The organism is Paenibacillus xylaniclasticus (assembly GCF_004001065.1).
In the GTDB taxonomy this organism is placed as follows: domain Bacteria; phylum Bacillota; class Bacilli; order Paenibacillales; family Paenibacillaceae; genus Paenibacillus_T; species Paenibacillus_T xylaniclasticus.
In genome coordinates this window covers 115343-346028 of sequence record NZ_BIML01000005.1, presented here as the reverse complement: position 1 = coordinate 346028, position 230686 = coordinate 115343, and the positions used below count along the sequence as shown (strand labels likewise).

At 50.5% G+C, this 230686-nt stretch carries 221 protein-coding genes, 2 pseudogenes and 1 riboswitch (1 of these 224 only partly in view); of the genes and pseudogenes, 160 read left to right on the top strand and 63 right to left on the bottom strand.

Annotated elements, in window-relative coordinates; translation table 11 throughout:
• The 5 genes from PXY01_RS08870 to PXY01_RS08850 all read right to left on the bottom strand — a co-directional run.
• Positions 1-385, bottom strand: partial view of an ATP-binding cassette domain-containing protein gene (locus PXY01_RS08870; RefSeq protein ID WP_127569404.1) — the 5' portion only. The gene continues 305 nt to the left of window position 1, outside the view; the window shows 385 of its 690 coding nt (coding positions 1-385); the start codon lies at positions 383-385; its stop codon lies beyond the left edge, outside the window.
• A 209-nt stretch (positions 386-594) separates the two neighbouring features.
• The gene (locus PXY01_RS08865) at positions 595-2211 is read right to left on the bottom strand and encodes a bacteriocin-associated integral membrane family protein (protein ID WP_127569402.1); all 1617 of its coding nucleotides are present in this window, start codon (positions 2209-2211) and stop codon (positions 595-597) included.
• Positions 2212-2533: 322 nt separating this feature from the next.
• Positions 2534-2845: a class II aldolase/adducin head domain-containing protein gene (locus PXY01_RS08860; RefSeq protein ID WP_127569400.1), complete on the bottom strand. Its 312-nt coding sequence runs from the start codon at positions 2843-2845 to the stop codon at positions 2534-2536.
• Between the two features lie 173 nt (positions 2846-3018).
• Positions 3019-4431, bottom strand: a complete 1413-nt coding sequence (locus PXY01_RS08855; RefSeq protein ID WP_127569398.1) for a sensor histidine kinase — start codon at positions 4429-4431, stop codon at positions 3019-3021.
• On the bottom strand, positions 4416-5099 hold the full coding sequence (locus PXY01_RS08850; RefSeq protein ID WP_127569396.1) for a response regulator transcription factor: 684 nt from the start codon (positions 5097-5099) through the stop codon (positions 4416-4418). The genes PXY01_RS08855 and PXY01_RS08850 overlap by 16 nt, the downstream gene beginning before the upstream one ends.
• Positions 5100-5258: 159 nt before the next feature.
• On the opposite strand from PXY01_RS08850, the gene PXY01_RS08845 reads away from it, so the two are divergent.
• Positions 5259-5981 (top strand): YceI family protein, encoded by a 723-nt coding sequence (locus PXY01_RS08845; RefSeq protein ID WP_127569394.1) that lies wholly within the window; start codon positions 5259-5261, stop codon positions 5979-5981.
• A gap of 61 nt (positions 5982-6042) precedes the next feature.
• Here PXY01_RS08845 and PXY01_RS08840 read toward each other — a convergent pair whose 3' ends face one another.
• Positions 6043-6477 (bottom strand): MerR family transcriptional regulator, encoded by a 435-nt coding sequence (locus PXY01_RS08840; RefSeq protein WP_127569393.1) that lies wholly within the window; start codon positions 6475-6477, stop codon positions 6043-6045.
• Positions 6478-6639: 162 nt separating this feature from the next.
• On the opposite strand from PXY01_RS08840, the gene PXY01_RS08835 reads away from it, so the two are divergent.
• From PXY01_RS08835 to PXY01_RS08795, 9 genes are all read left to right on the top strand, one after another.
• Complete coding sequence (locus tag PXY01_RS08835; protein WP_127569391.1) at positions 6640-7491, top strand: SDR family NAD(P)-dependent oxidoreductase; 852 nt, start codon at positions 6640-6642, stop codon at positions 7489-7491.
• A gap of 170 nt (positions 7492-7661) precedes the next feature.
• Positions 7662-8177, top strand: a complete 516-nt coding sequence (locus PXY01_RS08830; protein ID WP_246027848.1) for a GNAT family N-acetyltransferase — start codon at positions 7662-7664, stop codon at positions 8175-8177.
• Between the two features lie 23 nt (positions 8178-8200).
• The gene (locus PXY01_RS08825) at positions 8201-8929 is read left to right on the top strand and encodes a class I SAM-dependent methyltransferase (protein ID WP_127569389.1); all 729 of its coding nucleotides are present in this window, start codon (positions 8201-8203) and stop codon (positions 8927-8929) included.
• A gap of 116 nt (positions 8930-9045) precedes the next feature.
• Positions 9046-9672 (top strand): DUF2306 domain-containing protein, encoded by a 627-nt coding sequence (locus PXY01_RS08820; RefSeq protein WP_127569387.1) that lies wholly within the window; start codon positions 9046-9048, stop codon positions 9670-9672.
• 232 nt (positions 9673-9904) lie between these two features.
• Positions 9905-10666, top strand: coding sequence for an SDR family oxidoreductase (locus PXY01_RS08815; protein ID WP_127569385.1), 762 nt, complete (start codon positions 9905-9907; stop codon positions 10664-10666).
• Positions 10667-10887: 221 nt separating this feature from the next.
• Positions 10888-12855 carry a GTP-binding protein gene (locus tag PXY01_RS08810; protein ID WP_127569383.1) on the top strand — a complete coding sequence of 656 codons (1968 nt, stop codon included), beginning with the start codon at positions 10888-10890 and terminating at the stop codon, positions 12853-12855.
• Positions 12856-12934: 79 nt separating this feature from the next.
• Positions 12935-13789: an SDR family oxidoreductase gene (locus tag PXY01_RS08805; RefSeq protein WP_127569382.1), complete on the top strand. Its 855-nt coding sequence runs from the start codon at positions 12935-12937 to the stop codon at positions 13787-13789.
• Between the two features lie 153 nt (positions 13790-13942).
• On the top strand, positions 13943-14383 hold the full coding sequence (locus PXY01_RS08800) for a MarR family winged helix-turn-helix transcriptional regulator (RefSeq protein ID WP_127569380.1): 441 nt from the start codon (positions 13943-13945) through the stop codon (positions 14381-14383).
• A gap of 38 nt (positions 14384-14421) precedes the next feature.
• Positions 14422-15636, top strand: coding sequence for an MFS transporter (locus PXY01_RS08795; protein WP_127569378.1), 1215 nt, complete (start codon positions 14422-14424; stop codon positions 15634-15636).
• Between the two features lie 130 nt (positions 15637-15766).
• Here PXY01_RS08795 and PXY01_RS08790 read toward each other — a convergent pair whose 3' ends face one another.
• Entirely contained in the window at positions 15767-16351 is a 585-nt protein-coding gene (locus PXY01_RS08790) for a DJ-1/PfpI family protein (RefSeq protein WP_246027847.1), read from the bottom strand.
• Between the two features lie 13 nt (positions 16352-16364).
• Positions 16365-16823: a RidA family protein gene (locus PXY01_RS08785; protein ID WP_127569376.1), complete on the bottom strand. Its 459-nt coding sequence runs from the start codon at positions 16821-16823 to the stop codon at positions 16365-16367.
• Positions 16824-17065: 242 nt separating this feature from the next.
• Between PXY01_RS08785 and PXY01_RS08780 the strand changes: the two genes are divergently transcribed.
• On the top strand, positions 17066-17299 hold the full coding sequence (locus PXY01_RS08780; RefSeq protein WP_127569545.1) for a YwbE family protein: 234 nt from the start codon (positions 17066-17068) through the stop codon (positions 17297-17299).
• 83 nt (positions 17300-17382) lie between these two features.
• Positions 17383-18168: an inositol monophosphatase family protein gene (locus PXY01_RS08775; RefSeq protein ID WP_164744349.1), complete on the top strand. Its 786-nt coding sequence runs from the start codon at positions 17383-17385 to the stop codon at positions 18166-18168.
• 111 nt (positions 18169-18279) lie between these two features.
• On the opposite strand, the gene PXY01_RS08770 is transcribed toward PXY01_RS08775, so the two are convergent.
• A complete protein-coding gene (locus tag PXY01_RS08770) occupies positions 18280-19068 on the bottom strand; it encodes a class I SAM-dependent methyltransferase (RefSeq protein ID WP_127569372.1) in 789 nt (262 codons plus the stop codon).
• A gap of 254 nt (positions 19069-19322) precedes the next feature.
• Between PXY01_RS08770 and PXY01_RS08765 the strand changes: the two genes are divergently transcribed.
• Both PXY01_RS08765 and PXY01_RS08760 read left to right on the top strand, forming a co-directional pair.
• Complete coding sequence (locus PXY01_RS08765) at positions 19323-19862, top strand: NADPH-dependent FMN reductase (protein ID WP_127569543.1); 540 nt, start codon at positions 19323-19325, stop codon at positions 19860-19862.
• Positions 19863-20160: 298 nt separating this feature from the next.
• Entirely contained in the window at positions 20161-21018 is an 858-nt protein-coding gene (locus PXY01_RS08760; protein WP_127569371.1) for a class II fructose-bisphosphate aldolase, read from the top strand.
• 346 nt (positions 21019-21364) lie between these two features.
• Here the strand turns inward: PXY01_RS08760 and PXY01_RS08755 are convergent, their stop codons facing one another.
• Entirely contained in the window at positions 21365-22636 is a 1272-nt protein-coding gene (locus PXY01_RS08755) for a TraB/GumN family protein (RefSeq protein WP_127569369.1), read from the bottom strand.
• Positions 22637-22907: 271 nt separating this feature from the next.
• Complete coding sequence (gene fabI, locus PXY01_RS08750) at positions 22908-23687, bottom strand: enoyl-ACP reductase FabI (RefSeq protein ID WP_127569367.1); 780 nt, start codon at positions 23685-23687, stop codon at positions 22908-22910.
• Positions 23688-23866: 179 nt separating this feature from the next.
• Between fabI and PXY01_RS08745 the strand changes: the two genes are divergently transcribed.
• Complete coding sequence (locus tag PXY01_RS08745; protein WP_127569365.1) at positions 23867-24613, top strand: uracil-DNA glycosylase family protein; 747 nt, start codon at positions 23867-23869, stop codon at positions 24611-24613.
• A gap of 38 nt (positions 24614-24651) precedes the next feature.
• Here the strand turns inward: PXY01_RS08745 and PXY01_RS08740 are convergent, their stop codons facing one another.
• Together PXY01_RS08740 and PXY01_RS08735 are read right to left on the bottom strand one after the other, a co-directional pair.
• Positions 24652-26121 carry a methyl-accepting chemotaxis protein gene (locus PXY01_RS08740; protein ID WP_127569363.1) on the bottom strand — a complete coding sequence of 490 codons (1470 nt, stop codon included), beginning with the start codon at positions 26119-26121 and terminating at the stop codon, positions 24652-24654.
• A gap of 228 nt (positions 26122-26349) precedes the next feature.
• The gene (locus tag PXY01_RS08735) at positions 26350-27408 is read right to left on the bottom strand and encodes an LLM class flavin-dependent oxidoreductase (protein WP_127569361.1); all 1059 of its coding nucleotides are present in this window, start codon (positions 27406-27408) and stop codon (positions 26350-26352) included.
• Positions 27409-27634: 226 nt separating this feature from the next.
• Here PXY01_RS08735 and PXY01_RS08730 point away from each other — a divergent pair, with 226 nt between their 5' ends.
• The 5 genes from PXY01_RS08730 (at position 27635) to PXY01_RS08710 (ending at position 31879) form a co-directional block, all read left to right on the top strand.
• Positions 27635-28651, top strand: a complete 1017-nt coding sequence (locus PXY01_RS08730) for an SDR family oxidoreductase (RefSeq protein ID WP_127569359.1) — start codon at positions 27635-27637, stop codon at positions 28649-28651.
• A 232-nt stretch (positions 28652-28883) separates the two neighbouring features.
• On the top strand, positions 28884-29486 hold the full coding sequence (locus PXY01_RS08725; RefSeq protein ID WP_164744348.1) for a TetR/AcrR family transcriptional regulator: 603 nt from the start codon (positions 28884-28886) through the stop codon (positions 29484-29486).
• Between the two features lie 18 nt (positions 29487-29504).
• Positions 29505-30449 carry an ABC transporter ATP-binding protein gene (locus PXY01_RS08720; RefSeq protein ID WP_127569355.1) on the top strand — a complete coding sequence of 315 codons (945 nt, stop codon included), beginning with the start codon at positions 29505-29507 and terminating at the stop codon, positions 30447-30449.
• Entirely contained in the window at positions 30442-31218 is a 777-nt protein-coding gene (locus tag PXY01_RS08715) for an ABC transporter permease (RefSeq protein ID WP_127569354.1), read from the top strand. The genes PXY01_RS08720 and PXY01_RS08715 overlap by 8 nt, the downstream gene beginning before the upstream one ends.
• A gap of 55 nt (positions 31219-31273) precedes the next feature.
• Positions 31274-31879: a pentapeptide repeat-containing protein gene (locus PXY01_RS08710; protein WP_127569352.1), complete on the top strand. Its 606-nt coding sequence runs from the start codon at positions 31274-31276 to the stop codon at positions 31877-31879.
• 101 nt (positions 31880-31980) lie between these two features.
• Here PXY01_RS08710 and PXY01_RS08705 read toward each other — a convergent pair whose 3' ends face one another.
• Entirely contained in the window at positions 31981-32733 is a 753-nt protein-coding gene (locus PXY01_RS08705) for an SDR family NAD(P)-dependent oxidoreductase (RefSeq protein WP_127569350.1), read from the bottom strand.
• 289 nt (positions 32734-33022) lie between these two features.
• Between PXY01_RS08705 and PXY01_RS08700 the strand changes: the two genes are divergently transcribed.
• Genes PXY01_RS08700 through PXY01_RS08690 form a run of 3 tightly spaced genes read left to right on the top strand, consistent with a single transcriptional unit; the run spans position 33023 to position 35622 of the window.
• Positions 33023-33832 carry an ABC transporter permease gene (locus tag PXY01_RS08700; RefSeq protein ID WP_127569348.1) on the top strand — a complete coding sequence of 270 codons (810 nt, stop codon included), beginning with the start codon at positions 33023-33025 and terminating at the stop codon, positions 33830-33832.
• Positions 33833-33839: 7 nt separating this feature from the next.
• Complete coding sequence (locus PXY01_RS08695; protein WP_127569346.1) at positions 33840-34637, top strand: ABC transporter permease; 798 nt, start codon at positions 33840-33842, stop codon at positions 34635-34637.
• A gap of 4 nt (positions 34638-34641) precedes the next feature.
• Entirely contained in the window at positions 34642-35622 is a 981-nt protein-coding gene (locus tag PXY01_RS08690; protein WP_127569344.1) for an ABC transporter ATP-binding protein, read from the top strand.
• 136 nt (positions 35623-35758) lie between these two features.
• Here PXY01_RS08690 and PXY01_RS08685 read toward each other — a convergent pair whose 3' ends face one another.
• Entirely contained in the window at positions 35759-36754 is a 996-nt protein-coding gene (locus PXY01_RS08685) for an aldo/keto reductase (protein WP_127569342.1), read from the bottom strand.
• Positions 36755-36931: 177 nt separating this feature from the next.
• On the opposite strand from PXY01_RS08685, the gene PXY01_RS08680 reads away from it, so the two are divergent.
• The 8 genes from PXY01_RS08680 (at position 36932) to rlmN (ending at position 44393) form a co-directional block, all read left to right on the top strand.
• On the top strand, positions 36932-37750 hold the full coding sequence (locus PXY01_RS08680) for a helix-turn-helix transcriptional regulator (RefSeq protein WP_127569340.1): 819 nt from the start codon (positions 36932-36934) through the stop codon (positions 37748-37750).
• A 242-nt stretch (positions 37751-37992) separates the two neighbouring features.
• Complete coding sequence (gene thiM / locus PXY01_RS08675) at positions 37993-38799, top strand: hydroxyethylthiazole kinase (RefSeq protein WP_127569338.1); 807 nt, start codon at positions 37993-37995, stop codon at positions 38797-38799.
• A 24-nt stretch (positions 38800-38823) separates the two neighbouring features.
• Positions 38824-39669, top strand: a complete 846-nt coding sequence (thiD, locus tag PXY01_RS08670) for a bifunctional hydroxymethylpyrimidine kinase/phosphomethylpyrimidine kinase (protein WP_127569336.1) — start codon at positions 38824-38826, stop codon at positions 39667-39669.
• Positions 39666-40355, top strand: coding sequence for a thiamine phosphate synthase (gene thiE / locus PXY01_RS08665; protein WP_127569334.1), 690 nt, complete (start codon positions 39666-39668; stop codon positions 40353-40355). The genes thiD and thiE overlap by 4 nt, the downstream gene beginning before the upstream one ends.
• Positions 40356-40673: 318 nt before the next feature.
• A complete protein-coding gene (locus PXY01_RS08660; protein ID WP_127569332.1) occupies positions 40674-41252 on the top strand; it encodes a GNAT family N-acetyltransferase in 579 nt (192 codons plus the stop codon).
• A gap of 82 nt (positions 41253-41334) precedes the next feature.
• The gene (locus PXY01_RS08655; RefSeq protein ID WP_127569330.1) at positions 41335-41619 is read left to right on the top strand and encodes a hypothetical protein; all 285 of its coding nucleotides are present in this window, start codon (positions 41335-41337) and stop codon (positions 41617-41619) included.
• Between the two features lie 384 nt (positions 41620-42003).
• Positions 42004-43218, top strand: a complete 1215-nt coding sequence (locus PXY01_RS08650) for an MFS transporter (RefSeq protein WP_127569328.1) — start codon at positions 42004-42006, stop codon at positions 43216-43218.
• Between the two features lie 107 nt (positions 43219-43325).
• The gene (rlmN, locus tag PXY01_RS08645; protein WP_127569326.1) at positions 43326-44393 is read left to right on the top strand and encodes a dual-specificity RNA methyltransferase RlmN; all 1068 of its coding nucleotides are present in this window, start codon (positions 43326-43328) and stop codon (positions 44391-44393) included.
• A gap of 238 nt (positions 44394-44631) precedes the next feature.
• Here the strand turns inward: rlmN and PXY01_RS08640 are convergent, their stop codons facing one another.
• Positions 44632-45474, bottom strand: coding sequence for an aldo/keto reductase (locus PXY01_RS08640; protein WP_127569324.1), 843 nt, complete (start codon positions 45472-45474; stop codon positions 44632-44634).
• 172 nt (positions 45475-45646) lie between these two features.
• Positions 45647-46318 carry a lysoplasmalogenase gene (locus PXY01_RS08635; protein ID WP_246027846.1) on the bottom strand — a complete coding sequence of 224 codons (672 nt, stop codon included), beginning with the start codon at positions 46316-46318 and terminating at the stop codon, positions 45647-45649.
• Positions 46319-46425: 107 nt separating this feature from the next.
• Between PXY01_RS08635 and PXY01_RS08630 the strand changes: the two genes are divergently transcribed.
• The gene (locus PXY01_RS08630) at positions 46426-47808 is read left to right on the top strand and encodes an aldehyde dehydrogenase (RefSeq protein ID WP_127569320.1); all 1383 of its coding nucleotides are present in this window, start codon (positions 46426-46428) and stop codon (positions 47806-47808) included.
• 103 nt (positions 47809-47911) lie between these two features.
• Here PXY01_RS08630 and PXY01_RS08625 read toward each other — a convergent pair whose 3' ends face one another.
• Both PXY01_RS08625 and PXY01_RS08620 read right to left on the bottom strand, forming a co-directional pair.
• Complete coding sequence (locus PXY01_RS08625) at positions 47912-49027, bottom strand: AbrB family transcriptional regulator (protein ID WP_127569318.1); 1116 nt, start codon at positions 49025-49027, stop codon at positions 47912-47914.
• Between the two features lie 20 nt (positions 49028-49047).
• Positions 49048-49788, bottom strand: a complete 741-nt coding sequence (locus tag PXY01_RS08620; protein WP_246027845.1) for an MBL fold metallo-hydrolase — start codon at positions 49786-49788, stop codon at positions 49048-49050.
• 457 nt (positions 49789-50245) lie between these two features.
• Here PXY01_RS08620 and PXY01_RS08615 point away from each other — a divergent pair, with 457 nt between their 5' ends.
• Complete coding sequence (locus tag PXY01_RS08615; RefSeq protein WP_127569316.1) at positions 50246-50968, top strand: hypothetical protein; 723 nt, start codon at positions 50246-50248, stop codon at positions 50966-50968.
• Positions 50969-51040: 72 nt separating this feature from the next.
• Positions 51041-52444, top strand: a complete 1404-nt coding sequence (locus PXY01_RS08610) for a polysaccharide deacetylase family protein (RefSeq protein ID WP_127569314.1) — start codon at positions 51041-51043, stop codon at positions 52442-52444.
• 108 nt (positions 52445-52552) lie between these two features.
• Here PXY01_RS08610 and PXY01_RS08605 read toward each other — a convergent pair whose 3' ends face one another.
• Positions 52553-53737 (bottom strand): NAD(P)/FAD-dependent oxidoreductase, encoded by a 1185-nt coding sequence (locus PXY01_RS08605; RefSeq protein ID WP_127569312.1) that lies wholly within the window; start codon positions 53735-53737, stop codon positions 52553-52555.
• A 40-nt stretch (positions 53738-53777) separates the two neighbouring features.
• Positions 53778-54209 carry a helical membrane plugin domain-containing protein gene (locus PXY01_RS08600; protein WP_127569310.1) on the bottom strand — a complete coding sequence of 144 codons (432 nt, stop codon included), beginning with the start codon at positions 54207-54209 and terminating at the stop codon, positions 53778-53780.
• 497 nt (positions 54210-54706) lie between these two features.
• Here PXY01_RS08600 and PXY01_RS08595 point away from each other — a divergent pair, with 497 nt between their 5' ends.
• The 7 genes from PXY01_RS08595 to PXY01_RS08570 all read left to right on the top strand — a co-directional run bounded on the left by PXY01_RS08595 (position 54707) and on the right by PXY01_RS08570 (position 61482).
• Complete coding sequence (locus tag PXY01_RS08595) at positions 54707-55036, top strand: MGMT family protein (protein WP_127569308.1); 330 nt, start codon at positions 54707-54709, stop codon at positions 55034-55036.
• 103 nt (positions 55037-55139) lie between these two features.
• Positions 55140-57185 carry a molybdopterin-containing oxidoreductase family protein gene (locus PXY01_RS08590; RefSeq protein WP_127569306.1) on the top strand — a complete coding sequence of 682 codons (2046 nt, stop codon included), beginning with the start codon at positions 55140-55142 and terminating at the stop codon, positions 57183-57185.
• 513 nt (positions 57186-57698) lie between these two features.
• Positions 57699-57848: a hypothetical protein gene (locus PXY01_RS22310; protein ID WP_164744347.1), complete on the top strand. Its 150-nt coding sequence runs from the start codon at positions 57699-57701 to the stop codon at positions 57846-57848.
• Positions 57849-58007: 159 nt separating this feature from the next.
• Positions 58008-58721 carry an S-layer homology domain-containing protein gene (locus PXY01_RS08585; RefSeq protein ID WP_127569304.1) on the top strand — a complete coding sequence of 238 codons (714 nt, stop codon included), beginning with the start codon at positions 58008-58010 and terminating at the stop codon, positions 58719-58721.
• A gap of 174 nt (positions 58722-58895) precedes the next feature.
• Complete coding sequence (locus PXY01_RS08580) at positions 58896-60269, top strand: TolB family protein (RefSeq protein ID WP_127569302.1); 1374 nt, start codon at positions 58896-58898, stop codon at positions 60267-60269.
• Positions 60270-60344: 75 nt separating this feature from the next.
• Positions 60345-61061, top strand: a complete 717-nt coding sequence (locus PXY01_RS08575; protein WP_127569300.1) for a DsbA family oxidoreductase — start codon at positions 60345-60347, stop codon at positions 61059-61061.
• A 133-nt stretch (positions 61062-61194) separates the two neighbouring features.
• The gene (locus PXY01_RS08570; protein WP_127569298.1) at positions 61195-61482 is read left to right on the top strand and encodes an alpha/beta-type small acid-soluble spore protein; all 288 of its coding nucleotides are present in this window, start codon (positions 61195-61197) and stop codon (positions 61480-61482) included.
• Positions 61483-61562: 80 nt separating this feature from the next.
• Here PXY01_RS08570 and PXY01_RS08565 read toward each other — a convergent pair whose 3' ends face one another.
• The gene (locus tag PXY01_RS08565) at positions 61563-62507 is read right to left on the bottom strand and encodes an ABC transporter substrate-binding protein (protein WP_246027844.1); all 945 of its coding nucleotides are present in this window, start codon (positions 62505-62507) and stop codon (positions 61563-61565) included.
• Between the two features lie 241 nt (positions 62508-62748).
• On the opposite strand from PXY01_RS08565, the gene PXY01_RS08560 reads away from it, so the two are divergent.
• From PXY01_RS08560 to PXY01_RS08535, 7 genes and pseudogenes are all read left to right on the top strand, one after another.
• Positions 62749-63507 carry a YheC/YheD family protein gene (locus PXY01_RS08560; RefSeq protein ID WP_246027843.1) on the top strand — a complete coding sequence of 253 codons (759 nt, stop codon included), beginning with the start codon at positions 62749-62751 and terminating at the stop codon, positions 63505-63507.
• A 156-nt stretch (positions 63508-63663) separates the two neighbouring features.
• Complete coding sequence (locus tag PXY01_RS08555; RefSeq protein WP_164744346.1) at positions 63664-64671, top strand: phosphotransferase; 1008 nt, start codon at positions 63664-63666, stop codon at positions 64669-64671.
• 86 nt (positions 64672-64757) lie between these two features.
• On the top strand, positions 64758-65408 hold the full coding sequence (locus tag PXY01_RS08550; protein ID WP_127569292.1) for a TVP38/TMEM64 family protein: 651 nt from the start codon (positions 64758-64760) through the stop codon (positions 65406-65408).
• A 58-nt stretch (positions 65409-65466) separates the two neighbouring features.
• Positions 65467-66216: pseudogene (locus PXY01_RS22770) on the top strand (threonine/serine exporter family protein); the annotation flags it as partial.
• Between the two features lie 15 nt (positions 66217-66231).
• Positions 66232-66684: a threonine/serine exporter family protein gene (locus PXY01_RS22765; protein ID WP_174721820.1), complete on the top strand. Its 453-nt coding sequence runs from the start codon at positions 66232-66234 to the stop codon at positions 66682-66684.
• Positions 66685-67093: 409 nt separating this feature from the next.
• The gene (locus PXY01_RS08540) at positions 67094-68839 is read left to right on the top strand and encodes an ABC transporter ATP-binding protein (protein ID WP_127569288.1); all 1746 of its coding nucleotides are present in this window, start codon (positions 67094-67096) and stop codon (positions 68837-68839) included.
• 245 nt (positions 68840-69084) lie between these two features.
• Positions 69085-71094 carry an ABC transporter ATP-binding protein gene (locus PXY01_RS08535; RefSeq protein WP_127569537.1) on the top strand — a complete coding sequence of 670 codons (2010 nt, stop codon included), beginning with the start codon at positions 69085-69087 and terminating at the stop codon, positions 71092-71094.
• 61 nt (positions 71095-71155) lie between these two features.
• On the opposite strand, the gene PXY01_RS08530 is transcribed toward PXY01_RS08535, so the two are convergent.
• Positions 71156-73477, bottom strand: coding sequence for an ATP-binding protein (locus PXY01_RS08530; protein WP_127569286.1), 2322 nt, complete (start codon positions 73475-73477; stop codon positions 71156-71158).
• Between the two features lie 158 nt (positions 73478-73635).
• Complete coding sequence (locus tag PXY01_RS08525; RefSeq protein ID WP_373864285.1) at positions 73636-74514, bottom strand: lipoate--protein ligase family protein; 879 nt, start codon at positions 74512-74514, stop codon at positions 73636-73638.
• A 67-nt stretch (positions 74515-74581) separates the two neighbouring features.
• Between PXY01_RS08525 and PXY01_RS08520 the strand changes: the two genes are divergently transcribed.
• Entirely contained in the window at positions 74582-76036 is a 1455-nt protein-coding gene (locus PXY01_RS08520; protein WP_127569284.1) for an MATE family efflux transporter, read from the top strand.
• A gap of 113 nt (positions 76037-76149) precedes the next feature.
• Here PXY01_RS08520 and PXY01_RS08515 read toward each other — a convergent pair whose 3' ends face one another.
• Both PXY01_RS08515 and PXY01_RS08510 read right to left on the bottom strand, forming a co-directional pair.
• The gene (locus PXY01_RS08515) at positions 76150-76692 is read right to left on the bottom strand and encodes a hypothetical protein (RefSeq protein ID WP_127569282.1); all 543 of its coding nucleotides are present in this window, start codon (positions 76690-76692) and stop codon (positions 76150-76152) included.
• A gap of 166 nt (positions 76693-76858) precedes the next feature.
• Positions 76859-77533 carry a Gmad2 immunoglobulin-like domain-containing protein gene (locus PXY01_RS08510; protein ID WP_127569281.1) on the bottom strand — a complete coding sequence of 225 codons (675 nt, stop codon included), beginning with the start codon at positions 77531-77533 and terminating at the stop codon, positions 76859-76861.
• 303 nt (positions 77534-77836) lie between these two features.
• Here PXY01_RS08510 and PXY01_RS08505 point away from each other — a divergent pair, with 303 nt between their 5' ends.
• Positions 77837-80356 (top strand): PAS domain S-box protein, encoded by a 2520-nt coding sequence (locus PXY01_RS08505; protein ID WP_127569279.1) that lies wholly within the window; start codon positions 77837-77839, stop codon positions 80354-80356.
• A gap of 27 nt (positions 80357-80383) precedes the next feature.
• Here PXY01_RS08505 and PXY01_RS08500 read toward each other — a convergent pair whose 3' ends face one another.
• The gene (locus tag PXY01_RS08500; RefSeq protein ID WP_127569277.1) at positions 80384-80953 is read right to left on the bottom strand and encodes a GNAT family N-acetyltransferase; all 570 of its coding nucleotides are present in this window, start codon (positions 80951-80953) and stop codon (positions 80384-80386) included.
• Positions 80954-81219: 266 nt separating this feature from the next.
• Here PXY01_RS08500 and PXY01_RS08495 point away from each other — a divergent pair, with 266 nt between their 5' ends.
• From PXY01_RS08495 to PXY01_RS08485, 3 genes are all read left to right on the top strand, one after another.
• The gene (locus PXY01_RS08495) at positions 81220-81540 is read left to right on the top strand and encodes a PadR family transcriptional regulator (protein ID WP_127569275.1); all 321 of its coding nucleotides are present in this window, start codon (positions 81220-81222) and stop codon (positions 81538-81540) included.
• Positions 81537-82103: an HAAS signaling domain-containing protein gene (locus tag PXY01_RS08490; RefSeq protein ID WP_127569273.1), complete on the top strand. Its 567-nt coding sequence runs from the start codon at positions 81537-81539 to the stop codon at positions 82101-82103. Before PXY01_RS08495 ends, PXY01_RS08490 begins: the two co-directional genes overlap by 4 nt.
• Positions 82104-82203: 100 nt before the next feature.
• On the top strand, positions 82204-83031 hold the full coding sequence (locus tag PXY01_RS08485) for a DUF4097 family beta strand repeat-containing protein (RefSeq protein WP_127569271.1): 828 nt from the start codon (positions 82204-82206) through the stop codon (positions 83029-83031).
• Positions 83032-83156: 125 nt separating this feature from the next.
• Here PXY01_RS08485 and PXY01_RS08480 read toward each other — a convergent pair whose 3' ends face one another.
• Positions 83157-84218: a Glu/Leu/Phe/Val dehydrogenase dimerization domain-containing protein gene (locus PXY01_RS08480; RefSeq protein WP_127569269.1), complete on the bottom strand. Its 1062-nt coding sequence runs from the start codon at positions 84216-84218 to the stop codon at positions 83157-83159.
• 187 nt (positions 84219-84405) lie between these two features.
• Positions 84406-86214, bottom strand: a complete 1809-nt coding sequence (locus PXY01_RS08475; protein ID WP_127569267.1) for an ABC transporter ATP-binding protein — start codon at positions 86212-86214, stop codon at positions 84406-84408.
• A gap of 401 nt (positions 86215-86615) precedes the next feature.
• Between PXY01_RS08475 and PXY01_RS08470 the strand changes: the two genes are divergently transcribed.
• Complete coding sequence (locus PXY01_RS08470) at positions 86616-86855, top strand: hypothetical protein (protein ID WP_127569265.1); 240 nt, start codon at positions 86616-86618, stop codon at positions 86853-86855.
• A 236-nt stretch (positions 86856-87091) separates the two neighbouring features.
• Here PXY01_RS08470 and PXY01_RS08465 read toward each other — a convergent pair whose 3' ends face one another.
• The 8 genes from PXY01_RS08465 to PXY01_RS08430 form a co-directional block, all read right to left on the bottom strand.
• On the bottom strand, positions 87092-87244 hold the full coding sequence (locus PXY01_RS08465) for a DUF1540 domain-containing protein (RefSeq protein ID WP_127569263.1): 153 nt from the start codon (positions 87242-87244) through the stop codon (positions 87092-87094).
• A gap of 264 nt (positions 87245-87508) precedes the next feature.
• Positions 87509-88681: a response regulator gene (locus tag PXY01_RS08460; protein ID WP_127569261.1), complete on the bottom strand. Its 1173-nt coding sequence runs from the start codon at positions 88679-88681 to the stop codon at positions 87509-87511.
• Between the two features lie 26 nt (positions 88682-88707).
• Positions 88708-90672 (bottom strand): cache domain-containing sensor histidine kinase, encoded by a 1965-nt coding sequence (locus tag PXY01_RS08455; RefSeq protein WP_246027841.1) that lies wholly within the window; start codon positions 90670-90672, stop codon positions 88708-88710.
• A 168-nt stretch (positions 90673-90840) separates the two neighbouring features.
• A complete protein-coding gene (locus tag PXY01_RS08450) occupies positions 90841-91719 on the bottom strand; it encodes a carbohydrate ABC transporter permease (protein WP_127569259.1) in 879 nt (292 codons plus the stop codon).
• Positions 91720-91758: 39 nt separating this feature from the next.
• Complete coding sequence (locus PXY01_RS08445; RefSeq protein WP_127569257.1) at positions 91759-92649, bottom strand: carbohydrate ABC transporter permease; 891 nt, start codon at positions 92647-92649, stop codon at positions 91759-91761.
• A gap of 143 nt (positions 92650-92792) precedes the next feature.
• Positions 92793-94124 carry an extracellular solute-binding protein gene (locus PXY01_RS08440; RefSeq protein WP_127569255.1) on the bottom strand — a complete coding sequence of 444 codons (1332 nt, stop codon included), beginning with the start codon at positions 94122-94124 and terminating at the stop codon, positions 92793-92795.
• 296 nt (positions 94125-94420) lie between these two features.
• A complete protein-coding gene (locus PXY01_RS08435; RefSeq protein ID WP_127569253.1) occupies positions 94421-95737 on the bottom strand; it encodes a deoxyguanosinetriphosphate triphosphohydrolase family protein in 1317 nt (438 codons plus the stop codon).
• Positions 95738-95926: 189 nt separating this feature from the next.
• Complete coding sequence (locus PXY01_RS08430) at positions 95927-96877, bottom strand: L-lactate dehydrogenase (protein ID WP_127569251.1); 951 nt, start codon at positions 96875-96877, stop codon at positions 95927-95929.
• A gap of 330 nt (positions 96878-97207) precedes the next feature.
• Here PXY01_RS08430 and uxaC point away from each other — a divergent pair, with 330 nt between their 5' ends.
• From uxaC to cyoD, 6 genes are all read left to right on the top strand, one after another.
• Positions 97208-98611, top strand: coding sequence for a glucuronate isomerase (uxaC, locus tag PXY01_RS08425; protein WP_127569249.1), 1404 nt, complete (start codon positions 97208-97210; stop codon positions 98609-98611).
• A 185-nt stretch (positions 98612-98796) separates the two neighbouring features.
• Positions 98797-99078: a hypothetical protein gene (locus PXY01_RS08420; RefSeq protein ID WP_127569247.1), complete on the top strand. Its 282-nt coding sequence runs from the start codon at positions 98797-98799 to the stop codon at positions 99076-99078.
• Positions 99079-99472: 394 nt separating this feature from the next.
• A complete protein-coding gene (cyoA, locus tag PXY01_RS08415) occupies positions 99473-100360 on the top strand; it encodes a ubiquinol oxidase subunit II (RefSeq protein WP_127569245.1) in 888 nt (295 codons plus the stop codon).
• 51 nt (positions 100361-100411) lie between these two features.
• A complete protein-coding gene (locus PXY01_RS08410) occupies positions 100412-102385 on the top strand; it encodes a cbb3-type cytochrome c oxidase subunit I (RefSeq protein ID WP_127569243.1) in 1974 nt (657 codons plus the stop codon).
• Positions 102385-102999 carry a cytochrome o ubiquinol oxidase subunit III gene (cyoC, locus tag PXY01_RS08405; protein WP_127569241.1) on the top strand — a complete coding sequence of 205 codons (615 nt, stop codon included), beginning with the start codon at positions 102385-102387 and terminating at the stop codon, positions 102997-102999. Before PXY01_RS08410 ends, cyoC begins: the two co-directional genes overlap by 1 nt.
• A 1-nt stretch (position 103000) precedes the next feature.
• Positions 103001-103345, top strand: a complete 345-nt coding sequence (gene cyoD / locus PXY01_RS08400; RefSeq protein WP_127569239.1) for a cytochrome o ubiquinol oxidase subunit IV — start codon at positions 103001-103003, stop codon at positions 103343-103345.
• Positions 103346-103461: 116 nt separating this feature from the next.
• On the opposite strand, the gene PXY01_RS08395 is transcribed toward cyoD, so the two are convergent.
• Entirely contained in the window at positions 103462-103728 is a 267-nt protein-coding gene (locus tag PXY01_RS08395; RefSeq protein ID WP_164744345.1) for a helix-turn-helix transcriptional regulator, read from the bottom strand.
• 179 nt (positions 103729-103907) lie between these two features.
• Here PXY01_RS08395 and PXY01_RS08390 point away from each other — a divergent pair, with 179 nt between their 5' ends.
• Positions 103908-104288 carry a helix-turn-helix domain-containing protein gene (locus PXY01_RS08390; RefSeq protein WP_164744344.1) on the top strand — a complete coding sequence of 127 codons (381 nt, stop codon included), beginning with the start codon at positions 103908-103910 and terminating at the stop codon, positions 104286-104288.
• Positions 104289-104481: 193 nt separating this feature from the next.
• Positions 104482-105693, top strand: a complete 1212-nt coding sequence (gene hmpA, locus PXY01_RS08385; RefSeq protein WP_127569233.1) for an NO-inducible flavohemoprotein — start codon at positions 104482-104484, stop codon at positions 105691-105693.
• A 40-nt stretch (positions 105694-105733) separates the two neighbouring features.
• Here hmpA and PXY01_RS08380 read toward each other — a convergent pair whose 3' ends face one another.
• Complete coding sequence (locus PXY01_RS08380) at positions 105734-106228, bottom strand: Crp/Fnr family transcriptional regulator (protein ID WP_127569231.1); 495 nt, start codon at positions 106226-106228, stop codon at positions 105734-105736.
• 186 nt (positions 106229-106414) lie between these two features.
• On the opposite strand from PXY01_RS08380, the gene PXY01_RS08375 reads away from it, so the two are divergent.
• The 4 genes from PXY01_RS08375 (at position 106415) to PXY01_RS08360 (ending at position 109722) form a co-directional block, all read left to right on the top strand.
• Positions 106415-106807 carry a Fur family transcriptional regulator gene (locus PXY01_RS08375; protein WP_127569229.1) on the top strand — a complete coding sequence of 131 codons (393 nt, stop codon included), beginning with the start codon at positions 106415-106417 and terminating at the stop codon, positions 106805-106807.
• Complete coding sequence (locus PXY01_RS08370) at positions 106783-107571, top strand: response regulator transcription factor (protein ID WP_164744343.1); 789 nt, start codon at positions 106783-106785, stop codon at positions 107569-107571. Before PXY01_RS08375 ends, PXY01_RS08370 begins: the two co-directional genes overlap by 25 nt.
• Before the next feature lie 100 nt (positions 107572-107671).
• Positions 107672-109000: a catalase gene (locus tag PXY01_RS08365; protein ID WP_127569225.1), complete on the top strand. Its 1329-nt coding sequence runs from the start codon at positions 107672-107674 to the stop codon at positions 108998-109000.
• A 230-nt stretch (positions 109001-109230) separates the two neighbouring features.
• A complete protein-coding gene (locus tag PXY01_RS08360; protein WP_127569223.1) occupies positions 109231-109722 on the top strand; it encodes a CcdC family protein in 492 nt (163 codons plus the stop codon).
• An 85-nt stretch (positions 109723-109807) separates the two neighbouring features.
• On the opposite strand, the gene PXY01_RS08355 is transcribed toward PXY01_RS08360, so the two are convergent.
• Together PXY01_RS08355 and PXY01_RS08350 are read right to left on the bottom strand one after the other, a co-directional pair.
• Positions 109808-110809 (bottom strand): FecCD family ABC transporter permease, encoded by a 1002-nt coding sequence (locus PXY01_RS08355; protein ID WP_127569221.1) that lies wholly within the window; start codon positions 110807-110809, stop codon positions 109808-109810.
• On the bottom strand, positions 110802-111821 hold the full coding sequence (locus PXY01_RS08350) for a FecCD family ABC transporter permease (protein WP_127569219.1): 1020 nt from the start codon (positions 111819-111821) through the stop codon (positions 110802-110804). The genes PXY01_RS08355 and PXY01_RS08350 overlap by 8 nt, the downstream gene beginning before the upstream one ends.
• A gap of 233 nt (positions 111822-112054) precedes the next feature.
• On the opposite strand from PXY01_RS08350, the gene PXY01_RS08345 reads away from it, so the two are divergent.
• Positions 112055-113035 (top strand): ABC transporter substrate-binding protein, encoded by a 981-nt coding sequence (locus PXY01_RS08345; RefSeq protein ID WP_246027855.1) that lies wholly within the window; start codon positions 112055-112057, stop codon positions 113033-113035.
• A 99-nt stretch (positions 113036-113134) separates the two neighbouring features.
• Here the strand turns inward: PXY01_RS08345 and PXY01_RS08340 are convergent, their stop codons facing one another.
• Positions 113135-113581 (bottom strand): GNAT family N-acetyltransferase, encoded by a 447-nt coding sequence (locus PXY01_RS08340; protein ID WP_174721815.1) that lies wholly within the window; start codon positions 113579-113581, stop codon positions 113135-113137.
• Between the two features lie 335 nt (positions 113582-113916).
• Between PXY01_RS08340 and PXY01_RS08335 the strand changes: the two genes are divergently transcribed.
• The 3 genes from PXY01_RS08335 to PXY01_RS08325 all read left to right on the top strand — a co-directional run bounded on the left by PXY01_RS08335 (position 113917) and on the right by PXY01_RS08325 (position 116703).
• Positions 113917-114357, top strand: a complete 441-nt coding sequence (locus PXY01_RS08335; protein ID WP_246027840.1) for a MarR family winged helix-turn-helix transcriptional regulator — start codon at positions 113917-113919, stop codon at positions 114355-114357.
• Positions 114358-114469: 112 nt separating this feature from the next.
• The gene (locus PXY01_RS08330; RefSeq protein WP_127569215.1) at positions 114470-114964 is read left to right on the top strand and encodes a glutathione peroxidase; all 495 of its coding nucleotides are present in this window, start codon (positions 114470-114472) and stop codon (positions 114962-114964) included.
• Between the two features lie 374 nt (positions 114965-115338).
• On the top strand, positions 115339-116703 hold the full coding sequence (locus PXY01_RS08325) for a sodium-dependent transporter (protein ID WP_127569213.1): 1365 nt from the start codon (positions 115339-115341) through the stop codon (positions 116701-116703).
• Positions 116704-116784: 81 nt separating this feature from the next.
• Here the strand turns inward: PXY01_RS08325 and PXY01_RS08320 are convergent, their stop codons facing one another.
• The 3 genes from PXY01_RS08320 to PXY01_RS08310 are packed head-to-tail and all read right to left on the bottom strand — an operon-like array spanning position 116785 to position 121012.
• Positions 116785-118722: an ABC transporter ATP-binding protein gene (locus PXY01_RS08320; RefSeq protein ID WP_127569527.1), complete on the bottom strand. Its 1938-nt coding sequence runs from the start codon at positions 118720-118722 to the stop codon at positions 116785-116787.
• Between the two features lie 14 nt (positions 118723-118736).
• A complete protein-coding gene (locus PXY01_RS08315) occupies positions 118737-120479 on the bottom strand; it encodes an ABC transporter ATP-binding protein (protein ID WP_127569211.1) in 1743 nt (580 codons plus the stop codon).
• The gene (locus PXY01_RS08310) at positions 120476-121012 is read right to left on the bottom strand and encodes a MarR family winged helix-turn-helix transcriptional regulator (protein ID WP_164744342.1); all 537 of its coding nucleotides are present in this window, start codon (positions 121010-121012) and stop codon (positions 120476-120478) included. Before PXY01_RS08310 ends, PXY01_RS08315 begins: the two co-directional genes overlap by 4 nt.
• Before the next feature lie 186 nt (positions 121013-121198).
• On the opposite strand from PXY01_RS08310, the gene PXY01_RS08305 reads away from it, so the two are divergent.
• A complete protein-coding gene (locus PXY01_RS08305) occupies positions 121199-122857 on the top strand; it encodes a glutamine--tRNA ligase/YqeY domain fusion protein (protein WP_127569208.1) in 1659 nt (552 codons plus the stop codon).
• A gap of 63 nt (positions 122858-122920) precedes the next feature.
• Here PXY01_RS08305 and PXY01_RS08300 read toward each other — a convergent pair whose 3' ends face one another.
• On the bottom strand, positions 122921-125413 hold the full coding sequence (locus PXY01_RS08300) for an O-antigen ligase family protein (protein ID WP_127569206.1): 2493 nt from the start codon (positions 125411-125413) through the stop codon (positions 122921-122923).
• A gap of 465 nt (positions 125414-125878) precedes the next feature.
• Here PXY01_RS08300 and PXY01_RS08295 point away from each other — a divergent pair, with 465 nt between their 5' ends.
• Entirely contained in the window at positions 125879-127249 is a 1371-nt protein-coding gene (locus PXY01_RS08295) for a sugar phosphate nucleotidyltransferase (RefSeq protein ID WP_127569204.1), read from the top strand.
• Between the two features lie 110 nt (positions 127250-127359).
• Here the strand turns inward: PXY01_RS08295 and PXY01_RS08290 are convergent, their stop codons facing one another.
• Together PXY01_RS08290 and PXY01_RS08285 are read right to left on the bottom strand one after the other, a co-directional pair.
• On the bottom strand, positions 127360-127947 hold the full coding sequence (locus PXY01_RS08290; protein WP_127569202.1) for a hypothetical protein: 588 nt from the start codon (positions 127945-127947) through the stop codon (positions 127360-127362).
• 14 nt (positions 127948-127961) lie between these two features.
• A complete protein-coding gene (locus PXY01_RS08285; RefSeq protein WP_127569200.1) occupies positions 127962-129089 on the bottom strand; it encodes a mannosyltransferase family protein in 1128 nt (375 codons plus the stop codon).
• 195 nt (positions 129090-129284) lie between these two features.
• Between PXY01_RS08285 and PXY01_RS08280 the strand changes: the two genes are divergently transcribed.
• The 19 genes from PXY01_RS08280 (at position 129285) to PXY01_RS08190 (ending at position 147899) form a co-directional block, all read left to right on the top strand.
• The gene (locus PXY01_RS08280; protein WP_307719372.1) at positions 129285-130088 is read left to right on the top strand and encodes an ABC transporter permease; all 804 of its coding nucleotides are present in this window, start codon (positions 129285-129287) and stop codon (positions 130086-130088) included.
• Positions 130089-130103: 15 nt separating this feature from the next.
• Entirely contained in the window at positions 130104-131372 is a 1269-nt protein-coding gene (locus PXY01_RS08275; protein ID WP_127569198.1) for an ABC transporter ATP-binding protein, read from the top strand.
• A 30-nt stretch (positions 131373-131402) separates the two neighbouring features.
• Positions 131403-132320 (top strand): class I SAM-dependent methyltransferase, encoded by a 918-nt coding sequence (locus PXY01_RS08270; RefSeq protein WP_127569196.1) that lies wholly within the window; start codon positions 131403-131405, stop codon positions 132318-132320.
• A 3-nt stretch (positions 132321-132323) separates the two neighbouring features.
• Positions 132324-133991 (top strand): coiled-coil domain-containing protein, encoded by a 1668-nt coding sequence (locus PXY01_RS08265; protein WP_127569194.1) that lies wholly within the window; start codon positions 132324-132326, stop codon positions 133989-133991.
• A 67-nt stretch (positions 133992-134058) separates the two neighbouring features.
• Positions 134059-135186 carry a glycosyltransferase family 4 protein gene (locus PXY01_RS08260; protein ID WP_127569192.1) on the top strand — a complete coding sequence of 376 codons (1128 nt, stop codon included), beginning with the start codon at positions 134059-134061 and terminating at the stop codon, positions 135184-135186.
• Complete coding sequence (locus tag PXY01_RS08255; RefSeq protein WP_127569190.1) at positions 135170-136399, top strand: glycosyltransferase family 2 protein; 1230 nt, start codon at positions 135170-135172, stop codon at positions 136397-136399. The genes PXY01_RS08260 and PXY01_RS08255 overlap by 17 nt, the downstream gene beginning before the upstream one ends.
• Positions 136400-136418: 19 nt before the next feature.
• Positions 136419-137360 (top strand): glycosyltransferase family 2 protein, encoded by a 942-nt coding sequence (locus tag PXY01_RS08250; RefSeq protein ID WP_164744341.1) that lies wholly within the window; start codon positions 136419-136421, stop codon positions 137358-137360.
• A complete protein-coding gene (locus tag PXY01_RS08245; RefSeq protein ID WP_127569186.1) occupies positions 137350-137916 on the top strand; it encodes an NBR1-Ig-like domain-containing protein in 567 nt (188 codons plus the stop codon). The genes PXY01_RS08250 and PXY01_RS08245 overlap by 11 nt, the downstream gene beginning before the upstream one ends.
• Positions 137917-137943: 27 nt before the next feature.
• Positions 137944-138975 carry a glycosyltransferase family 2 protein gene (locus PXY01_RS08240; protein ID WP_127569184.1) on the top strand — a complete coding sequence of 344 codons (1032 nt, stop codon included), beginning with the start codon at positions 137944-137946 and terminating at the stop codon, positions 138973-138975.
• Complete coding sequence (locus PXY01_RS23270) at positions 138972-139385, top strand: GtrA family protein (protein WP_127569182.1); 414 nt, start codon at positions 138972-138974, stop codon at positions 139383-139385. Before PXY01_RS08240 ends, PXY01_RS23270 begins: the two co-directional genes overlap by 4 nt.
• A 41-nt stretch (positions 139386-139426) precedes the next feature.
• Positions 139427-140170 (top strand): sugar phosphate nucleotidyltransferase, encoded by a 744-nt coding sequence (locus PXY01_RS08230; RefSeq protein ID WP_127569180.1) that lies wholly within the window; start codon positions 139427-139429, stop codon positions 140168-140170.
• Between the two features lie 32 nt (positions 140171-140202).
• Positions 140203-140760: a dTDP-4-dehydrorhamnose 3,5-epimerase gene (rfbC, locus tag PXY01_RS08225; RefSeq protein WP_127569178.1), complete on the top strand. Its 558-nt coding sequence runs from the start codon at positions 140203-140205 to the stop codon at positions 140758-140760.
• Between the two features lie 8 nt (positions 140761-140768).
• Entirely contained in the window at positions 140769-141791 is a 1023-nt protein-coding gene (gene rfbB, locus PXY01_RS08220; protein ID WP_127569176.1) for a dTDP-glucose 4,6-dehydratase, read from the top strand.
• Positions 141788-142651 carry a dTDP-4-dehydrorhamnose reductase gene (gene rfbD / locus PXY01_RS08215; protein ID WP_127569174.1) on the top strand — a complete coding sequence of 288 codons (864 nt, stop codon included), beginning with the start codon at positions 141788-141790 and terminating at the stop codon, positions 142649-142651. Before rfbB ends, rfbD begins: the two co-directional genes overlap by 4 nt.
• A 192-nt stretch (positions 142652-142843) precedes the next feature.
• Positions 142844-143827 (top strand): glycosyltransferase family 2 protein, encoded by a 984-nt coding sequence (locus PXY01_RS08210; RefSeq protein ID WP_246027838.1) that lies wholly within the window; start codon positions 142844-142846, stop codon positions 143825-143827.
• Between the two features lie 110 nt (positions 143828-143937).
• Entirely contained in the window at positions 143938-145341 is a 1404-nt protein-coding gene (locus PXY01_RS08205) for an undecaprenyl-phosphate glucose phosphotransferase (protein ID WP_127569172.1), read from the top strand.
• Entirely contained in the window at positions 145331-146272 is a 942-nt protein-coding gene (locus PXY01_RS08200) for a glycosyltransferase family 2 protein (protein WP_127569170.1), read from the top strand. The genes PXY01_RS08205 and PXY01_RS08200 overlap by 11 nt, the downstream gene beginning before the upstream one ends.
• 228 nt (positions 146273-146500) lie before the next feature.
• On the top strand, positions 146501-147271 hold the full coding sequence (locus tag PXY01_RS08195; RefSeq protein WP_164744340.1) for a YveK family protein: 771 nt from the start codon (positions 146501-146503) through the stop codon (positions 147269-147271).
• Positions 147252-147899 (top strand): CpsD/CapB family tyrosine-protein kinase, encoded by a 648-nt coding sequence (locus PXY01_RS08190; RefSeq protein ID WP_127569166.1) that lies wholly within the window; start codon positions 147252-147254, stop codon positions 147897-147899. Before PXY01_RS08195 ends, PXY01_RS08190 begins: the two co-directional genes overlap by 20 nt.
• A 77-nt stretch (positions 147900-147976) precedes the next feature.
• On the opposite strand, the gene rocD is transcribed toward PXY01_RS08190, so the two are convergent.
• A complete protein-coding gene (gene rocD / locus PXY01_RS08185) occupies positions 147977-149179 on the bottom strand; it encodes an ornithine--oxo-acid transaminase (protein ID WP_127569165.1) in 1203 nt (400 codons plus the stop codon).
• Between the two features lie 146 nt (positions 149180-149325).
• Between rocD and mobA the strand changes: the two genes are divergently transcribed.
• From mobA to PXY01_RS08100, 17 genes are all read left to right on the top strand, one after another.
• Entirely contained in the window at positions 149326-149958 is a 633-nt protein-coding gene (gene mobA, locus PXY01_RS08180; RefSeq protein ID WP_127569163.1) for a molybdenum cofactor guanylyltransferase, read from the top strand.
• A 339-nt stretch (positions 149959-150297) separates the two neighbouring features.
• A complete protein-coding gene (locus PXY01_RS08175; RefSeq protein ID WP_127569161.1) occupies positions 150298-152394 on the top strand; it encodes an S-layer homology domain-containing protein in 2097 nt (698 codons plus the stop codon).
• A 57-nt stretch (positions 152395-152451) separates the two neighbouring features.
• A complete protein-coding gene (locus tag PXY01_RS08170; protein ID WP_246027837.1) occupies positions 152452-153291 on the top strand; it encodes a YveK family protein in 840 nt (279 codons plus the stop codon).
• On the top strand, positions 153272-153958 hold the full coding sequence (locus PXY01_RS08165; protein ID WP_127569159.1) for a CpsD/CapB family tyrosine-protein kinase: 687 nt from the start codon (positions 153272-153274) through the stop codon (positions 153956-153958). The genes PXY01_RS08170 and PXY01_RS08165 overlap by 20 nt, the downstream gene beginning before the upstream one ends.
• Positions 153959-154101: 143 nt before the next feature.
• Complete coding sequence (gene galU, locus PXY01_RS08160; RefSeq protein WP_127569157.1) at positions 154102-154998, top strand: UTP--glucose-1-phosphate uridylyltransferase GalU; 897 nt, start codon at positions 154102-154104, stop codon at positions 154996-154998.
• Positions 154999-155319: 321 nt separating this feature from the next.
• Positions 155320-155952: a sugar transferase gene (locus tag PXY01_RS08155; RefSeq protein WP_246027853.1), complete on the top strand. Its 633-nt coding sequence runs from the start codon at positions 155320-155322 to the stop codon at positions 155950-155952.
• An 89-nt stretch (positions 155953-156041) separates the two neighbouring features.
• On the top strand, positions 156042-157664 hold the full coding sequence (locus tag PXY01_RS08150) for an asparagine synthase-related protein (RefSeq protein ID WP_164744339.1): 1623 nt from the start codon (positions 156042-156044) through the stop codon (positions 157662-157664).
• 60 nt (positions 157665-157724) lie between these two features.
• Positions 157725-158996, top strand: coding sequence for a lipopolysaccharide biosynthesis protein (locus PXY01_RS08145; RefSeq protein WP_246027836.1), 1272 nt, complete (start codon positions 157725-157727; stop codon positions 158994-158996).
• Between the two features lie 37 nt (positions 158997-159033).
• Positions 159034-160170 (top strand): glycosyltransferase, encoded by a 1137-nt coding sequence (locus PXY01_RS08140; RefSeq protein ID WP_127569151.1) that lies wholly within the window; start codon positions 159034-159036, stop codon positions 160168-160170.
• A gap of 87 nt (positions 160171-160257) precedes the next feature.
• Positions 160258-161628: a hypothetical protein gene (locus tag PXY01_RS08135; protein ID WP_164744338.1), complete on the top strand. Its 1371-nt coding sequence runs from the start codon at positions 160258-160260 to the stop codon at positions 161626-161628.
• Complete coding sequence (locus PXY01_RS08130; RefSeq protein WP_127569147.1) at positions 161625-162686, top strand: glycosyltransferase family 4 protein; 1062 nt, start codon at positions 161625-161627, stop codon at positions 162684-162686. The genes PXY01_RS08135 and PXY01_RS08130 overlap by 4 nt, the downstream gene beginning before the upstream one ends.
• 37 nt (positions 162687-162723) lie before the next feature.
• Positions 162724-163206: a PssD/Cps14F family polysaccharide biosynthesis glycosyltransferase gene (gene pssD, locus PXY01_RS08125; RefSeq protein WP_127569145.1), complete on the top strand. Its 483-nt coding sequence runs from the start codon at positions 162724-162726 to the stop codon at positions 163204-163206.
• Positions 163203-163694: a PssE/Cps14G family polysaccharide biosynthesis glycosyltransferase gene (gene pssE, locus PXY01_RS08120; protein WP_127569143.1), complete on the top strand. Its 492-nt coding sequence runs from the start codon at positions 163203-163205 to the stop codon at positions 163692-163694. Before pssD ends, pssE begins: the two co-directional genes overlap by 4 nt.
• A gap of 27 nt (positions 163695-163721) precedes the next feature.
• Positions 163722-164276, top strand: a complete 555-nt coding sequence (locus PXY01_RS08115) for a DapH/DapD/GlmU-related protein (RefSeq protein ID WP_218028213.1) — start codon at positions 163722-163724, stop codon at positions 164274-164276.
• A 55-nt stretch (positions 164277-164331) separates the two neighbouring features.
• The gene (locus PXY01_RS08110) at positions 164332-165684 is read left to right on the top strand and encodes a UDP-glucose dehydrogenase family protein (protein WP_127569141.1); all 1353 of its coding nucleotides are present in this window, start codon (positions 164332-164334) and stop codon (positions 165682-165684) included.
• A 20-nt stretch (positions 165685-165704) separates the two neighbouring features.
• Positions 165705-166781, top strand: coding sequence for a hypothetical protein (locus PXY01_RS08105; RefSeq protein WP_127569139.1), 1077 nt, complete (start codon positions 165705-165707; stop codon positions 166779-166781).
• 10 nt (positions 166782-166791) lie between these two features.
• A complete protein-coding gene (locus PXY01_RS08100; protein WP_127569137.1) occupies positions 166792-167811 on the top strand; it encodes a stalk domain-containing protein in 1020 nt (339 codons plus the stop codon).
• A gap of 427 nt (positions 167812-168238) precedes the next feature.
• Here the strand turns inward: PXY01_RS08100 and PXY01_RS08095 are convergent, their stop codons facing one another.
• Entirely contained in the window at positions 168239-169468 is a 1230-nt protein-coding gene (locus PXY01_RS08095) for a nitrate/nitrite transporter (RefSeq protein WP_127569135.1), read from the bottom strand.
• Between the two features lie 292 nt (positions 169469-169760).
• Positions 169761-170315 carry an ANTAR domain-containing response regulator gene (locus PXY01_RS08090; protein ID WP_127569133.1) on the bottom strand — a complete coding sequence of 185 codons (555 nt, stop codon included), beginning with the start codon at positions 170313-170315 and terminating at the stop codon, positions 169761-169763.
• A gap of 369 nt (positions 170316-170684) precedes the next feature.
• Between PXY01_RS08090 and nirB the strand changes: the two genes are divergently transcribed.
• From nirB to PXY01_RS08060, 6 genes and pseudogenes are all read left to right on the top strand, one after another.
• Positions 170685-173141: a nitrite reductase large subunit NirB gene (nirB, locus tag PXY01_RS08085; RefSeq protein WP_127569131.1), complete on the top strand. Its 2457-nt coding sequence runs from the start codon at positions 170685-170687 to the stop codon at positions 173139-173141.
• A gap of 114 nt (positions 173142-173255) precedes the next feature.
• Positions 173256-173588 (top strand): nitrite reductase small subunit NirD, encoded by a 333-nt coding sequence (gene nirD, locus PXY01_RS08080; RefSeq protein ID WP_127569129.1) that lies wholly within the window; start codon positions 173256-173258, stop codon positions 173586-173588.
• Positions 173589-173746: 158 nt separating this feature from the next.
• Entirely contained in the window at positions 173747-174667 is a 921-nt protein-coding gene (locus tag PXY01_RS08075; RefSeq protein WP_127569127.1) for a uroporphyrinogen-III synthase, read from the top strand.
• Positions 174668-174836: 169 nt separating this feature from the next.
• Positions 174837-175439 carry a TetR/AcrR family transcriptional regulator gene (locus PXY01_RS08070; protein WP_164744337.1) on the top strand — a complete coding sequence of 201 codons (603 nt, stop codon included), beginning with the start codon at positions 174837-174839 and terminating at the stop codon, positions 175437-175439.
• A gap of 2 nt (positions 175440-175441) precedes the next feature.
• Positions 175442-175750 (top strand): annotated as a pseudogene (locus PXY01_RS08065) (DMT family transporter); the annotation flags it as partial.
• 146 nt (positions 175751-175896) lie between these two features.
• Positions 175897-176223 (top strand): DMT family transporter, encoded by a 327-nt coding sequence (locus PXY01_RS08060; RefSeq protein WP_127569121.1) that lies wholly within the window; start codon positions 175897-175899, stop codon positions 176221-176223.
• A gap of 101 nt (positions 176224-176324) precedes the next feature.
• Here PXY01_RS08060 and PXY01_RS08055 read toward each other — a convergent pair whose 3' ends face one another.
• The gene (locus PXY01_RS08055) at positions 176325-176969 is read right to left on the bottom strand and encodes a DsbA family oxidoreductase (RefSeq protein WP_127569119.1); all 645 of its coding nucleotides are present in this window, start codon (positions 176967-176969) and stop codon (positions 176325-176327) included.
• A gap of 183 nt (positions 176970-177152) precedes the next feature.
• Positions 177153-177416: a hypothetical protein gene (locus tag PXY01_RS08050; protein ID WP_127569117.1), complete on the bottom strand. Its 264-nt coding sequence runs from the start codon at positions 177414-177416 to the stop codon at positions 177153-177155.
• Between the two features lie 257 nt (positions 177417-177673).
• On the opposite strand from PXY01_RS08050, the gene PXY01_RS08045 reads away from it, so the two are divergent.
• The 4 genes from PXY01_RS08045 to PXY01_RS08030 all read left to right on the top strand — a co-directional run bounded on the left by PXY01_RS08045 (position 177674) and on the right by PXY01_RS08030 (position 182071).
• A complete protein-coding gene (locus PXY01_RS08045) occupies positions 177674-178558 on the top strand; it encodes a DUF72 domain-containing protein (protein WP_127569115.1) in 885 nt (294 codons plus the stop codon).
• A gap of 133 nt (positions 178559-178691) precedes the next feature.
• Complete coding sequence (locus PXY01_RS08040; RefSeq protein WP_127569113.1) at positions 178692-179114, top strand: RrF2 family transcriptional regulator; 423 nt, start codon at positions 178692-178694, stop codon at positions 179112-179114.
• 74 nt (positions 179115-179188) lie between these two features.
• Positions 179189-179500: a thioredoxin gene (gene trxA / locus PXY01_RS08035; protein ID WP_127569111.1), complete on the top strand. Its 312-nt coding sequence runs from the start codon at positions 179189-179191 to the stop codon at positions 179498-179500.
• Positions 179501-179695: 195 nt separating this feature from the next.
• Entirely contained in the window at positions 179696-182071 is a 2376-nt protein-coding gene (locus PXY01_RS08030; RefSeq protein ID WP_127569109.1) for an S-layer homology domain-containing protein, read from the top strand.
• Between the two features lie 73 nt (positions 182072-182144).
• Here PXY01_RS08030 and PXY01_RS22305 read toward each other — a convergent pair whose 3' ends face one another.
• On the bottom strand, positions 182145-182288 hold the full coding sequence (locus PXY01_RS22305) for a hypothetical protein (protein ID WP_164744336.1): 144 nt from the start codon (positions 182286-182288) through the stop codon (positions 182145-182147).
• Between the two features lie 126 nt (positions 182289-182414).
• Between PXY01_RS22305 and PXY01_RS08025 the strand changes: the two genes are divergently transcribed.
• The 8 genes from PXY01_RS08025 (at position 182415) to PXY01_RS23035 (ending at position 192181) form a co-directional block, all read left to right on the top strand.
• Positions 182415-183332 (top strand): DUF6612 family protein, encoded by a 918-nt coding sequence (locus PXY01_RS08025; protein WP_127569107.1) that lies wholly within the window; start codon positions 182415-182417, stop codon positions 183330-183332.
• 87 nt (positions 183333-183419) lie between these two features.
• Positions 183420-184520, top strand: a complete 1101-nt coding sequence (ychF, locus tag PXY01_RS08020; RefSeq protein ID WP_127569105.1) for a redox-regulated ATPase YchF — start codon at positions 183420-183422, stop codon at positions 184518-184520.
• 229 nt (positions 184521-184749) lie between these two features.
• Complete coding sequence (locus tag PXY01_RS08015) at positions 184750-186492, top strand: methyl-accepting chemotaxis protein (protein WP_127569103.1); 1743 nt, start codon at positions 184750-184752, stop codon at positions 186490-186492.
• 138 nt (positions 186493-186630) lie between these two features.
• The gene (gene prfA / locus PXY01_RS08010; protein WP_127569101.1) at positions 186631-187704 is read left to right on the top strand and encodes a peptide chain release factor 1; all 1074 of its coding nucleotides are present in this window, start codon (positions 186631-186633) and stop codon (positions 187702-187704) included.
• Positions 187705-187809: 105 nt separating this feature from the next.
• Entirely contained in the window at positions 187810-188835 is a 1026-nt protein-coding gene (gene prmC, locus PXY01_RS08005) for a peptide chain release factor N(5)-glutamine methyltransferase (protein WP_127569100.1), read from the top strand.
• A 149-nt stretch (positions 188836-188984) separates the two neighbouring features.
• Positions 188985-190100 (top strand): zinc metalloprotease, encoded by a 1116-nt coding sequence (locus tag PXY01_RS08000; RefSeq protein WP_127569098.1) that lies wholly within the window; start codon positions 188985-188987, stop codon positions 190098-190100.
• A complete protein-coding gene (locus tag PXY01_RS07995) occupies positions 190093-192027 on the top strand; it encodes an ABC transporter ATP-binding protein/permease (RefSeq protein ID WP_127569096.1) in 1935 nt (644 codons plus the stop codon). Before PXY01_RS08000 ends, PXY01_RS07995 begins: the two co-directional genes overlap by 8 nt.
• Before the next feature lie 31 nt (positions 192028-192058).
• Positions 192059-192181 (top strand): hypothetical protein, encoded by a 123-nt coding sequence (locus PXY01_RS23035; RefSeq protein ID WP_262385110.1) that lies wholly within the window; start codon positions 192059-192061, stop codon positions 192179-192181.
• Positions 192182-192509: 328 nt separating this feature from the next.
• Here the strand turns inward: PXY01_RS23035 and PXY01_RS07990 are convergent, their stop codons facing one another.
• From PXY01_RS07990 to PXY01_RS07975, 4 genes are read right to left on the bottom strand one after another with little or no spacing between them, the layout of a single operon-like run.
• Entirely contained in the window at positions 192510-193142 is a 633-nt protein-coding gene (locus PXY01_RS07990; protein ID WP_127569094.1) for a response regulator transcription factor, read from the bottom strand.
• Positions 193142-193336, bottom strand: a complete 195-nt coding sequence (locus tag PXY01_RS23265) for an ATP-binding protein (RefSeq protein WP_127569092.1) — start codon at positions 193334-193336, stop codon at positions 193142-193144. The genes PXY01_RS07990 and PXY01_RS23265 overlap by 1 nt, the downstream gene beginning before the upstream one ends.
• The gene (locus PXY01_RS07980) at positions 193333-194487 is read right to left on the bottom strand and encodes an ATP-binding protein (RefSeq protein WP_127569090.1); all 1155 of its coding nucleotides are present in this window, start codon (positions 194485-194487) and stop codon (positions 193333-193335) included. Before PXY01_RS07980 ends, PXY01_RS23265 begins: the two co-directional genes overlap by 4 nt.
• A gap of 6 nt (positions 194488-194493) precedes the next feature.
• A complete protein-coding gene (locus PXY01_RS07975) occupies positions 194494-195192 on the bottom strand; it encodes a haloacid dehalogenase-like hydrolase (protein ID WP_127569088.1) in 699 nt (232 codons plus the stop codon).
• Between the two features lie 239 nt (positions 195193-195431).
• On the opposite strand from PXY01_RS07975, the gene PXY01_RS07970 reads away from it, so the two are divergent.
• The 22 genes from PXY01_RS07970 to PXY01_RS07865 all read left to right on the top strand — a co-directional run bounded on the left by PXY01_RS07970 (position 195432) and on the right by PXY01_RS07865 (position 213608).
• The gene (locus PXY01_RS07970) at positions 195432-195656 is read left to right on the top strand and encodes a hypothetical protein (RefSeq protein WP_127569086.1); all 225 of its coding nucleotides are present in this window, start codon (positions 195432-195434) and stop codon (positions 195654-195656) included.
• Positions 195657-195803: 147 nt separating this feature from the next.
• Positions 195804-196574 carry a stage II sporulation protein R gene (gene spoIIR / locus PXY01_RS07965; protein ID WP_127569084.1) on the top strand — a complete coding sequence of 257 codons (771 nt, stop codon included), beginning with the start codon at positions 195804-195806 and terminating at the stop codon, positions 196572-196574.
• A gap of 110 nt (positions 196575-196684) precedes the next feature.
• Positions 196685-197881, top strand: a complete 1197-nt coding sequence (locus PXY01_RS07960; protein ID WP_127569082.1) for an L-threonylcarbamoyladenylate synthase — start codon at positions 196685-196687, stop codon at positions 197879-197881.
• 120 nt (positions 197882-198001) lie between these two features.
• On the top strand, positions 198002-198568 hold the full coding sequence (locus tag PXY01_RS07955; protein ID WP_127569080.1) for a manganese efflux pump MntP: 567 nt from the start codon (positions 198002-198004) through the stop codon (positions 198566-198568).
• Positions 198569-198588: 20 nt separating this feature from the next.
• Positions 198589-199179, top strand: coding sequence for a low molecular weight protein arginine phosphatase (locus PXY01_RS07950; RefSeq protein WP_127569078.1), 591 nt, complete (start codon positions 198589-198591; stop codon positions 199177-199179).
• A gap of 82 nt (positions 199180-199261) precedes the next feature.
• Positions 199262-199341: riboswitch (ZMP/ZTP riboswitch) on the top strand.
• Between the two features lie 132 nt (positions 199342-199473).
• Positions 199474-199932, top strand: coding sequence for a ribose 5-phosphate isomerase B (gene rpiB, locus PXY01_RS07945; RefSeq protein WP_127569076.1), 459 nt, complete (start codon positions 199474-199476; stop codon positions 199930-199932).
• Positions 199933-199960: 28 nt separating this feature from the next.
• The gene (locus tag PXY01_RS07940) at positions 199961-200599 is read left to right on the top strand and encodes a TIGR01440 family protein (RefSeq protein WP_127569074.1); all 639 of its coding nucleotides are present in this window, start codon (positions 199961-199963) and stop codon (positions 200597-200599) included.
• Between the two features lie 99 nt (positions 200600-200698).
• The gene (gene glyA, locus PXY01_RS07935; protein ID WP_127569072.1) at positions 200699-201946 is read left to right on the top strand and encodes a serine hydroxymethyltransferase; all 1248 of its coding nucleotides are present in this window, start codon (positions 200699-200701) and stop codon (positions 201944-201946) included.
• 155 nt (positions 201947-202101) lie between these two features.
• The gene (locus tag PXY01_RS07930; RefSeq protein WP_127569070.1) at positions 202102-203160 is read left to right on the top strand and encodes a UCP032817 domain-containing protein; all 1059 of its coding nucleotides are present in this window, start codon (positions 202102-202104) and stop codon (positions 203158-203160) included.
• 124 nt (positions 203161-203284) lie between these two features.
• Complete coding sequence (upp, locus tag PXY01_RS07925) at positions 203285-203914, top strand: uracil phosphoribosyltransferase (protein ID WP_127569068.1); 630 nt, start codon at positions 203285-203287, stop codon at positions 203912-203914.
• A 40-nt stretch (positions 203915-203954) separates the two neighbouring features.
• A complete protein-coding gene (gene wecB / locus PXY01_RS07920) occupies positions 203955-205103 on the top strand; it encodes a non-hydrolyzing UDP-N-acetylglucosamine 2-epimerase (protein WP_127569066.1) in 1149 nt (382 codons plus the stop codon).
• A 185-nt stretch (positions 205104-205288) separates the two neighbouring features.
• Positions 205289-205564 (top strand): AtpZ/AtpI family protein, encoded by a 276-nt coding sequence (locus PXY01_RS07915; protein WP_127569064.1) that lies wholly within the window; start codon positions 205289-205291, stop codon positions 205562-205564.
• Positions 205564-205974 carry an ATP synthase subunit I gene (locus PXY01_RS07910; protein WP_127569062.1) on the top strand — a complete coding sequence of 137 codons (411 nt, stop codon included), beginning with the start codon at positions 205564-205566 and terminating at the stop codon, positions 205972-205974. Before PXY01_RS07915 ends, PXY01_RS07910 begins: the two co-directional genes overlap by 1 nt.
• Positions 205974-206732, top strand: coding sequence for a F0F1 ATP synthase subunit A (gene atpB / locus PXY01_RS07905; protein WP_127569060.1), 759 nt, complete (start codon positions 205974-205976; stop codon positions 206730-206732). The genes PXY01_RS07910 and atpB overlap by 1 nt, the downstream gene beginning before the upstream one ends.
• A gap of 114 nt (positions 206733-206846) precedes the next feature.
• Positions 206847-207071 carry a F0F1 ATP synthase subunit C gene (gene atpE / locus PXY01_RS07900; protein WP_006040077.1) on the top strand — a complete coding sequence of 75 codons (225 nt, stop codon included), beginning with the start codon at positions 206847-206849 and terminating at the stop codon, positions 207069-207071.
• 169 nt (positions 207072-207240) lie between these two features.
• Positions 207241-207723, top strand: a complete 483-nt coding sequence (atpF, locus tag PXY01_RS07895; protein WP_127569058.1) for a F0F1 ATP synthase subunit B — start codon at positions 207241-207243, stop codon at positions 207721-207723.
• Positions 207720-208268 (top strand): F0F1 ATP synthase subunit delta, encoded by a 549-nt coding sequence (locus PXY01_RS07890; RefSeq protein ID WP_127569056.1) that lies wholly within the window; start codon positions 207720-207722, stop codon positions 208266-208268. Before atpF ends, PXY01_RS07890 begins: the two co-directional genes overlap by 4 nt.
• 15 nt (positions 208269-208283) lie before the next feature.
• The gene (gene atpA / locus PXY01_RS07885) at positions 208284-209798 is read left to right on the top strand and encodes a F0F1 ATP synthase subunit alpha (RefSeq protein ID WP_127569054.1); all 1515 of its coding nucleotides are present in this window, start codon (positions 208284-208286) and stop codon (positions 209796-209798) included.
• 91 nt (positions 209799-209889) lie between these two features.
• The gene (gene atpG, locus PXY01_RS07880) at positions 209890-210765 is read left to right on the top strand and encodes an ATP synthase F1 subunit gamma (RefSeq protein ID WP_127569052.1); all 876 of its coding nucleotides are present in this window, start codon (positions 209890-209892) and stop codon (positions 210763-210765) included.
• Between the two features lie 91 nt (positions 210766-210856).
• A complete protein-coding gene (gene atpD / locus PXY01_RS07875; protein ID WP_127569050.1) occupies positions 210857-212263 on the top strand; it encodes a F0F1 ATP synthase subunit beta in 1407 nt (468 codons plus the stop codon).
• Positions 212264-212287: 24 nt separating this feature from the next.
• Positions 212288-212683, top strand: coding sequence for a F0F1 ATP synthase subunit epsilon (locus tag PXY01_RS07870; RefSeq protein ID WP_127569048.1), 396 nt, complete (start codon positions 212288-212290; stop codon positions 212681-212683).
• Between the two features lie 121 nt (positions 212684-212804).
• Positions 212805-213608, top strand: a complete 804-nt coding sequence (locus PXY01_RS07865) for a tyrosine-protein phosphatase (RefSeq protein ID WP_127569046.1) — start codon at positions 212805-212807, stop codon at positions 213606-213608.
• 151 nt (positions 213609-213759) lie between these two features.
• Here the strand turns inward: PXY01_RS07865 and PXY01_RS07860 are convergent, their stop codons facing one another.
• The 5 genes from PXY01_RS07860 to PXY01_RS07840 all read right to left on the bottom strand — a co-directional run bounded on the left by PXY01_RS07860 (position 213760) and on the right by PXY01_RS07840 (position 219387).
• Positions 213760-214905, bottom strand: a complete 1146-nt coding sequence (locus PXY01_RS07860) for a GerAB/ArcD/ProY family transporter (protein ID WP_127569044.1) — start codon at positions 214903-214905, stop codon at positions 213760-213762.
• Between the two features lie 44 nt (positions 214906-214949).
• Entirely contained in the window at positions 214950-215180 is a 231-nt protein-coding gene (locus PXY01_RS07855) for a hypothetical protein (RefSeq protein ID WP_127569042.1), read from the bottom strand.
• Entirely contained in the window at positions 215177-216295 is a 1119-nt protein-coding gene (locus PXY01_RS07850) for a GerAB/ArcD/ProY family transporter (RefSeq protein ID WP_127569040.1), read from the bottom strand. Before PXY01_RS07850 ends, PXY01_RS07855 begins: the two co-directional genes overlap by 4 nt.
• A 253-nt stretch (positions 216296-216548) precedes the next feature.
• Complete coding sequence (locus PXY01_RS07845) at positions 216549-217748, bottom strand: Ger(x)C family spore germination protein (RefSeq protein ID WP_127569038.1); 1200 nt, start codon at positions 217746-217748, stop codon at positions 216549-216551.
• Between the two features lies 1 nt (position 217749).
• Entirely contained in the window at positions 217750-219387 is a 1638-nt protein-coding gene (locus PXY01_RS07840) for a spore germination protein (protein ID WP_127569036.1), read from the bottom strand.
• A 129-nt stretch (positions 219388-219516) separates the two neighbouring features.
• Here PXY01_RS07840 and PXY01_RS07835 point away from each other — a divergent pair, with 129 nt between their 5' ends.
• From PXY01_RS07835 to PXY01_RS07780, 12 genes are all read left to right on the top strand, one after another.
• A complete protein-coding gene (locus tag PXY01_RS07835; RefSeq protein ID WP_127569034.1) occupies positions 219517-219987 on the top strand; it encodes a Dps family protein in 471 nt (156 codons plus the stop codon).
• A 297-nt stretch (positions 219988-220284) separates the two neighbouring features.
• Positions 220285-220656: an NADH-quinone oxidoreductase subunit A gene (locus PXY01_RS07830; RefSeq protein ID WP_127569032.1), complete on the top strand. Its 372-nt coding sequence runs from the start codon at positions 220285-220287 to the stop codon at positions 220654-220656.
• Positions 220641-221153 carry a NuoB/complex I 20 kDa subunit family protein gene (locus PXY01_RS07825; protein ID WP_127569029.1) on the top strand — a complete coding sequence of 171 codons (513 nt, stop codon included), beginning with the start codon at positions 220641-220643 and terminating at the stop codon, positions 221151-221153. The genes PXY01_RS07830 and PXY01_RS07825 overlap by 16 nt, the downstream gene beginning before the upstream one ends.
• Before the next feature lie 3 nt (positions 221154-221156).
• Positions 221157-221903 carry an NADH-quinone oxidoreductase subunit C gene (locus tag PXY01_RS07820; protein WP_164744335.1) on the top strand — a complete coding sequence of 249 codons (747 nt, stop codon included), beginning with the start codon at positions 221157-221159 and terminating at the stop codon, positions 221901-221903.
• A 3-nt stretch (positions 221904-221906) separates the two neighbouring features.
• Positions 221907-223013: an NADH-quinone oxidoreductase subunit D gene (locus tag PXY01_RS07815; RefSeq protein ID WP_127569027.1), complete on the top strand. Its 1107-nt coding sequence runs from the start codon at positions 221907-221909 to the stop codon at positions 223011-223013.
• A complete protein-coding gene (gene nuoH, locus PXY01_RS07810; protein ID WP_127569025.1) occupies positions 223013-224026 on the top strand; it encodes an NADH-quinone oxidoreductase subunit NuoH in 1014 nt (337 codons plus the stop codon). Before PXY01_RS07815 ends, nuoH begins: the two co-directional genes overlap by 1 nt.
• A gap of 33 nt (positions 224027-224059) precedes the next feature.
• The gene (nuoI, locus tag PXY01_RS07805; protein ID WP_127569023.1) at positions 224060-224509 is read left to right on the top strand and encodes an NADH-quinone oxidoreductase subunit NuoI; all 450 of its coding nucleotides are present in this window, start codon (positions 224060-224062) and stop codon (positions 224507-224509) included.
• Complete coding sequence (locus PXY01_RS07800) at positions 224510-225028, top strand: NADH-quinone oxidoreductase subunit J (RefSeq protein ID WP_127569021.1); 519 nt, start codon at positions 224510-224512, stop codon at positions 225026-225028.
• Positions 225029-225032: 4 nt separating this feature from the next.
• Positions 225033-225335: an NADH-quinone oxidoreductase subunit NuoK gene (nuoK, locus tag PXY01_RS07795; protein WP_127569019.1), complete on the top strand. Its 303-nt coding sequence runs from the start codon at positions 225033-225035 to the stop codon at positions 225333-225335.
• A 7-nt stretch (positions 225336-225342) separates the two neighbouring features.
• On the top strand, positions 225343-227199 hold the full coding sequence (nuoL, locus tag PXY01_RS07790) for an NADH-quinone oxidoreductase subunit L (RefSeq protein WP_127569017.1): 1857 nt from the start codon (positions 225343-225345) through the stop codon (positions 227197-227199).
• Entirely contained in the window at positions 227196-228812 is a 1617-nt protein-coding gene (locus tag PXY01_RS07785; protein ID WP_174721814.1) for a complex I subunit 4 family protein, read from the top strand. Before nuoL ends, PXY01_RS07785 begins: the two co-directional genes overlap by 4 nt.
• Position 228813: 1 nt before the next feature.
• On the top strand, positions 228814-230430 hold the full coding sequence (locus PXY01_RS07780) for an NADH-quinone oxidoreductase subunit N (RefSeq protein WP_174721813.1): 1617 nt from the start codon (positions 228814-228816) through the stop codon (positions 230428-230430).
• Positions 230431-230686: the final 256 nt, after the last annotated feature.

Genomic DNA, 230686 nt, shown 5'->3' with positions numbered 1-230686 from the left:
GTCCGAATTGATTTAAGTAATCATCAATTTTCTCGCGTTTGGCTTTAGCGGTCATTTTCTTATACTCTAGGGCTAAATTAAGATTCCACAGAACAGTTTCTTCATCGACTAATCCGCAATTTTGGAATATGTATCCAATTTTATTTCTTCTAAGCAGCATGGCTTGTTTCGAGTTAATGCTCGGATTGGAGTAGTTGAATAAATTCAAATCTCCTCCATCTCGGTCTGTAATTAACCCCATGACATTTAATAAAGTTGTCTTTCCTTTGCCGCTTTTACCGGTGATGGCAACCATCTCGCCTTTAGTAATGACTAGCTGGATATTGGATAATACGGAAGAACCATCATAGCATTTGCTAACATTGATAAGCTCTATGACCTTCATCGCGAGCCTCCTTTTATTATTTTCGGGATATCCTTTACAATGATTAGTTTGTATAGGGCAATCAGTATCAGGAGGTCTATAATGAGAACAATTAAATAGACAAGCAAATTAAAATGAATAAATAGCTTTAACAGCATGCCAGACAGCATGGCCGCCGTGATAAAAAGATGAGGTTGTATGGCTTTCAATAGGTTATATCCTAGCACGTATTAAATAGCAAATTTGCGACTATTAACCGTAATGTCAATATAATTTGAAATATTAATGATAAAGACCAATGTAATGAGAAACAGCATAACAAATACAGAAGACTGATAAAGAATAAACTCTGTCAAGTGTATTTTATTCTCGAATGGTGTAATCAGCGATCCTTCAATAATGAGTGAAGATAGGTTTAAGTTTTGTATTTGTTGCGATAAGTAGTCTCTGCTTTTAGCTTTAATGATGATATCGCCGTGGTTTAGCTCGTCGTAATAATACAGGCTGCCAAATTTACCTTGATCCAAGATGATGATGGGATTTAGAAAATGTACATCTAATCCATCTTCTTTGGCATCTTTGCCGAAGAGTTCAAGCTCGAAGTTATTTGCGATGTAGATGATATGAATATCGTCGATGGTCTGAGATTCTATGTCTTCGAGGTCATAATAACGGTTATAATTTAATAAATCGTTATACTTCTTCATATACGCTGTTTTTATCTCTTGCTCATGCTCCTGAAGCTTTTCAGGTACGAGGATCGTTGCTTGATTCCTATCGAGTATGAGATTGTCCCCGTTGGCTTGCTTTATATTGGTAAAGTCCTTTATATACGCCTCATTTGCCACAATGTAATTTTTTTTGAAATCGGACAGAACCTCCTCTTTGGTGAGGTTGCGATGTTTTAGTGCGAAGCTTGAGAGCTGTGACATTATATTGGATACATCATGAACATACAATTGATCTAGACGAGTAAAGTGTTGATTCAATTGCAGAATGGATTGCCCGTAGCTGGCAAGCAGGTCTTTGTTGTTGTTTGCTTTGGTGCTTTCATCTGCATTATACCCTATGGATGTGTAATAACCCTGCAGCCTAGAAAATTTATCATATTGATGCAGAGCTTCTTTGTGCTGATCCCAATTCACTAAGAAAATCGAAATAGAGAATGTAATAGACAACATTAATATAATTTTGATTACATTCAGGCTTATATTTAAGCGGTTCGAATATAATTTATTTTTAATCATCAGATTAATATCAATGTATCTAAGGCTGATTTGCGTAATCATCATTAAAATGAGGTTGACCAAGAAAACGCCTATAAAAAAGATAAGTAACAAATAAAAGTAGCGTGGCACCAGAAGATCTTGAACTACATAATAGATTCCGTGAATAACGAAAATAACGACGACTAGAATTGCTTGTATCCTCGCAAGGTCCTTCATGGAAACGGAAATCATTCGAATATCAGAGAACCCTAGAACCTTTTTGATTGCATTTATTTTTATCTTGGTAAAGGTAAAGATGAAGAAGATAAGCTGGGATAGAACGAGTAGCAAAAGGATATTCACCAAATTATATCGAACAATTTGCTTGTATTCGATTGCAATAGGATAAGGCTCTATAGGACGCCCGATATCGCCAGAGATTGCATGAAGCTGTTTCTTGCTCATGTTGGTATAAAAGATACCGTTGCTATCGGCAAACTCTTCTTTAGTTAACAAATGATAATGGAAAGCCTTATTAGGAGATATAGAAGGTATTTTATGTATGCTATCCGGATCACTGTGATAGATATCGTAAACCATAATATTATCATCAGAAACAGGAGTTTTTACCAGTTGCACTTTGCAGTTTCCTGTGCGAATACATTGATCGTTTAACTGATCGTATAATTTACTTAAATCGGCTCCGTTATAATCTTTAGCCCTATATGAATGTAATGAACCGTCGCCTAGCTGGTTGAGCTCAAAGATGGGATAGAGGGATTGGTTAAATATAAAAGATAGAAGCAGAAACTGGCCTAAAATGAATATGAATAATACTTTTTCATATGTTCCACCTTGTATGAGCAATGTAAGTGAAGAGAGCACTGCTTGAGCATTTAGGGAAGAAGAACGGCATCTTCTATTGAATAAATTAATTAAGGCTAGTGGTTATAGACGAAAATTATCTAGACCGGTAATCATAGTAGGATGTTTCGTTACACCAGAAGCTTCTATCTGCAGATGCATATGCGCTATCTGGCAGCCATCCCGAAGTTGTAACGGAAGAGCATACTTTTACGCTAGCTTTCACATCGTAATATTTATTATCGTCTGGTTTGTGATCATAAACACTCGAATAGACATAGGTACCGGTTTGACCTCCGTCATACCATAGGTCTCCCCCTGCTATTGGTCCAGCTGAAACCGCTACTGCGGTTAATGCGAAAATTACAATTGTTAGAAGTGTAACAAATGCACGTTTGCTGTTGTTCATTATTTATTCCTCCCCTATGACAGATGCCGTTATTCCTGAGTAAATATACCAATTTTTGTAGTGTAAATAATATAAGTTAAATTGTGTCTATTGTACTAATAAGAAAACTATTTATAATAAAGGACGCATGACTTTAACTCGATTTACATTAGTGCAATCATCCTGGAAAATAACTAATTAACATAAAATTGAATTTCACTAGGCAGCCTTAACAGGAAGGAGGTACCATTCTCTGAGCTTTCCTGCAAGATGAGATCCCCTTGTTGCGCTTGTGCCAGCAGCTTACTGAACGCAAGTCCCAAGCCAAGTCCGCGTACGCTCTGCTTCTTGCTTTCTCCCCGGAAGAATCGCTCGAACACAAGAGGCTGCTCAGAAGGGGGAATACCGGTGCCGTTATCACATACGAGAATATCCGCATATCCGTCCTCTCGTTCCTGCACGCTGATCGTAATTCGCAGTAGTCGGTCAGGATGCTTGGATTGAGCGCTGTTATTGAGCAAATTGACGATAATTTGTTGAATGCGCAGAGGGTCGCCTTCGACCTCAACCTGTTGGCGAGGCATCGAAAACACAGGCTCGCAGACGCCTTCGTCCTGATGAAGCGTCCATTGATACACAATTTCGGGCAGAAGCACAGCTGTATCGAGTCGACACCTTCTAACGGTGACCAGACCAGCAGCCAACGCATTATAATCGAGCAGGTCGGTAATCATTCTCTCCAGCCTGCTGGTTTCCTGCAGAGCAATGTCCAGAAATTCGTCTGCTTCATCGTCTTGAACAACCTTCTCCTTGACCGCGTGAATGAGTCCCTTCGCTGAAGTGACGGGTGTCTTCAGCTCATGCGTCAGGCCGGCTAGCATGAAATTACGGGAATGCTCCAATTGCTTCAGCTTGCTGGCCATTTCTTTGAATGATATGACAAGCTCACCCAGCTCACGCTCCTTAGGATTAGCGCTGAGCTCGATGTCGTAGCGGCCCAGACTGATTTCGCGGGCAGCCGATGCGACGTTACGTATTGGCCGGGCCAGCTTCCTGGCGAGCAAATATATCATCAGCCAGCCGAGCGTAGCTAAGCTGACGAGCAGTAGAATAAGCGCCCATTGGAATTCAGGGCGCTGGATTAGCGACTCGACCGGGTGCAGCAGGGCGACTTGACCGATTTTGCCGCCGTTATATAGAATCGGAGCGGTAACTGCACGATAACCGGGTACGAGTGATTTGTTCAGCTTATCGTTCAATCTTGAAGAGAGGTCGGCTTGCGTGATGGATTCGTTCGAGTACAGGAGCTTGCCGTCCTTATCGGTGATGATGACGCACAATTTGGCCCCGTTCTCGATGAGCCAGACCCTTCGATCAATGATTTCGTCCATGTTGGGCGGAATTAGAATCGTGCCGTTGACCGAATGAAGATGACGGGCGATCTCTTGGGCGAGCCTCTCAGCCGTCTGCTGACGGCTGTCCATCGTTGCGCGGTTCGTCCACCAGACGACAGCGACAGCAAGCGTAATCAGCACGGTGAAGAGGATAATAAAATATCTTAAGGTCCAATAGGACAAAATCGAGGTCTGCTTCAGTTTGCGATCCAAAATTGATACCCCGTTCCTCTTAGAGTCCGAATTTCGCCTTCCTCTGCAGGCCAGTGTGACAAGGTCTGCCGGATTCGCTTGATCGATAAATCGACCGCTCGGTCGCTTCCTTCGTAGTCGGTTCCCCAAACGTTTTCGATTAGCTGCGCACGCGTGAAGACCCGGTTCGGATGCTCCGCCAGGTAGAGAAGCACGGCCATATCACGGGGCATTAAGGTAACTTCAGCGCCGTTGATCGTAACGCGCTGACTAAGGAAGTCGATGCTTAAGCGGCCGAAGTGGCATAGTCTGCTTCCGTCCGTCCATTGCAATGGACGACGGAGCACCGCATGCACCCTTGCGATGACCTCCTCGGGGATAAATGGCTTAGACATATAATCATCGGCCCCGCCGTTCAATCCGGACAACCTGTCGTCAATCCCGTCGCGAACGGTCAGCATAATAATGGGGCAGCTGCTCGTCTCTCGTATACGGCGCAGCACTTCCCAGCCGTCGATATGAGGCAGCATGACATCAAGAAGAACAAGGGCAGGGGACTCCTGCGCGAATAATTCAAGTGCTTTCCGACCATCGGAAGCGAGTATAACGCAGAAGCCGGCCCGACGCAGGTAGGCGGATAGTACGCGTGCGATGGCGGGTTCGTCTTCTACAACCAGAATCGGCTTCAAGCGAGATAGCTCCTTTCAAACATTTCGATGAAAATTATAACAGTCCACCCTCTTAATGTATATTAAACTCATTTCCTACATTTCGACACATGCCCGACATATTCGCCTGTTACAATGGTCATGCAAGTGCCATCTGAAGAGTGGAAGGGGGGATAAATAATGACAAAGAAGCAGGTTGTCTGGTTGTCAGTTGTTATTGCAGTTTGCGTAATCGGTGTGGGTGGTTATATGTGGTTTGACCGATTCGTCGGCAATAACGTGGAGATTGAATCGGTAATCGCTCCTAATGAGGGGACGGAGGCGGACAAAGCCGGAGAAGCCTCATCGTCTGCAGATGTGGCGGTGCCAGCCGATAAGCTGAACGGGATGTGGCATATTGCCGACGGCTCCAAAGTATACTGGTCGGTTACGACATCGAAATCGACCGTTAACTTCGTAGACGAGGCGGTAACGGGCTCATGGAATGTCGATTTGAATGATGCAGCAGCGATGACAGGAGAGGGGATTGTTGATCTTAACGCTCTCGATTCTGGCAACAGCACGAGAGATGAGCACGTCAAGGAACGTGACGATCTGCTGGCGGTCACGAAATTTCCGCAGGCGACTTTTAAGGCTCGATCGTTCTCTGCATTGCCGTCGGAGTGGACAGAGGGTACCTCCGTGCCGCTTACGATGACAGGTGTTCTGAATATTAGAGGGCAAGACAAGGAAGTGACGTTTGACTCGAACGCGATGTACAAGAATGGACAGCTGCTTCTCTCGGGTAAGACGATGGTGACGTTCGCCGACTTCGGGATGACGAACCCGCATACGGTCGTCCTGGAGACCGAGAACGAATTTACGGTGCAGGTGGAGCTTGTACTTGAAAAGCATGAGGCATAATGGATGGTAGTAAAATAGTCAAGAGAAAGGCGCCCCTCGGGCGTCTTTTTCTTATCGGCTTCTATATTGTAAACCGCGGATCGGGCGGCCGTTTCTCTGGCTCTGCTAATGTGCAAGCCTCGCTTCTGTTACGATCAGGAATGGGTCTCAGCTGGTGATCGAGGAAATCTATAATTTGCAGCAGGGAAGCGATCTGGTTCTCGAGCTTACGCTTATGTTCCTCCATCATTGCGTATAGCTCGGGATGCTCGTTTAGATCGGCGCCGCGCGATAATTGTAAGTAGGGCTTAATGCTTTCCAGAGACATTCCGGTTTTGCGGAAGCAAGTAATTTTTTTCATCGTCTCTACATCCTCCTGCCGATATACGCGGTGACGGTTCGGTTTGCGCTCCGCTCGGGTCAGCAGGCCAATCCTCTCATAGTACCGAATGGTATCCTCTGTAAGTCCTGTCTCAATCGCTGCTCCTTTAATCGTGTAGGTAATCGGCTCGTTCATTGCCGCAGCCCCCCTGTGATTTTATTAGTATTATCGTATATCTTGGAGTGGGCTCCAAGTCAATGCTGCTGCTGATCCGCTTGACTTGAAGCCGACTCCAGCTTGTAGACTGGTCGCAATACAACTAAATTCAACGATCCAATAAGGATGGAGGAAGGCGTAATGCGATTAGATTCAAGGCCGCGCACGGCGTTCATTACAGGAGCAAGCAGCGGTATAGGATTGGAATTGGCCCGTCGGTTACTGTCCGAAGGGTGGCATGTCGTGGCACTTAATCGGTCGGCAATTTGGGCTGATGAAGGACCTATTCAGCAAGCCGTACGAAGCGGCAGTCTCAGGGAGTATCGGGCGGATATGACGGACTTCCGGGAGCTAAAGCGGGCACTTACCGCTATTCAAGGAAGTGAGACGAGAATTGACGCTTTATTCAATAACGCCGGCGGAAGTCTTGCCGAGCTGCACTACTCACGGCAGGGTCGCGAAATGCATTATGAGCTGCAGACGGTTGCGCCTTATATTATTTTTATGGAACTGAAGGAACTGCTGCTTCGGGGAACGCACCGAACGGTCATTAATACGTCCTCAGGCGCTTTCGCTACCTTACGTTCATTCGACCCCGATACGCTGGAGCGTCCGGCGAAGTTTCGCAAGCTGTTCGGACCTTATGCTTCGACCAAGCTTGCACTGTCGTTATGGACTCAGGCCATCGCGCCGCATGTTGAACCGGAAGGAATTACGATTCGGAGCGCCGATCCTGGCGGGAACAACACGGCCCGCAAGGGCCGCCGATCAGGGTTGCCCTTCTATCTGAAGCCGATTATGAAGTATATGTTCGCTCCACCCAGCAAAGGAGCTTCGTTGCTCTACGATGCGGCATTTGGTCCGTACAGCAGCTTGAACGGAGCTTTCTTGCAGAAGGGCCGACCGGCGAAGCTGAAGTATACGGAGCATATGAACCGAGTGTTAGAAAAGGTGGATGCGATTTACAAGGAGGAGTATAAGCGGCTGACGTGACAATTAACAATTGTAAAGGGTCAATTGCTTATGTGATGTAAGCTTATATTTATTTTTTGCCTATAATCGTGACAGCCTCTACCTGTATACTTATACCCAGGATTTCCTCAACCAACTTGAAATAAGAGAGGGAGAGATGATAGGTATGCAGGTAGAGGTTCAGTTATCCTGTGTGGAAAACAAATTTATTATCAATAATATATCCTCTTTATTTGCATGATTTAGCCGAAGTGTGGGAGCGCAAGACGAACCGGTATGGCGTCTTTGAGGAGGATGATACGCGGACGTTGGCCGAGCAGAACCGCGTGTTCGATATATGGTGGGAGAAGCCGGGTGTTCTTTTTCCTTATTTGATTAGGGTAGACGGACTGCCGGCAGGACTTGTCTTTGTAGCAACCGCGCCATATCTGCCTTGTCAGGACTACACCGACTACTATTTGAACGAGTTCTTCCTAATGCGTCAGTATCGGGGGCAAGGGGTAGGAGAGGAGGCGGTGAGACAAGTGATTGGGCTGCTGCCGCCGGGGCAATGGGAAGTGCATACCAACAGGACAGAACGTAATGGGCGTGCAATCGGATTCTGGCGCAAGACGCTTGCTAACGTTACGGGTGGACGTTATACCGAGCAGATTGCAACGCGTCAGACAGAAGACGATATGCTCGTATTCCGTTTCATAAGGGAATAACTTGCGGGCAAGGGGTGATGCTAATGAAAGAAAAAGTAATAGAGGTATACAACAAGCTGTCCCGAGACTATGAGCTGCATGTGGATACAAAGAGCGGGCATAATGCCTTCTATGAGCGCCCGGCGATGATGAAGCTTATTCCTCATCATTTGAACGGACTTGCGGTGCTGGATGCCGGATGTGCGGCGGGATGGTACACCGAGCAGTTAATCGGATTGGGGGCTCGTGTAACGGCAGTCGATTTCAGTCCGGGCATGGTGGAGGCTTGCGTGCGGCGGGTGAGCGATCGAGCAGAGGTGCTCACTTGTGATTTAACGGAGCAGCTTCCTTTCGCAACAGGTGCCTTCGATTGGATTGTCAGCTCGTTGACGCTCCATTACATCGATGACTGGAGGCCGACTTTCCAGGAGTTCCAGCGAGTGCTGAAGCCGGGCGGTACACTGCTCTTCTCGGTTCATCATCCGTTTATGGATTATACGATGCTCGACCGGCCGGATTATTTTGCCCATGAGCTGCTTTCGGAAGTGTGGAACAAGGAAGAAGCGGGACCGGTTGAGGTGATGTTCTATAGGCGAACCATGCAGGAGATCATTAACGTAACATCGGAGCGGTTCGCGATTGACCGAATTGTCGAGCCGCAGCCCTCCCCGGAGCTGCTGAACAACCCGGAGGCGCGGGAATGGTGCAGCCGCTGGTTCGAACGGCTCTTAACCTATCCTCATTTTCTGATCGTGAAGGCGTGTGTGCGATAGCTTGTCCGAGAACCGTAACAATTCATCCGGTGAAGCAGAGTACGGTTGTTTTATAATGAATCATACCGGATGATCCGGCTCTGTTGCACATGTGTTACGGTAAGGAAGGTGGCAGGATGGCTGGAAACAGAAAGACGTACTTGTTATTGGCGTTATCAGCGGTTGTCGTGCTCGGATATGCAGTGTTCGCAAACTTTATTCATGATCCGGAGGCGGAGCGGTTTCTTAGCCACAAGCTTGAACTGAAGCGGCCGTTGAATCTGGATGCTTGGCTGCCCGTGATGCGAATTCATGTCGTATTCGCCTGCTTGAGCATGATTGCGGGGTTCATAAATTTCTTGCCGGCAGTCCATAAGAATTACCGCAAGCTTCATCGCGTCAATGGTTACTTGTATGTGGTCTCCGTCATGCTGATTTCTCTCACTTCCGGATATATGGCTCCTTATGCGACGGGGGGCAAGGCGGTTAGCATTCCTTTTAATATGCTCAATGTGATATGGCCTGCATTCACGATTCTGGCTATCATTGCAATCAAGAAGAAACGGGTGAATGCGCACCGCGATTGGATGACGAGAAGCTATGCTTTTGTGTTTACGAACTTTCTCATTCATCTGCTGACGAAGCTGTTGCAAGAGGCGGGCGGACTTTCGTATACTACGAGCTACACGGCTGCGGTGTACAGTACGATCATCCTTCTGCTGCTAGCGGCTGAACTTCTCGTACGGTGGCGGCGAGCGCGATAGACTTTTATAAAATCAACGGCTGCTGCTGAGTGGTTAGAGCACAGGGGTAGCCGTTCGTCATTGTGGAAACGTTGAAAAATCAACATGCAGACCTTTTTTGATTATTGCTCCGTAAATTATAGAAGAATAAAATTAGCTATACAAATTCGCTCAGCACATGCTCCGCGAATGCTTCAGTAGCTTGAAACGTTCCATTCCTACATACCAAAGATAACGAAGGAGCCGAAGAGCAATGAAACTACACAATCAGGTAGCTGTTGTAACCGGAGCCGCATCCGGCATGGGTAAAGCCATTGCGGAATTATACGCTAAGGAAGGTGCGAAAGTAATCGTAGCCGACCTCAATCTCGAAGGAGCGGAGCAGGTCGCTCAGGGAATCGTCGCAAAAGGGGGCGCGGCTAAAGCGTTGAAGGTGAACATCGCTCAGCTGGCTGATATCGAGAGTATGATCGATACGGCTGTCAGTGAATACGGCACGTTAGATATACTGGTGAACAATGCAGGCATTATGGACGGGTTCGAGCCCGTTGGCGAAATTACAGAAGAAAAATGGGATCGTGTCTTCGACGTCAACACGAAGGGCGTCATGCGCGCAACCCGTAAGGCGCTTCCACTTTTCTTAGAGAAAGGCAAGGGCGTTATCATAAACGTCGCTTCGACGGGCGGCCTGAACGGCGCGCACGCAGGCGCGGCTTATGTCGCATCGAAGCATGCTGTCATTGGCTTGACGAAGAACACGGGCTTTATGTATGCGGGCAAGGGCATTCGCTGTAACGCCATCGCTCCAGGTGCGGTTATGACGAACATCCAAGCCTCGATGAGCAGCTTAAGCGAGTTCGGCGTAAGCCGTACGAAGCTGACGCAAAGCTTGATCCCTCGTGCAGGCTCGCCGGACGAAATCGCCAAGGTCGCGCTGTTCCTCGCCTCGGACGAATCGAGCTTCCTGAACGGGACGGTTGTTACCGCAGATGCGGGCTGGACCTCGGCGTTCTAATCCCTTTATATAAAAGTTAGGCTGGGTGGAAACAACATGCTTGTTTCCTGCCCAGCCTTTTTGGTATTGATCGGCAACGAGGCCGAAATTGCTATATTCCTTGCATTAATTAGTCCCTACATATTCTCTTGCCTCTATCTGGCAGATCCTGTGTTATGATGAGGAGGACAACGAAGAGAATGACCGCCCAGCGCGGAATAATCAAGGGGATATGCTTACCGATGAGCACAAGTCCGATTACGATTGGTATGTTCGCCCATGTCGATGCTGGCAAGACGACGCTGGCCGAACAACTGTTGTATCATACGAATAGCATTCGGGAACGGGGGAGAGTTGATCATCAGGACGCCTACCTGGACTCCCACGATATTGAGCGGGCAAGAGGTATTACTGTATTCGCAGATCAAGCAGTGCTGTCCTATCAAGGGACAACTTATTATTTGATCGATACGCCGGGACACGTCGACTTCTCACCGGAGATGGAGCGGGCCATTCAAGTGATGGATTACGCTATTCTTGTCGTCAGTGCAGTGGAAGGGATACAGGGCCATACAGAGACCGTATGGCAGCTGCTGCACAAGCACCGTATACCGACGTTTTTCTTTATTAACAAAATCGATCGGACTGGAGCAGACGCCGCCCGCGTCCTTGAAGAGATCCGACTCAGCCTGACACCAGATGCGTGCAGCATCACCGGATGTCTTGCCGATGGTGAAGTTGAGGATGCGCTGCGCGAGCATATGGCGGAGCGGGATGAGCAGCTGTTGGAGTCGTTTCTGTCCGGCGAGGGGAGCAGTGCTTTCTGGCTGGAGGCGCTGCGGCGAATGATTCGCGGGCATCGGATTTTTCCGTGCGCAAGCGGCTCGGCACTGCAGGATACGGGCGTAATGGAGTTTCTTCAGCAGCTTCATCTGCTTAGCGTAACGGAATACGATGCGCAAGCACCGTTCGGGGGACGTGTCTATAAAATCCGTCATGATGCCAATGGCGTGCGGATGACGTATGTGAAGGCGTACAGCGGCATGCTGAAGGTCCGTGAAGAGCTCATCTACTCTAGCGGCCAAGAGCGCATGTGTGAGAAGGCCTCGCGTCTGTTGATCGCAAGCGGAAGCAAGCTGCAGCCGGTCGATCAAGTAAAGGCAGGCGACCTGTTCGCGGTTGTCGGATTGACGGAGGCCGAGGCCGGTCAGGGCGTTGGCATCTATTCGGATGCGGATAAGCTTACGTATGAGATGGTGCCGACGCTGACGTCGAAAGTAATCTTCCCGGCCTCGCTTCATGTGAAGGACGTGCTGAAGGCTTTTCAGATGCTTGATGCCGAGGACCCTTCGCTTAACGTCGTCTGGGAGGAGAGCCTGCAGGAAATCCATATTCATGTGATGGGGCTTATTCAGCTGGAAGTGCTGCAGCAGCTCGTGTGGGACCGGTTCCAATACGAGGTGTCATTCGAAGCTCCAGAGATTTTATACAAGGAGACGATTGCAAGCACGGTGGTCGGATACGGCCATTTCGAGCCGCTTAAGCATTACGCTGAGATACATTTGCGCCTTGAGCCTGGTGAGCGGGGGAGCGGGCTTGTATTCGCAAGCGAGTGTCATGTGAACGAATTAAGTCTCGGCAATCAGAATGTAATTAAGGGACATCTGTATGAACGGGAGCATCATGGCTTGTTAACCGGTATGCCGATAACCGACATCCGGATTACGCTGCTCAGAGGAGCCGGTCACAATGAGCATACGCACGGTGGCGATTTCCGCGAAGCGGCGTATCGCGCATTGAGACAAGGGCTGGAGAAAGCTGATAATGTGCTGCTGGAGCCTTATTATGAGTTCAAGATTAAATCGGAGATCGATCATCTGGGCAAAATATTGTCAGACATCCAGCGCGCCTTTGGGAGCTTCGAGCCGCCGCAGACGACGGCAACTCATGCTATCGTAACGGGCAGGGTACCGGTGGCAACGTTCATGGATTATAGTACGGAGCTTGCTGCTTTCACTCATGGACGAGGCAGCATTCAGCTTGTCTTCGGCGGCTACGATCGCTGCCACAATGAGCAGGAGGTTATAGAACGAATCGCGTACCGGAAGGATGCTGATCCGCTGTATACGTCATCCTCTATTTTTTGCGCGAAGGGGCATGGGTATATCGTGCCGTGGGATGAAGCGGAGGCGAAGATGCATCTGCTCTAGCGAGGCGGCACCAATAAGTCGTATGATAAGGACAGAGGTATTCCAAAGCATTACATATTATTTATAGCGAGGTGTTCGTATGAAATTATTAGTGACTGGAGCGACAGGACAGCTCGGAGCTCTTGTTGTTGAATCGCTGCTTAAGCTTGTACCTGCGTCGCGCATTGCCGTAAGCGTCCGTGACCCGCGCAAGGCGGAGCATCTTAGCGCCCTTGGCGTAGACGTTCGTTACGGTGATTTCGATAAGCCGGAATCGCTGGAGAAGGCATTCGCTGGCGTTGACCGGATGCTGATGATCTCAAGTTCAGACATTCAGAATCGGATTCCGCAGCATCGGGCAGCCGTCCAAGCTGCCAAAGCGGCGCAAGTGAGCTTCATCGCTTATACCAGCGCGCCGAATGCGCAGGAGAGCACGCTGTCTCTGGCGGGCGACCACCGCGAGACGGAGAATGAGATTATTAGCTCGGGAATTCCGTATTCTTTCCTTCGCAACAACTGGTATTTGGAGAATGAGTTGGGTTCGATTCAAGCGGCCATTAACGGAGCGCCGTGGGTCACCTCCGCCGGTGCGGGCCGGGTCGGCTGGGCCGGTCGCCGCGATTATGCTGAAGCGGCTGCGAAGGTTCTCGCAGGAGAAGGGCATGACAACACGGTATACGAGCTGTCGGGCAAGCCGCTGACGCAGGAGGAGCTTGTCGCGATTGTGTCGGAGGTTATCGGTAAGGATGTTCCCGTCATGCAGGTGGATGACGAGACGTATGCGAAGACGTTAGCAGATGCAGGAGTGCCGGAGCCTGTCGTTCCGTTTCTTGTCGGTATCCAGACGGCGATTCGCACAGGCCAGCTGGACGTGACGAGCAGTGATTTCGAGAAGGTGCTCGGCCGTCCAGTGACGCCGCTGAATGAAGCGCTAAGAACGATTTTGAATCTATAAGCAGTGAAAGATTTAGACGGTCTTCGTCCTATGTTCGATGGGACGAAGACCGTTTCGTTTTGTCTGTAATCTCATGTGGTCTTTACGAGCAGCAGAATTATTGATATAAATATAATTGTCATAGCAACTAAATTCGCAGAGAGGTGTGTTTGATTGAGACCGGAGGAATCCATCGGCTATTTAATCGTCAATACAGGCCGTAAGCTGTCCTCGAGCCTTACGCAGCTGTTCCAGTCGTATCAATTGACATCTGAGCAGTGGTCGCTGCTCTTGACGCTGCATCATGAGGATAACATTAGTCAGAAGGAGCTGGCCGACCGGACGGAGAAGGACCCCGCCAACGTAACGCGCATACTGGATCAGCTGGAGCGCAAAGGCTTCGTTACCCGTCAGCCGAATCCGGAGGATCGACGTTCTTATCTTATGCACATTACGCCTGTAGGCAGGAAGGCGGCCGTCGATCTGATTCCGGTCGAGAATCGGTTCATGGCGGAAGTGCTGGCCGGCATTCCGGAGGCAGAGCTTGAGGCATTTCGTACGTTTATAGGCAAGGTGAATCGCAATATGGAGAGGCGTCGTGAATTAAGAGAATAGAGAAAATCGACGCGGCACTACTGGAGGAAACCAACATCATGAGAGCTACAACTAAGGAAGCTTTATGGAACAAAAATTTTGTCGCGATCAGCTTAAGCAGCTTCTTTGTATTTCTGACGTTCTATACCTCAGCGACAACGCTGCCGGTATATGTGAAGGAGACGCTGCACGGGTCGGAGCAGCAGATCGGGCTGTCGATGACGTTGTTCATCGTCGCGGCGGTGCTCATTCGGCCGTTCGCGGGCAAGTGGATGGAACGGTTCGGCGATACGCGGATCGTATTCTGGTCACTGCTGCTGTTCTTCTTGGCGGCGGTTTATTATTTGAATATTTATAGCTTTGCAATGCTGCTATTGCTTCGTTTCGTGAACGGGGGAAGCTTTGCGGTGGCGACGACGTCGACGAATGGCGTGGCGCTGAAGCTTATTCCTGAAAGCCGCAAAGGCGAGGGCATCAGTTATTTTAGTCTGTTTATGAGCCTTGCGATGGTCATCGGCCCTTTCATTGGCCTTACGGTTAACTCGCATTATGGCTACCGGGCACTGTTCGTTATGTGCGCAGGCTTCTCACTGCTTGCTCTCGGACTCGGAGTAATGGCACGTACTCGTACGGAACAGACATCACCAACTGTCCCAAGAGTCAAAAAGCCGCTTCATTGGCAGGATTTAATTGAAGTGACGGCGATTCCAATCGGGCTGGCTGGCTTCCTCACGGCATTCTCGTACAGCGGGCTGACGTCGTTCATCTCCGTCTACGCCTCTAGCATGTCGATGGAATCGATCGCGAGCTATTTCTTCGTCTGCTTCGGTGTGATGATTGTACTGCCCCGACCTTTGATCGGGCGAATACTGGATCGCTATAGCGAGAAGCTTGTCATTTATCCAAGTATTGCGATATTAGCTATTGGATTGTATCTGCTAGGCCAAGCGCAGTCGCAGGCTTTGTTCTTGGCAGCGGGTGCAGTGAGCGGGCTGGGCTACGGCGCGCTGCTTCCCAGCTTTCAGACGAATGCGGTGAAACGATCGGCCCGGGAGCGCCAGCCGATCGCGATGGCCACATTCTTCGTTCTCTTCGACCTTGGCTACGGCATCGGCTCCTATGTGCTTGGTGTCATCGCGTCCAGCCTGGGATATGACGGCATGTATCTCATCTCGGCCGTTGTGACTGCATTGACCGCCCTGCTGTATTATGCGCTCCATCGTAAGAAAGCAGCACCTTCCGCAGTCCGGCAAGCTTATGAGACGGCTAAGTGACCGCTTGCTGTCTCCGAATATTCAGCGCAAGTATGTGCGTTTCTGGTCTAAAGGGCGGGCCGTTCTAATGTCATGCTGCAATGACGTTGGGACGGCCTTTGCCGTTGTGGCGGGTCAGACGTGCGGCCGGTTATGGGCTCGGTGAAACGGCGTAATACGGATAATCCATTAGTAAGGCAATCTCACTAGCAATCTCTGCACTTGTTATCGTTTCGACGAAATAAAGTCCAAGATCGATTGAAGCGGTAATGCCGCCCCCTGTAAAGAATCCGCCGTCGCGCATGGCCCTGCAGCGAATGACTTCCTTGCAGTGCGGCTCTAACAGCTCCAGAGCGAGCGGGTTAGTCGTCACTGTCCGATCATGAAGGAAGCCGGCGGCACCGTAAATAAGAGCGCCTGTACAGACCGATATTTTGTACGATACTTCCTTCGCGCCTTGAATCCATTCCATGAACGTCTCGCTGTTAATTACACGCCTCGTTCCGGCACCGCCGGGGACGAACACAAGATCATACTCGCTCAGATCGGGGAGCACCCGATCGGCCTTGACCACCATACCGCGGTCATCGGTAATTTCAGACTTATCGGCGCAATAGTGCCACGTAAGGTCGTCCCGGTATCCTCGCTTGCTCAGCCAAGTGACGGCATTATGGAAGCCGGCAAAATCTAACGTAGTCATATCGTCAAATAAAATAAATGCCATCTGTATAGCCATCGCTTGCTCCTCTCTATTCTTCCGGGTAGATTTCAAAAATGCTATCGATAATAACCGGCAGTCCGTCACGAAGCGAGCTCGCTCCGAAGACCGAACGCGCATGAACGCCTCTCTCACCGAATACATCGGCCATCAGATCGGAGAAGCCGTTCAAGACGAGATGATGCTCGGTAAAGCTGGCTGTGGCATTGATGAATCCCTGCGCTTTGACGACACGCTTCACCTTTTCAAGGCTTCCGACAGCAGCTTGTACGACCGCGAGCACCTCGATAGCTGCGGCCCGTGCGAGCTGATAGCCTTCGTCAGTCGTATATTCGATCCCAAGCCTGCCGCGGGCACCACCGGCTGGACCTTTGCCAGAGATAAACAATAAGTTGCCTGCAAGGACAGCATTTGCATAGTTTGCTGCAGGAGCACTTTCGCTCGGCAGCACGATTCCTAGCTGCGACAGTTTGTCTTCGATAGACGGCATAGTAAATAGAACCCCTCTCTTTGTGGAAGTTGATTCATTCATAGGTTATAAGGGGATGGCGTTCATTAGAAGACGCAGATTCGGCCGGAAATTAAGGGTCAGATTGGCGTGTAACGCTTATATGCGATTTGACGATGGTTACAATAACTGTTATGTTCAAACCGACAACGAAGCTGCCTCTGAGCAGATATTTGCGCAAGTCGCTGAATGAAATTACAAATGAATCAGGAGCGGATAACATCATGGCAGGCAACGGAAAGCGAAGAAGCGACGTCAAGCCTGGGCTGACGGTCGATATTATATTGAAGCAGGATCAGCGGACGGGCAAGACGACACGTGGAATCGTGAAGGATCTGCTCACCAATTCGCCGGAGCATCCGCATGGCATTAAAGTGCGGCTTACGGACGGCCAAGTGGGCCGAGTGAGCCGAATTATTGAAGCGAATGGGGACGACGATAGTCCGGAACGAAGCTGATTAAGAAACCAAAGCGAAATCGACAGGCATATCCTATAATGAGAACAGTAACGGAAATATTGATAAAAAGGACAGGTGCGCAGATGCTTGAGCAAGTGATAGACATCGTACGTGAGGCAGGCCGGTTGTTCGAGGATAAAAATTTTGAGGTGCAAAGTAAAGGCTCGGCATCCAACAATGTGACATCGGTTGATCTGGCAGTGGAGGCATTCCTGAAGGAGCGGCTGACTGCGCTTATCGAGGATTGTGGATTTATCGGAGAGGAAAGCGAAGGAAGCGACTATGAGCGTCCTTACTTATGGATCGTCGATCCGATTGACGGCACGGCGAATTTCATTCGCGATATGGGTTTAAGCGCCGTATCGGTCGGGCTCGTACACGGCGGTGAGGTCATTCTGGGCGTCGTCTACAATCCGGTCCGCGATGAAATGTTCTATGCGGAGAAGGGTAAGGGGGCGTTTCTGAATGGACAGCCGATTCGGGTATCAGACCGGGATGTTGAGCATTCGATATTCTGCACGGCTATGAGCTTGTACAATAAAAGCTTGGCCAAGCCCTGCTTCAATATTATTGAGAAGGTATACGAGCGCTGCGATGATATTAGACGGCTGGGAACGGCGGCGCTGGAGCTGGTCTATCTCGCATGCGGCCGGTCGGAGCTTTATTTCGAAATGCGCGTATTTCCTTGGGACTTCGCAGGCGCGGAGATTATTATCCGGGAGGCCGGCGGCTACATAGGCACGATCGGGTATGAACGTACCGTGTTTAACCGCCCGATTCCGCTGATTTGCGCGAATACGAAGGAAAATTTCGATTATTTGAAGAAGATCGTCTTGGACGAGATTCCTGTAATTCCTTACAGCGAGTGATAGGAGTCTTTCGCCCGCTTATTCCAAAGCGTGGTTTCGGCATTTATTCTAGCGATCCTGAATATAGGGAGCAACGGGCACATTATCGTCTGCCTGCTGCTCCCTATTCGTTTAGGAGCTTTTCTTAATAAAAATGGTGTGAAGCGGTTTGCGATCCGGTACGATTCGGCTGTTCACGTCGAATGTCGGTGAAAGATAATCATACTGAGTATAGCCTTCCAAAATGTCATATTCCGACGCTAATTTCGTATCCATAAGAAAATACTGTGTAAAGTGAATAACGAGCAGACCCTGTGGATTTAATTGTGAGTGGAGCATGGCGACCGTGTGCTCGAATTTCTCGAACGGATAGATGTTGGCGAGACTCGTCGTTTTGCTGGCAGCGACCCGGTGGGGTCTGCGCTGCAGAACAGCCATACAGAAGACTGCATCATACGGTCCGTGTCTGCTGATTTCCTCGGGAGAAGAATAGATGAAGTCAATCTGGTCATCGACCTGTAGCCTGTGGCATTGGGCCAAGCTGTGTCTATTAATGTCGGCTCCTATAATACGGGCATTAGGAAAATACTTCCGAAGGGTTAACACCTCTTCGCCAGTGGAGCAGCCATAGGACAAAATATTGAGATGTTCCTTGTCTTTGAAGTAATCTCGGCAAGCGGAGAAGATGTCCGGATACCGATCCATCGAAGTGAAGGATGACGTCTGATGCACTTGGCGGGAATGGAGCAGCGCAAGACGCACAATTGAGCGAAAGCCTGGGTTAGTGATGACATTTTTGACGGTGACGGCTGCTTTCCACAGTATAGCTAAGGAGGATACGGCAAGCTTAACGATGGGGTTATTAGAAGCCTGTCGAGCCTTCACCGATTGCTTGGCTGAGCGGATCATTGAATTTAGCATAGACGAACGCTCCGAACCATAATTAAATACATAGATCCATCCTCCCTAACTAGCGGGTTCATGAGACTGAGGAACTACATTCGACCTTTTGAACATATCAAAATATTTCCAATTATGCAAGTGAGAGAATTTAGCTGAAAGGGAGGGAGGTATCGAGTATGAAAAAACAGTGCAGTGGAGTAGTATGTGATGAATATTTTGGAACAATTCAGGTAAGCTAGTGATAAGCGCTATTCCAATAGGAGGGACAGATGATGTCCAAATTGAACATTGGCATTATTCTCGGAAGTACCCGTCAAGGCCGTGTAAGCCCCCAAGTAGGGGAATGGGTGAAGAAAGTAGCGGATCAACGCGGTGACGCAAATTATGAAATCGTCGACATCGCGGATTACAAGCTTCCAATGTTCGGGGAAGAGGACGCAACGGCTCAAGCGGCAGCTTGGAACGAGAAGTTGACCAGCTTAGACGGCTTCATCTTCATTGTGCAGGAGTACAATCACAGCATTACGGCGGCGCTTAAGAATGCGCTCGACTACGCCCGCGAGGCTTGGAACAATAAAGCGGCCGGCATCGTCAGCTACGGCTCTGTAGGCGGTGCGCGTGCGGCGGAGCATCTGCGCGGCATTCTCGGTGAGCTGTCTGTTGCGGACGTTCGCATTCATCCGGCGTTGTCGCTGTTTACGGATTTCGAGAATGGTGTATTCAAGCCGGCAGATCTGCACCTAACGAATGTGAACGGGATGCTTGACCAAGTGCTTGCTTGGAGCGGCGCTTTAAAAACGTTAAGACCCTAGTCATATACTGCCAAGGGCGCCTGAATAGGCGTCCTTTGTGTTATATGTACAGAAAGTCTTCGGCAAAAGCAGGACAAATGTATGGGCATCAGACTGTGTCTATTGGTAGTTTTATAATAAAAATTGTGTTAACATGTAGAAATATAAGAAGAACGTGAACGAGGCTGAGGCAATCCCCATTCCGTTCGTACTAATGACGCTGCATTTAAGAACGCCATTTTAAATCGCGGCTGATTTGGGTATGATTAGACAAGTCTAGTCATCAAACCGTTATTATCTTGAAGGAGGACTTACAACAATGGCATTGGAATCAATGAAGGACATGCTTAACAAAGGTCTTAAAGAAGGTTACGCTGTTGGTCAATTCAACATCAACAACCTGGAATGGACGCAAGCGATTCTTGCTGCAGCTGAAGAAGAGAAATCGCCGGTTATTCTGGGCGTATCCGAAGGTGCAGCTCGTTATATGGGCGGCTTCACGGTCGTAACGGCAATTGTTAAGTCGCTGATTGAAGAAATGAAAATTACGGTTCCGGTTGCAATCCACCTCGACCATGGTTCGAGCTTCGAGAAATGTAAAGCAGCGATCGACGCTGGCTTCACGTCCGTCATGATCGACGCTTCGCACCACCCGTTCGAAGAGAACGTTGAGACGACGAAGAAGGTTGTTGACTACGCACACGCTCGCGGCGTTTCGGTCGAAGCAGAGCTTGGTACGGTTGGCGGCCAAGAAGACGATGTAGTAGCAGACGGCGTTATCTACGCTGATCCTAAAGAGTGCAAAGAGCTCGTAGAACGTACGGGTATCGACTGCCTCGCGCCAGCACTCGGTTCGGTTCACGGCCCTTACAAGGGCGAGCCTAAACTGGGCTTCAAAGAGATGGAAGAGATCTGCCAAACGATCAAGCTTCCGCTCGTACTGCACGGCGGCACGGGTATCCCAACGGAGCAAATCAAGCGTGCGGTATCCCTTGGTACGGCTAAAATCAACGTGAACACGGAGAACCAAATCGCGTTCACGAAGGTTGCTCGTGAAATTCTGGCTAACGACGCTAAAGTTTACGACCCTCGTAAATTCCTGGCTCCAGGCCGCGACGCAATCAAAGCAACGGTTATCGGCAAAATGCGCGAGTTCGGTTCGTCCGGCAAAGCGTAAGAACGACATACCAATAGAAAGAGCTAGACAGCTGTATTTTTCAGCATGTCTGGCTCTTTTTCATTTTATTAGCGAATTCTATGTTAGGAGCAATAATAATGTAACAAAAATTTTGGATGTTCTAGATATATAGTAGTTCAAGCCGAAGCAGAACACGAGCAAAGAAGAGGCGGCAGCACTGATCTATCGCATTTATACGACTTTGTAGAGATTTCTGCCGGGGTGCAACAAAGCCTGCATTTTGATGCAGGCTTTGTTCATTTTAGAGCGGGGAATGTCATGTATCGTCTGCATGAAAAAAAGCCTGCACATTGCGTACGTGCAGGCTTTACGTATTCGTATAGGATTAAAGTTTGTCTACCGTGTATCCGGCATTCTCCAATTGGGTTACGATACCGTCCGGCCCGAGCATATGAAGTGCGCCTACGACGATCAGATACGTTTTCTTGTCCGCGCTCATAAGGTAGCCCTTAATCTTCTCGGTCATACCGTCGTTGCGCTTCGCTATAAAACCTTCATAATACTCCGGTGTCGCCGCGATCGCATTTGTATATTGAACGAGTAATTGCTCATCCCCGGTCGTCCACATTTTCGATAATTCGTCTATACCGGCGTTGTTATCGATGTCTTGGCTGAAAGAGTTAATCGCTCCGTTAAGCAGAGCCTCCTGCAGCGAATCCGAGAATCCGCTATATACTCCCCATTGCAGCTCAACGGATTCAAGCTCAATAATGGTCTTGCCGTTTTCCTTCGCTTTCTGCAGCAGGTAGGCATCAATACCGAGCGCGGTCTCATAGTCGCTTTGCTGCAACTTCAAGGTCTGCAGCACGAGATCAACGTACCAAGGCTTGTAGTTATCCATCGAGTTCGGATCAAGTCCTTGTAATGCGAGAGCGGTCGTAAGCTTACGGTAGGTCGCCGCAGATATATGATCCTTTAATGTTGTGCCATCGTTGTACATGCCATTCGTCTTTATGAAGCTGGAGAGAGACTCTTGGTTAGGGCTTGTAATATCAGCCTCGACCCCTAGATAATCGGCGGAGTTGAGCGCTTGCTCGATTTCAGGCCGCAGCGGATACATCGAGTCGCTCGCAGCGTGGATCGATCCAAGCAAGTAGACCGTGTTTCCATCATGCTGCACTCGCCACAAAAATCCTTTGCTTGCAGCCTTCTGTGGCGGCGAAGTAAGGGTAATCGTATTCGAAGCGGCGGTCCAGCCGACCTTATAGCCAGTTGCCTCACTGACGAAGCGGAGTGGTACGTAGGTTACGTTGTGTATGATACGTGGTGCGGCTGACAATTGTACGGCGCGGCCGTTCACCTCTGCCTTCGTACTGCCGATCTGCAGTGAGAAGCTGAGATTGCCTCTGCTGCCGGATACGGTTTGCTGCTGGCTGTTCCAGGTGATTTGAATGTCTAGCAGCTTGAATAAAGATCGCATAGGCACGAACGTAGTGCCTTGAGTGACGAATGGCTGGCCATCCGGTATGGACACGGAGGTACCGTCCAATACAACCTTTACCGGCTGGGGTTTTGGCGAGGCATAGCTGGAGGACGCGAAGGCTGTCAACATGACGACGAGAGACAGGAATAGGGCCAATAACTTCTTGTATATCATAAGTACCTAATCAATCTCCTTGTATCATTGGAATAATAGAACGTCACAGTAGAACTGTATTTCTAAATTATTCGATGGAATACAAGAATATCCTTTAATGGAATGATTGATATAACGGATATGGGCTATAATAATTCGTAATAATCGGCATGGAAGAGGAGGGCTGTTGTTGTTGGTCGGCAGGGTTGAGGTACTGCGGCAGCGATATCAGGCAGGCGGCTCCGCGATAGGTCATTGGAACCGCCTGCCCAAAATCATGAATTTCAGGTCATCAATATCCGAGAATGTGATAGCCAGAGTCGACGTGAATCACTTCTCCGGTAATGCCGCGAGAGAGCGAGCTAAGCAAGAACATCGTTGCGTCGCCTACTTCATCTTGATCGACATTTTTGCGAAGTGGGGCTTTACTCTGGATAGTGGCGAACAGATCAGTGAATCCGGATACCCCGCCTTTGGCCGACAGCGTACGTATTGGACCGGAAGAGATGGCGTTAACCCGAATTCGATGCGGTCCAAGATCGTCGGCTAAATACCGGACGCTTGCCTCCAGCGCTGCCTTGGCCACACCCATGACATTATAATTGTTAACGACTCGCTCCGCGCCCAGATACGTCTGGGTGACGATGCTTCCGCCTTCCGTCATCAATGGCTTGCATGCCCTTGCTACGGATACAAGCGAATAAGCGCTAATATCGTGAGCTAGGCGGAAGCCTTCGCGGGTCGTATCGACGTAATCGCCCTGCAGGTCGTCCTTCTCGGCGAACGCGACGGAGTGCGCCAGCCCATGGATGACGGGTACATGAGTCTTAATTTCGGCAAAGGCTGCTTCAATGCTTGCATCGTCGGCTACATCGCAGGAAACGCATAGCAGCGGCCTGATCTCATGTGCCGCTAGCAGCTGCGAGAGCTTCTGATAAGAGCGTTCTTTGCGATAGGTGAATATTAAGCTTGCACCCGCGCGGTGCAGTGACTTCGCAATTCCCCAAGCGATGCTTCGTTCATTGGCGACTCCCATTACGACAATGTTCATTCCTGACATTATTCCGGTCATCGTGTGTTATCCTCCAGCATTTTCGATTTGAGTACATAATCTTAGTATAATTATAGCACAAGATCTTAATACCAGGTGCTAATCAGGGGTGTCCAGAATAAGAATGATTACGCGGATCGGTGCATCGTGACGGTAGTTCGTAGTTTATACTTGGTTATATCACGATGTGGAGGCGAAGCATGCTTATCACGCACTACTTAGACCGATATAGAGAGGCGATTCTGGCGCTGCCTCTTCACCGGAGGTTGACGAAGGACGAACTGCTGACCGAGACGCTGCTGATGGAGCGTAACGGGAAGGTCGAGATGTACTACGCTCCGCACAACGAGTACGTGAATCCGGACGCGAAGATTGTGATTATCGGCTTGACTCCTGGCTGGTCTCAGATGGAGATCGCATTCCGCGTAGCTCGCGCTTGTCTCGAAGAGGGACGAAGTGATGAAGAGGTCTGCCAGCGGGTGAAGGAGGCGGCCCGATTCGCTGGCCCGATGCGGCAAAACTTAATCAGTATGCTGGATGAGCTTGGCTTACATCATAAGCTGCAGCTGACATCGTGCAGCGAGCTGTTTGAGTCTGGGCAGCAGCTGCTGCATACGACATCGGTGCTCCGGTTCCCGGTGTTCGTCAATAAACGTAATTACAATGGAACGACCCCTCCATTGCTTACTCACCCGCTGTTGAAACGGGAAGCTCGGTCGACGATCGAGGAGCAGCTGGACTATATGAGGCAGGCGTTAATTATCCCGCTAGGTGTAAGTGTGGAGAACGGTCTGCGGCAATTCGTAGAAGAGAGGCTGCTGGACAGGGCTCGGTGCTTGTGGGGATTTCCGCATCCGTCCGGAGCGAACGGGCATCGGCATAGGCAATTCGCGGAGCATGTCAAGGCAATGAAGAAGAAGCTGGATGCTCATTTCTGTACACTATAACCAATACAACGGCCCGGCATATTCGCCGGGCCGCGTTCTTATTTCTCGGTCATGCTGTGCAGATCGGAGGTCAGTTTATCGAGCTGCAGGAAGCTTTCGACAATGTCGAGAATTCGGGCGTCTTGTGTCGTCATGCTGGCCGACATCTCCTGTGTAGCCGCCATATTCTGCTCGGTAATGCCGGCGATCGTCACGATCTGATCCGTAATGCGCGAGTATTGCTGGGTGAGCTCTGAAGCCGATCGATCGACCTGCTCAGAGTGATCGTCGAGCCTTTCTGTGCCTTCGGCTAATGAGCGCATTACCTGGACGACCTTCTGTGCAGCAGAACTGCCGTCAATTACGGATTGCTGTCCTTGGAGTACCTGCTCCGCAGCCAGCTCGGTCTTGGTCCGGATGCTTTCGAGAATTTGTTCAATCTGCTCGGTGGACTGTTGAGACGTCTCGGCAAGCTTGCGAATTTCGTGCGAGACGACGGCGAAGCCACGACCATGTTCACCAGCGCGAGCCGCTTCAATCGCGGCATTCAAGGCGAGCAGATTCGTCTGTGCAGAAATATGTTTGATCGTCGACACGATATCACCGATTAGCTCGTTCTGTTCACCGAGCTCATTCATCAACCGAACGGATTCGTCGATGGTATCGTTAATATGCTTCATTTCGGATTCGAGTCTGTTGGCTTCTTCGCTGCCGAATTGAGTTAATTGAGCAGAGCTGACGGACAGCGATCTCATTTCGTTCGAGCGATGTGCCAGTGAAGTAACCGATTGCTCGATTTGTACAATTGAATCGCTAATCTCGTTAATGCTCGACGTCTGTGTCTCGATGCTGGATGTAATTTCGTTGAAGGCAGTCGTGACTTCCTTCGAAATAGCACCCGTGGACGTAATGTTGTGCTTCAGCTTAGAGCTGAAATCGTTCAAAAGCGTAAGTGAAGCCGATATTTGCTCCACCATTTCGAGCGATTTGTTCCTCTCTTCAACAGCATGATCATGTTGAGTCTGTACATCACTTTGCAGTCGTTCGCTGAATTTGGCCGAGACGTACAATGGAATCGCAACCATAGCGAGGAACAAGCAAATCGTGATCGGACTGTTGTTCGTGAACACTTCTTGCTTAAAATCGGGGTCGAGGATCAAGTAAGCTGTAAGCCCTGCGCCCATGAATGTTGAGTAAGCAATGGCTCGGGAGCTCCCGTACAGCGTCATAATGGCAAGATTGACGTATACGAGCAAATAAGTCGAGATAATAGGGCCGGTGTAAAGCAGCAGCAGCGTCAGTACGGTAACGATGGTCGAAATAAGATACATGATGTAGGTCGGAAACCAGCGCTTGTACGTGAGTACAGTCGCTATGCTGCAGGTTACTGTGCCGACGATGGCCAACACGATAATCGAGTCCGTGCCTGCGCCGGTTAGAAAGTCGACAACGATGCCAAGCAGCAGCATGCCCCAGATAATTTTGACGAGCAATTTGTTGCGTTTGTGCAGCGTCTCGATGTAATTCATAATCAAACCTCCTTTTTTTATTGTCAATATTCTGGAATAATAATAACACAAGTCGACAGAATTCTACATAATTTCTGAAAGATTCGCTGTTTTTCAACATCCAGGAGTCTTTTGTAGGTTATTTACTTTTTGGCGAAATGAGGAAGGCCATGAGATCCTATCCGCTTCCTTGGCGAAGAAGCGTAGTGGGCTCTCATGGCCTTCTAATCTTCTCTTCGTTAGTCAACATTAACCGCGCGCAAGCTCTTTGCGAACGATTGGTGCTACTTTAGTCCCGAGCAGCTCGATGGCGTGAAGCACTTCGGAATGCGGCAATGTACTGACGTCGAGGTGAAGGAAGAAACGCGTCAGGCCAAGATTGCGGCGCAGCAGGACGATTTTCTCTGCGACATATTCAGGATCGCCGACATAAAGTGCTCCGCGCAGGCTGCGTGCTGCATCGAAAGCGTCGCGGTCGTAAGCGGGCCAGCCCCGCTCGCGGCCAATGACGTTCATCTGTATCTGCGTTGCTGGGAAGAAACGGTCCGCGGCTCCCTCGGTTGTATCGCCGATGAAGCCGTGCGAATGAGTCGCAATCTGCAGCTTGCTTGGATCGTGACCGGCACGAAGGGCAGCTTGCTTATATAGCGAGACGAGCGAGGCGAACCTCTCTGGCATGCCGCCGATGATGGCGAATACGATCGGCAGGCCGAGCATTCCGGCGCGAACGGCCGATTCCGGGTTGCCGCCGCTCGCGATCCAGACCGGCAGCGGCTCTTGCACCGATCGTGGATATACGCCTAGATTGTTGATCGCTGGACGGTGTCCGCCCGGCCACGACACTTTCTCAGACTGGCGGATTTTGAGCAGCAGCTCCAGCTTCTCATCGAATAGAGCGTCGTAGTCCTCCAGGCTGTAGCCGAACAGTGGGAACGACTCAATGAACGAGCCTCGGCCCGCCATAATTTCAGCCCGCCCGTTCGAGATGGCATCCACAGTTGAGAACTGCTGGTACACTCGCACTGGATCGTCTGAGGATAAGACGGTGACGGCGCTAGATAGCCGGATGTTTTTCGTGACAGCAGCTGCCGCCGCAAGAATAACAGCAGGCGAGGTAGCTGCATAATCGGCGCGGTGATGCTCGCCGATCGCATAGACATCGAGGCCGACTTGATCAGCCACTTGAACCTCTTCGATGGCGTTGCGAATTCGCTGAGCGTGGCTCATTGCCTTGCCGGTCGCCGGGTCGGTTGCTGTCTCCAGAAACGTACTAATCCCGATCTCCATATCCGTTGCCGGGTTGACCATTGTGATTCGCCTCCTTATGTAATTAGTACAAGTGTACTAATAATTCTATGGTTTCTCAATAAAATGAAGTGAGATTTGGCATTGTTCGTGGGCGAGTCGGATGTCCAATATTGTACGCTTCTCTTGTAATATCGATTATTACCGCCGGAAGGTTTGCTCTGTACGCGCGTACATGGTACGCTAATAAGGAACCAGACAGGCTTCATAAACTATGCGGAGGTGTACAATGAAAGCGCTATTTATCGGGGGAACGGGAACAATCAGTTCTGCGATTACAAGACAACTGCTAGAGCAGGACTGTGAGCTGTATCTGCTTAATAGGGGAAACCGTAACGAGTCTTTGCCGGAGGGCGTAAAGCTTATTACGGCTGACATCAATGACGAAGCCAAAGTAGCGGAGCTCATCGATGGCATGACATTCGACGTGGTAGCCGACTTTATCGCTTTTGTGCCATCGCAGTTGGAGCGCGACTATCGATTATTCAATGGCAAGACGAAGCAATTTATATTTATTAGCTCGGCTTCCGCTTACCAGAAGCCGTTGTCAGATTACCGCATTACAGAAGGAACACCTTTATCGAATCCTTATTGGGAATATTCCCGTAACAAAATCGCTTGTGAAGAATATCTGATGATGCAGTACCGTGACCACGGCTTTCCGGTGACGATTGTCCGTCCGAGTCATACGTACGATGAACGCTCGATTCCGCTCGGCGTTCACGGGCGCAACGGCTCCTGGCAGGTGGCAAAGCGGATGCTGGAGGGCAAGCCGGTCATTATTCACGGTGATGGCACTTCACTCTGGACGCTCACGCATAATAGCGATTTCGCTAAGGGCTTCATCGGTTTGATGGGCAATATTCATGCGATCGGCGAGACGGTTCATATTACGTCTGATGAGAGCGTGACGTGGAATCAAATTTATGAGGTGATCGCGGATGCGCTCGGCGTGAAGCTGAACGCGGTGCACGTGACGTCCGAATTCTTGGCGGCAACGAGCACGGAGGATTATCGCGGCGGATTAATTGGCGACAAAGCGAATACAGTCGTCTTCGACAACTCCAAGCTGAAGCGGCTTGTACCGGGCTTTACCGCAACTGTGCGGGTTGACCAAGGCATTAAGGCGACGGTCCAGCATATACTCGCACATCCGGAGCTTCAGCATGAGGACCCTGAGTTTGATGATTACTGTGACCGGGTCATCAGCGCGATCCAGGCAGCAGCTGAAGCTGTACGTGGATAAGGTTATCAATTTGTAAACAGGCACAGTGAAGCAGCTTATACGGTTGAGACATACATGAGGCTGTATCGAAGCTTAGCCGGTTTCCCGAACGCGTTAGGGAGCCGGCTTTTTTATTAGGAATAAGCCTGCCAGTCATACTGGATATAATGGAAAATCTATGTTTACAAATAAAGGATGACGCTATATTATATAAATAAACATTCAGTTATTAAAAAGAGAGGGTGTTCAGCCCGTGGCAAGGACTGTGAATACACAAGCAAGAAAGGAGAAGCGGGATCGCATTCTGGAAGCAGCGGTTCAGTTATTCCCGGAGTACGGCTATGCGGGTACGACCTTTGGGATTATCGCCGAAAGCATCAATATTAGCGCAGCAACGATCCTGCTGTACTTCAAGAATAAGGAGGAGCTGTTCCGATGTGCGGTTGTCGAGCCGTTGGAGCAGTTTCGAGGGCCGTTCTACTCCTTCATGGAGGTAGAGGGGACGCCGCTGGACAAACTTCGGCACATGCTGGAGACGCATATCGGGATGGCTGCTGTCGGGCAGCCTTACATTCGGCTTGCTCATTATGTGTTAGGGCAATTCCGGCGCTTTCCTGCCGAGACTGCGGTGCTGGACGAATTCGGGAATCAATTTACGGAGAAGCTTGCGGCCATTATTGAGGAGGGGCAGGCGCTCGGGCAGTTGCAGACACAGCCGGCGTGGGAGGTTGCTTGGGCTTATTTTGGATTTTATCAAGGAGTCGCACTGACAGACCATACCCGGGCATCGACCGAATATTGGACTGGGATGCAGCGCACAGGTCTTAATTTGTTCGCTCCTGTTGTAAGCCTATAACGAAAGGGGAAGGCTGTCATGCATCTGCTGGAAATCGACCGTATAAGCAAGGTGTATAAGAAAGGCAAGTCTCCGGCCAATCGAGATATTAGCTTCTCGATTCGAGAAGGCGAAATTATCGGTCTGCTCGGACCGAATGGTGCGGGCAAGAGCACGCTTGTAAAGCAGTTGGTCGGACTGCTAGCTCCCTCGTCGGGCGAGATTCGTTACCGGGGGGTGAACGTGCTGAAGCAGCAGCGAAGAATTTCCTCGGAAATATCGTATTATGCACAGGAGCCTCATGCGTTAGGGGTATTGACGGCGGGGGAAGCTCTGCTGTATACCGGCATTTTGAGGGGGCTGCCGCGTCGGGAAGCGGAGAAGCAGACGAGAGAGCTGCTGGAGAGATTCAATATGGGCGAGCTGATCAACCGTCCTATCAAGAAAATGTCCGGCGGTCAGCGGCGCATGATCGGCATGGGCACGACGCTCATCGGCAACGCACCGGTGCTCGTGTTCGACGAACCGACCAATGAGCTGGACCCACTCAATCGTAAGCTCGTATGGGATCTAATCGTCGAGCATAATCGGAGAGGGGCAACGATCATACTTGTGACGCATAACGTGCTGGAAGCTGAACGAGTTGTCGATCGTGTTGCATTTATTAATCATGGGCGGCTGCTGGAGATTGATTCGGTCGCACAGCTGAAGCAGAGAGTCGATGGACGGCTGAAGCTTGATCTGACAGCGGCTTACGGCGAAGCGGAGCGTCTCATTGGCAGGATGGAAGGGTGGGGCGACATTCAACGGACAGGCGAGCACCGGATCAGACTGTACGTGAGCAAGGAGCGGGCGGGCCGGTTGCTTGATTGGATGATTCATGATTCGTCCCTTCCCATTGACGAGTATGCGGTATACCCTCCAAGTCTAGAAGATGTCTATGTGTATATCGATAAACAGAAGGCGGGAGCGGCCCATGCATAATGTAAGCGAGGTCAGGCCTGGTATAGGCAGAGTGTGGATAGAGCTTTCCATCTTGCTCCGAATTCAGCTCGCGATTGTTAGGGATCAATGGGTGATCGTGCTGCTTATGGCGACTATTTTCCCCTTATCAACGCTATTATCGATGAAGTTCATGTTCGGGGCTGCGACCGATCAAATTATGGTCAATATTATTGCCGGCAATATCGTATTCGCTGTGATCATGATGGGCTTTAACGCACTTGGACAGGAAATATCATGGCAGAAGCATCAAGGCTACTTCACCTATTATGCGTCGCTTCCGATTCAGAAGGTAAATTTTGTTCTGGCCCAAATGCTGCGCGGCTTAATGACGACCATGCCTTCGGTTATGATTATGGCGTTAGCGGGCGAGTATTTGTTCAATGTTCATCTGCGATACGAATGGGGATTGATTCCGATCTTTATTCTCGCGGTGCTGAGCATGGTTGGCATTGGGGCAGGAATTGGCTTCTGGTCGCCGAATCATCAGACGACGAGCAATCTCGTACAGGGGCTGATGATGTTTATCGGGTTTCTGTCGCCGGTCATGATGGAGCGTGAGCAGCTGCCATTCATTCTGCAATGGATTGGATACGTGTTTCCGACGACTTATGCGGCTTCGGCGCTTAGGGGAATGCTCACGGAAGGCTGGACGTGGGAAGTATCGGTCAATGCGCTCGTTATGTTCATGTTTGTTGTGCTTTCTTATTGGTTTATATTTAAAATGATCCGATGGCGCGCCGCTGATTAGAGGAAGCGAGCTAATCCAAATCCAGCGCGAGGAAGGGCGAACCGAGGTTAGAAGAATGGAACCATTAAGGGATGAGCGATACGTCGGAGAAGATTTTGGCGGCGGTGACTGGAGAGAGCGGGAGCTTGTGCGCTGCACGTTCGAACGGTGCCGATTTACAAGCTCCTCGTTGGAGGAGATGATAACGACAGGCTGCCGTTTTATCGAGTGTGAGTTCACAGGCGCGATGCTGAATGCGTCGCTGCATACGGAGACGGCCTTCTTGAACTGCCGATTTGAAGAGGCGAGCCTGTTCGTGGCGAAGTTTATGAATTGCAAGCTGACCGGTTCCGATTTCACGAAGACGCGGCTCGACGGTATCACTATTGTACAGGGTGACTGGTCATACACGAATTTGAAGCATGCTCATCTGGCGAAGCAGGATTTGCGCGGCGTCCTGTTCATGGAAGCGGATCTGCACGGTGCTAACTTGGAGAAGGCGGATTTGCGCAAGTGCGATTTGACACGCGCTCAATTATCACAAGCGAAGTTAACGGGTGCTGATCTGCGCGGGGCGGAGACGGCAGGAGTAGATTGGCTGACGGTGAATGTGAAAGGCGCAAGGATGGACGGAGCGCAAGCGGTTGGATTTCTCCGTTCTTATGGCGCGAAGGTGGATTAGGTCCGCGGGGATTGTCTTTGACTGGCCCAAGAACGAGAACAGCCTGCACATTGTGCAGGCTGTTTGTGTACATATCGAACAGGGGACTCCGATGATAGGCACTAGATCGTATATGGAGTTGCAGTAAATCTTTCCGCCTCTGCAACGGCATCCTCCAATGTCATGCCGGCAAAATGCTGCGCAGGCAGAAACCGCCCGCTCTTCCCGTCGTTGACGAAAGCGCCGACAGCAATGCCTGGCACGACAGTCTTCACGTCGTGGTGTGCATTCGGTCCGCCTAGATCGGTACGGCACCAGCCTGGATCAGTCAAGCTCAAGATGACGTTCGTTCCTTCTAGACGAGAAGCGAGATCCTTCGTAAACTTATCGAGCGCCGCTTTACTGGCAGCGTAGCCCGCTTGCTCCGGCTCGTTCCGGATGCCGCTCGTCGTGTTGATAACACGTCCGAAGCCGCGTTCAAGCATTCTCGGAATGAAATGATGACAGATCGTTGCAATGGCAATGAAATTGATGCGGAAGCTCATCTCAAAATCTTCGATTGGCGTATGCCAGAAGTCTGTCCGATAGGCGATCTGAACGGCTGCGTTGTTGAACACAATATCGACCTGCGTTCCTCTCGCGTCGATTTTCGCCAGCATCGCGACCACCTCGTTATGGTTCGCAAGCTCGGCTTGTACGCTGTAGGCTTCCACGCCAAGCGCCAGTACTTCCTGCTCGACCTTCCTCGTATGCTCTAAATCCCGGCTGTGCAGAATGAGATTCGCGCCTTGCTTCGCCATGAAGATAGCCGTCTCGTATCCAACGCCCCGGCTTGCCCCTGTAATAAGCGCCCATTTGCCCCTTACCTCTACCACAGTAAGCCCTCCCATTTCGGTCTGTTGTAATAGGTTACACAAGCTTACGCTATTCTGAGGGACATTGTACCACAGGTCATTGTAACAAAGTTATGACATAGGTTGCTTATCTTTTATGCTTTCGTGATGTTCAGAACTAAACCTTCAGGACAAAATTACCACAATAAATAAAAAGAGCAATTATAGAATATTTTATGAAAAAACTCTTGAAAAAATGTTGGTAATGGGATAATATGGATTGCATTATTCACCTTTTTGACACATATTTCGCCTCATCAGGAAGGAAGGGATGCTTTTGCGCGTATTTCTGAAAGCAATACAGTTGAATTTGAAGGTGTTCATTGCGTATCCGAAGGGGTTTGCTATCTCGATCATTATTCATCCGTTTATCCTCTTGCTTAACATTTATTTGTTCAAGAGTATTTATGCCTACAACGGCACCTCTCACATTAAGGGCTATGACCTTACGCAAATGATCTGGTACTACGCGGTGACGACGTTCGTCTGGGTATTTACGTTCAATTTTGCTGATCGACGGATGTCGAACTACATTTTGGACGGGCAGATGGGACCGATGCTGCTGCGGCCGATGTCGCTGTTCCGCTTCGAGTTGGCGAATGCTATTGCGCTTCGCATTACTGGCGTCCTGTTTGAGTTCGTGCCGGATATGATTATTTATCCGCTTATTTATCCACCCGATTTCTTGACGTGGGCATCGTTCGGCAAGTTTCTGGTTATTATTACGTTGGCCTTCTTTCTCCATTTCTTAATCAACTACTTGATTGGCTTGAGCGCGATGGTGACGCAAAATAACTCAGGCGTTAACGCCGTCAAAGGTGCCCTTGTTATGCTGCTCGGCGGGAGCCTGATTCCGCTTGACTTCTTCCCTAGCTGGCTGCAGCGTATATGCGATCTACTTCCGTTCAAGTATATTTTCTACGAGCCGATCCGTTTCTTCATCAATCATCCAGATACCCAGTCAGGAATCGAATTTTTGCATGTAGTGCTTATGCAGCTTGCATGGATACTCGGGCTGTATGCGGTTTGCCGGATGGTGTGGGCGTTGTTGATTCGTAAAGTTGTCGTGGCGGGAGGTTAGACAGAGGATGGCTGCTACTTTTTCAGGACTGATGAGATTATACGTCTGGCATATGAAGCTAAGCGTCTCCCGGGCGATGATTTACCGATTTGATTTCATTACAGGGCTGTTCATCTCCGTCTTCGTCTCGGGACTCGGCCCGTTCGTGCAATATTTGTTCTTTACGCAGACGCGAGGCTATCCAGGCTGGACGCTGAACGAAATACTGCTGTTCCAAGGCGTGCTGCTGTTATGGTTCGGCATAAGGGATACGCTGTTCGGCAATATTCGGAACTCGGTAATGGACATGGTGTGGAAGGGAGACTTCGACCGGCTGCTCTTGAAGCCGTATCCGCCGATTGGCGTGCTGCTGTGCAGCGGCTTCCAGTTAAGCGGCATCGGATCGTTGATCGCTGGCCTGCTCTTCATGGGATACTCGTTAAGCAGGCTACATACGCATCTTATCGTCGTTTCTTATTTGCAGTTAATTGTGGCGGTGCTCGGCGGCGTTATTTTATTCATGGCCATCACCATTCTTTATTGCGCGGTTGTGATCATGCTCGTACAGATGAATCGGATCGGCGAAATGCTAGACCGGATTACGGACTTCGGCAACTACCCGACGAACATTTTTCCGCTCTTCTTGAAGACGGTTATGGTGACCGTGCTTCCATTCGCCTTGTGGGGCTTCTATCCGGCGCAGATTCTTCTGGGACGAGCCGATGGGATGCTGTGGTCCGCGGCCGGCTTCTCCGTTGTCCTGTTCGGAATAAGCATCGCAGTATGGAATCGTTGTCTTCGCAATTATACGAGTGCGGGGGGTTAAGCAGTTGAGTGAACCTATTATTGAAGTGAAGAATATAACGAAGACCTTCAAGAAAATCAAGAAAAAGGAAGGCTTTCTTTCGTCGCTTGCCGCTTTGTTCAGTCGTGAGTCCGAATTAATTAACGGCGTCGATGACGTCAGCTTCACGATTCGAAGAGGCGAGATCCGCGGCCTGATCGGGCCGAATGGAGCGGGCAAATCGACGACGATCAAGATGATGTCCGGCATTCTTCATCCGACGGGAGGAACGATTCAATCGCTCGGTCATATTCCATGGCTGGAGCGTGAGCAGTACGTGCGTAAGCTTGGCGTTCTGTTCGGACAGAAGACGCAGCTGTGGTGGGATCTTCCGCCAATCGACACGTTTGCCTTGAACAAAGAAATGTACAAAATTCCGGATGATCGGTATAAGGAGCGGCTTGACTACTTAATCGGTATGCTGGAGATCGGCCGCGTTGTCCATCAGCCCGTAAGGACGTTGTCGCTTGGAGAGCGAATGAAGTGCGAGCTCGTCTGTGCGCTGCTGCATGAACCGCCGCTTATTTTTCTAGATGAGCCAACGATCGGGTTGGACATCGTGTCCAAAGAAAATATTCGTTCCTTCATTAAACAGATGAACCGAGAGCATGGGACGACGTTTCTTATTACGACGCACGATCTGGCCGATCTGGAGAACCTGTGCGACAATGTCACGATTATTAACAAAGGGAAAGTCGTATTCGACGACACAATGCAGAACTTAAGCACTTATTTCGAGAATAGCAAAATCATCGACGTTAAGTTCGCCACTCCAGTGCCGGCGGCCCATCTGGAAGGCTATAAGGTGCTGGAGCTGCATCCGCAGTCAGCACTTATCGAGATCGATCTAAGCCGTCAGACGATCAAGGAGGCGTTCTCGGAAATTCTTGACCGTTTCCCGGTCATTGACATTAACATTACGAACATACCAATTGAGCAGGTTATTAAGCACTTATATACGGCATAGGGACGAGAAGGGTCTGTCGGTATCGGCAGGTCCTTTTCTATAGACTATAGACAAAGTACAAGCCTAAGTTCGCCGTGTGAGCGTCTTAGGCTTGTTCACAAGAAACTTGCCGCATTACGAAGAGGGAATATTTTTGTTATTCGGGGCTTATCTCGTTCAAATGCTTGATCGGCGCTTTGACTTTCGGCGCGTCGCCTGCGATTGTACGAATTTGCTCCAGGATGTCGTCATTGAGCTTGATATGCGCTGCGGGTACCGCTGTTTCGATATGCGAAGGCTTGCGCACGCCGACAAGTGCAGAGGTCGCTGCCGGATGGGCGAGTACATAAGCGAGGGCAAGCTGGGCAACGGTTATGCCAAGCTCGTCCGCAAGCGTCTTCAATTGCTCGACGATGGCAAGATTCCGCTCGAACGATTCGCCTGTATGAATGAGCGATTGTGAACGCCAATCATCGGCGGCGAAGCGGGTGTCAATCGTATAGCTACCGGACAGTAAGCCTGAAGCTAGCGGGCTGTAGGCGAGCACGCCGACACCGCTGCTTTTGCACAACGGCAGCACCTCCTGCTCGATAGAGCGCGATATGATAGAATAGGAGTTCTGAATGGAATCGATATGACGAACGGCCAGTGCATGGTCCAATAGAGAGGCCGATACGTTGCTAAGCCCGATGTAGCGTACTTTGCCGTCCTGTACGAGCTTATCGAGCGCGCGTACCGTCTCTTCGATCGGCACGTTATCGTCCGGCCAATGCAGTTGATAGAGGTCGATGTAGTCGGTACGCAGGCGGCGAAGCGATTCCTCCGCTTCTCGGATGATCGAGCTGTAGCTTCCGTTTCGGGTAATATTTCCGCTGGTGTCCCATACAAGACCGCCTTTGGTGGCTATGAATACATCACTACGGTCCTGATGAAGCGCTTGACCGAGCAGTTCCTCGGAATGGCCAAGTCCGTAGACAGCCGCCGTGTCGTAAAGCGTTACGCCGGCATCCAGTGCGGCACGGATGCCATAGATGGATGCTTCGTCGTCCTGCTCGCCCCATGTGTACGTCCAGCCCGGGCCGCCTACTGCCCAAGCGCCGAAGCCGATGACGGATACGAGCGGACCGTTCTTGCCTAATGGCCGGTATTTCATCGATTATTCTCTCCTTTGTGCTGCAGCTTTGCGGCTGTAATAGATTTTGAATAGATTGCTCCTATGGTATCATTATGGCATGGATATATTTGGTTATCGATAGGTTTGGTTATCCTAGGTCTGACACCACCAGTATGAATAGACAATGGAAACTGTATAGGGAGAAGGTGAAGCGAGATGAAGGATGACGGTCGGCGGACGGAGTTGGGACAGTTTCTGCGTATGCGCCGGGAGAGGCTTAATCCGTCGGAGTACGGTTTTGAGATCGGGAGAAGACGTCGCACACCCGGCCTTCGGAGAGAAGAGCTTGCCCATATCGCAGGGGTTAGCGTCTCATGGTATACATGGCTGGAGCAGGGGAGGAAGATAAACGTATCTCCACAGGTGCTGGACAGCGTTGCTCGTGCGCTGCAGCTCAATGCGGCAGAGCGCAGGCATTTATTCTACCTTGTCTTCGATGCTGCTGAATACAGTGCTGCGGCCGCCGAGCCAGCCGTTGATTATAAGCTTCAGGCAATATTAGATTCATGGGCCGAGCTCCCGGCATTTGCCATTGACGAGCAGTGGGATATCGTGGCTTGGAATGAAGCGGCCTGCCGTGTATTTACGATTGATTTTGCTCTGCTGGCTGGACGTGAACGAAACCTGCTGTGGATGAATTTCATGAACCCGGTTATGCGCCGACTGTTCGTCAATTGGGAGAAGGATGCGCAATCTATATTGGCGTTGTACCGCTCCGGCAGGCTGCTGCAGGACGAGACGATGGCTCAGGAGCTGTACGAGCGATGCTCAGAGTTCCGGCAGTGGTGGGAGCTGCAAGACATTCAAGTGACTTATGGTAGTGACAAATTGATTGATCATCCTGTGGTCGGTCGTATGAGCGTACGGCCTGTTACGTTGACGGCATCGGAGTATCCGATGCTTCGAATCGTGCTTCATATTCCAGCCGCACAGGGTGATGCTAGAGAGCGGCTGCGGCAGCTAGCTTCGCCGTAAACCATTGTAATTTGGAGCGGAATGTAATAAACTGATCGCAATTACATATCGATTCGGGAGCTTGTGGAAGCAGGCTGAGAGTATGGCTAATCCGTCATAGACCGTCATAACCTGTTGGGTAATGCCAGTGTAGGGACACGTATACCGCTAAGTGTGATGAATAGCGCTTCGCTTGCTCCTGCAGGCAAAGCGCTTTTTGCATATCGTCCAATATTTCATAGATGAGAGAGGTTGATTTAAGAATGAACATTAAGAACGTAACCAAGCTTCTTGATGAGGTTAGATCCCGTAATCCGCTCGTTACGAGCATGACGAATGTCGTGGTGACGAATTTTACAGCGAATGGTCTGCTTGCGTTGGGTGCTTCGCCGATAATGGCGTATGCTAAGGAGGAAGTGGCAGACATTGCGAAAATATCTGGGGCGCTCGTTCTGAATATTGGAACGTTGAACGAGATCGATGTCGCGGCGATGAAGATTGCCGGCGCTTCGGCCAATGAGCATGGCGTCCCGGTTATTTTTGATCCGGTCGGCGCAGGCGCAACAGCCTATCGTACGCGCGTATCTCAGGACATCATGAAGGAGCTCCGCGTGTCGGCGATTCGGGGCAATGCGGCAGAGGTGGCGAACGTCGTCGGTCAAGCCTGGCAGATCAAAGGCGTCGACGCCGGCGCGGGCGACGGCAACGTTGTGGAACTCGCGCAGACGGCTGCCCGTCAACTGAATACGGTGGCAATCATTACGGGCAAGGACGACGTCGTGTCGAATGGCACAGATACGTATGTAATCCATAACGGGGATGCGATTCTGACCCGCGTAACGGGAACAGGCTGCTTGCTGACATCGGTCGTCGGAGCCTTCGCCGCTGTCGAGCCGGATCTCGTACAAGCTTCGGCAGCGGCGCTTGTCGTATACGGTGTAGCGGCGGAAATTGCAGCGGGCAAGACGAAGGAGCAAGGTCCGGGCAGCTTCCAGATCGAGTTCTTGAACCAATTGGCACTCGTCTCGGCAGATGATGTTCAGCGTCTTGGCCGGATCGAGAAACTATAGAAACAAAGGGTTAGGAGAATGGGTATGACAGCAACGGCGAAAGCATTAACGGTAGCTGGCTCAGACAGCGGCGGCGGAGCGGGCATCCAGGCCGATCTGAAGACGTTTCAGGAGCTGGGTGTATTCGGTATGACGGCGCTGACGGCGGTAACGGCGCAGAATACACTTGGCGTACATGGCATTTACCCGCTGACGGTTGAGGCGGTGCAGAAGCAGATGGACGCAATTGGTGAGGATATGGGGACGGATGCTGTGAAGACAGGCATGCTGTTCAACACCGATATTATCCGCGGCGTGGCGGAGAAGATTGTCCAGTATAAATGGGACAAAGTTGTCATTGATCCGGTTATGGTGGCCAAGGGCGGCTCTGTTCTGCTTATGGAGGAAGCGCTGCGCGCACTGCGTGAGGTGGTGATGCCGCTGGCGCTCGTCGTGACGCCGAACGTCCCCGAGGCGGAGCTGATTGCAGGAATGAAGATTCGCAGTCTGGAGGATCGTAAGGAAGCGGCCCGCATCATCGCCGGTCAAGGCGCACGCAATGTCGTGATGAAGGGCGGTCATGACGAATCCGATCCTCATACCGTCATTGATCTGTTGTTCGACGGACGAGACTTTTATGAATTCCGTAGTCCGCGATTGGTGACAAGACATACGCATGGGACAGGCTGCACATTCGCAGCGGCTGTAACGGCAGAGCTGGCGAAGGGGCGCGGTGTGCTGCAATCGGTGGAGGTGGCGAAGGCGTTCATTGAGGCGGCAATCGAGGATACGCTGCATATCGGAAGGGGCCATGGGCCGACGAACCATTGGGCGTACAAGAAGCGGCAGCTATCGGCACAATCGGCAGCTTCGCAAGGAGCAGGCGAATGAGCGCGGCGGCTGTAGCTTGGCGTCAGGAGGAGACCCTTCGCAGGCTGCTGCAGGTGTATCTCATAATGGGCAGCAACAATTGCTTGAAGGAGCCAGTCGCTGTGCTGGAAGCGGCGATTGCCGGCGGCGTGACGATGTTCCAGTACCGGGAGAAAGGCACTGGTGCACTTACGGGCGATGATCGTCTTGCGCTGGCATCGCAGCTGCGCGGGCTGTGCCGCAAGCACGGCGTTCCGTTCATCGTCAACGACGACGTCGACCTTGCGCTCGCTCTAGATGCAGACGGCGTTCATGTCGGCCAGGAGGACGAAATGGCGGCAGAGGTGAGACGTCGGATTGGCGAAGACCGCATTCTTGGGGTGTCTGCTTATGATCTTGCCGAAGCGGAGGCGGCGATTCGAAGCGGGGCCGATTATATCGGTGTCGGGCCGCTGTTCAGCACGACGACGAAGGAGGATGCGAAGGCGGCCTCTGGACTAGCTGTGCTGGAGGAGATGCGGGAGCACGGACTGCATATCCCGATCGTCGGCATCGGCGGTATTACATCGGATAACGCCTCGGGCGTTGTGCGTGAGGGAGCAGACGGTGTCTCCGTCATTACGGCGATTACGCATGCGGCCGACGAGCGCGCCGCGGCGGAAGCTCTCCGGCTTGCGGTGACGCAAGGTTTGGTGGAGCGGGGGTAGTAGCAGGGGCTACGTTATATAGAAGATAAGCATCGCGTCGATGGTAGACGCGATGCTTATTTTGTCATAAGCTGGGTTGTATTAGAAGGTAGAACTGGACAATTCAAAGCACGTGAGGACAGGAGGCTTGGCGCATCCTCTGATTAATTCGCTGTCAAGCGTCTTATCGCCCTGATTTGGCATCCAAACGGGCACAATTTCGGCGGCATATGCGGGCTGATTATGCCTCTAGAAGCACTTGGAAATTCACTGAGGCCGTCATAAAATAAAGACACTTGGGCTGCTGCCTAAGAGTTCGCATAAAGGAATGAGGATCGCATGGAGATTCGCCGCATCGTTGCGGAGGAAGTGCCGGCAGTATATGCGCTGATGGAGGATGTCGTATCACGGCTTCCATCGAAGACGCTGTATGCAGTGGATGATGAGGCTTATTTCTACACGCATGTTGAGGAGCTGGGCGGGATCTATGGGGCCTTTCAGGACGGACGGCTTGTTGCTTACTCTGTGCTGTCTTTTCCGGGGAATCGGAACTGGAATCTTGGAAGTGAATTTGGCGTTCCGCAGGAGGAGTTGGTGAAGGTGGCCGTGCTTGATGGGACTATTGTTCATGAGTCAGCACGGGGACTCGGACTGCAGCGGCTGTTCAGCCGGATTCGAGAGCAGCGGGCACGGGAGAAGGGGATGCTATACCTATACGCAACGGTTCATCCTGACAATGCGCCAAGCATACGGAATCTCGAGGAGGCTGGGCTGACAGTTCAGTTTACCCGTCCAATGTATGGCGGAGTGATGCGTCAGTGTTACTCGAAGCGGCTGGAGCCGCTGGAGGCAGGAACGGAGTTGTCCTTAGACATGGAACTGTACAGCAGACGTGTCGCAATAAAACCGGGAGAATAGACGAAAGCTCCACGAAATGCTATGATTTCATGAGCGGCACCAAGTGCGCGAATGGATGTTAATTGCGGAGGAGAACGCATATATGGCTAGACGAAGCAGTACCAGCCGGCCTGTCACGGGTCCGGACAAGCTAGATCACCGAGTACATGTCCTGCTCAAGGAATGGGCGGGTCTTAGCGGCTTTTATGGTTATAAGGACATGGGGTTGGATGAAATTTTGGAGCTCGTGAACACGCAGGGCTACAAGACGGAGGTCGACCGTTCCGATCCTTCGGCTAGAGTCGTCGTCATGTTCAAGGACGGCTCGGCGGTTCGCAAGAGCAAGTTCGTGCTCGACGAGAAGGGCCGCGCGTTGAAGGTTTATTAAGAGCTTATGAAGGCAGCTGCATCGCATGGGCTGCAATTCGTCAGGACCGGTGTCATCGGATGATGATGCCCGGTCCTGTCTGCGTCTGTGCCCCATTATCGCAGGTATTTATCGGAAACTGCAAGGCAATGACAGACGAGTTTCTCTATCTATAGTGCAGTGCTGGCCAAAAGTTAACGTTGACGTAAGCTTTAGTATTAAGTAATATATGACATGCTTTGTTTAGAAGCAGTGCTGAAGGTATCGACCGTCTGGTGTGACACGAAAAGTGATGCAGCAGCGAGTAGTTAGGTGCTGGGTCGTCTGGTAGGCGCAGCTGCAGCTGATCATCGATCAGAAGCAAGTATAAAATTTCAGCTAAATTAAAGGAGTTTGAGCAAAAGTATGCATTCTAAAGAGCAACCCAAGGTTGGCATGTTTAGCCAGCCGATGGCGGTATGGGCGGTTATTTTCGCCTGCATTATTGCCTTCATGGGTTTGGGTCTTGTCGACCCGATCCTGCCGTCCATCGCGAAAAATTTTAATGCATCCGATTCAGACGTCACGCTGCTCTTCACGAGCTACAATGCCGTCATGGCGATCGCGATGCTTATTACGGGCGTTATTTCCTCACGGTTAGGCATCAAATGGACGCTCGTTATGGGCGTTATTGTTATTGCTATATTCTCGTTCTTAGGTGGCTTATCTAACAGTGTATTAGGACTCGTCCTGCTGCGCGGAGGCTGGGGTCTGGGCAACGCGATGTTCGTTGCAACGGCGCTTACGGCTGTCGTCTCTTTGTCTAAAGCGGGCGTCGCACGCTCCATCATTCTATTCGAGGTTGCCGTCGGTCTTGGTATTTCGGTCGGCCCGCTGCTCGGCGGTGAGCTGGGCGCGATCTCATGGCGCGGTCCTTTCTTCGGTGTAGCAGGCTTGATGGTATTCGCGTTCATTCTGCTCATGGTGCTGATGCCATCACCAAATAAATTGACAGGTGCTCCGAAGAAGAAGACGTCGATGCTTGACCCGTTCCGCGCGCTGAAAAACCGCGCCCTTCGTACGTTCGGCATTACAGCGTTTCTTTATAATTTTGGTTTTTTTACCTTGCTTGTATATGCAGCGCTGGTGTTGGGTCACATTCATCATCTCCACGAGCATCAGCTCGGCTATGTATTCCTCGGCTGGGGACTGCTGTTGGCGTTCACGTCCGTATTCGTTGCGCCTAAGCTGCAGAAATGGCAGGGCACGGTTCCGGCCATGTGTGTGCAGCTGCTTCTGTTCGCAGCTACGTTGTTCGTCATCGCGAACTGGACGTATGAGAAGGAAGTTGTCATATGGATGGTTGTTCTGTCAGGCGCATTTCTCGGGAATAACAACACCCTCATTACAACGGGCGTTATGAACGCTTCGACAATCGTACGCTCGACAGCCTCGGCCGCATATAGCTTCTTGCGCTTTATCGGCGGTGCAATTGCTCCTTATCTGGCGGGCAAGCTGTCTGAATGGTACGACCCGCATATGCCGTTCACGGTTGGCGGCGCGTGTGTTGTTCTGTCCGTCGTGTTCCTGTGGTTCAACCGCAAGTATCTGAAGCATGTTGACGAAGTAGAAGGTCATTAATGATTGGCTATCCTCTTTTTCCTTGGCTTATGGAGCACTCTTGTGTTCCTTCCTCAGTTCTGGGACAATAGGCAGTAGGATCAATCGTTTTGAAGAGAGGATAACTCATGAACCAACCATCGATATATCAATTTACGTTTGACCAGCTGGTCGCTTGGCTGCAAGAACGTGGACATAAGAAATTCCGCGCGACGCAAGTATGGGAATGGCTGTATCGGAAGCGGGTAACCGATTTCGCGGCAATGAATGACGTACATCCGACTTGCATCGCGCTGCTCAAGGAGCATTTTTGCATTCAGACATTGACGGAGCATACGAAGCAGGTATCAGCAGATGGCACAATCAAGTTTCTGTTCCGTCTGTCTGACGGCAATCTGATCGAGACGGTGTTGATGCGGCATAAGTTCGGACTGTCTGTATGCGTCACGACGCAGGTCGGGTGCAACATTGGCTGCAGCTTTTGTGCGAGCGGATTGCTGGCGAAGAGCCGTGATCTGTCGAGCGGAGAAATTACGGAGCAAATTATGAAAGTGCAGCTGCATCTCGATGCGGCCGGACAAGGTGAACGGGTTAGTCACATCGTGGTGATGGGAATCGGAGAGCCGTTCGACAACTATCAGAATATGTCCGATTTCATCAATACGGTAAAGGATCATAAAGGATTGGCCATTGGTCCTCGTCATATTACGGTGTCAACGAGCGGTCTTGCCGGCAAGATCAGAGAGTTCGCTGATTCCGACCTGAACACGAATCTGGCTGTTTCGCTGCATGCACCGAACGATGAGCTGCGGACGTCGATCATGAAGATTAACAAGGCTATCCCGATTGTCAAGCTGATGGACGCGATTGATTATTATTTGGCGAAGACGAAGCGGCGTATTACGTTTGAATATATTTTGCTCAAGGACGTGAATGACCGGATTGAGCACGCGCAGGAGCTTGCGGCGCTCGTCGGCGATCGTCGTGAACTGGTGAACGTCAATCTCATCCCGTACAATCCGGTTGATGAGCATAGTCAGTATCAGCGCAGCACGCAAGAGGCCATTCGGGCCTTCTATGATGTGCTTAAGAAGAACAATGTGAGCGTTAGCGTTCGCCTGGAGCACGGAGCTGACATCGACGCGGCATGCGGTCAACTGCGCAGCAAGCAGATTCGGGCGGCGAAGGAAGCTTAATTCGAGCAGACGTTATTCGATGAGAATAGCGTCTGTTTTTTGTGGGCGTGCTGATTGAGGGGGAGAGCGAGAAAAAGGAGCTAAATTTGTCGCTTGAGAACCAAAAGTGTGTCGTAAGAGTCCAACTGGAGCGACTAGAGAGAGGCTAACTCATTAAGGGAGCCTCTCAATAATAAAAAAGCTGCATCCAGAGCTTTCGGTTCTCGGATGCAGCTTTCTTCCCTATATGCGTCTATTTTTAGAAGTTAAAATTGTCCGGATCTGGGCCGACGCGCTCGTTGCGGTTCAGGCCGTTCAGCAGCGCCATGTCTTCAGCCGACAGCTCGAAGTCGAAGACGGAGCCGTTCTCGGCGATCCGATGGTCTTTGACCGACTTCGGAATCGTCACGACCTCATTCTGCAGATCCCAGCGCAAAATAATTTGGGCAACCGATTTGCCATACTTCTCCGCCAGCATCACGATCGTCGGCTCGTCCAGCAGATTGCCCTGCTTGAGCGGAGACCAGGCTTCGAGCTGAATGCCGTTGGCACGGCAGAATGCATGAAGCTCTGGCTGCGTCAGATGCGGATGGTACTCGACTTGGTCGACCATCGGCTTTATCTCGGCATCGGCCAGTAGATCCTCCAGGTGATGCACGTGGAAGTTGCTGACGCCGATTGCGCGGACGCGGCCCTGCTTATACAGCGTCTCCAGCGCGCGCCAAGCGTCTTTATATTTGCCTTTAACCGGCCAGTGAATGAGGTACAGATCCAAATATTCAAGACCGAGCTTCTCCAGGGTAGCGTCGAATGCAGCGAGTGTGGACTCGTAGCCGAGCTCGGAGTTCCACACCTTCGATGTAATGAACAGCTCAGAGCGGCTCAGGCCGGTTTCGGCTAATGCTTCGCGGACGCCTTGGCCGACGCCTCGCTCGTTGCCGTAGATCGCTGCCGTATCAATGCTGCGGTAACCGAAGCGGATCGCGGATTTGACCGTTTCGACGACCGATTCGCCCTCAGCAACCTGGAATACGCCGAGGCCAAGCCAAGGCATCGTGACGCCATTGTGGAGAGTCGTGACAGATTGCAGGTTAAGAGTCATATTGAGTGTTCCTCCTATTCTAAGCTTATTGAGCATAAGCGTAATAAAGGCCTGTCAAGCTGAACAACTGCAAAGAGTGCCTTCAATACTAAAAATATTGTAACTTATAGTGGTTGCCTTTTGCCAGTTGTCCGGTTGGTCTATAAAAATGCTATGATGATAGCATCAGAAGCTATTTCAAATCGACGGTGAAGCGTTGTGACGACTGCTCGGCCTTCATGGGACAGCCGACGTTATGTGCGAGGCACAATTGGGCGGCATAATAGGTCGTCATAATGAACGCGCGGGAATAGGCGATCTCTTCGATAAACATGTTCCAGGAGAGGATTGAATCCGATGCCATAAACAGCAGGCTGCCGATAATCGCCCAGCGGTGTCCAGTCATAACAGCGGACCAAGTCATAAGCGCGATGACGGTAATATAGGCGATGACAGGTATGATGAGATTCGTTTTGCCTTGCTCGTTAAGCGCTTGTACGAGCTGCGCTGCCATATAGATCGAATACAGCGCAATGGGAATAATGGCGGCGAACCGAACGGCGGAATATCGCCATTGCTGGAAGAAGCCTGTCATGTAGCAGAGATGGCCGATGAGAAAGGCCGATAAGCCCACGACGAACCATTCGATCGTTGCGTCCCCAATCATGCAGAAGCTCAGACCGATGATGGCCGCCCAGTGAAAGCGTTGACGATTCTTCGGAAGTCGGGACCATGCGTACACGATGATAAGCGCCATCGGAATGACTTTGAACAACAGCTTGACTGCAAGCGGGTCATCGGGAATAACCGTGATATAGAGGATGCTCATAGCGACAATGAGCAGAGGTAGACCGAACGTCCTCAATGGATAACGCCCCTTCATTTATGGAATGAATTCCCGCATATTGTAGCATGAAACATGACGCACAGCACACCATTCCCAATTACACAAGGAAGGCTGGAGATTGCCACATGGATAACGTTCAAGCGGCAGCATTAATTGAACGACAACGAGCGTTCTTCGCTGCGGAACGGACCAAGCCAATTCACGAGCGGCGTAAGCGGCTGCTGGCGCTTCGCGAGGCGATGAAGCGGCACGAGCCGACACTGCTTGCCGCCGTGAAGCGAGATTTGAACAAGTCCGAGTTCGAAGCGTTCACGACAGAAATCGGACTTGTGTACAAGGAAATTACCCATACCTTGAAGCGGCTTAACCGCTGGGTGAAGCCGAAGCGGGTACGTACGCCGCTGACTCATTTCGGAAGCCGCAGCTACGTCGTGCCGGAGCCATACGGCGTAGCGCTCATCATCGCGCCGTGGAACTATCCGCTCCAGCTGGCGCTTCTGCCGCTGGTCGGTGCGGTCGCGGCCGGCAATACGGTTGTGTTGAAGCCGTCAGAGCTAGCGCCGCACGTAGCGGATGCACTTGCTGCTGTTGTGGGGGAGGCGTTCGAGCCGGAATGGGCAGCCGCTGTCCTTGGCGGCGTAGAAACTAGTACCGCGCTGCTCGTTCAGAAGACGGATTATATCTTTTTCACCGGGAGCACAGCTGTCGGACGAATTGTTATGGAGGCGGCGGCCAAGCATCTGACGCCCGTCACGCTGGAGCTGGGAGGCAAGAGCCCTTGTATCGTGCATCACGACGCCGATTTGAAGCTCGCTGCGCGCCGCATCGCCTTCGGGAAGTTTACGAATGCCGGGCAGACTTGCGTGGCGCCGGATTACGTATATGTACAGCGTGAAGTAAAGGAGATGTTCATCGCTTATTTGGGGGAAGCGGTGAAGGAACTGTACGGGGAGGAGCCTTTAGGCAATCCTCATTACACGCACATTATTAGTGATCGGCATTTCGAGCGGCTTACTGCTTTTATAGAGGGAGGTGGTACTGTTCGGATCGGCGGTCAGTCCGATGCTTCGCAGCGGGCGATTGAGCCGACGGTGCTGGACGGGGTCGATTGGAGCTCACCCGTGATGCAGGAGGAGATTTTCGGACCGGTGCTGCCGGTGTTAACCTATGATGCTGTAGAGGAAGTGTTCGAGGCAGTGCTGGCGCGACCGAAGCCGCTGGCGCTGTACTTGTTCAGCGGGAGCCGCAAGCTTCAGCGCCGCATCGTCGACCGGCTGTCATTCGGCGGCGGATGCATCAACGATACTTTGATGCATTTTGCTTCGCCATTTCTTCCTATCGGCGGCGTCGGTGATAGCGGGATCGGAAGATATCATGGCGAGAGTACGTTCGATACATTCTCACACCACAAGAGTGTGCTTCGCCAGACGACAAGGTTTGATATTCCGCTGCGTTATCCATCCGCTGCGGCATTCGGGTTGAAGGTGATTCGAAGGGTAATGAGGTGAGTGCAGCCTCATCCGCGCAAGAACAAGGGCAGAATCGTAAAGCTGCTGCGGCTTTACGATTCTGCCCTTTCTTTCGAGCTCTTAGTCGTTAGTCACGCCTTCATCACACGTTCTTTCCCTTCTGCTGCCTCTTCTCCAGTGCCTGGAAGGTAATTCGAAGCAGCGGCGGAACGGCGAAATATATGAACCACGTACGGAAAATCTGATACACCGTCACGATCGAAATATCGGCGTTAATCTCGTTGGCGATAAGGCCCATCTGATCCATTCCCCCCGGCGCCAAGCTAAGGAAGGAAGTAGCGGATGACATGTCGTGCAGCTTCGTTAATAACATGCTCAAACCGAAGGCGCCGGCAATGAGCGTCATGCCGCTGAGCAGTGCAAGCGTCATGACGCGCCTTTTATTCTGTATCTGTTCTGGCTTCAGCAGTAGGCCGACGTAGGTGCCGATCAAATACTGCGCCGCGTCCAGTACTTCCATCGGCAGCGCAGGGCTGTTTACACCGGACAAATGGAGGATTGCAGTCGAAGTCATAGGTCCGAGCAGGAAAGCAGACGGGAACCGAATCTTATCGGCCAGCAAAGCGGCGGCTGTGCAGATGATTGCGAACAGCAGGATGCTCCCATCGAGCTCGCTCCATCCGGCCGAGATTCCGCTAACGGCATCCGACGCGGCAGAGGCTGGACGATCAGCACCAAGCAATGGGCTGAACACAATAGCGGGCACGCAGAAAATAATCATTAAGAGCCGCGATACCTGTAGGAACGTGACGATGGTCAGATCGATCCCTTTGGTTTCCTCGGCCAGCACGACCATCTGGGTGAGACCACCGGGGATGCTGCCCATGAGTACGGTAGGAAACGAGAGACCGGATAGCTTGGCAATTATACTGGCGATGAGAACGCACAGCAGCAGTAACAGGAGCGTCGCCATCACCATGGTCGGCAGCTGATGACCCATTTGGTACAGCGTCTCAGTCGTAAAGGAGAGGCCTACCGAATAGCCGAGTACGATAAGCGCCGCATCCCGCAGCTGTTTCGGCCAGGAGGGCTGAATCGTCCTCACTAGACGGGGACCAATCAAGACGAGAGTCATCGGACCGAGCAGCCAAGGGAGCGGGATATGCAGCAGCTCGAAGATGATTCCTCCAAGCAAAGAAAGAAGAGAAGTGAACAGGATGCGTACGACCGGATGCGAATATATGCTGGGTAAGTTCATGATGGCAAGGCGTTCATAAGCTAGGCTTGTCCGGCAAGCTCAGCAATCCGCTCGTTCACATCCTCGTGGCTGTATTGACCGCCGTGATAACAGATGACGGTTTGAATCGGGTACTCTGCAAGCTTGCGCAGCGATTGAAGCGCCTGCGACATATTCGGTGTGAATGGCGGGTTCGGTCCGCTTAGCTCACCGTCCTTCACGATCATGGCATCACCGGCAATTAGCGTCTGGCTAGCCTCGTGGTATAGGCTAATATGGCCTGGCGTATGGCCCGGAGTATGAATCACCTTCAAGCCGCCGCCGAACGGTAGTATCTGGCCATCTTCAACTATATTGGTAACGTTGGCCCTATTACCGGAGAAAATGTCCTGGAACGTCTGACGTTCTGATTCGGTCATCGCCTGCAGTATACCTTTCATGCGCTCCGGAGTCACTTTAAGCAGCGGCTCCTTGCCGTCGATAGCATTTCGGTCACCTTCATGTGCGTATACGTCAAGCCGAGCGGGTTTCGCTTGCGACAACCATTGAGGCAGGCTGCCGATATGATCGATATCCTGATGGGTTAAAATAATGGCCCGCAGCTTATCCGGATTAAGCCCTGCATGTGAAATAAGGTTGAGCGCGCTGTCACGGCAGCCTGGCAATCCGGTGTCGATCAGCACATAGCCCTCTTCGTCATAGACAACGGTTGGATGAATGAGCATGCCGCTGTCAGGCACGGTCAATTCGAGCATTTCAACGCCTGTTGCTACTCTCATCATTAAGCGCCAAAGCTTGCGCAGAAGCTTCAGCCCACCTCCCAGGAAATGTATTGTAATCCTATGAGCTTACTATATGCTTGTAGGTGGTCAAAGTCAATTGAGAGAGAAGCCGAGGAACAACCAAATCGTGCGGTGAGCCTATTAAGGAGCTGGTAAAAATTCCAAAAGCTGATTATGCTGAGCAGAGGAATTTTGGTGATGGGCATACAACCTGTTAGGCGCCGTTAGGATGAAGGATATGAACGTTTGTTATCGCAGAAAATAGAGTGAAGGAGCAGCGCTTGAGAGAGCAGACATGTACTCTATTTATATATATCTTTAGGTCAAAAGTCCCAATTAAATTTAGGCACAAAGTCTCGTCTTGCACATAATTAATTGCTCTATAATAGAAATTAAATGATTTCGACAAATAATGCATAAATTTGACATATCAAACTGAAAAGGTGATGAGCAGGCCGTGATTCCTCCTTTCTTCCGAAAGAAAGATTCGCCCGACAAGCAGTCGGAAGCTAATGTGAATAATGCAGTTGTCCAACAGGAGCCTCCAGCTGATCAAGCTGAGAATTTACGCGATGCAGTCGCTGAATTGCAAGAAGAGGAAGCGCAGCAGCAGTCGATTCTGGCGTCGGTCAACAAATCACATTTGGATAAGCGTTCGCTTGATCTTATCTTTGCAGTTGAGCAGATCATTCAAGCTAGACAGCATGCCGAGCGCAGCATTCATGAGCTGCAGGATCGGTTGACACATTCGAATGGCCATGTGGAACGACTGAACAAAGAAGTGAAGACGCTTAACAAAGTAATTAGTGATAGAGAAAAAAATATACTCGAATTAGAGCACAAACTAACCGATAAAAATCTTAAAGTCGATCAAGCGATGGAAGATTACCGTGAGCTGCAAAGTGCAATGACGTCCGAGATCGAAGAATTGAAGAGCACGATTGATCTGGAGCAGCAGAAGTATGCAAGCCTGCTGCAGAAGCATAACGAGGCATTAGCAGAGAAAGTGAAACTGATCAATGACTTTGAGGATCGGATTGGACGGCTTGAGGTGGAGAATTCCCATCTGAAGCAGAAGTATGAGGCGATGAGACAAGAGAAGACGTATCTTGCCAACATGATCAGCGACTTTACGAACCGGATGTCGGCGCCGCTCGGACAGAACAAGAACAACAGCTAGGAATAGACATCATTGCATCCTTGAATACAATCGACGACCGCACATGAACAGACGGGGAAAGACGAGGACGATATGAAAACTGAAGCCATTCAGATAATAGAGCTGTTATCGCTCAAGCAGCTGTCTGCCCGTTGTCAGATGGAAATCGCCATTACTTATACTGATGGAACTGTAAACTATGATGCAATCGATATCGACCACTACACGTATAACCAATTGTCTACATTATTAATTGGACCACAATCTCGAATTCGATTGTCACTGTATCCGAAATGGGACCCTTATCAGAAGGGATACTACAGCACGATTATCCGAACAACGGGCACGTTCAGCGAGAAGTTGTACTACGGTTGTACAGAAGCTTTTGTTCAACAGCTTAAGCAGCTGAAGCAGCGGCCACAGGATGCGCCGGCGGTCGTTGAGGAGAATGTACAGCCAGCGCATATTGATACAGAAGAGGCGGCCAAGACAGCCTCTGCTGCGAAGAAGCCGGCGCTTGAACGTAAGCCGGCACGCGCCATCTATTTCGCATCGCGTTGGAAGCAGCACATACCATTGAGAAAGGTTGCGACGCTCAGTGCGGTATTGATTCTGCTCATGCTGTGCCGGGTTGATGTACTGCTGTTTATTGATAGGGCCGATGCTGTCGGACAACGAGCGGCCGACTTCGATCAGGCGTCAATCGAATCGATGAGTATCGCCGTAGCTATGGGCAATCAGTCGCGGTCAGCTGAAGAGAAGCAGCTGTTGCCGTCGAATCCGCGGCCGGATAAGCAAGATGTGACTAGCAGGCAAGAAGAGCCTGTGAAGACGCAGGAGCGGCCTCACACGAATGCCGTGACGGTCACGGTCGAGCCACCGGTCAAGGATGATACAGAAGGAGGCTTTGAACTGTTCAACGCCTCTTCGGACAAGTATACGTACAAGCTGCCTAAAGGCTATGTTGCACTGACGTTTGATGATGGTCCTTCCGTTTATACGAAGCAAATTGTTGATGCTTTGGATGAACATGGATTAGCGGGAACGTTCTTCTTCGTTGGCAAGAATGCCGCCAAATTCGAAGAAGAGGTCAAATATGCTGCTGATCATGGTATGTCAGTTGGCAATCATTCCTGGGATCACAGCCAATTGACGGAGTTGAGTGGCGATGCGGGGATCGACAATATTTTGAAGACGAATCAAGAGTTGCTCCGCGACGGCGCGAAGCAAGTAACGCTGTTCCGTCCGCCTTACGGTTCGCTTAACGATGAACTGGAGGAGCAGGTAGGGAAACAGAATATGAAGGTCATTATGTGGAATCGGGACCCAGAGGATTGGGATGCGGACACGAGAGATGAAGTGATTGACTACTTCAAGCAAATCGAGCCATCCGGCGGGATTTTCGTTCTGCATGAGAAGAAGCATACGGTAGAGGCGCTTCCTGCAATTATTCAATACTTACAAGAGCAAGATTTGAAGTTCGTTATCTTCCAATAAAGCTAATGTTAACCGTCGCATTCGTGCGACGGTTTTGTCGTATTTGGCATACGATAAAACACCGCCAGTGACAGCGTCACTGGCGGTGTTGTTCGATTCATGCATGTATTAATGATTAACGAGAGAGAACAATCCGTGAATGTGCGACAGATAACGAATGTTGCTGGCTTCTTTCATCATCGACGCCGGGAAGCCTTTCAGCTGTGTACCGTTGCCGCCGATTTGGCCTACGCCGTCTTTGCGTCCGAGGCTTGCAAGCGTACCGGAGAATACCGGATTGAACTTGTCCATCGCGCCGCCTTTGATATAGGCAGACAGGTTGTAACCAACCAGTTCGCCCATTTGCCAAGCGAGCTGTGCTGTTGGCGGGTAAGGACGGTCGCCGCCTTCTGGGAATACGACTGCGCAGTCGCCTGCGAGGAATACGTCAGGGTGCGAAGTCGATTGCAGGGTTGGCGTAACCGTCGACCGGCCGCGATCTTCTGCTAAGCCGCAGCTGCCTACGATCGGATTGCCTTTAACGCCGCCCGTCCAGATGATCGTGTTCGCTTCGATCTTACGGCCGTCTTTGAGCGATACGGTGTTAGCCGTTGCTTCCGTAATGGCAACGCCTGTTACGAATTGGATGCCGCGCTTCGTCAAGCTTTCAACCGAACGCTCGATAAGCGGCTTCGGCAGCATTGGCAGAATGTTCGGACCTGCTTCTACGCAGTAGATGTTAAGATCGTTATAATCAATGCCTTTGGCACGGCAAATTTCTGGCAGCTTGTCGGCGAATTCACCTACAAGCTCGACGCCGGTCAGACCGCCGCCGCCCACAACGATTGTTGCGTCCGCTTTGTTGCCGGATTTTTTGTACGCATTGAGGCGATCCTCAACGTGCTTGCGAATTTTGTTCGCATCATCGACCGATTTCAGCACGAGGCTGTTTTCTTCGAGTCCAGGGATGCCGAAGTAGTTCGTTTCGCTGCCGAGGGCAACAACCAGCAAATCGTATTTGTGAACGGCACCGTTCTCCAGTACAACTTGCTTCTCGTTAGGCTTAATGTCTTTGACCCCGCCAACTACAAGATCAATGTCTTTGCCGCCCAGCAGCTTATTCAGTGGAAGCGCTACGGCTCCTTCACCAATCGTGCCGCCGGCCAGACGGTGCAGCTCGGTAATGATTTGGTGCGTCGGATAGCGGTTCACAACCGTAATGCTGGCTTCCGCAGGCGTCAGATGCTTGCGTGCCGTAATAGCTGCGAGAACGCCGCCGTAACCGGCGCCAAGAATCAAAATTTGTTTCGGCATGTCCATCCTCCATTCTTATTCACGGTGCATATATGCCCTGTTATTGTTGCTTCCGTTCAGCCAGTACGTTCAGAAACGCTTGCGCGAAACGAAGCGTTCTTTGCACTTCTGGATCTTTCAGCATCTTGAGAATGCCGAACAGACCGATCGTCGTCGAAGCTTCCGCTTGAGCGCGTTCGCTTGCCTCCATCGCAGCCGAAGCGATGCCTTTCGCCGTATCCGCAACCGGCTTAACGAATTCACCGATACCTGCTGCGAAGTCGTTGATCAGCACCTTATCGGTAGCAAGGCCGTAAGCGAAGTCGTACGCTTTGGTCAGCGTCGTCACCATTTCGGCCAGTTTGGGCAGATTATCCACCAATACAGTCAGGGATTGCTGAATTTCCGGCTTCGTCAATTGATCAAGCACGTCTAACGATGTGGCTTCTTGAGCGAGGCCAGCTGCCACTTCTTGTTGCACGTTTTGTGACATTAAGAACGTCCTCCTTTTCGTTGAAGTAACCTAGGTTTGTGGTCTCGATTGTGCCCATCACTAATGCAAAACTTACGCTACACAAGATTGTAACATTTTTCACAAAAGAAATCACGACAACGACGTTATTCTCAGGTGACACGGTAGAAGCTTTAGTGACACAGAGCGAATCGGGTTCGGACCTGTCTGGACCTATTGATTCTATTTTACACCTTTTTGGGCTGAAATAAAAAAAGTTTTTAACTTTTTTCGCTTATAAAAAGCAATTTCTTTAATTTTCGGGCATGAAATTGTTGGAAACGCTCACAATATAACGGGTGTTTCCGTATGCACAACCAATTTAAATGGCAAGGAGTTTTGAATCCGTAATAGCTAAGAGAAAGCTAGACCGCAGCTAGTGCATTCATTTTTCCGTTAGTGTGGGTGCTGCCTGGCCTTGAAACGTTGACAGCATCGGATATGATGGAAGTAGCTAATACGGTGCAGGGGGAAAGGGAATGCAGCCGTTCACTCGAAAAGCTATTGAGATTATACAAGGAATACCAGCAGGCTCCGTTATGACATACGGGCAAATTGCAGCTTTGGCCGGAAATCCAAGAGGAGCGCGCCAAGTTGTTCGGCTGCTTCACTCGCTGAGTAAGAATTATCAGCTGCCGTGGCATCGGATCATTAATGCGAAGGGAGAGATCGGGATTCCCGATGAGGAAGGGCGCAGCACGCAGTTGTACCTGCTGCAGCAGGAAGGCGTAGAGGTTAGCTTACATGGGCGCATTGATCTGAATAAGTATCGATTCTGTCCGGATGGACGGGAAGCGGATACCTATTAACCGGGTGCACAAGGGGTTTTATCCATAACCATAAAAATAAGGCGTATTGCGCGATCTGCGCCGCTATGCTATGTTTAGCGAATTATAGGGGGAGGTTAGCACAATGCACCAATTCATTGAGCAGAGGGACGGGGTCGTGCCATCCGTATGTTCCCTCGACTGTCCCGATCAATGCGGGCTGTTGATCCATAAGAAGGACGGCAAAATCGTTAAAATAGAAGGCGATCCGAATCACCCGGTTACGCAAGGCAACATCTGCAATAAGGTGCGTCATATGGCTGAACGGCTGTATGATCCGAAGCGGCTGAAGCAGCCGCTGAAGCGAATTGGCGTCAAGGGTGAAGGGAAGTTCGAGCCTATCAGCTGGGAGGAAGCGATCGATACGATTACGGGGAAATGGAAGTCGCTAATCGCTGAATATGGCCCAGAGAGTATACTGCCTTACAGCTTCTATGGAAATATGGGTCTATTGAACGCGGAAGGGATGGACCGGCGGTTCTTTAACCGTCTCGGTGCGAGCATACTGGATCAAACGATTTGCTCGGCTGCTGGCAGCGCCGGATACTCCTATACGATGGGCGGAGGCTACGGCACGGACCCAGAGGACACGGTACATACGAAGCTGTTCATCATGTGGGGCATTAATGCGGTCAGCACGAACATGCATCAAGTTGTGTTTGCAGAGAAAGCGCGTAAGAATGGGGCAAAGATCGTCGTTATTGATGTTCATCAGAACCAGACTGGTCGTTGGGCGGACTGGTTTATCCCGATCAAGCCAGGCACGGACAGCGCGCTGGCGCTCGGGCTGATGCATGTTTTATTCGCTGAAGGCCGGACGGATGAAGCGTTCCTGCAGCAGTATACGGTCGGTCACGAGCAGCTGCGGGAGCATGTCCGCTCTTATGATCCGGATACCGTATCAGCTATTACAGGCGTGCCAGCAGAAGATATTATTAAGCTGGCGAGAATGTATGCAGACATTACGCCGGCCTTCATCCGCATCGGCAACGGGCTGCAGCATCATGATAATGGCGGAATGAACGTTCGGACGATCGTGTGCCTGCCAGCGCTGACGGGTCAATGGCTTGTGCGAGGCGGCGGAGCGATTAAAGGCAACGGCGGCTTCTTGGAGCATAATTTCAGCGCGCTGCAGCGGCCGGATGCTCGTCCGAATCCAGACGCCCGCATTATCAACATGAATCAGATCGGAGCTGCGCTGCTGGAGCTCGATCCGCCGATCCGTTCAATGCACGTCTACAGCTGCAACCCGGCGCTTGTCGCGCCAGAGGGTAACAAGGTGAGAAGGGGACTGGCGCGAGACGACCTATTCTTGGTTGTGCACGATTTGTTCCTGACGGAGACGGCTATGTACGCCGATATCGTGCTGCCGGCTACTTCGTCTTATGAGAACACGGACTTTTTCGCCTCATACTGGCATCATTATATTCAGCTGCACCAGCCGGTCATTGAACCGTATGGAGAGAGTAAGTCGAACGTTGACGTCTTCCGCCTTCTCGCGCGCGGCATGGGATTCGAGGACGAGATGTTCCGCGATTCGGAGGCGGATATGATTCGTCAGGCGCTGAACAATCCGGATAATTCGTATATTGCGAACATCGATTACGAAAGCTTGGAACGCGAGCTGTATATCAAGGCTGACGTCGCATCTTCATTCATCGAGAATTTGCCGACGCCTAGCGGCAAGATTGAGCTCTATTCCGCAAGGATGGAGGAGGACGGATATCCGCCGCTGCCGACCTATACGCCGCTCGTCGACGAGGGCGAGGAGTATCCTTATCTGTTCGTCCCGGCGCCGAACCATAATTTCCTGAACACAACGTTCTCTAACAATGAGAAGCATGTTCGGATGGAGAAAGTCCCGCGGCTGCATATCAATGCGGAGGATGCGGAAGCGGCAGGCATTGAGAATGGCGCCCCTGTACGCATTTGGAACGAGCGCGGCGAATGCGTGCTGACTGCAGCAGTTGGTCAGACTGTGCTGCGCGGCGTGCTCGTAAGCCAAGGGCTGTGGGCAGACATGCCAGGCTCGAAGCAGCATGTCAATTCGCTGACGCCGGACCGATTGGCTGATATGGGCGGCGGCGCTGTCTTTTTCTCCGGCAAAGTTAATATGGCGCCTGTGAAGTAGGGCACTAAAGATTGGGTGGAAAACAACAAGCTTGTTTTCTGCCTAATCTTTTTTTGTTTCCGTTGAGCCTTTTTCGAGCCGTAATGAGGGGAAGGAAATTGCTGCACGCAATGCAGTAATTGAGCCAAATGCGGAGGATGAAACGATAATTTTTGCGCGTAATGCAGAAAAATTGGGTAAGAAGCTCGTTTCGGGCTGTAACGAGGATAAAATGTTGCACTCGATGCAGTAACTTAGGCACATGCGGAAGATGAATCAAGAAATGCTGCACAAAATGCAGAGATGTCGAGAAAGAAGCTTGCTTCGATAAATGATCGAACCTGGCAACGAAGCCGGACAGCACCATCGTGTGTAGTGTTGGAAGCGAAGCTCTTAATATAACGAAGGAAGAGCTTGCACATATTGCGCAGGAAATAATTAGAGCGTCAAAGCAGTGAAGCATTCCAATGGCAGCTAGGGTATGGGCTGGGGCTGATTGGCGTAGGCGACTTTCTAGCTGGCGGGATAGGGGATTTGTCTTGGCATACAGCCTTCGGGATTGAGACCGATACGGCAGCGCTCCTAAGTCCGCCGCATTTGACGCTCTTGATTGGCGGAGTTCTGATACCGTCCAGTCCGTTCCGTGCTGTATGGAACGATTCACCGGAATCGCCCAGCTGGTGAACGTTCGCGAAACCGCTTCTGTCCGTTGTGCTCGTGATAGGGGTGATCAGCTTTTTTTTTCAAAAAAATCGGGCAGGAGCAGAAGGGTGAAACATTCCACGTATTCCTTACGTTTGGTAGTTAGCAACACAACTACTGTTATAACGACAAGGAGAATGCATGATGAAGAAGAAGCTGTTATCAACCGTTCTGGCTATGGTGATTACCATTCCGATGGCGAGCAATGCGCTTGCGGCAGGCTCTTTCAACGATATTGGTACAAGCTCGGCGCAAATACAGATCGAGACGCTGCAGTCGCGCGGCATTGTACAAGGCGTCACGAACGAGCAGTTCCGTCCGTCCGATTCGCTGACCGCTGCGCAGGGCATCACCTTAATTGTACGGAGTATGCAGCTTAGCTTGGCGGCAATTGATTTCATGGAGGCTCCGACGGCGGAAGACTATTATAAGAACGTGAGCAGCTCTGCGTGGTATGCGGATGATTTGGTCATTGCGAAGGTGAACGGCCTCGACATCCCGGAGGATATTGATCCGAAGCAGCCGCTGAAGCGAGAGCAATTCGTTCATTGGCTCGTGCAGGGCCTAGAGAAAACCGGACAATATCCGCTGATCAAAATGTACATTAACATCGCTGACGAAACAGATTTGACAGCAGAGTATCAAGGCACGGTTCAACGCGCATTGCTGTATAAGCTGACGGCATTGGATGCAGAAGGGCGCTTCAACCCGCAGGCTGTTGTCAATCGCGAGGAGGCGGCCGTAATGGTATACAATGCGGTCGAATTTGTAAGGGCGCATCAGGAACAAGAGCAAGAGTCGGCGGCTGGTGGCAGTGAGCCAGTGACGGACGCAGAGCAGCCAGCGGTGGAGTAAGGAGTAGAATAAGACAAACCAAAGACCAGTAGAGGACACGTACGATTGACAAGTCTCTCTAATAGAGGTCTTTGGTTTTTCGTGCACCATGTTCATACTTCCAGAACAAAACGTGGACACTGTAGAGATGAAGCGAGCAAAAATAGAGAATAGCGAGAAGGAGAGAAGTACAAGGTGAAGGTTCGTACAGGGGCAGCGGCTCTGCTGCTAGTATTGGCGGTAATGATCGGGTTTACGGTGAATAGCTCGCTTAGCTCTAAGGCTCGTGATTCGCTTGGAAGTGTCCAAGCTTCCGGCCAAAGCAAAGTGGCAGCAACGGATGGCTTGCAGGCGGCTTTTATCCGCAGCAGCAAGCTTTGGATTCAAAGCGGCTCAGCGGAGCGTCAGTTGGCGGAAGCACCAGCGAATGGAGCGCTGCTCCGGTATCCGAAGTGGTCGCAAGACGGTCGATGGATTGCATATACGAGGGAGGAGCGAAGCGGTGCTCGTGAGCTGCATATTATCGAGGTGGAGAGCGGACGCGATCAAGCAGTTGGCCTGGCAGACGGTTATTATGAATGGTCGCCGACTGAAAGTAGACTCGCATATGTTCAGCAAGGGGAGTTAAGCTGGGTCGAGGCACAAGAACTGCATAAGCCTGTTACAACAGCAGTGAAGGAAATTAGCAACTTCTCGTGGCTGCCGGATGGCAGCGGCTTCTTCGCTTCGACACAGGCGAAGCCAAGCGGCGATGGAGACGGTGACATGATGGATTGGACGCAGGTTAAGCTGCTTCGTATTCCGCTGACGGCAGCAGACGACCCGAGCCGATTCGAGACGGTCTATACGCTACCGAAGCCTTCAGAGCAGCTGCTGGCAATTGGCACGAGCCCATTCCGATGGTCTGCGGACGGGAAGTGGATCGCCTTCCTCGCTATCCCGACCGCCTCGTTATCGGCCGATGGCAATGCCCTATGCATCATCTCATCAGACGGCCGTATATTCCGGCAGGTTGATGAGATGGTCAACAATTCCGAATGGTTCGAATGGTCCCCAGAGGGAGCCGCTCTCGCATATATTGGCGGCGCAGGTCGTATGGCGACAGCTAATAAGCAGCTTCGGACGATCGCGGACCCCTCTGCTCAGCCACAGAGCCATACGCCGCAGGGGAAAGTGGATCAAGGCTTCGTATGGGATGGACCGACGCGGATTATTGTCTCCCGCGCAGCAGAAAGCGAGTGGGACAATGATTCGACCAAACGGCCGTATCCGACTTTGTTCGCCATTGATTTGACGACAGGCGGGCAGCAGCCGTTGACGGAGGCGGCCAAGGCTTCCAATGCTAGCGCAGCATATGGCGAATATGATCCAACGATCTTGTCGAAGGGACGACTCGCATGGGTTCGTTCGAATCGTGCTTCGGCCGATGTAATGCTGGGCAGTCGGAGCGGAGATAACGCCAGCGTATGGATTCGTGAGCTCGATCTCGGCGATAACTTCTATGAGCAATGGCGCTGGGATGCGGTACTTGCCTATCATCCACAATCGTTAACCAGCTCGAAGAAGTAGCCTTCCACCGCTGAAGACGTTATAATGAAGCCAATGGTACGATCGACAGCGGATAAGAGGGAGTGGCAATAGCTTATGCAAATTGAAATTTGGTCCGATTTCGCCTGCCCGTTCTGCTATATCGGCAAACGCCGCCTGGAGGAGGCGGTCTCGTGGTTCGAGCATCGGGATCATATCGACATCCAATACCGGAGCTTCGAGCTGGACCCGAATGCAGAGAAGGATGTTCCGCATGATGTTCATGATATGCTGTCATCGAAGTACGGCATGACGCGAGACCAAGCGATCGAGATGAATCAGAACGTCGGACGTTCTGCCGCTGAGGCCGGGCTTGATTTTCAGTTCGATTCTATCGTGCTGACGAATACGTTCGATGCCCATCGGCTGTCGCACTTTGGTGCACACTATGGCAAACGGACGGAGCTGACGGAGCTGCTGCTGAAGGGTTATTTTACGGACGGAAAGCACTTAGGGGATCGGGAGACGCTGCTTAGCATCGCAGAGGAAGCAGGACTCGACCGGGCCGAAGCAGCGGAAGCGCTGGCGAGCGGACGATTCACGGATAGCGTGCGCAGCGAAGAGCAGGAAGCGGCCAAGCTGGGCGTACGCGGCGTACCATTCTATGTCATTAACCGCAAATACGCGGTATCTGGCGCACAGCCGACCGAGGTGTTCCTACGCGCGCTGGAGCAGGCGTGGCAAGACGAGAACCCGGCGAAGCTCGTAGACGTCGGCAGTGAAGCGGCCGGCGTATGCACGGACGAGGCCTGCGATATTCCATCTGATAAGTAATAATAAGGAGAAGACAAGGCGCTTTATGCGCGGCTTGTCTTTTTTTTTGTCCCTTTGAATCTGGTGGCTCATATTTCTTTCATTACTGGACAACGTACTTCTAACGAAAGCAGGAGGAGGTGGCACAGCACAGATGAGCAGAAGGAGTCGGAACCGGCTGTTAGTGCCCGAGGCAAGGCAGAGCATGAATTCATTCAAGGCTAGTGTAATGCGGCAGCAGGGCTATACGGTCGATCCGAGCCGTCCAGATGATGTGAAGTACGAGGTGGCCCAATCACTCGGCGTACCGCTTCAGGAGGGCCATAATGGGAGCCTTAAGACCGAGGATGCGGGTCGTGTAGGCGGTGCAATCGGAGGTTCAATGGTGCGTGAGATGATTCGTCTAGCCCAGCAGAAGCTGGCGCAGCAGGACGGAGAGTGAGATCGGATTACGCGGTATTTAGCACAATAGTAAAGGGTCTGCTCCAAGCCTGGAGGCAAGGAACAGACCCTTTATTGGTCTTATTTCACGAGGTGCGCCAGAACGTCGTCGATCGTTTGTGCGTTCGCAATAGAGCCGCTGTACAGCCAGCTGCTCGTTGCCGGCAGCTCATAGAGGTGGCCTGCCTTCACGGCAGGGAGGTTCTTCCACGTGCTGTCATTCAACACGCTGTCCGCCGCAGCCTGGTCGCTGTTTACGAGGAAAATGTGATCGGCATCAAGCTCGGCAAGCTTCTCAAGTGAAATTTTGTTCCAGTCCGCCGTCTGGTTGTCCGGCATTTCGGCAACAACATTTGGCTGCTTCAGGCCGAGGTCCTCGTACAGAACTTTACCGCTTGCGCTCTCTGCATCCACGATGTAGAACGTATTAGCTACGAGCCACAGCGCTGCAGCCGATTGGCCGCCTGCCGCTTGCTCCAGCTTTGCTTTCGCCTCTGCAGCCTTCGCTTCATAAGCCTCCACGGCTTTCGCCGCTTCATCTGACTTGTTCAGGAGCTCACCGATTTGCTTCAACGCTGCGCGCCAATCTTTAGCTACCGCATCGCCGAGTACGTAAGTGGGCGCTATTTTGGATAGTTGATCGTATTTATCTTTGGCGACTGAAGACTCGGACGATACGATAATCAGATCTGGGCTGAAGCTCATCACCTGCTCGACCGGCAGATCGTAGCCGATCTTGGGTATGCCTTCGAGACCGCTTGACTGCAAGTAATCCTGAATGCCGTTCGCGACCGACCACTGCGCAGCCGGCTTCACGCCGAGCGCTGTAAGGTGGTCTTCCAAGTATGATGCGATAACGCGCTGCGGGTTAGCCGGAATCGTCACTTGATGGCCCATGCTGTCGGTAACGACCTTCTCTTCTGCATTGCCCGTGTTTTCGCTGTCCTTGCTGCCGCATGCGGACAGGAACATGGCGAGGATGAGGATGCTCATCAATACGATGCTGAGTTTGTTGTGATTGTTCACTACCAATTCTTGCCTCCCGATTCTTCTCTATTATTCAAAAATTGTAAATCATCTATAGAGCTGACATGTATTAATGTCATTCATAATAATGATAATCGTTATCAAAGTCAATGGATGACGTTAGGAGCTGTTCATTGACCTGTAAATAGGCACGGAACCGGGAGGACGCACAAGCAGCTCTTGTGGACGAAGCATATGGTAGCACGGGGTGAGCTGTATGAGCAGGAGAAAATACAAGAGCGTGGCAATCTGGGGAAAGCTCAGAGTGTGCCGTTATTTGAAAGCGGATGACGAGTTGAAACCACTCGTTCCCCGAACGAGACTGCTGACGGAAGAGCACCTGCGAACCATGAGCGAGCGTTATCCAGCTCTATATATTAAACCAGATACGGGCTCGCATGGGATCGGGATTATGAAGCTGGAGCGTACGGAAGAAGGTTACAAGGTATATTCCCTAAACAATAAAAGCCAGACGGTAAAGAATTTTGCATCGTTGGACGATGCTTATGGGGAGCTGCGAAGGCGTAGCGGACGGAGGCGGATGCTGGTTCAAGAGGCGATTGTGATGGATCGGGTAGGCGGACGACCATACGACATCCGCGCGATGGTTCAGCGAAGACCAAGAGGTAAGTGGACGTGTACGGGGCACATGGTCAAGGTCGGGAAGAAGAATAAAATTGTAACCAACTATTATCAAGGCGGACGAATATGGCCGTTGAAACGGCTATGGGCAGCCAAGGAATATACGGAGGAGCAGAAGCAGGAGCTGAACAAGCAGCTGGAGACGACAGCGCTTCGCATCGCGCGCAGGCTGAGCAGCGAGAAGAAAGGAATGAGGGAGATGGGGATTGATCTTGCATACGACGAAACAGGAAAGCTGTGGGTCATTGAGGTCAATTCGAATCACCCCCAATTCCACCCGCTTAAGAAGATTGATCCGTCCGCATATAAGTGGATGATGCGATTCGCCCGGTCATATGGCCGCAGATCGGCGAAATAATAACGGAGCTGTCCGGTAAGTCTGTAACCAAGGGGATATGCCGGGCAGCTTGGATCTAGGGATTTGGCTTCGGTTTACATCGCCTCCTGTTCACGCTAATTAGAGAAAGGCTGTGCTACAATAGGGTCATGAAATAAGGAATAGGTGCGGATGGGAATGAACGAAATGAGCAGGAAGCAATCGAAAGGGTCTATTCTTGTGGATAGTATTATACAGGGCGGAGAGGTCGAGAAGCGAGAGCTGCTGTACACCGGATTGAACGGCAGCCGGGTAGAGCGGTTAATGATTGATCCGGGTAGCATGGTTGTGTGCAAAATAACGCCTGATCTCGCGCAAGCCGCCAGAGAAGCGCATATCTACGAGAACGTACTGCCATTCTTGCCGGATGTATATCCAGCGCTGCTGGATTACACCGAGACGACGAAGGAGGATGGCAGCGTCTGGGCATGGCTTCTGTACGAAGACGTCGGGACGCTTGATCATACGTTCAATGAAGCGGCGACAGCGAAGCTGATAAGCTGTATGGCAAAGTGGCACGCTGTGCCGACAGAAGGACTGAAGCTCGGCTCTGGACGTGGTCATAAGCCGAATTATGAGGAAATGGCGGCTGATCTGCTTATGGAGCTCGGCTGGAGCTGGCGCGGCACGCCAGCTGCGGAAGCTGGCGCACAGGCTTCTGAGCCGCTTATATTTGGGCTTCCAGAACATCTTGTCCTTCGAATGTATGGACAGATGAAGCAGCAGCCGCCGGTCATCGTCTACCGGCTGTGTCACGGCGATCTGCATGCCGGCAATTTCGGAACGGCGTCAGGCGGAAAGCTTTATGTGCTGGATTGGGAGCATGTGCACCGGAATAGTCCTTACTGGGACTTGTACCATGCGCTGGACATGTCGCATCCGATGTTTCCCCGGACCATCGGAGAGGATGCTTGGGAGCGGCTGCTAACCGCTTATTGGGAACAGGCCGATAAGGGGAGCGTGCCTGCAGAGCGGGAAGCGTTCATGCGAGAATATTGCTTGTTCTCAGCCGTGTTCTCGCTGTGGATGCTGCGTTTAATCGACAGCGACCTAGCCGCCAGCGACGGTCCGTGGCCAAGGGAGCTGCTTTTGCGCCAGCAGGAAGAGACGCGATGTGCCTTCTTGCGAAGTGCGAAGCGGCTGTAACACTCTTTTATTTTACATAAATTGTAATTTACTGTGGGACGATATAATCGTACGTATTGGCGGCAGGAAGCGAGGAGGAGGCTCGGATGGGCATATCGGAGTTGGTGCAGTATTGGTCGAACGAGCAGCATTTGCTGGAGCTTCTGGACCGCTATCGTTCACTGGGGCCGCTGCCGGGTGTAGCGCTAACGTTCATGAAATCGTTCGTTCCACCGCTTCCGACGCTCGTTATTGTTGGAGTGAACGCGGCTGTGTACGGTTTATGGCTTGGATTTCTATATTCTTGGCTTGGTCTCGTTGCGGGCTGCGTGGTCACATTCTTGATCATGCGGCGGATTACAGGGCATCCGCTGCTTGACAAGTATGCCCGGCGCCGCAAGGTGCAACGCGGTCTTCAGTGGATGAGACGTAACGCGTTCAGCTACGTGTTCGTGCTTAGTATATTTCCGGTCGGGCCTTTCGTAGCTGTGAATGTGGCCGCCGCGATCGCGCGGATGCGGTTCCGATTGTATCTCATCGCTGTCGGGGCAGGCAAGGCGATCATGGTGTTCGCTGTCTCACTCGTTGGCCATGATGTCAGTCGTTATTACCGCAATCCTGCGCTGCTGCTTTATATCGCGCTGTTCGTCATTCTATCGCTTGTAGTCATGAAGCGGATTGAACGGCGTTTCTTGCGCGTGGAGGACACGGAGTCGAACAACGTTATGGAGGCCGCCGCAGAGGCTAAGGTGAAATAGTCTTGCGTTCAGCTGTAGAGAGCGGCTGGCGCGGCTTTACTGTGCGGAGGGGAAGCATATGGACATAGAGAAGAAGCTGGAGCGGGTGACGGAGGTCTGTTTGCTGGCCGGCAAAATGATGATGCAAAACGGTGGCGAAACGTACCGCGTAGAGGATACGATGATGCGGATTGCAGCCGCATATGGCATGAAGGATTCGCAAAGCTTCGTCACGCCGACCGGAATATTATTCGCTTTGGATGGGAGTTCACCAACGACACGCCTCATTCGAATATCTGAGCGGTCAACCGATCTGAATAAGGTAACGCTCGTCAACGACATATCCCGGCGGATTACGAGAGGGGAGCTGACGCCCGATGAGGCGCATCGGCTGCTCAAGCAGGCCGAGGCTGCGCCGGCCGCTTATCCACCATGGCTGCAAATTGTGCTAGCCGCGCTGGCAAGCGGCTGTTTTCTGCTGATGTTCCAAGGACGGATGGCTGATTTCATTCCTGCCGTGCTGGCTGGGGGACTCGGCTTCGCCGCACTTATTTGGTTCCACAGGCTCGTCCCGATTAAGCTGTTCGCCGAGCTCGTCGCTTCTGTCGTCGTCGGCATGTTGTCGGTGCTGCTCGTGCAGGCTGGCCTTGGTCAAGAGCTGGACCGAATTATTATCGGCTCGGTCATGCCGCTTGTTCCAGGGCTGCTGCTGACGAATGCGGTCCGCGACCTGATCGCCGGCCATCTTGTATCCGGCTTATCGAAGGGAGCGGAGGCGTTCCTGACGGCGTTCGCCATCGGAACGGGTGTGGCGTTCGTCTTGTCGGTGGGAGCGGGAGTACCGATGAAAGAGCTCGCCGATCCGGAGCTGTCGTGGGCGGGACAAGCTGCGGCGAGCTTTATAGCGTCTGCCGGCTTCGGCATTCTGTTCCAAGCGCCGAGGCGTTCGCTTATCCAGTGCGGGCTGTCCGGCATGCTCGGCTGGCTCCTATATGTGCTGCTGGCGGAGGGGATGGATGCGGTTCCGGCGACGCTTGCCGCTTCGCTGCTTGTAGCCTTTGTCTCACAGTTGTTCGCCAGATTTTATCGGACGCCCGTCATCATCTTCAGCGTGGCGGGTATTATCCCGCTTGTGCCAGGCGGCGTCGCCTATGATGCGATGCGCAGCGTCGTCGAGAACCGATACGGCGAATCGCTGCCTCTTGCTGCCAAAGCGTTCATGCTGTCTGGAGCTATTGCAATCGGGCTCGTATTATCGGAGGTTCTCCATCCGCTGCTAACAAAACCAAGGCGTTAGAGTGCAGTGTCTGCCGAGGTCCATGCGATGCTATCAAATAAATACAGAGAAAACGCAGTTTCGTCCATTGACACCAATTTCTTACGGTGGTAAAGTGACAGCAGGATTTTATTTCTTTGAAGGGAGGATTACGCAATGATGAACATTCATGTTACTCACGTTGGCATTACAGTCGGAGCATTGCAGCGTAATCCATCCGATCGCAGCTAACCCGGAATCATTCTGGCTACGACGGCGCATGGTTACGCATCTGTAATCGTGCGCCTTTTTTGCACCGCTAGGCTCGAACGTATGTTCCTGTGTGAGTGGAATACGAGGCGTGCGGCCCGATAAGGGAGGTGCGCCTTCACATGTTTACGGGTGCTGTAGGTATCGGTTGGAGGGCTTAGGAAAGGACGGAATTATCTCTATGTTTACAGTATTAGGCAAGCTCGGTTGGTTTTTTAAGCAGTACCGAAAACGTTACACCATAGCTATTATTCTGCTTACATTCGTCGGCCTCTTGGAGGTCATACCACCCAAACTGCTAGGTTATACGATAGACGTCATCCAGCAGGGAGGAATCGACGCCGGGCAGTTTTATCTCATTATTGGCTCCTGGCTCGGGTTAACGGCTATATGCTACGTGTTGACCTATGTGTGGATGTATAAGCTGTTCGGAGGAGCGATTGTGCTGGAGCGTCTGCTTCGTTCTCGGCTCATGCGGCATTTTCTGCGGATGACGCCGACATTCTATGAGCGCAATCGGACGGGCGATCTGATGGCTCGCGCGACGAACGATCTCGGAGCGATCTCGACGACGGCAGGGTTCGGAATATTGACACTTGTCGACTCGACAGTGTGGATGCTGACCCTCTTGTTCATGATGGCCGTGCTGATCAGCTGGAAGCTGACGCTGGCGGCGCTGCTTCCACTTCCACTGCTTGCGCTGGCGCTTAAATATTTCGGAAGCCGGATTCACAATCGGTTCATGAAGGCGCAGGATGCATTCGGGGAGCTGAACGATCAAGTGCTGGAGTCGGTTGCCGGCATTCGCGTCGTCCGTGCGTATGTGCAGGAGGAAGCGGACCAAAGACGGTTTCAGACGAAGACGGAAGAGGTGCTGGCGCGCAATATTGAGGTAGCGCGAGTCGATGCGATGTTCGAGCCGACGAACAAAATTTTGATTGGGCTCAGTTACTTGATTGGTCTATGCTACGGTGCGTACTTAGTGTTCCACAGCGAGATTACGCTCGGCGATCTCGTTTCCTTCAACTTCTTTCTCGGAATGCTGATCTGGCCGATGTTCGCCATCGGCGAGCTGATTAACGTCATGCAGCGGGGGAATGCATCGCTTGACCGCGTGACCGAGACGCTGACTTACGAGCCGGACGTGTCGGACAGTGATTCGGTTGTGAAGGTTGGCACGCCGGACACAATCGAGTTCCGTCATGTGACGTTCCGCTACCCTTCGTCGTCAGTTGATAATCTGGTTAACGTCTCACTTAGGCTGAAGCGAGGGGAGACGCTCGGTATCGTCGGACGTACAGGCAGCGGCAAGACGACGCTTCTACGCCAGCTGCTTCGTGAGTATCCGCTGGGCGAGGGCTCGATTACGGTGTCGAATATACCGCTGGAGAGAATCGCCGTCGATGAAGTACTTAGCTGGGTCGGTTATGTGCCGCAGCAGCCCATTCTATTCTCCCGGTCGATTCGTGAGAACATTCTGTTCGGGCTGGAGCAGGCGACGGAGGATGATTTGCAGCGTGCGCTTGCGAGAGCGTCTTTCGCTAAAGACATTGCGTTCCTGCCTGACGGACTGGAGACGCTGGTTGGCGAGAAGGGCGTGGCGCTGTCCGGCGGACAGAAGCAAAGGGTCAGCATTGCAAGGGCGCTTATTGCGAATCCAGAAATTTTGATGCTGGACGATGCACTGTCTGCGGTTGACGCTCGCACGGAGGCCGAGATTATAGAGGGCATTCGAACGGAGCGCGCTGGGAAGACGACGCTTATTGCAACGCATCGGCTGTCCGCCGTGCAGCATGCGGATTGGATCATCGTGCTGGAGGACGGCCGTATAGCGGAGGAAGGCACGCATGAGCAGCTGCTTGCACTTGGCGGCTGGTACAAGGAGCAGTACGAACGGCAGCAGCTGGAGGCGCTGACGGAAGCATAATGCGGCGTCACGAACTTTATTTTGGATAAGGGACCTTGAAGCCCGTCAGTTGCGAACTAGCGGAAGCTATTAGAGCTGAGATGGCTAAACGATAAAGGAATCACGTTCCGGCCGATGAGACGGCTCGGATTTACTAAGGATACGAAACGAAGGTGTTTACTTTGACTTCAACCTTGACGAATTTGGAGCAGCCGGGGAGCAACGGATCGAGGCCCAAGACGGCCAAACGGCTGTTCCAGTATGCGATGCTGTATAAGCGCCCGATCATTATAGCGCTCATTCTGCTCGCATTGGCCGTCTGTGCGGAGCTGATTGGACCGCTCATCGCGCAGCGGATGATTGACCAGAACATTCTAAGCATTGAGAAGCAATGGCAGGAGGTGCCGGCCGGCACGAGCGGAGCAGCGTCCTATAACGGCAAAAGCTATAAGCGCGAGGACCGACTGACGGAAGATGAAATGGGCGGTGCTGCTGCACGCGTGCTGCAGGTAGGCCGGGACTATTACTTTATAGCTGGTGATGTGGAATCAATTGAGGGGACCCGCAGCGTGGAAAATGGCCGGTTGACGATTGTTACCGCCGCCGGCGAGAAGGCGGACTATCCGGCTTCGAAGCTGACGAAGAGCGAGCTGTACCGATTCTACAAGCCAGAGCTGCCGCGGGTGCTCAAGACGGCCGGAGCGTATTTCGGCCTGCTCGTGCTCGCAGCCGGCTTCACGTACGGTCAGCGGCTGCTGCTGCTTACGGCGGCGAACCGGATCGTACAGAAGATGCGTGAGGATGTATTCGCTCATGTTCAGCGGCTGCCGGTGTACTATTTCGACAATTTGCCTGCAGGCAAGGTTGTCTCCCGCATCACGAACGATACAGAGGCGGTACGGGAGCTGTTCGTCGCCGTTCTCGCTAATTTTTTCTCTGGTATTGCCTATATGACGGCGATCTTCGGTGGTCTCTACCTGCTCGATCCGCGACTGGCGCTGCTTGCGCTGCCGCTTGTGCCGGTCCTGATCGCTTGGATCATGGTGTACCGGCGGTTCGCAGGTCGGATTAACGAAGCGATCCGCAGCAAGTTGAGCGATATTAATGGCATGATTAACGAGTCGATTCAAGGGATGCCAATCATTCAGGCGTTCCGCCGTCAGAGGAAGACGATGGATGAATTCGACGAGATGAACAAGGATTTGTTCACGAACGCGAACAAGCTGCTGAGCTTGAACTCGCTTACGTCGCACAACCTGGTCAACGTGCTTCGCAATGTGCTGTTCGCAACCGTGTTATGGGTATTCTGGGGCGGCGCTCTAAGCGCTTATATTACGGTCGGCGTGCTGTACGCATTCTTCGATTATATGAACCGGATGTTCCAGCCGATCGTAGGCATTGTGAACCAGCTGTCGAATCTGGAAACCGCGCGCGTTTCCGCGGGAAGGGTGTTCGCTCTGCTGGATGAGGAAGGGACGGACTTCGTTACCGGCACACAGCCGCGCACGAAGGGCGATGTAATCTTCGACGATGTATCGTTCGCTTATAAGAAAGACGAGTATGTGCTGCGGAACATTTCGTTCCATGCCCGTCAGGGCGAAACGGTCGCCCTTGTCGGCCATACCGGCTCCGGCAAGAGCTCTATTCTGAACCTGTTATTTCGGTTCTACGATGTGAAACGTGGTCAAGGTACCATCAAGGTTGACGGTGTGGACGTTCGTGACGTACCGAAGCAGCTGCTTCGCCAGCACATGGGCATCGTTCTGCAGGATCCGTTCTTGTTCACTGGTACGATAGCGTCGAATGTTAGTCTCGACAATCCGGCGATCAGTCGTGAGAGGATTGAGCAGGCGCTGAGGGATGTTGGTGCTTATGATATGTTCATGCAGCTTCCGGGTGGCATTGACGAGCCAGTCGTCGAGAAAGGTGCGACGCTGTCCGCCGGGCAGCGTCAGCTGATCTCATTCGCGCGGGCGCTCGCCTACGACCCGGCGATTCTCATATTGGACGAAGCGACGGCCAGTATCGATACGGAGACGGAGGCGATCATACAAGCGGCACTCGACGTGCTGAAGAAGGGACGCACGACGTTCGTCATTGCGCACCGGCTGTCGACGATTCGACAAGCAGATCAAATTCTCGTCCTCGACCGCGGACGCATCGTCGAGCGCGGCAGCCACGACGAGCTGATGGAGCTCGGTGGGAAGTATTACAACATGTATCAGCTGCAGCAGGGAGCAGGCGCAGTGGAGCGAACTGCCCGGATCGGTTCATAATATCGAATTGACAAAGCAAAACCCGGCCTACTCTAGTATAGAGGGCCGGGCTTTAATTGGTTTATACAGCAGTTGTGCCGGGGGGATTGGTTTTACTGTAATGCTGGTTCGGCAGTACAATAATTGCTCGCGTCCCCTGTCCGACAGTGCTTTGGAATTGGAGCGTACCTTGATGCTGGGTAATGATCTGCTGGCAGACCATTAAGCCAAGGCCGTGGCCGTCCGGCTTACGGGTGAAGAATGGCTCGCCAAGCCGAGCGAGATCCTCGGGCGGGATGCCGCAGCCTTGATCAGCGATTTCGATACAGGTCGCCGCATCGGTGCCGGAGTCACGATACGAAACCGCACTTGTACGAATGATCAAGCTTGCACCGCTCGGCGAGGCTTGGATGCCGTTCTTAATCAGATTCAGAAATACTTGCCGCAGCTGGTTCGGTTCACAAGAAAGGCTCGGCAAGGAAGGCTCGAGCGATACATCGAACGTAATGTCGTTAACCGCAGCCTCTGATTCCAGCAGCAAGAGCGTTTCGTGCATCAACTGATTAACATCTACCGGGACATATTGCAGCTTCTGCGGCTTAGACAGAATGAGAAACTCACTGACAATCATATTGATCCGGTCTAGCTCGGCGATCATAATGTCGATATGATCAGGACTGAGCGTCCCGCGACTGCTGGCGAGCTGAATAAAGCCGCGGAGCGTCGTGAGCGGGTTGCGAATCTCATGCGCCACGCCTGCCGCCAGTTGGCCGACGACGGACAGCTTCTCTGAACGACGCAGCCGCTCTTCCGTCTGCTTGCGGGCGGTAATGTCGCGGGAGATGCAGGCGATGGCGATAGCTCTGCCATCCTGGTCATGAATCGGTGAAGCGGTAACGCTGACATTAATCTGCCGCCCGTCCTTCGTATAACGAGTTGTTTCGTAGTTCGTGATGGGCTTGCCATGCGTGATGACATCTACGAACATCTGTCTTTCGTATTCCCACTCTGCAGGAATATTGTTGAGTGGCTTTCCGATGACCTCTTGAACCGTCCAGCCATATATGTTCTCGAATGCTTGGTTGGCTTGCACGACGATTCGTTCAGCATCAAGAACATGAATGGCATCGGATGTATGGTCGAAGAAGGACTGCAAGAACACTTTGGTCGAACGCAGTTCATCCATCGTGGACTTCAGATCGTCTGTATACTGGACGATGCTGGCGCCCAAATTGTTAACGTCTGCGGCGAGTTGACCTAGTTCATCCTTATTATGCTCCGGAATAGGCGTCGAGAAGTCTCCCTTAGCCATGTCGTTCACTTTGCGTAGGATGAGCTGGAGCGGACGCAACAGCCGGCCAGATAGCCAGTAGCTTAGCACAATGGTCAGCAGCAGAAGCGTTAGCGAGATGACGGCGTGCTGCAAAATTTGCCAAACCAATGAGTGCGGTATGAAATCCCGATCAAATTGAACATGGATGACATAAGGCTGATGCTCACCCTGAACAGGATATAAAATTTTGAGTACTCGCTTGTTTTCAACCGTTGTCTTCACCGTTATCGGCTGACCGGTATCGATTGCCTGCTGGACGCGTACAGTATCGTCTTCGTCCTTCAGTGTGTACTGGCCGAACTTAATGGCTCGGACGTCGAGATTGTGAACGAGCTCGCCCTTTTTAAATTTTAGAATTGGATCTTTACCGAAGTAACGTGGATCGATCCCTGTAATTTCAAGAAGCTCCGGGTAGGTAGCTTTTAAATGGTGGATAATCTTCTCCGTTCCATTTTGCTGATCGAAGCTAATTAGCGACTTTGCATCGACTAGAGGGTTGATTAAGTAGTTCGTTGTGCCGTCGTAATAATAGCCCCACTTGTTAATATGCGAAGGATTCGATGTGGCATAATTAATCGGTCCCGACCAGAAATGCTCGAGTCGCTGCCCTTCCGTTACTGTCGTATTGCAACTGGCGAACAGCTGCTGGAATGCATCGTACCAGTAACCCATCGTCTTCGAGCCTAGGCCGAGCTCTTCCGGATTCGACGATTTCACAACGACGATGTCATCCTCGGTCTGTTGCCACAACGATATATCGTCTATGTCTAGCTCTCGGCTTAACGCTTTGAGCTGCTCGTTGCTCACATTCGCAGCATCAGGATCCAGGCGCGCCTTAGCTGCTATGGCGGCAGCGCGCAGCTTCTCCGCGATCGCCTGCTCGATTCGTCTCTGAGCTGCTTCAGAAACCTGGACCGATACCTGGATCTGATTCGCGATATTGAGCATGTTCTGTTCGGCGTCCTTCTGTAGATGACGGTTAGCAGCACCGTAGAAAATAATAATGTTAAGCGTCAAAATGACGGCTACGACGGCGGAAATAACTAGAGATAGTTTCGCCTTGATCGACATGACAGTGCCCTCCTGTTTGTATTTGTGAGTAATGTATGAGCATGTCGGGTGCGGAACGATCCAGCGAAGACATGAATCACGTGTAAAAGGTATAACTTAAAATATTCGACAAAATTCGACAAAACCCTTCATAAATAGAGCAGAGTCATATTTTCGTTCTAATGCTTGTATCGGCTGTGAAGAGCTTCAATCATCGCCTGCAGTTCCTCCGGCTGAGGGAGCTGCAGGGAGGCGGCGGAGGCGGCGAGCGCATCAGGCCGCTGGCGTGATCGGATAACGGACTTGATTCGCTCCGCGAACGTTACGGCTGCGTTCGGACCAATCGTCGTCAGCTTCTCTAATGAGGAGGTGCTGTCTGGTACGACGAATGGATAGGCCTTACCGGGCTCTATGCCGGCTGCCGCTTGATCATAGAAGGCGCGGACAGCCGCTGCCCGCTGCTCGCCGGAGCCTTCTGCGATGATGAATGCCTGGATAATAAAAGCTTTGGCCTGCCGGCGCTGGGCAATGCCACAAAACTTACGGCCGTCAATGCTAAGGTCATAATCGCCTGGACAATAGGCACCTATAATTTCGCCTTTGTCGACTTTGGCTCCAGTTGGCGCCAGCGCCTCGGCAATAAGGTCGTACATACGCTCGAAGTCTTGATTGAACCGGACACCTGTACCACTGCTTGCCATCGGCATTATAAGGGAGACATTGACGACGCCGTCGTCGAGCGGGACGGCTGCACCGCCCGAGCTGCGCACCGCGGTCATGTAATGACGCGCCTTAAGCGCATGCAGCGCTTCATCGACCTGTGGCAGTCTTGCATCGCGTTGTCCTAGAATGAAGGCGTTCGCATGCCGCCATATATGACATACCGGCGGGCCGCCTTCACCCGTCCTGCGGCACAGCAGCTCGTCCAAAGCGAACGCATGAAGGGGATCGTTGGCACCGCGCCAATGCTCATTCATCCGATCGAGGATCAGCATGCCTGCGTATTCGTCCGGCTGATTGATCGTATTCTCGTTGCTCGTTGTTTCCAATCGGAGCACTCCTTGCGTTTTTATTACTATTCTATCTTATATTTCGTTAGTCCGATAATGCTTTTATGACGTTGTTGTGATACGATACCGAAGAATTATAGAAGTTAACGAACAGGAGCCAATCATCATGTCAATTGCATCCAAGACAAGCCACAGCCCGTCACGGGAGATGAGCTTGTTTCATCTTACGTGGCCTATTTTTCTAGAAGTCTTGTTATTTATGCTGATGGGGATCGCAGATACGCTGATGCTCAGCGCCTTGTCGGATAACGCCGTATCAGGCGTCGGCACAGCCAATCAATACATTTCCATAGCGATGCTCATTCTGGAAGTGATCGGTAACGGGGCGTCAATCGTCGTCGCGCAGTATATTGGGGCGAAGAGTTATGAAGCAGCCGCGCGCATCTCTGCTTTGTCGGTTACGCTCAGCATGGCCGTCGGTCTAGTCATCAGTGCCTTTTTCTTCTTGCTGAATGTACAGCTAATGGAAGCGATGAATCTTCACGGCGAGACGCTGGATTATGCCGTCAGCTATATTGCGATTGTCGGTAGTTCGCTGTTTCTGCAGGCGGTCATTAATGCTGTAGCCGCGATCGTTCGCGTGCACGGGTTTACGAAGGAAGCGATGCTCGTGTCACTCGGCATGAACATCGTTCATATTATCGGAAACTATATGCTCATCTTCGGTAAGCTTGGCGCACCGGAAATGGGGGTGGAAGGGGCGGCGATCTCATCGGTTATTAGCCGGGCGCTTGCCATTGTCGTCTTTTTCTGGCTGATGTATCGAATCATGAGAGTGCGGATTATGCTCCAGTACTATTGGTCGCTGTCGAAGGAATATATCGGGAAAATATTAAAAATCGGCGTGCCGGCCGCCATGGAATCGGTCATGTATCAGGGCTGCCAGATGGTATTTCTGTATTATGCGACGTTTCTGGGCGATCACGCGCTTGCGGCTCGTCAATATGTTCAGAATATTTCGTGGTTCATCTATTTGTTCGGCTACTCATGCGGTCTCGGAACGGCTATCATTGTCGGCCGTCTCATTGGGGCGAATCGACAGGACGAGGCGTACGCTCGTGTGTGGCGGAGTATACGGTCTGTCGTCGTCATTACGCTGATCGGTATCGTACTAGCCGTAATATTCAGGTATCCGATTATGGGCATGTTCACGAATAATGACGATATTTTAGAGCTGGGCGCACATTTGATGCTCTACACGATTGCACTCGAGACAGGTCGGATGGGCAATCTGGTGCTCGTGAACTCCCTGCGCGCATCCGGTGATGCCAAATTCCCGTTCTGGGTAGGAGCGGTAACGATGGTTGGCATGAGCTTGCCGCTTGGCTACTTGCTCGTATTCCAGCTCGATATGGGCTTGCCGGGCATCTGGCTGGCGGTTGCGGCGGATGAGTGGATTCGGACTATTATTATGTGGTTCCGCTGGAAATCCCGCAAATGGGAGCGGTATGGTCTCGTGAAGCAAGGTGTGGTTGAAGGCCAGCCTGCAGGCACGAGTACCGGTGCATAAGAGAGAGGGAAGGCTCAATAAGTCTCCGCTGCACTCATAGCCGTCATTTTAAGAAAAAAAGGGCAGTCCCGCTGACGACGGACAGCCCTTTTTTGATAGGTGAGCAACCATCTCTAAGGATTGACCGCAATAATTCCGTACTGCTGCGGAGTGGTAGCTGTCACGCCGAACCACATTTGACCAGCGCCGGCCATCACGCCATTCGCGTTGACGAACAGCCCGTCGAGCTTCTGATTGCGTAATGCTTCCTTCACAGATGGGGTAATGATTTGATCGTAATTGGCTATGAATTGCTCGGCGTTATCGATTCTATCGAACTGGTTAACCGAGTAGTTCACACGAATAGGATATAGAGCTGAAGCTGCAACGGCAGCTTTATCATCCTCTGCAATTGCGGCCTGTACTTTGGCGAACATTTGGTCGAACGCCTCCGGATCAGTAATTCCCGCAACCTCATACGGATTGCCCAGCGGTTCACCGGCAAGCGGTGGTGTAGCTAACTCATTCGCAGTCGGCGGGCTTGAGGTCGTGTCTGCAGAATCCATGTCTGCATTGCTGCACCCGGCGATGATGGTTAGCATCAGGGCAAGAAGCAAGGAGGCCGCGATGCAGCCGCCTTTATCATACAAGAAGAAGCGGCTTTGTTTTATTCTCACATTAGTTCATCCTTTCTTAGGAACATTCACATTTGATAGACGCGATAATGCGATCAGAATGTTGCACGGCGGGGCAGGGATAATTCGCCATGAAAGAGGCTCGCCGCTTGGACAGCGGAGAGCCCTGTTGGAATGCGGCAGCCATATGATATTGTGCGCTGCGTATTCACTTCAATAGATCTTCTGAGAATTGGACTGCGATTTGCAGTTTATGGATTGGACTACCGTCTTTCGCACTTGATTCATATAGGGTTAGGATGCCGAATGGGCTGGTCGGTTTCTCGAATGTAACGGTAAATTCGAATTGACCCCACTCTGGTGCGCCCATGTCGGCCATGACATGGCCTTCCGCTAAAGTATTGTGGCCATCCTCAAAGGAGTAGCTGAATGCAGCTTCGAATACACGTGCTTCTCCGCGTACGGTGAAGGTCGTGCCGACGACCGAGTTCTCGGCCGGCTCAAATACGCGGAATGCACTGTTCTCTGCGACAATGACAGGCTCCTTCACGCTGCTGTCATCGCTGTCGCTGGGCTTAATGTCCGGCCCGGCCCCATCGCTGTCACCGCCGCCGCTGGGTTTAACCTCCGGCCCGGCATTACCGCTATCGCTGTCCCCCTCGGGATTATCAATCGGCTTGGGACCACTATCGCTGCTGTCATCGCCGGGATTGTTGGGGGATGTCGCATCGTCGTTGCTAGCGTTGTCTGTCGCGGTCGGTTTATCTGGAATGTCGGTTTCTTCGGCACATCCACCAATGATGACGGGGACGATTGCTAGCATAAGGGCCACGAGAGCAGCCGATATCCACCGGTATAGCGCGCGTCTTCTTGTTGTTGTCATTTGGATCAGCCTCCCTAATTTGAAACCGCGGGGTAGTGAATAGGTTACTTCAACTGACGATTACAACTTGTCCATAGTTGCATAGCAAGTCAACAATGTGCGTCAGCCCAAGCGGAATACGGTCATTCATTTACATCCGCAGATGTAACACTTTATGCAGTAGGAATATGGTAAATGCATACATAATATCCTCAAATCTTTGGAATATAGTGCGTATTTATGAAACTTTCTTTACTAATGGAATCCTATGGGTAATAATGAAGGCGATGGTTTGGTCTTACGATTCATGTGAAGTCGAAAGGAATGAAGGATTGGATGTCGACGAATGCGCATGATAGGAATCAGCAAAGCCTAATCCGCATTATGGAGCACTCGGCAGAGGGCTTTTTTATGCTTAATGAAGACGATATATTTACCTATATAAACCCTCAGGCGGGTTTTTTGTTGTTCCGGGACCATCGAGAGCTGATTGGGAAGTCGTTCTGGGGCGAGTTTCCGATGGCGAAATCGCCTTATTTTTTTGAGAAGTATATGGAGACGAAGCAGCGCCAGCGGGTAATCGTGTTCGAAAGCTATTACGCCCACTCAGATGTGCGTTACGAAATCAAATTGATTCCGAATGGATCAGGCGTATCGGTATTGTTACGTGACGTGACCTCACTTACCCATCTTTCGAGTACGGGCCAGCGCTACCGTTCTCTCTTTGAGAGACATCCGGATGCGGTATATACAGTCCTGCCTGATGGGACGATTGCGAATGCGAATCTGGCGGCAGTGGAGCTGCTTGGTTATGAGGCTCAGGAGATACTTCACGCCCCATTGACTTTGTTCATCGAGCCTAAGGACGTTCCTATCGCGGAGCGCTGTTACGACGATGTCATGAAAGGCCGGACAGGTCACTGTGTCATCCAAACGATACGAAAAGACGGCGAAAAACTCATTACACAGGTTACGATGCTGCCGATGGCAGAAGGCGGAGAGCAGATTGGCGTATTTGTAATTGCACAAGATGTCACGGCGTTTTATACCATGCACAATCAGCTTAAGGAGAGCGAGCATCGGTATAAAATGCTTTCGGAAAATGCCAGAGACATCATCACCTATTTAAGCCCGGAGGGGGACTTTCAATATGTATCGCCTGCCATCGAACGGTTGCTCGGTTATCGTCCGGAAGAGGTGCTCGGTACGTCCGCCTGGAGCTACCTTCACCCCGAATGTCGGGAGATGCTGGGCGGCAATATCTCGATATCAGCCTTAAGCGGAGTCGCAACTTGTCGTATTCGACATCGCATTGGACACTTTATATGGTTTGAATTGTCTTACCGATCGGTCATAGACGAGATGGATGGGCAAGAACGACTGGTTGGCGTATGGCGGGACATTACCGAGAGAAAGAAAGCGGAGCAGCATCTGCTGCAGGCGCAGCGAATCCGTCGGTTCGGAAGCTGGGAGTATAACATAGCTTATAGCAAGACCCGTTGGTCGGATGAGACGTATCGAATATTCGGCTTTCAGCCAGGTACCCCGGTAACGTTACAACTCATTGCGGCACATTTACACCCCGATGACATGGAACGTACGATAACTGCGTTTAAATCAATTTCAATGGCAGAAGAGGTCGATATCCATTATCGGATCGTTCGGCCCGACGGTCAGATTCGCCACATCCATACGTATGGTGAACGAATGAGTCTGCACGGCGAGCCGTATGCGATATTCGGTGTACACTGCGATCTGACCGAGTATATGAAGGCGGAAGCGGCGCTGAACCGGAGCCGGGACAGCCTGCGGATGGCACAGCAGCTAGCCGGTCTTGGCTATTTCGAGTGGGATATAGCCGACAACCGATGGATTTTGTCGGACGAAATAATTGAGCTATGGGGCTGTAATCGGCAACCTTCCGATCAGTCTATTGAGCAGTTATTGGAATCTGTTCACCCAGAGGATCGTCACCGTGTAGAGCATGCAATCATGGAAACGCTTAAAGGCATTAAGATGGACATCATATTCCGGATAATACGTTCGACAGACGGCAGCATGAGGACGATGCACGCAATATCGCAAACTGTATGCGGCGATCAGGGACAGCCGATTCGCGTATTCGGGACGGTTCATAATATTACGGAGAGGAAGCAGTCGGAGGAGCGGCTCCGCCAATCAGAGAAGCTGTCCGCAGCGGGTCAGCTTGCTGCTGGCATTGCGCATGAGATTCGCAATCCGCTGACGGCGCTGAAAGGCTTCACGAAGCTGCTGAGGCATGCACCAGAGCATAATCGGGATCGATACTACGATATTATGCAAAATGAGTTCAACCGGATCGAGCTTATTCTAGGCGAACTGCTGGTGCTATCCAAGCCGCAAACGGTGACGCGAAAGCCAGATGATATCGGTGCTATTGTGTCTGAGGTATCGGAGCTACTCGGCTCCCAGGCGCTGCTGAACAACGTATTGGTTCAAGCTGATGTCCCTTCAGATTTGCCGCTGGTCTATTGTGAGCGGAATCAGATCAAGCAGGTGTTCGTCAATATGATGAAGAATGCGATCGAAGCGATGCCAAGCGGCGGTCTGCTCAAAATCGGGGCAGAAGCGGTTGGCGGCGAGGTGCGCGTATACTTCTCCGATCAGGGCGAAGGTATACCGGCTGAACGATTGAGTAAAATTAAGGAACCTTTCTTTACGACGAAGGAGCAAGGAACGGGACTCGGTCTAATGGTCAGCTTCAACATTATCGAGGAGCACCGGGGATCGATTCGGTATGAAAGCGAGCCTGGCCGTGGAACGACCGTCTATATTTCACTGCCGGCATGGCTGGAAGAAGCATAGCCGGCAGCAATGCAGCGGGAGCGGCCGTTAAGGAAGCGTGATCAGCTTCACCATATGATAGAACGATGAGCCATTAATGGTAATCGTTTTGTCCGGTGTATAGCCGAAAGCGCGGTACAGGCGTGCTGCGCGGTCGTTGCCGTATTCGACATTGAGTGCGATTTTCCTCCATCCACAAGCAGCGGCAGCTTCCTCGGCAGCTTGAAGCAGTGCTTTAGCAATACCTCGTCCACGGAATTGAGGGAATACGGCTATGGAGTCGATGTAATATTCATCTTCATCGGCTTCCTTGTCAATCACCAGATCGGAATTACCTTTCCGTTTCCGCAGCTGTGCGACGATCGGTGCGTCAAGCTTGTCCGCCTCGCTTCCGTGATAGCACAAAATCATGCCGGCAATAAGACCCCCTTCCTCCGCGACGACGACCTGCTTGGCGCTGAATCGGTTGCCAGGCTGGCGGAACAGCTCGGCCAGCGCGGTTATGGCTTGCTCTTTTGTCGTTTCGCCAGTCAGCTGAAAAGCGATATCGTGGATCGCCTCGTATATAAGCTGAGCGACTGGAAGTGCATCCTCATTGGTTGCCTTTCGTAGTTTCATGCTGATCTCTCCTTATCACGTGTACCATGATACAGTGTTGTTCTATTCTATCCTACAATAGGATCAAATGTAACCGAGCGCATCGCTGAGCGCTCGGTTTGTGCTATTTCGTCTAAGTGTCAATCTGCAAAGTCTGGGTGAATGAGGGAAAATATATTCTTTTTTACTTACTATATTGCAATGAAGAATAGTTGGTTATATAATGATCTCAACATCTATTATTTATTAAAGAATAGTACCTGATGTTGAATAGGTGGTGGTAGAAATTGAATGTTCAGTTCAAGAAGGGAGTGCTTGATCTGTGCGTACTTGCGATGGCTGCTCGGGAGGACCGATACGGATACGAGCTGGCAGTCATTATATCTAGTAAATTTGATATTGCGGTTGGCAGCGTCTACCCGATTCTGAACCGGCTCACCCAGGAGGGATATTTCACGACATATTTGCAGGAATCGCCAGGAGGGCCGCCGCGCAAATATTATCGATTATCCCGAGAGGGGAAAGTGAAGCTGGATATGCTGACAGAAGAATGGCGTACGTTCACTGCAGCAGTTAATGAATGGATTGAGGAGGGGCAACGAATATGAGTATGAGCCGTCAGTATTTGATGACATTGGAGCAGGAACTGAGGGAAGTGCCGGAGCCGCTGAGACAGGAGTGGCTGGCGGATTACGTCGAGCACTTCCGCATCGGAATCGAGAATGGTCAGCCGGAAGAGGAAATATGTCGTGAGCTTGGCGACCCGCGCTTGATTGCGAGGGAGTTGAAGCTGAATAACCGGTTCGAGCTCGTGAAGACAAGCGGCAGTCTCGTTCAGCTCGTGAAGGCGGTGTTGGTCGGCACAAGTCTGGGGCTGTTCAATCTCATCTTTGTGCTGGCGCCTTTCATTGCTGTAGCAGCTGTTCTTCTTGCGTTGTGGGCAGTGGTTGCCGCATTCTTCATTGCTGCGCTGGTTATGGCATGGCAAGGAGCGTTCGGTGGAGAGAACAGCGGGATCACAGGCTTTTCTCTCGCTTTCATTGGTGTAGGGCTTGGAATTATTAGCTTCGTGGGCACAAGGCAACTGACCAAAGGCTTCGTGCGCGGAACGGCTCGGTACCTGCAGGCGAATCGGAAATTGCTGCGCGACAGCATCAGACAGCAGGCTTAGCATCAGGTAGTATCTCAGGGAGCGAATGACAGGCGGAAGCAGCCTGTAACCATACATACAAGAATGCGGCTTAATAGATGAGGAGTAGGGAGTGTAGACTATGCGGAAATGGATTGGAATCGGACTTATTCTTGTCGCGGTTGGTGTGGCAGGTTTATTTTCTCCATGGAGTAATTGGCGTAATGAATCGATCAAAACGGTAGAAGTAAATGAACAGCATCGCGTACCCGTAAAGGACGTGAAACGGTTGTTCATTGAGATGGACAGCGAGAATGTGCGTGTTGTGCAAGGCGACGGAAGCGATATTGTCATTCGAGTGGAAGGGAAAGTGAGTGCGAAGAACAGCGAGCGAAAAAAGATTGACATCGACGTATCGAACGGCACTCTGCATGCTCGAAAGCCAGATTGGGGCATTACGGTTGGATACAATGTTTACAGTCTCAAATTAATCGTTGAGGTGCCTGGAGCGGCATATGACGCGATTAATATTGAAACGGATAGCGGTAATATCGAGCTTCACGACTTGGAATTTGGAAAGGTGAAGCTCGATAGCGACTCCGGCGATATTCTAGCTCAACAGATTAAGGCGCAGTCCATCAAGCTGGAAACGGACAGCGGCGACGCCGTATTGGAGGATACGGCAGGTGAGATTATAGCCGTCAGTGACTCTGGAGATTTTTATTGGAAAGGTCCTGAATTCATCTGGCCGATCAAAGTGAAGTCCGACAGCGGTGATGTGGCGTTCGATGTCGGCCACAAACCAGAACAAGCGACGGTGAAGTATAAATCCGACAGCGGATATGGTGTCATTGAGTGGGACGGAGACGAGGTAGATAGCGGCGAATCCATAAAAGAGGTATATGGTAGTGGAGCACCGATGATAAACGTTGTTACCGATTCTGGTGATTTTATCATGAAGAACGAATAACTCTATGTTATGCATATTTAAGAAGAGAGACGCCCGCTTGCAGCGGCTGCGTCTCTCTTCTTGTATTAAGGTAATGGATCGGGTGGATTCGATAGGCCTCAATCGTCCACGCGCTCAAGCCGGCCTTATCCATCGCTCTGTGAACACGCTACCTGCAGCATTCGCTCGGTAAGCCGGTCAGCAGCTTCGGCAGTCGTTATGCCAGCTGCATCAGCCTCCGCATAGGCGGCTGTGAGCGTGTCGGCAATGCGTCGGACTCGGCTGCGCGTGCGGAACGGTCCGTCACCGTCCAGCTCGGCTGCTGTAGCGATTAATCCGCCTGCATTAATAACATAATCCGGCGCATATAGAATGCCTCGCCTTCGAAGCAGCTCGGCGTGCTCCGGTGCTGCGAGCTGGTTATTGGCTGATCCGGCTACGATTCGGCATTGCAGCAGCTTAATTGAGTCCTCGTTCAAAATGCCGCCCATCGCACATGGAGCAAAAATGTCACAGGGCACCTCATAGATGCGACTAGCTGCAACCGGCATCGCTTGAAAAGCAGTGACCGCTCGCTCGACCAGCTGGATGTTCAGATCTGTGACGATAAGCCGTACACCTTCCCGATGCAAGTATCGGCATAAAGCCCAGCCAACCTTACCGAGGCCCTGCACGGCAACGCTCCTGCCGTGCAGTCGGCTAGTACCGGATACGAGCCGGGCAGTCGCCTTTAAGCCAGCCATGACACCGTATGCAGTCATATCAGCTGTCCAATCACCGCTTCCGCCCATAGAGCCGGTCGTATCTGTCACATATCCGGTTGACCGTAATACCGCATCCATCTCCCGCGGCGTCGTTCCTACGTCGACTCCAGTCAGATAGCTTCCGTTCAACCGTTCGATGAATCGTCCAAGCGCCTCGAAGCGGCGGTCATTGCTGGCATCGCCAGGACGTCCAATGACGACAGCTTTGCCGCCGCCGTACGGTAAGCCTGCAGCAGCTGCTTTATAGGTCATCGATCGGGCTAGCTTCATCGCATCACGGGCAGCATCCTCCGGGTTCGCGTAAGGCCATAAACGACAGCCGCCTAGCGCGGGTCCCCGGGCTGTACTGTGTATCGCGATGAAGGCCAGCAGGTCACTCTCCCGTTCTCGGCACCAGACGAATTGCTCGAACCCGTCACGGTCCAGCTCAGCCCACAGCGTCATGGGTTGTTCTCTCCTTGTTTCCTCCGGCGGCATTGCTACGGGCCCAGCCCGCCTGCCGTTCTTGTTCGGATTCCGAATGACTGCTGCTTATAGCATATTCGGACCGCTGACAGCATGCTACGCCACGACGAGTATAGGCCTATCTAAAGAGATCCCCAGTCTCTAAGATAGGCCCGGATCAAGTTTGCTACAGGACAACGGAATTCGGGCTCGCTTGCGAACCAGCCGCAGACGGTTGTCCGGCTTGCAGCTGCTGCTCGGCAAATTTACGGTATAGCGAGTGGGAGGCGATCAGTTCGGCATGCGTGCCGCGCCCCGTTATTTGACCCTTCTCGATAAAGAGCAGCTGATCGGCGTCGATGACCGTGGACAGACGGTGAGCAATGATGATCGTCGTCCTTCCTTTCATCAGATTGCGAAGCGCCTGCTGAACATAATGCTCCGATTCGCTGTCCAGACTCGACGTGGCCTCGTCCAGCATGAGAATGGCTGGATCGCGCAGCAACGCACGCGCGATTCCGATTCGCTGGCGTTGGCCGCCCGACAATTTGACCCCTCGTTCACCGACCTCTGTATCATAACCCTCGGGCAGCTGAAGAATGAACTTATCGGCGTAAGCCATCTCTGCCGCCCGCCGAATCTCCTCGTCGCTGATCTTCCGCTCCATACCATAAGTAATATTGTCGCGGATAGTCCCGCTCATCAGCGTGCTTTCCTGTTGAACGTAACCAATCTTCGACCGCCAAGAATGAAGCGTGAAGGTATCGATAGGCGTGTCCCCTAGTAAGATGGTACCGCTAGTTGGGCTGTAGAATCTTTCGAGCAGCGAGAATAAAGTCGTCTTGCCGCCTCCGCTCGGACCGACCAGTGCGGTTACCTTGCCCGGCGGAATAATGAAGTCGACACCGCTCAATATATCGTCCATATCCTGCTTATATTTGAAATGAATATTTTTTGCAATTATCGGCTTATGGGCATGTACCAGCTCTATACCTTTGTTTACATCCTCCTCTGGTCCCGCTAGCGTATCCGTAATTCGTTCGGTCGCTCCAATCGCCTTCTGCATTTGGGTAAAGAACATAGCAATTTGGCTGGCCGGCATGATGATCTGGAACAAATAGAGAATGAAGGCGACCAGGTCGCCGGCCGACAGTGCCCCGGAGGACACGCGGAAGCCGCCGTAGCCGATGATGATGACGAGCATCAGCATTAGCAAGAGAGAGATGAGCGGACCGATCAGCGCTTGCACTTTGCCTTCTTTAAATCCGAGGAGCAGCATGGCGCGGATACGATTCATACCGCTCGCGAATTCGCGATCCTCGGAGTTCGATGCTTTGACAAGGCGAATTTCCGTCAATGTCTGGCTGAGTAGGCCGGACAGTGCTGCCGTCTCGTCCTGCATTCGCTTCGACACTTGATGCATCATGCGGCCGAGCGGTACCATGAACAGGATCAGCAGCGGCACAGCTGTAAGCATGACGAGCGTCATTTGCCAGTCCAGCATGATTAGGATGATGACAGAGCCGACAATGCTAATCATACCGGTAATGAAGCCAGTCATATGCTCCGTAATAAGTCCTTTGACGACACCGGTGTCGTTCGTCATTCGGCTGACCGTTTCGCCGGTTTGATGATTATCATAATAGGGGATTGGAAGTGCCAGCAGCTTGCGCCATAGTCGCTCGCGTAATCCAGCTACAACCTGCTGACCAATTCGAGCAAGCATATAGGTCGAGATGGCAGCTGTGACCGCCTGTGCTAGGAAGGCGGCGGCTAGTAATAGGATTTGCGGCAGACCAATTGATGCCAGCGAGAAGTCGTCCACGACATTTTTGGTGAACAACGGTACGATCAGAGCTGCTGCGGTCGATAGGATACTAAGCGTGAGCGCAATGGTGATGGCGGTCGGGGAAGGTCTCGTATCGCGAATTAGCCGCAAGAACGGCCCCCAGCCTTTCAGCGGGTTTTGACCTTGAGCAGAAGAGTTCGCTTTCATAGGCGGTCCTTTCCTCCTTAATTGTATGGGTGAAGAAGTGAAAATTGTATTTTTATTATGGCATAACTTCATAAGGGTACCATCGCGCCCCGGACGGAATGTGGCTCATTCGGAGGAATGAGATTGGGATTTGTCGGGCGGATATGATGTCATGTCGACTGCCTACGGGAACGGATGGTCATTAGAGGCTTGGCCTTCGGGTTTAGCGCGGACGAACAGGAACAGCTGTCTATTTTCGATAAAGGCGGTTGTCAGTCAAGGATATATGGAAGGCCGATCGTTACGGCAATGGCGGTGCGGTAGATAGAGGAGAGGCAGAAGCCGATGGGGGGAAGTCCAATCAACTAGCTTCGCAAGGCATAAATTATAATATAACTTCACCACCAAGGAGGAAGACGATAATGTCGAATTATCACCACCACCATCATCATCATAAACATTGCGGCAAGCTCGATCCGGTGATGCTGGATCCGGTACAAGTGTATGAAGACTATTATTATCCGCAAGAGTATGAGGTTATTCATGCTGTAGAAATTATCCGTCGCCATCATTGTGTGCCAGTGCCTAAGCATGTACATGTTGTCTATGAACGCGACGTGGACTGCGGAATGATGAGAAACAGCAGAGGCAGAGGCCGCTAAGCTTTATCGATGAATATGCGTCATCGGCCTTTCGCAGCCGATGACGCATATTTATGATGATGGAATGGTTTGCAGTCTGATTAAGCAAACGGTACGGTTTGCAGACGGTGATAATAATTATCATTATTGGATATAATGTAGTCGAGAACGAAGGGCAGGCAGCCTCTCGCCAAGGCTGCCTGGTGACTGCGATACATGCTTAGGCATACGATCTTACTTATCCAGCAGTGAACAGACTAAATTTTCGGCTCAAACGTCTTGCAATCCGTTTCCTCGGATTGCCGAGGCTGATGGGTACGGCTGACAACATAGATCGAGGACGCGTTGCATTTGTTGCCATTGCCCCAAAATTTGCAGGAGTTTACTTCACACAGTACATCCTTAGCCATTGATTTCACCTCCCATTCTGGAAGCGGCCGGATCATTCCTGGATTGGCCGTTCCTTAATAAGGATGGGCTATTTTCTTATGCTTTTATACTAGGATGTGGAAGGAAAAGTGCCTCGTAAGCGGCAGCGCAATTAACTGCAACCTGCACACAAAATAAAACAGCCTAGGCAGCGCTTATGCTTATAGGCGCATTCCTAGGCTATTCTTGCGAAAAAGTATGCCGATTGCCTTGCCGCAAGCTTATATCGAGCAACATAGCTGCTTCTAGTCCCCCTGGCCGATTTCCTGCGTCCGATACTCTGTCGGCGTAATGTTGAACCTTTTGCGAAAAACCTGTGTAAAATGGCGCACATCCTGATAGCCGATTCGCTCCGCGACCTCAGCAAGCTTCAAGCTCGGATTGTGCAGCAGCCGCTTCGCCTGCTCCAGCCGCAGCTGAATGACGAAGTCCTTATATCCTTGTCCTGTCTTCTGTTTGAATAGCTGGCTGAAGTAGACCGGATTTAAGAAGACGACGGACGCGACCTTCTCAAGCGATAAATCTTCTCGGAAGTGAGATTTAATATAGTGGATTGCCGTTTCAATCGCGCGGTCACTTCCCCGTTCATCTTGCTCGTATACATACGAGTCAGAAACTTGCGAGAGCTTGCGAATTTCAGCCGGCACTTGATCGAACTGATCGATAATTCCCGAAGTCATGACCTGAAATGGCACCTTCAAATATTGCCGAAGATGCGTCCTCAGCTCGCCGGTCAATTGCGTGAGCGCATCATTGGTGACGGATACGAGCCCGAGCAGACTCTGTGAATCGTAGCTGATGACAAAGCCTTGGCCGTAACGTTCGATCAACTCAGACAGCACATTGTCAATAATAAAATGTTCAAGACGAACCGGTCGGTCAGCATCCATCTTCACCATGACAAGATTAAAGGACGGATAGGCCTCTATGAGCGGCTGCATGTCGAAGTTACCGATATCAAGACTGGCTGCCCAACGTTGGAATACCGCTTCCCGCAAATATTTCAAGTTCATTTCGAGCTGCCGCATGCTGCGCGACTGCTCTGACTCTTTGCGAAGCTCGTCCTGCAGCTGGTCGATCAGCTCGATGATTCGCTCCTTGCCGATTGGCTTAACCAGATAGTCGCGCGCGCCGAGACGAAGCGCTTCCTGCGCGAACGCGAATTCAGATTTTGCTGAAATAAATACCCAGCGGACATGAGGGTGCTGCGGCTTGGCTACCTTCATTAGCTCGAGACCCGACATGCCCGGCATCATAATATCACTCAGCACAAGATCGATCGATTCGCTGCGCAGCTGTTTAACTGCTTCATCCGCCGAAGCGGCCAGCCATATCTGGTAGTCAGAGTACCGGCTCTGGATCGTCCGTTTGATGCCGTTTCTTATGATGTTCTCATCATCTACAATCAGAATGTTCATTGCCGTGAAATTCTCCTCTCATCAGGCTATTCCGGCTGTCGTTCCTTTGTGAAACGAGGTGGAAGAGGAAGCGTGACCCGAACGGTCGTTCCGATACCTTGCTCGCTCTGCACGGCGAGTCCGTATGCTTCACCATGCATCAGGACGAGACGATGATGCACGTTCGCGATGCCGATGCCTTTGCGCTTCGTGCTGTCGACTATTCTTGGCATGCTCGGATTGCCGCTGTCTGGCTGCTGTCCTAGAGCCGCTTGCAGCTGTGCCAGCGCGAGCGGATCGATACCGACGCCATTGTCGGCGATTGTGATCTGAAGTCGTTGTCCTTCAGCCTCTGCATAGACTTGCAGCAGGCCGGGGTGAAGCGCAGGCTCTAGCCCATGCTTCACCGCATTCTCGATAATTGGTTGCAGCGTCATCTTCGGTATTTGTACATCCATGAATTCCGGCTTGACCTCGATATCCGCGGTTAGACGATCTTCCAGCCGGGCTTCGATAATTGTCAAATAATGCCGGATCATTTCAAGCTCTTCTCCAAGTGTGGAGTTAGAATGCTCATCCCAGTTACTGCTGTAACGGAACATATACGACAGCGACAAGACGATCCGGGATAAGCGATCATTTCCTTGCTCGTCCATCATCCAGTAGATCATATCCAGCGTATTATATAGAAAATGTGGATTGACCTGCGACTGCAGTGCTTGCAGCTGTGCCTGCTTCTCCCTTGCCGACGATTCTTTCTCCCGTTCAATGAGATCATTCATTCGGTGCACCATATGATTAAATGAAGAGACTAGAATGTCGGTTTCCTCATAGGATGACTTCGTATGAACGGAGCCGCGGAAATTCCCGTTCTCCACCTGACGCATCTGCTGCACAATCCGCTTTAGCGGCAGGGAGATGGTACGGGCAATGAAGCTGGCGATCGCAATAGAGACGAGCAGCAGAATGGAGAGCACGAGCACAAAATAATGCTGCGTCTGATTAAATTCGACGTTCAGGTTACGGTTCGGCGTTCGACTTATAAATGTCCAATTATACTTGTCTGCTATCGAGGCAACAACGAGTTCATTCGGTCGCTGGTCGAATACGATTTCGTTATCCTGAAGCGTCCCGTTCAAAGTGAGCAGCAGCTCCAAAGCATCCATGCTCGTCAGCGTGCTCGTCATGCCGATGTAGTCGCTTGAATCGTAGACTTCGCTTGCGGCAGTATGAGCCGTCATCGCAGATAGGCTCTGCTTTTCGGCCTCGTCAGCATGGAAGCTCCATGGGACGTTGGCTGCCTCAGATGGGTCATCGGAAGCCAGCATTCTGCCGTCATCGGCCAGGATGAAGGCGTCACCGTCCGGACCTAGGCGCATATTGATGAGCGCCGAGGTAACTTGATCTGCCTTCATCTGAATAAGGAGAACGCCGATTGGCTTATGCTCAAGAAGATCATACATTAACCGACCATATGCGAATACAGGTGCTTCAATGGTCTGATCGGTAAGCGAATGCTTGAATAGCCCCAGCCATACGATGCCGCCGTCCGATTTCTTGAGCCGGTTGTACCACTCACGGCTTGTGAAGTTAGGCTCAACGGCGTTCGGATAATTACCGTAAGTATAAGTTGCACCGGAATTTGTAAAGATGTGAATCGATACAATGTCATTGCGGGAGTAAAACTGATTGCCTAGTATATTCGTAATCGAGCGTTCATTAATGACAGCAAGCGCAGGATTGTCGGGTTGATTGTCAATCATACGGAGCAGGTCGGCGTTAGTCGCTAGCGATTTGGATAAGCCGTTATAGCTGTCCAGCAGCAGGTCGTAGACGCGCATCGTCTGCCGCACGTTCTTCTCTGCAATTTCGTTTACTTTATCGTGATACTGCTCCGTAGCACGTTGGTAATAAAGGTACGTTACGATAGAGAGCAGCCCGATCATGCTGATGATGAGCAGGATAAACAATCGGTTCCGGATCGAACGAAAGCTGCGAAACACGCGCAACATGAAGATAGCCCCCGCTTTTTTTTAACAGATGATGACATACGCCTTCTATCATACCACATTATTAAAATGTTCCGTTAAGCTGAGAAATAGGGAAAATAAAACAAGCCTTTGACCCCAAGAGGCTTCAAAGGCTTGTTGAGCAGGAATATGAGAAGGAGCGGTTGGCAATTAGCCTTTGACAGCTCCTGCAACCATACCTTTCGTAATTTTCTCTGACAATAGGAAATACATGACGATGACTGGCAGGGCACCAAGCACCAAATACGCACCGATAGCTCCGTAGTTGGACGAATATTGGCTGACGAAGCTGTTAACCCCGAACGGGAGCGTTTTATACTTCGCGGACGAGATGAAGGTTGCAGCCAGAATGTATTCGTTCCAGATGTTGATGAACGTCAGGATACATACCGTTACGATCGGCGGAATCGAGATCGGGAGAATAATGCTCCGGAACGTCTTGAATACGCTAGCCCCGTCCATATGAGCGGATTCCTCGATCTCATGAGGAATCGTGCGCATGAAGCCGCTTAGAATGAATACGGCGATCGGCGTTTGGTACGCGATGTAAGGCAGAATGATCGACCAGCGTGTGCCCATTAAGCCAGGAATGTTCTTGAAGATCATCATGATTGGCAGCAGGGTTGCCTGTACAGGGATCATCATCCCCATCAGGAAGATGAGCATGACGACCGGTCCCAGTTTCCATTTGAAACGAGTAATGGCGTAAGAGGCCATGCTGGCAAGAACGATAACGCATGTCATCGTGACGACGGTGACAAATACGCTGTTATAGAGATACTGCCAGTAGTTCGCCTCGATCGCTTGCTTGTAGTTTTCCCATTGCAGCGATTTAGGGAGAGCAAAGAACTTGCCGGACAATATTTCTTCATTCGTCTTAAGTGAGTATAGAATGAGCCATAGCAAAGGGTACAGCTGCGTGACGAGCAGAATGCCGAGCAGCGTGAACACTGAAATACGAGCGATTGGTACCCGCTTGCGTGCCGGCACGGTTACGGCGGCCGCTGGCGAAGTAAGCGCCTGATTCATAAGTCATAAACTCCTTTCGCGTTACATTCGGCAGCGTACCTAGCCGATTTTTTTCTCGATCTTGGCAAACGCCGTATTGATGATAACCGTTGCGACAAGACATACGATAACGAGAATAATTGCGATCGCGCTGCCATAGCCGAATTTCGACGACAGGAACGACATGTTGTACATGTGGGTTGCGATAACGTCTGTTGCGTGAGCAGGACCACCGCCCGTCATGACCATGATCATGTCGAAGGATTGCAGCGAGCCGATGAAAGCAAGAATAATTGATATTTTGAATATCGGGACGACCAGCGGGAACGTAATGTACCAATCCGCTTTGAAGCCATCTGCTCCGTCGATTTTGGCCGCCTCGTAGATTTCAGTAGGGATGTTGGAGATACCTGTGTACTGAATGAGTAAGTGATAACCAAGGTACTGCCATAAAGCAACAAAATAAAGAGCGTACATGGCGAAATCCGGTTCGGTAAGCCACGAATGAGTCCAGCTGTGCAGCCCGAGGCTGTCAAGCGTCTGGTTAATCATACCGCCAAGCGATGCAGGGTTATAAATTGTTTTCCATAGTTGACCAATAATGACGACAGACAAAATGACAGGAACGAAATACGCGGAAACAAAGAAATTTGGTTTACGTACATAACGGTTCAGCAGCGTTGCAACGAGAAGCGCGATCGGAATCTCCAGCATGGAGAACAGGGCAAACATTAGCGTGTGGCGGACAGCAGGCCAGAACACTTTGTCGTGATACAGTAGATCTACATAGTTGTCGAGACCGATATACTTCTTAACGCCGATGCCGTTCCAGTCGAACGTACTCGTGTACATACTGTAGAAGATTGGAACGAATACGAGGCAGACGTACAGCAGTAGACATGGAAGCACGAATATTGCAATTGTCCGTGCAGGCACCTTGAGCGCATTCATTAAGCTCGCCTCCTTAAATCTTGAAAGATGTGCTGTGATTCATCTTGTGTTGACTCTTTAGATAGAAGAAAGGGAGCGACAGGGTCGCTCCCTTTCGCGTAAACTAGCGAATCGGATCGAACAAATCCAATGGTGAAGCGAAATTACTTATTCGATTCGTAAGCGGCTTGATGCTCTTTGCCTACCGAAGCAGAATCAACTTTTTGAACGAACAGGTTCTGGATGCTCGTCAAGTGAATTTGCGACGTTGCAGGGTTCATCGTGTTGTCGAACGACAGGTCGCCGCCTTTAACTGCACTCTTCATGTTGGCAATTTCAATTTGGAGCGGGGAGTAGCCTGCTGCCGCGAGATCGCCATCAACTTTCTGAGCAACGGTGAGTGCATTCTTCTCTTCGAACGATACTTTCGGATATTGCAGCATGAAGTAGTTCAGGAAGTCCTTCGTTTCTTCGAGATGCTTGCTGTTCGCCGACACTGCGAAGCCGGAGCCTGGGGCAAGCATGTACTCGTCTAGGTCGCCTTTGCCGTTAACCGTAGGGAACTTGAATACGCCTGCGTCCGGACCGATCTCGGATTGGTCAACTGCACCTGCTGACCATGTGCCCATGTAGTACATAGCCGCTTTGCCCGTTTTGAACAGGTTCTCTGCCGCATTGTAGTCCATCGACGTTGCGCCGTCTTGGAATGCGCCGGCTTGAACGAGCTGTTGGAATGCGTCTACCGCTTCCGTGAATGCTGGATCGTTGAAGTCTTTCGTACCGTCTACGACGGATTGCAGGAAGCCAGGACCATTCGTGCGGAGCAGGATGTTCATGAACAGGAATGAACCAGTCCAAGTATCTTTCTCACCTGCTACGATTGGCGTAATGCCTTTGTCCTTCAAGAGCTTAACGTCTGCAAGCAGCTCGTCGAATGTTGTTGGAGCTGCCGCGATGCCTGCTTCAGTAAACAGCTTCTTGTTGTAGAACATGACGCCGATGTTGTTGCCATCTGGCAGTGCGTATACGTTGTCGTTGAAGCTGTACCAGTCGAGGATACCTTCTTGGAACGTATCTCTCAGTCCGTTCTTATCCAGAACGTCGTTTAGCGGTGCGAACAGGCCAGCGTCAACATAATCCTTCATTTGTGCTGCCGGGTTCACGATCGTGATGTCTGGTACTTCCTTGGAAGCGGCCTGTGTTTTCAGCTTCGCTTTCTGCTGGTCCGTGTTGAGTGAGTCGAGCTCGATCTTCACGTTCGGATGCTCAGCCATGTATTGTTTAACGATTTTGTCCATGACCTTCGCTGATGGCGTCGATGGATCGGGATAAATGTTTTGGAAGGTAATAGTAACCTTCTTATCCTTGGTCGTATCCGCCGATGCACCGCCGTTGGACGTATTGTCATTATCTTTCGAATCGCTGCCGCATGCTGCGAGTGACATTGTCAGTGCACCTGCAAGTGCGATGCTCATCCACTTCGTACTTTTGCGCATGGTATTGATTCCCCCTTATTTGGTGTGTCTTCATTATGCCCTCTCCGCCATCTAGTGAACAATGTGCGAACTTAGGAATATAGGTTTGTATTTTTAAGGTTGTGTAGGTCGACAGCCCTGTATGAGGCTCGAATCTTCTGTAGAAGTAGAAATTTATCGAACCTTCAGAACGGTGTAACTAGGGGGGACTAAAAAAGGCTGGACGGAAAACAAGAGGCTTGTTTTCTGTCCAACCTTGCAACGAAGCTAAATTTCTGCACCTATACCATGCAGACTTTCCGGCCCGCCCTAGTATTCTAATCCATCTCGTAGATGGAGCCCGTCTTGCTGGCATACAGCTCATTATATACTTTGGATGCGTAGGAATCGGTCATGCCCGAGATGTAATCCGCGATGAAACGCGGCCATTGCCAATGCGACTTGTGGCGTTCGAAGCTTTCTGTCCAGTCTGGCGGCAGAATGAGCCGTCCTCGATCCGGATCACAGAAGCTTTCCCACAGCCGACGGATCATAATTTCACTGCGCATTTGCAGCCGTTGAACGCGGAAGTCTTTAATAAGCGTTACCCATGCAAGCTTCTTTAAGATCTCCATCGTTCGCAGCAGCTCGAGATCCTCCCCGCCTTCGCGGACGATCGTGACTCGCTTCCACCCTTTGGCGGTATCGTCGATAATACCGACGCGACCAGCGAAGGTGCTTACCCAGCGGGCTTTCATCTCGCGGCGGGTGCGGGACGATTCCCGGTCACATTGAATGTACAGTGCTTCCCACTGCTCTAGGTATTCATCCATGGCGCGGCGGCACATCGCTCTCATATCGACCTCATTCCAGCGAAGATTGCCGTTTCCTTGGTCGGATGTAATCTCGTGAATGAGCTGGTCAATAAGACGATCGTCCTCAAAAAATGTCCGGTTCATTTGGATTTTCCCGGCGCGAATGCCGTCTTCGATATCGTGTGTCGAATAGGCGATATCGTCGCACAGGTCCATCAGCTGAGCTTCCAGTGTGGAGCATTCCTTAGGCATCCCCCACAGCTCGCGGATGTGGTTGATTCGGGCCCATTCCTCGCGGTAGACGCCCTTGAAACGGCCAGGATCGTCGAGGCAGTAAGGATATTTGTTCACGCCAAGCAGGACGGAGGCGGTTAGATCCAGTCCGCTGCCGCTGCCTGCCCGTTTCTCCAGAAACATTAAGATGCGGAAGTTTTGTGCGTTGCCTTCATATTTCATGCCGTATTCTTCGAAGAGCAGCTGATTCAATACTTCCTCCCCTTTGTGGCCAAAAGGCGGATGGCCGAAATCGTGCGCCAGCGAAGCGCATTCGACCACGGTCGGATCAAGCAGCAGTCCCGGATGCTCGCGCTTGGCAATGAAAGGATACTGCTTGCCAAGCCGACCCGCTACTTCTCGCGCAATCTGGGCAACCTCGAGCGAATGCGTCAGGCGCGTACGGTAATAATCGCCGGAGCCGGCCCCGAATACTTGCGATTTGCCCTGCAATCTGCGAAAAGCCGGGGATTGAATTAGCCGGGCATAGTCTCGTTCATATTCTTCTCTCTCTTCGCTGAACGTGCCGATCGCCGGTTCGTCCAGCCGCATTTTACGCAAATCCATTAGGCTTCGCCTCCTATTCCGAACCGTGTCGCGGCCTATGCATGTCGATGAACTCGTTGTTCATTTACTCTATGTCATTATTCATTACATTGTCAAAGGGGCATTCGAACGAAATCCGAACGATCGTAAGCGCAGCTCCTGACTCGGACTGCTGCGGTTAAGGTGTAGCATGTCATGAATGATAGAATTTTATAAGGCTAACCGTTCCGCTGTCGATCGGATGACCTGACATGAATAGGCAAACCGTGCTTGCTCTGTAGGCGTTAGATTAAGTTCGACCAGCTCCGCGATGCCTTGACGTGTCAGAATGGCAGGGACGCCTGCGCAGACATTGCGCTCACCGTACTCTCCTTCCAATACGGCGGATACGGCTGTAATGTTGAAGTCGTCATTAAGTATCGACCGTATGATATGTGCAATTGCATTGGCAATGCCGTAATGAGTCGAGCCTTTATGCTGCAGGATCTCCCAACCGGCATTACGCGTCTTCTTCTCAATGTCATCCAGATTGAGCTGGCTAAACCGCTGCGGATGCTGGGCGAGGATGTCCAGAATCGGCTTGCTGCCGACCGTAACGTGCGACCAAGCTGCGAATTGGGACTCCCCGTGCTCGCCCAGGACGTAGCCGCTCACGCTGCGTGGATCGACGGGCAAATACTCGGACAGCAGTGTCTTCAGACGGGAGGAGTCGATGGAGGTGCCGGTGCCGATCACCCGCTGACGCGGCAGTCCTGACAGTTTCCATACGATATAGGTGACGACATCGACAGGATTGGCTGCCGTAACCAATATGCCGTTGAATCCGCTCGCTATTAATGAAGGGATAATAGGCTGATAGATGGCGAAGGCTATGTCTGCCATATCCAGCCGCGTGCCTCCCGGCTTAGGGTAGGTGCCTGCGCACAATACTGCGATGTCAGCGTCTGCGCAATCTGCATAGGTGCCGGCGAATATTTTGGTACGGGTATAGGTGAAATCCATGCAGTGCGACAGATCAAGCGCTTGAGCATGAGCGCGCTGTGGTGTGCGGTCAATCAGAACGATCTCGTCACATATGGATTGGTTAATAAGCGAATAGGCGCAGCTGGCGCCTACATGGCCGACTCCGACAATGGCAACTTTGCGTGCTTTGCTTCCCATCTGCAATTCCCCGCTCTCTGGCTGCTATATAGCAGTATATGAAAGGAAGCGGCATAATTGTTATAGAAGTGTTATAAAAAATTACACTATTCAGACATAATAGCGAGGGACGAACATAGAGATGACAAAGGGTGGACGAGCTCCGGGGAGTGTTACGAAGAATTTGCAATTGGCAGTGATGGACAATTTTGCAGCAAGCAAGCATTGAATATGATCAGCCGAAAGAGTAGGATAGGGAGGTGTAAGCCCATTCATCTTCCGATGAACAACGTTGTTCGGCGCGCATCCGCGTGCACATCATAATGTAAGAAAGGGCGGTATCGCACTTTTATGAAGCCTTTTATGAATGAACATTTTCTGCTGCACACGGAGACGGCGGTTCGTCTTTATGAACAGACCGCGAAGGAGCTCCCAATCATCGATTATCACTGCCATCTCAGCCCGCAGGAAATTTACGAGAACAAGAAGTTCCGTAATCTGACTGACGCATGGCTGTCCGGTGATCATTACAAATGGCGTGCTATGCGTGCCAATGGCGTGGAGGAGAGCTTGATTACAGGCGGAGCAGACGACTATGAACGATTCATGGCGTTCGCACGCACGGTGCCGATGGCGATCGGCAATCCGCTATATCATTGGTCGCATCTGGAGCTTCAACGCTACTTCGGGGTGTACGACTGGATTAACGAACGCAATGCCCCGTCGATCTGGGAGCGCGTCAATACGCAGCTCGGTGATGAAGGCTACGGCGCACGCGATTTTATCCGCAAATCGAACGTCAAAGTGATCTGTACGACGGACGATCCGATCGACTCGTTGGAATGGCATATTAAATTGAAGCAGGACGAAACGTTCCAGGATGTAAAGGTACTGCCTTCATTCCGTCCGGACAGGGCAATTGAAGTAAACCGCGACGGCTTCGCCGAATATGTCGGCAAGCTTGCAGAGGTAAGCGGCAAGCCGATATCTTCTTATGACGATCTGCTGTCTGCTCTGGATGACCGGATTAATTTCTTCCACGAGGTCGGCTGCCGCGTAGCGGATCTTGCGCTCGATGTGATGATGTATGCCGATGCGACGAAGGAAGAAGTCGCAGCGATATTCGCAGCCGCAATGCGTGGAGAGAAGGTTGACGCAGAAGCGGAAGCGAAATTCAAAACGTTCACTCTCGTTCATGTCGGAAGTCGATATGCAGAGTATGGCTGGGCAAGCCAATTCCATATCAATGCAAACCGTAACAACAATAAACGTGCGTTCCGTGAGCTCGGGCCCGACACCGGCTTCGATTCCATTAATGACAGCCCGGTTGCTTATGCGCTGACGAAGCTGTTGAGCGCGCTTGATGATAATAACAAGCTGCCGAAGACGATTCTCTATTCGCTCAATCCGAACGATTACAACGCCATCGGCACCATTATGGGCAGCTTCCAAGGCGGCGGCACGCCAGGCAAAATTCAATTCGGCTCCGCTTGGTGGTTCAACGATACGAAGGACGGAATGCTGGCCCAGATGAATGCACTTGCGAACTTCGGACTGCTGAGCCGGTTCGTCGGAATGCTGACCGATTCACGCAGCTTCTTGTCGTATACGCGTCACGAATATTTCCGCCGCATTCTATGCAATCTAATTGGACAGTGGGTGGAGGACGGCGAAGTGCCAAACGACGATGAACTGCTTACGAGCATCGTCCGCGGTATTTGCTATGAGAATGCGAAGCAGTATTTCGGTTTCTAATAGCGGTTGAAGAGAATAAAGTGTGCTAAAGTCCCAGATTTTCAGTATCGTACAGGACGGTCTGTAACTTTTGTCGGAAAATTGATCAATTTTTGAACAAAATATGAACATTTCTTCCTCATTTGTGGTATACTATAAATGTAAACACTTACACTTACAAAACAAATTGAGGAGCGTGTTCAGCCATGACGACGAAGACGACATCAATTACGAGCAAGCTAATGAATGAACGCGGATTCCGGCCGCTCGTATGGATTATGACGATCGCCGCATGGGCCGCTTTGACGATTGGCGTTGTGTTGTGCTTGATGTACTTGCAGCCGTTCAACGACCGTAACTGGGGATTGATGATCGGTATTGGATTTCTGGTCGGCAGCGTACACATCTATGTCATCCGTACTGCAATACATCTTGTTAACACAAGACGGGAGCAATCGGATAACAGAGATACTCGCAGCGACCAATAACGACATATTCATTCACAATTGTATAGAAATTGATATAACCCCTCTTCGGAGGGGTTTTTTGTTGTCACAAATGTAGATAATAGCACTTGTCTTATATGACGGACGATAGATGTTTGAACTCCATATGCAGTTTTGAATTACATTTAATGTATATTTTTCATACAAAAAAAGTGATAATACGGCCCTTCATCTGCATGAGAAGGAAGACTTAACCTTCTCCGTGTCGATATCGTGAACTTTGTTTTACAGATTGGAGAATAATAATTGACGTATTTGCAAACAGGGGCGTAATCCGAGAAGTGATCTGGTATCGTATGAATAGCAATTTGTGAATGACTCGGATATGACCTCCGGACGGAGGCGTTCGGGTGGGACGAAGGAGATGAAGAAGAACATGCGATCGAAACTAACCAAGTATGGAATCGGCCTGCTCATGCTCATCATGACCGTACTGCTGTCAGGCTGCAGCTCATCGATGGTTATGGATCCAAAGGGCCCGATCGGTGAGGAGCAACGGGATCTGATCATCATTTCATCGATTCTGTGTGCAGTCATACTTGTGCCGGTTATCATCTTGACGGCATGGATTGTATGGCGATACCGGGATAAACCAGGCAATAAGGCTCCTTATATGCCGGTCTGGTCGCACAATACGAAGGCGGAAATTACGTGGTGGGCGATTCCAATCGTAGTCATCGGCATTCTAGCAGTTATAACGGTCAAGTATACGTATTCGCTGGAGCCATCAAAACCGCTGAAATCGGATAAAGAGCCGCTCGTTATTCAAGCGACGTCGCTTGACTGGAAATGGCTGTTCACGTATCCGGAGGAAGGCATTGCAACGGTCAACTATATCAAGATTCCAGAGGATCGGCCGATCAAGTTCGAATTGACGTCGGATGCACCGATGAACTCGTTCTGGATCCCACAGCTTGGCGGACAGATGTATACGATGTCCGGTATGAACATGACGCTGTACCTGCAAGCGGATGAACAAGGCAGCTACTATGGCTCGGGAGCGAACTTCAGTGGTCCGAACTTTGCGGACATGAAATTCCAAGTTGATGCAACAAGCGACGAAGATTTCAACAACTGGGTATCGGAAGTTAAGGCGGGCCCTACGGCATTGACGCTGGAAGGCTACGAGCAGCTTGCAGAGCCAAGCTCTTCGGCTGTACAGACGTTCAACTCCTTCCCAGAAGGCTTGTTCGATAAAATCGTTAACAAATATGTTGTCGACGAAGGCCATCAGCATGGCGGCGACAACAATAAGGAAGAATAGCAGCAACTTAGTACTATTAATCTAAAAGGATTACGAAAGGAGGCAGCAACTATGTGGGGGAACTTAGAAAGTTTCTCGGATTTCTTCGTAACCGGTGACCCGATGATTCTCGGGGCACAGGTCAGCATAGTGCTTGCCATGGTGGCGATCGTACTCGTCCTTACGATCTTCAAGAAGTGGGGATGGCTCTGGCGTGAATGGTTGACTACAGTCGATCATAAGCGCGTCGGCATCATGTATATTATTTCTTCGATTCTAATGTTGTTCCGTGGCGGCGTCGATGCGCTGCTTATGCGGGTGCAGCTGGCAGTGCCAGGAGCTGACTTCCTGCATGCCGAGCACTACAACGCGATCTTTACGACACACGGCGTTATTATGATTCTGTTCATGGCGATGCCGCTCATGTTCGGTTTGTTCAATATCGCAGTACCGCTGCAGATTGGTGCGCGTGACGTCGCGTATCCGTTCTTGAACGCACTCAGCTTCTGGCTGTTCTTCTTCGGCGCGATGCTGTTCAACGTCTCGTTCGTTATCGGCGGCTCGCCGGATGCCGGCTGGCTTGCTTATCCGCCGCTTTCGGAGCTGTCGCACAGCCCAGGCGTCGGTCAGAACTTTTATATTTGGGGTATTCAGATTTCCGGTATCGGCTCGCTGGCGACAGGTATTAACTTCGTCGTAACGATTCTGAAAATGCGTGCTCCAGGTATGAAGCTGATGAAGATGCCGCTATTCACGTGGTCGGTATTGTCCAGCTGTATTATGATTCTGTTTGCTTTCCCAATTCTGACGGTGTCGATGGCGCTCTTGTTCCTGGATCGTTATCTGGGCGCTCACTTCTTCACGCTTGATGCGGGCGGCAACCCGATGATGTACATCAACTTGATCTGGATGTGGGGACATCCAGAGGTTTATATCGTCGTCGTACCGGCATTTGGTATTTTCTCCGAGGTCGTGGCGACATTCTCCCGTAAAAAATTGTTCGGCTATACCTCCATGGTGTTCGCCATGATCGGTATCGCTGTGATGTCTTTCTTCACATGGGCTCACCACTTCTTCACGATGGGCTCGGGCGCGGACGTCAATGCGTTCTTCGCCGTATCAACAATGGTTATAGCTATACCAACTGGTGTTAAAGTATTCAACTGGCTGTTCACGATGTTCCGTGGCCGTATCCGGTTTACAACTCCGATGATGTGGGCGATTGCATTCATTCCGTGCTTCGTCATCGGCGGTATGACGGGCGTGCTGCTCTCGGTTGCACCAGCGGACTTCCAGTTCCATAACAGCTACTTCCTGATTGCGCACTTCCACCAAGTGCTCATCGGTGGTGTTGCGTTCGGTTATTTCGCAGGTCTGTATTATTGGTGGCCAAAAATGTTCGGCTTCGCACTCAACGAGCATCTGGGCAAATGGGCGTTCTGGCTGTGGAACATCGGCTTCTACGTCTGCTTCATGCCGCAGTACTTCTTGGGTCTCGACGGTATGACCCGCCGCCTGTATACGTATGACTTCGATATGGGCTGGGGACCGCTCAACATGGTCTCGACAATCGGTGGTTTCTTGATGGGGGCAGGCTTCCTGTTCCAAGTATGGCAAATCGCGCACAGCATTCGGTTCTTCAAGAAGGCCAAAGGCGACCATTGGGATGCACGCACACTCGAATGGTCCATTCCGTCGCCTGCGCCGCTGTATAACTTTGCAACTGAGCCGGTCGTTCATGATGTGGACGATTGGTGGGAAACGAAGCAGAAGCTGGCTAGAGGTGAGAAATTGCCTCCTAAACCGGCACTGCAGCCGATTCATATGCCGAAAAACTCTGCGATTCCGTTCATTATGTCGATCTTCTGGTTCGGCGCAGGCTTCGGCTTCGTGTGGGATTGGACATGGATGGTTATTCCGTCGCTAGTCGGCGTAGCCGTCTGTATGATTGCCCGCTCGTTCACGTATGATGACGATTATTACATCCCAGTGGATGAGATCGAACGTACGGAAAAAGCGGCAGCATTGAAGGAGGCAGCGATCTAATGGCAAAAACAGCCTCGCATCATGCGGGTGGTCATGGTCATGAGCATGGGCATCATGATCTAGAGTCACTCAAAACGTTTGGTTTCTGGATATTCCTGATGACAGACGTCATCATCTTCGGCTGTCTGTTCGCTACCTATATCGTCCTGAAAGACAATACGGCTGGCGGCCCAACGGCTGAAGAGCTGTTCAATATGTCGGGCGTTATCGCTGAGACGTTCATCCTGCTGACGAGCTCGTTCACGAGCGGGCTCGCCGTGCTGGCTATGCATGCTGGCAAGAAGAAAGCGCTGATTGGTTGGCTCGCGGTAACGGCTATTCTCGGCGCTTCGTTTATCGGCCTTGAGCTTTATGAATTTGCAGAGATGGTACACGAAGGCGCAACGATTGCAACAAGCGGCTTCCTGTCCGGCTTCTTCACGCTCGTCGGCACACACGGTCTGCACGTCTCGATCGGTCTGGTCTGGATGGTTGGGCTGATGATTCAATTGAGCAAACGCAGCATTACGCCAGTTACGAAGCGCAAAGTCGAAGTGCTCAGCCTGTACTGGCACTTCCTCGACGTCGTATGGATTTTCGTCCTGACGGTCGTCTATCTGATGGGGGTGATGTAAGATGGCGCAATCAACGCATTCACACGGCCAGCACGGTCATGGCGGCCATGAAGGCGGGCATGGCTCGCTGAAATCTTACGTAATTGGTTTTCTCCTGTCGATCGTCCTGACGATCATTCCACTCGTCGTCGTTATGAACGATATGATGAGCAAGACGGGCACGATCGTACTCATTCTGATCCTTGCCGTCCTGCAGTTCGTCGTACAGCTATGGTTCTTCATGCACTTGAAGGAAGGCGAGAACTCGAAATGGAATATCACTGCGCTGTTATTCGCGGTGCTCATTCTATTCTGTATCGTCGCCGGCTCGATCTGGATTATGGCTTATAACAAGGTTGCGGTTTAACACCGTCCTATAACAAGAAGCCGCTCTGGAAGCCTCATCATGAGGCAGACCAGGGCGGCTTCTTGCTTCTTGATAGCATAGCTCGCAGGCATATGTAGACAGGCCTTGTCTAATTGTTAATTGCTCACGATGGGGGCTAGTGGTATGCTGAGTCGGTCGCGGTCAGCTGGAAGCGCAGGATTGAAGAAGAGATCCCCAATAGGAAGCTGAAAATAGTCTGAGAGCTTGCGAATCGTCTCTGCTCGCGGAGAGTAACGTCCCGTCTCAATCTGCGACAGAGAAGCCCGGTCTATACCGAGTGCATCGGCTAATTGCTGCTGAGTAATGCCGCGAAGCTTGCGAATTCGGGATATACGGTTCCCGATTACTGCAGGTGGAGCCATTGAGATCACCGCCATTGAAAGAATGAATAAACAACAATTACATAAATGTCCATGTAAATATTATACAGCAAAATGTGTTGAATTACAACACAGTTGTTTCGGGAATATTCACACGTTTGGCGAAAATGATTGTGTTTTGCAATACGAAACAAGTAAGATGGTATCGGGTGATTATGGAAATGGACAGGGAATGGACGGATAAAGAGCGGCTTGGTCTTACGATTCGAAGGCTTCGCTTAACGAACAATTTGTCGTTGCGTGACCTGGCAGAAAAATCTGGAATTAGCTATTCGTTCATCAGTTCAATAGAGAAGGGGCGGTTCTCTCCATCACGGGAGACGGTCGTCGCGCTCGGCCAAGCACTAGGCGGCGCCGACTTGAACGAACTGCTAATCCTGGCGGGGTATGCGCCTATATCGGGGCTTGTGAAAGAAGAAAGCGAGCTGTATGAACCTGAGGTTCAGTTCATTCTGCGAGCGAAGCGAGAGATGAAGCCGAAAGCGTTCAGGACGCTGATGCGAATCGTTGAACAGACGAAGAAAGCTTTGGAAGACGAATAAGGGTCGTTCCTCTTTGGCACAATGTTTACTGCTAAGGAGAGACGACCCTTTTGTCTATCGGTTTGTGGCTTTGTTGTTCAACAGATATTCATTCTTCCTGTGACTGCAATCACACAGGATGATTCCGACATAGCGGTATACTCGAGGAGGATCGAGAGAATCGATATTTGAACTTGAAAGGAAGCGAATCCATATGCTGAGTGAAGCAACGATTGCGACGATCAAGTCGACGGTTCCGGTATTGGCGGAGCATGGAAGAGCGATTACAGAGCATTTCTATAAAAGATTGTTTAACAATCACCCAGAGCTGTTGAACCTATTCAATCACGCGCATCAGAGACAAGGACGGCAGCCGCAGGCACTAGCCAATGCGGTATACGCCGCTGCAGCGCATATCGATAATTTGCCGGCTATACTGCCTGCGGTACGTGTTATTGCCCATAAGCATCGGAGTCTTGGCATTAAAGCAGACCAGTATCCAATTGTAGGTGAAAATTTGCTGGCTGCCATTCGTGAGGTGCTGGGTGAGGCCGCGACGCCTGAAATTTTGGACGCATGGGCTGAAGCCTATGGCGTTATCGCTGACGTCTTCATCAAAGTGGAGGCTGAGATGTATGCTGAAGCGGAGAAGGAGGCAGGCGGTTGGGCAGATTTCCGACCGTTCGTTGTGGACCGTAAAGTAATTGAAAGCGAGCTTATCACTTCCTTCTATCTGATACCTCAGGACGGAGCAGCAATATCCGCGTTCCAACCGGGGCAATATGTAACGGTGAAAGTGAATGTTCCTGGGCATCCGCATACGGCGAACCGCCAGTACAGCCTGTCCTGTGAGCCGGGCAAGCCGTATTATCGGATAAGTGTGAAACGCGAGGAAGGCGGACTTGTATCGAATTATCTGCATCGCCAAGTCCAAGAAGGCGACGTGCTGGAGCTGTCCGCTCCTGCGGGTGAGTTCGTGCTTGACAGGGAAGACGGCCGGTCGGTCGTCCTGCTTAGCGGCGGTGTCGGTCTAACGCCGATGACGAGCATGCTGCATACGCTGGCATCGGATGCCGCCAGTGGCCGCCACCCTAAGCGGGCTGTCGTCTACCTGCATGCAGCGCTGAACGGAAGCGTCCATGCGCTGCGTGAAGAAGTGTTGGCGTCAGCCGACCGGATCGGTGAGTCTGCAAAGGTACGGTTCGTATATGAGCAGCCGACAGAGGAAGACCGTGCAGCTAACCGGTTCGACCGCGAGGGCCGAATCGATGCCGCTTACCTAGCAGCGGAGGCGCCAGCGGACGCCGTCTATTATATTTGTGGACCAGTGCCGTTCATGAAGGCTATGGTTGAGGCGCTGCAATCGCTCGGTATCGATAACGACCGTATTCGGTATGAGTTTTTTGGCCCGGCATCTCAACTGTAATCGTCAATTTATATAGCGTCGAAGCATTCGCCGCCAAGTGTCAGCCGCGCAGCAGCCGGTTGACGGTCTCGCGGCGAATGGATAGAAACTGACCGATCTCCTCCTGAGTGAGCAGATCGGTCAGTTTCGTTTCTGGCGGTACATAAGTCTCGATCCACCGCCGGAACGATTCCAGCTTGTCTGCCGGACTGCTGAGCGCAAGCTGGTCGATCCGCTCCTGCATCATGCGCAGCTTGCTCTGCAGCAGTCTCGCTACTTCCAGCGCCGCGGGAGCGTCAACGGCAAGCCGGGCATACCATTCGGCGGCCGGAATTCGTTCGACCTCGCTGGTGACAAGGGCAATAGCGGTGCCGTGATATGCTTTAGGGGATATGAGTGAATGATGGGGAATGACTTCCCCAGGAATAATAAAATTTAGTAAGAGCATAGCACCATCCTCGCGGACGCGGACAATCTTCAGCAAGCCGGAATGCAGCCGGAACAACGAGCCGGATTCACCCTGCCGAAATAATATCTCACCTCGATGCAGCAGCATAATGTTGCACCTCCTCAAGTAAGCATAACATACTCCAGGTTGGGACATCCTCAATTTGAATCTGATCATTGACTTGAACTAATTCTAAATTTATAATAATTATAAAATAATAACGATACCACTAACGGATGCTGATGCGACCGCTATTACGATAACGATAATATTCGCAACAAAGGATGACCGAATATGAAGCTTAATATGACGACCCAGAGACGGGCTGTATTGAATATTCTGCAGCAGTCGCATGATCACCCAACCGCGGCAGACGTAATGGAACGACTCCGTGAGCAGGGGCATATGTTTGCTTATGGCACGGTGTATAATTCACTGCGTTATTTGACAGAAGCAGGATTGGTTAAGGAGCTGAACCTTGGCGAGTCCGCTTCTCGATACGACGCTAGAACAGAGGATCACCATCATATCGTATGCGTACGATGCGGCCGCGTCGACGAAGTGACGACAGAGCTGCCGGCGGAATGGATGGCCCTAGCAGCGCAAGAGACCCAATATCAAGTGCATCACGCATCCGTGGTGCTCGAAGGAGTGTGTGTGGCATGTTCAGTTCAGAACGACAAGTAAACGATAGACTGCCCGCCGCCCGCCGCCGAATCATGATTGTTAGCGGGCGGCCCGTACCGATGCAGGAGGCGGTTAGTCTGCTCGTTGACGACGGCTTCGATGTTTTCATGACGCATCAGCTTCCGGAGTCCGCCTTCATCGTTCAGCTTGCTCCCGATATGCTGATTTGCGATTTGACGGGGGATTCGCCATACGTCCCTGTCTCCGCTTCAGACCGGCTTCTCGAGCCGTATGGACTGCCAGCTAAGCGCGTGCTGTTCCTTGTGACGGAGGATGTGCTTGCCAAACGTCTGGAAGAAGGGGCGGCAGACGAAATGCTGCTCTGGCCGGGCAGCGCGCAAGAGGTGCTGCTTCATGCAAGACGCATCGTTCAAGCGGCAGCTGTCGAGTATGGTTCGGCGACGGGCAGCAGCGTTAGTACGAATATACGGCGGTTCAAGGATTTGCTGATCGATACGGGCAGAATGAGCGTATATCGGGACAATCGGGAGCTGCGGCTGACGAGAACCGAATATGAGCTGCTGCTTGTGCTGTTGAACGCAGGTGGAAGCGTGCTGACGCGCGAGGCGATTACGGAGCGGATCTGGGGCAGTGCCTTGTTCAGCAGCAGCAACACGGTAGATGTCCATGTGAAGACGCTTCGCAAGAAGCTTGGGGACAACGCTATTTTCCCGAAATATGTCGCAACTGTACGGGGAGCGGGTTACCGGCTTGCTGATGAGCGCCCGTCATATCGTGCGGATTATAGTGCAAGCTTTGGCTAAGAGACTTTGTTCACCCATTTATTTAGATTAAGTCTAATTCTATGCATAATCGAGTCGGCCGCCGCATAACCGTTAGCCAGATGAGAGGAGTAGATGAGAGATGAACGAGCATCTGGCAACGAGTCAAGGAGTAAGGGAGCGCCTTCCGATGCGCGACCTTCATGCGAGAGGCGCTGGTGCACGGGGCATATTCGTCACCGAGCGGTCAATGGCGGCCTATACGAAGGCTCATTTTATTCAGATGGAAGGACAGAAGACGCCCGTGCTTGTGCGGTTCTCGCCAGTCACGCAAGGCTATGGCTCGCCTGAGACGGTACGCGATCTGCGCAGCTTTGCGGTTAAGTTTTATACGGAGGAAGGTGAATACGACATTGTCGGCAGTCATCTTCCTGTGTTTTTTATACGGGATGTGAGTAAGTATGATGAGCTGCTGCATTCATTGAAGCCGCTGCCGGACACGAAGCTTCCATCGCCAGACCGTTATTGGGATTTCATGACCCGATCACCGGAATCGGTTCATATGCTTACGTGGCTGTTCTCGAATGAGGGGACACCTGCGAACTACCGACAGATGAATGGCTGCAGCGTTCATGCGTTCAAATGGGTGAATGCTGAAGGCAAACAAACGTATGTGAAGTATCACTGGAAGCCTAAGCAAGGTACTGTAAACTTCACACCTTCGGAGGCAGCGGAGCTGCAGACCAGCGATTTCAGCCATGCCACTCGGGATCTGTATGCGTCGATTGAGCTTGGCCGCTGTCCGCAATGGGAGCTGTACGTCCAGCTGGCGGCGCGCGAAGCGGGGGAGGCGCTGCCGCCGCTAGCTTCGCTTGATCCTACGAAGGAGTGGCCTAAGGAGCAGTTCCCACTTGTGAAGGTCGGAACGATGACGTTAAATCAGAATCCAGTAAATTATTTCCTCGAAGTGGAGCAGTCCGCCTTCTCGGCGGGAACGCTTGTACCTGGCATTGAGCCGTCCGAGGACCCGCTGCTGTGCGGCCTTTTATTTACTCAATCGGATGGCAGCGGGCATCGAACGAGTGCCAGCCATTTGAGTATTCCCGTTCATGCTCCGAACGCGCTTGTTAGCCATAGTCGGCGTGTATCTAATGCCATACATGGCGATGAGCCGGAACGTAGGGAGCAAGCACAGGAGATGTCCGGCAGCCGGGTAAGGGCCCAAGGCATCTCCTCGTGCAGGCTTAGTGCGGCAGAAGATGATTTCGCCCAAGCCGGCGAGCGTTACCGTTCGCTGCCGGAGGAGGAGCGGGGGTGGCTCGTTCGCAATCTAGTCGATGAGCTGCGGAAGGTTGCTCATCAGACGCAGTTGCTCGCCGTACACAGCTTCTTCCGTGCGGATGAGCAATTTGGCAGCCGTATCGCCGCTGGGCTCGACATCGAGTTTGCGGAGCTCGTTCCGCGAAGTTAATTCAACAGCACCCCCCCGTCCTTCGCGCTAAGGACGGGGGGGTGCTGTTGTCTGCTTTTATGTATCGATCATGCTGTTGTTCAAGTGCAATGGCTTTCGCCGCGCAAGTGAATGTTAGCGGATTACTTGCGGCGCGTCAATATTTCGAGTAGGATGAAATTGGTCAATCGTTTGAAAATCATTCATGCAGAGCGGATTAAGATAAGTATTGGCGGGGGGAGGCACGAGCGATGCAGGTATCAGCGCAGCTCGTTCAATACGGTTCATTGTTTATGTCGATCGTCGCTGGGGCTACCATCATTGCAGTTCGTATGAAGGCTGCTAATAAGCCGACGTCGCTTCGTAAAATTATAATGCCGCCGGTTGGCATGTCGACCGGTTTTCTTATGTTCATATCGCCGCTGACGCATGTCTCACTGTTATGGGCGATTGTCGCGCTGGCCGCAGGCGTTGTTCTGTTCGCGCCACCGCTTATTGCAACGTCGCATTTTGAGCGGGTAGGGGATCAAATCTATTTGCGGCGTTCCCGTATGTTTATTTATTTTATTATTGGCTTGTTCATCATCCGTATTGCTTTGCACGACGTCGTGGAGCGGTACGTGACCGTTCCGCAGACAGGAGCGCTGTTCTTCCTGCTGGCATTCGGTATGCTTGTACCGTGGCGTCTAGCTATGCTGGTTCGTTACCGGCGTCTGGTGGAGCCCGATACGATCAGTTCTTAATTTGCATAATGCTCGTAACATGACAACGGCATCCTGACGTGCGCTTGACGCGCGACGGGATGCCCTATTTAGGTTATACGAACGACTAGCTGCCTGCTCTTCTGTGCTTGGCGAACAGCAGGTACAGGAAGAATGGAGCGCCGATTGCGGCGGTGAATACGCCAGCTGGAATGTCGCTCGGCAGCATAAGCGTGCGTCCGGCGAGGTCGGCTGTAAGCAGCAGGCAGGCGCCGACTAGGGCGGCCGCAGGAAGAAGTCTATCGAATTTCGGTCCGACGAGTCGGCGAGCTATATGCGGCGCCATCAAACCGATGAAGCCGATACCGCCGGCCATGCCGACAGCAGCCCCGGTCAAGCCAACGCTAATGACGAGCATGAGCAGTCGGGTTCGTTGCACTGGCGTGCCAATGCCGATTGCAAGACTGTCGCCGAGCTCTAGCGCATTCAAGAAGCGTGACATATAGATTGCGGCGAACAACAATACAACCGCCCAAGGCAGCAATGTCCAAATGTGCATCCAAGCTGTGCCGTACAGCGTACCTGTCATCCAGCCAAGTGCTTGCGAGGCCATATAAGGCGGACCGATTTTTAAAGCGAAGGTCGTGAGTGCTCCCATTGCGGTGGCTAGCGAAATGCCGATTAGAACGAACCGAAGCGGCGATATTCCGCGGCGCCATGCGGCCGCATAGTTGATGGCAGCCGTGACGAATGCGCCGAGGATAGCGAATAGAGGCACCCATTGAATGCTCAGTTTACCGCCGCTGAAGGTCAAGAACAGAATGGACGCAACCGTCGCTCCTCCGGAGATGCCGACGAGATCGGGCGAAGCGAGCGGATTGCGGACGAGCCCCTGCAGAATTGCCCCGGCAGCGGCGAGCGACGCGCCGACCAATACGGCCATCAGTACGCGCGGCAGTCGGAGCTTCACGATGATGAGCGATGAGCTTTCGTCCCCTACTCCTACTAATGCCTTGACAGCATTTCCAATCGGAATATATGTACTGCCTACGGCGACGCAGACGACGACGGTAGCGGTCGTAACGAAGGTCAATAGAATGAGTATCGATGTAAATTTAAGATTACGCATAGCTTCTCCTTCTGGCGACATAGATGAAGAACGGGACGCCGATCAACGCGGTTGCCACCCCAACCGGAAGCTCCTCCGGCTGAAGAATGAACCGGCTGATAGTATCAGCCGCCATAAGCAGCGAGGAGCCGAGCACGATCGAGTACGGAATGATCCAGCGGTAGTCGTGTCCGATCAGAAATCGGCTGATATGCGGAATAATGACCCCGACGAAAGCGATCGGGCCGGCCACGGCGACCGAAGAGCCTGCAAGCAGGACGACCAGTACAGTCATGACGGTGCGCACGAGTCCGATTCGAAGTCCGAGGCTGCGCGCGGTCTCTTCACCCATACTGAGCACATTGACTGACTTGGCCATGAAGAGCGCGCCTAGAAGTCCGGCAATCGTATAAGGAAGCACAGCATTTAGATGATGCAGATCCCGTCCGGAGACGGAACCGACGAGCCAGAGCAGGATATCGTCGAGCATCTTGTTCTGCTTGAGCAGGATACCCATTGTCCACGCCGAGGCGAATGCCGCGACGGCTGAGCCGGCAAGTGTGACTCGTATTGGCGTTTCGCCTTGGCTCTTGCTGACTGCACCCAGAGAGAATACGACGAGGGCGGTGACGGCCGAGCCAGCAAATGCGATTAAGATGAGCTGTGAGCTCGATAACGCGCCGCTGCCTGCAATGGACAGTGCGATGACGATAGCCAGAGCTGCTCCAGAGTTAATGCCCATAACAGAAGGCGAAGCGAGCGGATTGCGGGTCATCACCTGCATGAAGGCGCCAGCGACTGCCAAGCTGGCGCCAACGATGACAGCGATGGTCATGCGCGGAATCTGGATGTTACGAATGATAAGATCTGTATTCGAGCCGTCGAAGTGATTATAGGCATCTATGACTTGTGCTGGCGAATACGTGTGGCTCCCGTTGAATAGTAGACTGGCTGCCGCTGTCATGAGCATTAAGACAAAACCTAGAATCAGAAAGCCAGCTTTCTGACGGGTGCTTTTGAGTAAAGGATTCATTATGCGTTAGCTCCTGATTATGGAATGTCGATTGGTGATAATGTAATAATGCCTCTATTTTAGGAAAAGATGAACAGAGCGTCAATGATGTTGAGAATCATTGTCAATATTTTATTGACAGAGAACTTCACGGTGTACTAAGATACGATAGTGTCAGAATTGATAATCGTTATCATCTGAGGGTGAATTTTTTGGAGTAGATACAACGTGAACAAGGAGGAAGGTTGAAACAGATGAAGAATATGAAGAAGACTTGGCTTGGACTGTTCGCACTGATACTCGTATTCGCGGTCATTGCTGCAGGCTGCGGCAGCAAGGATGAGAAAAAATCAGAGAGCGGCACGGAAGCGGAAAGCGGCAGTGCTCAGACGGAAACAGTCCGTGAAATTTCGCATGCAATGGGCACGGCGAAGGTAGAAGGTACGCCGGAGCGTGTCGTCGTTCTGACGAATGAAGGGACAGAGGCGCTTCTAGCGCTCGGCGTGAAGCCAATCGGTGCGGTAGAGTCGTACGAAGGGGACCCGTGGTACCCGCATATTAAAGATCAAATGGAAGGTGTCGAGGTGCTTGGCAGCGAGTCGCAGCCGAACATCGAGCTGATCGCAAGCTTGAAGCCAGATCTAATTATCGGCAACAAGCTGCGCCAAGAGAAAGTATATGACCAATTGAATGCCATCGCGCCTACGGTTATGTCCGAGACGCTGCGCGGTGAATGGCAAGCGAACTTCAAGCTGTATGCAGAAGCACTGAACAAGAAGGAAGAAGGCGACAAGCTGCTGGCAGACTTCGCGAAGAAGATCGAGGATGCAAAGGCGACACTAGGAGACGATCTGAAGAAGAAAGTATCAATCGTTCGTTTTATGCCAGACAAAACACGTATCTACTACAATCAAACGTTCTCCGGCGTGATTCTCGAACAGATCGGTCTGGCTCGTCCGGAAGCTCAGTCGAAGGACGGCTTCGCAGATGACGTGAACAAAGACCGCATCCCAGATATGGACGGCGATATTCTGTTCTACTTCATGTACAATCCGGACGGCTCGGACACTACGCGGAAAGTGGCTGACGAGTGGATGAACGATCCGTTGTGGAAAAACTTATCCGTTGTGAAAAACAACAACGTGCATCTGGTAGACGATGCGATCTGGAACACGTCGGGCGGCATTCTCTCTGCGAACAAGATGGTTGAAGAGCTGCTGACTTATTTCAAATAAGACAAATGAAAGACTGCTTGGCGCTAATTGATTGCAATTGCGGCCGAAGCAGTCTTTTTGTTAGGCTTCTTGTACAGAGACAGCCGAAGAGCTTATTGGTTAAGCGATTTGCAGCAGACGTATGATTTCGCCGTCTATTATTTCTTCACTAACCTTCTTGAACCCTAGAGACTCGTACAGCTTTCCTGCAATAGAATTGTTCGGACGATGTCCAATCATAATTCTTGTGCAATTAGCAAGACTCATGAGCCCGATCAGAGCTTTCATTGCAGCTTTGCCATAACCTTTGCCTTGATGATTGGCGTCAATCATCAGGGCAGGAATCCAATAGTTATCATCCTGATCTGGCTTCGTGCAATACACAAGAAATCCTACCAGAACATCATCGTCGTAAATCGCACGCAAATCCCAATCATCCACATACTTAGATTCGGCAATCCAATAGACTACAGGTGCAGGAAAAACGGTAAGCTGCTCTGGCGTAACCTTAAGCTGGGTACATGCAAACCAGTTTTCAATAGATACTGGCTTTAAATGAATGGCCATACGAATTCCTCCCGAATTTCGTTTCGCAGAGGAATTCATCCTCTGCGATTATTGCGTAACCTTCCTTAAACCCAATGCATGATAGATTGTTGTCATATCACATCACTCCTCTCGAGATGTAAAGCACTAGTGCATAGTAGGCTTTATTCGCGTTTTATTCCATATCTCCTTCCTTTATTAGTGGAATTAAGCCATATTATGAGCAGGGCAAGACGATGTAGGATGTAGTTTGTTTGACAGCTCAGAAGGGCGTATGGTATCGTTACCGTATAAAAATTGTATGCAATTGAATTGCAGGCTTTTGAATGAATAACGAGAGGAAGGAGGGGCAGAACGTGACGGATTATCCAGTTCAATTAAAGCTGGAGCATCAGCTTTGTTTTGCTTTATACGCTTGCTCGCGTGAGATGACGAGGCTGTACCGGCCGTTTCTGGACGAACTCGGCCTCACGTATACGCAATATGTGACGCTGCTCGTGCTATGGGAGCACGACAATGTGAGCGTGAAGCAGTTAGGCGAGGAGCTTCTGCTCGATTCGGGAACGTTGACCCCGCTCTTGAAGAAGCTGGAGGCTGCGGGGCTTATTACGCGTACACGGGATGTGAAGGATGAACGGAGCGTACTTGTAGAGTTAACGGAGCAGGGCCGGGCGCTTCGAGACCGCGCGACTGACATTCCAGAGAAAGTTTTTTGCCAGACGGGCTTGTCGATGGAGGAAGGGAATGGCCTGCGCGAGAAGCTGCAGCAGCTTGTACGGGAAATGCAGGAGACTTAAGCCTTAGGCAGAGCCGATGAGAAGACGTTATAATAACATATGGGAATAGATGGGTTTAAGCGGGCAGCCTCATATGCGGTTCGCAAATTATACTCTATTGGAGGAATCTATAATGAGCGTATATGATTACACGGTTAACAATGCGAAGGGCGAACCGGTCAGTCTGTCAGCGTATAAAGGAAAGGTGCTCGTTATCGTCAATACGGCGAGCCAATGCGGACTGACGCCGCAGTACGAGGGGCTTCAAGAGCTTTATGAGAAGTATGCGCCGCGGGGTTTGGAAATTCTCGGATTCCCGTGCAACCAGTTTGGGGGGCAGGAGCCGGGCTCGAACGATGAAATTCAATCGTTCTGCACACTGAACTATGGGGTTACGTTCCCGATCCTCGCGAAAGTCGATGTAAGGGGCGAGACAGCGATTCCGCTGTTCCGCTATTTGTCGGACGCCGCACCGGTCGAAGCGCCGGAAGGCGAAGTGCAGGATAACGATCCGAAGTGGAACTTCACGAAGTTCGTCATTGATCGGGAAGGACAAGTCGCTGCCCGGTTCGAGCCAAGGCAGACGCCTGAATCCATGGAGGAATTAATTTCCGGGTTGTTGGGGTAAACGTTAATATTATATGATGGGAAGGTTGCCGAGTGAAGCGCTCGGCAACCTTTTTGTTTCGTTCCGCAATGCCTATTTCCAAACGACCTTCGCCGCGTAAAGAGAACCAAGTCGACAGACCGCGCTGTGCCGGCATTCATAAATAGAGAAAAATTTCACCAGATTACGATTGTGCGGCTCTAATAAGGGGGGGCGTTCATACGCGGGATCGATAATTCTCCCAACGGATGTGCTAATGCTCGGACACAACGCCGCCTGCATGGCAGGGGCGAATGCCGGGAGCGGCGCATCGCTGTGAAGGGCTTGGAATTGATTGGCGGTAAACGGGGACAATACAACTAGAACAGACAGCTTACTGCTAAGAAGGTGGAGAGATGGAACAGAAGAAGCCGCTTGTTCACTCTGGGGAAGAGGTGGCTGGAGGAAAGGCGGAACGCTTCTCGAGGTCGGGGTTTATTTTGGCAGCGATCGGAAGCTCGGTTGGTCTTGGGAACATGTGGAAGTTTCCGTACATAACCGGATTATATGGGGGAGCAGCGTTCTTCCTGCTGTTCGTGATTTGCTTGCTCGTTATCGGAATCCCGGTGCTCATGGCGGAAATGACGATTGGACGAGCTGGTCGAGGAAGTCCAGCTGTATCGTTAGTTAGACTGAGCGGGAAAAAAATATGGGGCGGCTTTGGGCTGCTATCCATACTTGGCGCGTTCTTCATTATGTCGTTCTATGCTGTCGTGGCCGGCTGGACGCTTCACTACGCGGTGCTGACGTTCGGTGGCGGGCTCGGCAAGGGAACGGATTTTGAGGGAGCGTTCTTCGATTTTATCGGCGGTTTTCAGCCGCTGGTGTGGCAATTTATTGTCATGACCGTGACGGGCTGGATCGTCATTCGAGGGGCTTCGGGCATCGAGAAGTTTAATAAAGTATTGATTCCGGCGCTCGTTGTGATCTTGTTATTTCTTATGGTTCGCGTGCTTATGCTGGACGGAGCGGGAGCGGGAGTCGAATTTTTCTTGAAGCCTGACTTCAGCAAGCTGACGAATGAGTCGGTGCTAGTGGCGCTCGGTCACGCTTTCTTCTCGCTGTCGCTTGGAATGGGCACGATGCTTACATATGGAGCCTACGTGGATCGGCAGCAGTCGCTTGGCGCGGCCTCGCTGGCGGTTGGCGGAGGCGATTTGCTGTACGCGCTGCTTGCGGGACTGATTATTTTCCCGACGACGTTCGCGTTCGGCATTGAGCCAGGGCAAGGACCAGGACTCGCATTCATCGCGCTTCCTGCGGCGTTCTCGGCGATGCCGGCGGGATGGCTGTTCGGCGGATTGTTCTTTATTCTGCTTGCTATCGCAGCCTTGACGTCTTGCGTATCGCTGCTCGAAGTGCCTGTTGCTTACTCGATGGACCGCTGGAATTGGGGACGACCGAAAGCGACTATCGTAACGACTGTGCTTTGCTTCCTTGTTGGCATACCGTCGGCCATCTCTGTCGGCGGAGCAGTTGGCGGCTTGCATTGGGGTCTGCGGTCATTCTTCGACTGGACCGATTTTATCGCCTCGAACATCATTCTTCCGCTTGGCGGCCTGATCGTCACGATCTTCGTCGGGTACGTATGGCGAGAGGCGGGCAAGGAAGCGGGGCTAACGGCAGGCTGGTTCACGATCTGGCTGTTCATTCTGCGTTATATTGCACCGGTTCTAATTGTGCTGGTGTTCTTGCATACGTCGGGAATTTTGAAGTTCTAGGGGAGAACAGCGACAGGGCATTTCACCGTCATCGTTCGATGTCAGTGGAATGCCCTGTTTGTGCTGTGCCGCTTTGTCCGTTCAGATCGCCTCTGGCTGCTTCTTGCGGCCGGTGAATTGGCTTTCATACAGCTCGGCGTAGAAGCCGCGCTGTGCGAGCAGCTCTTCGTGCGTCCCTTGCTCGATAACAGCGCCTTGATTCATGACAAGAATGCGGTCGGCATCTCGGATCGTCGACAGGCGGTGTGCGATGACGAAGCTCGTGCGTCCTTCCATCAGCGCGTTCATCGCTTGCTGGATATGCACCTCAGTCCGTGTATCGACGCTGCTCGTTGCCTCGTCGAGAATGAGAATTTGTGGGTCGGCGAGGATAGCACGGGCGATTGTGAGCAGCTGCTTCTGTCCCTGCGAGATGTTCGACGCTTCCTCATTCAATATCGTATCGTAGCCGTCAGGCAGCGTCCGAATGAAATGGTCGGCATACGCGGCCTTGGCGGCCCGGATAACGTCTGTCTCAGATGCGCCCTCGCGCCCGTATGCGATATTGTCCCGGATCGTGTCATTGAACAGCCACGTATCCTGCAGCACCATACCGAAATTGCTGCGCAGCTCGCCGCGTGACATTGCGGTAATATCGGTGCCATCGATTGTAATACGCCCGCCGTTAAGCTCGTAGAACCTCATGAGCAGGTTGATCAGCGTCGTCTTGCCGGCTCCGGTCGGTCCGACGATCGCAATCGTCTGCCCTGGCTTGACGTCGATATTTAAGTCCTTCATCAGCGGAGCCTCTTCCTTGTAGCCGAACTGAACATGCTCGAAGCGTACCTCACCCTTCGATGCTTTCACAAGTGATGGCACGGAAGCGGAAGGCTCCTGTACTTCTTCCTCTTCATCCAGCAGCTCGAATACGCGTTCCGCAGAGGCGATCGTCGATTGAATGATGTTGGCGATCTGCGCCGTCTGCGTAATCGGCATCGTAAACTGGCGGGAGTAGGATATGAACGCCTGAACATCGCCGACGGTAATGGTCTTATGCAGCACGAGTACGCCGCCAACGACGCTGACGAGCACGTATCCGATATTGCCGATGAAGCCCATGAGCGGCATGATGATGCCGGAGATGAACTGGGCCCGCCAACCGGATTGATACAGCTGCTCGTTGACGGCGTCGAACTTGGCGACGGCCGTTTCTTCTCGTCCGTAGGCTTTGACGATCGCGTGACCGGTGAACATCTCCTCGACATGTCCATTCAATTCGCCAAGCGACTTCTGCTGGCCGACGAAATGCCGCTGCGATTTGCCTGCGACCATCTTAATGACGATGAAGCTGAGCGGCAGCGTAATGACTGTCATGAGTGTCAGGAGCGGACTAATCGTCAGCATCATGATGACGATCCCGATCAGCGTAACGATTGAGGTAATAAATTGCGTCAAGCTTTGCTGCAGCGTGCTGCTAATGTTGTCGACGTCGTTAACGGCGCGGCTGAGCACTTCGCCGTGCGTACGGCCGTCGAAAAATTTAAGCGGCAGCTTGGCAAGCTTCGCATTGACGTCCTCGCGTATGCCATATACGGTCTTCTGTGCTACGCCAGCCATAATGTACTGCTGGAGGAAGCTGAATAGGGTGCTGATAATGTACAAAACGCCTAACGTCAGCAGAATTCGGCTGATCGCGTCGAAGTCGATGGCTGCGCCGGGCTCTCCATTTATTTTGGCCATGAGTCCCTCGAACAGCTTGGTCGTTGCTTCACCCATAATCTTCGGACCAAGGATCGAGAATACGGTACTAAGCACTGCGGTCAGGAGAACGATCAGCAGCGAGAATCGATACGGGCGCAGATAGCCAAGCAATCGGCGGAACGTGGCTTTAAAGTTTTTGGCCTTCTGGCCGGGCATCATCATACCCGGGGGACCGCCAGGCGGTCGATGACCTCCATGACCTCCATGCCCTCCGGGCCGATGACCACTTGGTCCGCCTCGATCGGCCGATTGGAGCGGCTCTAGCCTCTTATCGTTCATCATTGGATTCAAGCTCATGCGATCTCCTCCTCTGACAGCTGCGACGCCACGATCTCGCGGTATACCGGATTATTGTCAAGCAGCTCGCGGTGCGTTCCGATCCCCGCGATGCGGCCTTCGTCTAGAACGATAATGCGGTCGGCGTCCATGACGGTGCTGACGCGCTGGGCGACAATAATGACGGTGGCGTCGGTCGTCTCCGGACGGAGTGCGGCGCGCAGCTTGGCGTCGGTCTTAAAGTCGAGCGCCGAGAAGCTGTCGTCGAACAGGTAGATCGCCGGCTTGCGGACAAGCGCGCGAGCGATAGACAGCCGCTGCTTCTGACCGCCCGATACGTTAGTGCCGCCCTGGGAGATGATCGATTCGTAGCCGTCGGCCATACGCCCGATGAAGTCGGCAGCCTGTGCAACCTCAGCGGCATGACGAATCTGCTCGTCTGTTGCTTCCTCGTATCCAAATCGAATGTTGTCGGCGATTGTGCCGGTGAACAGCATCGCCTTCTGCGGTACGAGACCGATCATCGAACGCAGCTGCTGCTGAGCCATCTGACGAACATCGGTGCCATTGATGAGTACCGAGCCTTCGCTGACATCATAGAAGCGAGGAATTAGATTGATCAGCGTCGACTTGCCGGAGCCGGTACCGCCGATAATGGCTGTTACTTCACCTGGCGAGGCTTTGAAGCTGATCTTTTCCAGTGCGTGCATCTCCGCACCCGGATATCGGAATGAGACGTCGCGGAATTCGACGGTGCCGCGTACGGCTTGCTGGCTGCTATCCGTGCTGGCTTGCGCTTCAGATGGGTCTGTTATATCGGGCTTCATGTCGAACACCTCTTGAATGCGCGCGGCGGAAGCGGAAGCGCGCGGCACCATAACGAACATCATCGAGGCAAACATGAGGGCAAACAAAATCTGCCAGGCGTATTGAATAAATGCCATCAGGTCACCGACCTCCATGGCGCCGTTGTCGATCCGCATGCCGCCGAACCATAAAATCGCGATGCTGGCGATGTTCACGATCAGGAACATCAGCGGCATCAGCGCTGCCATCATTCGGTTGACCTTGATCGCCGTATCGGTAAGCGAGCTATTCGCTTGCGTAAACCGCTGCTGCTCATGGCCGGTCCGGTTGAAGGCACGAATAACCCGTATGCCTGTCAAATGCTCGCGCAGCACAAGGTTCAACTGATCGAGCCGCTTCTGCTGCAGCTTGAACAGCGGGAGCGTCCGGCTGGAGATGATCAGAATAATTAAAGCGACGACAGGCACGATAGCAATAATAATCGTAGACAGCTTCACGTCGCGGGTGAGTGCCATAATAATACCGCCGAAGCACATCAATGGCGCCATAACCATGACGCGCATCATCATGGTCAATACTTGCTGAACCTGCGTGATGTCGTTCGTCGTTCGCGTAATGAGCGAGGCAGTGCCAAGCTGGTCGAATTCATGCAGAGAGAACTTCTCGACATGAGCGAACAAGCGGCTGCGCAGATCGCGACCGAAGCCGCCTGCCGCTTTCGCCGATAAGTAGCTGGCGCCGACCGAGCAAGCTGCGCCGATGAGCGCAACAAGCAGCATAAGGCCGCCGACGCGCCAAATATATGGGGTGTCGCCGGTAACGACGCCTTTATCGACAATGTCTGCGAGTAAGGTTGGTAAGTACAGGTCGGAGAGTGATTGGAGAAACACGAATACGATAACGAGCAGCACCGCCATACGGTACGGCTTCAAGTAACGGAGAAGCTTTATCATATCGTTCGATTCACCTCATTATAAGGAAGTGGAGAGTGATTGGGCCTCGCTTCATCTACAGGTCGTTCGGCGTTGGCCGCGCATGAAATGTTGTTATGTTCATAGAAACGAAATACGTCCTCCAGCAACGAGACGAGCTGGCGGCTTCGTTCAATTCCGAGATAATCGGTCAGTCTTGTGACGGTGCTCATCATCATTTGCCGTGCGCGCAGCGTCATCTGTTCTCCCTCGGGCGTTAGCCGAATACGTACCGCACGGCGGTCGCTCGGATCGCGATGGCGTTCGAGCAGCCCACGAGCTTCGAGCACATTAACCATCTGGGTAACGGTCGGCATTGTAACATTAAGCGAACGAGCGAGGTCGGAAGCCTTCGGCCCATTCGGATCAATCTTCGTGCATTGGCGGGTATGAAACAGCAGAATCATCTCGCTCTTCGTATAACCGTCGCTTGCCTTCAGTCCGGTCCAGTTCAGTTGCTTGAACTGACGCAGGGAGCGAATGAGATCATGGGAAAGCTGCTGTTGCTCATCCAATCGATATTGTCCCTCCTTCATATTGTCTACAGATATATTTTAATTAGCTAAACTAATTATATTCGTGCGATTATTTTAACGTCAATCCGCCTTGAGCTGTATTATTTCATCGTATCTATTTATAAAATGCTAGTGAGTTGTGTATTATAAGAGGATAGGAACTTGCTGCAGGAAAGGTTGGTCGTCATGGAAAATAAAACTGCATCCTCGAACTTCATCCGAAACATCGTCGTAGAAGATTTGGACAAAGGTAAGGTAAAGGAAATTGTTACTCGTTTCCCGCCTGAGCCGAATGGTTACCTTCACATCGGTCATGCAAAATCAATCTGCCTTAATTTCGAATTGGCAGACGAATTTAAGGGACGGACCAATTTGCGGTTCGACGATACGAATCCGGTAAAGGAGGATACGGAGTACGTCGAGTCCATCAAGCAGGATGTTCAATGGCTCGGCTTCGAATGGGATGAGCTTCGCTACGCCTCCGATTATTTCGAAGAAATGTACAATCGTGCCGTGCTGCTCATTAAGAAGGGCAAAGCGTTCGTCTGTGACTTGTCCGCTGAGCAAATGCGCGAGACGCGCGGTACGCTGACGGAGCCGGGCCAAGAAAGCCCATACCGCAACCGCACGGTGGAAGAAAACCTTGATCTATTCGCGCGCATGCGTGCTGGCGAATTTAAGGACGGCGAGCGTGTGCTGCGGGCGAAGATCGATATGGCTTCCCCTAACATTACGATGCGAGATCCGGTGCTGTACCGGATTGCTCACGCTCATCATCACCGGACGGGCGACGCATGGTGCATCTATCCGATGTACGACTACGCGCACCCGATCAGCGACGCGATCGAAGGGGTTACGCACTCGATCTGTACGCTGGAGTTCGAGGACCATCGTCCGCTGTATGATTGGACGATTAGGGAATGTGAGATGGAATCGACTCCGCGTCAATATGAGTTTGCCCGTCTGAACATTACGAATACCATTATGAGCAAGCGTTACTTGAAGTCGCTTGTTGATGGCGGCATCGTCGACGGATGGGACGATCCGCGCATGCCGACGATTAGCGGCCTCCGCCGCCGCGGCTTTACGCCGGAAGCGCTGCGCGCTTTCTGCCGGGAGATCGGTGTGGCACGGGCTAATAGCTTGGTCGATGAGCGGATGCTGGAGCATTTTATCCGGGAAGATTTGAAGCTGAAGACGCTGCGCACAATGGCGGTCGTGCGGCCTTTGAAGGTCGTAATTACGAACTATCCGGAAGGCCAAGTCGAAATGCTTGAGGCTGAGAATAACTCGGAGAATGAAGAGCTGGGTATGCGTATGATTCCGTTCTCCCGTGAAATCTATATCGAACAGGACGATTTCATGGAGGTACCGCCGCCGAAATACCACCGCTTGTACCCAGGCAATGAGGTGCGTCTCAAGCATGCGTACTTCATTAAGTGCGAAGAAGTGATTAAGAACGATGCAGGCGAGGTTATCGAGCTGCGCTGCACGTACGATCCAGAGACGAAGAGCGGATCAGGCTTCACGGGACGCAAGGTGAAAGGAACGATCCACTGGGTAGAGGCGTCTTCGGCGAAGGCAGCGGAATTCCGCCACTTCGAGCCGCTGCTTATCGATGACGAGTCCAATGCGGATAAGCCGTTCTTGGAACGGATTAATCCGAACTCGCTCGAGACGCTGCAAGGGTTCGTCGAGGAGGGCTTAGCAAGCTCAGTGGGCGGGGATAAGTTCCAATTCTTCCGTCACGGCTACTACAACGTCGATCCGAAGCTATCCGCACAGGGCAAGCTGGTGTTTAACCGGATTGTATCACTGAAGAGCTCGTTCGATCCGAAGAAATAATAAAAACGCGACCGGCAGGCTTAAAGCTTGCCGGTCGCGTTTTTCGCTTGAAGCGGGTGTGGATTAGAGTCGTCCCGCAATTAACTCGTTTAATCGCTGTTCCTCCTCCGGATCAAACGAGATTAAGATGCTGCGCAGATCTTCATTGATTTGTCCAGTTGCATTCAAGGCTGCCAGATAAGTTCTTATCACGTCTAATATTGATTGTTTCACTGCGTCTTCGACATTCGGGTTCGATAGGCTGCTCAAATCTCCGGTCGCTACAGGACTTGTCCATTCAATCGCGCCAGCGTAGTCGCCGCGGCCGTATGCCACCAAGCCCATTGCATAACGAATTGCCGGCGTAATTTCGAATGCGCGGCCCTGCAATTGCTCTGGAGGAAGCTTCTTTAATTCCTCGATTCGGTCAAGCACCACTTCATACAGTTCATCAACACGTGTCCAGCGTTGATCTCGAACTTCCGGTTGTTCCCTATGAATGTTCCATCCGCTCGAAGCGTATTCGTCCATCGCGTCGCCATATACTTCAATTGACCATTTGAATTTGTTGATGCGCTCTTCGTACAAGGCAAGCACGGCGTCTTCCTGACCGATCATTTTTGCGTAGTCAATTTTGCTGCTAAGTGTATCAGGGTCATATGGATTAGCTTTGTACAGCTTATCTAGTAACTGGCCAGCCTTTTCAAGATAGTCAGAATGACTGGTATCCGCCTGATATACCTGCATATACCAGGTAGCGGCGGTCAGGCTGTATGGCACTTTATTCGGGTCTGCATTTATTGCTTTATTGAGCGGCTTAATGACCTCACTAAACGGCTTTTGTGATTGAGCCAGCTTCAGGGCTTGCTCATAGTTAGCACGGGCCCCCATTTGTTGACCTACGTAGATAGTAACGGCAATGGAGAGCAGTATCATTACAGATGGTAGTACGATTGGGAGCTTTAATTTGCTGTTAATAGAGACATTGTTCGTCTTAGACGAATCGGCCACGTTCGGGAAGGCAGCGGAAATTGCTCCAAGACAAGTAAAGAAAGTGACGAGCATAAGGACGTAGCTCATGTCGAAATCAATTAAGCTGTGAGAAATTATAGCCAGCGCTATAATAAACAGCACAAAATGACTGCTGCGCTTCTCTGGATTGCGGATATACCCGCGAATGTACATGAACAAAATACCTGCTATAAGAATGAGATGGGCGAGTAACCCGATCCAACCTGTTTCTACGAGTACCTGTATGAAGTAGTTATGAGTTTGCTGGCTGGAATAAGGGTTGTTCTGATATTGCTGATACAAAGCTATCCATCCGCCGCCGCCTGCTCCCAAGATCGGATAGTCGGCTGATATTTTCATTGCATCCTTATAGAATGTGCTGCGCTCCAGTACACTATGCTGGTTAAAGTTAATGTTCTCAATCCGCTCAGCGATGGAAGGTGGCAGAACACTACGAACTGCCCCGCTGCCGAGCACGAGTGCTGCCCCGATCGCCAGCAGAATGATCAGCAGCGCTGGAACAGCGAAAAAGGATATTGTTCGGCCGTTAAAACGTGCAAGCTTGTTATCTAGCGCAAGCTCAAGCTTGTCATGTAGAAACCAGCTTAATAGCGCTACGATGACGCTGACGCCAAGCATAGGCAGCCACCCGGACCAGGACAGCTTGTCAAACATATTGAATAGATCGACGTTGCCTTGATTGGCGCTAGGAATGATTTGCGCGGCGATTTCGAGCATATTCGAGTCAATTTTACTTAGAATGATAAGGGATGCGCCTGTGGATATAATCATGTACAATAAAAGAATAATCTGCTTCGAAATGCGAAGAAATGGAAGCAGGCACAGAATTAACACGGGAAGCAGCAACAATGCGGCCCGTGACAACGTCAGCATAAATGATACAAAAATAGGTACAAGCATTAACGCATGTACGGAACGCCAGTAACGATTTTTGACATGTGCAGCGTAATACAGTGCAACGAGAAACAGCGCGATAAGGAGCGCGGCATAAGTATTCGAGTATTGGAGTACGGAAGTGAGACGGAATTGGCCGGGCATCGCTTCCCATAATGCATCTTTCTTGTAAGCTATACCGAATACGTTAAGCAATCCATATATCACGATGATATAGCCGGAACCGACGATAGACCATTCCAAGATGCGCTGTCCGATTGCTTGGCGGGATACGAACGCTGCTGCTGCAAAGAACAAGGCTGCAATTGCAGTGATGAATACCATCCACTTTGCGTCATGCTTTGATACCGCACCGAGAGAAGATATCCAATAGCATAATGGAATAATCCAGGCAGCGAGGGGCATTAATTTCGTTTCACCCAACGATTTGCGCATGACTATTATGACTAACCATAAACCTATAGATACTAGTGAAGCGTAAAGCGCTGCGTTTAGGATCGGACGTTCAAATCCGAACGAGAGGCTGTTGAACAAGCCTGCCTTGTACGGGAACAGGATGAACCAGAGGCCGAGTACAAGGGAGGCTGTCGTAGTGAAGATTGACTGTTCTTTTGAATTTGTGTTCAGTTGCTGCGAACGACTCTTCCTCATAAAACATAAGCTCCTTAATCAATAGTAATGAGAAACATGGTGAAGTAGTATTCTCCCGCAAAACGCGTAAGTTGCTAATCTATATGACAGTCTAACATAAATTGAATCTGACACGATAGCTATAATAATCGTGAATAGCTTCGCATCACGTGACAATGACATCATAATAAATGTATCCAAAGCATAATCAGCGGTGCCATAACAACGACGAAAATCAGTTGATCCTGCGTTATTTCGTTAGGCGTTCGCGTAATTATTAAGGTGACGCCTCCTTGAGCTGTATTATTTTACGTTCCAATTTATTAAAGGATTTGTGTATTATAATTAGGATATACAACGTCGATCCGTTGAAGAGGCATGTTCGATATGGTGTATTATAATTAAAAAGATAATTATAGGAAATGGAGTTACTGTGCATTAAGAGAACGAGCATAGGGCCTGTTCTATGCAGACTGGGGAGATAAAGTGAAAATAATCTTGTTATCAGGGGGATCAGGCAAAAGATTATGGCCGTTATCAAACGATTCCCGTTCCAAACAATTTCTTAAGCTGTTAAGTAATCAAAGTGGCGATCATGTATCAATGGTTCAGCGTGTGTGGGGGCAACTGGGGAATAATGACTTAAGCCAGCATGCTTATATCGCAACTGGACGCGGGCAACTTGAAGTCATTCAAAGCCAATTAGGACTTGAATCAAATATTATTATCGAGCCCGAGCGCCGGGATACGTTTCCCGCTATAGCTCTTTCAGCTGTATATCTTCATTCTGTCAAGCAAGTATCGCTTGAAGAAGTTGTTGCGATTCTGCCGGTCGATCCGTACGTTGAAGATCATTTCTTCGAGAAAGTAAAGGAACTGGCGGCTATTATTGATGATTCTGATGCCAATATCGGTCTGCTTGGCGTCACCCCAACCTATCCATCTGCGAAATATGGTTACATTGTTCCTCAATCTGTTGGCGAACAAGTATACAAACAGGTAAGTCGTTTCGAAGAAAAGCCAAGCGAGTCGCGGGCGAAAGAGCTGATTGCAGAGCATGCTCTGTGGAACTGCGGTGTATTTGCTTTTCGGTTGGGATACATGATTGAAGAGTTGACAAAGCGAGGGCTGCCAGTTCAATATAAAGAGCTTCAAGCTCAATATGGCAGTATGAAAAAGATTAGCTTCGATTACGAAATTGTAGAGAAGGCGGATAAAGTTGTTGTTCTCCCGTATAACGGTTACTGGAAGGATCTTGGGACTTGGAATACCCTTACAGAAGAGATGGGGAGCCCACTTATCGGCAACGCTATTATGTCTGAGGATTGTGTGAATACGCATGTCATTAACGAACTGGATATTCCGATAACCGTACTAGGTGTATCGAATGTCGTTGTAGCGGCTAGTCCTGATGGCATACTTGTGTCGGATAAAGCGTCTAGTCCGCGGATTAAAGATGTACTGAAGCATCAGGATCAGCGTCCGATGTATGAGGAGCGCCGATGGGGAAGGTACAGGGTACTGGACTACATTAAGTACCCTGGCAGAGAAGAGGTACTGACGAAGCGGATTTTGATCTCGGAAGGATGCAATTTAAGTTATCAGTATCATATGAGACGCCGTGAAGTATGGACGATTGTAGCTGGATCAGGTGAGATGGTACTCGATGGACAGCTCCGTCCGGTTCAAGCGGGTGATATCGTAGTCGTGCCGTGCGAGATGAAGCACAGCATCCGGGCGATAACTGACCTGGAAATCATTGAAGTTCAAACGGGTCAAGAACTTGTTGAAGAAGATATCGTACGCCTCGCGCTGAACTGGGACGAGATTGTAGAGCTTGCTGTACAACTAAACTAATAAGAAAAGATCTCGGAATTGGCCGGTTCATTCGGTCGACCGCGATCTTTTCTTATATTTAACTTATTCACTCTATTCATTGTTATAGGAACATGTTGCTGCAACACGAGTTAGTACGTTAATTTCATCCACTGTACACCAAGCCCCAACTCTCTGATATCAGAAGATTGGCCGATTTGCGCTGGTGATATGGGGACAGGATTAATGATTTTAATGTGAAGCAACAGGTTGTTCGATAAGAGGTTACTTGGGATTGTAACGGTATATAAAGTGGAACCGTCATATTTCGCCTTTATGGACCCTATTGGATGTCCATTGGCTTCAATGCTAAATTCTTTACTTCCTTCCGGGAGAAATGAGAGTGACTGTAACTGCATTTCTATTGGTCCGTCAGGCCGTGAACTCAATTGCATATACAAATTTGCCTCACGCCCCTCCATCCATATCCCCCAGTCCTCGGGTGACGACCAACCCTTGCCTAGGTAGGCAACACGGTTGTCTTGGATGGAATCGAAGGGGATTTTCTCGTTACTGAGCACGATGATCCCTTGATTCCCCTTCCAGTGTTTTAGTTCATGCGATATATAGTACAGCCGATAGGCTTCACTGACATTTGGATGAACTGCAAAATAAAGAATACCGACATACCAGCAGAAAAGAACAAGGGAAGCGCCGTATAAGAGTCCCTTTTTTATCATAGTAATCACCCCGATTAAGTTACTAGCGGGTGGCCAGCGAACCACAATAGCAGCAACGGAATATTTAATATCGCGATCGTTATGAGAAGAACGGTTTTCGGAAATGGTTTAATCCGGCATATCCAATCATTCACAGCCAGCGCTAAAATAAGAGAGCCCATAAAGTAACGTGGAAGAGATTGTAGATTAGACATTATGGGTATGGTAATGCAGACAAACCCGAAAAACGCTTCGGTATAACGTTTTTTTATAAAAAGATATACGGCTCCGGCAATGCCGAGTATTCCCCAAATCGCCAAATAGGCGGAAGAACGGTCGGATGTTAAGCCTTCATACAAACGTATAAGGGGATTTGTGTTGTCTCTTCCCCATGCGATCTGAATATTTTTGAAGGCGAACGGATCCCCGACGTGAAAATATAAATAAGTCATGTAAGCAAATAGTCCTACTGGAATAAGGAGTAGGGAGAACAACTGCTTCTCATTCTTTAAGAAAGCGGGCAGGAATGATTTGAGTGTCTTTCCTTCTCTTAAATGGACAATTAGGCATTTGATAAAGAATACAATGCTGAACATTACGCCTGTAATTCTTGTCATAGAAAGCAAGGCGCCTACTGCGCCAGCAAGAGTCCATTTCTCTTTCTCTAGACAGTAAAACCCGAGTGCGACAAGAAGAATGAATAAAGACTCGGTATACAAAGATGAATAATAGAAAGAATAAGGACCGAATCCAAGCAAAAGAATTACAGTGTTGGCGGACTCTCTGTCGCGTGTCATGCTGATATAATGATGCACGACAATTAAGGTGGCAAAGAATAATAAAGTAGATAGAATTACTCCTGCTTGATTGATCGATAATGCTGTAGCAGCCACAACTCCTTTAACTAGTAGGGGATATAAAGGAAAAAAGGCCCAGTTGGCGGCGTCGCCATTTTCGTGTTCACTAGGTTCCAACATATAGCCGTCTCTAATGATGGATGTATACCAACCCGCATCCCATCGGTTTAAGATGTCAAATATGCTTTCATCTGAGTGCATGATGGAGTTCCATACCAGGGAAATAATAAGGTAGGTAAATCTTGAAGCGACTACGATAAGAAAACAATAGAGTGCGACGTTAATACTTGGTTTCGAAAGCTTCATGTTTCCTCCAGGTTACTAAAATGTATAACGGCCTAATCGAATTGTGGTCGAAATTAAGAATACAACATTCGCTACTGTTTGACAAAATCTAAAAATAGTGGGGAAGTGAATCATCGAAGTAATTCTGATATAATTACTGATGGTTCAATCGAGTTGCAGTGAAAGATCTTTATATAAGGAAGAGTAGGAGCATGCATGATGAAATTCGTATTGAGTATGGTATTAGGTCTTTATAGGAGTATCCCTTTAATAGTGAACCTATCTCGGAAAGACTTACAAATCCGTTATTTAGGATCATATCTAGGCCTATTATGGGCTTTTATTCAACCCGTTATTCAAATCCTGATCTTCTGGTTTGTGTTTCAAGTGGGCTTTAAATCGGCTCCAGTTGATAATTACCCGTTCATATTATGGTTGATGGCAGCCATGATTCCATGGTTTTTTATTTCAGACTGCGCTATTAACACGACAAACTCCATTGTCGAGAACAGTTACCTCGTGAAGAAGATGTCATTTCAAGTTGGATTGCTGCCAATTGTAAAGGTTGTATCAGCAATCTATATCCACCTGTTCTTTATCGTGTTTCTCATGATTATGTTCCTGTCGTATAACTATTACCCAGATTTGTATACTCTGCAGATCGTATATTATTTTGCTTGCTCTGTCATGTTGGTGCTCGGATTTGCTTGGCTAACTTCTTCTTTGGTTATTTTCTTAAAGGATATAGGGCAGTTTGTAGGCGTAATTACTCAATTTATGTTCTGGTTAACGCCTATCTTCTGGTCAATGAATATATTGCCGGAGAAGTACCACAAGTATATTAAGTTAAATCCAGTGTATTATGTTACGGAAGGTTATCGGGGTGCAATGATAGATAAAACGTGGTTTTGGGAGCATCCTGTTCAAACGTTATATTTCTGGTTGTTCACCTTCGTTCTGCTGTTAACGGGGATTATTGTATTTAAGAGACTCCGTCCTCATTTCGCGGACGTGCTATAGGCTGGAGAGATGACAATGAGTCAATACGCAGTTAAGGTCGATAATGTTTCCAAGGTATATAAAGTATATAAACAGCCTGTAGACAGGCTGAAAGAATCAATTCGTTTCCCAAGAAAAATATATCACACTCCTTTTCATGCAGTATCGGAGTTGTCGATCAGTATTCCAGTTGGAGAGACGATCGGAATACTGGGGAAAAATGGTGCCGGAAAATCGACGCTTCTAAAAATGATTACAGGTGTACTTCAACCGACAAGTGGAAATATTACGGTTAACGGAAAAATTGCTGCACTGTTAGAGCTAGGGGCTGGATTTAATCCGGAGTATACCGGTCTCGAAAATATTTATCTCAACGGCACGTTAATGGGATATTCGCGTGAACAAATGGAAGAGCGGCTCCAAGATATACTAACGTTTGCTGATATTGGAGACTTTATTCACCGTCCTGTTAAAACCTATTCGAGCGGTATGTTTGCTCGGTTGGCATTTGCTGTAGCGATTAATGTTGATCCGGATATTCTTATCGTTGATGAGGCGCTTTCGGTTGGAGACGTGGCATTCCAGGCGAAGTGTTATCGCAAATTTAATGAGTTCAAACAGAAAGGGAAAACGATTATTTTCGTTACCCATTCCCTTGAAACTGTGCTGCGATATTGTACGCACGCTTTCGTTATTCACGACGGCCGCATGATTGCGGAAGGTAGTCCGAAGGATATGGTCGATTTATACAAGAAGGTACTCGTGAATCTGTATGACATTGAGGATGACCTGAAGATAAATAAGGTAGAGGCACCAGTGCTAGAGGGGGAGTGGAAGCAGCATTTTTCTAGTCAGGCCAATACAATCGAGTATGGCAACAAAGAAGCAGAGATTATCGACTACGGATTGTTCGATTCGGCAGGGCGTCCAGTAACGAAGGTTCATAGTGACGAGGATACATTTGTTCGGATGAGGATACAATTTCATCAGTCGATGCAGGATCCAATTTTTGCATTCACGATAAAGGATTTAAAAGGGAATGAATTGGCTGGCACAAACACGTGGTTTCAAGGGATCGATACGGGGCTGTGCGAGGCAGGCACGGTTCGTTCCATCACATTTGCTCAGCGAATGAATTTGCAAAGTGGGTATTATACGCTTTCTCTTGGTTGTACGGGTTTTGTTGGAAATGAGGATTTGAAAGTGTATCATCGGCTGTATGACGTCATTGCGTTCGAGGCGGTCATGTTCAAACGAATTGTAGGCGTGTTTGACATCGACTCGCAAATCTCGTTAGATGAATAATTAAAATTGAGATGATCGAGGTTGTTGATTATGAAAGATAGAACGTTAGCTCAAATCGATCTGCAATATTATAAAGGTACGGATCGATATAGCGATGGCGATGTTGAGGATGAGATTTTATCTATCGTACAGAACAACGACGATTTCACAGACATTCTTAATAAGGATGACCGATGGCCGATTTTGTATCACTTGTCTCCGCGCAGAAGAAATTTGCTGGAATGGTATCCTTTCCGTGCTGAGGGGTCAGTGCTAGAAATTGGCGCTGGCTGTGGCGCACTCACTGGATTGCTGTGCGAGAAGTTAAGTCAAGTGACGGTCGTTGAATTATCTAAACGTAGAGCTGAAATCATTGCGAATCGGCACCGGGACTTTCAACATCTAAAAATTATGGTTGGTAATTTGAACGACATGGATTTTGGGCAGTCGTTTGATTATGTTACTTTAATTGGCGTGCTTGAATATGCAGGGAAGTTTACGGATTCCCAGACGCCATACCTCGACTTTTTACGCAAGATCGTAGAGCCTTTGCGTGAAGGCGGAACATTGTTAATAGCAATAGAGAATAAGTACGGGCTTAAATATTGGAACGGCTGCAGAGAGGATCATACAGGGCGCTTCTTCGATGGTCTTGAGGGATATAGGAATTTCCCTGGCGAGGGAGTTGCAACTTTCTCCAAAATGGAGCTGTCTGAATTGCTGGAAGCGGCAGGGCTTGCTGTTGTTGATTTTTATTATCCTCACCCTGATTATAAGCTTCCAGTTCATATCTATTCGGATGAAGTTGTGCCTTCACTTGGAGCGATAGCGCGAGAAGCGTCGAATTATGATATGGATCGCCTCACGTTGTTTAACGAGGAGCAAGTGCTCAACGGATTAGTGACGAACGGACAGTTCGGTTTTTTTGCTAACTCTTTTCTCGTAGAATGCAAGAAAAGGGAGGGGTAAACGATGCGCATTCTTTATACGAAGTTTAATCGTGAAAGAATACCCGCTTATCAAATATGTACAATGATCCGCCAGTATAGTGACGGAAGTAAGGACGTCGTTAAGCGAGCGCTCAACACCAGTGCTAAAGAACATATCAAAACGATTTTGTCCAATCGGCAGCGGCTTTCTGAGTTCTATCCCGATCATTATTTCGTTACCAGCCAGATGGAGGGAGATGATATCATATTTCCTTTTATCGAGGGGAAGAGCTATGAAACGCTTCTAGCGGATGCGGTGAAAACAGGTGATTCCGAACGATTTCTTACTGTACTCGAGCAGTACTATTCGTTCATATTATCGATGTCAGCAGGCTCGAAGCCGTTTGAGCAGCTGTCGTCCTTATCAGGGCGACAGCTAGTAACGAGTGGTGGGGAGCGCCATTATGAGTATTTCCGGCTTACGAATGTCGATCTTACGTTTGATAATCTGTTCATGCAGCCGGATGGTCGTACGATCGTAATTGATTGCGAATGGGTATTTGAAGTGGAATTACCTATCCTGTACCTGATGTACAGGTCTTTGTATATGTTTTACTGGAAATATAAGGATTTTGTTCAGTCGATTCCTGGAGCGGTGTATTACTACACGTATTTTCATATAACCAACGAAGATATTCAGCTATTCGACCAATTGGAATTGGATTTTCAGGACTATGTTCATGGGAAAGAACGGCGGTATGCGATTGACAAACGGTATTTGAAATCAAACGTGAGCCTGCCTCAGATGCAAGACGAGTTAGTCATGCTTCGGGAGAAGGAAAGTCAATTGCAGGAAGTAATGAGGGAGTATGACAAGCGGCTCGATCAATTAAATCAGCAAATTTTTGATCGACAGCGCGTAAATATAGATTCAGCGTTAAATGCTTCTGAGCGCCAGATGGAAGAACTGAAGATGCAGCTTGATGGGGAGCGGCAAAAGGTTTGTCAGTTAGAAAGCGAAAAATCAGGGCTCGAAATCATACATCAGCAAGTGGCAAGAGAGAGGGACCGATTGGCTGAGGACGCTGTTGAGCGGGAAGCTCTGATCAACTCTTTAAAGGAAACTATCCATAATCAAAATGTGGAAATTCAAAACATTCTTAATCTTGTTCGGGAAGTGAATGGACATTCGAGCGGCAGTAGAGTGAAGCGTGTCATGGGGGTAGTACTTAGGCCTGTTCGGAGTCTTCGCAGCGAATTGTCGCTTTCGAAGCGTCTGGCAGATGAATTGATGAATGCTGTGAAAGAAAGAGATCGATTAATTCAAGAGAAAGATGGAAACGCAGTAGCGATATACGATAAACTAAATACTAAATCGATAGAAATCGAGGGAATTCGACGTCAATCAGATTTACTTGAGAAGCATGTTGCCTATTTGGAACAAGAGCTTCATCGTGTGAGGACTGAGAACGAAAGGTTGAAGGGTGAGAAACATATTGCTCAACACAATTATGAACAGGTTGTTGAACAATATGAGCAGGTTGTTCATCAGTATGAGAAGCTTATGCAGGAGCATCATATTTATGTCGAGGAGACGAGTAGGCAGATTGAAGAGTTGGAGAAAACTCGGCAGCATCTTGAGCATTTGCATCACCTGAAGAACTACGAGTTGGAAGAATTGAAAAAATCGATAAAAATAAGAAGGGATTGAATGGTAGTTGAAGCGTGTACTTGTCTTAAATCCCTACTTGCCTACTCTTGGCGGGGGCGAAAAACATATGGGCTATTTGTGCAAATGTATCGAGGAGTTCTATGATGACGTAAAAATTGAAATTCTGGTGCATAACTATAACAATATTGATATTCATGCGCCTAATTATCCGACAATTGAAATGCTGAATGAGCGGTTCTCGCTGCAGTTGAACAAAACATCGATCTTGAAGCTCGATTTGCCTAAAGCGAACAGTCTGAAGGAGCATTATCGAAATAAACGTATTATCGAGAAAATGACGGAATCTTACGATCTGTTTATTAACTTTATGTTTCTCAGCAAACATGAGGGACGTGCTCGCAAAAATATTTATTCCTGCATGTTTCCTCCGACCCATTATCAGTTCCCGGACAGCCTGTTTCGACAGCTGGCGGGTAAATGGATGGATCGGAAGTTCGTAAAAAGCTACGACTACTTCATTACCAATTCCTATTATACGAACCATTGGCATGAACATTTTTGGCACACTGGCGCTAAGAATAAGGTTATTTATCCCCCGGTGTTTTCTGAGCAAACGGTGTTACAGAGAGTTGGCGAAAGTACGACACGTAAAAATATGATTTTGTCGGTCGGACGTTTCTTTGTAGGAGCGCATAACAAGAAGCAAGACGCGCTTGTAGATATGTTTTTGCGTAATTGCTCGAAATGGCCGGGATGGGAGTTCCATCTTGCGGGGGCAGTGTCAACAACCGATATCGACGTGGAGTATGTCAACCAAATTAAGAAAAGGATCGAGGGCAGTCCGGTCTATCTGCACTTGAATTGTCCATTCAGTGAGTTGGAACAGTTGTATAAGGAAGCGAAGATCTTCTGGCATGCGACTGGCTACGGAGAGAATGATAACGAGTTTCCTGAGAAGATGGAGCACTTCGGTATTACGACCGTTGAAGCGATGAGCTATGGTGTAGTACCGGTTGTTATAAATAAAGGTGGACAAACGGAAATCATTCAACAAAGCGAGACGGGGCTGCTCTGGAACACGGAGGAGGAATTAGTCGCACATACTGAAATGCTGATGGCCGAGGAAGCGGAACGAGTTCGGCAAGCACAAAGATGTTATGATAGTGCGAATCTGTTCTCCATAGAGAAATTTTACGAGAAAAGTAGGGAGATTCTCCATGCCGTCAACTTATGATGTATCCATCGTGATTGTACACTATAATGGCGTACGGTATCTTAAGGCGCTGTTTGACTCTTTACTCGCGCTTGAAACGGATGGGTTAAGCTATGAGGTTGTGTTCGTTGATAACGGCTCTACAGATAATTCGATAAGTTATCTGGAGATGAACTACCTGCCGCAGATGCCGAATTTGAAAATATTATCACCCGGACAAAATCTTGGTTTCGCCGGAGGAAACAATTACGGTGTTCGTAACTGTTCAGGGAAGTATGTTGCTTTCCTTAATAATGACACTAAAGTTGATCGCGGCTGGCTCTTGTCTTTATATCAAGCGATGAGCGATCCTGAGGTCGGCATAGTGAACTCAAAGCTACTGTTCTTTTATGATTTTATCCGCATAGCTGTAAGAACGATGGATCAATTGAAGCTAAGCTCAGCCGTAAAAATTAACGAGCATGAGTATACGATTGATCCGAAATTCTGCACGAATTTGCTTCACCATCAGTCGGAGCTTGTGACTTTTGGGCATTCGGTATTTTATATCCCACTGTTGGACGGGCGGGAGGCTGACTATCGTATTGAGATGAAGGCGACTTCATTTACGGATACGGATGAGATTATTGTTGGAGACTTTACTGTCAAGCCGACTAGCTCTGGTGTAATCTCTTGGGATCTTGGAAAGAAAGAAGTTGGCGAGGCAGTGTCGATTATCCAGAATGTCGGTTCCGGGGTCAATGACGAGTTTAATGGTTTCGATATTGGATTCTGTGAGGTCGACAACGGTCAATTTGATACTGCACGTGAGCTTCAGAGCGCATGTGGTGCCTCTATGATGATGAGGAAGGAGCAATTCCTCGAGCTTGGAGGGTTCGATGAGTATTTCTTTATGTATTATGAAGATACTGATCTTTCTTTCCGAACTCGGGCGGCAGGTAAGAAAATTATGTACACTCCTCATTCAGTGGTTCGACATATTCATACTGGAAGCAGCAAGGAATGGTCGCCGTTTTTTATTTATCAGGTTATGCGAAATCGTTTATTGTTTATTTATAAGAATTATCCAAGAAGAGTTTTTGTTAAGCAATGGTTAAAATTTGCAGCGCACGTTGCGAAATCTGTGATTCGTCCCCATGAGTCGCCAGAGGTCAAAACGGCTAAGCGGCGTGCTCTGAAAGATTGTACAAAGCAAACATTGGCTTATCGAAAGTCTGGACATTCGTCTAAATAAGGGCATGAGTGTACAAATCTTGTTGTCGACGTATAACGGGGCCCAATATTTGCGTGATCAATTAGATTCCATTGTTCAACAATCTTACGGGGAATGGTCATTATTAGTTCGTGATGATGGATCAAATGACGAGACGCTCGATATTTTAGAAGAATATCGCTCAAGATTTCCGGACCGGATTGAAATTTTGGAGACAGAGCATGAAAGGCTAGGCGCCTGTCAGAGTTTTGCACGATTGTTGTCAAGGTCGACTTCTCCGTACGTAATGTTTTGCGATCAAGACGACGTCTGGAAGAGTGATAAAGTTGAACAAGCTCTTGGTGCGATAAAGCAATTTGAGCAGGATCACGACGGTCCGATTCTTGTTCATACGGATATGACAGTCGTTGATGAGCGATTAAATTTGATTGATAATTCTTTTTGGAATTATCAGGGCATATCAGGTGAGGATTGTCGATTGTCTCGTATATTGACTCATAACAACGTGACGGGATGCACTTGTATTATGAATGCTCGTATGCGGTCGGAAGCTTTGCCGATACCTGCAGAAGCGATCATGCATGACTGGTGGATTGCCCTAGTTGCTTCTATAAACGGCGGGTTAAGAGGTATACCTTCGTGCCTGCAGTTGTATCGCCAACATGCCAATAATGTTGTTGGGGCATTTCGGTACCAAGGCATGTTTAACAAAGTATTCAATGCAAGCCGCAGTAGGAGAATGATTGAGGAGACGATGGCACAAGCGCGTGCACTGCTTTGGTATCGGCAAGAGAAGATGACAGGCGTCCAAAAACGAATGGTTGATGATTATGGACGGCTTCTGTACAGGGGACGTATTCATAGAATGGTTACATTGTTACGGCATCGGTTTAGTAAGGCTGGATTGATGCGTAACGTGATGTTTGTGATATTGATCCTGCTAGCGAAGAAAGAACGAGAGGGACATCGGTATGAAGGCTAGAGGCATACGCTGGATCGGTTGCTGGCTCATTGCGATGGTATTTATTGTTGGGGCAGGAAGCGTTCTGGTTTTCGCGCAGCCGACGGTTGCAGAAGAAAACAAGGACATACTTGACAGTGGTTTATCAGTGAAGCTGTTGGAACAGCATACACCCAAACGTATGATTGGAGCGGGAATGTATAAGGTCTCGATAACGCTTCAAAATGACGGTAAAACCGTGTGGAAGCAGGATGAACTTCTGTTTCTATCGTATCATTGGCTAAATGAAGATCAGTCCGTACATGTATGGGATGGATTGCGTACTAAATTGCCGCATGATGTGGAGCCTGGTGAACAAATAACGGTGAAAGCGGACGTTAAGGCTCCAGGCGAAGGCGGGAATTATTTTCTTCAGTGGGACATGGTATACGAGGGAGCAGCGTGGTTTGGCGATACGAACCCAGAATCTCTTCAGTCGGTGTCTGTGCATGTGTACGGTAAATGGTTTAAGTATGTTTGGATCGGTGGATGCTTGTTAGTGCTAGTTTTACTTGTCCGTTTATTAAAGCGAAAGTGACGCTAACATAATGGGGGAACAAGGCAGATGAGATTGGACAAAGAAAGGTCAACTCCTGTATTGACAGTAGTCGTACCTTGTTACAACGAAGAGGAGGTCTTACAGGAGACAAACTTGAGGCTGTCTTCGGTATTGGATGAATTAATTGCCCAAAAGTGGATTTCCGCTGAGAGCTCCATTTTCTATGTAGATGATGGATCCAAGGATAGAACATGGGAGATCATCTGCGAACTTAATCGTAATAATAAGTATGTCTCCGGATTGAAGCTAGCACGAAACGCCGGGCATCAGAATGCGTTATTCGCTGGACTTACTCAAGCACGTGAGTATTCAGATTGTATCATTTCGGTCGATGCCGATTTACAAGACGACCTTGCGGCCATTCCGCAGATGATCGAGAAGTACCGTGAAGGGTATGAGGTTGTCTATGGTGTCAGACGGAAACGGGAAACCGATACGCTGTTCAAACGGGTTACGGCCGAGGGGTTCTACAAGGTGATGAACAAAATGGGTGCAAACATCGTCTACAACCATGCGGATTTTCGTTTACTTGGTAATCGAGCGTTGAGTGCGTTAATGGAATTTAAAGAAGTCAATTTATTTATTCGTGGCGTCGTTCCGATGGTTGGATTCAAATCGACTAATGTTTATTACGACCGGGCAGACCGGTTCGCGGGGCAGAGTAAGTATCCTTTGAAAAAAATGCTTGCTTTTGCTTTTGATGGGATTACGTCCTTAAGTGTGACGCCGATTCGAATGGTAACATTAACAGGCGTCGTGTTCGCAGCTCTGTCGATGTTGGCGGCTTTATACGCTGTAATTGTGAAACTGAACGGCAATTCGATTTCCGGCTGGGCGTCGATCATGGTTTCATTGTGGTTTATCGGTGGTGTTCAGCTTATGTGCCTGGGTATGATTGGGGAATATATCGGCAAGATATACAAAGAAACGAAACATCGGCCTAAATATATTCTCGAAGAAGAGTTGCCGGCGCAGTGCCGTTCTGATCGGATGCTTTCAGGAGCCTATTATACTGAAGTGGCTGCATCACAGTTATGATTAAGAAACTGCTGTCGCATGATTTTGTTCGATTTATTATGGTAGGCGTTATGAATACGCTAGTGGGCTTAGGTTCGATTTATTTGTTTATCAACTTATTTCATATGGGTTACTGGCTCTCGACATTCGCGGGGAATACTGTCGGATCGATTAATTCGTTCTACTGGAACAAGTCATTTACATTTAAAGCGAACGGTTCAGCTAACCAAGGGATGCAGATGCTCAGATTTTTACTCGTGACTTTAGTATGCTACGGTTTGTCATACTTTATAGGGTACTTGGCGACGGATGTATTTATCTCTTCATCCCAGAGTAATAGCGTATTGTACAATATCGCGGCTTTAGTAGGAACATTTATTTACACGATAAGCAATTATTTTGGTCATAAGTATTTTACATTTCGTCAATGAAATGAACAGAGTCCACAGACTGATCTTAGGAGCGATATAATATGAAAGGTATTATTCTAGCTGGCGGTACGGGCTCGCGCCTGTTTCCGCTTACGAAAGTAACGAACAAGCATTTGCTTCCGGTCGGCAAATATCCGATGATTTATCATGCAGTGGCGAAACTGAAGGAAGCCGGTATTACGGATATTCTAGTTGTAACAGGCAAAGAGCATATGGGTGACGTAGTCGGTTTGCTTGGTAGCGGTAGCGATATGAATGTTGAATTTACTTATAAAGTTCAGGATGAGGCTGGCGGGATCGCGCAAGCGCTCGGTCTGGCTGAGCAGTTCGTCGGTGATGATCAAATGGTCGTAATTCTCGGTGACAACGTATTCTCCGACTCTATTGCTCCATATGTGGACAATTTCCGTAAGCAGGAACGCGGTGCGAAAATTTTGATTCAAGAGGTGCACGATCCGCAGCGTTATGGTGTGCCGGAATTGTCGGGCGATCGTATCGTCTCAATCGAAGAGAAGCCGAAAGAGCCGAAGAGCTCCTATGCGGTTACAGGAATTTATATGTATGATTCCCGTGTATTCGATATTGTGAAGACACTTGTGCCATCAGGTCGCGGCGAACTGGAAATTACTGATGTTAACAACGCCTATATCGCTGCCGGCGAGCTAACATATGATAAACTACAGGGCTGGTGGACGGACGCTGGCACACATGCCTCTCTTAAAAAAGCAAATGAATTAGCAAAGGATTTGCTGTTCGGAGAAGAATTCGGCAAGCTTAAGCTGTAGCAACTTTAGAAAGACTGAGGTGGCATCTAATCATGAAAGTGACGGAAACTAGGCTTCCCGGAGTTAAATTGATCGAACCCGCGGTGTTCGGAGATCATCGGGGCTTCTTTACGGAAAGCTACAATGAGCAGCGATTGGCTGAATTCGGGATTACGCATCGTTTCGTTCAGGACAATCATTCACTGTCCGTTGAAGCGGGTGTGCTGCGCGGGCTGCATTATCAATTGAATCCGAAAGCGCAGACGAAGCTGGTGCGGGTTACGGCAGGCGCCATCTATGATGTCGTTGTCGACATTCGCCGGGGTTCTCCGACCTTTGGTCAGTGGCAGGGCTTTATTCTGTCTGCCGAGAATAAGCGTCAGCTGCTTGTACCGCAGGGATTTGCTCATGGATTTTGCACGCTTGTCGCGAATTGTGAAGTGCAGTACAAGGTGGATGAGTATTATTCTCCTGAGAATGATCGGGGGATTGCCTGGAACGATCCGGCATTGGCGATCGATTGGCCGACGAATAGTCCGATTCTATCGGATAAGGACGGCAAGCATCCCGTATTAGCGGATGCAGAAATCAATTTCGATTTTAAAGGGTGAATAACGGGATGAAGCTATTAGTAACCGGCGGTGCTGGATTTATCGGAAGCAACTTCGTAATCTATATGCTGGGCAAATACTCAGATGTTCAAATCATTAACGTCGATGCGCTGACGTATGCAGGTAATCTGGAAAATTTGAAAGCAGTTGAAGGTCATGCTAACTATCGGTTTGTTAAGGCGGATATTGCCGACCGGGCAGCGCTTGAGCCATTGTTCGCCGAAGGCATTGATGTGGTAGCTAATTTCGCGGCCGAGTCCCACGTTGACCGCAGCATCCTGCAGCCGGATATTTTCGTTCGGACGAATGTTCTTGGCACGCAGACGCTGCTTGATCTCGCGAAACAGTACAAGGTTAGCAAGTTTGTACAAGTGTCGACTGATGAGGTGTATGGAACGCTGGGGGCGGAAGGGTTGTTTACAGAGGAAACGCCCCTTGCGCCAAACAGTCCTTATTCAGCGAGCAAAGCTGGTGCTGACCTGTTAGTACGGGCGTATCATGAGACGTTCGGACTGCCGGTTAACATTACTCGCTGCTCGAACAACTACGGTCCGTATCAGTTCCCTGAGAAACTAATTCCTCTTATGATTCAGAACGCACTTAATGATAAGCCGCTTCCTGTATATGGTGATGGATTAAATGTTCGTGATTGGCTGTACGTTGAAGATCACTGCAGTGCGATTGATTTGGTTATTCGCGGGGGCCGCAATGGTGAAGTATATAATGTAGGCGGTCGCAATGAAAGAACGAATATTCAGGTTGTAAAGACCATACTAGCTGAACTCGGCAAGCCAGAGTCGCTTATTACTTATGTAGAAGATAGACTTGGACATGACCGTCGTTATGCAATCGATGCAGATAAAATTCGGAATGAGCTTGGTTGGACACCGAAGCATGATTATGAAAGCGGTATTCGCGAAACGATTCGCTGGTACTTGAATAACGAGTCGTGGATGAAGGGTGTTATTAGCGGCGGATATCGAGATTACTATGCGAAGCAATATGGTGATCGTCTTGGTGGTCAGGCATGACAACAGGCGGTAAGCTTCGCATTCTCGTAACGGGTGCCAACGGCCAGCTTGGCCGTGAGCTTACACTATGGGACGGGCCTGACGCTGAACGATTCGAAATTCACGGCTTTGGCCGTGATGAATTAGACATTACCGATCTCGTACAATGCAGGACGGTCATGCAACAATTGCGTCCAGATGCCGTAATCCACTGTGCAGCTTATACGGCGGTTGATCAGGCTGAGTCGGATGTTGACGGCGCATTCCGGGTGAATGCAGCGGGCACGCGTAATGTGGCGATAGCTGCTCGCGAGGCTGGTGCCAAGCTAGCCTATGTCAGTACGGATTATGTGTTTGATGGTACGTCGACAATCCCATATAACGAGTATGATCTGCCGTGCCCACGCACGGTATACGGCAAGTCGAAGTTAGCTGGAGAACAGCTCGTAAGCTCTCTCCATGATCGGTATTTTATAGTCAGAACCTCATGGGTATACGGACCTTACGGGGCTAACTTTGTAAAGACGATGCTGAAGATCGGTGCTGAACGCGGAGCAGTAAAAGTGGTGCATGATCAACTCGGATCGCCAACGTATACCTGGGACCTCGCAGCATTGCTCTTGGAGCTTGTTCGTACGGAGGCTTATGGCATCTATCACGCTTCGAACAGCGGGACATGCTCTTGGTACGAATTCGCGGTTGCTATCTTTGAAGAGCAAGGGATGAAGGTAGAGACGACCCCTTGCACGACAGATGAATTCCCACGCCCAGCCCCGCGACCGGCTTTCTCTGTAATGGACCATTGTTCCATCAGGGTGAACGGATTGACGCCGATGCGAGGATGGCGGGAAGCGTTAGTTGAATATTTGCGACGTAAGTAACAGATTCACAAGCGCATGAGCGACGGGGGGGTGCCTCTGCTGCGAATGCGCTTGTTGACGTTCAGGATAGTGGTGAAATGACCTTAGTTACCATGTCTTTGAAAAAAGTTAAGGTTTTATAGATTGAGAATCAAACGTTGTGCAGGCTATGATATAGAAAGAGGCTAGTGCCTGAAGGATGGTGATGACGGCGTGCAACAGCCGTACAAGCATTTAATAAACGGCGATGCGGTACCCGCGTCACCGACATTATCGGTATGTATCGTAACGTATAATAGTGTGAGTGACATCGGAGAATGCCTGGATTGTGTGCTTGCGCAAGCTTATCCGATCAAACAGATCGTAGTGGTAGACAACGCCTCGGTGGATGGTACTCTGGATGTATTAAGACCGTATGAAGAGCATATCGATCTTGTTGTATCCAAGGTGAATACCGGGTTTGCCGGCGGTCAGAATATAGCGATCGCAAGAACCGATTCAGATTATGTCCTCGTGTTGAATCCGGATGTACGGCTTCATCCGAATTATGTGGGGGTACTTCTGGCTGCTATGTCGAACAGACCGAAGATCGGGAGCGCATGCGGTCTTCTGGTTCGTGCAGATGATATTGGCGTAGTAGACAGCACAGGACTTGCAATTAGTCGAACGAGGCAAGTTACAGACCGGGGAGCGGGGGAAGCTGCGAGCAATTGGCAGACTGCTGGCGAAGTGTTCGGTGTATCGGGGGCTGCGGCCATTTATTCGAGGGCTATGATCGAGGATATATCAGTAGAAGGCCAGTTTTTTGACGCAGCTTATTTTGCTTACAAAGAAGATGTCGATGTCGCATGGAGAGCTCGGCTTCTTGGATGGAAGGCGATCTATCTTCCTGATGCGCAAGCAGTTCATGCTCGAGGCTGGAAACAAGGCGGTCGTAGGTCAATCTCGTCATTCGTAAGACAACATTCCTATCAAAATCAATGGTTTACGCTTATTAAGAACGAGCGGCTTAATATATCGAGCATTATCGATTGGCCATTGATAATGGTTAAAGAGCTGCTTAAATTAGGGTATATCATTCTTAGAGAGCCAGATTTGTTAGTCTGCTGGCCTCGTATTGTCCGTTCTCTGCCATCTATGCTGCGCAAACGACAAAATATACAGCGTCGAGTAAGAGAAAATAATAGTCTTATATAAATTAGTCGAACGCTAGCGGTATGCCGGATTTTGTCATTGGTTTTTTTCTATCACATTTGATAGAATTACATTGAAAATACTAGAAACAATGGAATGGAGTCGGATGTACATTGATTCGACAAAATCAGCGTTTTTTGACGCAAGTTTATATGTTGGCTGACCTAGTATGCGTATTATTTGCCTTTCTACTCGCCTACTGGCTCAAGTTTACTAGCGGATTGATGATTCACTATTATACGCTGCCTTTTAAAAACTATTTAATTTGGGGAACGATTTTTGCTTTTGCAACGGTCATTATCGGGTTCTATGTTGGTCATTATACCCCACGTAGGCGTAAACGCATTTCTTACGATGTATTAAAAGTCGTGCAGGCTCACGGGCTAAGTGGACTTCTCGTGCTTAGCTTGCTGTACATTGCTAAGGAGGAGCATATTTCTCGGGAGTTCCTGGTGCTGTTCTTCGGAATCTCCGTTACGATGGCTACAGGCTACCGTCTGATCGTCAAGAAAGTGCTCATATGGGCGCGTCAACATGGCTATAACAAGCATTATGTGCTTATTCTGGGGGCAGGCACTGTCGGACGAAGGTTCCACGATCGTCTTGTTAACCGCACGGAGCTCGGATACGAGGTATTCGGTTTCTTGGATGATCAGCCCCAGCCGTGTGAAGCGCACGCCGGTCTTAAGATCTTGGGGCCTCTGGACAGCCTGGAGCAAACGCTGGCTGACAATCCTGACATTGATGAAGTTATCGTTGCCCTGCCGCTTGAGGCTCATGAGAAATATGCAAGTCTTATTCAGACATGTGACAAAATGGGGGTAAGAACGCTCATTATCCCTGATTATTTTGATCTGCTGCCAGCGCGTCCATTCTTCGATAATTTCGCTGGAATGCCGCTCATTAACGTTCGCGATATTCCGCTGGATGAATTCAGTAACCGACTATTGAAACGGACCTTCGATATTCTGTTCGCGTCCGTTGCGATTGTGATCTTGTCCCCTATTATGCTAGCTATTGCGATTGGTATAAAGCTGACCTCGCCTGGTCCCGTTATCTTCAAGCAGGAGCGGATCGGATACGGCCGGAAGCCATTCTATATGTATAAATTCCGTTCTATGCGAATTTCGGCATCCAATGTATCGGATACGCAGTGGACAGTGGAGAATGATCCGCGTCGCACCGCATTTGGGGCATTCCTTCGGAGAACGAGCTTAGATGAGCTGCCGCAATTTTTTAATGTTCTGATGGGGCAGATGAGCGTCGTTGGTCCAAGACCGGAGCGGCCGTTCTTCGTCGAGCAGTTCAAAGAAAAAGTTCCGAAATATATGGTGAAGCATCATGTTCGTCCTGGTATTACCGGCTGGGCACAGACAAATGGATTACGTGGTGACACCTCGATTGAGGAGCGAATTGTACACGACCTGTTCTATTTGGAGAATTGGACTTTCTTGTTTGATATTCGAATCATCTTCAAGACGATTGTGAAAGGATTTGTGAACAAAAATGCCTACTAATCAGCAGGCGCGTCTGTCCGTCATTATTCCGACTTGGAATGCAGGCCCGTCCTTTAAGGAGCTGTTGAAGAGCTTACGCGGACAGACGGTCACGCCCGCTGAGATTATTGTTATAGATTCGTCATCTACGGATGGAACAGCTGATGTCGCCCGAGCTGAAGGAGCGGCGGTACTGTCGATTCCACAGACCGAGTTTGATCACGGCGGCGCGCGCAATCAGGCGGCAGCTGTAGCAACCGGCGACATTCTTATCTTTATGACACAGGATGCACTGCCGGCAGATAGTCTGCTTCTTGAATCATTAGTGAGGCCTCTGGCGGCTCAAGAGGTAGCTTATGCCTATGCCAGACAGCTTCCTGGTGAAGATGCGAATCTGTTAGAGCGTACGGCGCGGGAGCTGAACTATCCTTCGGAGTCCATGCTCAAGTCAGAGCACGACATTGCACGGATGGGGATTAAAGCATTTTTCTGCTCTAATGTGTGTTCAGCGATTCGCCGGGAGACGTTCGAGAGGATGGGCGGTTTTGATTCACCGGTCATGTTCAATGAAGATTTATTGTTATCGGCTAGATGCATGCTGCAAGGTGGTCTGATTGCATATGTGGCGGAAGCGAAGGTCATACATTCTCACAATTTTACGCTCAAGCAGCTTTATAGACGTTTCTATGATAACGGAGTTTCAATAGGGCAGCATCCATGGATTGCGATGAGAGCTAAGGCGGAGAAAGCGGGATCAAGCATCGTACGAGCACAGATCGCAGCTGTATTCAAGCATCGGAGATTTGGGTTGATGGTTCGGCTTATTGCTGAGAATGCTTGCAAGTATGCCGGATATAAGCTTGGGCTGCGGGCGGGACTTAAAACGGGAGCATTAGAAGGAGTCCGCAAGCTTGATGTTTCGGTTGCTCATAAGGAAGGGAAGGTCGGATAATACGGCTATCAATATTGTGAAGCTGCGCTCTGTAGGTAGAGCTGCAGCTTTTTTTGTTATTAGCTTCTGTTGCGAATGAGTGAAGATTGACGGTGTAAAATTATGAATGGTAGAATGGATATTATTCCCTCAATAAAGAAGTTTACAACAATTTTGTTTAAATTAAATGTGTAAAGCAATTCTGAAACGGTTTAGGTATAAATTTCCGAACTGAAGAGAGGAATGTCTGTGTCCGAAGAGCTTGATCTGCGCGACTATGCGGTCATGCTGCGCCGTAGATGGCGGCTTATCGTTATGATTGTGATGGTGTGCTGCTGCGCTGTATTCGGGTTCGAGCGATATTTGCACACTCCCATCTATGAAGCGACTGCGAAGCTAATTATGGCGAATGCGAATAGTGGTGATAGCGGCGAACCGCTTCACTTAACGATCGAAGCTAACCTTAAGATGCTCCAAACTTACAAGGATCTTATCACGACACCGCCAATATTGAAGAAAGCGGCAGCCGAGCATCCTGAACTTGGAATTTCCGCTGTAGAAATGGCGGGTAGGCTTAACGTAAGTGTAAGCTCGACCTCTCAAGTGCTGACGCTTTCAGCCAGGGATGCCAATTATGAATCTGCGGCTATTCTTGTCAATGCTGTAGCAGAAAGTCTGGCCGCGGAGACAGCTGCTCTATACGGGAATGATAATCTGAAAGTATTGTATGAGGCTGAGGTGAAGCCTGATACTCCGCCTAGCCCGGTTAACATTAATCTTAAGAAAATGCTTCTGATAGGATTTATCATTTCTCTTATGTTTGCCGCCGGAGTATGCTTATTATTAGAATATTTGGACAAGCGGATTTGGACCGAACGAGATGTTAGACGATCGTTTGGCTTAGATACGTTGGTGGAGCTTCCTATGTTTGTGGATGACGGTAAGGAAGGGCATCGCCGATCAACCAGACTGACACTCGGTAGAGCAGGAGAGAACAATCATGTCCCGGTCGAGAAATAAGCTTATGATGCTGAGCGGAGGAAACCGCGAAATAATGGAGCGTTACCGGTCGTTGCGGACACAGTTGGAGCTCAGCACTGATTCTAAGGGAAGAATTGTTGCGGTGACTTCGCCGCGGGAAGGCGGGGGTACGGCCGAGACAACGTCTAATTTAGCTGTTGCTTTTGCACAAGCTGGCAGACGGACACTGCTAATAGACGGCGATATGCTTAACCCATTCGTTCATATTTTATTCGGTTTGCCGAATGTGCGGGGTCTGAGCAATATTGTGGACAAAGTTAGTGAGCCGCAAGAGGTTGTTCATTCAGATGTTATTCCTAATTTGAGCGTGATAACAGCTGGAATGTATACCGTCTATTCGGAAGAACGACTTGGAGCATTCTCGTTCCATTCATTATTTGATCAGTGGAGGCATGAATTCGATATGGTGCTGCTTAGTGTCCCCCCGCTTCTGACATCGTCTAATACGCAGCATCTTGTCAAGGGAATTGACGGAGCGTTGCTTATCGTAAGGAGCGGTAAGGTGGATGAGAGTGATGCTTCCCGAGTCAAGCGGTTGCTGTCCTTGTTGGAGGTTAAGCCGCTCGGTGTAGCTTTAATCCATCAACGGCGAAAGAAATGGAAATAGCAAGAGCATATAGGTCGATTAGAGCCGTCCTTGACGCAATGCTGCTGCAAGGACGGCTTTTTTTGTGCAGAATGGGACTACGTAAGAGCGAGCTGTAGACGTCCAATCGCCCAGTCGAGCTCTTCGTCTGTAATCGTTAGTGGCGGTGCGAGCCGAATCGTAAGCTCGTGTGTCTCCTTGCATAATAGACCGAGATTCATAAGCCGTTCACATATTGGACGTGCAGGGACATTAAGCTCAATTCCGATGAATAATCCCCTCCCTCTAACCTCGCGAATCATGGGATTCGATATTTGTTTGATCGCGTCTAGCAAGCGAGCTCCGAGTATCGCAGACCGCTTTGGATGCTGTTCCTCCTCAGCGACGGTAATAGCCTCGACAGCGACGGCGCAAGCAAGAGCGTTGCCGCCAAAGGTAGAGCCGTGCGAGCCAGGGTCGAATAAATCAAGGATCGCGCGGTCGGCGGCAATGGCGGAAATCGGTACGATACCGCCACCTAACGCTTTGCCAAGCACATAGATATCAGGAATGACATGATCAAAATCACAAGCAAACCGGCTGCCTGTGCGGCCGAATCCGGTCTGAATTTCATCTGCAATGAAGAGAGAGTGATTCTTCTTGCATAATGCATAAGCAGCAGATAAATATCCGTCCGGCGGAACGATTATTCCAGCTTCCCCCTGAATGGGCTCGACAAGAAAGGCGACTGTATTCGGGGTGAAGGCTTGTTCGAGTGCTGTGATATCTCCGTAGGGGACAATCTTAAAGCCGGGAGTGAACGGACCGAAGTCGCGGCGATAAGCAGGCTCAGAAGAGAAGGAGATCGTTGTAATCGTTCTACCATGAAAGCTGTTGGAGCATACGATCATTTCCGCACTGTTCTCTGCGATTCCTTTAGTATGGCGGCCCCAGCGGCGTGCCGCTTTGATCGCAGTCTCAACGGCTTCAGCCCCACTGTTCATCGGAAGGATTGCATCTTTCCCCGTATACTTAGTGAGTGTAGAGCACAGTTGAATATAGGGCTCATTATAGAAGGCACGGGACGTGAGGGTTACCCGCCTTGCTTGGTCAAGTAAGGCGCGAATGATGCGAGGATGACGGTGTCCGGCATTGAGAGCGGAGTAAGCGCTAAGCATGTCCATATATCGGTTTCCTTCTGCATCCGTAACCCATACGCCGCTTGCTTCCGTGATTACGATAGGCAGCGGGTTGTAGTTGTGTGCTTCGTACGGCTGGACGGAAGTGATCAAGTGATGATTAGCTCCTGGCGATCGATTCATGCTTGAATCCTCTCCTTTGCTAAATACGAAACGCTGCATTGGTTTTCTAATCGATAGAGTTTATGCTTAATGAAACGGTAGTTATGTGCGGACAATAGGGGCCATATATCAGGTTAAGTCTAGATCGTTATTGAGGTGGGATAGGAATGAAGGATGAAAAGACGAATCAGCAGGCCGTAAATCAGATCGTATCAGAGTCGATCATTCTGGCAGGAGGCAACAGCACTCGGATGGGAAGAGATAAGGCGCTGCTTCCATATGGAGGTGAGATACTTCTCGCTTATTTGGTGCGCAAACTGCAAGACTGGGGGATGCGAGTCACGATAGCAGCTGGTACAGAAGAGAGGGCGGCACAATACAGGGCAGTGCTTCAAATGTCTGAATGTGCGAACGGGGTTCATTTTGTTACGGACAAATATGTCAATTGTGGACCGATGGCAGGGCTTCATTCGGCTTTATGCTCAATTCCGTCTGGCTTTGCGTTTGTCATTGCTTGTGATATGCCGTTCATCTCACATTCATTATTCGTTAAGCAGATTCAAAGAATGAAGAACGATTCGGATATTGTGTGTATACCGAATCAACCATTCCATGCGCTTTATCATTCACGAGTGATAGATCGGATGGCTGCTCAATTAGAGGCTCGTCAGCTTCGAATGATGGGTTTACTTCATGAACTGAACGTTACGAATGTTGAGCCAGCGAATGAAGAAGAGGGTCTGGCCGCTTTCAACATGAATGAGATGAGGGCATATCAAAAAATATCAGAAAATATGTAACATATTATTACCAGCAACATTTTGATACAAAATGTATTATAATACTGATTAAACCTAAAAAATAGCATTAAAAAGTATAGATTAGCAGTTGATTTTACAAGGAAAATTAAGATACGATTCGTATCTGTAATGATATTTAAATTGACCAACTCCTTTTTTAGATGGTAGAATGGCGCTAGTTATCATGCATTTTTTAGGTCAAAGTTGTGGAGTATAACGTGATAAATGAGGATTTTTTGCTATATAATGGATATTTAAAAAATTCCCTTTGTCCGTAAGACCATACACTGAGACAAGACATTATATTATATAGTTACATACAATTATGAGGTGATAGTCGTGAGTGTTAAAGGGAGATTGTTTAAGTATTCATTAGCGGCAGCGATCGTTACGACAGGCTTTGCCGGCATTCCTTTCAGCGAGAAGGGACTAGTTAAACATTTGGCTGCTCAGTCGGCATATGCGGCGGATGCGGCATACAGCCAGCAAGCCATTGATCGTTATTCGAAAGTCTATAATGCCTTGGATACTCAAGGTAAAGCGAAAGTTGAGTCAGCAAGACAAGCTATTGTTGGTCTGGATCATAATCAGCGTGTTGTGATCGCGGGTCCAATTGCGAATAAATTTAATGTCTCTGACGCCGATCGCGGCGTGCTGGCGGATCTCGTTGTGTCGCTGTTGTCGGTTCCGGCTGTATTGGATGTTAATGCTCTTGAAGACATCCGCACGAACACGACCTACCGTTCTGCACTGAAATCGGCAGCAGCTAGTGCAGGTGTAACGGACACTTCCGCTGTAACGGTTGAGGCTGTGGCGAAGGCGGCTGTTGCAGCCGAGGCTTCGGTTGCTGAACAGTTGAAATCGAAAACTTTGATCGAGCTGGTTTCCCTTGCGAAGAATGTATCGGAGCGTAATGCGTTAATTAGTCATGCTGTGAACAATGCCTTGTCTACTTCTGATGTTGCTGAGCTGCGGCAATTGTTTCAAGGGGCTGGCGTGACAGGGGAAGACTTCGTACAAGCTGTAAGTCAGTTAAGAACGGCAATTGGCGGCAGCGTGTTTGATGAAGCGTCTAACGCTATAGCTCTTGCTTATCTGTCAACACTTGGTACAGATGAGCAAAAAGATACTAACAACAATGTAGTGGTGGTCCCGGTTCAAACGGTTGACAAGCAGATTGATGCTCTGATTACGAAGCTGGCGAATGCATCAGATGCTGAGAAGCAGCAGATTGTTCAACAAGCGTTGGATTTGTTTACACAACTGCTCAAAAGCTCGAATAGCGTAAGCGTTCAACCGACAGTTGTGGATGGAATAGCGGTTGTAGATGCTAGCAAGGAGCTTGCAGCGAAGCTGGACCTTGTTGTTGCGGCAGCAGCTAAACTGCAAACGTTATTGAAAACAGCTCAATCCGATGCGGCAATTCCAACCGATAGCTTGACGATTAACCTTAGTGAAATTGCTGTTGACACGGTTAACTTGAAGCTGTCTGAAGAAGTAATGAAGAAGCTCAACTCTTCGCCGTATATTCAGTTGAACTTGGCGCTTAACGGAGTCACGATCGGTTTTCCGAACAGCAGTGAGTTTGGTAAATCAATCGATCTTAATGTTAGAGTAAGCGAATATACAGGCAATCAAAAAGCGGTATCCTCTGTATATAGCTTTGATTTGCGATTAGGCGGACAAGCTGCGACTCACTTCTCGAATCCAGTTGCGCTTCAGTTTCCGATAAATGATACCTTCGGCGTTGATACGGAGAAGCTTACCTTGGCCAAAGTCCATGATGATGGGAAGATAGATTACCACGGCGGTGTACTGAAAGACGGGAATTTCAGGGAAAAGCGTACCTCTTTCTCCTCGTATGTCGTTGTGGAGAATAATGTAACTTTCTCGGATATTGGTTCTGTGAAGGCGTGGGCGGGTCGTCAGATTGAAGTACTGGCAGCGAAAGGTGCAATTTCGGGCCGTGCGGCGGATAAGTTTGTACCGAAAGACAATGTGACGCGCGCTGAATTTGCAAAAATGCTCATTCACGCATTGGACCTCGATAGCTACGGATTGACGACCAGCTTCAAGGATATCAAATCTTCAGATTGGTTTGCGCCTTATGTGGCTGCTGCTGCGAACAAAGGAATTATTACGGGCCGTTCTGCAGATACATTCGCTCCGAATGCAACGATTACCCGTGCTGAGATGGCAACGATGATCGCACGAGCGCTGCGCCTGACGTCTGGAGAAGCAGAAGTGAAGGATGTTGATGGAGAACTGAGCAAGTTCAAGGATGCAAGTGCAATTCATGCATCGTTGAAGGAAGGTGTTGCATTGGCAGCGAGCAAAGGCATCATCATTGGCAATGCCGGTAAGTTTAACCCGAACAACAATGCCACCCGTGCGGAAGCAGCTGTAATATTGTATCGTGCGCTGCAAATGAACTAATTGCAAGACTAGCTGAATCAGCCCCCTCTCGATAAGAAAAGGGAGGGGGCTTCTCTTGTGAATGCGGCTTGCATGATTGTGGGGGAGAATGAAGTGAAGGAACTGGAAATCAAGGACTATCTCCGAATCATTCGAAAGCGTGTATGGTGGATCATTTCCTTGGTCGTACTTGTTACGCTCTTAGTTGCTATTGGAAGTATCTACGTGCTAAAGCCTGTATACGAAGCATCAACGAAAATTATTGTAACGAAGACAACATCTGATATCGACATACAACAGCTCAATACAGATACCGTCAACACGAATATTAAGCTGATCGACACATACAAAGAAATTATAAAAACGCCAGCAATTATGGACAAGGTTGCAGCGAAGTACCCGGAGCTTGGATTAACCTCTGAGCAGCTAATTGGTAAAGTAAGCGTCAGCTCAGTCAACAATACGCAGGTTATGACGGTTGCGGTAGAAGATACGTCTTACCAGAACGCTGCCCGTATCGTGAATGCGGTATCGAAAGTATTTCAGAATGAGATTCCTGCTTTGATGAGCGTCAAGAACGTTTCCATTCTAAACTTTGCTAAGGAAGATAAAGCGAACCCGGAGCCTGTATCACCTAATGTTGTTCTGAATAGTGTCATCGCGTTCATGTTGTCACTTCTGGTCGGAATCGCTATATCATTCTTGTTGGAATACTTGGATGACACGGTAAAGACGGAGGAGGATGTACAAAGCCTGCTTGGTCTTCCGATATTAGCTACGATTTATCGGGCAGGTACTGAGGAAATCAATAAGGAGAAAAATATGAGCGTCTCGGCAAGGCCGGTCACTCAGAATAGGACTATGCAGACATCACAGCTAAAAGCGGGGGAAGTAGAACATGTCACAAACGAAAAATAGACGTCATCTCATTACATTATCGAACCCGCGATCGCCTATTTCTGAAGCTTATCGTACGCTGCGAACTAATATTGACTTCTCTTCTATTGATGAAACTATGCAAGCCATCGTTGTTACATCATCTGGTCCTGGCGAGGGGAAGTCGACGACGATCTCCAACCTTGCTATTGCCTTTGCTCAGACAGAGCGTCGCATTGTGCTCATTGATGCGGATATGCGGAAGCCGACTATGCATCATACGTTCCGAGCCTCGAACCGCGTAGGCTTATCCTCAATGCTGACTAGGCAGAACCAGCTGCAAGAGGTCATTCAAGAGACGGATGTTCCTAATCTGTATATTATCACAGCAGGGCCGATTCCGCCCAATCCAGCAGAGATGCTTTCTTCGAAACGGATGACGGAATTGTTAGACTTACTCAGAACGCAGTTCGATGTTATCTTGATCGATACTCCGCCACTTCTTGCTGTGACGGATGCCCAGCTCGTTGCATCCAAAAGCGACGGCGTCATTCTGGTTATGGAATACGGATCAGTGAAAAAAGAAGCAGCAATAAAAGCAAAGGCCAATCTAGATACCGTTAATGCTAAAATTCTGGGTGTCGTGATGAACAATGTAAAGCGCAGAAAAGGCGATAGCACTTATTACTATTATTACGGTCATGAATAGTTGTAGATATAAATTAAAGCTTTAGGAAATAAAGGAATGACTGATTGAAAATATCGTAGTATTATTGTACTATCTGACAGTTTTGTTATAGCTCACATTTTGTCGCAATATTAGCAATGAGGTATTCTGAGAGAGGTGTCTTCATGCAAAAGATTCGTAAAGCGCTGATCCCTGCGGCGGGATTAGGCACAAGGTTTTTGCCGGCGACTAAAGCAATGCCGAAGGAAATGCTGCCGATACTGAGCAAACCAACGATTCAATATATCGTTGAGGAGGCCGTAGCGGCTGGTATTGAAGATATTATTATTGTAACTGGCAAGCATAAGCGTGCGATCGAGGATCATTTTGACAGCGCATTTGAATTAGAAGAAAATTTGCGGGTCAAAGGAAAGCTGAAGCTGCTTGAGAAGGTTCGCAGGCCTTCCAAGATGGCTGATATTCATTTTATTCGTCAGCAAGAGCCGCTTGGACTCGGCCATGCCATTTGGGTCGCGAGAAAGTTCTTTAACGATGAGCCTTTCGCGGTGCTTCTAGGTGACGATATCGTCAAGTCGGAGGTACCTTGTATTGGACAGTTGATTCAGACCTATCATAATGTTGAAAGTCCGGTTATTGCTGTACAACGCGTCGCTGAACATGAGACCGACCGCTATGGAATCGTGAAGCCGGCGAGCATGAATGGTCCGCTTTACAAGGTAGAGCAGCTTGTTGAGAAGCCTCCGATTGGCCAAGCTCCGTCTAATCTTGCTATCATGGGCCGATATATTTTGACCCCGGATATTTTTGAACTGCTTGGCAAGCAGGAACGAGGCGTGGGCGGCGAAATTCAATTGACAGATGCGATACAATCGTTGAACGAGATGCAGCAAGTGTATGCTTATGAGTACGAAGGGAAGCGTTATGACGTAGGGGATCTGTCGGGGTTCATCGATACAACGTTGGAATTTGCGCTACAGGATAGTAAGCTGCGGGAGCATACACTGGAGACGATCCAGCAGCTGCTGCAGAAGTATGGGGCGGTACCAACTCAAGAGAGGTAATGCGCTGCTTTTTTTTTTTGTGAAAGATGACATACAGGTGATGCCTACTGCACCTTTATCACCGTAGGCACTCGGACGCGCCGTGGGTTATATGAACCTTAGACGTATATCGTCAGTGGTGAGTTGTGAGGTGGGGTTGGATGCCCTGTACTGACAGTTTGAAATACGAGCTATACTTTTCTACTCGCTAGGAAGGTGTAGCTCGTGTTTTTAACCTACATATATTCGTGAAACCAATCGATAATAGGAGGTTTTAATTAGTTCATGCTATCGACGGATCGGAATGATGACGTCATCGCGGACGAAGAGGTCAGTATAGCTATGGGGGGCTATGTGAGTCACAACATGGGAGCATATGAAGTAGTAAAAAGAGGAATAGATATCATAGGAGCTTTGATAGGTTTATTCATTTTGTCCCCTTTATTCGTTCTAGTGGCCATCTTGATTAAACTGGAAAATCCTCGGGGCTCCGTATTTTTTTATCAGACTAGGATAGGCAAAGACGAGAAACCGTTTCGTATGTACAAATTTCGCTCTATGGTCACCGATGCGGAGAAACAGCTAGAGAGTCTGTTGGTGCACAACGAGATTAAAGGTGCTATGTTCAAAATGAAACGAGATCCGCGCGTTACTCGGGTCGGGAGATTTATTCGGAAAACAAGTATCGATGAGCTGCCACAGCTTGTGAATGTTATTAAGGGTGATATGAGTCTGGTCGGCCCGCGGCCTCCTTTGGTTCGGGAAGTTGAGGCCTATAATGCTTATCATAAGCAGCGATTAAGTGTAACGCCTGGCTGCACAGGGTTGTGGCAGGTGTGCGGACGGAATGAGCTTAGCTTTGAGCAAATGGTCGAATTAGATTTAATGTATATTAGCAGACGCAGTTTGTGGTTAGATTTTCGAATTATATTAAAGACAATTCGAGTGATGATTATACCCAATTCTTCATACTAAAATATGCATGCGAAAGACGGTTCGGTGTAATTTGATGAAGGATAATCGATTATGAATAAGTAAGTGGTTCGAACCGGGAGGTAATGATTGTGATTTTACGAGCGAATGATAGAGAACGACAGCTTACTTCCTTAGAGCGCTGCATCATCAATGAGAATTATACAATTTACTGGAAGGGACTTGTGTTCATTCCAGGATTTTCTTCAGGCTATTTATCATTAGTGGAATTCGGGCGCGCTTTATCCAATGACGGACTTACGAAGGCTATCGATTCTCTGAAAGGGAACTTTATGATGGTTGTGTTACACCACCCCTCGGACTCAATAAGCGTTTTTATCGATAACAGCGGCATCTTTGATGTCTATTATGACGAGGGTGCGATTTCTGATTCATTCTTAGCGATAGTTAAGGAACGCGGTTTTAGTCATAAAGATTTGAATCCAGAATCAGTAATCGAGTTTTTGAATTTCGGCATGATTTATGAAGATCGCACCTTATTTGCGTCGATTCGCAGGATTCAGGGCGATCAAATCGTACGTTTCGATAAAGATGGTAGGATTCTGATAGAATCAAAGGGGTTCTCCACCGGAATGGACAAGCCAACGAATGTGACAAGTATACCTGATTATATTGAATCGTTCGCTCAATCCATTCAGAACCGTAAAGTAAGTGTTGATTTGACGGGCGGGATTGATTCTAGGCTGCTGGTCACCCTGCTTCATCATTGCGGAGCGAAGTTTGAAGCATCCGTCGTTGGGAAACCAGATGATGAGGATGTTATCCTTGCGAAGAAGGTTGCGGATGAATTAGACATTCCATTGTATGTGTGTGATATCGATGAAGATATCGATCAGTACATCCCTGAATTGTTCCAGCTATGTGATGGTATGTTCGATATCTTTGCCTATTATTCAGCCTACCAGCATTCCAGACAAAGAATCGCGCGAGGGGCTGACTTAATTTTAACTGGCGGAGGAGCCGAGCTGCTTAGTGATCGGTTCTGGATGCAGGACTTTCCTTTCTACACAAGAAAGAGTACGAATTTATCGAGGTTGATGGGCTTGAAGGTGCTGCCTATCCCTTGTAACGATGATTATTTCGGCAACGAATATCGAATTGCGAATCAAGCATTTGAAGGTAATTTGTATGAGCGGTTAACGGCTTATGTTGCGGATATGAATACGAAAAGTAACGACCAGATCTATTACCACTTTAAGGAGCAAACAAGAGCAGGAAGGTTTAATTCAATTGGAACCCAATTGACGGACAACTATACGCCATTCTTAGAGCTAGTACTCACCCGGTATGGATATAGTCTCCCTAGGTGGGAACGTTTCTATAATCATACGCATAGAAAACTTATAACATCCGCTAATGAACGAGTAGCAAAAATTCCAACGACTGATGGTGGAACGACGGTCTCATCCAAGCGGGCAGATCAGTTGCTCGATCTGTACAAATATTTCTCCTATATATCAATAAAATTATTTAAGAAAGTCGCTCAGAAGCTGACGAAGAAATCTTATTACCAACGCGGCTCGAAGATTAAAGGATTCCCTGTCCACTTGCTCCAAGGAGAGAGGAGTCAAGAGTGGGAAAGCTTATTGAAGGACGCAGGTATACTGAATGAACAGATATCGCTACAGCAAATTCACTCTGAGAAAGTAGGACATTTCATTTCTTTGGCATTATTGCTTAAGGAACTTAAATAGACGGTCAATGACTGCGGTACATGCCGAATATGAGGGAAACTACAGAATGAAGGCGGCTATATGGGGAACATCCGAATTAGCAAATATTTAAACAGTAAGCTGTTTAAAAATCTGACGATTGTATTTTCCGAAAGTATCCTAACAAAAGCGTTAAATTTCTTTATCATTCTTCTGCTAACGCAGCAGTTAGGGCCATCGGATTATGGGAAATATTCGTTTGTTTTTGTAGCGATTGCTTTCTGCAGCGCTTTTTTTGATTTTGGGATGGAAAACACAGCGGTCCGATTTTCTGCGAAAAATAAAGAACATACGTATGCAATATTCGGATTGTATTTTATATCGAAGGTTATTATCATCTCGATTGTTACGCTTCTTCTGATCTTTCTTGGAAATCAAATATTCCTTAAGTTAGGTCAAGGAGAGATATCGGCTTACATCCCTTATTTAATTGTAGGGTTTCTAGGGGAGTCGTTGTTATTCGTTAATGACACCTATCTGCAGGCGATACAGCGTTTCAAGCTAAGGGCGTGGATTAATGTTTCGAGATATGTCGTCTCGATTCTATTCCTGTTGATGCTGTGGTTGAACGATGTATTGTTGTTGAAGTATGTACTGCTGATCTATTATTTGCCCATTCTATATTCTTTATTATTCTCTTTGCGATATATAGGCTTTATAAGAGAATTTGTTCGGAATAAGCCAACGAAGAGCTTGATACGTGAGATGATCCATTACGAGAAATGGATGCTCACTATATCCGTTCCGAATAATCTGCTCGACCGAATCGATTTCTTTATGATTTCACTATGGGTAACGTATGAACAGATCGGCGTATACAACGCTGCGTATCAGTTGTCGGCGATTGTTGCGTTTATTCCGGTTGTGTTCGCGAAGGTGATGCTGCCTAAAATGTCTGAGCTCACCGCACAGAACGTCGTAAGCTTCACGAAGAAAATCATGAGACCGACGCTTATAATTTCAGGGGCTATGCTTTGTCTAATCCCTGTCCTTCCGTTGATCGTTCCATTGTTACTAGGGGACAAATATATACAAGCGGAAAGCATCCTTCAAGTGATGCTAATAAAAGCTGTATTATCTTTCGCGCTCGTGCCGATTGAACAAGCAACGTATTCGCTCGGGAAGCCTATGTTTATTACGTTAGGAAAGTATGTTCAAATTGGTACGATTGTTGTACTCATTGTTGCATTGGTTCCTCAATTCGGAGTGATATGGGCGGCGGTTAGTGTTGCAGCGGCACGGTTCATCTACGGAACTATTTTATACCTCCTGTACTCTAATTACGGCAAAGGGTTTGCGCCAAGCAAAACCTAGTGTTTTAAATTTGATGACGTTGAAAGAGGAATTAAAAGTGATTACTGATAAGGTGCCTGTTAACACGCTTCATATTATTTCGTCCTTCCAAGTTGGCGGAGCGGAGAAGCTTCTTCTCGACTTAGTAAGAGAAGGCTCGGCCTCGTCGAGAGTGAGCTTTGTGGTAGTCGTCATGAACGATTTGGTTGATGAAGGGATGAAGCAGCAGCTTCTGGCGACAGGATGCGAGGTTTATTTTCTGAATAGACCGCCATCACATCGACATCCTAAATATCTGACGAAACTGCTGAAGATTGTCAGTAAACATAGAATTGATGTCATTCATTCACATACCTATGGCAGCAAGCTCTGGGCTGTATTATGCAAGCTGATTAAACCTAGATTGAAGCTGGTCTTCACCATTCATGACACCAATATTGCCCGAAGATTTAATTTCATTCATCGATTTATCCATAGAAGAATCATTGACCAGAATGTCGCCATATCGAATGCTGTATTGCAGGAATGTATGGACAGTCAGATCATGAATTCAACGAGGATTTACAATGGCATTCATGTTCATACATTCAGCAGGTTCAAGAAACAAAGTCCAGTACCGGATACGACAGCTGCTATTAAAATTGTCAATGTAGCACGAATTACGCATCAGAAGAAAGGTCAGGACATCCTTATCGAGGCGATTAAGCTGTGCAAGGACAAGGGCCTGAAGGTATCTTGCGGGTTGATTGGCGGATTCTATGAGTATGATAAGGAATCGGCACACTATTTACGTCAGCTTATTGATCAATATAACCTGCAAGAGGAAGTTGTTTTTTACGGGAGCCGTAATGATGTGCACAAGCTACTGCCGGAGTTCGATATTTTCGTCCTGCCGTCAAGATATGAAGGATTGGGCCTCGTCGTATTGGAAGCTATGGCAGCTGGAATTCCTGTTATATCCGCGAATATTGATGGGCCAGCAGAACTCATTCAACATGGCGAGAACGGGCTTCTGTTCAAGAGTGGGGATGCTGTGGACTTAGCCAATCAAATTATGAGTCTAGCGAGCAGTCGGCATGAGGCTGAGAGGATGACGGAGAACGCCTATTCGTATGTGCGCCAATTCGATATTTCCGTCATGCTGAAGCAATATTCCGATTTATATATGAGATTGGTATCGAAAACGGGGACTTAACGAACTAATGGAGTGCGTAAGAGTGGAGAGGAAAATATGCTGCACTACACCAATAATATTAAATCGCAAGGAGGAGCGGATAATAGTATGAGAATGTCACCTGGGCTCGTCACCTTATTATTGATATTATCCTTCCTAATCGGCGGCATGTTTATGTTTGAATACTATGGTTATATCATGTATGCCATTATTGGGGTCGTATTGTACATATTTATTAAATGTGTCGGGCGTCATATTGTGTTGCTGTTCATGATTCCTCTTCTTATTGTGTCTTTAGCGTTAGTAGGACCTTTCTTTGTTCTTGATTTTTATAATCTGGATAACTTAAATCCTCTAAATATACATCCTTTCATCTTTTCTTGGCTGATAGCCTTCGGTTTAAAGTTCGGAGAAGACTTCTTAAATGGGAAAGTCGTATTGGACAAAATCGTTGTATTCTCCTTGATCGTCTTCGTTGCTTTCTTCGGGGTAACGATATATTTGAAGGGAGTAAGCGGTATTTCTTTGTTCATTCATAATTATTTAGGGCCTATCACCTTATTCTTGTTTTTTTACTTTGAGAAGAATACGATTCTTCCCAAAGTGAACCGGGTTGTCGCAGTGACGATCGGCTTCTCTGTACTTATTGGATTGTTCGGGATACTGGAATACATCATGCAAGCGAATTTTCTTGAAGATGTGTATAAGCAGGCGAACGTGGCTTGGTACGATGCCACGTCTGTTGAAGGGTATAGAATTAAGACGATTATAGGACATCCGCTGCTTAATGCGTTATATTTTTTGTTCGCTATGATTCTAGTGCAGCTTAGAGTGCGCGGCTTGAAGCTGAAGTATGGACTTATGCTCTTGTTTATGGTCGATATTCTATTAACCGGTTCCAGAAGCATTTTCATATTCTCTTTTTTAATAATTATGTACAACGCTGATACATTCAGAGGCGGCTGGATTAAGATCAAACAGAACATGATCCGATTCGCGCTGATTGGTGCTGTGTTCTTAGTCACATTTCTGACCTCTCTTGGAAGCACCTTCTTGAATCGAATTAGTGAAGCTTCGAGCTCGACTGAGGCAAGACTGATATTGTGGGACTATTTTATTCATCGCATGTTTTCTTTGCAAATGATGGGGTTAGGTGGAGCAACGGAGAATGTGGTGATTTTGGCTGATAATAACAACCCCATTATTTTGGAGAATCCGTGGATTATTTTGTTTATCGACGTGGGGTATTTTATCGTTCCATATATTATGCTGCTATGGTTTATGCTTAAAAATACAACAAATAAGTATTTGTTATTGGTATTTATATTAGCGATCTCCGGATTTAATTCATTTGGTGTGAAGAGTAATGTCAATTACTACTTATTTATTTTATTTGCCTATGGTTACATCTTGATGCAGCATAAACGAGCTCAAGATGATACTGCCAAACAGCAGAGTCATACAGAGGTGCTGGGATGAAAGTTATGCAGGTTGCTAATTCCAAAAAGGTAAAAGGCGGTATAACGTCTGTTGTGAACTCCATTGAGGAAGGGTTATCCGATCGTGTTGCAATAGCAAGACATCCCTCTTATATATCAGGAGTTCCGGCGCCATTGAAAATCGCTTACTCATTGCTTGCTATGTTTAAGTTCATTTGTCTTGTGCATCCGTACCGCATCATTCATCTTCATTCCGCAGCGAACGGAAGCTTTTACCGAAAGACGATCTATACCTATATGAGTAAGTTGTTCAGGAAGAAGGTTATCTTCCATATCCATGGGTCATCATTCGAAGCATTCCATGATAAGAGTAGTTTTAATGCATGGTTGATTAACAAGACGCTGAATCGGGCTGACGAAATTATTGTATTGTCCAATCAGATGAAGCAGCTTGTACTCGCTTATTGCAGCAATACTCAGATATCGATTCTTCCGAACCCAATTACGATTCCATCTCAAGCTGTAATGAAGCAGCCGAAGGACAATACGGATAAGATTCAGCTTCTATTTATGGGCGAGATCGGGCAGAGAAAAGGGATTTACGATTTAGTGGATGCGATACGACTGCTGCCGAAGGAAATTTCGAGCAAGCTGGTTCTCAATATATGCGGTAATAATGAATTGGACAAGCTGCGCTCATATATTCAGGAGCGAGATGTAGGACATGCTTGTATCGTTCATGGGTGGATCGATGGCGAGAAGAAGCGAACGCTGCTTGCGAATTCGGATATCTATGTACTGCCCTCTTATCATGAGGGGCTTCCGGTGTCAATATTGGAGGCGATGGCGAACGAGCTGCCTATTATTAGCACGACCGTGGGCGGTATTCCGGAAATCGTTCTGAATGACGTGAATGGGTACATCATGCCTCCAGGATCAATCGAGCACTTAGCTGAATCGATAGAAAAGCTTGTGAATAATGAGGATTTGCGCGTTTCCTTCGGAAGGAAAAGTAAAAGTATGGTCAAGAACCACGATATTAGGATCGTTGCGAAGCAGCTGCACGATATTTATAAACGGATTAATGCCTCATCATAAACTGTATCGTCAATACGACATCAGGAGTGAGCATGTCATGAACAATAAGTCGAATGTCAAAGTCGCATTGGTTAGCTCCGTGGGAGGACATTTAACTCAAATTAGACAATTGGAGAAGCTGTATAAGCATTACGATTATTTCATTATTACGGAGGAAACGGAGCTAACGAGAGACATGGCCGAGAAGGAATCGAAAGTGTTCTTTCTTCGGCTCATCAATCGGAAGATGTGGAACTTTCCTTATTTGTTAATGGTGAACAGTATAAGGTCATTCTATTATCTACTCAAAGAAAAGCCCGATGTCATTATTTCAACAGGGGCATTAAGCACGGTACCTTTCTGCCTAATAGGAAAGCTGTTGCTTCGCAAGAAGCTGATCTACATTGAGAGCTTCGCCAAGATGGATACGCCGACTCTCACAGGACGGTTTTTATACAGGTTTGCTGATTTGTTCATTGTGCAGTGGGAGAAGATGTTGGAGTACTATCCCAAAGCGGTCTATGGGGGGAGTATATATTGATACTGGTATCTCTTGGAACGCAGGAGTTCTCTTTCAATAGACTTCTGGAAGAAATAGACTCATTAATTGAAAAGAAAGTTATTGTAGAAGAGGTCGTTGCTCAAATAGGGTATTCGACGTATGTTCCCAAGCACTTCAGGAGCGAAAAGTTTATTGACTTTCAAACCTTTGATGAGCTGCTTAACCGCTGTAACATATTGATAACCCACGGGGGGACCGGAACGATTGTAGGTGCCCTTAAGAAGAAAAATGCTAAGATTATCGCTGTCCCGAGATTGAAGAAACACAATGAGCATGTAGATGATCATCAAACGGAGATTATTAATCATTTCTCCGACAGTCAAATGATTGTGGGAATTCAGGATGTAAGCCAACTCGAAGAGGCGATTAAGCGAATCAATGAATTCAAGCCCAAAGAGTTTGTAAGCGGCAATGATAAGATAGTCGGCTTAATTAATCATTTCATTGAATCAAACGTTGTGAAGTAGGCTTTAGTCTTGGAAAGGAGAGTACGGATGAGCTTAAAGTCTAGAATCGTTTCATTCATAAAATATAAATTGAGAGGCGAGGTTCCTACTGAAAAGTTGATTAAGATGGGGCTTAAGGTAGGACAAAACTTTAACAGGCAAGCGAATTGTATTATTGATTATTCTCATTGCTGGTTAATAACGATTGGCGATAATGTTACGTTTGCTCCGAGAGTTCACATCCTTGCTCACGATACGAGCACTAAATTTCATCTTAATTATACGAAGATCGGGCTCGTTGAGATCGGTAATAACGTGTTCATCGGAGCGGGTGCGATTGTTCTTCCGAATGTCACTATTGGCAGCAATGTGATTATTGGTGCGGGAAGTGTTGTAACCAGGGACATTCCAGACAATTCGGTTGCCGCCGGGAATCCAGCAAGAGTTATTGGCAGAACGGATGAATACGTGGAGAAAAATCGTTCGATCATGAAGAGCAGGCCTGTATTTGATGAGAAGTGGACGATTAGAAATGGTATCACGATAGCACAGAAGGAAGAAATGATTAGACAACTTCAAGACGGGATCGGTTATGTCGAATAGGCATATTAGCTAGAGGCCACACCTTAACAGCTATGATTTAGAAGGAGGGAATAGAGTGAAGCTGGCGGTTGTCGGAACGGGTTATGTCGGCCTGGTATCGGGTGTATGCTTTGCTGAGCTGGGCAACGAGGTTGTTTGCGTTGATAAACTGGCTTTCAAAATTGAAATGCTGAATAACGGTGAAATGCCCATTTATGAACCGGGTCTGCAAGATTTGATGGAGAGCAACAAAAAAGCTGGACGACTGCGGTTTACGACTGAACTTAAAAGCGCTGTCCAAGCTGCAGAAATTATAATAATTGCAGTAGGGACGCCGCCTCAGCCGAATGGAGAGGCGAATTTGTCCTACATTCAAGATGTTGCCATTGAGATTGGACAGGCTTTGAACGGTTATAAAATTGTTGTAACCAAAAGTACGGTGCCTGTTGGTACGAATGAGCGAGTGGCGGATTGGATTCGGGAGCAGACGAATGAACCATTCGATATTGTTTCGGTCCCAGAGTTTCTTCGAGAGGGATCAGCCGTACGGGATACATTGAACCCTGATCGGATTATTATCGGAGCCGAAAGTGATCGAGCGGCAGACATTCTGGAGTTGCTCCACCGGCCTCTTACGGATCAAATCGTGCGAACGGATATTAGAAGCGCGGAGATGATTAAGTATGCTTCTAACGCGTTCCTTGCCACCAAGATATCCTTTATTAACGAAATTGCTAACATATGTGAAAAAGTCGGAGCGAACGTTGAAGAGGTTGCAGCGGGAATGGGCCTGGATAACCGGATCGGTCCGGCGTTTTTGCGTGCAGGTATTGGTTATGGAGGCTCTTGTTTCCCGAAGGATACCCAAGCTCTCATACAGATCGCGGGTCATGTAGAGTATGATTTCAAGCTGTTGAAATCGGTTGTAGAGGTTAATCAATTGCAGCGTAATGGGGTAATAGATAAGCTTCATACTTCACTTGGTTCGTTAGCAGGCCGAACAGTTGGAATCTGGGGCTTAGCATTTAAGCCGGGAACAGACGATGTGCGGGAGGCTCCGGCTATCGATATTATACAACGGCTGATTGAGGAGGGTGCTGTTTTAAAGGCCTATGATCCAGTGGCGCAGGACAGCTTCCGCAAGACTTATTTTGGGCAAGAAGACTATCATCATGAGCTTCAATGGTGCTCGAACATGTGGGAGGCCGTCGAAGGCTGCGATGCGCTCTGTCTATTGACGGAGTGGGATCAATTCGTCCAAGCGGATTTGAAACGAATAGAATCTTCGCTTCGCGGCAATGTGCTTATAGATGGCAGGAATGTGTTTCAGTTGAAGGATGTAGCCGGTACTAGACTCCAATACTTTTCAGTAGGAAGACCGATTATTAATCCATCGCGGATAGATTTGGCGGGTATTCGTCTGGAGTAGTCAAATTATTAGGGGGCAGCATGACAGAAATTGAGGAAGTAACGCAAGCGACGAGCCGTAACAGCAGGAAGAAGAAAACGAAGCGTTGGATGAAGTGGACCATAATAATGGTCTCCGTTCTGTTATTGCTTATTATCGCAGTGCTTGGCGGGGGCTACTTGTATATTAAATCTATTAGTTTGGACGATATTAAGAGTCGTCATTCCGTCGCAGAGAATAACGGCAGCAATGCCGTGGAGCCTGCGAAAATACCGAAAGTGATGGAGGGGGCGGTCGACAAGGCCGCTGATCTAGCAGGAGAAGATATAGAGGGGCAGGATGCGCTGGACGTAGCAGCTATTCTATTAAACTCTGGACTTAGCTTGCGTGACATCCGTTATTTGCAAGGTAATGCCACATACGATCTGACGACGGAGGAAAAGCAGCATATTCGGGAGTTGCTGCTGAATAAGCTGAAGCCGGATGAAATAGAGCTCTTGCGTACCATAACGAGCAAATACGGAAAAACGTTAAAAATACTTGAGCCTGACTATCCGATTGAATGGGTAGGGGAACGTGACCCCGAGAAGATCAAGGACAATGATCGTAAGTGGATAGAACTGCAGCAGAAGAAGAAAGCTGCCGAAGCGGAGGAGAACAAGGACAAGGGGAGCGGGAAGGAAGCTTTGGCTAAAGAGCAGGAAGTGTCTGCACAAGACGAAGTGAAACCGTCACAACCAAGTACCCAGCTAACGGATAAACAATCAAAAGCAAAGCAAGCGATCGATGCGAAATATGCTGGCAAGATGTCCAGCTTGAAATCAACTTGCACGGCGAAGAGTAACGCGCTTCTGCAGTCGATTTTATCAGACGTTGCTTCTGATCCGGATATCTCCCTTACGAAGCTTCAATCGAAATTTATTGGTCAACTAGCGGATGCGGAAGGCTCATGTGACAGCCAGTTTAACGATCTGTTAGCTAAGGCACAGGCAGAGTATGCGGATGCTGGTATATCAGCTGCATCTATGCCGGATTGGAGCTCGGAATACAACAAAGCGAAATCTGCAGCGCGCAGTGCAGGAATATCCGCGATCGCGGGACAATTAAACAAAGAGTAGGGTGAACAGGATGAGAAACAAATGGTGGACATTGTGGGCGGCAATTATCATCGCAGCATTATTAATGCCTGCGGCCGCGCAAGCTGCGGCAAGCCAAGCAGCACCGGTCAAGGTGAAGTCGATCGCATTCGAATTGGAGTTTGACGGGAAGACAATTAAGCTTCCGGAAGGGCAATATTTATTCGTATATAAAGGAACGTCGTATGTTCCTGTTCGTTTTATCTCTTATGCACTGCAGAAGTCGGTGAAGTGGGATAGCAAATCGAAGAAAGTATCGGTAGCGGAGCCTTCGGCGAATGAGCTTACTGTACTGAAGGAATATTTGATGAATGCAACTGGAACGACAGGACAAGCATCCTCGGTTGGCGGAGTACTGCTTAAAGCCTCGCCAATCGCGGCTTCTTTCGTGTTCGATGGCCAAGTGCGAGAGCTGCCAGCAGGTCAGGCCGCGTATATTCTTAATAATAGCGTCTACGTTCCGGTACGTTTCATGAGTGAAAGCATTGGTACCGAGATTAAATGGGATGCAGCGGGTCATCGGATTACCGGTGAATCACAAGCCTATCGCAGCTCCCAGCAGTCTGACGCAGTCGAAGAGGATAAAGGAAATAACGAATCGGACATCGAGAATAATGAAGAAGTGGGGGCTGGAACGGTTCCAGGCGGCAGTACTCCAGTCAGCGGCGGCGGAAATGGTGCAGTTGTTCCAGCTAAGCCGACAGAACAGGAGATTAAAGCAGAAGCGGAGAAGAAGCTCCAAGCGTTATATGACGCGGCCAAGGCGAAGTTTCTGTCGTTGTTGCAGCAGTACAGCAATGCGGCGGACGAGGCGGCCCGAAAGTCGATCTATTCGCAAGGCGAGGCCTATCTGACAGAGGTAACGACTCAATTCGAGCAACTCATGACGGATACGGAGAACAAGTTGACAAGTAATGGCTACAGCACAAGTATCATTAATGAGTATCGGGCGAAGTTTCAATCCGAAATTGAGGCGGGTCGAGAAATGATTGCGGTAATGACCGGTAAGTAGTACTGAGAATTCATAATTTGGATATCCCCCAAGCAATCCCCCAAAAGCCAGCTGCCGGTTTAATCCGGTGGCTGGCTTTTTTGAGATGGAAAGGTGTTTTGAACACTGGCTCACATACAGGGGAGCAGTACTAGTGCCAGCTTTGCAAACTCGATTTTGTTGTGATGCGGGCGCGGGCGGCGCTACCGCGGAGCGGAGGGAGTAGGGTGGGCCGCTCCTTGTCGCCGCGCGCACCGCGCCCGCCTTCTTGTCATGTTACTCCATGATTTCGAATAAATCGGTAACGTCCAACCAATCTCCAAGATCGGTTAAGTCCCAGGCCGAATCGTTTCCTTCTGTTTCTACCACGATGGATTTTTCCATTTCGTTCATAGGATCTCCCTCTCTCATCTTCAATTGAATATTTGAATTTCCGTTTAGGTAGACGTTACGACGTTACAGCTCCTTGCTCTGCGCGTGCTTTGCCGCCAGTGCCGATCCAGCTGCGTTTCCAGCTGCCTTGTACGATTAGAATCGTGAACAGGCAAAGGAGCGCGATGGCGCAGATAATGAGGAAGCCCGTTGAGTAAGAGCCGGTTGATTGCTTAATATTGCCGAGAATCTTCGGCAGGAAGTAGCCGCCAAGGCCGCCCGCAGCGCCGACGATGCCGGTAATGAGGCCGATCTCATTCTGGAACCGCTGAGGAACGAGCTGGAATACAGCGCCGTTGCCCATGCCAAGCGACATCATCATAATGAACAGCAATACGATAACGAGACCGAGCGGCGGAAGCGTTGAGATCGAAGCGAGCATAATTGCGGCCACTCCGTACAGGACGAGGAGCATGTTAATGCCGCCGATCTTATCGGACAGCCATCCGCCAATTGGGCGGAAGAAGCTGCCGGCGATGACGCACAGCGTAGCGAAGTCGGCAGCCCGAACGGCGCTAAGCTCATATTGTGTATTAAAGAAGATCGTCAAATAGTTGGCCATGCCGACGAAGCCGCCGAACGTAACGCCATACAGCAGGCAGAACAGCCAGGTGTCACGCAGCTTTAATACATTTGCATAGTCCGCCAGCTTCTTAGGAGCGGGCTGATTCGGGCTGTCTTTGGCGAACAGGGTGAACAGGATGAACACGACAACGATTGGGATAAGGGCAAAGCCGAACACAATCTGCCACGAATCATAATAGGTTGCGATCCGGTTCGCGAACAGGGTCGAGAATACGGTGCCGCTGTTGCCAGCGCCTGCGATTCCCATTGCCAGACCTTGATACTGCGGCGGATACCAGCGGCTTGCAAGCGGCAAGGCTGCGGCAAACGATGCACCGGCAATTCCGAGAAGTAAGGCTACGATATACAGTGAGTCGAGCGAGTCGACGAATTTCCAGCCGAATACGAGTGTCGCCATCGTAATGAGCATGCCGAGCTGCCCGGTGCGCTTCGGTCCGATATAATCGGTCAGGAAGCCGAATACGAGCCGCAGGATTGAGCCGCCCAGCACCGGCAGTGCGACGAGGTTCGCCTTTTGTGATGCGTCCATTGGATAGTCATTCATGATGATAACCGCCAATGGGCCAAGTAAGCTCCAGATCATGAAGCTGACGTCAAAGTAAGCAAAAGCGCTTAACAACGACGGGGTGTGGCCGCTCTTCAAAAATCCTTTCTGTTCCATAATATCAAGCTCCTCTCCAACTTTACGATTCTTCAATTTTGTCTCTCTGTCTCTGCTGATCACAGTGGTGGCCTTTCCATGATGGCGGATAGCCTACGTAAAAAAGGGCCAAACCGCAATCCAAAGCTTGGATTGTGATTTGGCCCCTTTGCCAACGGCGGTACGACATTGTACCGTCGATATGGATTCACGACATTGTGAATGTAATTGGATTATATGCGACGCGTAAATTGCATGTCAATATATCTAACATAAAAATTCTTGATAATTATAATTTCGTGTTATGATGCCGTTAACCATGAATAAGCTGGTACACTTTGACGATCGATGCCGCGACGTCTCCGATCCTTTTGCGCTCGTTCATCGCCTGTTTACGAAGAAAATCGTATGCTTCAGCTTCATTTATGCCACGAACCTCACATAGAACAGCCTTCGCTTGATCGATCCATTTCCGTTCCTCAATGCGTTGAAGCAGTTGTTCTCGTTCATCGGTCCATCTTTTACGCTGCTGATGGACGCGCAGTCCCCATTGAAACGCATGGCCTAGCTCCTGGATGGTCATGGAAGGGAACAGGACACCGTCCAGTGAGTAGCCCCAATCGAGCTGCTGCGGCAGCTGCTGATCGGTACAGTACCAGAATAGAGGCGTTCTGCGCATCGCGATCAGTGCAGTCTGCCAGCTAAGCATGGCCTGATAAGGCACAGCCATGACGACAGCATCGGCAACTGCAATTAGACTGCACGCTTCCTTCTCAGTCTGGACGGTATGAACGGTTTTTCCGCTTTTCTTCAGCAATGCAGAGAGCTCGCTGCTATCCTTCTCATCGATCAGCAAAATGGTCTTCATGTTATTTTCTCACCTCAATATCAAAAACATCTTACGCATACAGTGCTCGCCGAAATATGAATTGTTATAGAATATAACATAGCCATAGGGAAGTGTCGACGGTAAAAAGTCCGATTAGCTTAAAAAGAGTGCTGCGATATTTTTGTGTAAGAATACTTGACACATAGTGTGCGGGTATACTATACTGAACTCAATTCAGTTCAATACAAGTCGGCACAATGGCGTGCTGCACACGATGGCAATGGAGCCTATCTCTTACGTTAAGAATTCATTTGAAATTCTACGCGTCCGGGATAGGCTTTTATGTTTTTCTCAGCATCCGCGGGTGGCGAGGGAGCCAAGGGCGGGGAAGATGTAGGAGGAGATACGATGAAGAAGCTAGTAATGATCGGCAACGGCATGGCAGGCGTATCGTTCGTGGAGCAGCTGCTGAAGCTGAACCCGAACCGGTATGAGATTACGATTGTCGGTGCGGAGCCGTACCCGAACTATAACCGGATTATGCTGTCCTCGGTATTAGCTGGCGAAGCGACGATGGAAGAAATCGTCCTCAATAGTTGGGAGTGGTACCGGGAAAACAATATTCAATTGCACGCTGGCCAGCAAGCGACGGCTGTTGATACGGTAAACCGCACGGTAACAACGGATCAGGGGCTGACGGTCGAATATGATGAGCTTATATTTGCGACAGGCTCCCTGCCATTTATGCTTCCACTGCCGGGAGCGGACAAGGAAGGCGTTATCGCTTTCCGCGATATTAAGGATTGCGAGGCGATGCTGGCGGCATCGAAACAATATAAGAAGGCGGTTGTAATCGGCGGCGGTCTGCTTGGTCTTGAAGCGGCCCGCGGACTGGTCAACCTGAACATGGATGTACATCTCGTACACATTCATCATTATTTGATGGAGCGCCAGCTTGACGAGACGGCAGCGAAGCTGCTGCAGGCGGAGCTTGAGCGTCAGGGTATGAAGTTCCTGCTGCAGAAGAACTCCGACACGATCATCGGCGGAGACCGGGTTGAAGGGTTGACGTTCAAGGACGGTACTTCGGTTGAAGCAGATCTAATTGTAATGGCTGTCGGTATCAAAGCGAACTCGGCGTTGGCGAAGGAAGCCGGAATTGAGGTTAACCGCGGGATTATCGTAAACGATTATATGGAGACGAATGTTCCGAACGTATACGCCGTTGGCGAGTGTGCGGAGCACCGCGGAATTGTATACGGCTTGGTTGCGCCGCTCTATGAACAAGGGGCTGTACTGGCGAAGAAGCTTGCTGGTGTGGAATCAGACGGTTATCAAGGCTCAGTATTGTCGACGAAGCTGAAAATTTCCGGCGTGAACGTATTCTCGGCAGGCGATTTCTCTGATGGTCCGGATACACGGGCACTTCGCGTGCAGGATGATCTCGACGGAATCTATAAGAAGGTTGTATTCCGGGATGGAAAGATTGTCGGTGCCGTATTGTTCGGCGATACGAGCGAGGGCTCGAAGCTGTTCGCAGCTATGCGTAAAGGCGAGGACTTTACAGGACGCGAGAAGGAAGTGCTGTTCGGAGCAGGCGGGGGAGGCGGCAAAGCGTCCGGTCCGGAAGATTTAGTTAAGGCGATGAGCGGAGATGAAATCGTCTGCGGCTGTAACGGCGTGACGAAGGATACGATCGTCGAGGCGATTACGGAGAAGGGTTGCGTAAGTGTTGGCGAGATTAAAGCGTGCACGAAGGCGTCGGGTTCATGCGGAGGCTGTAAGCCGCTTGTTGAAGCGATTCTGACGGCAACGGTCGGCGCTGACAATGTAGCGACGGTTAAGGAGGGCATCTGCGGCTGTACGCATCATTCCCGCGACGAGGTTGTGGAAGCGATCAAGAAGATGCGTCTGACGACTTCCCGTGAAGTTATGGCCGTGCTGGAGTGGAACAATCCGGAAGGCTGCTCGAAGTGCCGCCCTGCGCTGAATTACTATCTGGGCATGGTATGGCCGGCTGAGCATGAGGATGAGCTCGAATCGCGCTTCGTCAACGAGCGCAACCATGCGAACATTCAGAAGGATGGCACATACTCGGTTGTGCCTCGAATCTACGGCGGCGTAACAACGCCAGAGGATTTGAAGCGGATCGCAGAGGTCGCGGAAAAATATGAAGTTCCGCTTGTGAAAATTACCGGCGGCCAGCGGATCGACTTGCTCGGCGTGAAGAAAGAGGATCTGCCGAGGATGTGGAAGGATCTCGACATGCCATCGGGTTATGCGTACGGGAAGTCGCTACGTACGGTGAAGACGTGCGTTGGCAAGACGTTCTGCCGTTTCGGTACGCAGGATTCGATCCAAATGGGCATTGATATGGAGAAGAAATTCGAGCGTCTTAACACGCCGCATAAGGTGAAGCTTGCAGTATCCGGCTGCCCGCGTAACTGCGCGGAAGCGACAATCAAGGATCTTGGCGTCGTTGCGATCGACGGCGGCTGGGAAATCTACGTTGCGGGCAACGGCGGTACGAAGCTGCGTGCGGCGGAGCTGCTCGTAAAGGTGAAAACAGAAGAAGAGGTGCTCGAATGGACGGGCGCATACCTGCAGTACTATCGCGAGAATGCAGCGTATCTGGAGCGTACGAGCGAATGGGTGGCGCGAATCGGACTGGATGCGGTGAAGAAGGCGCTCGAGAAGAAGGAAGATCGCGATGTGCTTAACGAGAGAATCGACAAGACGCTGAGTCTCATGCAGGACCCGTGGCAGCAAATCATCGAGAACGAAGAGCTTCGCAGCGCATTCGACGCGCTTACCGCTCCGATCGTTCCCGAAGCGGCGGCAGCGGGAGATGCGGCTAAGGCTTAAGGAAGCTTATATATTTGGATAGGATAGTGGCGTATATAGATAAGATGAACGCTGGGATAGGAACGTAAGCCGGAGCAATGAAAGGTATAGATTCGTTAAGGGAGAGGGTTGTCTATGAAGCAATTTAATATCGGACATATCTCAGAATTTCCTGAGCGTCGTGGTAAAGTGGTCAAAATAGGCGGCTTGGAGCTGGCGATGTTCAATATGGGTGACGGAACGATCAAGGCGGTGGAGAACAGCTGCCCGCACAAGCAGGGCAAGCTGTCAGAAGGCATCGTATGCGATGGGCACGTATACTGCCCTCTGCACGATTGGAAGATCAGCTTGACCAGTGGTATTGTGCAAGCGCCGGATGAGGGCTGTGTGAAGACATACAATGTAACCGTTGAAGCTAACGATCGTGTTATTCTTCATATTGATGAAGCGCATTTGAGTGTTTCTTAATTAATAAAGGCAGCGGGGCGCGGACTTTGAACGACGCGCCTTACGCTTTTTTTGAACGATTGGTGGACTTGCGGTAAAATATACGGCTAGTAATAGAATTAGAGAGACCTCGTGTCGGCATTGCCGCACGACGCTATAGAGTGGGGAGGCTGGCGTACATGGTACGGCTGAGCGGTAAGACGATTGCGGTCACGGGACCACGCAAGGCGGAGGAAATGAGCCGAATGATAGGTAAGTTTGGAGGCAGGGCAGTCATTCGGCCGGCGCAGGGTACGGTGTTTCTGGACGATTCCCAGTTCGCTGAGCAGCTGCAGTCTCTCATTGAACAGCCGGTCGATTGGCTCGTGCTGACGACTGGCGTTGGTACGGAGGCGCTCTTGTCGACAGCTGAGAAGCTGGGTCAGCTAGACAGCTTTATTGAGACGCTGCGTAAGGTACGAATCGCCGCTCGCGGATACAAGACGGTTAATGTACTGCGTAAGCTCGGGCTGACACCGGAGGTGCGTGACGATGACGGAACGACGGCGGGTCTGCTTCGGCTGATGGAGCCATTCGATCTGTCGGGCAAGCGTATCGGCTTACAGCTGTATGGTGATCCAGCGCCGCGATTGAACGCCGTTCTTCACTCTTGGGGCGCCGTGTGCGAAGAAATACTCCCGTACCGCCACATTCCGCCAGAGGGAGGCATCGTGCATCAGCTCATTCGCGAAATTGCAGGCTGCGACATCGATGCCGTTGCTTTTACAAGCACCGTCCAGGTGCGGTATGTCATGACGGAAGCGGCGAAGACGGGGTTGCTTACGCAGGTGCTGGATGCGTTCGCTGGGCCGGTGCTGGCGGCAGCAGTAGGCAAAGTGACGGCTGAGGCGTTGTATGAGGAAGGAGTCGAGCGCGTTCTTTATCCGGAAGAGGAACGGATGGGGAGCATGATCGTCGCTCTATCCCGATTTTATAGTGCCGCGAATGAAGAGACGGAGGCTAAGGGATTATCGGAACAAGCAGTCTCGCTGGCGCCTGACGAACAAGCAATGATCGAACTGGCCAACGCTTCAGGCGAGTGCTCCAAAGTCTCCTCCTAATTGGATGGTAAAGATAAACGAATATGAAATTGGCCGGGAAGGCAGCTTATGGAGCTGTCTTCTTTTTTGTGTGTGGAATTGACTTAATCGGGTGATCTAGATACAATGGATGGAATAAAAATAAACTAACTAACGTTCGTTAGGCGAAAACGGAAAACGAGGGATGTCGATGAACGATACGGCGCTCCGTATTAAGCAGGCTGCACTGAGGCTGTTTACGGAATATGGGTTCGAGGGGACGTCTCTGTCTGATATTGCTCAATCGGTTGGCATTAAGACGCCTTCGATCTACGCTCATTATAAGTCGAAAGAACAGCTGTTCATCCGTTTGGTGGAAGATGTCATAGCGGAGGAATGGGATAAATGGCTGGCGTATATGGCTGGAGAAGAAGTAGTGAGCAAGCCTGCGAAGGAAAGGCTGCGAATGTTATTTCATTTTTTTGCCGATTTCTCTGGCATGTCGGCAGGGCAGTCGTTTCTGAAACGAACGATTCTTATGCCGCCGCGGGGGCTTGAGGATCGGATTCGGGCGGACATCATCGCCTATGAAGAGACGATTACTCGATTTCTGCGCGAATTGCTGTGTGAAGCGAAGACAGAGGCGGGAGGAATACGGGGGACGCCGGAACAGGAGGAACGGCAAATAGCCGTGTTCTTTGCGTTCACCGACGGTCTGCTGGTTGAATTTCAATTGTATGATCCTGCCGTCTACCGGAAGCGGGTAGAGGCGGCTTGGGAGTTTCTATGGGAAGGCATCATAAGAGGGGGATAAGCATGGCGTGGTTGTATTTAATATTCGGGGGCATTTTGGAGGTGGTGTGGGCTTATGGCTTGCAGGAGTCAGATGGCTTTACGAGACTGTGGCCAAGTGTTCTGACCGTTGCGGCGCTTATTGCAAGCTTCACTTTATTCGCCAAATCGATGAAGATGATCGAAATCGGCACCGCCTATGCCGTGTTTACGGGATTAGGAACAGCGGGTACAGTGCTGTTCGGTATGTTATGGCTTGGCGATCCGGTACAGTTCGGTAAGCTGTTCTTCGTTACGCTGCTGCTGTGCGGCATTATCGGGCTGAAGCTGATCGCGAAGGATGAACCTGCGCAGCAACCGGCAGTAAGCGGTCTAACCGATGTCGGGATAGACCGGAGCGAGTCGACGGAGGCACAGGCTGTGCAGCAAGGCAAAGAGGCGGAACCATCTGCCCGCATGTCAGAACAGGAGGTGCGGTAATGGCGTGGCTGTTCTTGCTGTTATCCGGTCTTAGCGAGGTTAGCGGTGTGACGTTCACGAAGCTGTCCGACGGCTTCAAGAAGTGGAAAGGGACGATTGGTGCAATTCTGTCGGGCGTTGCAAGCTTCTATTTTTTGTCGCGGGCACTGCAGGATATCCCGATCAGTACGGCATACGGGATTTGGACTGGCATTGGCTCGGCGGGCAGCGTCGTCCTTGGCATGCTGCTATTCGGCGAATCGAAGGACTGGCGCAAGCTGCTGTTCATCGGTATGATCGTAGCGGGCGTTGTCGGCCTGCGTGTCGTCAGCGGCGTGGGGCACTAGCAGCTTAATTTAGAAAGCAATCTTATTCGAGAGCCGCACTTGGGCAGCCGTTAGCAGTATCTAACGGATTGCTCATGTGCGGCTTTTTGGGATGGTATTCGTTAGATGATTGTTCCAAAAGACATGCGGCCCAGCAAGGCAGCGAATTCTGCTTTCGGGTAAGCACCGCATAGTGCGAATTTGCTCTCGAACACGAAGTAGGGGATTCCGGTTACACCGATTCGGTCCGCTCTCTGAAGATCCCAAGCGACGGCATGCTCGCCTTCGCCTTGGGCGAGCTGTTCGGCTAACGTTTGCTCATTCAATGGCAGGGAAGCGGCGATCGACTCCAGCACGTCGAGCTGTCCAATGTCCTGGCCGTCTTCGAAGTAAGCTTGGAACAAGGCGTTCGTTAATGCAGTGCGGTGTTCGTTCGGCGTCAAGGCGAGCAGTCGGTGCGCCAGGCGGGTGTTCGGATACGAACGGATGCGGTCGAACCTCATCGTCAAACCGACGGCGGCAGCCGCGTCCGTCACCTGATCGGTGACGCGCTTCATCTGTTCGGGGCCGCCCGTTAAGTAGGCCGCCCATTGCTTAAATGGCACGCCCTCCTCCGGCGTGTCTGGGTTCAGCATGAAAGCGCGGTATGTAATCGACGGCTTCCGTCCACCATTGTCAGCTGACCAGTCTTCAAGCGCAGCGAACAGGTTATGGATCCCGATTCGACACCATGGACAGACAAAGTCGCTGAACAGTTCAATATGCATGTCAGTATTCTCCTTATCCAAACTCATAAGACTTAGTATGACACATCGTGGAGCAGGACAAATACAGCACCGGTGACAAAAAAAACGGCCACCGCACGCGGTGACCGCTTCAAGCAGGCGGGTGGAGCTTATGGGATCAGATAACGGGTTGTCGGCAAGCATGTCCTTTACGGCCGGCAGCCGTTACAGTTCGGCATAGAACTTTCGAGCCAGCTCTCTGGCACGCACTTCATCCTTCTTCTGTACATGAAGCTGACGCAGAGCACCTTCACCCGTGACCTTCGTTCGTATTCCCTCTGCCTTCAAATAAGCATACAGACGGTCAATGAGGTCGACGCGAATGCCGGTTTCGGTCTGAATGAGTGTCCATTGCGGACGTTTGAGAGTAATGAGCGTGACAATCGCTGCTAGAATGATAACAGCTACCGCGCTCCACAGCCAAACCATGCGGGAAGCACCACCTTCGGACAGGAATGGAAGACGTAACGGTACATTCTATTCCTTCATTCGCGGCGTTATGATATGAAAATCGTCTCGCTGTGGTCGACGGGTTGGCAGCGGGATTATCGACTAAGATTTAATGGCTGAGACAGCCGCTACTGTACTTATAGTCGGATGACTTTTGCCATTAGCTAGTAACCATGTATAACATGTATCATAGAAATAAAATGCAGCGTGATCCGCGCACGATGGAGTGAAACGGAATGATTACGATCGGACTGGCTGGCTGGGGCGATCAAGAGAAGCTGTATCGAACGGCTGAAGCGAACCGGAACAAGCTGGCAGCATACGGGCGTCTGTTCAAGACGGTGGAGGTAGACAGCTCGTTCTATGCTGTTCAGCCTGTACGTAATATGGTCAAATGGGCGGCAGAGACGCCGGACGACTTCTCGTTCGTCGTGAAGGCGTACCAGGGCATGACAGGACATACGCGAGGCCGCATTCCGTACCCGGACGAAGCGGCGATGTTCCGAGCCTTCCGCGAATCGCTCCAGCCCGTCCTGGAAGCAGGTAAGCTTGCGGCAGCTTTATTCCAGTATCCGCCGTGGTTTGATTGCACGCGTGAGAATGTACGAAACTTGCGTGAGGCGAGAGCGAGAATGGCGAATATCCCATGTATGCTGGAGTTTCGGCATCAAAGCTGGTTCGAGCCGGATATGCGGGAACGAACACTGGCGTTCATGCGAAGCGAAGGCTGGATTCACAGTGTATGCGATGAGCCGCAGGCCGGCCCTGGCTCTGTCCCGATCGTTGAAGCCGTGACCGATAGGAAGCTGGCACTTGTCCGGCTTCATGGCCGCAATGCAGAAGGCTGGCACTCAAGCGGGCAGCCGAATTGGCGGGATGTTCGATACTTATACCGGTACAGTGAGGAGGAGCTTGCCGATTGGGTGCAGCGGCTTCGACGGCTGGAGCAGATGACGGAGCAGGTTATCGTTATTTTTAACAATAACTCCGGAGGAGATGCACCTGATAATGCCCGTCAGCTTATGGCGATGCTCGGCCAGGAGGTACCGCCGATTCCGGCGCCGGAGGCACCGCCGGTGGAGCAGCTTTGTTTATTCGAGGACGAGCTGCCGGGCGGGTGATCTAAGATCAGACCGTTCGGTGGGGCAGCGGAATAAATGACTCTCGATTGCAGCAACATATAGGTTGCCGCCGGCTTGACAGTCATAACTGTAACTGATATTATTACAGTATTAAGCGGGGTGGCAACCGGCAATGAACAGCGAATTTACGATCGCCGTACACAGCTTGGTCTATCTGGCCTATCTGCCGGATGGCATGGCTTCGAGCGAGGCGATTGCCGACAACGTCGGAACGCATGCTGCGCGGGTCCGCAAGGTGATGAGTGTCCTGCGTAAGTCAGGCTATGTCGCGACGCGGGAAGGCGCAGGTGGCGGATACCGGTTAACAGCGGAGCCGCATGCGGTTACGCTTGGCGATATTTATCGGGTCATGGCGCAAGGCTCATTAATGCCGAGCTGGTGCTCGGGCGACCCGGATAGTGACTGCGTCGTCGGGTCGAATATGAACGAAGTAATGTTTAAAATTTTTTGCACGGCGGAGAAGCAGCTGGAGAATCATTTTAATGCGATTACAATCCGTGACGTGCTCAGGCAGATTCGTGATTGCGGCTGCTGACACGATGTGGTATGAAGGGCTTAGGCCCATTCCATACAGGCTTATTAATAGAGGTAGGAGAGGAATGATATAAGATGGCAATCGCATTGACGAAAGAAAACTTCTCACAAAGCATCGAGAGCGGCGTATCGCTCGTTGATTTTTGGGCACCATGGTGCGGTCCTTGCAAAATGCAGCTTCCAATCGTAGAAGAGCTGGCAGCAGAGCTTGAAGGCCAAGCGACAATCGGCAAAATTAACGTGGACGAACAACCGGAGCTCGCTTCGCAGTTCGGCGTTATGAGCATCCCTACGTTGATTCTGTTCAAGGACGGTCAGCCGATCGATAAGCTGGTCGGTCTGCAAAGCAAAGACGCGCTCAAAGCAAAAATTCAAAACAACCTGTAAGGTTGAATAGCAATGGCCCGGTCGGCAGCGACCGGGCTTTTTTTTGTGCTGGCGGGCGGGTAAATCATTTGCGGAAAAATAGGCTGCGGGTACGGAAACATTTTACGAGTAAGGAACGTTTGAGTAGTTAGAAACAGATGACCTCACTCTATATGATCATATACTGCCCAATCCTAACCCTAGAAGGGAGCATGAATGATGAAGAAGCCCACAAGCTCTAAACCGCGCCAGGTCATTGCATTCGTGACGGCGGCGGCGCTTACCTTATCGATTCCCACAGCTGTATTTGCTGATAAGGCTGTATCGGTGTCTGTAGTGAATGAGACGTCTCCGATGTCGGATGCGGCTGTAACGGGAACGATCGATACTTCGCAGATCGAAGCGTCGATTACGAAAGACAAGGCAATATCGAGTGCGCGGCAGCTGCTTGAAATTCCGGATACGTTTGTGGTGGACTATGCAGGCTTATCAATCGGCACACGTATAGACGCCCCCCTGTACAGCATATGGAATTTAAGCTTTGTTTATAAAGTGAACGGTAAATTGAAAGGAAGTATATCTGCGTCGCTGGATGCGAATACGGGCGATTTGATCAGCTACAGCTCATTTGTTGATAATCCGAATGCTAAGCCGGTGTATCCACCGAAAGTAAACCGCGCGAACGCGGTGAAGGCTGCAAAATCGTTCATCCAGAAGGTGGCAGCACCGCTTGCCAATCAGATTCAACTGGATGAATATTTCGGCGTCGGAACGAAGCCTTCGCTGACGGGTGAAGTCGTTCATTTGCTGCGCTTCAACCGTATGGTCAATGGAGTGCCATTCAACGAGAACTATATCGAGCTTCAGATCGACGGCGAAGGCCGAGTGCTTAGCTATGAGCGCAGCTGGAGCAGCGAGGTTAAGTTCGAGAAGGCAAGCGCAGCGTTGAATGAGCAGGAAGCGGCAGCGAAGCTGCAAGCGGCGATTAAGCCTACGCTGAACTATATTACTCCATATGATATGAAGCCGCGCAGGCCGGTTCTCGTGTACAACGCTCAGGTTCCGATCATTTCGGCAGTAACGGGGGATGTTATCAACGACTTCGTGCAAGAGCCGAAGCTGACGCAGCTCAGCGACAAGCCACTAGGGGAGAAGCCGTCTGGCACGAAGTCATTGACGAAGGAGGAAGCTTCGGCCAAGGTAGATGCAACGTTTAAGCTTCCGACAGGTGCGAAGCTGACAAGCTCTGAATTCAGCGAATATGCGGACGATTTAACCGGCAAGACACGTTCCTCTTGGTATCTCGGGTATACGTATTCGATAGACGGCAAAGATCGCGATGCAACCGTACGGGCACAGGTGGACGGAGAGACTGGTCAACTATTAAGCTACTCGTCTTATGGTAACTCTGACCGGACAGGAACGGGAATTACGTACGATGAGGCGCGTTCGAAAGCGTTAGAAGTATTGAAGAGCGAGTTAGCATGGGCAGCGGATCAGTATTATTTGCAAGAAAGCAGTGAGGGTCAGGACAAGGACTACAAGCCAGAGGAGATCGGCAGCTATTATTTCACCGCTGTACGCAAAGTGCATGGCGCTGTCGTCGATGGCGGATCGGTGGAAGTGTCGATTAATGCGTTCACTGGGCAGGTAGAGTATTATTGGAACGGACGATACGAGCTTGAATTTCCGGCGAAAGCGCCGAAGGTGATCGGTGATGAGAAAGCGGCAGCGGCGTGGATGGATTATTACCGCGTTGAGCTCACGTATCAGACGGACTACACGTACTACTGGAAAGATCTTCCGATTCCGGTCGAAAAATATAAAATACTTATCGCAGCAGGGGAGGCAAAGCCTTCAGAAATCGTCGCCAAGGGTGAAGCACAGCTGGTTTATCGTCTCATCCCTCGTTACGTCATGGATCAGTCTGTCGCGCTTGATGCAGAATCGGGACAATGGATCAGTACGAGTGACGGCAAGCTGACATCGCTTGAGATGCCCCGCGCGACGGATATCGAGGGCCACTGGGCACAGCGAGAGCTGGAGCTAATGGTTGCTTACAAAGCGCTTGAGCTGCAGGACAGCAAAGTGAATCCGAATGCGATTATTACGCGCGGCGAAATCATTAAGATGCTCGTATTGGCGATGAACCAGGGCAGTTATCCGATGTACTACGCAGTTGGTTCGGCTAAAACAGAGGCAACCGCTTCCTTCGACGATGTCGCATCCAATTCCAGCTACTTCCCTTATGTTGAGGAGGCGCTTTCGAAGCAGCTCATTGATATCGGGGACGGCACGTTCAATCCGGAAGGGAAAGTCGACCGCGAGGAGATGGCGGAGCTGATCGTCCGCGCTCTCGGCTTTAACGCGCTGGCGGAGCACGATGATCTGTTCAACGTCACGTTCTCGGATGCGGCGAAGACGAAGCAGAAAGGCCAGGCGGCCATCGTGGTCGGCCTTGGTATTATGTCGCTGCAGAACGGGAAGTTTAATCCTGAGAAGCAAGTGACTCGTGCGGAAGCATCGGCGGCATTCTTCCGCTTCTTGCAGGCGAAGGCTGATTTGAAGGAGGCGCCTTTGCGCGATAAGTAGAATGGATACTAGCCCCGCAAGCGGCCGTTTAGGCCAGTTAGCGGGGCTATTGGCTGACAGGCAAGGAGTATGCCTAGTCGGTCTTTTTCTTTTTGCCAGAGAAATTCGTTACTGATTTCGTATCCTCGATCGTATCGTTCACGAACGCCATGTCTTGGTTCTTGGCTTTCATATTCGTTGTCCCTTTGTAGTTGCCTTTGTGCGATTGGTTTTCCATTGTGTTAGCACCTCCCTTGGAACGTTAGTATCCCCGGCGTGCCGCTGGACATTCTATAGACGATATGCAGCAAGCGCGTTAATAAGGCAGACAGGGGCAACAAGACCAAAGGACGGTGGCATAACCATGAAAGCGACAAGATGGCAAGCTGTGAAGGAGAATGGGATGAGAAGCAGCCGCACGATCCGCTTCAGGTCAATAGATATCGGACGCTGGTTGAAGGCGGCAAGCGTTGGTGCGGCTGCCATGCTGCTCGCTGCTGCAGTGACTGGCTGTTCTTCCGGGAAGATGAACGATGAAGGAGATGGTGCGGTCCGCAAGCAGTTGGAACAGTCGGCTGAAGCGGCCGAGAAGCCGAAGGCCTGGACGATTGAGATGAGGCTTGCGCAGCAGCTCGAGGAGGGCGGAGAGGTGACGAAGCTGGACATGACGACAACGGGTCCAGTCATTAAGGAGCCGCTTCGCATGAAGCAGACGATTCAGACCGCGTTCGAAGATGAGAACTCGAAGTTGGAGACGTATTTGACGCCGGATGGATATTACATGCATGATCTGACGACAGATGATTGGATGAAGATGGCGGAGGACGTCATACCTCAGGTGAAGGAGACGCTGTCGGACTATCAGATACGACCTTCCGAGCCGATCGCCAGGCTGGCGGTAGCGGCAGATAAGCTGCAGCGCAAGGGACAGGAGGATGGTTCAACGGAATATGTATATACCGGCGACGGTACAGATGAAGGGGCAAGAGCTATTATTGAAGACGTACTGCGCGGAACGTTCGGTGGCAGCGCGATGACGCAGGAAGTGACCGATAGCATTCAAGTGCAGCAGTTCGCTTACCGATTATCTGTTGATCCTGCTACGAGGCTGCCACAGGAGGTTCATATGACGATGGAGATTTCGCTTGCCCTTACACAGGCCGCACAATCTACGCTTCATGAGACGCTCGATATCGCTTACCGTGATTGGAACGGGAAGCCGAATATCGAGGTGCCGGAGGCAGCGAAGAAGGCAGAGGCAATTGAGCCGCCATCCTTATGACATGTACTATGGATGAATGCTTTCCATGGACGTCAGCTTCAGGTATAATGTCCATTATTGAATAGAGATTAGGAGTTGTTGTGCGTCATGGCGCTTTCATGTGGAATAGTCGGACTGCCAAACGTTGGCAAGTCTACGCTGTTTAATGCAATTACGCAAGCCGGAGCGGAATCGGCCAACTATCCGTTCTGTACGATCGACCCGAACGTAGGGGTGGTTGAAGTGCCGGACGAGCGTCTAGCGAAGCTGACGGAGCTTGTCGTGCCGAACCGTACCGTACCGACGGCATTCGAATTTGTTGATATTGCAGGACTTGTAGCCGGTGCGAGCAAGGGTGAAGGTCTGGGCAACAAGTTTCTGGCCAATATCCGTGAAGTCGATGCGATTGTTCACGTTGTGCGCTGCTTCGTGGATGAGAATATTACGCATGTGTCGGGTAAGGTAGATCCGCTTGGCGATATCCAGACGATTAATCTGGAGCTCATTCTGGCGGATATCGACTCGGTCGATCGCCGTATTGAGCGCACCCGCAAGAATATGAAGGGCGGGAACAAGCAGTACGCGCAGGAATTGGAAGTGCTTGAGAGAATTAAGGAAGCGTTGTATAACGATCAGCCGGCGCGCAGTGTCGAGCTAACGGACGAAGAAAGGCTGCTCATCCGCGATCTTCATCTGCTTACGACGAAGCCGGTGCTGTATGCAGCGAATGTTAGCGAGAAGGATGCAGCTAATGCAGACGATAATCCGTACGTCAAGCTCGTTCGAGAATTTGCTGCAGCGGAAGGCGCGGCAGTCGTACCGATCAGCGCGAAGGTCGAATCGGAAATCGCCGAGCTTGAAGGTGAAGACAAAGCGATGTTCCTGGAGGAACTGGGCTTGAAGGAATCAGGGCTAGACCGTTTGATCAATGCAGCTTATAAGCTGCTCGGCCTGTATACTTATTTTACAGCCGGGGTACAAGAGGTTCGTGCTTGGACGATCCGCAAAGGAACCAAAGCGCCGCAAGCAGCAGGCGTTATTCATAGCGACTTCGAACGCGGCTTCATCCGTGCAGAGGTTGTAGCTTACGACGATTTGGTTGCAGCAGGTTCGATGAATGCGGCTAGGGAGCGGGGCAAGCTTCGTCTCGAAGGCAAAGATTATGTTGTGCAGGATGGAGATGTTATGCACTTCCGTTTTAATGTTTAAATGTTAATAAATTACTATATTTAAGCGACGGATCGCTAAGTAATCCTTGCGAAAATAGACACTTTCGGCAGTTTTGTACTGCTGAAGGTGTCTTTATTTTATTATTTTCTCAGAAATTCGCAAAACCGACTAATTGACAGCGTTTACAGAACCGTTAAGAAATATATCGGCAGATTTAGCCAAAAGATAGACTAATTTAGGTAGATGCTGAGTAGGAGGAGACAGCAGGATGAGTTGGCGAAAAATAAGTCTTGTATGGAAGTTTGCAATTTTGGTGTCGTTGATCATCGTTGTGATGGTGACGTTTCTGGTGTCGGATTCAATTGAACGGCAGCGGGACACGTATTATGAAAACATCAAATCAACTGGAGATATGTTGAAGTATCAGATCGCGGCGGATCAGAATGAAATTCATCTGGCGGCGGATGTGATCAAGAGGGAAGAAGACTGGGAGAGGTTTGCGTCGTTCACGACGCTGAACAAGCGTCTGTCGGCGATGACGAATAATCCGATGATTGGCAACGCTTATTTGCTGCTTACGGACCTGAAGGAAGAGGGCGGAACCGTATCGTTAAAGGTATTGATTTCGGATAATACGAGTAAGGAAGCATTGACGCCGGGCGCTGATTATCCGATGCCGGAAACGTTCAAGAAAGGATACGAGGCTGCAATGAAGGGAGGAGCTACCCTAACTGATGTCTATTCCGATGAGATGGGTGAATGGGTGACGTACTTGGCTCCTATTGCAGACTCGGATGGACGCAAAATCGCGTTGTTCGGGGTTGATATGCGCAACAGCACACTGACTAAGGAATTAAGCGAAACGACACGGCGCGGGGTTATTATGGCTGTTGTAATCGGGGTTGTCGGTATCGCGCTTGTCATCTTTATCATGCTGTTGATGCTTTCGCCGCTTAAGCGGCTGACGAAGCTGGCTCAGCAAGCGGCTGAAGGTGATCTGACCGTACAGGTGGATAATAAGGGCGGCGGCGAAATCGGCCGATTGGCTGAATCGTTCCGCGGCATGATCGTCAGCTTGAATGGTCTGACGAAGCATGCACAGGCGCTGTCGATTGACGTTAATAAGCATGCGGAGCATGTTCATACGAATGCGGAGCAGTCGCTATCACAGACACAAGCCGTTACGGAAGCTGTTCGCGAAGTCGCTACAGGCTCGGCTCAGCAGCTGCAGAGCTCGCAGGAAAGCCAGCGGGCAATGACGGAGATGGCGGTCGGTATTCAGCGAATCGCGGAGTCATCCGCTTTTGTGTCAGAGGTTGCGGCTGAAACGGCAGGGCATGCCGGAACGGGCGGCGAGCTGGTTAAGAAGACGGTGCAGCAGATGAAAGCAATCGAAGTTGATATGAACCGCACGACAGAGTCGATGCGCGAGCTGCAGAAGGAGAGCGGCCGGATTCAGGAAGCGCTGCTCTTAATCGGGGATATCGCGTCTCAGACTCACTTGCTTGCGCTTAACGCTTCCATTGAAGCGGCTAGAGCTGGTGAGCATGGCAAAGGCTTCGCGGTCGTCGCAACGGAAATTCGTAAGCTTGCTGAGCGCTCCTCGGAATCGTCACAGCAGGTCAGTGACATGCTTGGAGGCATTGTCGACCAGACGAACGCAACGGCCGAATCGATCGAGCGTTCGCTGGAAGAGACGAAGGCGGGTGCAGAGGTAGCGGTTCAAGCTGGGGAAGCATTCCGTTCGATCGAAGAAGGGATTCGCACGCTCGTCGGACAGATTCAAGAGGTTTCGGCGTCCGCAGAGGAAATGTCGGCAGGAAGCGAACAAATTGCGGCGTCGCTTGATGAGCTGGAACGAATCGCGGTTCAAGCGGCAGGTCATGCAAGCTCAGCGGCTGAAGCGGCAGAGCGCCAGCTAGAGCTGATGAATGAAGTAACGAGCGTATCGGAATCGGTGAAAGGCAGCGCGGAACAGCTGTCGTCCGCTTTCAAAGCGTTCAAGGTATAGAGGCATATTCGAATTTGGGCGCCTCGTAAGCGGCTTCCATCGATCTAACAGTTTATGCCGAAGCATCCTTGTGCTATAATTATGGGATGAATACAAGGTTGCGGTCTATTGACCGAATCTTATAGGGGTGAATAAACGGTGTTAGACCGGTTATCCGTATTAGCTGACCGTTATGAGAAGTTGAGCGAACTGCTGTGTGATCCAGACGTGGCAGGGGATCCGAAACGGTTGCGCGAGTACTCCAAGGAGCAGTCCAGCCTGCAGGAGGCGTACGAAGCGTTTACAGAATACAAGAGCGTCAGCGAACAGCTGGAGGAAGCGAAGCTGATGCTCAGCGAGAAACTCGATGACGAGATGAAAGAGATGGTTAAGCTCGAAATCGAGGAATTGACCGAGCGCAAGGCACAGCTTGACGAACGGGTTCGAATCGTCCTGCTGCCTAAAGATCCGAATGACGAGAAGAACGTCATTGTCGAGATTCGCGGTGCGGCCGGCGGCGATGAGGCAGCGCTATTCGCAGCCGATCTGTATCGGATGTATACGCGCTATGCCGATTCGCAAGGCTGGAAGGTCGAAGTCATGGACATGAACGAGAGCGATCTCGGCGGCTTCAAGGAGGTCGTATTCATGATTATCGGCAAGGGCGCTTACAGCAAGCTGAAATATGAAAGCGGCGCACATCGGGTGCAGCGTATTCCGGTAACGGAATCGGGCGGCCGCATCCATACGTCTACGTCGACGGTTGCGGTCATGCCGGAGGTCGAGGAAGTCGAGATCGAGATTCTTGATAAAGATATCCGCGTTGATACGTTCTGCTCAAGCGGAGCGGGCGGCCAATCCGTCAACACGACGAAGTCCGCCGTTCGTGTCACGCATATTCCGACTGGTATTGTGGCGACTTGCCAAGATGGCAAATCCCAGAACGATAACAAAGCGAAGGCGCTGCAGGTGCTTCGCTCGCGTATTTATGAAATTCATCGTCAGGAAGAGGAAGCAAAGTATGCCGGCGAGCGCAAAAGCAAAGTCGGCACGGGTGACCGCAGCGAGCGGATTCGGACGTACAACTATCCGCAAAGCCGTGTTACGGACCATCGGATCGGCTTAACGCTGCACCGCCTCGATTCCATCATGAACGGTGATATTGAGGAGATCATTCAGTCGCTGACGCTTGCGGAGCAGGCGGATCTGCTTGCACAGGAGAATAATGCATAAGCCTTGTGCTAAATAGCAACGCTATAGTAGCGATTGAGCAGGGCATAATCTTGTTAGTAACTAGTAATAGAATTAGGAGTACAGCTCGAAGGGACGATAGAAGAGATGAATGATCGATTTCTGCCTAATCCCGGCGAGTCTGGCGCCAGCATAAGTCCGTCTTGGACCATCGGAGAAGCCTGCTTGCAGGCTTCTTCGTTTTTGGCGGGAGCTGGCGTTGGGGAGCCGAGGCCGAATGCCGAGCGACTGCTGATGCATCTGCTCGGCATCGGGCGCGCAGAGCTGCTGCGCGATTGGTACGAGCCGATGCCGAAGCGGCAGCTGGAAGCATTCGGACAAGCAGTTGAGCGTAAGGCAGCAGGCGAGCCCGTGCAGTACATTATCGGCGAGCAGTGGTTTTACGGCCTGGCGTTCCAGGTGGAGCCGGCCGTTCTTATTCCGCGCCCGGAGACGGAGCTGCTCGTCGAGGCGGTACTGGAGGCGGTCGATCGCCTGTGGCCGCAGGCGAGCGCAGCGGCTGGTGAGCCGGTGCCGACGGTGCTTGACGTCGGCACCGGCAGCGGCGCCATCGCCGTGACGCTGGCATCGCAGCGTCCGAGATGGCGCCTGTACGCGTCCGACCTGTCGCCGGACGCGCTTAAGGTCGCCCGCACGAATGCTGCCCGCCATGGGGTGGCGGGGCGCATTATGTTCGTGCAGGGCGACCTGCTCGCGCCGTTCGTGCCGAAGGCGGACGCGCGCGGGGCTCTCGAAGCGCCCGCGGCTGACGCCGGGCGCTTCTCGGACGCCGTCGATCCCGCAGGCTTGCGGATCGACGTGCTCGTATCCAACCCGCCGTATATTCCGGCGGGTGACATTCCCGGCCTGCAGCCGGAGGTGCGCGACTACGAGCCGAGACTCGCGCTCGTTGGCGGCGATGACGGCTTGGAGCCGTACCGCCGCATGGCGGCGCAGCTTCCAACGCTCGTCCAGCTGCCGCGCATCGTCGGCTTCGAGCTTGGCATCGGCCAAGCCGAAGCCGTGGCCAACCTGCTGCGGGAAATCGGTTATTGGGACGACATTCGCATTATTACGGACTACGGCGGCATCGACAGACATGTCATTGCCGTGAAGAGCCGCGAATGCCTTTAATGGCATTCGCGGCTTTTTTGATACAAATTTACTATCACGTCAAGGATTAAAAAAAATCAGACTCCCTTAGAAAAGGTTATATATGGTAAATTGATAACAGTAAAGGGAATAGATAAACGAACTAACTGCAGATACGGGGGGTGACTAATGTGAGCATCGAAATTGTTCAGCAGCGTGATTCCTATATTGTACGAAATGGCGCCAGCTATTTTAAATTAGGAATAATGGAAGGATCTATTCTAGTAGATATTCGTGAAGGTCTTTCAACAGATGAAATCATACGAAAGCATGAGTTGAGCCGGGAACAATTCGAAGTGCTTCAACAACAGTTCCTCTCTGTTGGCGTTATAGGAGAGCCGAAGAAGGAGAAATTTAATATTTTCTTCATTAAAATACCTCTTTGGAATCCTGATAGATTGTTTGCCCGGTTGACCGCTCCGTTTATTCGGTTTCGACTGTTAACTCAAATTACGTTCTGGGTGATGAATTTATTCATCCTGATAGGCCTATATCACTTTTTCGCTCATTATGATTCCATTGAACGTATCGCGCTTCAAGGCTTCAAGGGGGGAAGACTAGCGCTGGCATATGTGTGCATGATTAGCTGCGTCATATTACATGAGATGGGACATGCATTTATGTGCAGATATTTCGGCGGTAAGGTCAGTAAGATCGGCTTGATGCTGCTATTCTTCAGTCCTGCGATGTATTGCGATGTAAGTTCGGCTTGGCTGTTTGAGAAGAAACGAGGCAAGATAGCGGTTGCATTAGGGGGGATTTACGTCCAACTTGTGATTATTGCGGTGCTGATACAGTTCTTTTTGACTAGGGAATCGCAATTGCTATCATGGCTTATCTTTACGAATGTCTATATGATAGTTACGAATCTTATTCCGTTCGTGAAGCTGGATGGTTATTGGGTGCTTTCGCACGGCACGGGCATCTCTAACCTTTATTCTAAATCGCTCGAAAGAGTTCGGCGGCTTCTGGATCGATCCGCGGGCCCGGTGATGGGGATTACGACAAGACAGGATCAATTTATTCTAGTCTATGGACTGCTCACTGTGGTTGCTGTGGCCACTTTTATGATGATGGGGCTGTACTCTCTTTACTATGTGACAACTCACGAATCTATACCAATGTGGATTCGGATTATGACAATTATTTTAGAGGTGCTTATATACGTCTATATTATCGCGAGAGTTCTTGTGTTTGCTGTAAGCAGATGGATGAAGAAGAGAGAGGAAGTTGGAGCAGATGCTTAAGTTATCCCATGTCTATAAGACGTATTCCATGGGAAACGAGTCTTATCAAGCACTGGATGACGTATCGTTCGAGATTGACCGCGGTTCATTCACAGCTATAGTCGGTCCTTCCGGCTGTGGGAAATCGACGCTGCTGCATATTATTGGCGGACTAGATCGCGCGGCCGGTGGGGAGATTCGATTCGGGGACGAAGACATAACGAAGTATAGCGAGAAACAGATGGATCAGTATCGATTAAAAAATATCGGCATTGTCTTTCAGCAGTTCAATCTTGTCCCTCACTTGAGCGCACTGGAAAACATTGAGGTGCCGATGACGCTTGCGGGTATCAGTCGATCGGAGCGCAGGCGGCGCAGTAAGGAGCTGCTTCAGCTCGTTGGGCTTGAGGATCGCGCGAATCATAAGCCTAATCAGTTATCCGGTGGTCAGAAGCAAAGGGTCGCTATTGCAAGGGCGCTTGCTCTTAACCCGACCATTGTTCTGGCTGATGAGCCTACCGGTGCATTGGATAGCCAGAACGGTAAAATGATCCTGGAGCTGCTGAAACAAATCTCTCGCGTGAAGGGTACAACGATTGTCATGGTGACGCATGCGGCAGACATTGCGGCAGAAGCGGACCATGTGATTACGATGCTGGACGGTCGTGTAGTCAAGGAGACCTTTGAGAAGAAGTCTGACTCGTCTGGTACTGCGGCAGAAGACAAGCGCTGGAATGGCATGCGGTTAAGGACGGCTGTTCGGCATGCTCTAGGCAACTTGCTGCTGAAGAAGTGGCGAACAGCTCTCGTCTGTCTGGGTTCTTCGATTGGTATATGCGGCATTGCGTTGATGGTTGGCATGGGTTTAGGGCTGGAGACCAAGATTAAAAAGGAGCTGTCGCCAATTCTCGATTTGACCTCCATTTCGGTTAGTGTAGGGGAAGACAAAGATCTTCTGACTAAAGAGCAAATTGAACAAATAAAAAGCATTCCGGGGGTCAAAGCAGCCTATTATTCGTATGCGTTTGATGCAGGCATTATTCATGGTTCTTATAACACGACGGCGAGGATCTATTCTTCCAAGCCAAATGAATGGATAGGAAAGAAGGAACGGAATCAAATGGTCGCGGGCGATTATCCGAAGTCAGACTCGGAGATCGTTATTCCGGAATCGCTAGCCGAGGAATTATTAGCGGAAGGTCAGGACCCAACGGAGCTCATTGGCTCGAAAGTAACCGTCTATTTCGCTAATAGCGGTAATTTCGCATCGGAGACCGAGAAGGCTGATATGACGGTTAGCGGGATTATTAGTGAGCATCTGTTCGGATTGCTGACCGAATCATATATTGAGCATTCTTACGCAGAAGCATTGTCGGCTAGGATCGACGTCCAGAAACAACCGCGTCCGATTGGTACGTCGGTGCTAGCCGAGTCGGAAGAAGTGGTGGATGAGGTCAAGGATTCTTTAGTAGCCAAGTCGTTCAATGCCGTAACGGAAGAAGAACAATTCCAGAGTGTTACTCAATATTTTCGATTCGTTCAAGGGGTACTGGGCATGTTCGCTGGAATATCACTTGTCGTATCTTCAATCATGATTGGTATCGTACTGTATATCAGCGTATTGGAGCGTACGAAAGAAATTGGCGTATTTCGGGCAATGGGCTCGCGACGCAAAGATATAAGGAGAATATTTTTTACTGAAGCGGGTGTAATCGGATTCGCAGCGGGCGGCTTTGGAGTTGTTATTGCATTGCTTCTGGGCATCATTGGTGATGCTGTGATTGAGCAGGCGATTTTGAAGGAAAATGCTTTTCGCGTATTCTCGATTCAACCCGGGCTTATATTATTCTGTCTTCTATTCAGCATCGGATTGAGCTTGCTGGCTGGTTGGATTCCGTCCAGAAGAGCAAGCAGCCTTGATCCTGTCGAAGCTCTCCGTCATGAATAGTAGTTTGGGCTTATGAAAGGAGGTGATACACATGGAAAACATGTTCCAAATCGAACAACTGGAAAGCATGATCGCACCTGAAAGTGTGGCATATAAAATTGGGTATGCTGTAGGTTCCGCTGTTCGTGCAGTACTGTCGATTGACCTGTGGTAATAATCCTGAGGTAATATTATGGCTCATGGTAGTCTAGGGAGGTGAGAGTGATGACGCAACAGTTTCAAATTGAGATGCTAGAGTCGATTGCAACGCCTGGTTTTATTGGTGCTGTAAAAGATTTCTTCAGAGGATTTATAGACGGTCTAATGGGCAAATAAGGCGGAGTGCATGAGGCAATAATCTAAGCTGCGCGGCAGGGGGGCGACCCTGCCGCGCTTTCTCATGCTTCGCCAATCAATGGGATTATGCCTCGTGTGCACTCCTATGTACGTATCGTATCAATTCTGCCTTTCAAAGTCAAAGAAATCCACGACTTACAAGTACCTCATTTATCGGTAATCCCTCTCATTTCGATTTTAGTAAGTGCCTCTTTCGTGGATTTGACCCCTAGCTTTCTCAATATATTTCGTATTTGTGTCTTAATGGTGTTTCTTGATTTGTATATCTGTTCTTCGATTTGCGTTCGAGTCATGCCTTGGGATAAATGCTCCAATACTTCTCTTTCGCTAGGGGACAGCAGGTTAAGCATGCTTTGCGTTTTGAGTTGGTGATAATCGTGAAGCAGCAGCTCCAAAGGCGAGTGACAATCATGTATCAAATTAATGGCGCTTACAAGTTGGTTGAGTTGTTTTTTTGGAATGTATTGTACCGCACCGGCATTGAAAGAATGCAGGATGACTTCGGCGCTCTCTACTGCTGTAAACATAATAATCTTGGTATTGCCTCCGCATTCTCGGTAAATGTCGAGTGCAGCCAAAACTCCATCCGTCTCGTTAGGTGTCAGACTGACGTCTACGATTGCTATATCAGCTTGTGTTTCTTGTGCAAGACGAATGCCTGACTTGCGTGAGGAGGTTATACCTGCGATTTGAATATTAGGGTCTTGCTTACATGCGCGCTCGATGAGGTATTGCCATTCTGGGTCGTTATCAATGATTATGACACGAATGACAGACATTAACTTTGTCTCCTTTCATTAGGGAAAATAAGTTGAACGGTTGTTCCCTGTGGGGACGCGCTCAGGAATTGAATTTCGCCGTGATGCTTCTTCATTACTTGATAGCAATAGGACAGGCCGAGTCCATAATTCAGTTGTTTATTCTTAGTGGTGAAGAATGGCTCGAAGGCCCGCGAAGCGATCTCCTTGGTCATTCCTGAACCGTTATCGGTATAGCGAGAAGCACGGTTTGAGCAGTTGTTTTCGATTGAATTGTAATTATTCCATCCATCCCGCACGTTTCCATTGCGTTTATGATGATGTTGTGCAGCATTTCCTTGACATGGATACGATCACACACTAATATAACGTCTTGCGTGATTTTGGATTGAATAGCAGTGCCATGTGAATGGAGCCGTGAAGTGATTTCATTGACGGTTTCGTCTACCAATTCCATCAACGAGCAAGGCGCGGGAGACAGGACAAAATCGCGCGTTTGTTCATAAATGCGTTTCATCATTGCCTGCATCTCGGCGCAGGCGTTCCGGACGATTGTAATTTCCTTCCTTTCTTCTTGGGTGTGCGACGGTTGCAAGCTTTCCATACAGGCTAATATTTTGGCCAGTTGATTCTTGAATGCGTGTTGAAGCATCAAGGTGCTGGTAGACGTCGCACTCATAGAATGATCCATCTGATCGTTCTCGAATCGAATGCGAATGCCGAAGACGTCATATTTGATGAACAACACGAGGCTGACCATCCCCAGGAAGCCGATCGATATCGCATTATACCGGAACGTTTCGAAGTGGTTAAATACTCGCGGTATGTACACCGTAAATAATTGAACGACGGCCGGCGTCACAAGCAGCAGGGTAATAGCTTTGTTCTGTCTGACGACGCCTCTTGGAGCTAATATGAACGACCTAGCAAACCAGATGTAGGAAATCGCAATATAGGGTAAGGTCCAAATAAGAATTCGATCATAATGATAGGCCGGAATAGGGTAATAGTCTGGAAGGAGCAGTAACTCAACTGCAATGGGAATCGCCAGAATATATCCGAGCCACTTGCGAATCTCAGGAGAAAAGATCTGATGATGTGACATGGAAAACATAAGAAAAAAATAAGGCATACCAAGAATATTAGAAAGCGAACCTATTACGTATGACCATTGTGCAGCTCGTGTCCCTGTTTCCGAAATAAGGGAGTGGGAGCTGAGGAAAGGGACGATAGCTTCGATCACAATTCGCCCAAATCCGCCGGCGCCTGCTGCAAAAGCGCATAGTATGGCCCATTTTAAACGCTTACGGTCTTGAATATAGAAAATGATAGCCAGCGACCACATAGTGATGCAAGCTATAAGCACGTCAATTCACTCCTTTGTTTTATTTATGATATGAATGCTGGCATTGTTCAATTGCTTCATCCACCTCTTCCGTTTAGAAGTTATGATCAGCGCATGGGCTGCGGCGGCCAAGGCGTCCCGATCGTGTTTAGAATCTGCGATGGCTGCCGTCGGCATATGTGCTAGCTCGAGCATCCGGCGGCGCTTGAAATGCTTAAGACCGGCCAGATGGACTAGCGTGCCGGCAGCAGGTAACGGAGCTTCGCTAACAGAAAGGCTGTGATGCGGAATGCCAAAATACCGGCTGTATTGCTCGACAATGGGCGAGATTGATGTAGACAGCAGCTCGACCTCAATGCCTCGCTGCTGCAGCATTGTTACAAATTCCTGCATGCCAGGCAGGAAGCGGAAGCGAAGCACCTCGTCGAAATACCGCTCTGCGTACGCTTCAAGCTCAGCCAGTGGGATGCGGCGATAACAGCGGTAAAAGATTCGCTGAAACCAATCGCGGTTCAAGAAATCTAGCAGGATATAAAATGGGACACGGCTGATGGCGAACCAGATTAACCAGAAGCGGTAACGGAGTTTGTTGTTCATACGACAGGAACGAACGAATAAATAGAAGCCGACTACATTACTGCGGGTAAGGGTGTTATCAACGTCGAATACGGCGCGACGTACGCCGCAATCAAGCCATTCGTCAGCAACCTTTTGTAAAGTAGGCATTATTACCTCTCTCTTTCGAATTATGATACTATGAATATTGTAGCTTGAATAAATGGATTTTACAATTATTACATAAATAAAGAACTTATACCAAGAAGATGTTCGTAGGAGAAAGTGATTATCTGGAGTTAGGATACTTCTTCTATTTGTTCCCGAGAACCAAGATGAGGCTGAGAATAGGCCCGTGAATAAGAGGCTTTTGTCTGCTTATATATATATGCTAATTATGGAGGTAGCATATGAATCCTAAAATGTTGTTGCTATATTTGTTATGCGCTGCTGCTGTAGGTGCGGGTTTGCTTATGCCGCATATCCAGTGGTGGATGAAGCTGATTCTATTCGCCGGTCTCGTCTATTTGGAGATAGCTCAGGACGAGCTGACGCGCCGGCAGAAGTATATGGTCCTATCGCTGTTTGCTGCCGGAATTATGGCCGGCTACGGTATTAAAGCTTGGGGTGACTAAGCGGGGTGATTCGCCGTCCGGTAATTCTGGACGGTGTTTTTTAGTTTGATAGGTTTATAGATTCCCTCTCACGGACATACTGTCGGATAGATACGTTCCGGAACGCAAGCTGGAGCGCCGACGGGCGCCTGAGAGGGGCTTGTGTCTATGATCCGCCATCATTTTTATTATTCCGTTGATTCTTCTGAAATCGTTCGTCGTCCAATCGAAAGACCGCGGCGCAGCCGCTTTGTATATCGTCCGATGTATGGTTATCTCGTGCTGGCTCTTTTCGTGCTCGTCATGAGCTGGGAGCAGCTGCGCACGGATGCGGCAGCGATAGAAGGTGCGATTCCGGAGCAGTCGATCCGGCTTCGCATTCTGGCCAATTCCGATAGTCCTGTCGATCAGGCGGTCAAGCGGCATGTGCGGGATGCAGTCGTGAATGCGATGAACAGTTGGGTAACGGGTCCGGCCTCGATAGAGGATGCACGCGCGACAATCCGGTCGCATATGGGAGAGCTGGAGGCGGTGATCGCGCAGGAGCTGCAGTCGAGAGGCTTTGATTACGGGTTTCAAGCGGAGCTGGCCGTCGTTCCTTTCCCTACGAAAATGTACGGCAGCCGTGTCTATCCTGCCGGCGATTATGAAGCGCTCCGCATTACGCTCGGCCAAGGAGCCGGTCAGAATTGGTGGTGCGTGCTGTTTCCTCCGCTTTGCTTCGTAGATGCGGCAACCGGGGAGGCGGCTCCTGCGAAGACGGCAAATACGTCGAAGGTTAAATCAGATAGCAGCGAAGAGTTAGTGAAGCTGACGAAGGCAGACGGTGAAGGGAAGCAGTTGGAACAGCAGCAGGACGGAGAAGCGCCGAAAGCAAAATTTTTTCTGGTGGAGATCATTGAATCGATTATCCGATTTTTTAAGAACTTATTTTCTTAATCCTATTCCTGCAGCCAGTAACTCATAACGAATCAGCCGGTCTGCGCGAGCAGCCGGCTTTCATGTGTTATAATACAGAAAACTATTTATGACAAGATTGAGGACTTCCTATGACCACGAACAAAATGACTTCCATATGGCGCGTTCGGCCAGGCTCGAACGATCCTGCCTCGCGCGCGGCAATTGCAGAGGCAGCGCAGCTGCTTCGCGAAGGCGGCACCGTTGCTTTCCCCACAGAAACGGTATATGGGCTCGGCGCGGACGCCCGGCGAACGGAGGCGGTCGAGCAAGTATTCGCCGCCAAGGGCCGCCCGTCTGATAATCCGCTTATCGTTCATATCGCGGATGAATCGCAGCTGGCGGAGCTAGTGCTTCCTTATGGGGAGACAGAGCAGGCGCTGATGAAGCGGTTCTGGCCGGGGCCGCTAACCATTGTACTGCCCGTTAGACCAGATGCAGTGTCACCGCGCGTGACGGCTGGGCTTGACACGGTGGCAATCCGTATGCCGCAGCATGCCGTTGCGCTGCGCCTCATCTCTGAATCCGGCTGCCCGGTGGCGGCGCCGAGCGCCAACCGTTCCGGACGGCCGAGCCCAACGCTCGCGGAGCATGTCCGCGAAGATCTAGACGGCCTGATCGACGGCTTGATCGACGGAGGACCGACCGGCGTCGGACTCGAGTCGACTGTCGTTATTACGGAGGGACCTGGTGTCGTTCGGATATTGCGCCCCGGCGGCGTAACGCCGGCAATGCTTCGCGAAGTGGCGGAGACGGTGCTACTGGATGAGTCGCTTGCTGGCGTCGGCGAAGACGGCAATACGACAACAATGAATAATGCGAAGCATGCCGTTAAAGCTGGCGGCACAACCGAAAGTACGAACAACGGTCAGTCGAGCAAGGCTGTAAATGATACTGCTAATCAATTACAAGCGAAGGCTCCTCGTTCGCCTGGCATGAAATATGCGCACTACGCCCCGCAGGGAGAGATGGTGCTTGTGAGCGGAGTGGCATCCGCTGTCCGCGAATATATTCGCCGCGAGGCTGAATCGGCAGCTGAGCGCGGCGAAGTGACCGGCGTACTCACATACGACGAACACCAGGATGAGTATGCGGCCGACGCTGTTATCAGCTGCGGTCGTCTCGATCAGCTGGAGACGGCGGCGCAAGGGCTGTATGCTGCGCTCCGCGAATTTGACGCCAGAGGTGTGCAGCGTATATGGGCGGAGGCGTGTCCGGACGATGGAATCGGACTTGCGCTGATGAATCGGTTAGCCAAAGCTGCAGGAGGCCGAATCGTTGTCGTTTAAATTCTAAATTGAATATGAAATCAACGAATGTTCCCGCGATTGCTATGACATGAACATGAAACCCCGCTCGTCCGCATAAAGTGTACAACGAATGCGTGATGCGGGGAGAGATGAAGAAACATGCTGTTAGAATCGGGTATGGGAACCGGCCAGCTGTTAACACTGCTTATTATGGCTGCTGCACTCGGGATGGATGCTTTCTCTCTCGGCGTCGGCATTGGCATGAGAGGGATTCGGCTGAAGCGCATATTGGCGCTGAGCTCTATCATAGCACTGTTTCACGTTCTAATGCCGCTGGCCGGCATGTATGCCGGGCAGTATGTCAGCGGGCTGCTAGGCACCGTTGCCTCCCGCGCGGCGGGCGTCTTACTGCTGCTGCTGGGCGGTCATATGGTGTATAACTCTTTTCGCGCCGGGAGCAATGAGCAAACGGTTGATCACCAGACGTTCTGGGGCATGCTGCTGTTCGCATTCAGCGTAAGTGTCGACTCCTTCTCGGTAGGTGTTTCACTCGGCATGTTCGCAGTCAATATATTATTGGCGGTGCTGCTGTTTGGTCTGTTCGGCGGCGTGATGTCCGTGCTTGGACTGATGCTGGGCAGACATGCTGGCCGGAGTCTGGGCGACTACGGTGAAGCGTGCGGCGGCATCATTTTACTCACATTCGGACTGATATTTGTGTTCTAACAGAAAGGGGGCAACTTCTTGTGAAACGGATATTGTTCGTATGCACCGGCAATACGTGCAGGTCACCGATGGCAGAAGCGATATTGCGCAGTCGCGCGGCGAGCCGCTCGCTCAATATCGAGGTGCGATCCGCTGGCGTATCGACGGTCGACGGCATGCCGATATCCGCCAATGCTCTGGAGGTGCTTCGCCGCAGGCAGATCGACCATCAAGGCGAAAGCCGTATGCTTGAGGAGCAAATGGTGAACTGGGCGGATTTGATACTGACGATGACATCATCCCATAAGCGCGGTCTGATCGGACGATTTCCCGACGCGGTCGATAAGACGCACACGCTGCTTGAATACGCGGTACCGGATGGATCGGTATTGGACGATTTGAAGGAGCTGGAGCGTCTTTATTCAGAATGGCATATGAAACAGGCCCTCGGAGAACAAATGCCGGAAGCGGACCGGGCGCGGATGATCGAGCTGGAGAAGAAGATACCGAGCTTCGACATCGCGGACCCATTCGGCGGCCCGCTGCCGCTGTATGAAAGCTGTGCGGCGGAGATCGAGCGAGCGCTGGACAGGCTGCTGGATAAGCTGGAGGACGGCGGAGAGCAGGGGTAAGTGAGCACGATCTACGTACTGTTTTCGGATATTGAGGATTGATTTATGTCGTGCTATGGAGTATCATAAAATCAAATTTAATGGTTTCCGATGTGACTGGCGACGAAGTGGGTTACCACGGTGGAGCATCGGGATATACGGCCGGTCGCCTGGGCAAAGAGCATCGCGCATTCGAGCGTGTTATGCTCTTTTTCTCTTTCTCGGGCAGCTCGTGCTGTCGTGTAATGCGGTCAAATTAGGTATAATAAAGCGGGACAACTGCATTCTTAATGAACCTAAAGGAGGACTCCCCTCATGAAAATCGCAATTGGGGCCGACCACGGCGGCTACCGCCTGAAAGAAATTATCGTTCCTTTCATCGAATCGCTTGGCCATGAAGTGAAGGATGTCGGTTGCTCGTGTGAGCAATCAGTCGACTATCCGGACTATGCGCTGCCGGTATGTGAAGCTGTCGTCAGCGGCGAAGCGGACCGCGGCATTCTGATCTGCGGCACGGGCATCGGCATGTCGATTGCCGCGAACAAAGTGCCGGGCATTCGCTGCGCGCTCGTACACGACATGTTCTCCGCTCAAGCGACTCGCGATCATAACGATACGAATGTGCTGGCTATGGGTGAACGTGTTATTGGCCCTGGCATAGCACAGGAGATTGTACGAATCTGGATCGAGACGCCGTTCTCGAACGGTGAGCGTCACGTTGGACGTCTGAATAAAGTGAAGCAAATCGAAGCGAAATACGAGCTGCATCCTTAATGCTCGACAGAGGCAGGAGGCGTGAGCGATGAACGAACAAGGTGTTTCGAACGAGGCGGCAGCCGAGCTTAGTGCCCGGCAGGCAGAGGCAATCGAACAAGCTGTTCTAACCGTCGTCAGCGAGCTTGCTGCCGCGGGCAGCCTCAAGCCGGGGCAGCTCGTCGTCTTCGGTGTCAGTACGAGCGAGGTGTTAGGACGCCGAATCGGTACATCCGGCACGACTGCAGCTGCAGCTGCGATTTTTGCAGGCATCGAGGCTGTTCGGCGTAAAGCGGGCTTCTATCCGGTGTTCCAATGCTGTGAGCATTTGAACCGGGCGCTCGTGCTTGAGCGGGAGGCGGCCGAGAAGTACGGATTGGATGAAGTGTCGGCTGTGCCGGTGCCGAAGGCGGGCGGTTCAATGGCCGCTTATGCTTTTCAGAGCTTGAGCGATGCAGTGCTCGTCGAATCGGTGCGGGCTCATGCGGGCGTTGACATTGGAGACACCTTTATTGGCATGCATCTTCGCCCGGTTGCAGTGCCGGTTCGCCCGACGATCCGCGAGATTGGCCAGGCTCATGTGACGATGGCGTTCACACGGCCGAAGCTGATCGGTGGCGAGCGGGCCGTATATAAGCTGGCTGCGCCAGCTTTGAAGCCGGGGCAGCAGAGCGGCTCTTGCGATTAAGCGACAGCAGTACATGAAAGATCTGTTATCCGGTAGTGAACATGCGGGCAACCGCTTGAACATATAGCGAATGCTACTATTCGAAGGAGGATTTATCTTATGGAAAAATTGCGTCAACAAGACCCGGAACTCGTCAAAGCGCTCGGACTTGAGCTGCAGCGCCAACGCGACAACATCGAGCTGATCGCATCCGAGAACATCGTAAGTGAAGCGGTACTGGAAGCAATGGGAACGGTTCTGACGAACAAATATGCAGAAGGCTACCCAGGCAAACGCTACTACGGCGGCTGTGAGCATGTGGACATCGTTGAGAACATTGCACGCGACCGTGCCAAAGAACTGTTCGGCGCAGAGCATGCGAACGTTCAGCCTCACTCCGGCGCACAAGCGAATATGGCTGTATACTTGGCATGCCTCAAGCCTGGAGATACGGTTCTCGGCATGAACCTGGCGCACGGCGGTCACTTGACGCACGGCAGCCCGGTTAACGCATCTGGCCTGCTGTACAACTTTGTCCCTTACGGCGTACAAGAAGATTCGTTCACGATTGATTACGAGGAAGTTCGCAAGCTGGCGTTCAAGCACCGTCCTCGTCTGATCGTTGCCGGCGCAAGTGCTTACCCGCGCATCATCGATTTCGAGAAGCTTGGCCAAATCGCACAGGACGTAGGCGCGCTGTTCATGGTTGACATGGCTCACATCGCAGGTCTTGTTGCAGCAGGTCTGCATCCGAGCCCAGTACCGCATGCTCACTTCGTGACGACGACGACGCACAAAACGCTTCGCGGCCCGCGCGGCGGCATGATTCTGTGCCGCAAGCCTTGGGCTGCTGCAATCGATAAAGCGGTATTCCCTGGCTCGCAGGGCGGCCCGCTCATGCACATTATCGCAGCCAAAGCGGTTGCTCTTGGCGAGGCGCTTCAGCCTTCGTTCAAGGAGTATGGCAAGAACGTCGTTAATAACGCCCGCGTTCTCGCAGACGCACTCGTTGGCCATGGTCTGAACCTTGTGTCCGGCGGTACGGATAACCACCTGATGCTGGTTGACCTGCGCAACCTGGGCATCACGGGTAAAGACGCAGAGCACGTTCTCGACTCTGTTCAAATTACGTGTAATAAGAACGCGATTCCGTTCGACCCTACAAGCCCATTCGTCACGAGCGGTATTCGGATCGGTACGCCTGCGGCTACAGCACGCGGCATGGGTACGGAAGCGATGAAAGTTATCGCAGAAGTCATTGCGATGACGCTGAAGAATCCGAAGGACGAAGCGGTTCTGGCTGAAGCGCGCGCGAAAGTCCAAGCGCTGACGGCACAATATCCGCTGTATCCAGGCATGACTTATTAAACCATATCTTCAACAGTTAGATGAGACCCTGACTCGCCGATGGCGAAGCAGGGTCTTTGTGCGCTAGGCAGCGTAGTCGATTAAGATTTGTCGATCGGACATACCTCCCATGCTATACTCGTTATAAATATGGAAAAATAGAGAGGTGCATGGGAGTGGCAGAGCTATTTATTGTTATCATCAGTCTTGTCACATTGATCATCGTACTAGGAGTATTTAGTAAACGACAATCAGGCTCAGTGCGGCTGCCGAAGACTGCTGCTTGGCCGCATGAGAAGCCGCCGGCCGGGCTCGGTCTTGCTGACAGTCATCCTGCAAGGAGCGCAGCGGAGAGATTGGAGGCGGCGCTTGGCTCTGATTTCGAAGCCCGTGTGCAATATCGAGTTCAATCTGCAAAGCCGGGCATGTCCCAGCAGGAGTGGGCGTGGACCTGGTTCGAGCTGAAACGTTATTTTCTCCTGTGTGCTCTGCTTCGGAACGTGCCGATGTATAGTACGAAGATCGACGAAGTGTGGCATGAGATGCTGATGTTTACCCGCGAGTACGAAAGCTTCTGCCGCCAATTTTGCGGAGCTTACATCCACCATGCGCCGCATGGGCAAGATGACAATAGACCAGAGGAAGGCAGCCGAGCTTGGTTTGATTGGCTATACAGGGAGCTGTTCGAGCTGTCGCCTGTCAGCGCCAGGCTGTGGGGCTCTTTCTATCGTGAACCGCTCTCGCCGAAGCGGTTGTCTGAGCTGAGCTCGATGAGTGAGACCGACATCGTCAAGGCTTGGTTCCGCAGCGATACGACAGGGGCGCACGACGATTTGAATCGGACGGCGCTCCAGCTTGCCGCTGCAGCTAAGCGTCAGATGGACGCGGCGAGCCGCAGTAACAACGCATCACCAGCGCAGACCAAGCCAAGCCAAAGCAAGTCTGCAGCCCCGGATGATCTCTCGCATGTTATGACAGGCAGTAGTCTGCTGATTTATTATTCGCTCCTGGAGCCGAGCATGCTGGAGCAGCGGATGCAAGAGCATATACGGCGCGATGATGAGCGTCACGGAAGCACCTCGGCTTGCTCCTCCTATAGTGAGGACCGCTCATCCCGCCATGACCACTCGTCCCATTACGGCCATGGACACGACTCTCATGACGGGGGCGCCTCTTCCTGTGGAGGTGGTTCTTCGTGCGGTGGAGGCGGTGGCTGTGGAGGCGGGGGCGACTAGCTCTTTGGGCTTGCTTACAGCTCGATCTCATCGTTCCAGATGCAACGTCTCATTTACAATGCTATAATAAACGGGATCATTTGCACGAAAGATCTAAACGCATAACCAGGAGGCAAAAGTCCCCATGAGCAAAGTAGTCGTTATCGACCACCCCCTAATTCAGCATAAGCTGACGTTTATCCGCGACAAGAATACGAATACGAAAGACTTCCGTGAGCTGGTCGACGAAGTGGCCATGCTGATGGCGTACGAGATCACGCGCGACGTACCGCTACAGACGATTCAAGTGGAAACGCCGGTACAGGTGACGGAATCGAAAGTCATATCCGGACGCATGCTCGGGCTCATTCCGATTCTGCGGGCCGGACTTGGCATGGTCGATGGCATGCTGAAGATGCTTCCTTCGGCTAAGATCGGTCATATCGGCTTGTTCCGCGATCCCAATACGCTTCAGCCGGTCGAATATTACCTCAATCTGCCGACCGATGCGGCAAACCGTCTGCTTATTGTCATCGATCCGATGCTTGCGACGGGCGGGTCCGCGATCGCGGCGATTGAATCGCTGAAGAAGCGCGGCTGTGAGCAGATTAAGATGATGTGTCTGATCGCAGCGCCTGAAGGCGTAGCAGCGCTTCAACAGGCGCATCCGGACGTTGATATCTATACGGCGGCTCTCGATGAGAAGCTTAACGATCACGGTTATATCGTACCAGGCCTTGGCGATGCCGGAGACCGGATGTTCGGCACTCACTAGTTCACACTTTACATGAAAGACGCGTTAGGAGATGACATTTTTGTCTAAGTTGAAAGTAATGACGATTTTCGGCGTACGGCCGGAAGCGATTAAGATGGCTCCGCTTATTCTTGAGCTGCAGCGGTATCCCGAGCAGATCGAATCGATCGTATGCGTGACGGCGCAGCATCGCCAGATGCTCGACCAAGTGCTTGAGGTCTTCAACATCAAGCCGGATTATGATCTGGACGTCATGAAGGATCGCCAGACGCTGAATGAGATTACGATCCGCGTGCTCCAAGGGCTTGAGCCGGTGCTGCGCGAGGCGAAGCCGGATATCGTACTCGTTCACGGCGATACGCTGACGACGTTCTTGGCCAGCTATGCGGCGTTCTTGCAGCAGATTCAAGTTGGCCATGTCGAAGCGGGGCTTCGCACGTGGAATAAGCTATCGCCTTATCCGGAGGAGATGAACCGCCAGCTGACCGGCGTATTGGCTGACGTACACTTCGCACCGACCAGCTGGTCTGCGGGTAACCTCCGCAAGGAGAACAAGCCGGAGGAGCGGATCTACGTAACCGGCAACACGGTTACAGACGTATTCCAGTACACCGTTAAGCAGGACTTCTCGCATCCGGTGCTCGAATGGGCGCAGGGCAAACGCCTTGTGCTGATGACCGCCCATCGCCGTGAAGCGCAGGGAGAGCCGCATCGTAACATTTTCCGCGCTGTTCGCCGCATCGCCGACGAATTTGAAGACATTGCGATCGTGTATCCGGTTCATCCGAGCCCAGCTGTGAAAGAACCGGCGCAGGAGCTGCTTGGTGATCATCCGCGCATCAAGCTGATCGATCCGCTGGATGTTGTCGACTTGCATAATTTCTACCCGCATACGCATTTGATTCTGACGGATTCAGGCGGCCTGCAGGAGGAGGCACCGTCGTTCGGCGTACCGGTGCTTGTACTCCGCGATACGACGGAGCGTCCGGAAGGAATTGAAGCAGGTACGCTGGAGCTGGTCGGAACAGACGAGGCGGCTGTATACGAGCGCACGAGAGCTCTTCTGACGGATTCGGCACTATATGACCGAATGAGTAAAGCGGCTAATCCGTACGGCGATGGACAAGCCTCTATTCGGATCGTACAAGCTCTCCTGCATCATTTTGGCAAAGCGGACAATCGTCCGGACCCGTTCACACAACGTTCATAATTTCGAGCAGAAATGGGCAAACGGCTAGACAGTACAGCATACAGTTGTACTGTACGGTTTGAAAGTCGGAAAATCCTTATTCTATAAGGGTTTTCGGGCTCCTGTTCACCAAATGTTTGAATTTATATGAATTGACAGAATGGACAACGCTTCGCTAAAATAAATGAGAGTTTTGGAGTGATTCTATGAATCCATCCAATGATAAACCACCATCAGAAAATAATCGAAACTCGCGTGAAAGTGGCCTTGGGGACAATCCATGGCGAGCGATGGGGCTGGTCGGCACCGTAGGGGCTGACCTTGCTGTATGTCTGGGGGCAGGAGTATGGCTAGGTACGAAGGCTGATGCCGCATACGGCACGAGCTATTGGTATCTGGTCGGAATGCTTGTCGGACTTGCTGTCGGCGTAGTGACGATCTATTTTCTAATCCGAGCGTTTACGGGGGGCAATGGAAAGTAATGGACAACATGTCGGCCCACCTGAAAACCATTACAAGAGTTATGTTCGCTTTATTATCCGTTTGCTTCATCGTCTGGGCGCTCTTTCCTGAGCATGAGGCATGGTGGGGCGGATTCGTCATCGGTGCGATAGCGAGTCTGGTGAATGCGCTTCACCTTTCCTGGAAAGTGAACCAGATCGGTGCGAATGCTGCTGCAGGTAACAAGAGGCGCACGACGCTTGGGTATTTCACCCGTGCGTGTATCGGACTTCTTGCGGCTGTCATTGCGACAAGGACGTTTGATTTCCGGATCGAAGCGGTTGCCGCGGGATTAATTACCGCCCAATTGGCAACACTTCTATTGGGATTTTGGGCCGTTCGCAAACGGGAACGCATGCAATCCCTCGATGAAAGGGGTGAAAACAACTAATGGACCATATTTTTCCTGTCGTTCACAAGTGGGGACTGGATTTTGACATTGCAGCCATTACCATGATCCTTATCACCAGTATCATCGTGCTTGTGCTTGCATTGCTGGCTGTGCGTGGCGCTTCTGTCGATAAACCGACCAAGATGCAGAACTTCCTGGAGTGGGTAATCGAATTCGTCATTAACATCATCGGTACGACGATGGATGTGAAGAAGGGCCGGCCTTACCTGATTCTCGGGCTGACGCTGATTATGTATATTTTTGTCGGCAACATGCTCGGACTTCCTCTTGGTATCGTAACGGAAGCGCATCATGGCGCGACGCTGTTCGGTCTTGAACTTGATCTGAAGGGTGAAGAGGAAGCGCATATTGCTTGGTGGAAATCGCCAACGGCTGACGTTGCAGTTACGGCTGCATTGACGGTTATTGTCATTCTGCTGACGCACATTGAAGGTATGCGCCGCAATACGAAGCATTACTTTAAACACTACTTCGAGCCGTACATTCCTTTCTTGCCGTTGAACTTGATCAAGGAAGTATCCAAACCGCTCTCTCTTGCGCTTCGTCTCTACGGTAACATCTTTGCCGGTGAGGTCATGATCGGCGTTATCATTGGCGGCTTGGATTGGATTGGGATTGTTCCGCTCATCGTATGGCAAGGTTTCAGTGTGTTCGTAGGCTCGATTCAAGCCTTCGTCTTCGTCATGCTGACGATGGTTTATATGTCGCAAGCTATCGTTCATGAGGAGAAACACTAATAGAGTCATGTTCTTTAACAAGCCATTCCGGTTTCAAACCCGAAACGCAGGGACTAAGGCCTGTTGATCGGGCCACTATATACTACATTTACTTTTTTGAGGAGGATTTTTCTAATGGGAGCATTAGCATTGGTTGCAGCAGCAATCGTATTCGGTTTGGGCGCACTTGGCGCTGGTATTGGTAACGGTTTGATCGTAGGTCGTACGGTTGAGGGTATCTCCCGTCAACCAGAGCTTCGCGGTACGCTCCAAACGACGATGTTCATCGGTGTTGCACTCGTCGAGGCACTTCCAGTTATCACGCTCGTCTTGGCATTCATGTTCCAAGGCAAAGCTTAATAACCGTATAAGCATGACTGGCGGGGAGTGCCTTTGCCTCCGCGCCTTCCTTTTGCCCGAACAGGAAAGTTCGAACCGGCTGCCTGCTGGGATTTATGGACTTTCCTTTCGGTGAATTATGAGCAAATAACGAAATACAATCGATCGCTATAGAAGGGAGTGACGCCCAGTGGATATCAACTGGACCACTTTTGGTATTCAATTAATCGCGTTCCTGATTCTTCTCTGGCTGCTGAAACGCTACGCGTTCGGACCGTTGCTCGGCATTATGGAGCAGCGCAAGCAGCTGGTGCAAAGCCAGCTCGCTGACGCCGAGAACAGCCGCAAGCAGGCTTCGCAGCATCTGGAAGAGCAGAAACAAGCGCTTCAACAAGCACGCAAAGAAGCATTCGACATCATCGAGCAGGCTAGATCGACGAGCTCCAAGCAAGCAGACGATATTATCGCTGTTGCGAAGAACGAGGCGTCCCGCCTGAAAGAGGATGCTGTTAAAGATATCGAGAGCGAGAAGAACAAAGCGATCGCAGCACTGCGCAGCGAAGTTGGCGGCATGTCCGTCCAAATCGCTTCGAAGATCATCGAGAAGCAAATCGACGAGAAGTCGCAAGAGCAGCTGGTTGATCAATATCTGAAAGAGGTATCGAGCAAATGAGCCGCGATGTCGTAGTAGCGAAGCGCTACGCCAAAGCACTGTTCGACATCGCGCAGCAGCAGCAGATCGTCTCTGAAGTAGAAGGACAGCTGAAGCAAATCGTGGATGCGATCGGACAGGACGATACGATCAAGAAATTCATGTCGTTCCCTTCGATTGATGCGAAGCGTAAGATTGAGCTGATCCGCAGTGCATTTGCGGACCGCGTTTCTTATATTTTGCTTAATACGCTGGAACTGCTGATCACGAATGGCCGCCAGAACATCATCGGTGATGTCTATGACGCCTATGTGAAGATTGCAGGCGAGGCACTCGGCCAAGCTCGTGCTACGGTATACACGGCTTATGCGCTGAGCGCGGATGAATTGGCTAAGGTAGAAGCACAATTCAGCCAAATATCCGGTAAGAAAATTACAGCTGAGCAGGTAGTGAATTCGGATCTGCTTGGCGGCATTCAAGTCCGAATCGGCGACCGTCTGTATGACGGCAGCCTGGCGGGCAAATTGAACCGTTTGGCCAAATCGTTGAACAAACGAGCACTGTAGATAGGGGTGAGCGAATTGAGTATCAGACCTGATGAAATCAGCACATTGCTGAAGCAGCAGATCGAACAATATAAATCTGAGATTCAAGTGGTTGACGTTGGTACGGTTATTTCCGTCGGTGACGGTATCGCTCGCGTTCACGGTCTTGAGAATGCGATGCAAGGTGAGCTCCTCGAGTTCTCCAACGGCGTAGTAGGTATGGCACTCAACCTGGAAGAAAGCAACGTCGGTGTCGTTATCATGGGTCCTTACAAAGGCATTCGCGAAGGCGACCAAGTGAAACGTACCGGCCGTATCATGGAAGTGCCGGTAGGCGAAGCGCTGCTCGGCCGCGTCGTGAACGCGCTGGGTGAGCCAGTTGACGGCAACGGTCCGATCAACACGACGGCAACGCGCCCAATCGAATCGCCAGCTCCGGGCGTTATGGCTCGTAAATCGGTATTCGAGCCAATGCAGACGGGTATTAAAGCAATCGACGCGATGATTCCAATCGGCCGCGGTCAACGGGAATTGATTATCGGCGACCGTCAAACGGGTAAAACGCAAATCGCGATCGATACGATCGTTAACCAAAAAGGCAACGGCGTGATCTGTATCTACGTCGCAATCGGCCAGAAGCAATCGACGGTTCGTACCGTTGTTGAATCGCTCCGCAAGCAAGGCGCGCTGGAATATACGATCGTCGTAACGGCGAGCGCATCCGAGCCGTCCCCGCTCTTGTACATCGCACCTTACACGGGCTGCGCAATGGGCGAATACTTCATGTACCAAGGCAAACACGTACTCGTCGTATACGACGACCTGTCGAAACAAGCGGCTGCATATCGTGAGCTCTCGCTCCTGCTCCGCCGTCCGCCGGGCCGGGAAGCTTATCCAGGTGACGTATTCTACCTGCACTCCCGTCTGCTCGAGCGTGCTGCTAAGCTGAACGATGAGCTGGGCGGCGGTTCCTTGACGGCACTGCCATTCATCGAGACGCAAGCAGGCGATATCTCGGCTTATATTCCAACGAACGTTATTTCGATTACTGACGGTCAGATCTTCCTGGAGTCCGACCTGTTCTATTCGGGTCAGCGTCCAGCGGTTAACGTTGGTAACTCCGTATCCCGTGTCGGTAGCTCCGCGCAGATTAAAGCGATGAAGAAGGTAGCCGGTACGCTCAAAACCGACCTCGCGCAATACCGTGAGCTCGCTGCGTTCGCAGCATTCGGCTCCGACCTCGACCGCGTTACGAAATCGCGTCTGGACCGCGGTGAGCGCACGCTGGAAGTTCTCAAGCAGGGCATTAATGCGCCGATGCCAGTAGAGCGCCAAGTCGTTGCGATCTTCGCTGTAACGCGCGGCCACCTGGACGACATTCCGGTTCAGGATGTACGCCGTTTCGAAGCAGAATTCCTCGCATACGTGGATGCGAACAAGCCAGAAATTTTCGCTTCCATCCGCGACACGAAAGATTTGACGGCTGATAACGAGAAAGCTCTTGTTGACGCGATCAACTCGTTCAAGAAAAGCTTCTCGGCGTCGGTATAATCCATATCTTCACAGCTAACGCGGAATAGACCTGAATAAAGGGGAAACCTCGGTTTCTCCCTTAAGTTCGGTAATAAGGTGGTGACAACGAATGGCTAAAGGTATGCGCGAAATTAAGCGCTCGATTAAGAGTAAGCAGAATACGAAGCAGATCACGAAGGCAATGGAGATGGTCGCATCCGCGAAGCTTAAGAGAGCGCAAGATGCAGCTATAGCGGCGCGTCCATATACGGACATGATTCGGGATGTCGTGGCAAGTATTGCATCGAGCGGCGGAACGATTAAGCATCCGATGCTTCAGACTCGCGAGATTAAGCGGACGGCCTACTTGGTCGTCACGTCCGACCGCGGTCTGGCAGGCGGCTACAACTCTAACGTACTGCGTAAGGTGTGGGCGGAAATTCAAGAGAAGCACACATCTCCTGCTGAATATGATATTTTCGTCATCGGACGCAAGGGCCGCGATTACTTCAGGCACCGCAACGTTAATCTTGTACAAGAAGTCGTTGGACTTTCTGACTCTCCGACTTTCGCTGATATCAAAACTTTGGCGGCGGCTGCTGTCAAAGGCTTTGAAGAAGGCAAATATGACGAGCTTAAGCTGGTGTACAACCGCTTCGTCAACGCAATTTCGCAAATTCCGACCATCAAGCAGCTGCTTCCTTTGGATGCATCGACGTTCGCCGAAAGCGACAAGGGCGGCGCGAAAGCAAGCTATGAATACGAGCCGTCGGCTGAAGCCGTGCTCGACGTTCTCCTTCCGAAATATGCAGAAACGGTTATTTACAGCGCAGTAGTGGAAGGTAAAGCGAGTGAATTCGGTGCGCGGATGACTGCGATGGGCAACGCAACGAAGAACGCGACGAAGATGATCGCAAGCTTGACGTTGACGTACAACCGTGCGCGTCAGGCAGCGATTACGCAAGAAATCGCGGAAATCGTCGGTGGAGCGAACGCTCAGCAATAAGGTTTCGTTCAATGCGACCTCTAACAGGCCGTGCTGCTAGCTGTGGTACGGCAGGAGGCCACGCGAATGACAACAATAAGGAGGTACAGGAATGAGCAAGGGACGTGTAGTCCAGGTAATGGGTCCGGTCGTCGACATCGCGTTCGACAATGGTCACCTGCCTGAGATTCTTAATGCGATAAAAATTGAAAGAAAAGCTCAAAACCCAGGCGAAGTCGACATCAACCTGACGGTTGAAGTTGCTACTCACCTCGGCGATAACATGGTTCGTACCGTAGCAATGTCTTCTACGGACGGTTTGGTAAGGGGTATCGAGGCTGTGGATACGGGCGCTCCGATCACCGTTCCAGTTGGACCTGCAACGCTTGGCCGCGTATTCAACGTACTCGGTGACCCAATCGACAACAATGGTGATGTAGATCGTTCGATCGCTAATCCGATTCACCGTCAAGCTCCTGAATTCGAAGAGCTCTCGACGCAGCAAGAAATGCTCGAGACGGGAATTAAAGTTATCGACCTGATGGCTCCATATGCGAAGGGCGGTAAAATCGGCCTCTTCGGTGGTGCAGGTGTAGGTAAAACGGTAACGATGCAAGAGCTTATTCATAACATTGCCCAAGAGCATGGCGGTATTTCCGTATTCGCCGGCGTCGGCGAACGTACTCGTGAAGGTAATGACCTGTATCACGAGATGAGTGATTCCGGCGTTATTGCGAAGACGGCGATGGTATTCGGCCAGATGAACGAGCCTCCAGGTGCGCGTCTTCGTGTAGCGCTGACAGGTCTGACGATGGCAGAATATTTCCGTGATGTGGAAGGCCGCGACGTTCTTCTGTTCGTCGACAACATCTTCCGCTTTACGCAAGCAGGCTCCGAAGTATCCGCATTGCTCGGTCGTATGCCATCGGCAGTAGGTTACCAACCGACGCTCGCTACGGAGATGGGTCAGCTGCAAGAACGGATCACGTCGACGAAGAAAGGCTCCGTTACTTCGATCCAAGCGATCTACGTACCTGCCGATGACTATACAGACCCGGCTCCAGCTACGGCGTTTGCTCACTTGGACGCAACGACGAACCTTGAGCGCAGCATCGCGGCAATGGGTATTTTCCCAGCCGTTGACCCGCTCGCATCGTCCTCGCGTATTCTGACGCCAGAAATTCTGGGCGAAGAACACTACCAAGTAGCACAAGGCGTTAAGAAAATACTGCAACGCTACAAAGAGCTGCTCGATATTATCGCGATCCTCGGTATGGACGAGCTGTCGGAAGAAGACAAGCTGGTCGTTCTCCGTGCGCGCCGTATCCAGAACTTCTTGTCGCAGCCGCTGCACGTTGCAGAAGCGTTCAACGGTATTCCAGGCGTATACGTACCTGTTAAAGAAACGGTTCGCAGCTTCAAAGAAATTCTTGAAGGTAAGCATGACCACCTTCCAGAAACGGCGTTCCATAACGTTGGTACGATCGAAGACGCTGTAGCGAAAGCTAAAACGCTGTAAGGCGTTTAGGCGGGAGGAGTACTCATGAGCACCCTTTTATTGGAGATCGTTACGCCTGAGCGTAAAGTGTACGCGCAGGAAGTCAACATGGTGAGCGTGAAGGGCGCAGACGGTGAGCTCGGTATATTGCCGAACCACATTCCGCTTGTTACCCCTCTTCGCATCGCTCCGGTCATCGTGAAGAAAAATGGCGAAACCGAGAAGATCGCTGTATCCGGCGGCTTCATCGAAATCCGTAAGGATAAAGTCGTCATTCTTGCTGAAAGCGCAGAGCTGGCGTCGGATATCGACATTGCTCGTGCTGAAGCCGCGAAGAAGCGTGCGGAAGAGCGTCTTGCCGCTAAGCAAAGTGATATCGATACGGTTCGTGCCGAGCTTGCACTGCAGCGTGCGCTGAACCGGATCAACATTAATAAATAATGTACCGCTTGTCGAGCAATCGACAACGGTACAGACAGAGCACCGTCAAGCGACTTGGCGGTGCTTTTTTGTGCTATAATGGCATAAATACGACAACAATCGCGGATCGGAGTGTTATTTGATGATCGATATTCATAATCATATATTACCGGGCATCGATGATGGTCCGGGCGATTGGGAAGAAGCGCTGAGCCTTGCCCGTAATGCAGTAGCGAACGGGATATCGACCGTCATTGCGACTCCTCATCATGCTCATGAGCGTTACGATAATCCGGCGGAGACGATTGAAGCCCTAACGGAACAGATGAACAGCAGGCTGCAACAGGCGGCGATTCCGCTGCAAGTGATTGCAGGCCAGGAGATTCGCGTGCACCAGGAGCTGTATGATCGTTGGTCACAAGGAGCGGCAGGCGGCCTGCGAACCTTGGCGGATACTCGCTATTTGCTGCTGGAGCTGCCGTCGGCAGATGTGCCGTCCGGTACGCATGAGCTCATTTATGAGCTTTCCTTGAAGGAAATTACGGTCGTCATTGCCCACCCGGAGCGCAATCGTGAGCTCGCGGCTGACACGAGCAGGCTGCTCCGGTTGATCGAATGCGGAGCGCTGGCGCAAGTAACGGCCCATTCGCTGCTCGGCATGTTCGGACGGGGCGTGGAACGAACGGCGTGGACGATGTGCAAGCAGGGTATTATTCATTTCGTCGCATCCGATGCGCATAACACGGGCAGGCGGGATTTTCGGCTACGAGAAGCTTATGAGCGCATTGAAGATAAAATGGGCAGCAGCGCAGCTGCTTACTATAAGCGTAATGCGCAGCAGCTGTTAGACAACCAGTTTATACGCTCAGCTCGTACACAGGCGAGTACGCCTGCAGGGGCATGGGGCAGAATGAAGCGATTGTTCGGCGGCAGAAGCTCGAATTAACAGAATACGTGATAGAGGGGGGCTGTTCAGAAAGTCAGGAAAGACTGACTTTCTGAACAGCCCTTTCTTCATATGTGAGCATTGGTACAGGCATTCTTCGTCTTATCTTATTCTTCACGAATTGGACGACCGCTTCTCTTCTTAAGATTGATCATGGAGCTGCGCCGCCTCTCGTATTCACGCCCTGTTGATGTTCTGAAGAGGCAGGCGGTTGGCCTGATGATAGCTTCCCGCGGATCAAGGAAGCTGCGTACAGGATAAGCGGGATGCCTAAGTGACCGACCAAATAATAGAACATCATGACAGAGATAAGCTGATTGAAGACGGCCATATTCGGGATGGACCAGAATGTGAACAATACGATGATTAACCCAATCGGCAGCGTAAGTGCTTTGTAGGACGGGATCTGAAACCATTGAGCGAAGCCGCTGACGGCTGCATAGTACATAACGATCGTTCGGATGAACACGTCGAGCACCCACAAGATCATAATAGAAGCATCAAGGTGGGTCATGAAGCTGGCAATAGTGACGTAACGGCTCAGCAGCAGGAACGGATAGGAAAAATGCTGCGAGGCAGCGCCCATCGTCATGATGATATAGAGAAAAGTGAGTACAAAGATGATAATCGACCAGCATACCCCCCAATTCAACCATCTCCGAGCTTGGTTCTGATTCGAAACGTAAGGTAGAAACATGACGGCGTATATGTATATCGGGAACCATATTTGCAGTGCTAATGCCCCTCGTAGGATCGGTCCTGCGCCGTCTGCCATGAACGGAAGCAGCTGATCCGGCTCCATCTCCCGTACCAATGGCAGAATGAGGCCGATCACTAAGAAGATGATAATGGGTGTAAACAGCAGTGATACTCTGCCTATTAGCTCGATCCCGAGATTAACGGCGAGCGCGCTGACAAGAATCATGCTGACGACAAAAACCATACTAGGGGTGTTAATCATAAAAGACAGCTTCATTATTTCGGAAAATTGACGAAGCTGGTAAGCATTCATCAGCAGACAGATAAGCAGAAAGACAAGACTGACGAGCTTGCCGAGCCATTTACTCAGAATGAGGTCGCTGTATTGAACGAGAGTGCTGCCCGGATAGCGGCGGTGCAGGGCGAGCGCGAGTGCGACAACCAGGAAGCCCCCTAAGCAGCCGATCAACGGCGTCAGCCACATATCGTTTTTGGCAATACTGTAGGCTATTGAGGGGGAGGTGAGCATCGAAGTTGCAAGAATCGACAGAAATAGCATGCAAGTGAGCTGGGCTGCCGATATTTTACCTTTATCCATCAGACGTTCTTCCTTTCACACGCAGTCGAAAAGCGTCGTATTCGTTAGGGTTGGAAGAGCCATTTAGACAGCGGCGAGAACAATGGATTAAGCACCTGGGCAGGGCCAGGCAGATCCGGGTTCATAACGAGCACGAAGCTGAGCGCAACCCCGCTGACATATAAAATGAGGTAAGCAGCTTTCGTACGTTTATCACGGAGCTTGCGCCAATCATAGGCTAGTATACCAATTGCGGCAACAGCAACGAATAGGAGATGACTGTAGGGCGTATTCATACGGCAGACTCGCTTGGGGGAGAGGCTGCTTTGTCCGAATCTATGAACAGTCTCTTCATACTGTGCGCAACGAACAGCAAGAGAGGCAGGATTAACCCGAATATTGAGTAGTACACGATAATCGACGGGGAGGATACAAATAATGCGTTATCGATCCCCCAGAAGCTAAACAACAAGATCAGTGAGCAGATGGGAAGCACGATCGGCTTGTAGGCCGTAAGTCCGAATAATTGAGCGACGCCAAGAGATGACCCGTATAAGCCGAACGATATGTGGATGACGATTTGTATGACCCAGATCATCATCACAAGCGACTCCAGGTGCTCAAAAAATTCGGTAAAGCTAGTAAATCTTGCAAGCACCATGAACGGATATAAGTAATTGATCGTTGTGGCGCCAATGATGGTATATACGATTACAAAGGTAATACACATCGTAAGCGTAAAGAGGATGACGTTCCCAAGCGACCAAAGCAGCAAATTTTTACGGTTCGAAACGTAAGGCATATAGAAATTCATGATCGAGAATGTCGGAATCCATGACAGCAGGCGAAACGCACCCATTGCTGATGGCTGTAATCCGTGATCCATTATGGGCATCATCCGTTCTAGATGCATATCCCACAGGCTGGGCATATAGATCATCAGGATGAACACTCCAACGAGCGGCAGCAGCGTAGCTGAAAGCCGAGCAACGATCTCAATGCCTGAACGGGCGACGAGCCAGCAGACGAGAAGCATACAACTGCTAATGACAACAGAGGGCGTAGATAACAGAAACGTCTCCTTGACGAAATCGGTAAACTGCCGAAGAGCGTTAGCTGTAGCGAAAATAACGAACATGAGATAGGACGCCCCGACAATCGAGCCGACAAATCGTCCAAGCACGGTCACCGAATATTCAATTAGCGTCTGATTCGGATAAGCTTGATTCAGCTTCCAAAGTATCCAGACGATAAGGAGGCCGATGGGAGAAATCCAGATCGGCGACAGCCACATATCTTGTTTGGCGTCGATAGCGACGAGCCCCGGCGCGGTCAGAAGAGAGGTAGCTGTCACGGCCATGCCGGTCAGGATGGCTAATTGCGCGGCAGAAATTCTTCCTTGTTCGAGCATAAATAGGTGCCTCCTTGATATCGTCTCGTTCAAGAGGGAATCCAATAGGATATATAGGGGTCGACAAGCATCTCCCACAACTGTAAGGGACCCGGCATGTCGGGATTAAACGTCATGACGACCGCTATAGTGTAGCTGAAGATTAAGATCGTTAGAAATACGGCTTTTAGTCGAGCGTTCACTAACGAAGACCATTCTAGACGAATCATCATTGCCGCTACGACGGCCATTGTGATTAGGAGCAGCGTATGGATCACGACTTGCTCCTGACGCTGCCTTGCAGCGCTGTATTCTTACCGGTCAGTCCGTTACGGGCGATCGTAAGTCGGATCTTATAACGAACCTCGACTTTTGGAAAGAGCGTGTCCCAGTTTTTCTTGGCTGCATGCCAATGCTTTGGATAATGGCGATGAAATTGCTCAGCAAAGCCGATATAGTCGACACCGCTCTTTTGTGCTTTCTTCACCATATTGTCGATCCTGGATTGAATGACGCCCTCGAATATATGCTCCAGCTTTTTGATGTTTTCTTCTTTGGTAATATCCAGGTCACTTGCATTCTCATTCAAGTTGCTTGTGGCCTCGACCACGATCAGCATGCTCCACTTGTCTCCTTTAATAGACGGGATGAGCTTAGACTTCGAAGAAATGATGTTAGCCGACGCATAATCGCCCCCCGTGTATGCTGGCGCCGTAATCGTTGCCGTCTTAATCTCGTCACGAAGCCAGAGCAGCCCGCGGGTTTCGGTGGAATTGAGTGTGGCTGCCTGCCGTAAGTCTTTGAAAGCGACCGTACCGCCGATGAACGGGACGGAGGTGCCCTCCTTATGTAAAATGCGAATGATTGGAATCACGGCCGTATGAGCCTCCTCGGACAGTTCCTCAATGACCTGTAAGATCGAGGTGTTCAAGCCCGTCTGCAGGACGGACAATTCACGTAACGATTCAGCGCTGTTGCGCTCAATTGGGGTGTTCCACCGAATAACCTCCTCCGCTTCTCCGCTGCTCACGAACAGATTGGCGCGCTCCCGCGGATGCGGATGACGGGTAAGGAAGTCCATTGGCTCTTTAATGCTGTGCTTCGCCAGACTCTTCCCGAATATAAACACATCCGCCTGACCCCAGAAAATCTTTCGGGACAGAGTCTCTTGCAGGCGTGCGGTTGCATCCGCCATATCGAAGCCCTTCGCATAACGGACGACGGTTTTGCTGCTTCTTCCTGATGAGGAAGCACCTTGCTCGGAAGAAGCAGGAGTAGGGACGAAGACTTGAACGGACAGCTTAATTTTGCCGTCATCATCGCGATCTATGCCAGCGGCTGTAATGATAGCCAGATCGTTAATTTCTGTTCGGTCCCAGCAGCCCGACAACAGCGCTGCAATGAGCAGAGGGGCAACTGTACGGACATACAAGAGCCATAAGGAACGTAATGACAGATGCATGAGGAGACGCATATCAATTGTTCCTCCTTGCTTTGTACAGATCTAGACGCATCCGAATGCGGTTGTAGAACGGCCCTGTGAAATGCGGCCGCGTGGTCATATGGGTGCTTCTAGTCCGAATGAGCGAATCTTTGAGCTCGTTATTCATGAGCGGGGCGAACGGCGACAGATAAGGTACGCCGAACGATCGCAGCGTCATAAGGTGAATCAAGACGACAAGCGCGCACAGCACAATGCCGTATAACCCGAGCGCACCCGCACAGAGCATGATTGGAAACCGAATGAACCGAATCGCGAATCCAAGCGAGTAATTCGGGATAAGAAACGAGCTAACCGCAGTCACCGCGACGACCATTACCATCGGTGAAGAGACGATGCCCGCTGAGATAGCAGCCTGACCGATAACGAGAGCGCCGACGATGCTGACGGCGGAACCGACTTGTCTCGGCAGCCGGATACCAGCTTCCCGAAGCGCCTCGAACGTAATTTCCATGAGCAGCGCTTCGACGAGAGCTGGGAACGGAATTTGCTCTCGTGATTGAGCGATCGTCAAGAGCAGCGATGTCGGAATCATTTCTTGATGAAATGAAAGGACAGCGACATAGAGAGACGGCATAAAAACGGCAATAAACGAGAATAGCATTCGAAGCCATCGGATGCCTGTAGCCACGAGTGAGCGCTGATAGAAATCCTCCGGGGACTGCATCATACTCATCAGCGGCGCTGGTGCAATTAATGCAACAGGAGAGCCGTCCGACAGTACGGCGATCCTCCCTTCCAGCAGATGAGAAGTGACCACATCCGGACGCTCCGTCGACATCAGCTGAGGAAAGGGGGATAGTGGATTATCCTCGACCCATTCCTCGATTAAGGACGTATCCAGCATGCCATCGACATCGATGGCGGATAGTCGCCCCACCATTTCATTGATTAGAGCAGGGTCAGCAATGCCTTCAATGTAGGTGATGACGGTTGCTGTTTTCGAATAGCGTCCAATGAACATTGACTTTGTTTTGAACGCAGGTGTATGCAGGCGGCGGCGCAGCAGCGTCGTATTGTCGCGCAGCGACTCTACGAAGCCTTCGCGCGGACCGCGGACGACTGTTTCTGCTTGAGGCTCCTCGATTGCGCGCACCTTCTGGAAGGTCGAGGAATAGACCAAGGCAGTTGTAATGCCTTCTGCGAATAGCAGGACATTGCCGTATCCGATCTTATCGACGGCATCATTCATACAATCGACTTCCGTCATGGAGGATATCGTGATGCAGTGGACGATAGCCTCCTTGCTTTTGTCGCCGGAAGTCCCGTAATGCTGCAGCCTCGTCAGCAGCTGCGTATCGATATCTTTGATGTCGATCATGCCGTCGACGTATACGATGACGGCAGCGGGGCCCTCTTTAATATCGAACTCATGGATGACGACATCCGAGCAGTCGGTGAACAGCTGACGGATGGTGTCGATATTGTCTTGAAGCTTGCCGGAGATCGGCCGGGCCAGCAGCTCCCGCTGATGGTCCAGAATCTGTTGCACGGCTGGAGAAGGCTGCTGGTTGGCTGTATCGGCTACTGTTGAGCTCTGGCTGTCTGCGGACGAAGGAGGCGGGGCCCCGTTATCCGGCTGCAGCGTATGTTCGTCTTTCGGTTGCACCATCGGATTCTCCCCGTTCCTGATTTGTCGTTATTTTGTTCATTTTTCCAGCTGAATAATCCATCGAATTGTTTAAAATGCTAATTTTGTTCAAAATCAATGGATGAACTATTCGAAGGGAGCTGCAATCAAATGGGCGAAGAAACGATAGAAGCGGTGAAGACGGGCGGCGGAGAAATTGTCGCCTCGCTTAATGGCCAGCTGGCCGATTGGAGCGTGCTGTATGTGAAGCTCCACGATTATCATTGGCATGTGAAAGGTCCGAATTTCTACACGCTTCATGCGAAGTTCGAGGAGCTGTACACGGAGGCGGCTGCATTCGTCGATGAGGTAGCGGAGCGCATATTAGCGCTTGGAGGCAAGCCGGCATCGACTATGAAGCGATATTTGGAGATGACTTCTGTGGCGGAAGCTGCAGGCAATGAAGATGCGACGGCTATGGTACGTTCGCTTGTGATTGACTTTACGGGCATCGTTGAGCGGCTGAAGCAGGCGGCAGAGCTAGCGGACGCTAAGGGAGACGGTCCAACTGCGGACATGCTCATAACGCGGCGCGAGCAGGTCCAGAAGCATCTATGGATGCTGCGGGCTTTTCTGGGATAAATGCTGTACGGAGACAAGCGCTGTTGAGACAACTGCGTCTACGTGCTAAGGAAGGCGTTCCGGGAGGAGCGCTTTTTCTATTGCTTGATCTGTTGTTTAAGCTAGGCATGCAATTCGGTCATAAGTCGTCCCTTGCTTGAATAGGCATAACTGACAACGCAATCTTGCTGACAATGGGGCGGAAGACATGGAGTCAGCGCTGCATAGACGCTTGTTCCAATATTTGTTATAATGGTGAGGTAATTTTGTCCAGCATCCTGTTCTGCAAGCGCTGATAGAACTGATGGAGGCGATTGGATGAATCCGTATATGAATCACTATGTTGTCGTTGCGATTTTCGTGCTGCTTGGCCTGCTGCTTCCTGCCGCTGCTCTGACAGCTGGGCGGCTGCTTCGGCCGCATAAGCCGAGCGAGCCTAAGCAGACAACCTACGAGAGCGGCAACGAGCCGGTTGGGGAAGGGCAAGTCCGGTTCAACGTACGGTATTATTTGTTCGCTTTGATGTTTGTTATTTTTGATGTGGAAACCGTTTTCTTATATCCATGGGCCGTTGCTTACGGAAAGCTCGGCCTTTTTGCGCTCATTGAGATGCTTATATTCGCCGGTCTGCTTATTCTTGGTCTTGCCTATGCCTGGAAGAAGAAGGTGTTGAAATGGAATTCCGTCTAGATTGGATATCGCAGGAGGAGCGGCTGGAGCTGGAGCGCAACGTGTTCCTTGGAACGCTGGAGCAGGTCAAAGCTTGGGCGCGAAGCAATTCGTTATGGCCGCTTACGTTCGGTCTGGCATGCTGTGCGATCGAGATGATGGGCACGGGAGCGTCCCATTACGATCTGGACCGATTCGGGGTTATGTTCCGGACGTCGCCGAGGCAAGCGGACGTGATGATTGTTGCAGGCACGGTTACGAAGAAGATGGGACCGCTGCTGCGCCGGCTTTACGACCAAATGCCGGAGCCGAAATGGGTCATTGCGATGGGCTCGTGCGCGACAGCGGGAGGCCCCTATGCGAAGTCTTATGCGGTTGTGAAGGGAGTGGACCAGATCGTGCCGGTCGACGTCTACATTCCAGGCTGTCCGCCAAGTCCGGCGGCGCTGATCTACGGCATTAACAAGCTCCAGGAGAAAATACGCGATGAAGCGAAAATCGGGAAGCAGGTGACGTAGAGCGTGAGCGATCGTAATGATGAGGTGAAGCGCGAAACCGCACAAGCGGCGAAGACGGAGGAGGCACGAGCTGAGGCAGGCGCAGCGGGCGTCACGGATGAAGAGCGTGAAGCGAAGCGGCAGGCGGCCGCAGAGGCGCGCGCAGCAAGAGCGGCTGCGAAGCAGGTGGAAGCTGCGGGCGGAGAGTCGGCAGGTCGGCCTGTACGCGCCCCTCGTCAAGCGGCAGCCGCCGGAGAAGGCGAGGCTGCACCGGCTGCGCCGAAGGAGCCATCGCCGCTGCAGCCGAAGCTGGATGCCGCTGCGGCTTTAGTGCGGGAGCTGGTGAATGATGACGCGGTCGTGGAGGCTTATGTGAACGAGCTTGGCTTGCATGTGCCGACAATTGTTGCGAAGCCGGAATATTTGCGGAGGACGGCGGAGCTGTTTAAGGAGCATCCGTTGCTCGGCTGCCGCTATTTGCGCAACGTCTCTGGTGTTGACTACGAGACTTATCTGGAAACGGTTTATCATTTGGTCAATATGGAGACGGGAGACCGATATACGATAAAGGCGCGTACGGATCGCAGTCATGCCATACTCGACTCCGTCACGCCGGTATGGGAGACAGCGAATTGGAACGAGCGCGAAATTTATGATTTGCTCGGTATACGTTTCGAGGGTCATCCTGATCTTAGACGAATTATGATGCCTGACGATTGGGTCGGGCATCCGCTGCGCAAAGATTATGAGCCGCTTGACCCGGAGGTGTAACAAATGGGCGCTATTCGTACGGAGGAGCTGCTGCTGAACGTAGGGCCGCAGCATCCGAGCACGCACGGTGTGTTTCGCATTATCGTCAAGCTGGACGGAGAGGTCATTACAGAAGCGATTCCGGTTATGGGTTACTTGCATCGCGGAACCGAGAAGTTAGCGGAGAGCTTAAACTTTACTCAAATCATTCCTTACACTGACCGGATGGACTATGTGTCTGCGATGACGAACAATTACGTGCTCTGCCATGCTGTAGAGAAGATGATGGGCATTGTAGTACCGGAGCGTGCAGAGTTTCTCCGCTTAATCGTCATGGAGCTGCAGCGCATTGCCAGCCATCTCGTCTGGTGGGGAACGTATTTGCTTGACATTGGCTCGATGAGCCCGTTCCTATATGCGTTCAAGGAACGCGAGACGATCGTCCAGCTGTTCAACGAGCTGTGTGGAGCAAGGCTTACGTACAATTATATGCGTGTCGGCGGGGTGAAATGGGACGCGCCTCCGGGCTGGCTCGACAAGGTGCGCGAGTTCGTGCCGTACATGGAGAAGAAGCTGGTCGAATATGATCGGCTCGTCTCGGGCAACGAGATTTTTCTTGCCCGTATAAGAGGAATCGGCAAGTATGATGCCGAGACGGCGATCCGTTATGGTCTATCGGGGGCGAATCTACGCTGTACGGGCGTTCGCTGGGATTTGCGCCGCAGCGAGCCGTACAGCTTGTACGATCGGTTCGATTTCGACATTCCGGTCGGAACGAACGGCGACTGCTATGACCGATATTTAATTCGGCTTGAGGAAATTAAGCAAAGCTTGCGCATTCTGAAGCAGGCGCTGGAGCAGTTTCCGCAGGGCGGCGAGACGATGGGCAAGGTGCCGCGTGTCATTCGCCCGCCGGCGGGAGAAATCTATACAAGCATCGAATCGCCGCGCGGTGAGATCGGCTGCCATATTGTATCGAAGGGCAAAGCGGAGCCGTATCGGCTGAAGTTCCGCAGGCCGTCTTTTGTAAACCTGCAAATTTTGCCAAAGCTGCTCGTTGGCGAAACGATGACGAATCTCATTACGATTCTGGGCGGCATCGATATTGTCGTCGGGGAGGTCGACTGCTGATGGGCTCGCTCTTATCTTCGCCGCTCACATGGGGAGACGCGCTAATCATCCTCTTGTGGGGCGTTGTTCTCATGCTTGTCGTCCTTGGCTTTGTCACTTATGCCATCTACTTCGAACGGAAAGTGATCGGCTGGATGCAGTTTCGAATCGGCCCGAACCGGGTGGGGCCGCTTGGATTGCTTCAGTCTGTCGCTGATATTTTGAAGCTTCTGATTAAGGAAGACACGATTCCGCGCAAAGCCGACCGACTGCTGTTCATGCTCGCTCCGGCACTCGCTTTCGTACCTTCTTTTACAGTGCTGGCTGTTATCCCTTATACGCAGAAGCTTTATTTTGCCGACCTGAATGTCGGGCTGCTCTATTACGTCGCACTGTCTGGCATTTCGACCTTGGCGATTGTGCTGGGCGGCTGGGCGTCTAACAATAAATATGCGCTGCTTGGCGGCATGCGGTCTGCGGCGCAGATGATCAGCTACGAGGTGCCGCTCGTCATCTCGGTCACGGGCGTCGTTATGCTCAGCGGCACGCTCAATCTTCGAGGCATTGTGGATTCGCAGTCGGGCGGCTGGTTCTGGGACTGGAACTTCATTCCGCAAATCGTCGGCTTTGCGGTATTCATCGTAGCCGCAGTGTCGGAGTTGAACCGTACGCCGTTCGACCTGCCCGAAGCAGAGTCTGAGCTTGTCGCGGGCTATCATGTCGAGTACAGCGGCTTCCGGTTCGCCTTTTTCATGCTGACAGAGTACGTATATGTCTATGCTATCGCAGGACTTACGACGACGTTGTTTCTTGGCGGCTGGCATGCGCCTGCGCCGTTTCTTGATTTTGTGCCAGGTATTATTTGGTTCGCGCTTAAATTTACGTTCATCGTCTTTTTCTTATTCTGGCTGCGCGCCACGATGCCCCGCATCCGTGTCGATCAATTGATGGGGCTCGGCTGGAAGGTGCTTCTGCCGCTGTCGCTTGCGAATATTTTCGTTACGGCAGTATGCATGGAGCTGTTCGGGAGGTAACGTTAATCCGGATTCACGATGAGGAGGATACGCATGAAAGGGATGTTGAAAGGAATGGGCGTTACTCTGAAGGCACTAACCGCGCCGAAGGTGACGACCTCGTATCCCGATGCGCCATACTTAATGCCGGAGCGGTACAGGGGCATTCAGCATTTTGAGCCGGACCTGTGCATTGTATGCAATCAGTGCGCGCGGGTATGTCCAACGGAGTGTATTACACTGACCGGCAAGCCGAACCCTGATCCGGACAAGAAAGGGAAGGTTATCGATACGTTCGATCTTAACTTTGAAATTTGTATCTTGTGCGACTTGTGTACAGAGGTGTGCCCGACCGAAGCGATCGTTATGACCGGCAACTTCGAGCTAGCCGCGTACAGCCGTGACGAGCTGTATAAAGATAAAGATTGGCTCACGAACAACAATACGCGCGTCCGACTGGACAATAACAATATTGGGGCACCGCAGAGGGGGGGCAAAGGATGAATGTTCGACATCGAGCTTAACGGCGAGTTCGTCACCTTCTTCATTCTGGCTGTTGTGATGATCGCTGGCGCGGTGCTGATGGTCAGCTTCACGAAGGTTGTTCATATGGTGCTGTCGATGGCAGCCGTATTCTTGGGAGCCGCTGGCATGTATGTTTTGCTGGAGGCTGAGTTTCTAGCATTCGTTCAGGTGCTTATCTATGCCGGTGCAGTGTCGATTCTAATGATTTTCGGCATTATGATGACGAATCACCGCGACGCTTCAGCTGAGCTGGTCAAGCCGCTGAAGGATACGCTAGCTGCAGTGAGTGCAATTGCTTTGTTCGGTTTGCTATTTTATGCGATACGGGATGCCGAATTCGAAGGACGAAGCGGGGGGGCGCCCTCGCAGGGTACCGACAATACGCTTGCGATCGGTGAGGCGTTGTTCCACAATCATGTGCTGCCGTTCGAGCTCGTATCGGTGCTGCTGACGGTAGCGTTCATCGGGGCGATCGCGCTGGCTAAGAAGGAGGCTTAACCGTATGCTGGCATCGTATTTGACTATGGCGGCTATTTTGTTCTGTATTGGCTTATATGGCGCACTTGTGAAACGGAATGCTGTGATCGTACTGCTGTCGATCGAGTTGATGCTCAACGCGGTTAATATAAATTTAGTTGCATTCTCGAAGTATGGGGTAGTACCGTCGCTTAGCGGTCAGATCTTCGCCTTATTTACAATTACAGTAGCGGCTGCGGAAGCAGCGGTCGGCGTAGCGGTGCTTGTCGCCTTGTTCCGTGCGAGAGGTACGATCAAGGCCGATGAATTTGACGAATTAAGGAGGTGAGCGGAAGATGACATACTCAGAGCAGGCATGGCTTATTCCGCTCTTTCCGCTGGCGGCGTTCCTGCTGCTTACAGCTTGGGGGCGCAGCTTTAGACGATTCGCGCCGATCGTCGGCGCAGCCGGATCATTCGGATCGCTCGTGCTGTCCATACTCGTTATGGCTGGAGGAGTCGAATATAGGGATCGGTTTGATTGGATCAAGATGGATGGACTTTCGCTGTCTATCGGTTATGAGGTAACGCATCTAACGTCACTAATGCTCGTTATCGTCTCCTTCGTCAGCTTTCTTGTCTGTATATATTCGGCGGGCTATATGAAGGAGGATGAGCGAATTACCGTCTTCTACGGCTATGTCTCGTTGTTCGTCTTCTCTATGCTCGGGCTGGTGCTGTCGGACAACATGCTGATGCTGTATATATTCTGGGAGCTTGTCGGCGTATGCTCTTTCCTGCTCGTCGGCTTCTGGTATCATAAGCCGGAAGCGAAGGCTGCTGCGAAGAAAGCGTTCATCGTGACGCGGATCGGCGATGCCGGGCTGCTGCTCGCGGTTCTGCTGCTGTTCTGGTATATGCCGAACCATGCGCTCGATTTCGCCGGCATCCAGAATGTGTTCCACGGGCAATCTGGTGTGGTAGATGACGGCATTACGACGCTTATTGCGCTGCTTGTGTTTATGGGGGCGGTAGGTAAATCAGGCCAGTTCCCGCTTCATATCTGGCTTCCGGACGCCATGGAGGGACCAACGCCGATTAGCGCGCTGATTCATGCCGCAACAATGGTCGCAGCCGGCGTATTCCTGATCTGCCGTACCTTTGTGTTGTTCGAAGCATCTCCAGCGGCTATGAATACGGTTGCTTACGTCGGCGCTTTCACGGCGCTGCTGGCCGCTACTATTGCATTAAAGCAGTATGACGTGAAGAGGATACTCGCTTATTCGACCATCAGTCAACTGGGCTATATGATGCTGGCGCTTGGCGTTGGCTCGATGACGGCCGCAGTATTTCATCTCATGACGCATGCATTCTTCAAAGCGCTGCTGTTTCTTGCGGCCGGGAGCCTTATCCATGCCGCGCATAAGCAAGATATTCGCGAGCTCGGCGGCCTTGGCAGCCGGATGAAGGTGACAGCCGCTTTGTTCGGCGTCGGAGCGCTTGCGCTGTCAGGCATTCCGCCGTTCTCCGGCTTCTGGTCGAAGGATGCAATTCTTTCAGCGGCTCTTGACCATCATCCGGTGCTGTTCGCTGTCGGCCTGCTCGGCGCGCTGCTGACGGCGCTGTACATGGCCCGTCTGTTCTTCCGTGTATTCGCCGGCCAGCCTTCCGCTGCAGCGGAGCCCGCTCATGAATCGCCGGCCGTGATGATTGGGCCAATGATTATTCTTGCCATATTGGCGGCATTCTCGGGCTTTGTTGAAACGCCTTGGAACGATTGGCTGAGCGGCTGGCTGCTTGACAATGAAGCGGCGACGCATTCCAACAGTCCGGCTGTGATGATTGTCAGCGCGGCTGTCTCGCTGCTGGGGTTGTATATAGGTTGGCTTGCGTATGTGAAGAAGACGATTCGGCCATCGTCCATGGCGGATTCGATGCCGGGCGTCTCGCGGCTGGTGGAGCTGGGGTATCGGATTGACGATTTGTTCGCCGCTGTAATCGTGAAGCCATACCGGATGCTTGGAACAGGAGCGAAGCTGTTCGACCGTTATATTGTAGACGGGGTTGTAAGGCTCACCGCAAGCGCGGCATCAGGACTCGGACGAATGACCGCTGCGCTTCAGAACGGTCAAGTGCAGACCTATGGCATTGCCGCCGTCCTTGGATTGATCGTTATCATTGTCGTAATGGCGGGAAGGAGGCTCTGGTCATGACGATCGATTGGCCGATATTATCGTTGATCGTGTTCTCGCCGCTTCTTGGTGCAGCGTTACTGCTTGCATTGCCGAAGCAACGGGCCCGCATGCTGAGATGGATGGCAATATTCGCAACGCTTGTGCCGCTTGCCTTGTCGCTCGTACTGTATGTCGATTACGATCCGAGCCGTCCCGATGACGCTTATGAGGAGCGGGTGGAGTGGATTAGAATTCCGCTGGAGAAGAGTGCAATCGGAATTGGAGGGACGTTTGAGCTGCAGTTTGATTATGCACTAAGCTTGGACGGCTTATCGCTGCCACTCGTCCTGCTGACGACGGTCACGGCATCGATGGCGGCAATCGCCTCGACCTCCATACGTAAACGATGGAAAGCGTATTACATATGGCTGCTTATTCTGGAATGCGGCATGCTGGGTGTATTTTTGGCACGGGATTTATTATTGTTCTTTATTTATTTCGAAATGACGATGATTCCCATGATCTTCCTGATCGGCATTTGGGGACAGATGGAACGGGAGAGGGCAGCGACCCGCTTTTTGCTGTATAACGGTCTAGGGTCGGCGCTCATGCTGATTGCGTTTGTGATTCTAATTATGACAGCAGGCTTCTCGATCGAGCAGGCTAGCGGTGTGCTCCATTATATGTACAGCGGAAGCTATGAGACGATTGTGTCAAACTTAGCTGATCCGCAAGCTTATGCGAATTTATCGGCTGCGAGCAGCGTTAATCCGCTGTATATGTCGGATGGAATGCGCACATCGCTGTTCGTTATTTTGCTGCTTGCATTCGGCATTAAACTGCCGGTATTCCCGCTCCATACGTGGATGCTGGATGTGCACCGCGAAGCTCCGGCTCCCGTCGTGATGCTCCACTCGGGCATTCTGCTCAAGATGGGCGCGTACGGTATGATCCGGTTCGGTCTGTTTGCTTTTCCAGAGGAAGCGCAGCGGTTTCAGGCGGTACTGGCGGTCTTCGGCCTGATTAGTCTGTTATACGGCGCCGTCATCGCTTTCCGCCACAAGGAATTACGGCTTGTACTGGCTTATTCTTCGCTAAGCCATATGGGCATCGTCCTGCTTGGCCTTGCCTCGCTTAACGAGATTGGCATGCAGGGCGCTGTGTTTCAGCTTGTATCTCATGGCTTGATCTCGGCACTTATGTTCCTGCTGCTCGGCTGCATTTATGAACGTGCGGGGACGACGAGCATAGATGAGCTTGGCGGTCTTGCCAAGGCGGCGCCGTTTCTATCGGGTGCGCTGCTGCTCGGCGGCCTTGCTTCGCTTGGCTTGCCTGGCTTGTCCGGCTTTGTTGGCGAGCTGCTGGCGCTGCTTGGCCTGTTCGATTCGAACCAGACGGTCGCGTCCATTGCTGTGCTCGGCATTATTCTGACGGCTGTCTATGTGCTGCGGGCTGTCATGGCCACGACGTTCGGTCCTTTGCAGCCGAAGCTTGAGGGCATCCGCGACGCCCGTTTCGTCGAAGCGCTGCCGACAGCCGTTCTGCTCGCTTTCGTGCTGCTGCTCGGAATTTATCCGTCATTCGTGACGGACATGATAAAGTACAGCTTCGACGGGCTGCTGAACCATTTGAATACGAGGGTGGGGGGATAGCATGGTATACGATGGAAAGCTTGCGCCTATGACGTGGGCGGATGCCGGCTATCTGCTTCCCGAGCTTATTCTTATCGGCATGATGGCGCTGTTGATTGTACTGGATCTAGTCTTGCCGAAGCGGATTGACCGCTCGATCATTGGATGGTTGACGCTTGCGGGCATTATCGGCTCCGCGGCGGGCGTGATAGCTCGTATCAGCAATCGTTATGATGGAGGACAGCAGCCGGAGGTAAGCGGCATATTAAGGGACAGCTATCGATTCGACGACTTCAGCCTTATGTTCAAGCTGCTTCTGCTGCTTGCCGCTGCATTGATTGTCCTGTGGAGTCTCGGGTCGATGAAGCGCGAAGCGTCCGCAAGACTTATGCATCAGGCGGAATATTATTACTTGCTGCTGCCGGCTGTTGCCGGTGCAATGATCATGACCTCGACAGCGGATTTGATTACACTGTATGCCGGGTTAGAGCTGCTCAGCATCGCGACCTATGTACTCGTAGGCTTACGTGCCCGCGGTGCAGCAGCGAAGGAAGCGACTGCGGCAGCGGTTGTTCAATCGTCCAAGCCTGCGGAGGCCGCTTTTAAATATGTCGTTACCGGGGGGATTTCATCTGCGTTCATTCTGTTCGGCATGTCTTACTTGTATGGCTTGACCGGCTCGACGCATGTAGGCGTCATTGGTGGCCTGCTGCCTGAGGTCGTTGACTCATTCCGGGCGATGCTTTACGTTGCGTTCTTCTTCCTGCTTGCAGGCTTCGGGATCAAAATTGCAGCGGCTCCCTTTCATGCTTGGGCGCCGGATGTGTATGAAGGAGCGCCTACACCGATCAGCGCTTTTCTCGCTGTCATATCGAAGACAGCCGCGGCCGCGGCATTATTACGGCTGTTCTACAATATCGTATATCCATCCGGGTACGGGGACCCAGCGCTCAGCCGGGACCTGTTCCACGGGGTGCTGGCCATAGCTGCCTGTGCGATGCTGGCTGGTACGTTAAGTGCCCTGAGACAGCGGAATATGAAGCGGCTGCTGGCGCTGTCCGGTGTGGCTAATGCCGGATATTTGCTCGTTCCGATCGGGCTCTCTTTCTATGGCGTACATTCTAACAATACGGCTGAGCTTTTCTTCTACGCCGTCGTTTACTTGTTTATGAACATTGGCGCATTCATCGTTCTATCCGCTGTGTCCGGATCGGCGGAGGCTGACACCGAGAGCGGAGCAGACCTTAAGATGTTTGAAGGGCTGTATCACCGTGCTCCGTGGACCGCCGGCGCAATGCTTATGCTTCTCTTGTCGCTGGCCGGGCTGCCCGTATCCGGCGGCTTCTTCGGAAAGCTGTTCATTATGCTTGGTGCAGCCAGCTCGCATGCCTACTGGATTCTAGCGGTTATGGCTGTGACGAGCGTCATCTCGTATTACGTTTATTTCGGAATCATTCGTCAAATGTTTATGCGCTCTTCCGGGGAAACGCCGGTCCTGGTGCCTGCTGCGACAGGCGTTGCGCTGTGGATCTGCGCTGCTTGCACATTCGTGCTGGGCGTTGCGCCGGGCTTGCTGCTTCAAGTGTTCGATGAGCTGTTTCATCTTATTGGCGATTTGATCGTCATTCGAAACGGCTAGCATTCATGATCGGTTCTCTGCCTGTCCGAACGGCAGCACTGCTGTTCAGACAGGCATTTTATGTTCTGAAGGACAAACTTACACATATTTATTGATATGGACGGGGCATCTGCCATATGGATAGTAGTAAGCATTCGCGTCTAGCGAGGCCATGAACGAATAGTAGAGGGGAGTCGAGGGCGTGTGCTGCGCAAGACTATAGAGATACGCCGTCCGGAGGCTGGAAGGAGCATAGGCGCAAGCGAAGAGCTGCTGC

What these genes read in the sequence shown, in the direction of transcription:
- PXY01_RS08370 (WP_164744343.1), top strand. Translation starts at nt 106,783, where the DNA reads ATGTTCAGTTCAGAACGACAAGTAAACGATAGACTGCCCGCCGCCCGC.
- PXY01_RS08325 (WP_127569213.1), top strand. Translation starts at nt 115,339, where the DNA reads ATGGAACAGAAGAAGCCGCTTGTTCACTCTGGGGAAGAGGTGGCTGGA.
- PXY01_RS08380 (WP_127569231.1), bottom strand. Translation starts at nt 106,228, where the DNA reads ATGCTGCTGCATCGAGGTGAGATATTATTTCGGCAGGGTGAATCCGGC.
- PXY01_RS07970 (WP_127569086.1), top strand. Translation starts at nt 195,432, where the DNA reads ATGAATCCTAAAATGTTGTTGCTATATTTGTTATGCGCTGCTGCTGTA.
- PXY01_RS08375 (WP_127569229.1), top strand. Translation starts at nt 106,415, where the DNA reads ATGAAGCTTAATATGACGACCCAGAGACGGGCTGTATTGAATATTCTG.
- PXY01_RS07865 (WP_127569046.1), top strand. Translation starts at nt 212,805, where the DNA reads ATGATCGATATTCATAATCATATATTACCGGGCATCGATGATGGTCCG.
- PXY01_RS08840 (WP_127569393.1), bottom strand. Translation starts at nt 6,477, where the DNA reads ATGAACGAGCCGATTACCTACACGATTAAAGGAGCAGCGATTGAGACA.
- PXY01_RS08755 (WP_127569369.1), bottom strand. Translation starts at nt 22,636, where the DNA reads ATGATATACAAGAAGTTATTGGCCCTATTCCTGTCTCTCGTCGTCATG.
- PXY01_RS08780 (WP_127569545.1), top strand. Translation starts at nt 17,066, where the DNA reads ATGGCAGGCAACGGAAAGCGAAGAAGCGACGTCAAGCCTGGGCTGACG.
- PXY01_RS08710 (WP_127569352.1), top strand. Translation starts at nt 31,274, where the DNA reads ATGGAACCATTAAGGGATGAGCGATACGTCGGAGAAGATTTTGGCGGC.
- PXY01_RS08480 (WP_127569269.1), bottom strand. Translation starts at nt 84,218, where the DNA reads ATGACGCTGTGGGCTGAGCTGGACCGTGACGGGTTCGAGCAATTCGTC.
- PXY01_RS08435 (WP_127569253.1), bottom strand. Translation starts at nt 95,737, where the DNA reads ATGGATTTGCGTAAAATGCGGCTGGACGAACCGGCGATCGGCACGTTC.
- PXY01_RS08510 (WP_127569281.1), bottom strand. Translation starts at nt 77,533, where the DNA reads ATGACAACAACAAGAAGACGCGCGCTATACCGGTGGATATCGGCTGCT.
- PXY01_RS08055 (WP_127569119.1), bottom strand. Translation starts at nt 176,969, where the DNA reads ATGCATATTGAACTGTTCAGCGACTTTGTCTGTCCATGGTGTCGAATC.
- PXY01_RS08775 (WP_164744349.1), top strand. Translation starts at nt 17,383, where the DNA reads ATGCTTGAGCAAGTGATAGACATCGTACGTGAGGCAGGCCGGTTGTTC.
- PXY01_RS08745 (WP_127569365.1), top strand. Translation starts at nt 23,867, where the DNA reads ATGCTTATCACGCACTACTTAGACCGATATAGAGAGGCGATTCTGGCG.
- PXY01_RS07890 (WP_127569056.1), top strand. Translation starts at nt 207,720, where the DNA reads ATGAGCCGCGATGTCGTAGTAGCGAAGCGCTACGCCAAAGCACTGTTC.
- PXY01_RS08815 (WP_127569385.1), top strand. Translation starts at nt 9,905, where the DNA reads ATGAAACTACACAATCAGGTAGCTGTTGTAACCGGAGCCGCATCCGGC.
- rpiB (WP_127569076.1), top strand. Translation starts at nt 199,474, where the DNA reads ATGAAAATCGCAATTGGGGCCGACCACGGCGGCTACCGCCTGAAAGAA.
- PXY01_RS08760 (WP_127569371.1), top strand. Translation starts at nt 20,161, where the DNA reads ATGGCATTGGAATCAATGAAGGACATGCTTAACAAAGGTCTTAAAGAA.
- nirD (WP_127569129.1), top strand. Translation starts at nt 173,256, where the DNA reads ATGAAGCAATTTAATATCGGACATATCTCAGAATTTCCTGAGCGTCGT.
- PXY01_RS08135 (WP_164744338.1), top strand. Translation starts at nt 160,258, where the DNA reads ATGAGAATGTCACCTGGGCTCGTCACCTTATTATTGATATTATCCTTC.
- PXY01_RS08600 (WP_127569310.1), bottom strand. Translation starts at nt 54,209, where the DNA reads ATGTCACAAAACGTGCAACAAGAAGTGGCAGCTGGCCTCGCTCAAGAA.
- PXY01_RS08640 (WP_127569324.1), bottom strand. Translation starts at nt 45,474, where the DNA reads ATGACTCTTAACCTGCAATCTGTCACGACTCTCCACAATGGCGTCACG.
- PXY01_RS08050 (WP_127569117.1), bottom strand. Translation starts at nt 177,416, where the DNA reads ATGGTTTGGCTGTGGAGCGCGGTAGCTGTTATCATTCTAGCAGCGATT.
- PXY01_RS08075 (WP_127569127.1), top strand. Translation starts at nt 173,747, where the DNA reads ATGGTACGGCTGAGCGGTAAGACGATTGCGGTCACGGGACCACGCAAG.
- PXY01_RS08765 (WP_127569543.1), top strand. Translation starts at nt 19,323, where the DNA reads ATGTCCAAATTGAACATTGGCATTATTCTCGGAAGTACCCGTCAAGGC.
- PXY01_RS08265 (WP_127569194.1), top strand. Translation starts at nt 132,324, where the DNA reads ATGCGCATTCTTTATACGAAGTTTAATCGTGAAAGAATACCCGCTTAT.
- PXY01_RS08610 (WP_127569314.1), top strand. Translation starts at nt 51,041, where the DNA reads ATGAAAACTGAAGCCATTCAGATAATAGAGCTGTTATCGCTCAAGCAG.
- cyoC (WP_127569241.1), top strand. Translation starts at nt 102,385, where the DNA reads ATGGCAAAAACAGCCTCGCATCATGCGGGTGGTCATGGTCATGAGCAT.
- PXY01_RS08590 (WP_127569306.1), top strand. Translation starts at nt 55,140, where the DNA reads ATGCACCAATTCATTGAGCAGAGGGACGGGGTCGTGCCATCCGTATGT.
- PXY01_RS08345 (WP_246027855.1), top strand. Translation starts at nt 112,055, where the DNA reads ATGAAGAATATGAAGAAGACTTGGCTTGGACTGTTCGCACTGATACTC.
- PXY01_RS08575 (WP_127569300.1), top strand. Translation starts at nt 60,345, where the DNA reads ATGCAAATTGAAATTTGGTCCGATTTCGCCTGCCCGTTCTGCTATATC.
- PXY01_RS08715 (WP_127569354.1), top strand. Translation starts at nt 30,442, where the DNA reads ATGCATAATGTAAGCGAGGTCAGGCCTGGTATAGGCAGAGTGTGGATA.
- PXY01_RS08450 (WP_127569259.1), bottom strand. Translation starts at nt 91,719, where the DNA reads ATGAATCAGGCGCTTACTTCGCCAGCGGCCGCCGTAACCGTGCCGGCA.
- PXY01_RS08730 (WP_127569359.1), top strand. Translation starts at nt 27,635, where the DNA reads ATGAAAGCGCTATTTATCGGGGGAACGGGAACAATCAGTTCTGCGATT.
- mobA (WP_127569163.1), top strand. Translation starts at nt 149,326, where the DNA reads ATGAAGGATGAAAAGACGAATCAGCAGGCCGTAAATCAGATCGTATCA.
- PXY01_RS08680 (WP_127569340.1), top strand. Translation starts at nt 36,932, where the DNA reads ATGAAGGATGACGGTCGGCGGACGGAGTTGGGACAGTTTCTGCGTATG.
- rlmN (WP_127569326.1), top strand. Translation starts at nt 43,326, where the DNA reads ATGAACCAACCATCGATATATCAATTTACGTTTGACCAGCTGGTCGCT.
- upp (WP_127569068.1), top strand. Translation starts at nt 203,285, where the DNA reads ATGAGCAAAGTAGTCGTTATCGACCACCCCCTAATTCAGCATAAGCTG.
- PXY01_RS08130 (WP_127569147.1), top strand. Translation starts at nt 161,625, where the DNA reads ATGAAAGTTATGCAGGTTGCTAATTCCAAAAAGGTAAAAGGCGGTATA.
- PXY01_RS07860 (WP_127569044.1), bottom strand. Translation starts at nt 214,905, where the DNA reads ATGGATAAAGGTAAAATATCGGCAGCCCAGCTCACTTGCATGCTATTT.
- PXY01_RS07940 (WP_127569074.1), top strand. Translation starts at nt 199,961, where the DNA reads ATGAACGAACAAGGTGTTTCGAACGAGGCGGCAGCCGAGCTTAGTGCC.
- PXY01_RS07850 (WP_127569040.1), bottom strand. Translation starts at nt 216,295, where the DNA reads ATGCTCGAACAAGGAAGAATTTCTGCCGCGCAATTAGCCATCCTGACC.
- PXY01_RS08340 (WP_174721815.1), bottom strand. Translation starts at nt 113,581, where the DNA reads ATGGCCATTCATTTAAAGCCAGTATCTATTGAAAACTGGTTTGCATGT.
- PXY01_RS23270 (WP_127569182.1), top strand. Translation starts at nt 138,972, where the DNA reads ATGATTAAGAAACTGCTGTCGCATGATTTTGTTCGATTTATTATGGTA.
- PXY01_RS08540 (WP_127569288.1), top strand. Translation starts at nt 67,094, where the DNA reads ATGTTTACAGTATTAGGCAAGCTCGGTTGGTTTTTTAAGCAGTACCGA.
- atpD (WP_127569050.1), top strand. Translation starts at nt 210,857, where the DNA reads ATGAGCAAGGGACGTGTAGTCCAGGTAATGGGTCCGGTCGTCGACATC.
- PXY01_RS08695 (WP_127569346.1), top strand. Translation starts at nt 33,840, where the DNA reads ATGGCTGCTACTTTTTCAGGACTGATGAGATTATACGTCTGGCATATG.
- PXY01_RS08505 (WP_127569279.1), top strand. Translation starts at nt 77,837, where the DNA reads ATGAAGGATTGGATGTCGACGAATGCGCATGATAGGAATCAGCAAAGC.
- PXY01_RS08115 (WP_218028213.1), top strand. Translation starts at nt 163,722, where the DNA reads ATGAGCTTAAAGTCTAGAATCGTTTCATTCATAAAATATAAATTGAGA.
- PXY01_RS07990 (WP_127569094.1), bottom strand. Translation starts at nt 193,142, where the DNA reads ATGTCTGTCATTCGTGTCATAATCATTGATAACGACCCAGAATGGCAA.
- thiM (WP_127569338.1), top strand. Translation starts at nt 37,993, where the DNA reads ATGAACATTAAGAACGTAACCAAGCTTCTTGATGAGGTTAGATCCCGT.
- PXY01_RS08430 (WP_127569251.1), bottom strand. Translation starts at nt 96,877, where the DNA reads ATGGGAAGCAAAGCACGCAAAGTTGCCATTGTCGGAGTCGGCCATGTA.
- PXY01_RS08835 (WP_127569391.1), top strand. Translation starts at nt 6,640, where the DNA reads ATGCGATTAGATTCAAGGCCGCGCACGGCGTTCATTACAGGAGCAAGC.
- PXY01_RS07815 (WP_127569027.1), top strand. Translation starts at nt 221,907, where the DNA reads ATGGGCGCTATTCGTACGGAGGAGCTGCTGCTGAACGTAGGGCCGCAG.
- PXY01_RS22765 (WP_174721820.1), top strand. Translation starts at nt 66,232, where the DNA reads ATGAAAGAGCTCGCCGATCCGGAGCTGTCGTGGGCGGGACAAGCTGCG.
- PXY01_RS08090 (WP_127569133.1), bottom strand. Translation starts at nt 170,315, where the DNA reads ATGAAGACCATTTTGCTGATCGATGAGAAGGATAGCAGCGAGCTCTCT.
- PXY01_RS08795 (WP_127569378.1), top strand. Translation starts at nt 14,422, where the DNA reads ATGAGAGCTACAACTAAGGAAGCTTTATGGAACAAAAATTTTGTCGCG.
- PXY01_RS08585 (WP_127569304.1), top strand. Translation starts at nt 58,008, where the DNA reads ATGATGAAGAAGAAGCTGTTATCAACCGTTCTGGCTATGGTGATTACC.
- nuoK (WP_127569019.1), top strand. Translation starts at nt 225,033, where the DNA reads ATGCTGGCATCGTATTTGACTATGGCGGCTATTTTGTTCTGTATTGGC.
- PXY01_RS07870 (WP_127569048.1), top strand. Translation starts at nt 212,288, where the DNA reads ATGAGCACCCTTTTATTGGAGATCGTTACGCCTGAGCGTAAAGTGTAC.
- PXY01_RS08100 (WP_127569137.1), top strand. Translation starts at nt 166,792, where the DNA reads ATGAGAAACAAATGGTGGACATTGTGGGCGGCAATTATCATCGCAGCA.
- PXY01_RS08350 (WP_127569219.1), bottom strand. Translation starts at nt 111,821, where the DNA reads ATGAATCCTTTACTCAAAAGCACCCGTCAGAAAGCTGGCTTTCTGATT.
- PXY01_RS08810 (WP_127569383.1), top strand. Translation starts at nt 10,888, where the DNA reads ATGAGCACAAGTCCGATTACGATTGGTATGTTCGCCCATGTCGATGCT.
- PXY01_RS08785 (WP_127569376.1), bottom strand. Translation starts at nt 16,823, where the DNA reads ATGCCGTCTATCGAAGACAAACTGTCGCAGCTAGGAATCGTGCTGCCG.
- PXY01_RS08605 (WP_127569312.1), bottom strand. Translation starts at nt 53,737, where the DNA reads ATGCCGAAACAAATTTTGATTCTTGGCGCCGGTTACGGCGGCGTTCTC.
- pssD (WP_127569145.1), top strand. Translation starts at nt 162,724, where the DNA reads ATGAACAATAAGTCGAATGTCAAAGTCGCATTGGTTAGCTCCGTGGGA.
- atpB (WP_127569060.1), top strand. Translation starts at nt 205,974, where the DNA reads ATGGACCATATTTTTCCTGTCGTTCACAAGTGGGGACTGGATTTTGAC.
- PXY01_RS08440 (WP_127569255.1), bottom strand. Translation starts at nt 94,124, where the DNA reads ATGCGCAAAAGTACGAAGTGGATGAGCATCGCACTTGCAGGTGCACTG.
- PXY01_RS08620 (WP_246027845.1), bottom strand. Translation starts at nt 49,788, where the DNA reads ATGATGAGAGTAGCAACAGGCGTTGAAATGCTCGAATTGACCGTGCCT.
- PXY01_RS08255 (WP_127569190.1), top strand. Translation starts at nt 135,170, where the DNA reads ATGCCGTCAACTTATGATGTATCCATCGTGATTGTACACTATAATGGC.
- glyA (WP_127569072.1), top strand. Translation starts at nt 200,699, where the DNA reads ATGGAAAAATTGCGTCAACAAGACCCGGAACTCGTCAAAGCGCTCGGA.
- PXY01_RS08625 (WP_127569318.1), bottom strand. Translation starts at nt 49,027, where the DNA reads ATGAACTTACCCAGCATATATTCGCATCCGGTCGTACGCATCCTGTTC.
- PXY01_RS08685 (WP_127569342.1), bottom strand. Translation starts at nt 36,754, where the DNA reads ATGAAATACCGGCCATTAGGCAAGAACGGTCCGCTCGTATCCGTCATC.
- PXY01_RS08165 (WP_127569159.1), top strand. Translation starts at nt 153,272, where the DNA reads ATGTCACAAACGAAAAATAGACGTCATCTCATTACATTATCGAACCCG.
- nuoH (WP_127569025.1), top strand. Translation starts at nt 223,013, where the DNA reads ATGGGCTCGCTCTTATCTTCGCCGCTCACATGGGGAGACGCGCTAATC.
- PXY01_RS08820 (WP_127569387.1), top strand. Translation starts at nt 9,046, where the DNA reads ATGGCTGGAAACAGAAAGACGTACTTGTTATTGGCGTTATCAGCGGTT.
- prmC (WP_127569100.1), top strand. Translation starts at nt 187,810, where the DNA reads ATGAATGATCGATTTCTGCCTAATCCCGGCGAGTCTGGCGCCAGCATA.
- PXY01_RS07955 (WP_127569080.1), top strand. Translation starts at nt 198,002, where the DNA reads ATGCTGTTAGAATCGGGTATGGGAACCGGCCAGCTGTTAACACTGCTT.
- PXY01_RS08155 (WP_246027853.1), top strand. Translation starts at nt 155,320, where the DNA reads ATGGGGGGCTATGTGAGTCACAACATGGGAGCATATGAAGTAGTAAAA.
- PXY01_RS08550 (WP_127569292.1), top strand. Translation starts at nt 64,758, where the DNA reads ATGGGCATATCGGAGTTGGTGCAGTATTGGTCGAACGAGCAGCATTTG.
- PXY01_RS07830 (WP_127569032.1), top strand. Translation starts at nt 220,285, where the DNA reads ATGAATCCGTATATGAATCACTATGTTGTCGTTGCGATTTTCGTGCTG.
- PXY01_RS07845 (WP_127569038.1), bottom strand. Translation starts at nt 217,748, where the DNA reads ATGCGTCTCCTCATGCATCTGTCATTACGTTCCTTATGGCTCTTGTAT.
- PXY01_RS08015 (WP_127569103.1), top strand. Translation starts at nt 184,750, where the DNA reads ATGAGTTGGCGAAAAATAAGTCTTGTATGGAAGTTTGCAATTTTGGTG.
- PXY01_RS08595 (WP_127569308.1), top strand. Translation starts at nt 54,707, where the DNA reads ATGCAGCCGTTCACTCGAAAAGCTATTGAGATTATACAAGGAATACCA.
- PXY01_RS08270 (WP_127569196.1), top strand. Translation starts at nt 131,403, where the DNA reads ATGAAAGATAGAACGTTAGCTCAAATCGATCTGCAATATTATAAAGGT.
- PXY01_RS07855 (WP_127569042.1), bottom strand. Translation starts at nt 215,180, where the DNA reads ATGAATACGCCCTACAGTCATCTCCTATTCGTTGCTGTTGCCGCAATT.
- PXY01_RS08420 (WP_127569247.1), top strand. Translation starts at nt 98,797, where the DNA reads ATGACGACGAAGACGACATCAATTACGAGCAAGCTAATGAATGAACGC.
- PXY01_RS08360 (WP_127569223.1), top strand. Translation starts at nt 109,231, where the DNA reads ATGCAGGTATCAGCGCAGCTCGTTCAATACGGTTCATTGTTTATGTCG.
- atpG (WP_127569052.1), top strand. Translation starts at nt 209,890, where the DNA reads ATGGCTAAAGGTATGCGCGAAATTAAGCGCTCGATTAAGAGTAAGCAG.
- PXY01_RS08470 (WP_127569265.1), top strand. Translation starts at nt 86,616, where the DNA reads ATGTCGAATTATCACCACCACCATCATCATCATAAACATTGCGGCAAG.
- PXY01_RS08305 (WP_127569208.1), top strand. Translation starts at nt 121,199, where the DNA reads ATGGAAAATAAAACTGCATCCTCGAACTTCATCCGAAACATCGTCGTA.
- PXY01_RS08290 (WP_127569202.1), bottom strand. Translation starts at nt 127,947, where the DNA reads ATGATAAAAAAGGGACTCTTATACGGCGCTTCCCTTGTTCTTTTCTGC.
- PXY01_RS08770 (WP_127569372.1), bottom strand. Translation starts at nt 19,068, where the DNA reads ATGCTAAATTCAATGATCCGCTCAGCCAAGCAATCGGTGAAGGCTCGA.
- PXY01_RS08285 (WP_127569200.1), bottom strand. Translation starts at nt 129,089, where the DNA reads ATGAAGCTTTCGAAACCAAGTATTAACGTCGCACTCTATTGTTTTCTT.
- PXY01_RS08315 (WP_127569211.1), bottom strand. Translation starts at nt 120,479, where the DNA reads ATGATAAAGCTTCTCCGTTACTTGAAGCCGTACCGTATGGCGGTGCTG.
- PXY01_RS08145 (WP_246027836.1), top strand. Translation starts at nt 157,725, where the DNA reads ATGGGGAACATCCGAATTAGCAAATATTTAAACAGTAAGCTGTTTAAA.
- PXY01_RS08320 (WP_127569527.1), bottom strand. Translation starts at nt 118,722, where the DNA reads ATGAACGATAAGAGGCTAGAGCCGCTCCAATCGGCCGATCGAGGCGGA.
- cyoD (WP_127569239.1), top strand. Translation starts at nt 103,001, where the DNA reads ATGGCGCAATCAACGCATTCACACGGCCAGCACGGTCATGGCGGCCAT.
- PXY01_RS08060 (WP_127569121.1), top strand. Translation starts at nt 175,897, where the DNA reads ATGGCGTGGCTGTTCTTGCTGTTATCCGGTCTTAGCGAGGTTAGCGGT.
- PXY01_RS08735 (WP_127569361.1), bottom strand. Translation starts at nt 27,408, where the DNA reads ATGGTCAACCCGGCAACGGATATGGAGATCGGGATTAGTACGTTTCTG.
- PXY01_RS08245 (WP_127569186.1), top strand. Translation starts at nt 137,350, where the DNA reads ATGAAGGCTAGAGGCATACGCTGGATCGGTTGCTGGCTCATTGCGATG.
- PXY01_RS08365 (WP_127569225.1), top strand. Translation starts at nt 107,672, where the DNA reads ATGAACGAGCATCTGGCAACGAGTCAAGGAGTAAGGGAGCGCCTTCCG.
- PXY01_RS08465 (WP_127569263.1), bottom strand. Translation starts at nt 87,244, where the DNA reads ATGGCTAAGGATGTACTGTGTGAAGTAAACTCCTGCAAATTTTGGGGC.
- rfbC (WP_127569178.1), top strand. Translation starts at nt 140,203, where the DNA reads ATGAAAGTGACGGAAACTAGGCTTCCCGGAGTTAAATTGATCGAACCC.
- PXY01_RS08200 (WP_127569170.1), top strand. Translation starts at nt 145,331, where the DNA reads ATGCCTACTAATCAGCAGGCGCGTCTGTCCGTCATTATTCCGACTTGG.
- PXY01_RS07910 (WP_127569062.1), top strand. Translation starts at nt 205,564, where the DNA reads ATGGACAACATGTCGGCCCACCTGAAAACCATTACAAGAGTTATGTTC.
- rfbD (WP_127569174.1), top strand. Translation starts at nt 141,788, where the DNA reads ATGACAACAGGCGGTAAGCTTCGCATTCTCGTAACGGGTGCCAACGGC.
- PXY01_RS08500 (WP_127569277.1), bottom strand. Translation starts at nt 80,953, where the DNA reads ATGAAACTACGAAAGGCAACCAATGAGGATGCACTTCCAGTCGCTCAG.
- PXY01_RS08230 (WP_127569180.1), top strand. Translation starts at nt 139,427, where the DNA reads ATGAAAGGTATTATTCTAGCTGGCGGTACGGGCTCGCGCCTGTTTCCG.
- fabI (WP_127569367.1), bottom strand. Translation starts at nt 23,687, where the DNA reads ATGACCGGAATAATGTCAGGAATGAACATTGTCGTAATGGGAGTCGCC.
- PXY01_RS08700 (WP_127569348.1), top strand. Translation starts at nt 33,023, where the DNA reads ATGCTTTTGCGCGTATTTCTGAAAGCAATACAGTTGAATTTGAAGGTG.
- PXY01_RS08395 (WP_164744345.1), bottom strand. Translation starts at nt 103,728, where the DNA reads ATGGCTCCACCTGCAGTAATCGGGAACCGTATATCCCGAATTCGCAAG.
- PXY01_RS07780 (WP_174721813.1), top strand. Translation starts at nt 228,814, where the DNA reads ATGGTATACGATGGAAAGCTTGCGCCTATGACGTGGGCGGATGCCGGC.
- PXY01_RS08740 (WP_127569363.1), bottom strand. Translation starts at nt 26,121, where the DNA reads ATGAATTACATCGAGACGCTGCACAAACGCAACAAATTGCTCGTCAAA.
- PXY01_RS08190 (WP_127569166.1), top strand. Translation starts at nt 147,252, where the DNA reads ATGTCCCGGTCGAGAAATAAGCTTATGATGCTGAGCGGAGGAAACCGC.
- PXY01_RS07835 (WP_127569034.1), top strand. Translation starts at nt 219,517, where the DNA reads ATGGGCGAAGAAACGATAGAAGCGGTGAAGACGGGCGGCGGAGAAATT.
- PXY01_RS08410 (WP_127569243.1), top strand. Translation starts at nt 100,412, where the DNA reads ATGTGGGGGAACTTAGAAAGTTTCTCGGATTTCTTCGTAACCGGTGAC.
- PXY01_RS08390 (WP_164744344.1), top strand. Translation starts at nt 103,908, where the DNA reads ATGGACAGGGAATGGACGGATAAAGAGCGGCTTGGTCTTACGATTCGA.
- galU (WP_127569157.1), top strand. Translation starts at nt 154,102, where the DNA reads ATGCAAAAGATTCGTAAAGCGCTGATCCCTGCGGCGGGATTAGGCACA.
- PXY01_RS08860 (WP_127569400.1), bottom strand. Translation starts at nt 2,845, where the DNA reads ATGAACAACAGCAAACGTGCATTTGTTACACTTCTAACAATTGTAATT.
- PXY01_RS08825 (WP_127569389.1), top strand. Translation starts at nt 8,201, where the DNA reads ATGAAAGAAAAAGTAATAGAGGTATACAACAAGCTGTCCCGAGACTAT.
- uxaC (WP_127569249.1), top strand. Translation starts at nt 97,208, where the DNA reads ATGAAGCCTTTTATGAATGAACATTTTCTGCTGCACACGGAGACGGCG.
- PXY01_RS08455 (WP_246027841.1), bottom strand. Translation starts at nt 90,672, where the DNA reads ATGTTGCGCGTGTTTCGCAGCTTTCGTTCGATCCGGAACCGATTGTTT.
- PXY01_RS07995 (WP_127569096.1), top strand. Translation starts at nt 190,093, where the DNA reads ATGCTTAAGTTATCCCATGTCTATAAGACGTATTCCATGGGAAACGAG.
- PXY01_RS07825 (WP_127569029.1), top strand. Translation starts at nt 220,641, where the DNA reads ATGGAATTCCGTCTAGATTGGATATCGCAGGAGGAGCGGCTGGAGCTG.
- PXY01_RS08660 (WP_127569332.1), top strand. Translation starts at nt 40,674, where the DNA reads ATGGAGATTCGCCGCATCGTTGCGGAGGAAGTGCCGGCAGTATATGCG.
- hmpA (WP_127569233.1), top strand. Translation starts at nt 104,482, where the DNA reads ATGCTGAGTGAAGCAACGATTGCGACGATCAAGTCGACGGTTCCGGTA.
- PXY01_RS08790 (WP_246027847.1), bottom strand. Translation starts at nt 16,351, where the DNA reads ATGGCTATACAGATGGCATTTATTTTATTTGACGATATGACTACGTTA.
- trxA (WP_127569111.1), top strand. Translation starts at nt 179,189, where the DNA reads ATGGCAATCGCATTGACGAAAGAAAACTTCTCACAAAGCATCGAGAGC.
- atpE (WP_006040077.1), top strand. Translation starts at nt 206,847, where the DNA reads ATGGGAGCATTAGCATTGGTTGCAGCAGCAATCGTATTCGGTTTGGGC.
- PXY01_RS07840 (WP_127569036.1), bottom strand. Translation starts at nt 219,387, where the DNA reads ATGGTGCAACCGAAAGACGAACATACGCTGCAGCCGGATAACGGGGCC.
- PXY01_RS08475 (WP_127569267.1), bottom strand. Translation starts at nt 86,214, where the DNA reads ATGAAAGCGAACTCTTCTGCTCAAGGTCAAAACCCGCTGAAAGGCTGG.
- PXY01_RS07975 (WP_127569088.1), bottom strand. Translation starts at nt 195,192, where the DNA reads ATGCCTACTTTACAAAAGGTTGCTGACGAATGGCTTGATTGCGGCGTA.
- PXY01_RS08025 (WP_127569107.1), top strand. Translation starts at nt 182,415, where the DNA reads ATGAAAGCGACAAGATGGCAAGCTGTGAAGGAGAATGGGATGAGAAGC.
- PXY01_RS08720 (WP_127569355.1), top strand. Translation starts at nt 29,505, where the DNA reads ATGCATCTGCTGGAAATCGACCGTATAAGCAAGGTGTATAAGAAAGGC.
- PXY01_RS08045 (WP_127569115.1), top strand. Translation starts at nt 177,674, where the DNA reads ATGATTACGATCGGACTGGCTGGCTGGGGCGATCAAGAGAAGCTGTAT.
- nuoI (WP_127569023.1), top strand. Translation starts at nt 224,060, where the DNA reads ATGAAAGGGATGTTGAAAGGAATGGGCGTTACTCTGAAGGCACTAACC.
- PXY01_RS08040 (WP_127569113.1), top strand. Translation starts at nt 178,692, where the DNA reads ATGAACAGCGAATTTACGATCGCCGTACACAGCTTGGTCTATCTGGCC.
- PXY01_RS07960 (WP_127569082.1), top strand. Translation starts at nt 196,685, where the DNA reads ATGACCACGAACAAAATGACTTCCATATGGCGCGTTCGGCCAGGCTCG.
- PXY01_RS08105 (WP_127569139.1), top strand. Translation starts at nt 165,705, where the DNA reads ATGACAGAAATTGAGGAAGTAACGCAAGCGACGAGCCGTAACAGCAGG.
- thiD (WP_127569336.1), top strand. Translation starts at nt 38,824, where the DNA reads ATGACAGCAACGGCGAAAGCATTAACGGTAGCTGGCTCAGACAGCGGC.
- PXY01_RS08445 (WP_127569257.1), bottom strand. Translation starts at nt 92,649, where the DNA reads ATGAATGCGCTCAAGGTGCCTGCACGGACAATTGCAATATTCGTGCTT.
- PXY01_RS22305 (WP_164744336.1), bottom strand. Translation starts at nt 182,288, where the DNA reads ATGGAAAACCAATCGCACAAAGGCAACTACAAAGGGACAACGAATATG.
- PXY01_RS08570 (WP_127569298.1), top strand. Translation starts at nt 61,195, where the DNA reads ATGAGCAGAAGGAGTCGGAACCGGCTGTTAGTGCCCGAGGCAAGGCAG.
- PXY01_RS08555 (WP_164744346.1), top strand. Translation starts at nt 63,664, where the DNA reads ATGAACGAAATGAGCAGGAAGCAATCGAAAGGGTCTATTCTTGTGGAT.
- PXY01_RS07915 (WP_127569064.1), top strand. Translation starts at nt 205,289, where the DNA reads ATGAATCCATCCAATGATAAACCACCATCAGAAAATAATCGAAACTCG.
- PXY01_RS08805 (WP_127569382.1), top strand. Translation starts at nt 12,935, where the DNA reads ATGAAATTATTAGTGACTGGAGCGACAGGACAGCTCGGAGCTCTTGTT.
- rfbB (WP_127569176.1), top strand. Translation starts at nt 140,769, where the DNA reads ATGAAGCTATTAGTAACCGGCGGTGCTGGATTTATCGGAAGCAACTTC.
- PXY01_RS08275 (WP_127569198.1), top strand. Translation starts at nt 130,104, where the DNA reads ATGAGTCAATACGCAGTTAAGGTCGATAATGTTTCCAAGGTATATAAA.
- PXY01_RS23035 (WP_262385110.1), top strand. Translation starts at nt 192,059, where the DNA reads ATGGAAAACATGTTCCAAATCGAACAACTGGAAAGCATGATCGCACCT.
- rocD (WP_127569165.1), bottom strand. Translation starts at nt 149,179, where the DNA reads ATGAATCGATCGCCAGGAGCTAATCATCACTTGATCACTTCCGTCCAG.
- PXY01_RS07800 (WP_127569021.1), top strand. Translation starts at nt 224,510, where the DNA reads ATGTTCGACATCGAGCTTAACGGCGAGTTCGTCACCTTCTTCATTCTG.
- thiE (WP_127569334.1), top strand. Translation starts at nt 39,666, where the DNA reads ATGAGCGCGGCGGCTGTAGCTTGGCGTCAGGAGGAGACCCTTCGCAGG.
- PXY01_RS08355 (WP_127569221.1), bottom strand. Translation starts at nt 110,809, where the DNA reads ATGCGTAATCTTAAATTTACATCGATACTCATTCTATTGACCTTCGTT.
- PXY01_RS08530 (WP_127569286.1), bottom strand. Translation starts at nt 73,477, where the DNA reads ATGTCGATCAAGGCGAAACTATCTCTAGTTATTTCCGCCGTCGTAGCC.
- PXY01_RS08330 (WP_127569215.1), top strand. Translation starts at nt 114,470, where the DNA reads ATGAGCGTATATGATTACACGGTTAACAATGCGAAGGGCGAACCGGTC.
- nuoL (WP_127569017.1), top strand. Translation starts at nt 225,343, where the DNA reads ATGACATACTCAGAGCAGGCATGGCTTATTCCGCTCTTTCCGCTGGCG.
- PXY01_RS08485 (WP_127569271.1), top strand. Translation starts at nt 82,204, where the DNA reads ATGCGGAAATGGATTGGAATCGGACTTATTCTTGTCGCGGTTGGTGTG.
- PXY01_RS08630 (WP_127569320.1), top strand. Translation starts at nt 46,426, where the DNA reads ATGGATAACGTTCAAGCGGCAGCATTAATTGAACGACAACGAGCGTTC.
- PXY01_RS08845 (WP_127569394.1), top strand. Translation starts at nt 5,259, where the DNA reads ATGACAAAGAAGCAGGTTGTCTGGTTGTCAGTTGTTATTGCAGTTTGC.
- PXY01_RS08490 (WP_127569273.1), top strand. Translation starts at nt 81,537, where the DNA reads ATGAGTATGAGCCGTCAGTATTTGATGACATTGGAGCAGGAACTGAGG.
- PXY01_RS08280 (WP_307719372.1), top strand. Translation starts at nt 129,285, where the DNA reads ATGATGAAATTCGTATTGAGTATGGTATTAGGTCTTTATAGGAGTATC.
- ychF (WP_127569105.1), top strand. Translation starts at nt 183,420, where the DNA reads ATGGCGCTTTCATGTGGAATAGTCGGACTGCCAAACGTTGGCAAGTCT.
- PXY01_RS08070 (WP_164744337.1), top strand. Translation starts at nt 174,837, where the DNA reads ATGAACGATACGGCGCTCCGTATTAAGCAGGCTGCACTGAGGCTGTTT.
- PXY01_RS08655 (WP_127569330.1), top strand. Translation starts at nt 41,335, where the DNA reads ATGGCTAGACGAAGCAGTACCAGCCGGCCTGTCACGGGTCCGGACAAG.
- PXY01_RS08535 (WP_127569537.1), top strand. Translation starts at nt 69,085, where the DNA reads ATGCTGTATAAGCGCCCGATCATTATAGCGCTCATTCTGCTCGCATTG.
- PXY01_RS08240 (WP_127569184.1), top strand. Translation starts at nt 137,944, where the DNA reads ATGAGATTGGACAAAGAAAGGTCAACTCCTGTATTGACAGTAGTCGTA.
- nirB (WP_127569131.1), top strand. Translation starts at nt 170,685, where the DNA reads ATGAAGAAGCTAGTAATGATCGGCAACGGCATGGCAGGCGTATCGTTC.
- spoIIR (WP_127569084.1), top strand. Translation starts at nt 195,804, where the DNA reads ATGATCCGCCATCATTTTTATTATTCCGTTGATTCTTCTGAAATCGTT.
- cyoA (WP_127569245.1), top strand. Translation starts at nt 99,473, where the DNA reads ATGCGATCGAAACTAACCAAGTATGGAATCGGCCTGCTCATGCTCATC.
- PXY01_RS08260 (WP_127569192.1), top strand. Translation starts at nt 134,059, where the DNA reads ATGGGCTATTTGTGCAAATGTATCGAGGAGTTCTATGATGACGTAAAA.
- PXY01_RS08300 (WP_127569206.1), bottom strand. Translation starts at nt 125,413, where the DNA reads ATGAGGAAGAGTCGTTCGCAGCAACTGAACACAAATTCAAAAGAACAG.
- PXY01_RS08030 (WP_127569109.1), top strand. Translation starts at nt 179,696, where the DNA reads ATGATGAAGAAGCCCACAAGCTCTAAACCGCGCCAGGTCATTGCATTC.
- PXY01_RS07785 (WP_174721814.1), top strand. Translation starts at nt 227,196, where the DNA reads ATGACGATCGATTGGCCGATATTATCGTTGATCGTGTTCTCGCCGCTT.
- PXY01_RS23265 (WP_127569092.1), bottom strand. Translation starts at nt 193,336, where the DNA reads ATGACCAAGGAGATCGCTTCGCGGGCCTTCGAGCCATTCTTCACCACT.
- PXY01_RS08650 (WP_127569328.1), top strand. Translation starts at nt 42,004, where the DNA reads ATGCATTCTAAAGAGCAACCCAAGGTTGGCATGTTTAGCCAGCCGATG.
- PXY01_RS08095 (WP_127569135.1), bottom strand. Translation starts at nt 169,468, where the DNA reads ATGGAACAGAAAGGATTTTTGAAGAGCGGCCACACCCCGTCGTTGTTA.
- PXY01_RS08460 (WP_127569261.1), bottom strand. Translation starts at nt 88,681, where the DNA reads ATGAACATTCTGATTGTAGATGATGAGAACATCATAAGAAACGGCATC.